Source organism: Peribacillus sp. Bi134, assembly GCF_918698065.1.
GTDB lineage: Bacteria > Bacillota > Bacilli > Bacillales > DSM-1321 > Peribacillus.
Genome location: NZ_CAKKLN010000010.1, coordinates 1 through 192237, shown reverse-complemented (window position 1 = coordinate 192237; position 192237 = coordinate 1). Strand labels below are relative to the sequence as shown.

Annotated in this window: 176 protein-coding genes and 9 pseudogenes; 36 read left to right on the top strand and 149 right to left on the bottom strand. The window is 37.2% G+C overall.

The genetic code is table 11. The features are described from left to right. Both LQ188_RS22750 and LQ188_RS22745 read left to right on the top strand, forming a co-directional pair. Window positions 1–230: hypothetical protein (locus LQ188_RS22750; RefSeq protein WP_230178414.1), on the top strand; the 230-nt coding region annotated here is incomplete at its 5' end. Between the two features lie 379 nt (window positions 231–609). Continuing rightward, the gene (locus LQ188_RS22745) at window positions 610–2427 is read left to right on the top strand and encodes a LamG-like jellyroll fold domain-containing protein (protein ID WP_202190535.1); all 1818 of its coding nucleotides are present in this window, start codon (window positions 610–612) and stop codon (window positions 2425–2427) included. Between the two features lie 113 nt (window positions 2428–2540). On the opposite strand, the gene LQ188_RS22740 is transcribed toward LQ188_RS22745, so the two are convergent. From LQ188_RS22740 to LQ188_RS22715, 6 genes and pseudogenes are all read right to left on the bottom strand, one after another. Next, window positions 2541–3437, bottom strand: coding sequence for a DMT family transporter (locus LQ188_RS22740; RefSeq protein WP_101221607.1), 897 nt, complete (start codon window positions 3435–3437; stop codon window positions 2541–2543). A gap of 602 nt (window positions 3438–4039) precedes the next feature. Continuing rightward, entirely contained in the window at window positions 4040–4864 is an 825-nt protein-coding gene (locus LQ188_RS22735) for an ABC transporter permease (RefSeq protein ID WP_230178412.1), read from the bottom strand. A gap of 20 nt (window positions 4865–4884) precedes the next feature. Next, window positions 4885–5700 carry an ABC transporter ATP-binding protein gene (locus LQ188_RS22730; RefSeq protein WP_063576690.1) on the bottom strand — a complete coding sequence of 272 codons (816 nt, stop codon included), beginning with the start codon at window positions 5698–5700 and terminating at the stop codon, window positions 4885–4887. Window positions 5701–5727: 27 nt separating this feature from the next. Further along, window positions 5728–6783 (bottom strand): ABC transporter substrate-binding protein, encoded by a 1056-nt coding sequence (locus LQ188_RS22725; protein WP_230178411.1) that lies wholly within the window; start codon window positions 6781–6783, stop codon window positions 5728–5730. Between the two features lie 355 nt (window positions 6784–7138). Then, window positions 7139–7831, bottom strand: a complete 693-nt coding sequence (locus LQ188_RS22720; protein ID WP_363320611.1) for a DUF1796 family putative cysteine peptidase — start codon at window positions 7829–7831, stop codon at window positions 7139–7141. 595 nt (window positions 7832–8426) lie between these two features. Further along, window positions 8427–8707: pseudogene (locus LQ188_RS22715) on the bottom strand (VOC family protein); the annotation flags it as partial. A 374-nt stretch (window positions 8708–9081) separates the two neighbouring features. Between LQ188_RS22715 and LQ188_RS22710 the strand changes: the two are divergent. Beyond that, window positions 9082–10299 carry a cytochrome P450 gene (locus tag LQ188_RS22710; RefSeq protein ID WP_230178408.1) on the top strand — a complete coding sequence of 406 codons (1218 nt, stop codon included), beginning with the start codon at window positions 9082–9084 and terminating at the stop codon, window positions 10297–10299. A gap of 961 nt (window positions 10300–11260) precedes the next feature. Here the strand turns inward: LQ188_RS22710 and LQ188_RS22705 are convergent. Both LQ188_RS22705 and LQ188_RS22700 read right to left on the bottom strand, forming a co-directional pair. Next, window positions 11261–12952, bottom strand: coding sequence for a pre-peptidase C-terminal domain-containing protein (locus LQ188_RS22705; protein ID WP_230178406.1), 1692 nt, complete (start codon window positions 12950–12952; stop codon window positions 11261–11263). A 282-nt stretch (window positions 12953–13234) separates the two neighbouring features. Beyond that, window positions 13235–13588, bottom strand: coding sequence for a hypothetical protein (locus LQ188_RS22700; RefSeq protein WP_230178404.1), 354 nt, complete (start codon window positions 13586–13588; stop codon window positions 13235–13237). A 541-nt stretch (window positions 13589–14129) separates the two neighbouring features. On the opposite strand from LQ188_RS22700, the gene LQ188_RS26885 reads away from it, so the two are divergent. Beyond that, the gene (locus LQ188_RS26885; RefSeq protein WP_290370140.1) at window positions 14130–14261 is read left to right on the top strand and encodes a hypothetical protein; all 132 of its coding nucleotides are present in this window, start codon (window positions 14130–14132) and stop codon (window positions 14259–14261) included. A 246-nt stretch (window positions 14262–14507) separates the two neighbouring features. On the opposite strand, the gene LQ188_RS22695 is transcribed toward LQ188_RS26885, so the two are convergent. Together LQ188_RS22695 and LQ188_RS22690 are read right to left on the bottom strand one after the other, a co-directional pair. Next, window positions 14508–15326 (bottom strand): ABC transporter ATP-binding protein, encoded by an 819-nt coding sequence (locus LQ188_RS22695; RefSeq protein WP_230178402.1) that lies wholly within the window; start codon window positions 15324–15326, stop codon window positions 14508–14510. A gap of 476 nt (window positions 15327–15802) precedes the next feature. Further along, on the bottom strand, window positions 15803–17857 hold the full coding sequence (locus tag LQ188_RS22690; protein WP_230178400.1) for a helix-turn-helix domain-containing protein: 2055 nt from the start codon (window positions 17855–17857) through the stop codon (window positions 15803–15805). A gap of 135 nt (window positions 17858–17992) precedes the next feature. Here LQ188_RS22690 and LQ188_RS22685 point away from each other — a divergent pair, with 135 nt between their 5' ends. Together LQ188_RS22685 and LQ188_RS22680 are read left to right on the top strand one after the other, a co-directional pair. Next, entirely contained in the window at window positions 17993–19219 is a 1227-nt protein-coding gene (locus LQ188_RS22685) for an MFS transporter (RefSeq protein ID WP_230178398.1), read from the top strand. Between the two features lie 12 nt (window positions 19220–19231). Then, window positions 19232–20686, top strand: a complete 1455-nt coding sequence (locus LQ188_RS22680; RefSeq protein ID WP_230178396.1) for a M20 family metallopeptidase — start codon at window positions 19232–19234, stop codon at window positions 20684–20686. Window positions 20687–21627: 941 nt separating this feature from the next. On the opposite strand, the gene LQ188_RS22675 is transcribed toward LQ188_RS22680, so the two are convergent. Further along, window positions 21628–21765, bottom strand: a complete 138-nt coding sequence (locus LQ188_RS22675; RefSeq protein WP_230178394.1) for a hypothetical protein — start codon at window positions 21763–21765, stop codon at window positions 21628–21630. A gap of 470 nt (window positions 21766–22235) precedes the next feature. On the opposite strand from LQ188_RS22675, the gene LQ188_RS22670 reads away from it, so the two are divergent. Beyond that, window positions 22236–22421: a hypothetical protein gene (locus tag LQ188_RS22670; RefSeq protein ID WP_230178392.1), complete on the top strand. Its 186-nt coding sequence runs from the start codon at window positions 22236–22238 to the stop codon at window positions 22419–22421. Window positions 22422–22786: 365 nt separating this feature from the next. On the opposite strand, the gene LQ188_RS22665 is transcribed toward LQ188_RS22670, so the two are convergent. From LQ188_RS22665 to LQ188_RS22655, 5 genes are all read right to left on the bottom strand, one after another. Continuing rightward, window positions 22787–23482 (bottom strand): hypothetical protein, encoded by a 696-nt coding sequence (locus tag LQ188_RS22665; RefSeq protein ID WP_230178390.1) that lies wholly within the window; start codon window positions 23480–23482, stop codon window positions 22787–22789. A gap of 379 nt (window positions 23483–23861) precedes the next feature. Then, window positions 23862–24173, bottom strand: a complete 312-nt coding sequence (locus LQ188_RS26765; RefSeq protein WP_290370144.1) for a nuclease domain-containing protein — start codon at window positions 24171–24173, stop codon at window positions 23862–23864. Beyond that, the gene (locus tag LQ188_RS27035; RefSeq protein WP_363320613.1) at window positions 24149–24370 is read right to left on the bottom strand and encodes a nuclease domain-containing protein; all 222 of its coding nucleotides are present in this window, start codon (window positions 24368–24370) and stop codon (window positions 24149–24151) included. The genes LQ188_RS26765 and LQ188_RS27035 overlap by 25 nt, the downstream gene beginning before the upstream one ends. A gap of 314 nt (window positions 24371–24684) precedes the next feature. Next, window positions 24685–24756, bottom strand: coding sequence for a 30S ribosomal protein S9 (gene rpsI, locus LQ188_RS27030; RefSeq protein ID WP_363320612.1), 72 nt, complete (start codon window positions 24754–24756; stop codon window positions 24685–24687). A 498-nt stretch (window positions 24757–25254) separates the two neighbouring features. Next, window positions 25255–26328, bottom strand: a complete 1074-nt coding sequence (locus tag LQ188_RS22655; protein ID WP_230178388.1) for a DUF6236 family protein — start codon at window positions 26326–26328, stop codon at window positions 25255–25257. Between the two features lie 645 nt (window positions 26329–26973). On the opposite strand from LQ188_RS22655, the gene LQ188_RS26880 reads away from it, so the two are divergent. Next, window positions 26974–27192, top strand: a complete 219-nt coding sequence (locus tag LQ188_RS26880) for a hypothetical protein (protein WP_363320610.1) — start codon at window positions 26974–26976, stop codon at window positions 27190–27192. Window positions 27193–27592: 400 nt separating this feature from the next. Here the strand turns inward: LQ188_RS26880 and LQ188_RS22645 are convergent. The 7 genes and pseudogenes from LQ188_RS22645 to LQ188_RS22620 all read right to left on the bottom strand — a co-directional run. Then, a pseudogene (locus LQ188_RS22645) lies at window positions 27593–27730 on the bottom strand (DNA (cytosine-5-)-methyltransferase); the annotation flags it as partial. A 283-nt stretch (window positions 27731–28013) separates the two neighbouring features. Next, the gene (locus tag LQ188_RS26760; RefSeq protein WP_253074063.1) at window positions 28014–28160 is read right to left on the bottom strand and encodes a DNA cytosine methyltransferase; all 147 of its coding nucleotides are present in this window, start codon (window positions 28158–28160) and stop codon (window positions 28014–28016) included. Beyond that, window positions 28127–28447 (bottom strand): DNA cytosine methyltransferase, encoded by a 321-nt coding sequence (locus tag LQ188_RS26755; protein ID WP_253074061.1) that lies wholly within the window; start codon window positions 28445–28447, stop codon window positions 28127–28129. The genes LQ188_RS26760 and LQ188_RS26755 overlap by 34 nt, the downstream gene beginning before the upstream one ends. 7 nt (window positions 28448–28454) lie before the next feature. Continuing rightward, a complete protein-coding gene (locus LQ188_RS22635; protein WP_230178383.1) occupies window positions 28455–29270 on the bottom strand; it encodes a hypothetical protein in 816 nt (271 codons plus the stop codon). A gap of 47 nt (window positions 29271–29317) precedes the next feature. After that, a complete protein-coding gene (locus LQ188_RS22630; protein WP_230178382.1) occupies window positions 29318–29890 on the bottom strand; it encodes an HNH endonuclease signature motif containing protein in 573 nt (190 codons plus the stop codon). Window positions 29891–30037: 147 nt separating this feature from the next. Beyond that, the gene (locus LQ188_RS22625; RefSeq protein ID WP_230178380.1) at window positions 30038–30334 is read right to left on the bottom strand and encodes a restriction endonuclease; all 297 of its coding nucleotides are present in this window, start codon (window positions 30332–30334) and stop codon (window positions 30038–30040) included. Between the two features lie 16 nt (window positions 30335–30350). Next, a pseudogene (locus LQ188_RS22620) lies at window positions 30351–30589 on the bottom strand (nucleotide pyrophosphohydrolase). A 240-nt stretch (window positions 30590–30829) separates the two neighbouring features. Here LQ188_RS22620 and LQ188_RS22615 point away from each other — a divergent pair. Then, window positions 30830–31009, top strand: coding sequence for a hypothetical protein (locus LQ188_RS22615; RefSeq protein ID WP_230178378.1), 180 nt, complete (start codon window positions 30830–30832; stop codon window positions 31007–31009). Window positions 31010–31517: 508 nt separating this feature from the next. Here LQ188_RS22615 and LQ188_RS22610 read toward each other — a convergent pair. From LQ188_RS22610 to LQ188_RS22545, 14 genes are all read right to left on the bottom strand, one after another. Continuing rightward, complete coding sequence (locus LQ188_RS22610; protein WP_230178376.1) at window positions 31518–31838, bottom strand: hypothetical protein; 321 nt, start codon at window positions 31836–31838, stop codon at window positions 31518–31520. A 167-nt stretch (window positions 31839–32005) separates the two neighbouring features. After that, window positions 32006–32164: a hypothetical protein gene (locus tag LQ188_RS22605; RefSeq protein WP_230178374.1), complete on the bottom strand. Its 159-nt coding sequence runs from the start codon at window positions 32162–32164 to the stop codon at window positions 32006–32008. A gap of 1656 nt (window positions 32165–33820) precedes the next feature. Further along, window positions 33821–35080, bottom strand: a complete 1260-nt coding sequence (locus LQ188_RS22600) for a hypothetical protein (RefSeq protein ID WP_230178372.1) — start codon at window positions 35078–35080, stop codon at window positions 33821–33823. A 14-nt stretch (window positions 35081–35094) separates the two neighbouring features. Next, a complete protein-coding gene (locus LQ188_RS22595; RefSeq protein ID WP_230178370.1) occupies window positions 35095–36210 on the bottom strand; it encodes a MoxR family ATPase in 1116 nt (371 codons plus the stop codon). Then, window positions 36210–37001 carry a hypothetical protein gene (locus LQ188_RS22590; RefSeq protein ID WP_230178368.1) on the bottom strand — a complete coding sequence of 264 codons (792 nt, stop codon included), beginning with the start codon at window positions 36999–37001 and terminating at the stop codon, window positions 36210–36212. Before LQ188_RS22590 ends, LQ188_RS22595 begins: the two co-directional genes overlap by 1 nt. Continuing rightward, a complete protein-coding gene (dcm, locus tag LQ188_RS22585; RefSeq protein WP_230178366.1) occupies window positions 36994–38190 on the bottom strand; it encodes a DNA (cytosine-5-)-methyltransferase in 1197 nt (398 codons plus the stop codon). Before dcm ends, LQ188_RS22590 begins: the two co-directional genes overlap by 8 nt. A gap of 14 nt (window positions 38191–38204) precedes the next feature. Beyond that, window positions 38205–39407: a DNA cytosine methyltransferase gene (locus tag LQ188_RS22580; RefSeq protein ID WP_230178364.1), complete on the bottom strand. Its 1203-nt coding sequence runs from the start codon at window positions 39405–39407 to the stop codon at window positions 38205–38207. 167 nt (window positions 39408–39574) lie between these two features. Continuing rightward, entirely contained in the window at window positions 39575–39814 is a 240-nt protein-coding gene (locus LQ188_RS22575; RefSeq protein WP_230178363.1) for a hypothetical protein, read from the bottom strand. A 261-nt stretch (window positions 39815–40075) separates the two neighbouring features. After that, complete coding sequence (locus LQ188_RS22570; protein WP_290370142.1) at window positions 40076–40249, bottom strand: HNH endonuclease; 174 nt, start codon at window positions 40247–40249, stop codon at window positions 40076–40078. A 942-nt stretch (window positions 40250–41191) separates the two neighbouring features. Further along, window positions 41192–41635 carry a hypothetical protein gene (locus LQ188_RS22565; protein WP_230178359.1) on the bottom strand — a complete coding sequence of 148 codons (444 nt, stop codon included), beginning with the start codon at window positions 41633–41635 and terminating at the stop codon, window positions 41192–41194. A 352-nt stretch (window positions 41636–41987) separates the two neighbouring features. After that, entirely contained in the window at window positions 41988–42215 is a 228-nt protein-coding gene (locus tag LQ188_RS22560; RefSeq protein ID WP_230178357.1) for a helix-turn-helix domain-containing protein, read from the bottom strand. 27 nt (window positions 42216–42242) lie between these two features. Continuing rightward, complete coding sequence (locus LQ188_RS22555; protein ID WP_230178356.1) at window positions 42243–42431, bottom strand: hypothetical protein; 189 nt, start codon at window positions 42429–42431, stop codon at window positions 42243–42245. A 646-nt stretch (window positions 42432–43077) separates the two neighbouring features. Continuing rightward, complete coding sequence (locus tag LQ188_RS22550) at window positions 43078–44490, bottom strand: DHA2 family efflux MFS transporter permease subunit (RefSeq protein ID WP_063592934.1); 1413 nt, start codon at window positions 44488–44490, stop codon at window positions 43078–43080. 770 nt (window positions 44491–45260) lie between these two features. Continuing rightward, window positions 45261–46025: a hypothetical protein gene (locus LQ188_RS22545; RefSeq protein WP_063592933.1), complete on the bottom strand. Its 765-nt coding sequence runs from the start codon at window positions 46023–46025 to the stop codon at window positions 45261–45263. A gap of 800 nt (window positions 46026–46825) precedes the next feature. Between LQ188_RS22545 and LQ188_RS22540 the strand changes: the two genes are divergently transcribed. Beyond that, complete coding sequence (locus LQ188_RS22540) at window positions 46826–47503, top strand: helix-turn-helix transcriptional regulator (protein ID WP_230178355.1); 678 nt, start codon at window positions 46826–46828, stop codon at window positions 47501–47503. A gap of 105 nt (window positions 47504–47608) precedes the next feature. On the opposite strand, the gene LQ188_RS22535 is transcribed toward LQ188_RS22540, so the two are convergent. The 6 genes from LQ188_RS22535 to LQ188_RS22510 all read right to left on the bottom strand — a co-directional run bounded on the left by LQ188_RS22535 (window position 47609) and on the right by LQ188_RS22510 (window position 54607). Next, window positions 47609–48493 (bottom strand): DMT family transporter, encoded by an 885-nt coding sequence (locus LQ188_RS22535; RefSeq protein ID WP_230178354.1) that lies wholly within the window; start codon window positions 48491–48493, stop codon window positions 47609–47611. 213 nt (window positions 48494–48706) lie between these two features. Next, window positions 48707–49093, bottom strand: coding sequence for a VOC family protein (locus LQ188_RS22530; RefSeq protein WP_230178353.1), 387 nt, complete (start codon window positions 49091–49093; stop codon window positions 48707–48709). Window positions 49094–49475: 382 nt separating this feature from the next. After that, entirely contained in the window at window positions 49476–50729 is a 1254-nt protein-coding gene (locus tag LQ188_RS22525; RefSeq protein WP_230178352.1) for an MFS transporter, read from the bottom strand. A 174-nt stretch (window positions 50730–50903) separates the two neighbouring features. Further along, on the bottom strand, window positions 50904–52565 hold the full coding sequence (locus LQ188_RS22520) for an amidohydrolase (protein WP_230178351.1): 1662 nt from the start codon (window positions 52563–52565) through the stop codon (window positions 50904–50906). 491 nt (window positions 52566–53056) lie between these two features. Further along, complete coding sequence (locus LQ188_RS22515; protein ID WP_076368734.1) at window positions 53057–53800, bottom strand: glucose 1-dehydrogenase; 744 nt, start codon at window positions 53798–53800, stop codon at window positions 53057–53059. Between the two features lie 54 nt (window positions 53801–53854). Further along, on the bottom strand, window positions 53855–54607 hold the full coding sequence (locus tag LQ188_RS22510) for a glucose 1-dehydrogenase (RefSeq protein WP_230178421.1): 753 nt from the start codon (window positions 54605–54607) through the stop codon (window positions 53855–53857). A 272-nt stretch (window positions 54608–54879) separates the two neighbouring features. On the opposite strand from LQ188_RS22510, the gene LQ188_RS22505 reads away from it, so the two are divergent. Further along, window positions 54880–56019, top strand: a complete 1140-nt coding sequence (locus LQ188_RS22505) for a LuxR C-terminal-related transcriptional regulator (RefSeq protein WP_230178350.1) — start codon at window positions 54880–54882, stop codon at window positions 56017–56019. A gap of 153 nt (window positions 56020–56172) precedes the next feature. Here LQ188_RS22505 and LQ188_RS22500 read toward each other — a convergent pair whose 3' ends face one another. The 6 genes and pseudogenes from LQ188_RS22500 to blaOXA form a co-directional block, all read right to left on the bottom strand. Next, window positions 56173–57312 (bottom strand): Ger(x)C family spore germination protein, encoded by a 1140-nt coding sequence (locus tag LQ188_RS22500; RefSeq protein ID WP_230178349.1) that lies wholly within the window; start codon window positions 57310–57312, stop codon window positions 56173–56175. Beyond that, entirely contained in the window at window positions 57312–58823 is a 1512-nt protein-coding gene (locus LQ188_RS22495; protein ID WP_230178348.1) for a spore germination protein, read from the bottom strand. The genes LQ188_RS22500 and LQ188_RS22495 overlap by 1 nt, the downstream gene beginning before the upstream one ends. Further along, on the bottom strand, window positions 58795–59898 hold the full coding sequence (locus tag LQ188_RS22490; protein WP_230178347.1) for an endospore germination permease: 1104 nt from the start codon (window positions 59896–59898) through the stop codon (window positions 58795–58797). Before LQ188_RS22490 ends, LQ188_RS22495 begins: the two co-directional genes overlap by 29 nt. Window positions 59899–60205: 307 nt before the next feature. Then, entirely contained in the window at window positions 60206–60445 is a 240-nt protein-coding gene (locus tag LQ188_RS22485) for a BCCT family transporter (protein ID WP_290370139.1), read from the bottom strand. 314 nt (window positions 60446–60759) lie between these two features. Continuing rightward, window positions 60760–61509, bottom strand: coding sequence for a TerC family protein (locus LQ188_RS22480; RefSeq protein ID WP_230178346.1), 750 nt, complete (start codon window positions 61507–61509; stop codon window positions 60760–60762). Between the two features lie 248 nt (window positions 61510–61757). Beyond that, a pseudogene (blaOXA, locus tag LQ188_RS22475) lies at window positions 61758–62565 on the bottom strand (class D beta-lactamase). A 233-nt stretch (window positions 62566–62798) separates the two neighbouring features. Between blaOXA and LQ188_RS22470 the strand changes: the two are divergent. Further along, the gene (locus LQ188_RS22470; protein ID WP_034313120.1) at window positions 62799–62978 is read left to right on the top strand and encodes an H-type small acid-soluble spore protein; all 180 of its coding nucleotides are present in this window, start codon (window positions 62799–62801) and stop codon (window positions 62976–62978) included. 47 nt (window positions 62979–63025) lie between these two features. Here the strand turns inward: LQ188_RS22470 and LQ188_RS22465 are convergent, their stop codons facing one another. Then, window positions 63026–63796: a GH25 family lysozyme gene (locus LQ188_RS22465; protein ID WP_230178345.1), complete on the bottom strand. Its 771-nt coding sequence runs from the start codon at window positions 63794–63796 to the stop codon at window positions 63026–63028. Window positions 63797–64210: 414 nt separating this feature from the next. Between LQ188_RS22465 and abc-f the strand changes: the two genes are divergently transcribed. Then, window positions 64211–65851: a ribosomal protection-like ABC-F family protein gene (abc-f, locus tag LQ188_RS22460; protein WP_230178344.1), complete on the top strand. Its 1641-nt coding sequence runs from the start codon at window positions 64211–64213 to the stop codon at window positions 65849–65851. Between the two features lie 268 nt (window positions 65852–66119). Further along, on the top strand, window positions 66120–66941 hold the full coding sequence (locus LQ188_RS22455) for a DUF2935 domain-containing protein (RefSeq protein ID WP_101221560.1): 822 nt from the start codon (window positions 66120–66122) through the stop codon (window positions 66939–66941). A 286-nt stretch (window positions 66942–67227) separates the two neighbouring features. Here LQ188_RS22455 and LQ188_RS22450 read toward each other — a convergent pair whose 3' ends face one another. The 11 genes from LQ188_RS22450 to LQ188_RS22400 form a co-directional block, all read right to left on the bottom strand. Then, window positions 67228–67761 carry an NAD(P)H-dependent oxidoreductase gene (locus tag LQ188_RS22450; protein ID WP_230178342.1) on the bottom strand — a complete coding sequence of 178 codons (534 nt, stop codon included), beginning with the start codon at window positions 67759–67761 and terminating at the stop codon, window positions 67228–67230. 197 nt (window positions 67762–67958) lie between these two features. Next, window positions 67959–69170, bottom strand: a complete 1212-nt coding sequence (locus LQ188_RS22445) for an FAD-dependent oxidoreductase (RefSeq protein WP_230178341.1) — start codon at window positions 69168–69170, stop codon at window positions 67959–67961. Next, window positions 69167–69502: a (2Fe-2S)-binding protein gene (locus LQ188_RS22440; protein ID WP_230178340.1), complete on the bottom strand. Its 336-nt coding sequence runs from the start codon at window positions 69500–69502 to the stop codon at window positions 69167–69169. Before LQ188_RS22440 ends, LQ188_RS22445 begins: the two co-directional genes overlap by 4 nt. Next, complete coding sequence (locus LQ188_RS22435; protein WP_101221556.1) at window positions 69499–69771, bottom strand: (2Fe-2S)-binding protein; 273 nt, start codon at window positions 69769–69771, stop codon at window positions 69499–69501. The genes LQ188_RS22440 and LQ188_RS22435 overlap by 4 nt, the downstream gene beginning before the upstream one ends. A gap of 296 nt (window positions 69772–70067) precedes the next feature. Continuing rightward, window positions 70068–70856, bottom strand: coding sequence for an aspartate/glutamate racemase family protein (locus LQ188_RS22430; RefSeq protein WP_101221555.1), 789 nt, complete (start codon window positions 70854–70856; stop codon window positions 70068–70070). Window positions 70857–70926: 70 nt separating this feature from the next. Further along, window positions 70927–71844: a 4-hydroxy-tetrahydrodipicolinate synthase gene (gene dapA / locus LQ188_RS22425; protein WP_230178335.1), complete on the bottom strand. Its 918-nt coding sequence runs from the start codon at window positions 71842–71844 to the stop codon at window positions 70927–70929. A gap of 45 nt (window positions 71845–71889) precedes the next feature. Further along, the gene (locus tag LQ188_RS22420) at window positions 71890–73077 is read right to left on the bottom strand and encodes an FAD-binding oxidoreductase (protein ID WP_101221553.1); all 1188 of its coding nucleotides are present in this window, start codon (window positions 73075–73077) and stop codon (window positions 71890–71892) included. 44 nt (window positions 73078–73121) lie between these two features. Further along, a complete protein-coding gene (locus LQ188_RS22415) occupies window positions 73122–74642 on the bottom strand; it encodes an aldehyde dehydrogenase family protein (RefSeq protein ID WP_230178420.1) in 1521 nt (506 codons plus the stop codon). 130 nt (window positions 74643–74772) lie between these two features. Beyond that, complete coding sequence (locus LQ188_RS22410) at window positions 74773–76254, bottom strand: alanine/glycine:cation symporter family protein (RefSeq protein WP_230178334.1); 1482 nt, start codon at window positions 76252–76254, stop codon at window positions 74773–74775. Window positions 76255–76573: 319 nt separating this feature from the next. Continuing rightward, a complete protein-coding gene (locus tag LQ188_RS22405) occupies window positions 76574–77914 on the bottom strand; it encodes an aspartate aminotransferase family protein (RefSeq protein ID WP_230178419.1) in 1341 nt (446 codons plus the stop codon). Between the two features lie 46 nt (window positions 77915–77960). Beyond that, window positions 77961–79418, bottom strand: a complete 1458-nt coding sequence (locus tag LQ188_RS22400; protein ID WP_290370138.1) for a CoA-acylating methylmalonate-semialdehyde dehydrogenase — start codon at window positions 79416–79418, stop codon at window positions 77961–77963. A gap of 413 nt (window positions 79419–79831) precedes the next feature. Here LQ188_RS22400 and LQ188_RS22395 point away from each other — a divergent pair. After that, window positions 79832–79978: pseudogene (locus LQ188_RS22395) on the top strand (IS5/IS1182 family transposase); the annotation flags it as partial. 129 nt (window positions 79979–80107) lie between these two features. Here the strand turns inward: LQ188_RS22395 and LQ188_RS22390 are convergent. The 4 genes from LQ188_RS22390 to LQ188_RS22375 form a co-directional block, all read right to left on the bottom strand. Then, window positions 80108–80800: an SDR family oxidoreductase gene (locus LQ188_RS22390; protein WP_230178332.1), complete on the bottom strand. Its 693-nt coding sequence runs from the start codon at window positions 80798–80800 to the stop codon at window positions 80108–80110. Between the two features lie 266 nt (window positions 80801–81066). After that, window positions 81067–81249 carry a YolD-like family protein gene (locus LQ188_RS22385; RefSeq protein WP_230178330.1) on the bottom strand — a complete coding sequence of 61 codons (183 nt, stop codon included), beginning with the start codon at window positions 81247–81249 and terminating at the stop codon, window positions 81067–81069. 234 nt (window positions 81250–81483) lie between these two features. Further along, on the bottom strand, window positions 81484–82965 hold the full coding sequence (locus LQ188_RS22380; protein WP_230178328.1) for an alanine/glycine:cation symporter family protein: 1482 nt from the start codon (window positions 82963–82965) through the stop codon (window positions 81484–81486). Between the two features lie 292 nt (window positions 82966–83257). Continuing rightward, the gene (locus tag LQ188_RS22375) at window positions 83258–84901 is read right to left on the bottom strand and encodes a PucR family transcriptional regulator (RefSeq protein ID WP_230178326.1); all 1644 of its coding nucleotides are present in this window, start codon (window positions 84899–84901) and stop codon (window positions 83258–83260) included. A 547-nt stretch (window positions 84902–85448) separates the two neighbouring features. On the opposite strand from LQ188_RS22375, the gene LQ188_RS22370 reads away from it, so the two are divergent. After that, window positions 85449–86330 (top strand): LysR family transcriptional regulator, encoded by an 882-nt coding sequence (locus LQ188_RS22370; protein ID WP_230178325.1) that lies wholly within the window; start codon window positions 85449–85451, stop codon window positions 86328–86330. Window positions 86331–86649: 319 nt separating this feature from the next. Here LQ188_RS22370 and LQ188_RS22365 read toward each other — a convergent pair whose 3' ends face one another. After that, entirely contained in the window at window positions 86650–86985 is a 336-nt protein-coding gene (locus tag LQ188_RS22365) for a hypothetical protein (protein ID WP_157830945.1), read from the bottom strand. Between the two features lie 345 nt (window positions 86986–87330). Here LQ188_RS22365 and LQ188_RS22360 point away from each other — a divergent pair, with 345 nt between their 5' ends. After that, window positions 87331–87798, top strand: coding sequence for a DUF2306 domain-containing protein (locus tag LQ188_RS22360; protein WP_230178324.1), 468 nt, complete (start codon window positions 87331–87333; stop codon window positions 87796–87798). Between the two features lie 503 nt (window positions 87799–88301). Further along, window positions 88302–88700, top strand: coding sequence for a large conductance mechanosensitive channel protein MscL (gene mscL, locus LQ188_RS22355; protein ID WP_101221543.1), 399 nt, complete (start codon window positions 88302–88304; stop codon window positions 88698–88700). Window positions 88701–89003: 303 nt separating this feature from the next. Here mscL and LQ188_RS22350 read toward each other — a convergent pair whose 3' ends face one another. The 11 genes from LQ188_RS22350 to LQ188_RS22300 form a co-directional block, all read right to left on the bottom strand. After that, on the bottom strand, window positions 89004–89954 hold the full coding sequence (locus LQ188_RS22350) for a sugar phosphate isomerase/epimerase family protein (protein ID WP_230178323.1): 951 nt from the start codon (window positions 89952–89954) through the stop codon (window positions 89004–89006). A gap of 397 nt (window positions 89955–90351) precedes the next feature. Further along, the gene (locus LQ188_RS22345) at window positions 90352–90666 is read right to left on the bottom strand and encodes a multidrug efflux SMR transporter (protein WP_101221541.1); all 315 of its coding nucleotides are present in this window, start codon (window positions 90664–90666) and stop codon (window positions 90352–90354) included. 30 nt (window positions 90667–90696) lie between these two features. Then, a complete protein-coding gene (locus LQ188_RS22340) occupies window positions 90697–91026 on the bottom strand; it encodes a multidrug efflux SMR transporter (RefSeq protein WP_101221540.1) in 330 nt (109 codons plus the stop codon). Window positions 91027–91055: 29 nt separating this feature from the next. Next, window positions 91056–91928 (bottom strand): Cof-type HAD-IIB family hydrolase, encoded by an 873-nt coding sequence (locus LQ188_RS22335; RefSeq protein WP_230178322.1) that lies wholly within the window; start codon window positions 91926–91928, stop codon window positions 91056–91058. A 124-nt stretch (window positions 91929–92052) separates the two neighbouring features. Next, window positions 92053–92835, bottom strand: a complete 783-nt coding sequence (locus LQ188_RS22330) for a DeoR/GlpR family DNA-binding transcription regulator (protein ID WP_230178321.1) — start codon at window positions 92833–92835, stop codon at window positions 92053–92055. A gap of 26 nt (window positions 92836–92861) precedes the next feature. Then, window positions 92862–93875, bottom strand: coding sequence for an ABC transporter ATP-binding protein (locus LQ188_RS22325; RefSeq protein ID WP_101221537.1), 1014 nt, complete (start codon window positions 93873–93875; stop codon window positions 92862–92864). 68 nt (window positions 93876–93943) lie between these two features. Beyond that, complete coding sequence (locus tag LQ188_RS22320; protein WP_034313149.1) at window positions 93944–94747, bottom strand: ABC transporter permease subunit; 804 nt, start codon at window positions 94745–94747, stop codon at window positions 93944–93946. Next, window positions 94744–95598 carry an ABC transporter permease subunit gene (locus LQ188_RS22315; protein ID WP_098936008.1) on the bottom strand — a complete coding sequence of 285 codons (855 nt, stop codon included), beginning with the start codon at window positions 95596–95598 and terminating at the stop codon, window positions 94744–94746. The genes LQ188_RS22320 and LQ188_RS22315 overlap by 4 nt, the downstream gene beginning before the upstream one ends. Window positions 95599–95636: 38 nt before the next feature. Next, window positions 95637–96470 carry an alkaline phosphatase family protein gene (locus LQ188_RS22310; protein ID WP_230178320.1) on the bottom strand — a complete coding sequence of 278 codons (834 nt, stop codon included), beginning with the start codon at window positions 96468–96470 and terminating at the stop codon, window positions 95637–95639. Then, window positions 96460–97572 (bottom strand): extracellular solute-binding protein, encoded by a 1113-nt coding sequence (locus LQ188_RS22305; protein ID WP_230178319.1) that lies wholly within the window; start codon window positions 97570–97572, stop codon window positions 96460–96462. The genes LQ188_RS22310 and LQ188_RS22305 overlap by 11 nt, the downstream gene beginning before the upstream one ends. Before the next feature lie 1011 nt (window positions 97573–98583). Then, complete coding sequence (locus LQ188_RS22300) at window positions 98584–98790, bottom strand: hypothetical protein (RefSeq protein WP_101221533.1); 207 nt, start codon at window positions 98788–98790, stop codon at window positions 98584–98586. Window positions 98791–99098: 308 nt separating this feature from the next. Here LQ188_RS22300 and LQ188_RS22295 point away from each other — a divergent pair, with 308 nt between their 5' ends. Together LQ188_RS22295 and LQ188_RS22290 are read left to right on the top strand one after the other, a co-directional pair. Next, window positions 99099–99599 carry a DinB family protein gene (locus LQ188_RS22295; RefSeq protein WP_101221532.1) on the top strand — a complete coding sequence of 167 codons (501 nt, stop codon included), beginning with the start codon at window positions 99099–99101 and terminating at the stop codon, window positions 99597–99599. A 42-nt stretch (window positions 99600–99641) separates the two neighbouring features. Beyond that, entirely contained in the window at window positions 99642–99812 is a 171-nt protein-coding gene (locus LQ188_RS22290; RefSeq protein ID WP_202190529.1) for a hypothetical protein, read from the top strand. Window positions 99813–99848: 36 nt separating this feature from the next. Here LQ188_RS22290 and LQ188_RS22285 read toward each other — a convergent pair whose 3' ends face one another. From LQ188_RS22285 to LQ188_RS22265, 5 genes are all read right to left on the bottom strand, one after another. Next, window positions 99849–100577 carry a GntR family transcriptional regulator gene (locus LQ188_RS22285; protein ID WP_230178317.1) on the bottom strand — a complete coding sequence of 243 codons (729 nt, stop codon included), beginning with the start codon at window positions 100575–100577 and terminating at the stop codon, window positions 99849–99851. A 67-nt stretch (window positions 100578–100644) separates the two neighbouring features. Beyond that, on the bottom strand, window positions 100645–101427 hold the full coding sequence (frlD, locus tag LQ188_RS22280) for a fructoselysine 6-kinase (protein ID WP_230178315.1): 783 nt from the start codon (window positions 101425–101427) through the stop codon (window positions 100645–100647). 57 nt (window positions 101428–101484) lie between these two features. After that, entirely contained in the window at window positions 101485–102498 is a 1014-nt protein-coding gene (locus tag LQ188_RS22275) for an SIS domain-containing protein (RefSeq protein ID WP_101221529.1), read from the bottom strand. A gap of 134 nt (window positions 102499–102632) precedes the next feature. Next, window positions 102633–103976 (bottom strand): amino acid permease, encoded by a 1344-nt coding sequence (locus tag LQ188_RS22270; protein WP_101221528.1) that lies wholly within the window; start codon window positions 103974–103976, stop codon window positions 102633–102635. Window positions 103977–104000: 24 nt separating this feature from the next. Beyond that, window positions 104001–104819, bottom strand: coding sequence for a TIM barrel protein (locus tag LQ188_RS22265; protein WP_230178313.1), 819 nt, complete (start codon window positions 104817–104819; stop codon window positions 104001–104003). Window positions 104820–105342: 523 nt separating this feature from the next. On the opposite strand from LQ188_RS22265, the gene LQ188_RS22260 reads away from it, so the two are divergent. The 3 genes from LQ188_RS22260 (at window position 105343) to LQ188_RS22250 (ending at window position 108766) form a co-directional block, all read left to right on the top strand. Continuing rightward, window positions 105343–106833, top strand: a complete 1491-nt coding sequence (locus tag LQ188_RS22260) for a DHA2 family efflux MFS transporter permease subunit (RefSeq protein WP_230178311.1) — start codon at window positions 105343–105345, stop codon at window positions 106831–106833. A 318-nt stretch (window positions 106834–107151) separates the two neighbouring features. Beyond that, entirely contained in the window at window positions 107152–107733 is a 582-nt protein-coding gene (locus LQ188_RS22255) for a YitT family protein (protein WP_230178310.1), read from the top strand. A 634-nt stretch (window positions 107734–108367) separates the two neighbouring features. Next, window positions 108368–108766 carry a DoxX family protein gene (locus LQ188_RS22250; protein ID WP_101221524.1) on the top strand — a complete coding sequence of 133 codons (399 nt, stop codon included), beginning with the start codon at window positions 108368–108370 and terminating at the stop codon, window positions 108764–108766. 145 nt (window positions 108767–108911) lie between these two features. Here LQ188_RS22250 and LQ188_RS22245 read toward each other — a convergent pair whose 3' ends face one another. The 10 genes from LQ188_RS22245 to LQ188_RS22200 form a co-directional block, all read right to left on the bottom strand. Next, on the bottom strand, window positions 108912–109547 hold the full coding sequence (locus tag LQ188_RS22245; RefSeq protein WP_230178309.1) for a class D sortase: 636 nt from the start codon (window positions 109545–109547) through the stop codon (window positions 108912–108914). 1 nt (window position 109548) lies between these two features. After that, a complete protein-coding gene (locus LQ188_RS22240) occupies window positions 109549–110958 on the bottom strand; it encodes a processed acidic surface protein (RefSeq protein ID WP_230178308.1) in 1410 nt (469 codons plus the stop codon). A gap of 658 nt (window positions 110959–111616) precedes the next feature. After that, window positions 111617–111922 (bottom strand): YerC/YecD family TrpR-related protein, encoded by a 306-nt coding sequence (locus tag LQ188_RS22235; RefSeq protein ID WP_230178307.1) that lies wholly within the window; start codon window positions 111920–111922, stop codon window positions 111617–111619. Between the two features lie 283 nt (window positions 111923–112205). Then, a complete protein-coding gene (locus LQ188_RS22230) occupies window positions 112206–112742 on the bottom strand; it encodes a gamma carbonic anhydrase family protein (protein ID WP_101221520.1) in 537 nt (178 codons plus the stop codon). Window positions 112743–112961: 219 nt separating this feature from the next. Further along, entirely contained in the window at window positions 112962–114293 is a 1332-nt protein-coding gene (locus LQ188_RS22225; protein WP_101221519.1) for a citrate:proton symporter, read from the bottom strand. Window positions 114294–114499: 206 nt separating this feature from the next. Beyond that, entirely contained in the window at window positions 114500–115663 is a 1164-nt protein-coding gene (locus LQ188_RS22220; RefSeq protein ID WP_101222210.1) for a CoA transferase, read from the bottom strand. Between the two features lie 123 nt (window positions 115664–115786). Further along, the gene (locus LQ188_RS22215) at window positions 115787–116704 is read right to left on the bottom strand and encodes a hydroxymethylglutaryl-CoA lyase (RefSeq protein WP_230178306.1); all 918 of its coding nucleotides are present in this window, start codon (window positions 116702–116704) and stop codon (window positions 115787–115789) included. Then, window positions 116691–117365 (bottom strand): GntR family transcriptional regulator, encoded by a 675-nt coding sequence (locus LQ188_RS22210; protein WP_101221517.1) that lies wholly within the window; start codon window positions 117363–117365, stop codon window positions 116691–116693. Before LQ188_RS22210 ends, LQ188_RS22215 begins: the two co-directional genes overlap by 14 nt. Before the next feature lie 358 nt (window positions 117366–117723). Next, window positions 117724–118365 (bottom strand): hypothetical protein, encoded by a 642-nt coding sequence (locus LQ188_RS22205; RefSeq protein WP_157830943.1) that lies wholly within the window; start codon window positions 118363–118365, stop codon window positions 117724–117726. 176 nt (window positions 118366–118541) lie between these two features. Continuing rightward, window positions 118542–118787, bottom strand: a complete 246-nt coding sequence (locus LQ188_RS22200) for a DUF1450 domain-containing protein (RefSeq protein WP_157830942.1) — start codon at window positions 118785–118787, stop codon at window positions 118542–118544. A 240-nt stretch (window positions 118788–119027) separates the two neighbouring features. On the opposite strand from LQ188_RS22200, the gene hppD reads away from it, so the two are divergent. The 4 genes from hppD to LQ188_RS22180 all read left to right on the top strand — a co-directional run bounded on the left by hppD (window position 119028) and on the right by LQ188_RS22180 (window position 123655). Next, window positions 119028–120149: a 4-hydroxyphenylpyruvate dioxygenase gene (hppD, locus tag LQ188_RS22195; protein WP_230178305.1), complete on the top strand. Its 1122-nt coding sequence runs from the start codon at window positions 119028–119030 to the stop codon at window positions 120147–120149. A gap of 61 nt (window positions 120150–120210) precedes the next feature. Beyond that, window positions 120211–121155 carry a hypothetical protein gene (locus LQ188_RS22190; protein ID WP_230178304.1) on the top strand — a complete coding sequence of 315 codons (945 nt, stop codon included), beginning with the start codon at window positions 120211–120213 and terminating at the stop codon, window positions 121153–121155. Continuing rightward, window positions 121152–122447: a fumarylacetoacetase gene (fahA, locus tag LQ188_RS22185; protein ID WP_230178302.1), complete on the top strand. Its 1296-nt coding sequence runs from the start codon at window positions 121152–121154 to the stop codon at window positions 122445–122447. Before LQ188_RS22190 ends, fahA begins: the two co-directional genes overlap by 4 nt. Before the next feature lie 50 nt (window positions 122448–122497). After that, entirely contained in the window at window positions 122498–123655 is a 1158-nt protein-coding gene (locus LQ188_RS22180) for a homogentisate 1,2-dioxygenase (protein WP_230178300.1), read from the top strand. Window positions 123656–123658: 3 nt separating this feature from the next. Here LQ188_RS22180 and LQ188_RS22175 read toward each other — a convergent pair whose 3' ends face one another. The 11 genes from LQ188_RS22175 to LQ188_RS22125 all read right to left on the bottom strand — a co-directional run bounded on the left by LQ188_RS22175 (window position 123659) and on the right by LQ188_RS22125 (window position 135778). Then, entirely contained in the window at window positions 123659–123964 is a 306-nt protein-coding gene (locus LQ188_RS22175; RefSeq protein ID WP_230178299.1) for a hypothetical protein, read from the bottom strand. Window positions 123965–123973: 9 nt separating this feature from the next. Beyond that, window positions 123974–125455, bottom strand: coding sequence for an aldehyde dehydrogenase family protein (locus LQ188_RS22170; RefSeq protein ID WP_230178298.1), 1482 nt, complete (start codon window positions 125453–125455; stop codon window positions 123974–123976). An 84-nt stretch (window positions 125456–125539) separates the two neighbouring features. Then, the gene (locus tag LQ188_RS22165; RefSeq protein ID WP_230178297.1) at window positions 125540–126919 is read right to left on the bottom strand and encodes an aspartate aminotransferase family protein; all 1380 of its coding nucleotides are present in this window, start codon (window positions 126917–126919) and stop codon (window positions 125540–125542) included. 171 nt (window positions 126920–127090) lie between these two features. Next, window positions 127091–128551, bottom strand: a complete 1461-nt coding sequence (nhaC, locus tag LQ188_RS22160) for a Na+/H+ antiporter NhaC (RefSeq protein ID WP_230178296.1) — start codon at window positions 128549–128551, stop codon at window positions 127091–127093. A gap of 405 nt (window positions 128552–128956) precedes the next feature. After that, window positions 128957–130381 carry an aspartate ammonia-lyase gene (aspA, locus tag LQ188_RS22155; protein ID WP_230178295.1) on the bottom strand — a complete coding sequence of 475 codons (1425 nt, stop codon included), beginning with the start codon at window positions 130379–130381 and terminating at the stop codon, window positions 128957–128959. A 206-nt stretch (window positions 130382–130587) separates the two neighbouring features. Beyond that, on the bottom strand, window positions 130588–131829 hold the full coding sequence (locus LQ188_RS22150; RefSeq protein ID WP_230178294.1) for a M20 family metallo-hydrolase: 1242 nt from the start codon (window positions 131827–131829) through the stop codon (window positions 130588–130590). 36 nt (window positions 131830–131865) lie between these two features. Next, on the bottom strand, window positions 131866–132555 hold the full coding sequence (locus tag LQ188_RS22145; protein ID WP_230178293.1) for a DUF1028 domain-containing protein: 690 nt from the start codon (window positions 132553–132555) through the stop codon (window positions 131866–131868). Window positions 132556–132646: 91 nt separating this feature from the next. Continuing rightward, on the bottom strand, window positions 132647–133078 hold the full coding sequence (locus tag LQ188_RS22140; protein ID WP_230178290.1) for a Rid family hydrolase: 432 nt from the start codon (window positions 133076–133078) through the stop codon (window positions 132647–132649). 27 nt (window positions 133079–133105) lie between these two features. After that, on the bottom strand, window positions 133106–133696 hold the full coding sequence (locus LQ188_RS22135; RefSeq protein ID WP_230178288.1) for an FAD synthetase family protein: 591 nt from the start codon (window positions 133694–133696) through the stop codon (window positions 133106–133108). A 28-nt stretch (window positions 133697–133724) separates the two neighbouring features. Beyond that, complete coding sequence (locus tag LQ188_RS22130) at window positions 133725–135188, bottom strand: 4-hydroxyphenylacetate 3-hydroxylase family protein (protein ID WP_230178286.1); 1464 nt, start codon at window positions 135186–135188, stop codon at window positions 133725–133727. A 77-nt stretch (window positions 135189–135265) separates the two neighbouring features. After that, on the bottom strand, window positions 135266–135778 hold the full coding sequence (locus LQ188_RS22125) for a flavin reductase family protein (RefSeq protein WP_230178284.1): 513 nt from the start codon (window positions 135776–135778) through the stop codon (window positions 135266–135268). A 353-nt stretch (window positions 135779–136131) separates the two neighbouring features. Between LQ188_RS22125 and LQ188_RS22120 the strand changes: the two genes are divergently transcribed. Beyond that, window positions 136132–137451, top strand: a complete 1320-nt coding sequence (locus tag LQ188_RS22120) for a hypothetical protein (RefSeq protein ID WP_230178282.1) — start codon at window positions 136132–136134, stop codon at window positions 137449–137451. Window positions 137452–138038: 587 nt separating this feature from the next. On the opposite strand, the gene LQ188_RS22115 is transcribed toward LQ188_RS22120, so the two are convergent. Both LQ188_RS22115 and LQ188_RS22110 read right to left on the bottom strand, forming a co-directional pair. Continuing rightward, complete coding sequence (locus LQ188_RS22115) at window positions 138039–138752, bottom strand: GNAT family N-acetyltransferase (RefSeq protein WP_230178281.1); 714 nt, start codon at window positions 138750–138752, stop codon at window positions 138039–138041. Between the two features lie 14 nt (window positions 138753–138766). Beyond that, a complete protein-coding gene (locus LQ188_RS22110) occupies window positions 138767–139876 on the bottom strand; it encodes a dipeptide epimerase (RefSeq protein WP_230178279.1) in 1110 nt (369 codons plus the stop codon). A gap of 104 nt (window positions 139877–139980) precedes the next feature. Between LQ188_RS22110 and LQ188_RS22105 the strand changes: the two genes are divergently transcribed. Continuing rightward, the gene (locus LQ188_RS22105) at window positions 139981–141240 is read left to right on the top strand and encodes a transcriptional regulator (RefSeq protein WP_230178278.1); all 1260 of its coding nucleotides are present in this window, start codon (window positions 139981–139983) and stop codon (window positions 141238–141240) included. A gap of 85 nt (window positions 141241–141325) precedes the next feature. Here the strand turns inward: LQ188_RS22105 and nhaC (LQ188_RS22100) are convergent, their stop codons facing one another. The 3 genes from nhaC (LQ188_RS22100) to LQ188_RS22090 form a co-directional block, all read right to left on the bottom strand. Further along, window positions 141326–142747, bottom strand: a complete 1422-nt coding sequence (nhaC, locus tag LQ188_RS22100; protein WP_230178277.1) for a Na+/H+ antiporter NhaC — start codon at window positions 142745–142747, stop codon at window positions 141326–141328. Window positions 142748–142972: 225 nt separating this feature from the next. Further along, a complete protein-coding gene (locus LQ188_RS22095; RefSeq protein WP_230178276.1) occupies window positions 142973–143608 on the bottom strand; it encodes a hypothetical protein in 636 nt (211 codons plus the stop codon). A 544-nt stretch (window positions 143609–144152) separates the two neighbouring features. Continuing rightward, the gene (locus tag LQ188_RS22090; protein WP_230178275.1) at window positions 144153–145217 is read right to left on the bottom strand and encodes a sulfite oxidase; all 1065 of its coding nucleotides are present in this window, start codon (window positions 145215–145217) and stop codon (window positions 144153–144155) included. A 241-nt stretch (window positions 145218–145458) separates the two neighbouring features. Between LQ188_RS22090 and LQ188_RS22085 the strand changes: the two genes are divergently transcribed. Continuing rightward, window positions 145459–146010, top strand: coding sequence for a hypothetical protein (locus LQ188_RS22085; protein WP_230178274.1), 552 nt, complete (start codon window positions 145459–145461; stop codon window positions 146008–146010). Window positions 146011–146117: 107 nt separating this feature from the next. Here the strand turns inward: LQ188_RS22085 and LQ188_RS22080 are convergent, their stop codons facing one another. After that, complete coding sequence (locus tag LQ188_RS22080) at window positions 146118–146342, bottom strand: hypothetical protein (RefSeq protein ID WP_230178273.1); 225 nt, start codon at window positions 146340–146342, stop codon at window positions 146118–146120. Between the two features lie 1103 nt (window positions 146343–147445). Between LQ188_RS22080 and LQ188_RS22075 the strand changes: the two genes are divergently transcribed. Continuing rightward, window positions 147446–147910, top strand: a complete 465-nt coding sequence (locus LQ188_RS22075) for a hypothetical protein (RefSeq protein ID WP_230178272.1) — start codon at window positions 147446–147448, stop codon at window positions 147908–147910. A 529-nt stretch (window positions 147911–148439) separates the two neighbouring features. On the opposite strand, the gene LQ188_RS22070 is transcribed toward LQ188_RS22075, so the two are convergent. The 5 genes from LQ188_RS22070 to LQ188_RS22055 all read right to left on the bottom strand — a co-directional run bounded on the left by LQ188_RS22070 (window position 148440) and on the right by LQ188_RS22055 (window position 153823). Then, window positions 148440–149426: a collagen-like protein gene (locus LQ188_RS22070; protein ID WP_230178271.1), complete on the bottom strand. Its 987-nt coding sequence runs from the start codon at window positions 149424–149426 to the stop codon at window positions 148440–148442. After that, window positions 149423–149551, bottom strand: a complete 129-nt coding sequence (locus LQ188_RS26875) for a hypothetical protein (RefSeq protein WP_290370137.1) — start codon at window positions 149549–149551, stop codon at window positions 149423–149425. Before LQ188_RS26875 ends, LQ188_RS22070 begins: the two co-directional genes overlap by 4 nt. Window positions 149552–150443: 892 nt before the next feature. Then, window positions 150444–150758 carry an MTH1187 family thiamine-binding protein gene (locus LQ188_RS22065; protein ID WP_230178269.1) on the bottom strand — a complete coding sequence of 105 codons (315 nt, stop codon included), beginning with the start codon at window positions 150756–150758 and terminating at the stop codon, window positions 150444–150446. 228 nt (window positions 150759–150986) lie between these two features. Further along, window positions 150987–152156 carry an MFS transporter gene (locus LQ188_RS22060; protein ID WP_230178267.1) on the bottom strand — a complete coding sequence of 390 codons (1170 nt, stop codon included), beginning with the start codon at window positions 152154–152156 and terminating at the stop codon, window positions 150987–150989. 290 nt (window positions 152157–152446) lie between these two features. Next, the gene (locus LQ188_RS22055) at window positions 152447–153823 is read right to left on the bottom strand and encodes a PLP-dependent aminotransferase family protein (protein WP_230178265.1); all 1377 of its coding nucleotides are present in this window, start codon (window positions 153821–153823) and stop codon (window positions 152447–152449) included. Between the two features lie 160 nt (window positions 153824–153983). On the opposite strand from LQ188_RS22055, the gene LQ188_RS22050 reads away from it, so the two are divergent. Beyond that, a complete protein-coding gene (locus LQ188_RS22050) occupies window positions 153984–154886 on the top strand; it encodes a DMT family transporter (RefSeq protein WP_101221502.1) in 903 nt (300 codons plus the stop codon). A gap of 446 nt (window positions 154887–155332) precedes the next feature. Here LQ188_RS22050 and LQ188_RS22045 read toward each other — a convergent pair whose 3' ends face one another. The 8 genes and pseudogenes from LQ188_RS22045 to LQ188_RS22010 form a co-directional block, all read right to left on the bottom strand. Then, complete coding sequence (locus tag LQ188_RS22045; protein WP_230178263.1) at window positions 155333–155515, bottom strand: hypothetical protein; 183 nt, start codon at window positions 155513–155515, stop codon at window positions 155333–155335. 479 nt (window positions 155516–155994) lie between these two features. Continuing rightward, entirely contained in the window at window positions 155995–156621 is a 627-nt protein-coding gene (locus LQ188_RS22040; RefSeq protein WP_230178262.1) for a GyrI-like domain-containing protein, read from the bottom strand. A gap of 292 nt (window positions 156622–156913) precedes the next feature. After that, the gene (locus tag LQ188_RS22035; RefSeq protein WP_101221499.1) at window positions 156914–157297 is read right to left on the bottom strand and encodes a VOC family protein; all 384 of its coding nucleotides are present in this window, start codon (window positions 157295–157297) and stop codon (window positions 156914–156916) included. Between the two features lie 101 nt (window positions 157298–157398). Beyond that, a complete protein-coding gene (locus tag LQ188_RS22030; RefSeq protein ID WP_101221498.1) occupies window positions 157399–157677 on the bottom strand; it encodes a metalloregulator ArsR/SmtB family transcription factor in 279 nt (92 codons plus the stop codon). Between the two features lie 350 nt (window positions 157678–158027). Then, entirely contained in the window at window positions 158028–160643 is a 2616-nt protein-coding gene (gene ppsA, locus LQ188_RS22025) for a phosphoenolpyruvate synthase (protein WP_230178260.1), read from the bottom strand. 469 nt (window positions 160644–161112) lie between these two features. After that, window positions 161113–161677, bottom strand: a pseudogene (locus LQ188_RS22020) (ABC transporter permease); the annotation flags it as partial. 36 nt (window positions 161678–161713) lie between these two features. Beyond that, complete coding sequence (locus tag LQ188_RS22015; protein ID WP_101221496.1) at window positions 161714–161929, bottom strand: hypothetical protein; 216 nt, start codon at window positions 161927–161929, stop codon at window positions 161714–161716. An 89-nt stretch (window positions 161930–162018) separates the two neighbouring features. Beyond that, on the bottom strand, window positions 162019–162213 hold the full coding sequence (locus LQ188_RS22010) for a hypothetical protein (protein ID WP_101221495.1): 195 nt from the start codon (window positions 162211–162213) through the stop codon (window positions 162019–162021). 384 nt (window positions 162214–162597) lie between these two features. Between LQ188_RS22010 and LQ188_RS22005 the strand changes: the two are divergent. Further along, a pseudogene (locus LQ188_RS22005) lies at window positions 162598–162753 on the top strand (transposase); the annotation flags it as partial. On the opposite strand, the gene LQ188_RS22000 reads toward LQ188_RS22005, so the two are convergent. The 14 genes from LQ188_RS22000 to LQ188_RS21930 all read right to left on the bottom strand — a co-directional run bounded on the left by LQ188_RS22000 (window position 162744) and on the right by LQ188_RS21930 (window position 174660). Then, window positions 162744–162884 (bottom strand): hypothetical protein, encoded by a 141-nt coding sequence (locus LQ188_RS22000; protein ID WP_157830939.1) that lies wholly within the window; start codon window positions 162882–162884, stop codon window positions 162744–162746. The pseudogene LQ188_RS22005 and the gene LQ188_RS22000 overlap by 10 nt on opposite strands. Before the next feature lie 306 nt (window positions 162885–163190). After that, the gene (locus LQ188_RS21995; protein ID WP_101221494.1) at window positions 163191–163736 is read right to left on the bottom strand and encodes a GrpB family protein; all 546 of its coding nucleotides are present in this window, start codon (window positions 163734–163736) and stop codon (window positions 163191–163193) included. A 112-nt stretch (window positions 163737–163848) separates the two neighbouring features. Continuing rightward, window positions 163849–163986, bottom strand: coding sequence for a hypothetical protein (locus LQ188_RS21990; protein ID WP_157830938.1), 138 nt, complete (start codon window positions 163984–163986; stop codon window positions 163849–163851). Window positions 163987–164334: 348 nt separating this feature from the next. Next, the gene (locus LQ188_RS21985; RefSeq protein ID WP_061461637.1) at window positions 164335–164805 is read right to left on the bottom strand and encodes a hypothetical protein; all 471 of its coding nucleotides are present in this window, start codon (window positions 164803–164805) and stop codon (window positions 164335–164337) included. A gap of 201 nt (window positions 164806–165006) precedes the next feature. Continuing rightward, window positions 165007–165471, bottom strand: coding sequence for a hypothetical protein (locus LQ188_RS21980; RefSeq protein ID WP_101226122.1), 465 nt, complete (start codon window positions 165469–165471; stop codon window positions 165007–165009). After that, a complete protein-coding gene (locus LQ188_RS21975) occupies window positions 165468–165677 on the bottom strand; it encodes a helix-turn-helix transcriptional regulator (RefSeq protein WP_101226121.1) in 210 nt (69 codons plus the stop codon). Before LQ188_RS21975 ends, LQ188_RS21980 begins: the two co-directional genes overlap by 4 nt. Before the next feature lie 274 nt (window positions 165678–165951). Further along, window positions 165952–166152, bottom strand: a complete 201-nt coding sequence (locus LQ188_RS21970; RefSeq protein WP_230178258.1) for a hypothetical protein — start codon at window positions 166150–166152, stop codon at window positions 165952–165954. A gap of 259 nt (window positions 166153–166411) precedes the next feature. Further along, the gene (locus tag LQ188_RS21965; protein ID WP_230178257.1) at window positions 166412–167572 is read right to left on the bottom strand and encodes a CapA family protein; all 1161 of its coding nucleotides are present in this window, start codon (window positions 167570–167572) and stop codon (window positions 166412–166414) included. A 572-nt stretch (window positions 167573–168144) separates the two neighbouring features. After that, on the bottom strand, window positions 168145–168420 hold the full coding sequence (locus LQ188_RS21960) for a hypothetical protein (protein WP_053345726.1): 276 nt from the start codon (window positions 168418–168420) through the stop codon (window positions 168145–168147). Window positions 168421–169293: 873 nt separating this feature from the next. Then, window positions 169294–171090, bottom strand: a complete 1797-nt coding sequence (locus LQ188_RS21955; RefSeq protein WP_230178255.1) for a M3 family oligoendopeptidase — start codon at window positions 171088–171090, stop codon at window positions 169294–169296. A 188-nt stretch (window positions 171091–171278) separates the two neighbouring features. Continuing rightward, entirely contained in the window at window positions 171279–171983 is a 705-nt protein-coding gene (locus LQ188_RS21950; RefSeq protein ID WP_230178253.1) for a hypothetical protein, read from the bottom strand. A gap of 538 nt (window positions 171984–172521) precedes the next feature. Then, a complete protein-coding gene (locus tag LQ188_RS21945; RefSeq protein WP_230178251.1) occupies window positions 172522–172929 on the bottom strand; it encodes a GNAT family N-acetyltransferase in 408 nt (135 codons plus the stop codon). 1033 nt (window positions 172930–173962) lie between these two features. Then, entirely contained in the window at window positions 173963–174151 is a 189-nt protein-coding gene (locus tag LQ188_RS21935; RefSeq protein ID WP_230178248.1) for a hypothetical protein, read from the bottom strand. Window positions 174152–174303: 152 nt separating this feature from the next. Beyond that, complete coding sequence (locus tag LQ188_RS21930) at window positions 174304–174660, bottom strand: histidine phosphatase family protein (protein WP_230178417.1); 357 nt, start codon at window positions 174658–174660, stop codon at window positions 174304–174306. 56 nt (window positions 174661–174716) lie between these two features. On the opposite strand from LQ188_RS21930, the pseudogene LQ188_RS21925 reads away from it, so the two are divergent. Then, window positions 174717–175851, top strand: a pseudogene (locus LQ188_RS21925) (site-specific integrase). A 116-nt stretch (window positions 175852–175967) separates the two neighbouring features. Here the strand turns inward: LQ188_RS21925 and glnA are convergent. From glnA to hflX, 4 genes are all read right to left on the bottom strand, one after another. Next, entirely contained in the window at window positions 175968–177302 is a 1335-nt protein-coding gene (gene glnA / locus LQ188_RS21920; RefSeq protein ID WP_034313424.1) for a type I glutamate--ammonia ligase, read from the bottom strand. 35 nt (window positions 177303–177337) lie between these two features. Then, the gene (locus tag LQ188_RS21915) at window positions 177338–177742 is read right to left on the bottom strand and encodes a MerR family transcriptional regulator (RefSeq protein WP_101226049.1); all 405 of its coding nucleotides are present in this window, start codon (window positions 177740–177742) and stop codon (window positions 177338–177340) included. Between the two features lie 197 nt (window positions 177743–177939). Beyond that, window positions 177940–179208, bottom strand: coding sequence for a methionine gamma-lyase family protein (locus LQ188_RS21910; RefSeq protein WP_230178247.1), 1269 nt, complete (start codon window positions 179206–179208; stop codon window positions 177940–177942). A gap of 15 nt (window positions 179209–179223) precedes the next feature. Then, the gene (hflX, locus tag LQ188_RS21905) at window positions 179224–180474 is read right to left on the bottom strand and encodes a GTPase HflX (protein ID WP_101226047.1); all 1251 of its coding nucleotides are present in this window, start codon (window positions 180472–180474) and stop codon (window positions 179224–179226) included. A 168-nt stretch (window positions 180475–180642) separates the two neighbouring features. Here hflX and LQ188_RS21900 point away from each other — a divergent pair, with 168 nt between their 5' ends. Continuing rightward, window positions 180643–181251, top strand: a complete 609-nt coding sequence (locus LQ188_RS21900; RefSeq protein ID WP_101226046.1) for a trimeric intracellular cation channel family protein — start codon at window positions 180643–180645, stop codon at window positions 181249–181251. 37 nt (window positions 181252–181288) lie between these two features. Here the strand turns inward: LQ188_RS21900 and spoVK are convergent, their stop codons facing one another. The 9 genes from spoVK to LQ188_RS21855 all read right to left on the bottom strand — a co-directional run bounded on the left by spoVK (window position 181289) and on the right by LQ188_RS21855 (window position 191076). Further along, window positions 181289–182245 carry a stage V sporulation protein K gene (gene spoVK, locus LQ188_RS21895; RefSeq protein ID WP_101226045.1) on the bottom strand — a complete coding sequence of 319 codons (957 nt, stop codon included), beginning with the start codon at window positions 182243–182245 and terminating at the stop codon, window positions 181289–181291. Window positions 182246–182608: 363 nt separating this feature from the next. After that, complete coding sequence (hfq, locus tag LQ188_RS21890; RefSeq protein WP_034313436.1) at window positions 182609–182842, bottom strand: RNA chaperone Hfq; 234 nt, start codon at window positions 182840–182842, stop codon at window positions 182609–182611. 3 nt (window positions 182843–182845) lie between these two features. Further along, complete coding sequence (gene miaA, locus LQ188_RS21885; protein ID WP_290370141.1) at window positions 182846–183832, bottom strand: tRNA (adenosine(37)-N6)-dimethylallyltransferase MiaA; 987 nt, start codon at window positions 183830–183832, stop codon at window positions 182846–182848. Between the two features lie 300 nt (window positions 183833–184132). Beyond that, window positions 184133–185455, bottom strand: coding sequence for an ATP-binding protein (locus LQ188_RS21880; RefSeq protein WP_230178245.1), 1323 nt, complete (start codon window positions 185453–185455; stop codon window positions 184133–184135). A 534-nt stretch (window positions 185456–185989) separates the two neighbouring features. Continuing rightward, window positions 185990–187930 carry an ABC transporter permease gene (locus LQ188_RS21875; RefSeq protein ID WP_230178243.1) on the bottom strand — a complete coding sequence of 647 codons (1941 nt, stop codon included), beginning with the start codon at window positions 187928–187930 and terminating at the stop codon, window positions 185990–185992. Then, a complete protein-coding gene (locus tag LQ188_RS21870; RefSeq protein WP_230178241.1) occupies window positions 187908–188684 on the bottom strand; it encodes an ABC transporter ATP-binding protein in 777 nt (258 codons plus the stop codon). Before LQ188_RS21870 ends, LQ188_RS21875 begins: the two co-directional genes overlap by 23 nt. 98 nt (window positions 188685–188782) lie before the next feature. Continuing rightward, the gene (locus tag LQ188_RS21865) at window positions 188783–189844 is read right to left on the bottom strand and encodes a sensor histidine kinase (protein ID WP_230178239.1); all 1062 of its coding nucleotides are present in this window, start codon (window positions 189842–189844) and stop codon (window positions 188783–188785) included. Then, window positions 189841–190548 carry a response regulator transcription factor gene (locus LQ188_RS21860; RefSeq protein ID WP_230178237.1) on the bottom strand — a complete coding sequence of 236 codons (708 nt, stop codon included), beginning with the start codon at window positions 190546–190548 and terminating at the stop codon, window positions 189841–189843. The genes LQ188_RS21865 and LQ188_RS21860 overlap by 4 nt, the downstream gene beginning before the upstream one ends. A 72-nt stretch (window positions 190549–190620) precedes the next feature. Beyond that, on the bottom strand, window positions 190621–191076 hold the full coding sequence (locus LQ188_RS21855; RefSeq protein ID WP_101226038.1) for an SMI1/KNR4 family protein: 456 nt from the start codon (window positions 191074–191076) through the stop codon (window positions 190621–190623). Between the two features lie 950 nt (window positions 191077–192026). Here LQ188_RS21855 and LQ188_RS21850 point away from each other — a divergent pair. Continuing rightward, window positions 192027–192237: pseudogene (locus tag LQ188_RS21850) on the top strand (DUF1641 domain-containing protein); the annotation flags it as partial.

Genomic DNA, 192237 nt, shown 5'->3' with positions numbered 1-192237 from the left:
GTCATGGTTATGGTCAAGGGGATGGTCACGGTGGCGGTCATGGCGGTGGTCAATGGGACGGACACGGTGGCGGTCATGGCGGCGGTCAATGGGACGGACACGGTGGCGGTCATGGCGGCGGTCAATGGGACGGACACGGTGGCGGTCATTGGGAACACGGACAATGGATTCCACGCTGTAGGAGAGTATGGGTTCCCGGATTTGGTTGGACTTGGATTTGTAGATGGTAAAAAAAAGACAGCTTATGGCTGTCTCTTTTTTTGCTTTTTCTTCGTTTTGTCCATTAACTCCAATTACCAGTAGGCTTGTTTTCCTACTCCCCATCTGATTTTCAAATTCCTTCAAACTACATCTCTTCATATTATTGATTTCTATCGATTGAAAACCTTGATTTAACAAGTTAAACAACCCATTAGGACTTATTACCTAATGGGTTTTGTGGAAATAAGACTTTTTTACTCATCCTTAATAAGTTACAGAGAAGATAAGCAAACTATACCATATTGCAGCTGTACGGAATCTACCTTGGCTTACTAAGCTACAAATTAATCCAGGTAGTAAAAAGGATAAATGTATATCGCTTAATCAAAATGTAACGGGGTGATGTTTATGAGAATGAAAAAAGCATTAATAGGTCTCTCACTCTTATGTATGATTGTTCCTGGTATTGCCAAATCGGCTGATTCCGTTGCTGAAAATAATCGAAGCAATATCGTGGCAAATTGGAAATTCACAAAACAACATGTTAAAAGCGGTTCAATCGATAAAGGTAATTTAATTATAGAAGATACAAGCAAACATGGAAATGATTTAGAGTTAGTGACGATAGGGGATCCTGCCTCGCCTGAATTAAAAGATATGATTCAATGGTCCGAAGAAGATTATCATGATCAAGAAAAAGTGGATAGCTTGGAGTTCGCTAATTACGAAAACGCCCCTTCAGGAAGATATTTTAAAACCAAAAAGGGTTCCCCTATCAATTCGGAGGAATTCGATAAGGGGTTTACCATCGAAGCGGTGTTCAAGTTACCAAGCGATTCCAAGAATGCCATGGGGCTTTTTTCTAGACAAGGACAGGCAGCAGATCTTAATAAAATGGAAGGCGAGAAGAAAATCCTTTCTGCTTTAACTGTGTCCAGTGATCAAAAAATCCATTGGACAAGCCATCCATCTAATTTAAATTATAATGTAAGCAATTGGTCTCGTTCATTAAATGCTGATGAATGGTACCATTTGGCGGTTGTTAATGATGGTGACACGACGACTCTGACTTTGAATGGCGTCAGCGATTACGGAAAATCGGAAAAAGTAATCGGTATTGCAGCAGTTAAAGGGAAAGGCTGGAACATCGGAGCATCTGAGTGGGGAAATAAGTTTAATGCACTATTCAAAGGGAATATCCAGCAAATACGAATTGCCAATAAGGCTTTAACTGAAAAAGAATGGCTTGTACAGGATGCCCGTGACGATGAACCATTCGAAGGATCAAACAAAGCTTTACCCTTTCTAACGAATAAAAAGAATTATAATTTTCTATTTGTCCCGGATACCCAGAAATATTCAAGCCAAAATCCAGAGATTTTCAATAGCCAAATGAACTGGATTTCCAATAACACTAAGAAGAACAATATCATCATGAATACATTTGTTGGGGACATTGTCGATAGTGATTCAGAAAAACAATGGCAGAATTCCCTCGGAGCCATTTCCCATTTGGATAAAAAGGAAATTCCATATTTGATGGCGGCTGGGAATCATGACTATGCGGACGGCGATCCTTTCTTAACGCATTATGGGCCGCAGCGTTTTTTGAATAAAAAATACTATAAGGGGTCGTCTCACTCTGGGTATAGTTCATATGCAATCACTAAGGCAGGAAGTTATGAATATCTAATCTTGATAGTGGATATGAAAAATTTGCATAAGGATCTGGAATGGTCAAAAAAAGTTCTAGACCAGCATAAAGATAAACCGACAATCCTCGTCTCGCATGATATTATATTCCCGAAGATTAAGGATGATAAAACCATTGCCGTCGAATCTTCTAATGGCCGGGTGATTTGGGATGAACTCGTAAAGGACCATAATCAAGTATTCATGACGGTTAATGGACATTATTATGGGATAGCACATCGGGTAAAACAAAACTCAGCAGGAAATGATGTCATTCAAATGCTGGTCAATTACCAAACGAATTATCGAGGGGGTAATGGCTGGCTAAGACTTGTAGAATTTGATGAAAAGAAAAATGTATTGTTATTCCGGACCTATTCGCCATTTGTCGACGAAATGTCAAAAAAAGAAAAATCCTATATCGATTATAAATTTTTAACAGGTGAAAATAATTCATTTAAATTAGATTGGGACTTTAAAAAAAGATTTAATTTCAAGGCGGAAAAATCCAATTCCCCAGGTGTATCTGATTGACCTCATCAACCTGGGTGAATTCCTTTTTTGGGTGCCTTCCCTTTGTGTTTAGTCATACATCCTCCATGATGATTCAAGAATGCTGCGATTATACTAGTCTGTTTAAGGATCTTTCATGCTGCTTTTTTCATCACCGATTTATACTTTCCGAACCCATTAACGACAAGAACCCCAAATATAGCAATAGCGCCGCCAATGACTGAAAGGGTACTAGGGACCTCCTGCAGCCAAACCCAAGCGACAAAAATGGCAATTACAGGCTCAATGTATAACAGACTGGATACGGAACTGGCTTTTCCTAATGATAGTGCAACTGCCCAAGTTACGTAACCGATGGCCGCAGGGAAAACACCAACAAAAACCGCTGATAAATGACCTTCCATCGTTGCATGTTGAATTTCTTGAAATAGCCCAGGAAAAAATATAAAAAAGGGAATTGTACCAATCCATGTGAAATATGCTGTCAATTCAATCGGATTATAACGGCTGAACAGTGGCTTTTGGAAAACAAAAAACACTGCAGAAGCAATAGCCGACATCAGCACTAAAAAGGCTCCTTCAGAAATATTCAGGGAAGGGCCTGCAGTACCTAAAGTTATTAAGGTGATTCCTGTGAACCCTATTCCTAAACCGATCCATCCGAATAGGCCGAGGCGTTCTTTTAAGACGAAAGCAGCAATGATCGCTATGAAGACAGGTGCTGAACCAATCAGCATTCCAGCCGTTCCCGCCGAAACAGTTTGTTCCCCGAATGTCACCCCAATATGGTAAATACTAATTCCAATAAATGCAAGGATCGATATCCTCAACAAATCCGCTTTTTTCGGGAGTCGAAATTTCACCCCAGGCCATAGAGCATAAAGGACAAAAATCCCTGATGCTATAAGATAACGAACAAGTACCAAATGGCCAGCTGAATACCCACCATGCAAGCTTGCACGAATAGCGGCGAATGTAGATCCCCAAATAATAACTGTAATTGATGCCAATATAAATGCCTTAGTGTTCAAAATCTATTCCTCCCATGACCATTCACTATAAACTGAAGGTATCATGGATACGGGAGAACTTCAATAAATTTTCTATCTCACTGTGAAGTGGAACAGTAAAATAACGAATTTAAGTACATTCTGAGTTGTAACCATCGCTGAAGAAATTCTATTCCATTTGGGATTGGATTTGAGAACTTTGTTTAAAGATGGATCAGGTTTAAAAAGCATACTAAACCAAAGGTGCTTCGTATAGGAAGCACCTTTGGTTTAGACTGGAGAGAAACTCGATATTAAGATTGCCTATATTTTTTTGAGTGAGTGTAAAATATGAACGTTAATTTCCACTCCAGGCACTCGCTTTCCGCGGGCGGTCCGGGAGCCTCCTCGGCGCTCTTGCGCCTGTGGGGTCTCCCTTGGACGCGCTTTTCCCGCAGGAGTCTCGTACCTTCCGTTCCAATCAACTTTGTTTATAAATTCAAATGGAAACCCTTTTGTCTACAAACTTGTTTACAATTACCTTTTCCAAATTTAAGCTTACTTGAAATATTGGCTTGAGGCTTTTACACTGTAACCGTTTTGTGCTGTAATACTGAAAAATAACGTTTAAAGTGTAAATTTAATTAACTATTTTCTGGTTTCCAAGAAGAAAAGCGTCTTTCAATAATGCCTAATAATGAAGTAAGAATGATTCCCGTTATCGTAATGACTAACACTCCAACAAACATACGATCTGTTTGTAGATTTTGACCATTGCTTGTCAATTGATATCCGATACCAGCTGTCGAAGCGAATAATTCACCTACAACTACAGCAATTAATCCTTGGCCTATACCTAAGCGAATACCGTTTAAAAGGAATGGTACCGTCGAAGGCAAAGCAATTGTTTTAAAGATCTGAAATTCACTTGCATTAAATGTTCTTGCTGCTTTTATTAAGTTTTGATCTAATGTTAACATAGCTTTTTGTGCGCTCATCACTATTGGAAAGAAGGCCATCAAAAATACTATAACAATTTTTGATGCTGGTCCTATTCCAAATGCAATTATGATCACTGGTAAAAGTGCGACTTTAGGTGTTACATATAATCCTGAAATGAAAGGGTTAACTACTGCATTAAAGTTAGAATTCCAGCCAGATAACACACCAAGTGGTATTCCAATCAGTATTGCTAAAACAAAGCCTGAAACAAATTCGTAACCACTCACTTTCATATTTTCCCAAAAAGATACTTCTTGGACCATTAAAACTGCCGCTTGTGCAATTTCAACTGGTGAGCTAATGAACAATGGATTTATCCATTCGTTTTGAGAGGCAACTTCCCAAAGCAACAGGAATATTAAAACAGATGCAACACTGATAAAAAATGATTTTTTTTCTTTTTTTATTTTCTTCGCCTTTTTTATCTTGTGCTTTGTTTGTGTAAGTTGGATCGTACTCTTCGCCATTTTATTCTCCTTTCACTATATTATTTTTCTTTATTATCGAAGCCTTGTTTTGAAGACTCCTGCTCAATAATGGACCATATATGGTCTACAAACTCTAAAAATTCCGGGCTGCGCTTCACATGAAGATCTCTCGGTCTAGGTATATCAACATCAACAACCTCCACTACACGTCCTGGTCTTGCTCCAAAAACAAAAACTCTATCAGCTAAAAATACTGCTTCATCAATTTGGTGTGTAATAAAAAGACTTGTCTTTTTTGTCTCATCCCATATTCTAAGTAACTCACCTTGCATAAACTCCCTGGTTTGTGCGTCCAATGCCGAAAATGGTTCATCCAGTAATATTAAGGACGGGTTTACCGTTAATGCTCGAGCCAAGTTTACCCTTTGCTGCATCCCCCCTGATAATTCGTGGGGATAATGATTTTCATAACCTTTTAAACCGACCATTTCAATAAATTCCTTCGCCTCTTTCTTTTTCTCTGCCGTTATTTGCTTTAACAGTTCAACTCCATAGAGAACATTTTCCAATACTGTTCTCCAAGGTAACAGACTCGGGTTTTGAAAAACCATTGCCCTGTCCTTACCGGGACCATCAATTTTTTGCTGATCTAATAGAATTTCTCCCTTACTTGGCTTAAGTAATCCAACTACAGTATTTAAAAAAGTGGTTTTTCCACAGCCGCTCGGCCCAACTATACATATAAATTCACCATCTTTGATATTCAAGTTTATATTCTGCAGAGCAATCACTTCTGCACCAGTTTTATTGTTTACGTAAGTAACATCCAAAAAACGAGTAGACAATTTGAAATTTTCCAGTTGTGCATTTTCCATCTTACCTATCATCTCCTTTCTATCTAATTATTTTTTAAATGCTTCTTCTATATAACTATTTGTCCAAATAACATCTTCAGTAGTATCCTGTTTAGTAGAAACGCCTGACAACTTGCCGAATTCAACTAATGGATCCTGGGCATTATCCCAAGCTTCTTGATTCATTTCCCCATAGCCTTTAAAAGTGTTTTTCAATCCGATTAGTGATTCCTCTAGGATATCAACATCAATTCCATCAAAATAAGATACGATTGATTCGGCTGCCTCTCTTGGATTATTACGTGTGAATTCCATACCTTTCCCTATTGCCCGAACTACTTTCAAAGATGTTTCCTGATTTTTTTCTAAATATTCCTTTTTAGCAAAAACAGCTTCCCAGACCATATTCCCATACATTGGCTCTTCACTTGTATTGATTACGATCTCACCAACATCTTTACTTTCCGCCTGTAAACCCATTGGAGGCGATGCTATACCACCATCAACAATCCCCTCCTGCATACCGCCAATCTTCGATCCATCTCCTGCCAATTTGACAGTTTTAAGCGAATCGGGGTCAACACCATGCATTTGCATTAAATAGCGGGTGTATACGTCTCCAGAATCACCGACAAGATTTGTACCAATAGTTGCGCCATTCAATGAAGCCACTCTATCTTCAAATGATGAGTCTTTAGAAACATTCTTTTTCTTTTGATATTGTTTAGAAAGAGTAATTTGATAGGTTAGCGCTGAATTTAAAGATTGAATCGCCATTAATTCTTCACCTTTATCAAGAGGAGTAAACATACTTCGAGGACCCGAGACCGCAAACTGAGCTTCACCTGATAATACAGAAGCAATTACTTGTGCTCCTCCACCACCAGATACAATCTCTGCTTCAATTCCTTCTTTTTCAAAAAAACCTTGCTCGATGGCTACATACAATGGGGCAACTGACAATAACCGTGCAGGTTCCGTAAAAGTAAGCTTTACCGCTTTTCCTCCGGAACTTCCTTCTGTAGTTGTTTCGTCACTTGGACCGCATGCAGAAATTATTAACACCAAACAAATCAGAACGAACGCCAATTTTATCTTAAACATATTACTTACCTCCCTAAATCAAATATTTTTTACACTTAATTCACTATCTAACTATATTCCCCCTCTATTAATGTTTTGTATACAAAACATTATTTCATATACATATCAATTCTAAATCAGCTGTCCCATTTGGGTCAAATGTAATTTTGGAAAATTTAGATAATTCAGTGGATTACTGCACAAAAAAACACTCTTTTAGAATAATGAGTGTCCTTTAACTCTTAAGATACAATTTTCTTCTTCCGTAAAAATAACTCTTTTGTTCCATCCTTCAAATAAAGGAAAAAGACTTATTCTCAATCCATTAATGCTTCACCAAATTTAAACGTTTGCAATAAAAAAAGTGAAATCACTACTAAGAATATGTTTTTGTTAAGGTTAGCCCATTATAAACATAATCCCACATTGAATCATCATTAGGACCATCACTGGGTACTTGCACTGTACAAATGCCTTTGATTCCCCAGTCGATTTCAGTAACACCTTTTACCTCCGCTAGTGGATCAAGGAAGAGGATATTAAATTTCCCCGGTATCATTTCGGACAAGACGGATTGCAATTCAACTGCACCGTGAACCGAAACTGCCCCCCATCTAACAAATAAGACGGATTTGCTATTTGAAATTATTTCAATAAACTTATTTATTCGGTAATTAAGTTTTTCTTTGTAAGCAGGGTAAAGATGAGTCCAATCTTGATTAGGTATTATTGGGAAATCATGGACTGAAATAATATTATAATAGGTATCTTGGATAAAATACGCGTCTTGCTGCTTACCGCCTTCATCAGAAAAAACCGCATCTCCATCATCAAGATAAGAAGCGATGCCATCTACCTGCTTCATATTGTTTAAGTCCATAAATCCGACAAATCTGTTCTTCAATAATCTGCTTACATCCGGGAGTGAGTTAGATACAACCCAATCAAGAGGAAACGAAAACCGCCTCAAATTATGCACCCTTAAATTAAGAGAAGGTCCACACCAACTGCCTAGGCTAATGATTACATCATAAGATCCTTTTATATCTTGTAATTTCAATTCAGTCATCCTCTCTACTAATTTCCCTATTTCATCAAATCGTTTTGGTAGTTAACTAATTTTAATTCCAGTCTTTTTCACTTTGTTCCGGAATTATATAGACAATCCAGCCATAACGAATTTTCAGCTCTTCAGCCATTAGGCGGTTTCTTTATCAGGAAATGTACCTGTTACTAAGCGGAAACGGGCGTTAATTATTTTTTCTTTCAATGCTTGTACCTCCTTTTTTATATCTTATGAAGCTTCCTGGAAATCTGTATAGTACTTAATAGATTACTAACAGCCCTTTTTATGTTTCTGAAAAATAAAAGAAGCCCTACTTGGATAAAGTGGACCGTTGGGATCTTAAAGAAATATCGGGAATGCAAACAATATTAATGGAGAAGACTGCCTAACCTAAATACTGCCCCCTTTCCACCTTTTATCGTAGGGTCAATAACCTTTTTCGTAATAGTGCTGAAATCATGAATCTACCGAATAACACTAGTGTAGCGATATTGCATTTCAACCCGCTTTTCAGCTTTTGAATTCAACCAAGTTTTACCTACCCAAAAAACTTCATGTCTTAAAGTTTCACGCATTTTCCTAGCCAAGCTTGTAATTCCTACTTTTCATATATTTCAAGAGGCAAATCATCCGGATCACAAAAAAAAGTAAACCTTTTTCCTGTTAACTCATCAACACGGATAGGTTCGACTAAAATATTTTCTCTTTCTAACTCTTCAATAGCTTGATTAATATCTTCCACTTCAAAGGCAAGATGCCTAGGCCCTCTTGCTTCAGGATAACTTGGGCGATTGGGGCTATAAGGAAAAGAGACAATTCCAGCTGATATTCCCCTCCGACCATTAGATCCAATTTATAGGACTTCCTTTCTGCCCGATAGTTATGAAATTTCCCTTAACTGTAGCCAGCATCAGTAGATTGAAACACCCTTTTCAGAAACCCACCCATTGCTTCAGGTAAAAACTTCAGCAGCAGACTTAAAATATTAGTGGATAAGGGTGCAGTAAATATAGTTACACTGCTGGCATGACTTGGGGTAGCGGCATGACCTTAAACGAGAAGCTATGAAACTCAAAAGAGTATTTCAATAGGTGGTGAATCAAATTTTCCGAGTTATTACTTTCTTCTCATTGAAAAATATCTCAATTTATGTCAATTGAAACCAAATTTCGAGTTTGTTATCTTAGTTAATGAACCGGTTCATGACTATATTCTGTATGAATATTAGTCACAATAAAAGGAGAGATGAAACCATGACACAAGAACGTAAATCAACAAGCGCAGTGGAGCAGTATGCTAATCTCATCCCCATGAGCGAAATTGCTTCGAACGCAGATCAATTATTTCCTTTTCCAATCTTTAATAGTTTACGACAAAATACTCCTGTAAGGTACGATGAGGCTCGAAGCTGCTGGGATGTGTTTCGATATGAGGACGTACATTATATTCTAAAAAATCCAAAACTGTTTTCATCGGAACGAGGGTCTGGAACTCTTCAAGGAAGCATTTTGACAATGGACCCTCCTAGACACACGAAAATGAGAAACTTAGTGAACAAGGCATTCACTCCTAAAGCAGTGAAGGATTTAAAAAATAAAATCGAAGAGGTGACACATTACCTTCTCGATCAAGTTAATGAGAAGGGGACTATGGATCTCGTTCATAACCTTGCTGGTCCGTTGCCTGTCATAATAATTGCCGAATTATTGGGGGTCCCTGCTAAGGATCGGGATCTTTTTAAAACCTATTCTGATGTTCTCGTGGCAGGCGCCAAAGATAATTCAAATGAAGCCTTCCAAAGAATGGCACAAAAACGTAAGGAAGGAAGTGGGTTTCTTAAAGAATATTTCAAAAAAATAATTTTAGAGAGAAAAGTTAATCCTGAAGAAGATTTAATTTCGCTATTATTAGCAGCAAAAATTGATGGGGAAAAATTAACAGAAGAAGAGGTACTATCTTTCTGTGTTTTATTATTAGTTGCGGGAAATGAAACAACAACTAATTTGATTACAAATGCCGTACGCTATATGACAGAAGATAAAAACATTCAAGAACAAGCTAGGACAAACCTGCCTTTAATACCAAAATTGGTAGAAGAAACACTACGCTTTTATCCTCCAATACAGGCAATTGGCCGTGTTGCAAAGGAACATGTCAAAGTTGGGGGCAAAACAATCCAAAAGGGGGAACAAGTAATTTGCTGGGTCGCTTCGGCAAACCGGGATGAACAAAAGTTTGCAGAACCTAATCGGTTTACGTTAGAAAGGAAATTAAACCCTCATTTGAGTTTCGGGTTTGGTATTCATTTTTGTTTAGGTGCCCCGCTTGCACGTCTAGAAGCAGAAGTAGCTCTCGTGACACTATTAAGTACATTTGCAAAATTGGAAGGTGTAAAAGGGACTGAGCTGGAGGCGATTCCAAGTCCGTTCGTTTTTGGAGTGAAAAGACTTCCTTTAAAATTCACAAGATAATGAGCCTTGCTGCCTAAGAATATATAGATTAAGTAATACAAAAACCTATCAATAACAAAAAATGAAGTTTTTATAACCTAGTGACCTTTTAAAATTGAATATTTGGAAAGCATTTGTTGGAGAAGATGTTAAATCCTATATTTATCCAGTTATTAGAAATCACACTGTACTAGGTTGATAAAACCTTAATATATAATACGGAATTATGACCTAAAAAATACAGAAACAAAAATGGAAATCGAGTTTGTCTACATTTTTTTTGGCTTGTACAAATTTGAACCTTGATTTCCACTTCAGGCACTCGCTTTCCGCGGGCGGTCCGGGAGCCTCCTCGGCGCACTTGCGCCTGTGGGGTCTCCCTTGGACTCGCTATTCCCGCAGGAGTCTCGTACCTTCCGTTCCAATCAACTATGTTTAAAATTTTAGATGGAACTCCTTTTGCCTACAGTCTTTTTTGTTTTAAAATAGAACTATTAAAACTTGAGGTGATGAGGATGCTTTCGAAACATCATTCTATTCAGCGAGCAACTTGAAATGACTACTTTAGATCAACTGGTGCCGGCGAATCATTTGGTTCGTAAAATTGAGGCTTCCGAAAACCAAAAACAATTGATATTGCCAGAGGTATTAAGAGAAACATCAAAGCTAGTTGCGTTTTTTTAGTCATAAGCGTCCCATCTTAGAGTATGTATTTTACAAATAACAGCATTGTTTCTGGAAATAATCCACATTAACGGTCATTCAAAAATCTTACATGTAATAAAATCTCAAAATAAATAACCTATCTATTAAGAGTAATCTTAACTTATGAGACGAAAAAAATGAGATAATCCAAAATTCCAATGCAAATTTTCCATCCTATTTAAGAATGACTAATTCCCTTCTTTATACTAAAAAGACGGCTCTCAATTTGAGTGCCGCCCCCTTTTCTTTAATTAAACTGTCCCAACTCTAATATGCATTATTCTGCTTTGAATGTTTTCTTCACTTTGTCGCTTTCATTCATTCCAGGGCGTGTCACTGTTACATAAACAGAACCTGAGCCCTTACCTAACTGCTTAACCGTAATGGTTGCAGAGGAAGAAGAGGATGTTTTACTAGATAGATACTTCCCGGAGGATGAATAGAGTTTTACAACATCGCTTTTTTTTAATCCCTTGACTATTACTGTATCTGACTTACCCTTATTATTCTTAATCGTAATGTTGGAAGCGCTTGGCTTAGGTGTCTTCGGTTCTGCTTTAAACGATACTTTTACTCTAGAACTCTCAAGCATTCCACTTCGGGTGTTTGACACATAGATAAAACCGGCATTCTTTCCTAATTGTTTGATGCTAAAAGTTGTAGAGGAACCTGAAACTGGTTTAGATGTAGCAAATAGCTTTCCTTTCGAATCGAACAACTTCACTACATCGCCTTTAGTCAAGGCACTTACTTTCACGCTATCCGATTTGCCTACATAATTTGTTATTTGTACCGACTTACTGCTAATAGACGGCGTTTGAACTTTTACAGCCAGTTGGTATTTATAATTAGTAGTGTTTGAATAATAATCACTCACCGATATATAGTACCGCCCTGCAGGAAGGGAATACCTCTTCGATTCTATACCCTTTGCAAACTGGTCATCCTTCGTATTAAAGGACCCCACTTCATCACCGTTTGAATTATAGAGGCTCATATACCAACTAACAGATGGCTTCCTTCCCATCTCTAGTGATACACTTGATGGTTTTGATAGGTAAAACGTAAAATAATCAGTGTCATTGTTATCTTGGAGATTCCCATAATAGTTTTTGCCCAACCCAATACTGTTTGCCTGCTGGGCGTTGTTATTGAATTCTTTTTCATAGGTAGTTGACTTTGCAAACTTCACGGTAAAGGCATAGGGCTGGTAAGTTGAACCCCAATTGTCTTCAATATGGATTAAGTAATCTCCTTTAGGTAGCCCGACCGTCCGTTCCGTCGGTTTTGTGACGTTCGAAGAATCTTCTGTCGTCAACTCACTAAGCACTTCACCCTCTAAATTTAAAATACTCGCATTCCATCCGTTACCAGATTTTTGACTCATATTGAGAGTGACAGCTCCACTTTCAGGAAGGGTGAATCTATAATAATCCTCATCATTATAATTTTGTATCTCACCCACGTAAGGTGTATTTAATTTAATTTTATTTGCTGCACTTGAACTATCGTTGAATTCGTATTCCACATTTGCGTTTTCTGCAAAATTAACAGCAAAATAATAGGTTTCGTTAATAGAATTCCAATCATCCTCAATATGTACGTAATAAGTACCAGCTGGCAATCCTACTTTCCTTGCCGTCACACCCATGGCTTTATTGCTGTCATCTGTTGTTCCACCTGTAAACTCATTTCCATTACCATCTAGGATTTCAAAATCCCATGAATATCCCGAATAGTTATTCATGTTAAAGGTAACTTGACCCGGTTTTGTCAGCGTGAATTTCCAATAATCTTCATAATCTCCATCTCCATTAAGGATTGCATGATTAACAGCATTTACATTAATGGGCTTTGCTGCTTGCAGGGTATCCTGTCCAACGTTTGCTGAAACCTTCAAGGCGCCGCTAACCAAGATGAGACATAGTACCCCCAAAAAAGCACTTGCTGCCATTAAATATTTTTTCATTGTTAAATTCCTCCTATGACATTTTTACTAGAATATTATTCTACCATGTTTCACAAATAATCTTCCCAATTTTTTTATCTTTTGGAATTTTTTTAGCTAGATGTCAGTCGTTCTTAAGCTGTTAATTCCTCAACGTAAATAGCAGTTGAGACAAAAAGAAGAAATTTCACTAATTGATATTCTTATTTGTATATTTGTGATTATAAACAAATAAAAAAAGACCACATATTGTGGTCTCTCTATACCTTATTTAAACAAATGTACCTGTTATTTAAGATGTCACTAAGCTAAATTTTGCTTACGGAATCCATATCTATATAAACCTAGAAAGAAAGGATACATTATGGATAGCGTGAAAGCTGTAACGAAAATAATTCCACCTAATCCAAGTTCCGGATCATTAATTACATCCAACATTATATAGGCAAGCCCCTCAATTACAGTTATTATAAATACGAATTTCCAGAATAACTTTGACAACAACTGCTTCTTATATACATAACCGAATAATCCAATTGTGGAGATAACGCTAATAACCGTATCCGTAATTTCTACCACCGGACCATGAACCGTTTCTACAAACATTGAAGCTATCTCTATAGCTAAAATTAGCCAAAAGTAAATTTTCCAGAGCATTATTTACACTTCCCTACTCATTAAAATGATTCTCTCAATTTTTCCATTTCTAGTATATCAAACCAATCTAGTAAAATGGGCTTATTTTTAAAATAATCCTTTTGAAGCGCATCCAATACAAAATACGCTCATTACTCCTAAAATACCTAGAATTAATTGGGTGTTTATATTTGCAACAAAAAAAGCCCTCTAAAGTGGACCTCGAAAAAACCTACTCTTATGTAAATCTCTCGGAAATTGCTTCATTGAGCAGATCTTGTTGGACGAGCTTTATAAACTTATTTCGCTGTTCTTCAATCACCACGAGCAACTCTTCCCCCGTCTTATATTTGTGGTCTTAACTCATTTTGTATAGAACTAAAGTACCGTTAGTCAAAGGTTTTCTGAAAGGTTTTAACTAACTATTTCAATATCACTCTGATTTCCAACCGAGCCATTAAGGCTCTAGTTAAGAAATACACAAAGGCATTTAAGTCCAATAAATCGATGTCGCCACACAATCTGAGGCATACCTAGGGGTCGAACTTAATGGAGCATCCATTTGCTAATGACTCAACTTGGTCATACTTCAACCACAACCGCTGCGCTATATACAATCCCTGAGCAGGAGAAGTCTAAAAAGGCCGCAAAACAGCTGGGAGAGAGAAGAACCAATTATCGTGAAAAGGATTAAAAAAGGAGAAGATTTTTAGTCTTCGCCTTTTTAGTTTGAGAGCACATAACAATGCCAAGAATAGTACTCCCTTATAAAGACACCTACCATTCTACATATTGGGATAAATTAAGATGTCCTAACGAGTATTATTATGACCTTACTAAATTAAGTTATTTAATTAGGCCCTCCCATGGAAAGTAATCTATATTCATCTTGTAGTTCTACCATTACGACTGTTTTACTTTACACTTCAACATACTTGGTTTATTTTTTCTCAGTAAATAACAGGGATTTAATCCGAATCCAGGGACGCTCATTCTCCCATTCTACTTTAACTGGGACACGAAAGGTCTTTTCCAATAATGATTCGGTTAATACGTCCCTTTTTTCTCCTTTATCCATAACGTTCCCCGAATTGATTAACATAGCATGGGTTATAGATGGTACAATTTCTTCAATATGGTGTGTAACATATAAAATGGTTGGGCCGTTCGGTGCAGCTGTCATTTCTTCAATAGATGTTAACAGCTCTTCTTTAGAGTAAATATCCAGTCCATTGCAAGGCTCATCTAAGATTAATAATTGCGGTGAAGACATGAGGGCCCTTGCAATCATTACTTTTCTTTTTTCACCTTGAGAGAGTGTGTGGATAAATTGGTTAGACAGAAGTTTGATTCTGAATTGGTCAAGTAATGCTTTTGCTTTCTTTACATCATCCTCTGTAATTTCCTCATATAATCCAATTGAAGTAAATTTTCCACTTAAAACTACTTCCAGTGCTGTATCATTTGGGCGCGACTGGTATTCCTGATCTAATGAGGAACTGACCCAGCCGATGGATTTCCGCAGTTCAGGAATATTCGTTTTTCCAAAAAGATTTCCCAAAACAGACACTTCACCACTATTTGGCCATTGATAACCTGTAATCATTTTTAAAAGAGATGTTTTTCCTGATCCATTTAGTCCTAGAAGAGCCCAATGTTCCCCTTTTTGGACCTCCCATGAAACCCCATTCAATAACAGCTTTCCATTTCGTTTCCAAGTAATGTTTTTAAGTGAAATGATGCTTTTCGTTGGACTCACTTTTTCTCCTCCTTAAGTATTAAATCCTTTTACAGACGTTTTTCCCCATGTACAATATTTTTTTAAATGTTTCCATGTTCCGTTGCTACGTTAATAGACGTTAACCAATGTCCCCTAGCAATCTTTTCTCTATTTTTTTAGTTGATTCCCTTCACCCAAGGGGGCAAAATCAGAAGAATAAATCCACTACAAACATCAACGTCATATTAATATTACCTTTTAATTTAGTATCTAAATATCTTAGTTTAAAAGTAGTGATCTAATATTATCCCATCCATAAACACATTCGTTGAGTTTCTTGCCAGAAATGTTAACCTCAATGTTGTCAATTTTTTTACTCCCAAGAACCTCATAAAAAAGACGAGATTCTCTTCCAATATTATCAAATTAACAGGATAAAAAGTTGTGAATTCAGAAAAGGAATATCCCTCTTCTTAGGAGGCGTGATCCGGGTAAACGAGTTATCCAACTTAAGGCTACGAGTCTAGTGAGACGATTGAATTTCTTAAATAACATGCAAGTTGAACTTTTAAAATGTCTTCTGGATTTGAAAAGGAAATTTGAAGCTTTTCTTCGATCCTTTTTAGCCTTTGATATAAAGTATTAACATGGATATGCAAAATTTTGGCTGTTTGTGTAGCTTGACGGTCGTTCTCCATATAGGCAAGCAGGGTTTGTTCTAAATCCAAAGTACCGTCTTTATCAGATTGGAGGGGATTAAAAATTTCATTTACAAAAGAGTTCAAGTCATCAATGGGTTGGTGAATAAAAAGATGATTTATGCCAATATCCTGATAGTTCACGATATTTTTAAGCTGCCTCGAGATCAGAAAAGAAAGGGCTTTATCCGCTTCGGAGTAACTTTTTGCTATATTCTCCATACTTGGATAGCAGGTACCCATCCCTATTTTCAGGGATTCTTCATGCACATTATTCCAGTTGGTATGAATAAGCGCTAGTCTCTTTTTTACATAATCTTGATCTGCAAAGTTATTAAATTGGCATATCAACGTCACTTTATTTCCATAACCAAAAACGAGTGAAACAAATATTCCTAAATGCCTTTTAATTTGGGCAATTAGTTTGTGCATTTGCATATTAACAAAATGGAAATCTGCATGAGGATGTAGATGAATTACGATCGCCATATAATAGGGATGCTGATTAATTCTAAGCTCAATGGCCTTCTTTCGTATCAGATTATATTCTCGGTTCTGAATAAAATCATTGAATAGATCATTTGTTTTTTGATAAAAAGAATCCACTAATGTTTGTTTTCTGATAATCTCTAATGCAATTACTGAGCTTGCCTGTTCAATAATCATTTTGTTTAAAGGAAAAAGGTCATCTTCCTCCATTTCTACGGCCATTATTCCAATTGGAACATCAATAGCAATAATGGGGTGAATATACAATGACTGACTAGTATAAGACTCAGTAAAAAAAGATTGAGTTGGTATTTTTGTATTTATTTTTATCAGCTCTGAAGGAAGCTCCACCTTCCATGGGGTAGGACTTGAATATAATTGATCATCTGTTAAGTCTACTATCATTAATGGATGGTTTATCATCTTTTTTATTTCATTTGCGATTTTTTGTAACCCTTTACTTTGAAGTGACAGTTTTATTAAAGAATTGTGTATGGTATCTCGTTGAATTAAAAGGTCATTTTGCTTTTTTAGATTTTGGTATAGCTTCGAATTTCTTAAAACGATAGAAACCTGATCGGAAAAACTTTCTAACAGTTGTTGATCATCTTTCGTTAAAAGAGGATAAGCACCATTTTGGTAGACGATCAAAACACATAAAGTACTCTCCTCAACCTTTATTGGCACTGAAATAATGGATTGTAAATCATCAAATTGAACAGAGTTATACAAATGAAAAAGATTACCTGGTGAAATATTAGAGGATTCTGATTGAATTCCCTCTATATTTGTAAGAATAAAAGATTTATTATCTTTAAAGGTTTTTCCGATAATTCCCTCCCCAACCCTCATTCTCATTTTTCCAATTTCTTCATTAGGACCGCCTGTCCATGCTTTAGGAAAAAGCACGTCTAAGCTTGGTTCGTATATCCATAAAACTCCCATATTAGCTACAGGTATAACAGATAAGGCATTTTCTAATATTTTTTTTAACAAATCATCTAAATCTTCGTGTACGGATATATCACGGATGCTCTCCATCATTTTGTTCCTAATATATTTTTCTCTATCTAGCATTACTTGCAAGTAATGTAAATCGATTATCGTTTTAAGTTTTTGCTTGCTTTCGATTTTTAATACGGATGATTTGCTGAGCCTGAGGACAATGGTTGTATGATTGACATAATGATAGTAAATATCGGTGTAATTTTCATGGGTGCGAATTTTTTCATTGTAAAATCTTTCTGGTATGGGTGTTTCTTTGTCAAAATGATGAGATAAAACAAGTGAAAAATCTAATCCATTTAGGCTTTGCCACAGCTGAAAATGGGAAAAGCAGCAGTCACCCACTAAAAATTGTTTGATTTTCATCAATGTTTCCACTTTATACAACCTCCATAGGAATATGTAGACCTCCACATAGTTTATGTAATTATTATATAGAGTCAAACATTGTTTGAATAGTTAGAATTTTTTATAATTATACAGAATTCAACTAATTTCGCTAGGAGGAATTATATGGTATCTAAATTGTCGCACTGGAAGTATGTCATTATCATCTTGCTATTTTTAGGATGGTCAATTGGAAACTTTGATCGATTTTTTATGAATTATGCGATTTTAGGTATTTCAGAGGATCTACATTTAAGTGCCTCCCAGACTGGAATTGTTTTAAGCAGCTTTTTTGCGGGTTATGCCTTAATGCAAATTCCCGGTGGGTGGCTCGCAGATCGGTTTGGTTTCCGAAAAATCATTATCATTGCTGTTTTTGCTTGGTCCGTCTTCACGATTTTGTCAGGAATGGCGTGGTCCTTCATGTCCTTAATCCTCATTCGATTTCTTTTTGGACTTGGGGAAGGCAGCTTTTTTCCATCTGCGTCAAAAGGTATTGCGAGTTGGTTTCCACAAAATGAACGTAGCCGTGCCATGTCCTTTATGCTCACTTCTGGGACAATTATGGGAGTAATAACACCAATAATAGGTACCCAGTCCATGCAAAGTATCGGTTGGAGAACAATCTTTTATATTGCGGGTGCCATTGGTATTATATTTGCCTTCCTCTATGTATTTTTTATAAAAGAGCGTAAAGATTCAACTGTAGGAAAAAGTGAAAACCCTTCAAAAAATAAAGCACCCTTAAGAGAAGTCTTAAAAACTCCGATTATCTGGAATTTGTTCATTGCCTATTTTGCCATTTATGCAGTGCAATGGGGATTAATGGCGTGGATGCCAACTTATTTAGTAGCGGAACGCCATCTCGACTTAACATCAGTCGGGTATATTTCAGCTATTCCAGCGTTTGCAGGAATTATTGCAATGATTGTAAGCGGCTATATTTTGGATAAATTACCTGAAGGGAAAGATAAGGTAATTGCAGCTGTATTTGCAGTATTAACGGCGGTTTTTCTATATTTAATGGCATATGCACCAAATATAGCAATGTTTGCTGTCTATCAAAGTGTTGTTACTGTATTCATGTCGTTTAATATTATTCTGATCATCTCAGCTCCATTAAAAATGCTGTCTGAAGAGGTTGTAGGTACTGCAAATGGGTTCATTAATACCGGAGCCCAATTCGCTGGGGTTCTTACTCCGATGTTAATAGGATTTTTAGTCGATGCTTTTGACGGTTCTTATACAGTTGCTTTTATTATGCTGATTATGTTTGCTCTATTGTGTGCGGGATCTTTATTTTTAATTCGCACTAAGAAAGAGGTTCCTTCTTTCAAAAATAATGCAATTTAGGAGATGGAAAAATTGACTACTCTATCAGAAAAAATTACAAATTTAATAGATAATAAACGCACCTTGTTTACACAGCTAAGTGATCAAATATGGGAGTTTGCAGAAACCAGATTTGAGGAATTCCGTTCAGCTGATTTGCTTAGCGAAGCAATGGAAAAGGAAGGGTTTACCGTAAAAAAGGGAATAGCTAGTCTTGAAACAGGTTTTGTTGCCTCATATGGATCTGGTCATCCGGTCATTGCGATACTCGGGGAATATGATGCCTTGGCAGGGCTAAGTCAACAGGCACGCAGCAGTACATTCGAGCCCATTAATAAAAATGGAAATGGCCATGGCTGTGGACATAATTTGCTGGGAGTAGGTTCCTTAGCGGCAGCTATTGCGGTTAAGGATTATTTGATGGAAAATAAGCTTGGTGGAACAGTACAATATTTTGGCTGTCCAGCAGAAGAAAGTGGATACGGGAAAACTTTTATGGCAAGAGACGGTCTTTTTAAAGATGTTGATGCTGCCTTCTCATGGCATCCTTCAACAATGAATGCTGTCATGAACTCCACTGCCAATGCGGTCATCCATGCGCACTTTAAATTTAAAGGGAGAAGTGCCCATGCCGCTGCATCACCACATTTAGGAAGAAGTGCCTTAGATGCAGTCGAACTTATGAATGTTGGAGTCAATTATTTGAGAGAACACATGATTGATGAAGCTCGGATTCATTATGCTGTAACCAATACAGGAGGATTGGCTCCAAACGTTGTTCAGGCTGAGGCGGAAGTGACATACTTAATCCGTGCACCGAAACCAGATCAAGTAAAAGAGCTTTATGACAGAGTAGTTAACTGTTCCCGCGGTGCGGCACTTATGACGCAAACGAAGGTTGATTTCGACATTCAAGGTTCCTGCCATAATTTAATCCCTAATATGACCCTTGAAAAAGTGATGCACCAATATATGCAGGAAATAGGAGCTCCTCATGCTAATGAACAGGATATAGACTATGCAAAAACAATCTATGAATCGTTGACTGACGAGGAGAAGCGTACGGCAGCTTTACAAGTTGGAAAACAAGGAGCCTCTCAATTAGCAGAACGGCCTATTGCCGACTTTATCGTTCCTTTTTCTGAAAAAGAAACATTTATGGGGGGATCTACAGATGTTGCCGATGTTAGCTGGAATGTTCCAACCGCACAATGTGTTACTTCCACCTGGGCGTTTGGAACACCATTTCATACTTGGCAGGCTGTCGCACAAGGTAAAGAAAGCTACGCCCATGATGCCATGTTATTAGCTGGAAAAGCAATGGCATGTACTGCTATTTCGGCTCTTGAAAACCCAGAATTACTTGATAATGCTAAAAAAGAGTTAGCTGAAAGACTCGACGGGGAAACATATACATCCCTAATTCCAAAAGACCTTACCCCTCCGAAAAATAAACAAAAGGGTATCAAACAAAAATTGTTTAATTGATAATTTGATCAATGAAAAATAAAAATATCATTTAGATGCATTACGGGAACCATAAGTAAAGGTGTTGCTTGTAAAAATAAATAAGCCTACTCGAGAGTGATCTCGAATAGGCTTATTCCAAATAATATTAAATGACTATAATAATGCTTTCCCACTATTCCCCCCTTTTAAAATATTAAAACAAGAAGTATAGATAACATTTCTTGTTTTAATCCAACTTACTTAGAATTTAATAATGGGTAACTGTGTAGCCTTTGTTATCTCCACCGTAAAATATTGTGCAATCTGGTTCATTTAATTGTGCACCCGTTTTTAATCGTTCAACAAAATCGGTTTAGCTAATGCCATGCTCCAACAGGATCAACATCTTCTATGTTTGCCTCGAAATCTGTATCAATCTTTTCAAGAGGACGGTCAGAACGATTTACTAGTAAAGCACTTGGTCAAACACCCCAATCCTCTATACTTTGTACTTTATTAAATATAGTCATGGAATGCCTACATGGATAAAGGACCGAGATGTAAAGTTAATAGCTAAAGAATATAATAAAAGGAATGGAAAGAAACTTAAATTTATTTAACCTATTTAAATCTAAAGAATTTTCATAAAAATATGTAGTCTTCACACACATAATTTGAAATTTATCGAATTTGCATAAGATAAATTATAGGAAGTTGTAAATATATAAAATTCATTCTCTCAAAAAGACAAGTAATCTTGTTGTAGTGAGGTGGAATAAAAAATAATTTTACATTTTCTTGAATCAATTTCTTTTATTGTAATGTATAATTGGCGAAACTCCATTTACGGTTTTCCAGGACTCCGTAGACATAAAAAAACTCTAGGTGTATCTTAGAGGTTTTTCTAATTAGTATCTCATTTCCACTAGTATTCTTATATTTTGAGACAAAAAAGAATTTTATACTAATTGATATTCTTCTTAATATACATCTTCTGTTGATGGTGTATCTGCTTTATCTATAGTGATATCTATTGCATCCACTTCTTCTTTAGTCATTGGTTCAGCAGCCTCAGTTTTAGTTTTCACTTTTTCAATCTCTTTGCCATGTTTCTCCACTTCATCTAAGGGACCTTCTCGTCCTTCATAAAAAAAAGCTTGTTCAAATCGACCGAGGTAAGCCGAGAAAATGGTTCCCTATGCATCCAGCTTATGCGAAAACCAACATTCCAGCGAGAGAATTAAAACTTACTCCCTTTGATGTGAAGTATGTGTTGAAATATGAATAATAAAAATTAACCAGTGAGTCTTGCTATCGCATAAACCACCTCAAGATGTAGTGGATGACTGCCTGGCAAAGATACGAACATTTTTGGCATAGTTGGAAGTTTTTAGTTGATTGAAACATACATTCGTTCTAAAATAAATGTATGATGTTCCCCTTCCTCCTTGGATGGGGTGCCGATCTCGGAAAAGATCGGGTTTGTGTTTATGTTTACGTTGGAAAAAGGATCCCTCGCCATGGCATGTGGATCCCTTTTTTGTGCAAGAATCTAAGGTTGTGATTCTTGATGTAAAGGAGAATAAAAATGGATAACGAAAAGTTCGACCCAAAACTAGCAGCAAAAGCAATGAAGGAAGGATTTAAAGAAGGGTTTACAGTAAAAAGAATTACAAGAGGTTTTGTAAAAGGAGCCATAAAAGGATTGGAACCAATTGTCCCAGGAGTAACGGTGGCAACATTAATATTATTAGGCATAGAGGAAGATGAATAAGGTGCTTTTTTGGTTTTAGGATTTTATTATATCGATTTATTGTTTAGATTATGCGGTTTAATATGCGTTAAATTCGATCACGCGGTTTAATAGATAGAACATAACAACAGGGGGAAAATGACGACATGGCATGGGATTTTAACCTTCGATTGATAGCCGCCTTGGAAAACAATTCAAAGGGAAACGAAAGTATTATCACTCTTGAGGAATAAATGGCTCAGTATAGTTAACTGAGCCATTTTAATATCCATTTTTGGTGGGTTGTTGAACTAACACCCGTTAGTTCAACAATCTTTCTGCTTTTTGGAACAGATAAGTATAAACAATACAAAGTACATTACCACCAAGCCAATTTTCTTGAAATTTCATTCAGCGATATGTTTACCAGTAAGTTCAAAGCAAAGATTATCACCGATTTCACAATCACAAAATACCGTTTCGCCGAGATTATTTTCCCCTTCGCCTGTATCCATGCACTTAAAGCAAAAATACTCTGCTGGAAAATAATCCGGTTGTGTCTCGTATAAAATGGATTCAATCGAAACTTCCTTTTTAATCAAAGAATACTTTTTATTGAATAATTTTATCATTTGTTCTTCTGTAAGATTTCTTTTCTCCATTTCATCGAAAATCGCCTGATCATAAAGTGCATAAAATTCGAGCAACGCATGTTGATCATTCACAGCTTTCACAAATTCTTCAGAAATTTTAATGCGATCATCATCATCCCGATTTAGCGGTGGATCAAATTGAAGAATTTTGGCACGTTCCAACATGAGTATATCTAGAGATTTCTCCAAATAGAAAAATTCGATTCGTTCGCATTCCTTTTTAAATGTATCAAAATAATGGTGTGCTGAGGACAAACGACCAAAAAACCCGACCTTATTCCATGTCTTCCCAACATAAATAACTTCGTTACTATCATTATATGCCACATAAACGCCGTGTTTATCTTTTGGGAAATATCTCCTATTCATCCAATCGATGGACGGTCCTATTTCATATTCAATCTGATAAGGTGTACCGTCCAATTCAAATGAAAATTTAGCTTTTTCCATGTTTGACCTTCCTCTTTTAATTTATCTGGTAATAAACGAAAACGTATTTTAACTAAACTGCCTGTTAGTTCAATGAAGTATTCCACACCAAAGGTCGTTAATCCTTCCTGGCCCCCTACCATAGGTATGTATTTAGCAATGCAATTAGCGTTTAAAACTACATCACATTTAAACCTTTGTTAGTAGCGTGTAAAAATGGATTTAATTTCTATGCGATTATTTCCTAAAGAGCAAGAAATCCCTATATATCAACAAAATTCAGAGGGCTAAATAGTATGCTTTTAACCCTCTAAAAGTGTTGCTATTTTATTTTTTCTCCCTGAGTGGATATTGCGCAGTGATTTAACATGTTCCTTAATAATAATCCGGAATTATATCTTCAATTTGTAGAGCCAGTGAATTTTAACTCCAGATAGTCAAGTACCTCTGAAAGAAACCCTGCTGATAAATCATGTAGCCCTATTGCCTCACCAGAATTGCCTGGCCTTACAGCAAATGCCCCTACTGAAGGGAGAACTTCTTCAAACTCTCTCCAAATCCGATTTTGGTTACCCGGGTAAAGAATATAAGCACCTTGAGTTCGTTTAATGGCGTCTTTATATGCATGCATTTTAAGCAAATCTGCCCGTTTATAAACTTCCTGCCTTTGTTTATTACGTTCCTCTTCTAAGTTTTCATCTTCTTCCCAAATATACCCTCAATAGAATCCGCACGGTATTTGGCATCAAAATGAAGATGGACAATAGCCCCACTTTCTTCAGCTTCTCCCACATTCAAATTATTGGACCAAATACTCAAAGTATAATCTGGCCTCATTTGCCTTGTCCAAGATCCCACAAGGTTTCTGTTATTTGTAGCGCTAAATGTCCTATTGTATGTAAATTGAATTTTAAAAGCTACATCGTTTTTCTTTTATGTCCCATTAACAACTAATTGCTTCCCCGATTTTAGTTTTAAATACATACCATTCTCATGCATCTCAATTAGACTATATACAGGTAATTTTTCTAATTTAAATTTGGACGCAATAAGATCGAGAAGATGAAAAAAAAGCCAATATTCATAAAGCAATGGCAAATTCCGCTTTCCTGGTCCGAAAAACTCATCTCTGGCTTCCCATATAAGATTAGCTCCCAAATTAAACTTAAGCCAAGTTCTTAGGACTTCTCTATAACCTGCTTTATTTTGTAATACTGGATTTCCTATTGGCAGGATTTTGAGAACTGATGAGCACGACGTGCACCCTTAAGACCGTATTTTTTACGTTCTTTTATTTATATATTAAATATGAAGAAACTAGAAATAAAATGAATTACTGAAATCCTGATTTATCGGGCTTTTTTTCTTTTTAATGAAAATTATAAAAATATTGTTATATAAGTTATGTGGTCAGAATGTGGACGAAAAATAATCCACTTTTTCAACTAACGCACCTGTTACTTTAAGTAGAGTTCTTCACAATGTCTATATATTTCTTTTAACTTTTTCTTATTGATATCACAATAAGAAATACTCCTACTATCCCTAACAATATAGCTATCGTCATTGGGAATGTTCCCACTTCTCTTAAAGCTTCCCCAAAAAAACTGTACCGAGTGTCCGACCGACCCGTTAGTTCATTAAAAAACACTCATTTTTTTGCTGGTTATTAAGTGATTTATAAAAGTACATTAGCCCTATTGCTGCTGCTGAATGAAATGATTTAATTGTAATCAGTATCAATGAACCATCAAACAATTCCATCAGTCAGTCCCTTGTCACTTTTCTAGGGACTATCCAATGGTATTCCTAAAAACATCTGCGCGTTCGGCTAAATACAGGTACTCCATTGGTGACGATTTTCGAATGAGCGAGTTTTGAACGTATCCTTTCCTTAACTCAACCGCTACAGAAACGCCACCACTTATTAGCGGAAGAGCTGGATGGACAGTAGCGCCTATATGCTCCAACAAATTTACCATAGCTTCTCCGCCGGCTACGAATAAAGCAAATGACTTAAGCGCATTGACGATATAAGAACTATCTAATTTCTGCTTTAAGTCCTCCAGAGCAACGATAATTTCCTTTGTTTTTAGCTCTAATGCGTCCTTTATATTTGTCCTATTTGCTTCCTTTACAATCTCACTTACGTATTGTTCCAACAGAATCTCCAACTTATAAAGTGCATGCTTGTTTACATCGCAAAATTCCAAGATCTTTTCTAATGGCACATCTACATTAGGGACAGCAAGTTTTTCAAAAAACTGCATTCTAATTGCACCAGTCAATTCTACTTCGGATTTACTATGCTTGTTAAGAAGATATTCATGTAGTGCAAGGTGGCTTGTAGCAGCAAAATATGTATTTCCAGTCTTTTCTGATTTTGAATCTGCAAATGCTTCTGCTAACATGCACATGTATTTCAATGCTATCTGTTTTTCCACTAACACTTTTTTGTCTCTATCCACTATCTTTACAAAACGTCTCCTCACCAATTCATCCAAAATGTCTCCGTAAAAGAATTTTGAAAAATGTAGTCTTACAGATTCTCGCTCCTTCAATCTGTTGCCAGCTCTAGCTAACTCTTCATCCTCCTCCCACATTGACTGTTCATACTCTGTAAAGAGTTCTAACGTTTTATGATCTATATTATCAAAGCGCATATCGACACTTTCTATTGAGGCTGGTATATAAATAGAGTTGTCCATTAATGTTATGAAGTCTTTTATTCCGAGTAGCCTTTCTAACTCATCATATGCCATTGTATCGTTTGGCGTAATCGTTGAGAACTTTTGTCCATACAAAATCATTTGGTAGATCCATTGTTTTGGCGGCGCAATGCTTGGATAGTAAATTGGTATCCTCACTCCTATTTCCCCTCCCTTATAAGTGAATATTTAAAACCTTCTGTAAATATACCATATTATTCCTATATATATGTACAAAAAATATAATATCCAATGCCACACACCAGCGATACAATTGATAGTTCTCTCAGATTAGACACTTACAAATATAAGTCAGTAGCCTCATTCTTTCGTGCGTTATTTGGGATTTATAAAAGTTTAATTACACTACACTTAGATTAACTGGACTTCTGGGGTTTATTACTGGATAACTTTGAATTTTTTATACAGGATTAAGTGAAAAGATACTAAAGAACAGAATTATTATTGATTTCAGTCTTTCTCTAGATAATAAATTCATCCTCAAATGAAAAAACTAAACATAAGGCTCCATTACTAGTCCTACACTTAGCCATCTCCTTACCATTCAACTTGTCAACATCTTTTCGGGTTGTATTCCAGATGTTTATGTAGCTGAAGTAAGTAGAAAAAAACTGGAAGAAGTCATAGCTAAATTTGAACTGGCGAAAAAAAATTATCGTTATTACTCCAGGTCAGCTTTTTTACATTTTTCCGTAACTTTCAAATGCTTCCAAAAAAACTAAAAAAAGCGTTCCTTGTAAGGAAGCTTTTTATTTTGGTAAAATAACAGGTAACAGTAACCTTTTGGTCAACTTGCTATTCGGGTCGCTACTCCCGGTCTTCCCTAACCATGCGGGTTGCTCCCTGCGCCACCATGGTTTCAGAAGAAATACAAAAAATTTGTTCGAAAAGCCGGATATCTCAATCAAAAAATACAAAGTTGTTATCTTCATTGACTCATGCTTTGGGCATCAATGCCCTATTCATGGAAATATGCCAAAGACAAATCTAGAATACTGGTAGAAAAAACTTAAACGGAATCAGGATAGAGATAAGGTGGTAGATGACTATTACAGAAAGAATGGGTGGCATTTAAAAAGGGTTTGGGAACACGAAGTTAAAAATGACTTAGATAATGTTATAGAAGATTTAACGAAATTTATAAGACAGGCTCAATAACTAAAATAATTACACTATATAAACACCCATGGAGTCCTCTAACATTGATTTTAGAGGGATGCGCAGGTTAATTTTTGACAATAAAACAGAAAAAGACCCCGAAAGGTCTTAGACTGTTGCTCTTAATAGTTCATTTTCTTCTGCTTCTTCAACATTATAGACAGTATCGAGTGCAGCAATGAAATTCTCTAATACGTCTAATGACTGGAACACTTACAGCATTACCTGCTTGCTTATAAATATGAGAGTTAGCCATACCCTCTGGGATGCGATAATTATCATCAACAGGGAATCCCTGAAAACGAAGAGCCTCTTTAGGAGTTAGTTTTCTAAATCCCCAATCGTCAATAATTAATGGGACATTATGCCCTCCCGTGCCCATGTTCGCTGTCAAAGTAGGACATACATTACTTTAATTTTCTCTTACATATACACGTCTTAACTGATAGACAGTATCTCTTCGTGTCATTGCTTTTTGTAACATTGTAAAGTATTGGCTAGTAGCCGTGTAATATAAAGCAAGATCTTACTTTTCCTGACGTTCTAGGATTTTATATGGTTCTAGTTGGTGGAATCTGCTCAGGAAAGCGGAAATTGTTTAAAACCTCTTCATCCCTGAATCCAACAATGAAAATCCTCTCGCGTTTTTGGGTAATATTTCCATATTATATTGTATTCATTACTTTACTATCTATATGATATCCACTCTCTCTCATCATCTGTTCGATTACTCGGAATGTATTTCCGTTATCGTGGCCTTTTAAGTTTTTAACATTTTCTAAAAAGATTGCTCTTGGCTCTTTAGCACGTATAAAACGAATAACCTCGAAGAATAAAGTCCCACGCGGATCAATAGCCTCTGTATGTCCTCCGCACTCTGGACAAACTGCTCCATTAATATATGCGTCATACTATGTTCGTGTTCGCAATCATGACATTTATACTTCATTCCGTGTTTGTTTCCTGCAACGTAGAAAGCAACACAAGGCCAACTTGCCGTGATAATATCTACATCTGGCATTTCATTTGCATTCACATCACGAACATCTGCCTCGATTAATGTATGATTATTGATAAAAAAGCTTTTATTTAAAAACATTTAATCATTACCCGAGTACACTGAAATTCAAATTAACAATTATTTCATCAAGAGAGTAAGATGTTTTTTGCGTAAATTTTAAAAGGTCATCCCAAAATGGCCAACCACTGTCAAACTTATTTAACTCACTTATAAAACCTTCGTCGTCTTCAAAAGCTTCACTAATAAAACCGTATCGATGCAGAATAATAAGATGGTTTCTATACTCTTCAAAACCCAATCTTGTAATACTTTTAACTTCGTCTAAAGGAGTAACAGTACAAATACGTTTATCAATTGACCTTTCAATCATGATTACAAAAATTTTACGTGTATCTGGAGTAAGTTTTTTCAATTTCTTTACCCATTGGTTCACTTCATCTAAACTTTCTAATAACTCTTCTTCACTACTCCCCCAATCTAGCACTTCATTTATTCTCAAAAGTTTAATAGGTGAATGACTAATTTGAAAAGCAGTTAAGTCTTCAACAGATTGTTCTAGTTTTGAGACAATATCCGCAAATTTATTTTCATGTGCTTGTTTCATTGCTTTTAACCTTTCAACTGGGTATACACCCACATTGTCAGTTACTTTATGGTGTTCGTAACACATCAACATTAGGTTACTGAATTGCCTTCTGTCATCATTTGTCATATCTGAATTGAACCTTTCACCACCAGGCATTGCAGCTTCAATATGGCAAACCTGTCCAATAAAATTACCATCATTATCAATCATTCTTGCAAAACACCCAGGGAAAGCACATTGATTTCCAGACTTTAAAAATAATTCACGTAATGTATTAGGTGTTGGTGTAAGTCTTATTACTTCTTCTTCTGGCATGATTATCTCCTTTAAATAATATAACATTTTTGAAAACCTCGAAAATTTCATTCCTCTATCTTATAAAAAGATAGAACATTTTTTAATTCTTTACTAATCCCCCATTTTTGTAACAGTTTGAACCGTTTCGTGTAAAGAGTTTGGATTAATTCTTTTTTATCATCATTTGTTCCGTGGTGTATTTTCCGATGGCAATTCGGACAAAGACAAACAACGTTACCATCAACATCAATTGAATTTTGAAACTCATTCTGGTACTTCATTGGTATTAAGTGATGGGCTTCCATATATGGTGTATCGGTAGATTTTGATATAAATGTAATATGTCCATTATCAATTTCACATTTAAAATCTGCTTTTTTTAAGACTCTCTTAGCAACAACGGGGTCTCTTTTCCAAACTTTTTGCCCCCTTATTGTTGTTGGTTTCTTTATTGGCTGAAGGTCAGGGGTTACATCTACCTCAATATTACTAAAACCTTTTTCCACAATTGCAGTTTGATAGATATTATCCTCTAGTTCTTCATCTGAAATAACATAATCATTATTTAAATAGTAAATTAAATCATCGATACTTTTAAACCCTTTAAGTTTCCTCTCAAGCTTTTCTTTTTTAACCAAACCAAATCCAAACGGGTTGTTATTTACTCCGTAGTCAAAAAAATGAATTAAACTTCCGTTTATCAATCTTAATCTTGATTAGGTCTTTAATGAAGAATATATATTCCCACGTTTCTCCATCCTTGTTAGTGCCCCAAATTTCTTTTGCTAACAATTGATAGGTTTAGGTGTTTTACAAAGTATTTTAGCGTAATACAGGAACTCACCTCGAGAATAAGCTAATATACTATCTCCTTCATTAAGATTATTCCAGTTACGTAAATTACTAGGGCCAGGTTTTGCACCCCACATACGTACATTTTTGTCTGAAATATTTAGTTTAAGTTTCTCTATTGTTTCCGGCTCTAATAAATTTAATGAATCTTTTATTGGATACGGTTTTAGTATAGTTTTATTAAAATTTTTATAGGCGGTAGGTTCACTTGCAGTAAAAAAATAAAGCATTCATTTTCTCTCCAGACTATAATTCATTGTATTTTTTGTTTGAACCAAACGATTTATTGATTGGATACTTAAGGAGTAAATAAATATATCTGCTAACTCATCTTATATGTTTTCTAATTTATTCTTTATTGCCTCATCGCTGCTATTCCACTGGAAATTCTCTGGTGATTTGCTTGCTTCAAGTGTTAAAGAAATAGCTAGGTCCTTTGGGTTATGAAATTGTTTCCAGTTCCTATCATCCCGAAATTTTATTATTTTTCAATTAAATTATCCATTTTTAACAGTCGTTTGTATATAATTACCAAATTAGATTATACCATAAAAGATTACTTTCCTTAGTCATCATTACATTCCTTCGTATACTACTCATCTAAATAAAACCCACATGGAAGAGAATACTATGAAAAACTAAAAAAACTTTTTAATTGAATATTTTAAATACTCATTGTATATTATAATTAAGAACATACATTCTCATTCAAAGGGGGTTATTTTATGCAGAAGAATCCTGGAAAAGATTATTTGGACAAAATTGCTGCGGAAAACTACTTAAAAGGTTATGCACATGGTTATAAAGAAGGACATGATGAAGGTTATCTAAAAGGCGTTACTCATACTATAGAACAAATAAAAAGAGAAGCACATGAATTGTTTAAAAAAGATGGCAAAAATTAAGGCATGAATTATTTGAAACATCTAAAGTCAAAATATCCGAATATTTAGCTTAAGGACTGACTAAAGTTCAATTTATTCTACCGGACTTTAGGCTTTTTATTTAAGGTTTATAATAAATGTACAAGGTATGGTCTATATTAATAAACTAGGTATACATCTAGTATTATAAATCACTATCCAAATAATCTTTTAATAGCTTCCTCATCCGCTTTGATGGTATATAAAGATTGATTGCATCCCCTTTGCGAATTCGACTTCTCCATATCCCACTGAATCAGTTCAGACAAGGCGTATAAATCCTGATCCGCTGTTACACCACGTGACTTAAAGAATTTGTACTTGTACGGACCATAAAACGATTTATTGTATAGGCTAATGATTCTTTATCTTGATAGGTTGTAGCACGGGCATTATGTGATACAAATCCTAGCCCTTCCCCTTCAATTTTGACCTATCCTCTTTAAAAGAAGTCCACATATTCAAGGCTGCTGGTGTTTTAGCATTATTTCTAAAATACGTATAAAGGTTCATCTTCATTTTCTCCACCAATTAAACCTTTCCTAATCTTTTCATACCAAGAGTAAGATAAGCTATTTTCGTCATCAATATTATTCAGCTTCCCTTCATAAATATTAATTAGTGACTTCATTAACTGTTTATCGTAAGGTGATTTATTAGAGTGATTTACTAAGTAGTAGGTACCACCTTGTTTCTGAACTGCATAATATTCGTAATCCAATTCGTATAAATCATAGTAGTACTTCTGTTCTTGTGATTCAAAAAGATAAGTTAGAACATATACTTCTTTAAAAGCCTGAAATACAGCCACTGGAAAAAGTCCCAAATAAAATTGTATTTTCGAAAAGAATAAGATTTCAGTTTTAGATAAAATCTTTAACTTATCGTATCTTGTATTTTGATAATCGATCGTTCCAATGGACAATACCAGTTCTTTCGTCTAGCAATATCATTTCATTTCGGCTTAGTAGCTGTAAATCATCTTTCTATTGCCTTTACTTCTTCTGTTATATCTTCTGTTCCGTTCACAATTACTTCTTCAATTAACGTTTTACGATACCCTGTTTCTCGTTTTAAGCTATGTATATACTGGTGGGTAACGTTTGGAATATCAGTTTTATTACCTTCCTCTAGCAACTAGCCCCGTTCCTTCAATAATTCGATGCACTTCCAGGTTAAACTGCAGACTATCAACTCCTTTTTATTGTTTTATCTTTATTATGAAACATACGTTTGTTTTTTAGCAAAATAAAAAGGCCAAATTATTATTTCCGTGCCTTGTTCTCTGTAGTATGGTTATTCTGTTAAAGCTGATCTGCATGATGACAGTCAGCCGAAATGAATTAATATCAAACTTTTTATTTCCTTGTTGTCTGAACGTTTTCTCCTTTTTCAATATTACAAATTGACCTTTTTATATAAGACTGGAGATTTCTATAGTAACTTGTAGCCATTAATGGTCTATTTCTTTCTTCTTCATCTACTTTTTCTAAAAAATAATATACTAAATTTAGTTTTTCCGCAGAATCAATAGAAGAATCTTTACCTAATTCCTCAATGTAATCATATGTTTGTCTGGCTGGTTCTTTGTCTGCAAGACCTGCACTAAATCCATTTGTGTAACTGGGAGCAAATGGATATTTTAACTAATTTTTCAAAGTGTTAAAAGCCCTTCTATACTCCTTTTCAACATCAATCAAAATATTGCACCCTTCTCTTCTATACAGTTAGCGTAATAACATTAACTTATAGTACCTGTTTTAGGGCTATAAGGGTCTTTTATCCCTAACCTATCAACTTCACCTCCAAGACATAAAAAAATCTTTCTCACAGTTTTTTCTGGATAAAAACACTTTCTATCATCATATCTAATTATTACTTGCTTGCAATAAAAATTGCATTCAAATCCTGTGATTTGTCATCGTACTTATTTTTACTTAAAGACGTTCTTGAGAGGACTGAAAACGTTGTATTGACGTTTTATTCCAAGTTAGTCATTTGAATGTAGTTTCGAGTCATACTCATATCTGAATGACCTAGTATTCTTTGCAAACTTAAAGGGTCTCCTCCATTTGATATTCTTCAATAGTCCGAGGAGCTAAACCCTCAGATTGTTTGAACCACATGAACCAATCGAACATTTCTGACATAGTGAAAGTCTCGGTAACCAGTTTCTAACTGGACTAATTCTTCCATGTTTTCTTACACCTTTATGCATACAAACAACCTCCAAATATAGTTATTTGAAGGCTCTGAACACACACAGTTACATCTTTTCGGTTTCAAACAGACTCGTTCAAAATGAGCAAAAGACTGTGGAGGTGAGAAATTATGTATTTGATTGAAAAGTCAGTAATGGCGGGGCTGCATGGGAATCGAACCCACCAAACCTGGCACGCAGGGCTCAAGCGGTTTGAAGACTGTGGAGGACACCAGTGGTCAAATCAGCTTCAAATTTTCCAGTAATATCAAGGGGGCTCGGCAGTCTCTTAATAGTTTTTTAGACCGTTTTCTCTCAACCTCTACAGTCTCCATTTTAGAATAAATATTTACTTCCTACAATTTATAATATTATCCAATTTCATTGTTCTTCGCTTAATTTTACGAAGCCAACTTTTCAACTTCGTAATATTCATTAATAGGAAAAATAAAAGAGCCTATATAAGGCTCTTTCATCAATCTTTTGTTCAATATCGATAAATCCACAATATTTATATCCAATAGTACCAAATTTATGGAGATATCCTTATATATCCGAGTTCAAGTTTTGGATCTCATGACTAAATTCATAATTTAAGGCAAGTCATCTATTATATTATCAACAAGTAAATCTAGGGTAACTTCATCATTAAACTGAGTTACATAAATATCATCTTCTATAGCAGCACTACTCAGTCCTGAAGGAATAACCAAAGTAACTCCCGGAGCTTGTTTATTTGTTTTAAACCATTTTTCAAAATCTTTGAGATATCCCATGACTTTATACAAACTTTGTCTAAAGTATTGAGAATTAACATCCGTATATTTTACTTCTACAAAATTAACCCATTTACTTCCATCTTCCCCTTGCCAATATAGCGATATATCCGGAAGCCGTGACTTTAATGGGATACCCAATTGGTCTAAAAGATTCTTATACAATGTTTTATTAATGAATGGAGGTAAATTGTATAGAGAAATTGTAAATACTCCATTAGGTAGCTCCCATGATACTAAATAATTTGCCTCTGCCGAAAAAAGACCAAATTTCCTTTTTACACCATGAAACTTTATACTGAATTTCTTTAAAAGCTTTATTACCACAGCCATTTCCATCAAATCTTCTTCTTTACTTCTTTCAAGTAAAGCCTGGGTAAAGCTCTCTTCTAGTACTTGATAATCCGACTGCAATATAATTACATCGTAAAATAGGTACAACTCATATAGTTTAATATAGAAATCATCACGACTATTGCCAACAATATCAAGAAGCCTTTGGTCTATATTAGAAGGTGAATCTATTTCTTTTATCTGTTTTAATGCCATAGTTTTTTGTATCTCAAAGAGTCCATATTCTATATAATTCTTAAAAAGAATATAATCCCACTCTGACTTGTCTTCCAAATTTTTAATCACTTGAGTATTGATCTGTTTAAACAACTCATTAACTGATTTAAGAAGGTAAACTAATAATCGATTTTGCGGTATATCAAAAGTTTTATTTCTAGTCTTGGTAACATATAATGGGAAATTAGAATTCCCCTGTGACATTCTTAAAGTAATTGTTTTTCCCCAATTAATTGGTCCTTTTATAACCCCTGAGGTAACTTCCTCATTTAAATAGGTAGTCCTCGCTAACCTTTGTCTTATATCTGACAAATTATTAATAAAATTTTTAACCCTTGGATTAATTAAAAATTGGGTTCTAAATAAGTTAGGTATAAGGCTTGGATCAATTTCTGTAAAATCAAATGACCTAGCTACATTTATACCAACAATAATCTTGCTACTTGGATATGTATTAAGTAAAAGAAAATCATTAATTTCTTGTACTAATTCTTCTCTACTTATCATCTTAGACACCATTTTTAATTTGTTTCTTTATCAGGATCGTATGAAGTTTCTTCTTCATGAACTATCTCTATCTCTTTTGAAGCTTCCTCTATTTTGGGAATATCATCTTTTAATGAGTCATTTTCACTTTCCATTTTAGGCAACTTTAGTAGACCAAATTCTAGTCTCTCGTCATTTAAAGGATACATTGGAATAGCGTCATTGATGATATTACCAATTTCCTTCTTGATTGTTCTCGAAAGACCTTCAAACTGTGGAAATAAGAATAACTCAATTGCTTCTCTAAGATGTTCAGCCGTTTGTGCGGCAGGGTCTTGATTTCTGTTAATGATATATTTAGCCATATCTAAGAATACCGAAGGACCAATTTCTCTATGTTTAGATATCTTAAATAATTTAGAAAATCCTGTGTCCAAATTACAGTTTGGAACTAGAGTTGAGATGATATTTTTTAATTCACTTTCCCGAGGGATAGGTATCCTAATAATAGCAAAACGTCTCATAAAAGCATAAGAAATCTCATATAAAGATAATTTATCAAAGTCATTCATTGTGCCAATTAACCTCCATAGCGGGTGCATATAAAAGGTATCCGCTGTAGAGGTTTTTGTGCCTGGTTTGATCTTTAAATTGTCACCTTTTTGTGTTTTAAAAGGTAGGACAACTTCATGCTGGCTAAATACAGAAAAGAATGGTCCTAATGCTTTATCTATGTCTGCACGATTAATTTCATCAATTATTAACCATTCTCGCCGATTAATGGCTCTAGTAATGATTCCTTCACTGAATTCCAAACTGCCTCTTCCATTCACATTGGGCATGTAACCACCAACTGTGTCAAATGTACTCCAATCCGAAGTTGCAGTAGTAAACATTCCTGTTCCTAAAGAAAAAAGCTTAAAGTAAGCAGCTTTACAAATAGCTTGAGCTACCGTTGTCTTTCCTGTCCCAGGTGCCCCAACAAGGATTATATTCTTTCCTGAATTTATTGCTGCACATATTTGTAATAGAATATGTACAGGAATATCAAAAGACAGGTTTTTTTGTATGTCCTTTTCAGTTATCTCCAATTTAGGAGGTGCAATCAACTTAAATAACTTTTTCTTCCCTCCATCGACCGACCAAACCATTAAGAGTAAGCCTCCATCATTTTTTTAAGTTCTAACAGATCAGTCTGACTAAGCACATCACTGCCGAGTAATGTATTTATATTTATACCTGTTGAAATTGAATTTACCTTTTTTAGACGGAGTTTTGTACTTGAAGAGCTGTCGTCATTGTATATAGAAGTCACTTCCCAAACCGAGTTGATTTCGTAGTTATTGTCTTTAGATAAAACTACTACTGTTTGTCCGAGTTCAACTTCCAAGATAGTCTCAACGACCGCAGTATCATCTTGCCCTATAAAGCTATCTACAATGACAAATCCTATTTTATCTTCGGTAGAGGTAGTAGAGTGTTTCCCTTCTATTACCTCATCTATCGTTACGCCTTGTGGTATAAGTTGGACTATTTCCTGTAGTTCTACTTCCTTAATCTCATCGAATCCCTTAAAAAAGTCTGCTTCAGGGGAATCCCCTTGTTTACACAACACCGTTGGGGTGAAATTATGTCCATCAAATTCAACCATTATGGCTGTTTTTAATTCAGGATATTGTTTATCTATGATATTTTTATAAAGTGTATCCTTTGAAACAGAATTATCATAAATAAATACAACATGCTGAACTTTATGTTTGAACTGTTCCACAATCCTATTTGCTATCTGCTTTGATTCTTTTACATGGCACGCTTTACCCGAAGAGCCGAAGTATTGATCAAACCACTCAGTTACTTTTATTCCCTTGCGGCTATTTTGTGGTTGAGCATTAACAACATACTCAAGTGAACTGATAAAGTCATTTAAAATTTCTTCAGGCATTAACTAACCTAACCTCCATCCAATCCTTATGTTTTTGAAGTAATTCTATAAAATTTGGCGGAAAGTTTAGATTTCCTTCCCTTGCACGTTTAATAAAACCGTTTGTAGCTCTAATCGATAAAGGCTTAGGCTCAAACTCCAAAAATTCATCTAAGCCTATTTGAAATCCAGTAAAGGGCTTGTCAGAAACATTTGAAGCATACCTCCCATTTCCCATAGACCAACCTGCATTATGCCAACCTCTATTATTTGCTAATGGAATGTCAGAACTTTCATCATAGTTCCTAGGATTTTTTATCTTATTTCCTAACCACTCAATTACATCTACAGTCACAGCATTTCCAATTAGTTTCCACCTTATAGATTTCCGAACCACCTCCTCAGCTGGGCATGTCCAATCAGGCTCAAAACCTTGCAGACGTTCTGCGTCTCGTATATCCGGTGTCACCGCTCTCCCATCTGGAAATAAAATAGCAGGTGGTGAGGGAATACCGATCGTTGAACCTGCTTTAAGGGGAGGTACTGAGTTACCTGCAAATCCAACAGAATACTTTCCCTCAGTCCAATAAAAGCCAATAGGTATTTCCGGGGCTTGGCTAAAGAGATTATAATTTGAGTATACTTCGGAGTAATCATCACTTAGTAATACATTTCTTGGGTCGTTATTTAACGATGCGACAATATATACCCTTTTTCTCCTTTGAGGTAAGAAAGAAGAGGAGTCAATAACTCTGTAAGCCCAGTTATACCCTAATTCTTCAAGGGAGGTCATAATTGTGTTCATAGCAAAACCAGAATTTAATTTCAACATAAATGGAACGTTTTCAATAATTACCCACTCTGTGGGCCGGCTTCTTAAGATTCTAAAAACTTCGTTAACTAAGCCTGATTGTTCCCCATCAATTCCTTCTTTTAGACCTACTGAACTTAAATTTTGACATGGAAAGCCTGCACTCAAAACATCAATATTCCCAGGTAACCTATCAATATCTCTTACATCTTCAACAATTTCTTTATCGGGAAATCGAACATTTAATACTTGTCTAGCCCCCTCATCTATCTCACACATTAGTGATGTATTAAAGCCTGCTCTTTCAAAGCCAAGTTCAAACCCACCTATTCCTGAAAATAAGCCAGCTACTACTAGCGATTTCTGATCCATGTTGTTTTGGTTGTTATTCTGATTCATAATCTAAAATCTCCTTATTTCTTAAGTAATTCTAATGAAATGATATAGGAAAGTTTCATTGGCACAGCATTTCCTATAATAGTTGCTAACGCCGAGCGAGTTTTAATAGGAGAGAAGTCAAAAAAATCTGGAAAAAATTGAACCCTAGCTGCCTCATGTGCAGTTAGTGTACGCCTATCAGATGGATGGACATATCTGCCCATACACATACTATAAAATCCACTGGTAATAGTTTGAGATGGGTTATCCCAATTCAATCTCCCATATATACTTTTATAGGAATGCTTCTTATCTCTATGGCAGGGAGGGCGTTCTTCGTTGGGTAATTCATATAAATTATTTTCAAATAGATAATCTATTCTTCTACGATTATCTTTAGAAGGTGTAGAAACCTTATCTACAATTGAATTACTCTTTATACCCATTAAGTCTTCAAAAGCCCATTTAATATTTCTCTCATCCAAACTATACCGTTTTTCAATTGATTCTACATTAATATCTAAGGACGCCACTTTTGACGCAATAAGCACAAGTCGTTTTCTACTTTGAGGTACACCAATTTTGGCTAAATTAATTATCCCCATGTTTACATTGTACCCAAGCTGTGATAGATAATCTGCTACAGTTTGTACAACCCTATTTTTATCATGAATTGCCCCAACAACATTCTCAATGATTATGTGAGTAGGGGAAAATAATTCTGCAGCTCTAGCCATATACAAGTAAAGACCGTTTTTGGGATCATTTCTTCTTGTTGAATTGTTTAAGTCAGAATGACCTTGGCAAGGTGGTCCCCCAACCAAAAAATCAACCTTTCCAATTTGATTAATCAATAATTTTTCCCGTTCTGTTACTTTACTACCTAATTCAGAACTCATTAATTCTCCAATATCTGCGTTCACAGCAAAACTCTCTTTAAAGTTATGTTTATAGCACTCATAAGCGTTTTTATCGAAATCAATAGCTAATGGAACTCTAAACCCATATCCTAAAGTTCTACAAGCTTCCTTAATTCCTAATGATAACCCACCACATCCAGAAAATAAGTCTACTACATTAATAACCCTATTACTTCTAGGTAATGGCTCATTTTCCTTCTTTCTAAGAAAATTATAATCATTTCCAGAAACTTCACGCATTTTTAAATCTATTATTTCTTGTTCTGATGTATCTATATTTGTATCTATATTATTAAAAATACTCAGCTGTTCTATCATAATTCGCTCCTAACAAATCAAATCTTCTTCAAAAATATCACCTTATCGGTCTATAAAGTATACTATAAAAAGAAATCCTAATAAACAAATCTGGCTTCCTAATAATAAGTACCAATAATTCCAACAAAAAAGCCCTACTCCTTTTAAGCGGGCTTTTACTCAAGACTTTATTTAATTAAAAGGTTAGTGTGTTCTGCTTTCCATTCTTTTCTTGATCGCTTAACTGCCTCTTCGTCATCATCACTCTCAGCGAACCCCACTATTGCTTCATCTTCATCTTGAATATAATAAGAATAGGCTTCAAAAAGACCACCTTCTTTTCGATAAACATCGCTTCTGAACGTTCCCCCTACTCTATCCCTAGTTTTAACATAGAAGAAATTTTCGGTAATTTTTTGCTTCTCCATTATTTCACTCTCCCTTCTGCCTAAATATAGACTTGCGCTAATTTAAAAGCAAAAGACGAAATGTGAAATTTTAATCGCTCAAGGTGTAGCAAAACTGCAGTTTTTAATGACAAACAGACTAATTTTTGTTAGAATGCTACACCTATAATGAGCGAAAAGTTAAATTGGTAGATTTTTCCTTGTTTGACCCTAAACTAGGGGAAACCCCTACACTATTCCTCATATTCAACTTCTTTATCTTTAAATTCAATATTACTAAAATCACTTCATTTTTATGCTATGAATTAATAATTGTTTTAGTTGGTTAATTGAAAACCACGGTCTTTTACGGTGTAACATACCGTGACAATTAGAACATACAAGGGCTATATCTTCAACTAGTGTAAGTTCAGTTTCGCCCATATCTGAAACAGGTTTCGTATGATGTTCCTCTATGTCCCTCTATATACCCATCCCCTATTTCTCCGTAATGATCTTTTAAATAAAATCCGCATGCCTCACAAAAAACTTGCCATGCTTTTGAAGAAAACGTTCTTTTGCTAGTTTTATTACTTCGGGATTACGCTCTCTAACTAAATGCTGCTTTAAGACCTTCTTTCCTTCGGGAAATTATTTGGAGGTTGAAGGAAACGTTCTCTACAGTCTCGTCTACAGTCCTGCCAGTAGATAGGTGTGAGACTGTTAAAGAATATGTAAAAACCTTGATCAAGTTAAAATTGCTAGAACCCTTGATAGACTTGAAATTTTGGCGGGACTGCGCGGGAATCGAACCCACCAGACCTGACACGCAGGTCTCAAGCAGTTTTGAAGACTGTGGAGGACACCAATTGTCAAATCAGCTTCTTAATTTTTAGTAATATCAAGGGGTCTCGACAGTCTCTTGATAGTGATTTAGGCCATTTCCCCTAAACCTCTACAGTCTCAATGTGGCAATATAAAAACACCTAGAAGAAGGTGCTAAATTTTAGTATGATTTTTCAACGAAAACACCCATTAGTTTAATAGAGGAGTATACTGCTTTTTATGTCACTAATCGACAACAGCTACCCCGACGACTTTATCGAATGCCACCCTTTCAAATTCCCCGGTTTATCTTCCACGCGTAGCTGCTTCGTGAATGGATCGACGAAATGCGCCTTACTCGTTATTACCTGATGCTGAGATTTGCTTTACAGCGGAATTAACTTTTGTTTTATGGATAATGGTTCATTTGTTTTAATATAGAAGCTTTTAGAAACACACCATTTTACGTGATATCCTATCCTATTGTATATCTCGTAAATCTACATCTCGGACTTTGAGTTATTACAAAAAAACTAAGTTCCGATAATATATAGTTATTTGAATGAAGCCAATAACTCCTTTCCTCAATCAAAATCACTTTAGTAGTGATGATAATTTTTGCTCTACCCACTTACTCATACTGATTCCTTCTTCTTCAGCTAACTCTGCCATACTTTCTAATAGATCAATAGGTAATTCCAAACTAGTTTTTCGATAGGAACTTCGAAAAATTAGGTGACCCTCTTCATGGTAGATGTCTCCTTTTATTGAAAATGGCAGGATATCCTCTGCAAAGAAACCCTTTGTAGTTAATGGTCTTTCCCCTGCACGGATGAAGAACAGGATCGTGTGATCCTGTTCCCTCAATCGTATGTTTTCCATTCCCCACGTTTCATATAAATAGTCCAGGAATGGATAAAGGACAACAGCATCCTTCGGAATTTCTAGCTGTACATAGCCATTATACTCCAAAGTGGATTGATGAATGGGATAGACCGGCTTTAACTGATACTCCCTTATCCCTTCTTCAAATGGCAACCATTTTTGAATATTGGCTAAGTAAAAAAACCATTCATGGTCCTTGTTCCGTATAACACGTGCTTCAGGAACCTTGCTTGAATGAAATTTCTGAAATAAGACAATATCGTGACTAGGATAATAATACTCAAATCGTTTTGGGCGTTGAGATTCAGATGGTTTCAGTAATCCGGTGGCTTCCTCATATGCTGTTTCTGATATGACATAAATCGTCCTCTCATCACCATAAGGGACAGCCTTAGCTTTATTGAAACATCTTGGATATACTTATAAACACTTTGTACTGATAACCCCAATTTCTTTGCCACATCATTGGGACTCATACCAGTAGGTAAAGATTGCTTTTCATACACTAATCGATCCTATTCCGCTTTTTCATAACGGGCCTCTTTATGGAATCGATGTGGGTCCAAATTTTAATAATTTTCTTCTGCTTTCCGTAATGGTAGACAGTTGCCTTGGATACTCCTAATAAATCAGCCACTTCTTTTTGTGTATACCATTCCACTTCATCCCCCTCCCATCCTTCTTGATTATCCGTTACTGTTATGGGAACATCCCGTTGGTTCCCATTCGTCAAATAAGACTGCTTCCGCCTGGCCAAATTTTACACGTATTGGAGAAGACGTGGGTGTTCAATCACTTCCAAAATCACGCCTTCTTTTTTTTCAAATTGTTTAAAGAAGTGAAAACTCTCTGGGTCTTCTTCTTCCGTACATGTTTGGAGAACATAAACCGTTTCCCCCATTTCATAAGATGCAGTCTGCGTGACTTTTTCATAGTTTAGTTTATTCATTATTTGTCTATTCACCCTTTATCTTTTATTGCTATATTATTATAATTTTTGAATCTAATTATATACTAATTATGTGTGACCTAAATAAAGATAGGATTTATTTAGGACCTCATACCTTTAGGGATGCTTTTTCCATCATTTCTCACTTAATTGGAGTGGATGTCTATCAGATTATGAAGAGTCTGGGCCATGAGCAGCTTTCCACTTCAGAGATATATTTGGAGAAAGTTTTTGAAAAAGAACGCCATGCGATTCATTTGTGGTTTGGGGAGTATATATAGAAGAATATCTTCATATTCAGAGGGGTTTTTGTGATTTTTGGCGCACTCTTAAAAGATCCAGTTTCTAAAATGGTTTAAAGATTTAAGAAATGAAAAATAGTCCAGATTTAATAAAAGATAATTCCACACCTACATCTAATTCATGTATGTTTACTTTTTTTATAAAGAAAGAAAAAAATAAAAGAGGGAGAACAAATCATCTGGATGACTTGTTCTCCCTCTTTTTTAGAATCCCTTAGGTAGGCAGGACGAAGGAATGATAGGGCCTGGGAGGGAAAGCCACCAGGGGCGGCGTTGGAAAATGTTCATAACAAGTTAAAAAATGGAGTTCTAATATTTAGTTTAAAAAACTCGAATTCAAATATTTAATTCTTCTCCCCGAACTCTTTTCCTGCTGATTTTTTATCCTTTATTTTAAAAGAAATGAGGAAGCTAATTAATGAAAGTACAGCGATAACAATAAATGAGATTTGCGCGCCATACATATCAGGATGTACTATCTCGGGACGCTGCTGAGCATTTTCGGTAGCTGTTGTCATTACAGTAACAAGTATTGCTGTACCTACAGATGCGGCAATCATTTTCATCGTATTATCCATTGCTGCACCATGGGCAATTAACCGTTTAGGCAGCTGGTTTAAGGCGGCAGTTGAAACAGGCATCATAACCATGGCTAATCCGAACATCCGTATACTGTACATTACCATTATAAATGTAAAACTTGTCGAAGGACCAACATCCATAAAAGTAAAGGAGGAAGCGGTTATGAGGAGTAATCCGCCAATAACCAGCCACCTGGCTCCAATCCGGTCAAAAATACGTCCAATGAACGGGGACATTATTCCGGTAATAAGTGCTCCTGGAAGTATGGCTAATCCAGCTTCAAACGCAGTAAATCCTCGCATGTTTTGCATAAATAGCGGGATGAGCGTTTCGGCACCTATCAGACCCATAAAGGTAATGGCACCAATAATAATGGCAAGCGGGAATAATGAATACGTGAACACACGGAACTCCAACATTGGATGCTTCAATCGCAATTGCCTTTTGATAAACCAAACAAGTGAAATTGTTCCAATGCCTAGGGATATAATGGTACTCTCGTCTGTCCATCCATAATTACCAGCAGCTGTAAATCCATACAATAATCCACCGAAACCTACGGAAGATAAAACAATCGAAAGCACATCCACTTTTGGCCGTGTAACTTCTGTTACATTTTTTAGAGCGAAGAACGCAACTATAATATCAATAATAGCAATTGGAAGAATGATAAAGAATAACACCCTCCATGAGTAGGTCTCCGTAACCCAGCCAGATAAAGCCGGACCAATAGCCGGCGCGAAGGAAATGACCAGACCGACCAGTCCCATGGCTGCACCCCGTTTATGAACAGGGAAAATCATTAAGAAGACTGTTTGCATTAACGGGAGCATAATTCCGGCTCCGCTCGACTGAATCATCCGCCCTAGCAGCAGCATTCCAAAATTTGGAGCTAGCCCCGCTACCAATGTACCAATAGCAAAAATCCCCATCGCGGAAAGGAAAAGCTGTCTGGTGGTAAAGCGCTCCAGTAAAAACGCGCTAACAGGGATCATGATCCCATTAACCAGCATAAAAACTGTTGTTAGCCACTGTGCACTATTTGCCGTAACATTCATCTCCTCCATTACAGGAGGAATGGCGGTAATCATTAATGTTTGATTCAAGATCGCAATGAATGTACCCGCAAGCAAAAGAGCAACAATTGTTGTCTGTTTACGATTTGTTGAACTCAATTATGGTCCCCCTTTACGATTTGGAAAAAAACATACTTTTGTAGATTACACGAATCCACATCAGATTTCCAGTAATTTGCTGTTAAAAATAAAAACAATAAAGTCGGCATTAAATAATTACTTTCCCTACAAAAAATAGGGGATCTCCTTTGAAGAACAGGCTGCAAATGATGTCAGTTTTGGCCTATTTAAAGGGTTGCTGTTGAGCCAGACACGTTAGCACCTTCAAAAGTCACTCCCTTTTAAGAGCAGATCAAATAGCGGCAGCAGACATCAAAACAATCTTATCAAGTGATCGACTTTTATTGCATAAAAAGCGCGCTTAACTGGCTATAATCACCATTGCAATTACGTTGCGATATTTGCTTAACGTACATTTCCGCGTTTTGATACCGTAGTCCCTATGATCTAAAAGCGAATGATACTTTTTTAATTTTGTTCAGCAATTTGGCCATTATCTACAGTATGTTTTTCCGCCATATTCATAGTTTTTTATAAATAAAATAGAAGAAAGTCGTCAAATTCAAAGTAGTTTTGCTGTATTATGGACTCTATTGAATGGCGCTCTCTTAAAAGATCCATAAATGGTTTAAAAATTAAAGATATGAAAAATAGTCCAGATTTAAACCTATACTAGTGAATATAATTGAGAAATTACCCCCTTGCAGATACGATAACCCTAGAATTTCCCGTTAATTTAACTCTCCTATTTAATTCGTTTAAGAGCTCAATATTTTCTTTATCCCTCCTGCAAATAAAAAGCACCCAATTTAATGGATGCTTAGATTTCCTTTCTTTCGTAATCTTATTTCAAATTTATCACTGAAAAATTCATTTGCATTAAAAATAGTACTAATGTCTGAAATATCACCTATGTTCACAATTAAGGCTTCATCAACTTCTTGATCTGTGAGAACTATGCGATATTCATATTGATTTTCAAAGTATTTATCTTTCCAAAAATAAATATCAGTCCCTTGATTTTTATAAGAGCTCATCCTAGCTGAGGAATTGATGTTATAATCATCATATTTTACCAACCCCCCTCTGTAAGCATAACCTTTTTCATTGAGTGTTCTAGTAATTCTGTCAATAAATTGCGATGGGGTAACAAAAATTAAGCTATCTCCGAACTCCCTGATCATTTTATCGATTTGTTCATTAGGTAAATCAAATTTGGTATAGTAATATTTTTCATCCTCCTTAACCACTTTTAACATATCGCCGACAATTGCAAACATACAATATAATGGTCTTTTTTTATTTATATTTTTTCTGAAATTCATTTTTTTAGTCCGCCCCGACATTATTAATTCATTGGTATCTTGAGTAAAGAAATTCATTGTTAATTCCGTAAAAACATGAGCTGCTTCAAATTTGTCTCCTACACCTTTTTCACCTGAAGCACTTTCTATATCAATATACTTTTTGAAATTATTCATATATAAATCTCCAGACAAAAAACTTTCCACAAAAGGTGTGAACTTTATAAATCCAAAAACTTGACCTTTAAATCCAACGTCTGATATTTTCATACTCTTCATTCCCTCCTATTTGACTACTAAATTCGACAAAAGGGACTATTAAGGAACGTTTACTGTTAGTGAACATGTAAGAATGTATGCCTAGTTTACAAAGAATATACTTCATTAAAAAACGCTTATCCAAAGGATAGACAGTCTTTCTTCTATACAGTCTTCTTTTTAACCTCTCCTGATTTCATAATCTCTCCCCAATAAAAAAAGCACCCAATTTAACTGATGCCCTCATTTTATCTCGTTCATTTCATCAATAAAATCCTTGTAGAAACGACTCAAAATGTAATGTTCTTGACACCTGGGCTTTACCCTTTCCCATTTCATTCTTATTTCTAGTTAGCCTAAAAACACTTCTCCTGCTTCCAAATTAAAACCACAGTTAACCGTTTAAAAAAGTTATGTTAAAAAACGTTCACTAAAAGCAAAGACCATTAATTTCCTTCGAGTGAGGATTAACTAGCATCTAAATAATTTATAGATGAATTTTATGATTTTGGGCAGTCTTCACATGTTGGTGAAGTTATCCTTGTTTCATATGCATTGCTTTAATGCCACGTTATCATTCAGCATATATGCTCCGAAAAAATACGAAATAAACACTATCCACTTTTATTGTAGGGTCCAATATCCTTTTTCAAATTTAATTAAAGCAGGAATCGTGAATTACCGAATATCATTACGGCAGGGTACTGTATAATAGAAAAATAAGTTTACATGTTTTAAATGCCAATTACATAGCATTCAGCTTATTTAAACTAAAACTTAGCTACATATCGTTAGAAAGGTTGGTAATTATTGTGAGTATAAATCCAAATATGGTGGAGATAGCCTCCCTCCTAGGAGAAACGTCACGTGCAACAATACTTGCAAGTTTACTGGATGGGCGTTTTCATACTGCAGGTGAATTAGCATTGATGGCTGTAATAACACCTCAAACCGCCAGCTTTCACCTTTCTAAATTAGTGGAAGGTAACCTTGTTAAAGTTGAAAAACACGGACGACATCGTTACTATCAGCTAGCAAATGGAGAAATTGCGCACATTTTAGAATCGTTTCTTGCCATTTCCCCACCTCCTCAAGTTCGGTCGTTAAAACAATCAAGCCAAGTTAAAATGCTTCAGGAAGCCAGAACTTGCTATGATCATTTGGCAGGAAAACTAGGAGTCCAATTAACTGAATCGATGTTGAAGGCCGGATATTTGAAAAAAGAAGAGAGAGAGTTTACAGTTACACCCAAAGGAGATCATTTTTTTTCTGAATTCGGCATCGATTTACTTGATTTAAGAAGAAAACGCCGTTCATTTTCCCACTCATGTTTAGACTGGAGTGAACGTCACCATCATCTTGGCGGAGCTTTAGGAAATGGGCTCCTTACACATTTTTTTGATTTAGGCTGGATAGTCCGTGTTCCATCTATTCGCGCAGTAAAAGTAACACCTAAAGGGAAAGAAGGATTTAAGACGTTTTTTGTATAGAGGTATAATTTAATAATCCCTCATGGTGAAAAAGAAAAGGGCTCTTTTCTTTTTCACCATGAGGGATTTTCTGTCTTTAGCAGCTTAGAACAATCAATACGATTACTATAAAGCTCTTTTAATAAATTTATTTTCCTTTTGGAAATTGCTATTTACAAGATAGATGCCAATGATGATAAACAGTCCGCCAATTAAGAGTGAAGTGTATATCTGTTCACCTAATAGTGCCCACCCTGATAAAACACCGAAGAAAGGTGCCAAAAATAAAAAGGCACTTGTTTTTCCTGGATCACTCTTTTGTAAAAGGTAATACCAAACAGCAAATTGAACGATCGATGACATGATACTTAACCATAATAAAATGAACAACGAATTGCCTTTCATTATGAAAAATGGTTTTTCAAGAATAAAGCTGCCTAGTAAAAGCAGTAAACCCCCAAAAAGCATCTGATAGGCAGATAATACCCATGTATCGGAAATCGCTCCCCATTTTTTCGCCAATAAAGTGGAAATGGCCCAGAAAACAGAAGAAAGAATACCGAAAAGAATACCGACCTTAAATTCAAGTTGCGCTCCCATCGTTATAATTACTCCGACTAATCCTAATAAAACACCAATCCATTGATATAGTTTATAGCGTGTTTGTGAAAAGATCGTACCGAAAACAACAACAAGCAACGGGTTCGTGAATGTAAGAATGGAGGATTCACTTGCTGTAATCGTGCGTAAACTCAGGAAAATGCACCCCATTACTCCGGCTGTTTGAAAAGTGCCGATAATGAGCATTTTTATCCAATCCCCTTTAGAGTTTGGATGCGGTCTTTTTAAAAAGATTACGATCATCGCCATTATGAGTCCGGCAAGTGTGAAGCGTAATGCTGCTAATAATAATGGAGATGAATAAGATAGACCAATTTTAACTACTGCAAAAGAAGAACCCATTAAAAATGTCGTTAAAAGTATCAACACTGTAAATTTGTAAACATTCATTTTTTTATCTCCTGACATATTTAAATGACCAATCTACAGATAGTATAGCCGGTGATTATTTCAGCTCTCATCGAAATATGGAATACAAGTGGATCAAACTTAATGGTATCGACATATCATAGGGAATCTTCATAGTTTAATTGATATAAGTAACCTCTTTAAATCATCGTATTCATCTTTTAAATCAACTTAAAAAATAGAGGTAACCTCATCCTACTTTTCATATATTTCTAGAGGCAAATCATCCGGATCACAAAAAAAAGTAAACCATTTTCCTGTTAACTCATCAACACGGATAGGTTCGACTGGAATGTTTTCGTTTTCTAAATCTTCAATCGCTTGATTAATATCTTCCACTTCAAAAGCAAGATGTCTAAGCCCTCTAGCTTCAGGATAACTAGGACGATGGGGGCTATCAGGAAATGAGAATAATTCCAGCTGATATTCCCCTCCGACGATAAGATCCAATTTATACGATTTCCTTTCTGACCGATATGTTTCCTTCTCAATATCACACCCTAAAATATTTACATAGAAGTTCTTTGACTTTTCATAATCGGAACAAATTATTGCTACATGATGTATTTTTTTTACCTTCATTTGAGTCCTCCCTAAGAACATTGATTATTTTTATAAACTAATTTTACCAAAGTTATACATTAATAAAAACTTAGATTTCAGTGCCTCCTTCGGACTCCACTAGTACATCCATTTTCCTTTCACCGGATATAGGTCTTAACACTACTCCAAATAGATTAATTGCAGCACATAGAAAAATTGTATATTTTAATCATGAAAAATACCCTGGCCTTACTGTATGAATATATTGATAATATCGTATGAAAAAAAGCCCTGTTAACTGAATTCAGTAACATCAGGCTTTTCAAGATAGTAGCTGGCAGACTTATTTCACTCTCTATATACCATTTCGAACAAACTTTTTTAAATCCTAACGCCCACTTTTGCCTTCATTTATAGCAATCTATTTTACAGCTGGAATTGTTTGTGGATTTTCTGATATGGAATTTTCCTTACCCGATTTCAAGGTCATAAAAGCGATAAAACAAACGACTCCGAATGAAACCAATAACCAAACAGCTCCATTAAACGATCCATCGAAAGCGTCTATGACAAAACCGATCGTTAAAGGAGCGATAAAGCCAGCCACTTGCATCCCTAAATTGACCACTCCCACTGCAGAACCTCCGATTGCTTCCGGTAAATACTTTAGCGGCAGACTAAAAATGATAGTGGATAAGGCTGCGGAAAATATAGGTATAATGGATTGATAGATGATAACTCCCGTTACCGTTTCTGCATGAAACATGAGATACACGAATAATGCTAGACCTAATCCACTAAAGCCCCCTATCCATTTTTCCCGACCAACTTTCACTTTATCCAGTACATAACCGGCGATAATATAGAAAGCCACAGACGCTATTGCAGGGATCATCTGTAAAAGACCCATGGAGATTAAATTCAGGCCACGTTCCTGCACCAAGTAAGTCGGCATCCATGACATCACTCCCCAGCTGACGAAACCATATGCAAACGAGGCAGCCATCAAACTAAGGACCAAGGGGGTTTTAAACAGCTTAATAAAAGAACCTTTGACAGGAACTTCCGTTAAGGAATCTACTTCTCGCGGGCCCTGACTCCCTACTCTTGGTTTTAATAAGAACAAATATAGCAACCCAATCGTAAACCCGAAAATCCCAATAATGCCAAACATCATCCTCCATCCGATACTAACAAGCAGAGTGGCTGCTAGAATGGGTGAAATGACACCTGCAACAGTGAGTGCGGAAAGAAACAAAGACATTGCCCGGGATCGCTTTTCTTCCGCAATGGACACTGCTATCATTTTGGCCCCAGCAGGAAAGAAACTTCCTTCCCCCAATCCGAACATAAAACGAATGACCAGCAACGAAACAAAAGACCATGCCAATCCTGTCAGACTGGTAAAAATGGTAAAACTAAAGACAGAGACAATCAGAACGATTCTAGCGCCGAAACGATCGGCCATCCAGCCGCCGGGGATCTGCATTATCGCATATCCTAAAAAGAAGACGCTTAATATCAGACCTGTGGAGGATGCGCTCAATTGGAGGTCATCGGATATATGGACAATCCCGTAATTAATGACAAAGCGATCCAGTGCCGAGAACAAATTACCTGCAAAAAGTAATAACAAAATCATTTTTGGATTTTGACCGAATGCTAATTTGTTCACTAGCATAGCCCCCTAGTTTAGCTTTAATTTTCATCGCGATTCTTTAAACTCTAAGGAAACAGGATCATGGAGTATCTAATGTCGAGGATGCGGGTTCAAAGATAATCGGTGCTCTTAAGTCAAACATATAGGATTTCCTTTTTTGATTATACGCAGTAAATTTCCGGTAAGAAATTAAGTAGTCTTTACCTTTTCTTGTCCATATACTGGGTTTCCATCTATGAAGGTGGCCAGAATTGCTATGTCCTTAATTTCTTCTGGATGAACAGCTGTAGGGTCAGTCTCGAGAATGGTAAAGTCTGCTTGTTTTCCAATTTCTATGCTGCCTGATCGTGACTCATCAAAATTTAGTTTTGCGCCAAAAATAGTCATCGACTTTAAAGCTGTTTCTACATCAATGCGCTGTTCTGGGCCTAAAACATGACCTTCTCTCGTTATTCTATTAACTGCAGCCCATACTGAAAATAGGGGTGAGATTGGGGTAATTGGACAATCGGAATGCAGGGTGAACAATAAATTGTGTGCAACAGCTTCAGCTAACGGACTTATACGTCTTCCACGCTCCGGACCCAGGAAAATTTGTTTATGCCTGTCTCCCCAATAATATACATGATTGATGAAGAAGGATCCGGCTATATCAAGTTCCCTCATCTTCATGATGTCCTCGGTGGTCGCAGTTTGGACATGTTCGATTCTATGGCGATGCCCTGTACGAGGGCTATTGGATAAAGCATATTCATATGCCGCTAATATCGAGCCGATCGCACGATCCCCGTTTCCATGCGTTGTGATCCTAAATCCTCGTCTGTGCAGGTCTAAGACTTCTTCATTAAATGCTTCCTGCTGATGAATGAGATCTCCGTATACATCTTGATTTTGATAATATGGAAGACGTAAAGCTCCTGTTAATCCTTGGATGGAGCCGTCCTGAAACATTTTTGCGCTATCTAATTTAACCCGTCCCCCAGACCTTTCCCTGAGTTCCAGGTCCAATTGAGCTGGAGAATAACCCCCGAATGGCTCTCCTTCACGAAGCTGCTGATGCATGATCATCAGTCTCGTTCGCATCGGATTAATTTTTTGTTCAGCCGCTTTAAGATGAACCTCTAAATCTTCCAAATTATTAAATCCAACTGCAGCATCTGTATTCGTGGTAATTCCTTGAGCGACATAATCTTTTGAAGCCTTTCCTATCATGTCAACCTGTTGCCCAATTGTCATTTGCGGTATGTGATTATTTATTGGTGCCATTGCCGCTGGTTCATAAATTACCCCATTAAGTCTTCCGTTCTCATCCCGTCCATAATGTCCGCCCTGGGGATCAGAAACATCATCAGTTAAACCTGCGAATTGCAAGGCAAGCGAATTTACTGCGGATAAGTGCCCTGAAGTGTGTGTGATGACTACAGGGTTATTTGGCGAAACCTTATCTAAATCAATCCGAGTAACATGGCGCTTTTCATACAAAAGCGTATCATCATAGCCATATCCCTTTACCCATTCGCCATCGGGAGTGTCTTTTGCTTTTGCACCAATCACCTCTAAAATATCTTTTATGGATTGATTGGGCGGTGTACCGCAGTTCACCTGTCCCATCGTTAATCCATACATTAAAATATGGTTATGAGTATCGATAAAGCCTGGAATTAGGGTGGATCCCTTTAAATCTACAACATCAGTACTTGCTGTAATCTCCACTGCACTTTTAGGTGGCTCACACTCATCCCAAATCCCGACAATTTTCCCATCTGCTACAGCAATTGACCTAGCCCGGCGATTCCTGTTATCTAGAGTCAGCACATTTGCATTTTTAAATAAAAGATCGATTTTTATCATAAAATAAAGTCCCTCCCTTTTTTTGGTTTTAAATCCACTTCATTTCGTCATAGTACTAACTTGGCAAACTGACAGATAGAAATACTGAATAGATAGGGCAAATACTTACAAGTCAATCAGGAGTAAAATGACACATCCTTTCTAGAATGAAACAATAGATTTACCCCATTTTACTAGTGGTGTTAACATCACGTCGTCCGAACCAGTATAAAAGGCATAGTTACATTAAAACATTTAAATTTATAATTTTCAATATTTTCTAAAAATAACAATAAATATAAGTCGATAGATTATTATGTAACTAAAAGGTAGGGTTTCGGAATGTATCACTATATCTACATTTTAAATCCTTATACATTTATATGTAAAAAAAAGCCCTCCAGTATGATTTGGGTGTATGAACACCACTCATCTTACAGAAGAAGCTCTATTGATTGGCACCTCAAACCTAATTTGACTGATTAAGAGACCGAGCGAATAATCCTTAAAATTTATACTGCGGTATATCCGCCGTCCACAATAAGACTTGTGCCTGTAACAAATGATGCATCGTCACTTGCGAGGAAGAGAACGGCTTTCGCCACTTCTTCCGCCCTGCCTAAACGGCCGATTGGATGTAAATCGATCAAACCTTGTCTTATTTCACCTTGTGCTTCGGCAATAAGTGGTGTATCTATATATCCAGGGCAAACTGCATTGACACGAATGCCATCTTTCGCATAGGTCGAACCTAACGTTTGTGTTAACAGTTTGACCCCGCCTTTCGCAGCAGAATAGGCTGTTACCCCCGGTTTCCCTGCATGGCTATGGATGGAGCCTGTATTGACAATGGCGCCGCCAGTAGATTGTTTTTGCATTTGCTCTATCGCATATTTATCGGATAGGAAGACACCGGATAAATTAATATCAATCGTTTTTTGCCATTGCTCGTAGCTTAACTCATGAATGTTTCCGTCTCTTGCAATTCCTGCGTTTGCGAACATGATATCCAGTTTTCCATATTTATTAACCGTCTCTTCGATCATATTCTTTACGTCATTTTCATTCGTCACGTCAGTTTTAACAAAAAGAGTATCATACCCTTTTCCATTTAACTCTTCTGACACAGCCTGTCCATGATCAGCAAAATCGGCAATGACCACCTTTGCTCCTTCTTCTGCAAATAATTGAGCCGTGCTTGCTCCAATCCCGCTTGCTCCCCCTGTTACGATTGCCACTTTATTTTCTAATCTCATCTCTAAACACTCCTTAGTTTTTAGTTTCTAATATCCGTTAGAAAAGTAGTTTTTTTAGCGTGCAGTCGCTCCGCCATCTATCACAAATTCAGTACCCGTCGTATAGGAAGATTCGTCCGAGGCAATGAAAAGCACTGTATTCGCCACATTTTTGACGCTGCCCAGATGTCCCAACGGGAATTCTTTACCCAATTCATCTTTTATACTGCCAGTTTGTTCAGATGCATAGTCCGCCATCCCGGTATCGATATATCCTGGATGAATCGAGTTTACACGGACCCCTTTGGAAGCATACTCGATGGCAGCATCTTTAGTCATTGTCCGGACCGCTCCCTTGCTTGCACCGTATAAAACATGACCAGGGGCGCCAATCAAGCCTGCAATGGAAGAAGCGTTAATGACTGAACCTTTATTTTGTTTCGCCATCAGTGGCATAATATGTTTCATTCCCAAGAATACGCCGGTCACGTTAATCGACATGAGACGATTCCATTCCTCCAGTTCTTTCTCCGCAACCGGTTTAATGATATAAATACCCGCATTGTTGAACAGAACATCCACCTTATCAAAAGTATTAATCGTTTCCTTTGCAACCCTTTTCCAATCTTCTTCATTGCTGACATCATGACGGATGAATAGCGCCTCTCCGCCAATTGCCTGAATGTCTTTCACAGCTTGGTCACCTGATTCCTGGTTTATATCAGTGATGACGATTTTTGCTCCCTCCCTAGCAAATAACAAAGCTGTTTCTTTCCCTATTCCTGTACCCCCGCCTGTAATGATGGCCACTTTGTTTTCAAGTCTCATCATATTACCCCTTTTCTTATTTACTACGCAACAGATTCCTTGAGCACCAGAGATCTCCATCCATAGAGGTTCTCCCTAGACAAGTAAATAAAGCTAACTTTAACAATTGTCCACCACTTTAAATGGAATGCCGCTAAAAAAAGCTTCATTGTCTGTCTATGCCTTTATTTTACTCCTCGCAATTTGAAATACTATCCTATAATATGCCGTATAATAATAGGGTAAGTATCCCCCTTATATAGGGGTATTTTGTTTAAGGAGAAGAGACTCGTATGACCCAGCCCGCTAATGCTTATGAAGAGATATCGTTTCAGCAATTCATATTATTCATAAAAAGTCATAACAAACAGATTGAAGACAATATCAATATTTATTTGAATCTAGAGCCCCTTATATTAGAAAATGAACGTAAGATGATTCAAACATTACTGGAATCATTTCTACTATTTTTATCCGCTCCAAACATCGAAGACATAAATGAAACATACGATAAGTATTTGGAAACATGGCTTCAATCACAGTTGCCCATTTTAAATGTGAACCATTTCAGCATGTTCCGATTGATCTTTGAAAAGTCCATCGTTACCTTAATGGCCAACCTGAAACATGCCAATACCATTTCCATTCTAATGTTTTTATTATCCATTTTCTCTCACCTCATCCATAGCTATAACAAATGGATGGATGTCGAACCCATGCAACTTTCAAAAACCCACGAAGAAAATGCTGAACTTAAAAGACTGCAACTATTGGATCAATTAGATGAGCTTCTAATTAACTCATCAGGAATTAAGGATTTTGCTCATATCCTAAAAAAATGTGAAGAGTTCTTTCACTATAAAAGATGTGTTTTTTATGCTTATATTCCTTGGTCCAATCAATTTTATGGCACCATTGGATTGGAGCTGCCTAAGGTTCAAAGCATGAGAGGACAACTCAGCTTGAAGCAATCCTTTGTTTTAAATTCAAAAAAGCCTGTATTTTTAAAGAATCCCAATCATTATATTAAAAAGGAACATATAACGTTGTTTAATCTTTCAACTGTCATATTTGTGCCGATTGTTCATGACCAGCAAGTTTTCGGCTGGCTGACCTTTGATCAATTAGGCGAGGAATTCGATTATTCAAAAGATGAACTGACATTACTTGAACAGGTCGGAAAACGGTTAGGCTTATATTTATCAAGAAAGGATGATGAGGTATCCATTTATACCGATCAACAATTGACGGAACGGGAATCCGTGATTTTAAATTTGCTGGCGGAGGGGTATAACAATAAAAAGATGGCCGAATTATTGCAATTAAGCGAGCATACTATAAGGGATTATGTAAGCAGTTTAATGACAAAGTTTAAAGCCAAGAACCGTACACAAGTCGTAGTCTATGGATTTCGATTAGGTCTATTAAAGTAAAATCGAGTTACCTTTAATCGTTATGTAAGTCAAAATAAATCCTTACATAGTTAGTTGTTGTTGAATATATCATTTACATTAGCTGCCATATCATAATCATTGGAATTTGAAGAAAGATTCTGTCATGGCAGCCTGCAATCCACTTTTGAAGGATCAATTCATGTACTCATATTTATAATCGCCTGTATTTTTAATAGCAACTTCCACCTGAATATTACGAATGGATTCTTCATTAAGGCTAAAATCCTCTTTAGAAACTTCTTTCCATTTTTTTATATCCTTTCTGTAGATAACTGCTTCTAAATTATAGATGTCTATATTTTTATCAAATGCGTATTTGTAGGTATCCCTGATTTCTTTCTCTAATGCTCCCTGTATTTTTTCTTTAAGGTGGGTTAATGAAATGTTTTCTTCCATATCCGTTACGACACCTTCTACTTCTATTGAAATATCGAATTCGACTGCATCATTTACATAGATAGGCTTTATATTGAATTTTGGCCTCATTAGAGATATTTGAACATTTTTGTTTTTGTTGATTTTTATTCCAATTGGGGACCTTACCGTTGATTTTGTTAACCATCTCATCCCCCCAAGATGTTTATTTGCTATCTCCCCCTTTAGCTGATTATTTTTAATAAAATAGGACCCTGATAGTTTTACGGTGTTCTGTGCTTTTTCTTTTGCTTTCCATACCTCATTTTTTAATGAAATCTTCGGTAGTTTTATTGTCATCCCTGTTTCATAATTTTGCGTATAAAATCTTTGGATCCTGATGGGTTCGACAAAGGATCTTAATTTATAAATATCCTTCGGATTGAAAATGCTTGTTTGCACTGAAGAGCCGAATAAACTATTGACAAAGAGGATCTTTTCTAATGAATCATCCGTTCCATATAACCAAGTTGTTTCCCTAATTTGCTGAAATCTTAAAATGGGGTCGTTTACGTTGTCCAATCCATGTTTTAGTAAGCTTTCGGAGAAAATGATCAATTTAACATGAGCCCAATAAATATACTGGTTTGACCTTTTATAAATGTCATTCATGGCCTCAATCATTGTTTTCCCGCGTCCCTCGGCGACCCAAACAGGTGTTGGTTTTGGTTCCAAGCCTTCTTGTTTAGCCACACCGGCAAAAGACGTCACCTGCACATAAATGACATACTGCCCATTCTGATAATCTATTCCCATTGCACTTATATATTGAATATCCTGAATATCCTTGGTATCCCAGCAGCCACTTAAAAGAGCAAGGCTCATTACGAATAGTATAAATCTAAGGATCATTTTCATTAGCGATTTCCTTTTGTTCTGTCCTTAGTTTTCAGCATTTCGGCTCGTTTCTTTCTAAAGAGATACGGCTTCACAAAGACACCGCCCCCTAGAAGATCTTTCAAGGATAGTGGTGATATAGGCGCTAAGTAAGGTAAACCATAAATCTGCAGCCTTGATAAATAAAGGACAATAGAGAATACACCGAGAAAGAATCCGAATAATCCTAAAACAGAAGAGAGAAATAATACAAAAAACCTGGCCATGCTTACAATTCCACCTAAAGATTGATTGATTAATGTATAGGTGGCTACCGCAGTGGTACCTGCCACCACCAGCATCGTCGGGGATGTAATCCCTCCTCTAATTGCCGCATCCCCTATAATTAATCCACCCACAACGGCCAGTGATTGACCGATTGCTTTTGGGAGTGTGATCCCTGCCTCTCGAAACAACTCAAATAAACCCAAAATCAAGAAGGCCTCTTGTTGAGGTGATATAGGCAACCCAAATCTAGATACGGTTATCGTCGCCAAAAATGGGAAGGGGAGCTGGTCTAATTGAAATGATATTAGTGCTATATAAAAACCTGGCAGGAATATTGATATCACCAGTCCGAAAATGCGAAAGAAATATTCGAAATTTGTATAGTAAGATGGAGTATGACGATCTTCCGCGGCTTTTAACAATAATGTAATATTGCCTGGTCCAATTAAGGCAGTTGGTGACCCATCCACTAAAATGGCAAAGCGCCCATTATTTAAACTGGCTACAGCATAATCCGGCCTCCCTGTATAATCAAATAACGGGATCAGGTTGAACTTACTGTCTGATAAAAATTCTTCAAGTTCAGTAGTTCCCAACAAGATATCTGTGTTTATTGAGGAGATTTTCCTTTTTACTTTTTCAATGGTTTCTGGATTTACAACATCCTTCACATATAATAAATTGATTTTTGTCTTGCTCCTTTTGCCAATAGTAAATGCTTGATTTTCGAGTGATGCAGTTTTATATCTTTTTCTGATCAACCCTAAATTAACAGAGATATCTTCGATAAATCCATCACGTGGACCTCGGATGGAAATTTCACTACTTGTTTCTTCGGGACTTCGATTCGGGATGCTTGGTAGGGAAAACATAAATAATAATTCCAATTCTTCAAATAGCATCAGGACCATCCCGGAAAATACGTTTTCCTCCACATCTTCTTTTATAGTGGAGGAAGGGAAAACCCTACTGATTTTAAATTCGTCTTGAGGATCCTCTATAACATCTTCTTCCTTCAGTTTAGAATTTATGAATACACTACCTTCAAGCCGTGCTACTGATTCCCACAACTTTTTGACATCGACCAACACCTCTGAATAAATCAAAGTGCAAATAAGGGGCGGATCGGTTTTCCCTTCAGATGTAATGGTATGCTTTTTGAATTTTACATCCGAGCTCATTCCGAATAATTCATTGAAATACTCCGTCTTTAGTTGGATCTCCGAAGAACTCCCCTTATTTGACTTGTTCAATAGAGGCTCCATTCTTTTTCACCCTTTCTTTCAAAAAAATGACCATGTTAATAAAAAAGGTTATAACCAAAATGCTAATCACACTCAATTTAAAATAATATCGTTCCGTAAAATTCCTGTATGCTGGAATGTCGATTGGTATACAAAGCGCAATGATTAAGGAGACTGATATAGCAAGCAATACAATATTTTTTATTTTCTTTGATTTAATTTGAAACAGTTCCCCCATTAGGAATATCGATAACGATACACGGATAAATGCACCTGAAAGCCATTGGTATATTGATAAAAAATCCAGCCGGTTCAAATACTTACCCATGGTTAGTAACCGCCATTGAGCGTATGCAGGATTGCTGATTTTTGCAGCCTGTACCGGACCAAACTCTGTAATGGAGCCTATTATGGGTCCCATACTGATAAACAAAAGAAATAAACCTAAAAAAAGTAAACTCCTGAACTTTATTTCTGTCTTTACAAACTGTTGAATCAAAACGAGAAGAAATATCTCTGTAAAACCTCCTCCTAGTATTACGACCCCGTCCCAAACAGGTGTAATTCCATTTTCAAAAATAGGGAAAAGCAAGGAGTAATCCTTATACTGTATATTTGCCGTCATAATCATAAATCCAAGTGCCACAACAAGGGGTAAAACCAATCCCCCGGCAATGGCTATTGTTTTGATTCCAGCCTCGGCAGCAATAAAACATAGGATGATGAAGGGTATGAATAATATATATTCTGGCGTTTGAATCATATAAGTACTGTTTACCCAGGAAAATGTGCTATATAAAGTGACAAATAAGTTTAATGAAATATATAAGAAAAGAAGGATTTTTATGGTCCAGGCGGCGAGCGGGTGACTGTGAGTATGAAGCCAACCAATGATATGCTGTTGCTTTGTTTTATTTATGATCCAATAAACCATGGGAAGCCATAAAAGAAAAAGCATCCCGGTGACTAAATTACTGATCCATGAATCTCTTCCTGATGCCCCAAGCAGTGAAGGCAAAACGATAACATGGTTCATCAACCCAATAGATAGAATCAGCACCATTGTCGCTTGAAAAGTAGATATACTTTTTATCATGTGACACTTCCCCTCTCTTTTAATATGAGGAGGCATTTTTGTTTTTATTCATACGGTGCATCAATTCTTTAATGGACAGATAGGTATTTGAACGTCCCCTCCTGTCAATAAGCTCCGCTGAATCAACTGCCATTTATCATCGGCTTTGCGATGAGTAATTTTAGAAGCATTTTTTGTTTACAGGTCAGAAAAGTTTTGTACGGTCTCATCGAACGCACTACAGGCACCAGCTGTTTTTAAGCTGGTGCCTGTTGGCGTTTATCCCTTATACTGTATCCTCCGAGTATGAATGATACTTTAAGCGGCTTTATAGGTTTTCATTGATAGTTTTTTCTATACTGCTGCTTTCTGCTTGATCCTCTTTAATCCATTTAATGAGAGATATCGATGCCATCGCCATAATTAAGATGAGTGGAACGGAGGTAATGACTACTACTGATTGAAGAGCATGCAGTCCTTCACCAAACATCATGGAAAACGCTAAAGTTCTATGACCAAAGCCCAAAATATTTTGTGCCATCCAGGCTGGCTCTTGATCTAATGACAACTTTTTTTGATGCTGCGCTTGCTACTGTGAATGACGAAGAGTGTGTAGCTGAAAGAAAAATAAGGGTGATAATGATTATGGCAAACAAGGCAATACTGCAGCCGGGAAGACTCTGGTAAATGGCAGCAATGGCAAAAAAGCACCTCCAATTGTTAGAATGTTGTCTAACAATTGGAGATGCAGTTCAAATTTGAAGTCGGTCTAAAATTCTTATTTGGCAAACATAGCGTTAACAAAAAATAACCCCAAGGAGCTCATTTATTAAAATAAGGGAATTTAATGAACTATTTCAACTCTTTTTGATTCTAATAACATTAGTCATTTTGCTTATCGTTTTTCACTGTTTTTCCAGATAAAAACCATCCGCCTATTGCAATAAGAAGCATGACTGACCAAAAGAATATATTCCAAATCGGTCCTTCAACAAAATCATGAGAAATAATGTGCACGGCTGGATGCGCAAGGGTGTGCATCAATAACTTTACCCCTACCCATCCAACGATCAACATGGCTGCCGTTTCGAGGCTAGGCCGCTCCGTCAGTATCTTAACGAAGTATCCTGCAGCAAACCTTATGACGATTAAACCTGCAATTGCTCCTAATAAAATAACAATGAATTTAGCCCCATCCATACCTCCTATATCACCCATCGGTGTATCTGGCAAGGCAATGACAAGAGCGACTGCAGCTAAAATGGAATCAATAGCAAAAGCAATATCAGCTAATGCAATTTGCGCAACGGTCATACGGTAGCTTTTCCCTTTTTTTTCTTTGTCACCGTGGTCCCTTTTTAGTAAATGCTTTAATGAAATGAAAATCAAATATGCAGCCCCAATTGCTTGAACTTGCCAAACATGGAAAAGGTACGAAATGATGAAGATTGCACCAATCCTAAATATAAAAGCCAAAAGCAACCCAATATTAATCGCTTTTTTTTGCTGTTCTTGTGGTAAATGCTTTGACATGATGGCTAAAACCAATGCATTATCAGCAGATAATAAACCTTCTAAAAAAATTAGAATGATTAATACCCAGCCATATTCCAATAATAACGATAGTTCCATGATACCCCCCTAAAAGCATGTATAAGAATGCGTATATGACTTCAAACCCAACAACACTTTCTCCTCCAATATTGTCCCATCTTATCTACTTCCTTATTCAAACCTTCCGTCCCGTTAGCCCTGTTTGAACGAAGCAACTCACCTATTGATAGTAGCATCCATTAGCTCTATATTATATTCTTTTTTGCTTAGCCAAAGTTCACATTGGCATTTTTATCTTCACACTTCGGCAATCACCAAATCAAAACCTATTCAGCCATTAAATGATATTTCTGTAAAATGTCCCTTGTGATTTCCCTAGCTTCTGCCGATGTACCGGAGATATTCGTTACAAAAACATAGTCACTTCCCTTTGTTTCAAATAAAACCCACATACCAGCCAATGTTTGTCCCCTGCCCTGTTTTTCCGTAAAGTGTATAGCTGTCCCCTTCAGTCTGGATCATCATCCTTTTAACGGTTTTCATGACATCCTTATCAAAAGGAAGATTCTCTCCATATAAATTTGCCATGAAATCCACTTGTTCAATAGGAGAAATTTTGAGTGAGCTGCTTAGCCAAAACTGATCTATCCCTCCACTAATATCTTGGTTGCCATAAGAAATCTTATGAATCCATTCCTCCATTCGACTCTCTCCAATGTCACGGGCCATTGCTTGATAATACCAAACAACGGAGTTCCTTAAACCAGACCCAAGCGTATGATCCTTGTTCCATATCTCAATTTCCCTTTTCACGCCATCCCAATATTTAATGTCATATTCATCCTCGACGGCACCGACCTGCAATCCGATAAGTGCATTGGGCACCTTAAAAGTCGATTGCGGCGCAAATCTTTGTTCGGCCCGTTCATTATTATAGATAAAAGTCTTACCTTTTTTCACTTCACGTAATATAAAAGTACCTTCACGCTCAGCAAAAAATTCATCGACGTCGAGCTTCTTAATATTGAGTTTATCTTTGGCGGCATTGGCTCCACTTGGCTGCTGAACGCATGTAAATATAGCGGAGGCGCCAATAAGTATTAAAAAGGCTGCCAGAAGCCTGCGTTTTTTCAAATTCATCACCTCAAAAAAATATTTACAATCCTATCCATTCTATCAGATAAACTCAATATTTTTAAGATTAAGAATTCTCATTTTTACATGCTTAATTTTAAAAAAAGTCACGGCAGATAAATGGAAAGTTAAACATCATTGCGCTTTTTATGATTTAGTTGCAATATTAATCAAATGAATAAAATTAAGGCTTTTCCCAAATAATAGGTAGACTAATTAAGGGAGGGATTTATATGGATGCTAAACGTGTAAAACAGATTCTTTCTTCTTCATCTGACATTGAGGTGAGATATAATGGCACTTCAGTATGGATTGATAATTTAAATGAAGATGGAAGAACGGCTACAGTACATCTAAGAGGCCCATTAGAGGAAAGATCAGACGTAGCAATTGACGAACTTAAAGAAATATAATATTCATTTAAAAACTGAGCTCCTCTCGTAATGAGAAGAGCCTTTACTTATTTCAACCTTAATTTTTGACCGATATAAATTTTGTCGGGGTCTTTAATTCCGTTAAGACTAACAAGAGATTTTACTGTTGTTTTATATTTTTTTGCAATGAAGCTAAGTGTGTCGCCTTTTGTTACAGTATAAGTTGTGGTTGTCTCAGTTTTCAATGCACGGGAGTTGTGCGTCCTAAAAGTATTTATTGTATTTGTAAAATCCCTATAGGCTATATTCAAATCCACCTTTGTGCTGATCCCACTTACCTTACCTGAATCAGAATGCTGCCATATATCTGTGCTTCGTCCCAACGTGCTGTTGTATCTGGCAATCCACAAAGCGTATTTCGTCAACCTTGATTCATCTAAAGTATTTTCGAGAAAGTATTTACCAGTATACAGCATAGCCGTGTATCCAGCTTCTTCAATAGCCTCCAAAAACGCGATTGCTGCATCTGTCAGCGTTTTTTTCTTTGCCTTTTTTTTATTTTCTTCAAGATCAAGAACAACAGGATAATTTAAAGCAAAAGAGCTGATAGAATCTAAAAAATAAGCAGCCTCAGCCTTTGCTTCTGCAATAGTTGCAAACTTCGCATAGTGATATGCCCCGACTTTCAATCCCGCTGACAATGCTTGTGGTGCATTTTCTTTGAAATAGGATAGCTTGGAATAACTCGTTCCCTCTGTTGCTTTAATGAACACGAACTTCACGCCTGCCTTTGCAACTTCCTCCCAATCAATAGCACCTTGCCAATGTGAAACATCGATTCCCTTTATATATTCCATATTAATGACCTCCTCAAGGAAACAATCCTATGGTGGTAAATATTTATGAGTTTTATAGGAAATATTCAGTCCTACTGCCCACCTTATAATAAAATATTTGATTGAGTTAAAACAAATATAAATGATGTAAAAGTATTATGCTGCTTCCTTTTGGTTTCAAAGATTATTTTATGCTATACTGATTTTATTAATATCAGAAGGGATGATGGGTGGCCGATGATTAACTAATCTTATTTTCAAAATTTGAAATCACATATTTCAAATCATACGAAATAGGATTAGTCTGCCCATTTTCTATAAATTGTAGAGCTATCATGAAAATAGCTCTTATTTGATAATGCACAGGTACGGCTAATCCTTCCATAGAACTGGGAGGATTTTTTTTATTCTCCCTTTAAGGAGAGGGATAATTATATGAAAGAACTATTAAAGTTAACCAATATCAGCTTTGAAGTATTGGACCATAACATTTTTGAAAATGTTAATGCTAGTGTTCAACAAGGGGAAGTCATCGGTATCATTGGCAAAAATGGTGCCGGTAAATCTACGTTGCTGCAATTAATTAACAATGATTTAGAGCCAGCACATGGACAAATCCAATGGCTGCAGCAAGACTTGAAAGTTTTTATGGTTGAACAAGAAGTCGAGTCGCATTCTTCAGAAGATAAAACGCCTACCGAAGTTAAATTACTGGATAAAATGCATGTACCAAGCCATGGCTTCCTACAATTAAGCGGAGGAGAAAAAATCAAGGCCCGGCTAGCAAAAGGGCTTTCTAAAGGTGCAGACCTTTTACTATTAGATGAACCTACGAACCATCTTGATGAGGCTAGTTTAGGATTCCTCAATGAACAAATTAAGAATTATAGAGGTACCATTATTTTTGTTTCGCACGATCGTTATTTTTTGGATGCTGTTGCAACGAAAATTTGGTCGATTGAAGATAAAAAGCTAATTGAGCACAAAGGGAATTATTCTAGTTATATGGAGGTTCGCAAACAGAAAAGACTTACACAACAACGTGAATATGAAAAACAGCAAAAAATGGTTGAACGGATCGAGGGACAAATGAATGAAATCACTTCCTGGTCAAAAAAAGCCCATTCACAATCGACGAAAAAGGAAGGAGTTAAGGAATACTATCGCGTGAAAGCGAAACGAATGGATGCACAGGTAAAATCTAAACAAAAGCGTCTTGAAAAAGAGCTTGAAAAAGTAAAAGCTGAACCTGTTGAATCAGAATATACTGTACGCTTTTCAATTAAAACAAAAAACAAGACGGGAAAACGTTTTTTGGAAGTTAAGAATTTAACTAAGACTTTTAGCGGGCGAACACTGTTTAAAAACGTCAATTTCACGATTCAGCATGGTGAGCAGATTTCCATTATAGGCCCAAACGGCAGCGGAAAGACGACATTATTAAAAATAATTCTTGGACATGAAACTTTTGCGGGCGATGTATGGATTTCACCATCTGCAAAAATAGGCTATTTGACGCAAGAAGTGTTTGATTTACCACTTGAACTTACACCCGCCCAGCTTTTTCATAAAGATACTTTCGAGTCAAGAGGGAACGTTCAAACTTTAATGAAGCATTTAGGCTTCACGGCTTCTCATTGGACAGAACCCATTAAGAATATGAGTATGGGTGAACGCGTGAAATGTAAGTTAATGGAATATATATTGGAAGAAAAAGATGTGCTTATTTTGGATGAGCCGACAAATCATCTGGATTTAGCTTCACGGGAACAACTTGAAGAAACCTTAACACAGTATACTGGAACGCTTATCGTCGTTTCGCATGATAGATATTTTCTCGAAAAAACGACAAGCAGCAAACTTGTCATTTCGAATAATCGCATACAAAAGCAATTGTATGAATCATCATCCTCCAAAAGAGATGATTTGGAAGAACTGCGATTAACACTTGAAACAGAAAGACAGGAAGTTTTGGGAAAGCTTAGCTTTATGACGCCAAATGATAAAGCGTACACGGAATTCGATAAGAAGTTTAATGAGCTTACGAAAAAAATAAATGAACTTGGTGACAATTGACTATCACTGTAACTTAATGTACTGGATGATAACCCTTAGAATGAATTAGTTCTAAGGGTTTTTTAGATATTACCCTGAAGTCCTGCCGAACAAAGTACAGTCTCCAATCGTTCAGGAATTTTTTACACACCTTGAACATCAAGAACCAATTGATTTGAGGTGCTAAAAGGATATCCGTAATGATACAATTTGCAAATTAAGCAGAATACTATTGTCCCCTTGTTAATAAGATTGAATGATGGTTATGTTTTAAGAGGGGGCCTTAGTTATGAGTGAGAACGCACAGGAAGCTATGAGGAATAACTCTGGAATGTTTGTTGAACGCTCCTTAGATGAGATTCGTTTTTGGTCAAGAATAATGAAGGAACACTCGTTATTTCTAAGACTAGGTTTTAGATGTGAAGATACACAGTTAATTGAGGAAGCTAATCAGTTTTATCTTTTATTTGAACGGATAGAACAGCAATCCCATTCATTTACAAATCAAGCTGATCCAGAACAAATCAGAAGATTTAACGCGGAGGTGCAACAAGCTGCCACAGGCATATTTTTGTTTAAAAGGAAGGTATTAGGATTAATACTCACCTGTAAACTGCCTGGTGCAAACAACTTCCCACTTCTAGTCGACCATACAAGCAGAGAAGCTAATTATTTTAGAAAACGATTAATAGAATTAAATGAAGGTAAATTGAAACCACTTGCAGATGCCATCATCAAGGAAAATGTATTCTTTTTAAGAATAATGGCGGATCATGCAAAATTCATTGGACATCTCCTTGATCCATCGGAAAGAAAGCTGGTGGATATGGCGCGAAACTTTAGTAATGATTTTGATCAATTAGTCTTTCAAGCCGTAGACTTAGAGTCCATGAAACCGCAATCTCAAACGGCCCCTCTTCTGGATCAATTTCTAGATCAGAACCGCGTGTCCGTCGTATCACTTCGAGACTTTAAGAAAACCGCCAGGGATTTAATCGAAGAATGCAAAATCAAGAGCATCATTCATCCACTATTGGCTGATCACGTTTTCCGTGAGGCCGAACGTTTCCTTGAAATCATCGATATGTTTGAATCCCATCTTACAGGTTAAAAAATACAATTAATTGAGTATGAAGGATATGGAAAATTACAATTATCGGAAAAAGAAAATAGGCCCCTCTCGATTTAGAGAAGGGCTTTTATATGTAAAAAGTTAAGACAGGGAATTCACCAATGTATCCATTAACCTAAAATGAAGATTCAATATAGATTTATATTTATAGGACAAACTTCTATTATTTTTGTTTTTATATTTTTTTCTTTGTTCTTTCACTAAAAACTTTAAATATACTTTTTTTATTATTTGAGCATGAGACACATAGCAAATATAATATTTCTTAGTGTAAAACATCCTTAGTAAAAATATAATCCATATATGCTTTTGCACTTTCTTCAATCTCTTCGTCATTTGCGGTATATGTTCCATTGAAAATAAATGGCGGTAAAAATTTTGTACCTATTAGATTACTTGTTGCTTGGAAAGGCTTTAACAGTTCACTCATAGAATAATTATTACGCCCACCCGCTTGGTACCTTTCTTTTGCACTTCCAGTCGATACTGCTAAAATGAGCTCTTTATTATGTAATTTATTCCCGTTTGAACCATAAGCCCATCCATGTGTGAGTACCCCATCCTGCCATTTTTTAAGAAGTGGCGGAGAGCTGTACCAATAGAACGGAAACTGCCAAACAATCCGATCATGTTCTTCACATAGCCTTTGCTCTCTTTCAATATCAATTTTTTCATCTGGATATTCCTTATATAGTTCATGAACAGTTACAGCGGGATGCTGCTTCAATTCTCCTAGCCATGTTCTGTTCACAATCGACTCTTCAATATTTGGATGAGCTACAATGACTAAAACCTTCATTTATTAATCCTCCAAGTATAGTTTTTGAAAAACCTTAACCTAACGAAAAACTAATCAGGAATACAATCTTCTGAAAAGTCAACCGACTACGCCCGTATTAGACCTTTTTCTAATACGGGAGGTTGAATTTTTTTTGCATAGCACCAGATATACTTGTATTCAGTAACAACCGACTAACAGTCCCTAATTATCCGCAATCAGACCAAGACTCTTTTCCCACGCTCTTCATAAAATTTATGATGAAGTTCCGTACGTGCTTCTTCAATTCCTGGCTGGAATTGGATTAGCGCTTTGCGTCGTGTTTCAATAACCTCTGCAATTGCTGCTTTAATCTTTGCATCAGCACGTCCCGCTAATGCATTAAGTTCACCTGCAATCGTAAGTCCAGCCACTGTTCCTTGAGCCCTGGCCACCTTAGCGCTTTCAACTCCTGTGATATTGCCGGCTACATATAAACCTTTTAGATTGGTCTGCATAAATTCATTGTGCAACGGAACATGTCCTCCCAGTTCAGGAACATAGCAGAAAGAGCACCCAGCAACAGCCGCAAGTTCGGACAATGGTGTAAGGCCGCCCGCAATACAGACAAAATCAGCAGATACTGTTTTTTCTGTTCCAGGAACAACTTCTCCGTTAACAGAAATTTCCGCAATTCGGACACCCTCGACTTGGTTTTCTCCATATATTTCAAGAGCGCTTTTACGTAGCTGTATAGGAATACCCCACATTTTAAATCCATTTTTCGGGAAAAAACGCGCACCCAGTTTTGGACTTACCAGCTTTCCTCCAAACCGTAATATAGGTGAAGGAGCTAAATGTGATAGCCTTAGAAGCGATTCCATCATTTTTTCTGGCTGAGCAGCATTTCCAGCTAAAATACCCGCATTAGGAAGTAAAATACTTTCAACATGAACTCCACACAATTGCAATTCTCTCGCAATTGCTACAGAGAGTACATTAACACCAATTATAATCCCTTTTTCTCCCGGCTTCACGCGATGCACGTTTCCCATCACCTGAGCGGCTCCGATCGACATTACTCCTGGAAGAGTCCATCCCGGGATAGGAACAGGAGTTTCTGATGCTCCTGTAGCAAGTAAAAGACATTTTGACTCCATTATTTTATCAGTGGTATACACACACCAGCCATTTTCTATTTTTTTTAAATCATACACGGATATTCCGCAAAGGATATCCACGCCCAGTTGAACGGCTTGGTTATAAAGTTTTTTGGCTTCTTCGATACCATTCACCCATTTACCATCAGGCTCTTCATGCAATTGCCCTAATAAACGGCCTCCAGGCTTTAAAAACTCATCCACCACGCATACTTGTAGCCCATGTTCTGCAGCTGCAATAGCTGCGCCTAGTCCAGCGGGTCCTGCGCCTACAATAACTACATCAATCATAATGTACCTCCTTTTAATAAAGAGGCAGGAAGAGCTGTACCTGATTCAATTTGCATCTCGTTTTCCACTGGTGTTAAACAAGCACGAACTGTATTTTTCCCATTCACCCTTACTCGACATTCAAAACAGTGGCCAATATTGCAGTAAATCCCACGTGGCGTCGCTTTGTCTTCATGAAGGCGAAGAGTTCGAATTCCAGATGCGAGCAAGGCAGAGGCAATTGTATCACCAACGCGTACCGTATATTGTTGACCATCAAAGTAAATCTTAATTTCTTCTTGATTGTTAAGATCCCCGAGAACAGGATGATGTTCCACTCTCATAGAATTCATTCTTTTTCTCCTCCTAAAACACCGAATGAAACAGGGCGAACAGGAGGACGGTAGCTAAGTGGCACTTCATTAGAAATAGCTGGTCCCCCCAGCTGATCTACTAATCGATCAATTACGGTGCGGCAAGTGCGCCCTCCACAAGAGCCCATTCCTGCACGTGTTCGCAATTTCACTTCACGTGAAGAACAATGAAACTGTTCAATGGTTTCTTTTATTTCATTCATTGTGATTTCTTCGCATCTGCATACTATTGTATGTTGTTCATTCATTGAACACACCTCCACTACTTTCAAAATAGCCGGTCTATTTTTTTAGGTTTTTTTGAATTGTGTTAGAAACTGCAATTTTTCATATAAGGAATCTAGTAATTCCTTATAAGTCATTTATTTAGAAGAAAAGACATCAACATTCTTCTAGTGTAAAAATAGATGCGCAACCAACTATTTTTACGCAGAAGAGAACGTTAGATGCCTCATACGTACAATATAGAGCAGCACATCAGAAGATATGTTAAAACCTGGATTTTACTATTTACATGCTACGTTTGTTTGCTTGTCCTTATTTTTTAAATAAAACCATTATATGGTTTCTGACTGGTAGCAAAATGAGCCCATTTGATCATCGTAATGAAATCAAATACTGGAAGCTTAACGGCTCTTTGAATATCAGCTGCATATGGCGGTAAATCACTGCATTCAAGCAGAATGGCTCCAATATCCGGGTTTTCATTTACCATCTTAACAGCCGCTTCTACTACTTCTCTTCTTACTTTTTCGTTATCAAAAGATCCTCTGCTTTCAATAATGGCTGAAAATTCCGGCAATCTGCCTAGATCTTTCACTACACAAATGTTAGGATCATCTATTCCACAGCTTTTAAATAAATTTGGCGTAATTCCATGCGCATCCGCTGTCAACATGCCTATTTTTTGACTTGGTTTCAATCCTGTTTTTATCCAAGGTACTTGAACAACACTTGAAAGATAAACTGGGATATCAACAGCTGCTGCTACTTTGTCTTGAAAGTTTCCGAAAAAACCACATGCTGCACATATGGCACGAGCACCTTCTGCTTCAAATTCTTTTGCTGCTTTTACAATGTCGTCCAGCAGTGTGGGATCACCTGCATGGATTCTTTCTTGGTTACAGTCTGGCACTACTTTTAGCCGTACAGGAAAGTCGTAGGTAGAAAGGTTTGCAACATTTCCAGGTAAAACCGGATACCAGCATTCATCTAAATAAAGTATGCCAACTGAATATCCCGCTACATATTGCCCTTTTTTCATGGTGATAATCTGGCTTTCCTTTTCTAAGTAGCCATACTCCCGTTCATTGCCCAATGATTTGGTAGTCAATTACGGCCCCTCCTTATAGTTTCAGAGAAAAAATGTATTCTCTGAAACTCCTAATCTTATTCTATTCACCTTACGCTTCTGTCAGTGATTTAATTTCATATCCTAACTTGACCAGTTCCTCTTTAAGCATTATTTTCATTTCTTCAGTAGGTTGTGTTAAAGGCTTTCTCACATTTCCTCCTTTAATTCCGATCAAGTCCATGCCTGCTTTTACCGGACCTGGATATGGATTGCCTTCCGCCTCCATAAGGCCATAGATACCTGATAATTTACGGTTCAAATCACGTGCAGCATTTATATCGCTCTTCTCAACTACCAGTTCGTATAACTCTACAAGTTCCTTAGGAAGCAAATTGACAAGGATTCCAAAAGCACCCTGTCCTCCAATAGAGAAAGTAGGAAGGATAAAGTGTTCTTCACCGGTGAATACAGTAAAGTTTTCGACATCCTTCGTCAAAGCCACAACTTCACATAAGTGACCAAAATCAGCAGATTCTTTGACACTTACAATGTTTTCTTCCTGGCTCAATTCATAAATCATTTCAGGTGAAATGGTAACACTCGTTGCACCTGGATAATTGTAAATGACGATTCCGACATTTGATTTTGCAGCCACTTCCTTGAAAAATTCACGAATTCCTTCTTCACTTGTTTTATGGTAATAAGGAGGCAAAGCCAATCCCCATGTAGCGCCGTATTCTGCAGCATAATTGGCAAGCTCGATCGTTTCCTTGGCAGTTGAGCATCCAACACCTGCCATCACAGGTACTTTTCCTGCGGCATATTCACAGCCAGCCTTGATTAAGCTTTTACGTTCCTCCAATGACATAACATGGTATTCTCCTGTTGTGCCTCCAACCAGAAGGCCATGGACTCCGCTTTCTACTTGAAAGTCGATTACTTTCTTATAAGACTGGAAATCAATCGTTTCATCCTCATTGAACGGGGTAATTAATGGTACAAAAATTCCTTTTGGTGCAATACTCATAATTTATTCCTCCTGTTTTCTAATATGTAGAACTTACTTTTGTTATTAAACTGCGTTCGCTTTCTTATATCTAGAAAAATTCAGTTTATCAATGTTAAAGTCTGTTTGTTCGCCTGCAATCAACTGCGTTACCATTCTTCCTGTAATGGGAGCCATGCTGATACCGTCTCCTTCATGCCCGCTGGCAATAAAGAAACCTGGTACTTCTTCTACTTCCGATACAATAGGAAGGTGATCCTCAACCCAAGGCCTTACTCCTGCATAAGCTCTTATACAGTTAATTTCCTTTAGTTTCGGCAAAAATCGGATAGCCCTTTCTGCTATTGCGTGCATAACTTCGATTTCGGAACTGATGTTATAACCTTTGAATGCCCTGTGCCCCCCAACCAAGAAGTTATTGGCGTCAGTCGGTTCAATGGTAAAAGCCACATTATGTTTTTCAACTAATTCACTTACGTTTCTTTTAAACTGGATATCTTCGAATTTGGATAACATATATCCGAATTCATGCACTTTCTGGCTGGCTACTTTGAATGGCGTTTTCTCAGAGATCAATACCATTCCTTTTCTTGGCCTGATCGGTATGTGAACACCTACCATTTCTGCTATCTTTGGTGACCATACACCGGCACAGTTCACAATCCTATTTGTTTTAAATGTGCCCCTGTCTGTCACTACACTTTCCACTCGTCCTTTGGCATCCAGTGTAATATCCTGAACAGAATGATAGTCATAAACCTCCAACCCTAGCTTTCTTCCTTCTTCAACAAATGCATAACATAGTTTGTACGGATTCATGGAGGAATCTACTTCTGTCCAAATCCCACCAGCTAAATCATCAGCTAAATATGGTTCAATTTGCTGCAATTCATTTCTATCGACCATGCGCATATCATAACCATCTTTTGCTTGTTGCGAAACATATCCTTTAGCAATTTCGAGCTCTTGATCTGTTTCACAAACATATAAACTTCCTCGTGATGCAAATTCAAAATCTACTGAAAACTCTTTCGCCAATTGTTTGAAAAGCTGGATACTTGCATAACCTATTTCGGTATCAATACCTGGTTTTTTATCACAAATTAGCGCCACTGCGTCACATCTACTGGAAGTACCTGATGCAACACCGCCTTTTTCAATCAATGCAACATCAAGTCCTTTTTTCGCTAAATGATACGCTACGCTAGATCCGATTACTCCTGCTCCAATGACAATGACGTCATAACTTTTCATATATCTGCCTCCTTTCCAAATAGGATCACTCTCCCTACTATTATTTATTTCCCCTCAAAAAAACCTGATGGTTCTACTTTTAGATTTATGTTGATTTGCTTTGTTTCAAGGTATTCTTCAAAACCATATGTGCCCAAGTCTCTTCCGATTCCGCTTTGTTTGTACCCGCCCCAAGGCGCTTCGTTAAAAGTTGGGTGATACGTATTGATCCATGTAATTCCTGCACGTAATTGGCGAATCACCCGCTGTGCTTTGGCACCGTCTTGAGAGAAAACAGCTCCTGCTAAACCAAACGCTGTACCATTTGCTAGTTCAATCGCTTCCTTTTCGGTTTTAAACGTTTGAATGGCTAACACAGGGCCAAAAATCTCTTCCTGAACAATACGCATATCAGGGGTCGTATCTCCAAAGATAGTCGGTTCAACAAAATAACCTTTTCCTAAATCACCTTCGATAATTCGATTGCCCCCACAAAGCAGAGTTGCTCCTTCATTTTTTCCAATTTCAATGTAATTAAGTACGGTGTTCATATGTGCTTCCGATACTAAAGGTCCCATTTCAATACCATCATTCCAACCTGGACCTATTTTAATCATCTTCGCACGTCTAACTAGTTCAGGTACGAATTTTTCATATAGACTCTCTTCTAATAGTAAACGTGATCCTGCCGAACACACCTGGCCTTGATTTGCAAAAATGGCGTATAATGCATAATCAACAGCCGCATCAAAATCTGCATCAGCAAAGACGATATTAGGAGATTTCCCACCTAATTCCAAACTAATCTTTTTCACTGTATCTGCTGCTGATTTCATCAGTTTAATTCCTGTATCAGTACCGCCAGTAAAGGAGATTTTATCTACATTTGGATTAGAAACTAATTCTGCGCCAACTTTTCTTCCAGAACCTAAAACTAAATTAACAATACCAGGAGGAAAGCCCATCTCATCAATAATTTCAAACAAGCGGATGAGGGAAAGTGGTGTTATCTCTGCTGGTTTCACCACTATTGAGCAGCCTGCAGCGATTGCTGCAGCAATTTTTTGGTTTGCCATTACTAATGGATAGTTCCAAGGAACAATTATCCCCACCACGCCGATTGCTTCACGAACAACCATTGCCTGAATGTCATCCGGCACATCATAAGTTTGGCCATGTGGTTTTGTCGCTAATCCCGCATAGTAACGTAATTGGTTTACTGCGTCTTCAACATCGCCCAGTGACTCCCTTAATGTTTTTCCATTATTCAATGTTTCTAAATAAGCAAATTCTTCTTTTCTTTCTTCCAGCTTATTTGAAATTTGTAGAAGAAGTTCTGCACGATCTCGAGCTCTGCTATTCATCCATCCATTTTCATAGAATGCCTTTCGTGCAGACTCAATTGCTTTTTTAGCATCTTCTTCTGTTCCAACAGTAACTGTTCCAATTAACTCTCCATTTGCAGGGTTAACGATTTTACTTGTTTGATTTGATTCACTTAGAACCCATTCACCGTTAATATACATCTTCTGAGTAGTGTTGCTGCTAGTTAAAACGGATTTAATGTCTGCTGTTTCCAAAATCATCAAGATTCACCTCTTCTATGAAATTACATGTTTTATAACTTTTGTATAAGTTAAAGATAAATTAGATTGCCATATTCTTCATTGGACAGTGTGTAAAATATCTTTCTCAAATTCTTGGACGCATCTGGCATTAACTAAGCTTTCTTTGATCAGATCGCCTAACCGGATCCTGAGCTTCTTTATATTTCCCCTCCCAAAATTCGGCACCTTGGATTCCCAGCTTTGTCGGGTTAAAAACGGGGTCTTTCCCTGCTCTTTTCTGCACTTCATAATCTCTTAACACCCGTAATGCAGGCTTGGTCAGAAGAAAAATCGCAACAAGGTTTACCCAGGCCATGGCCCCCATCCCCAAATCACCCATTGCCCACACAACAGCTGCTGTTTTAACACTTCCGTAAAATGAAGTGATCAATAAGACAACTTTTAAGACATGGTTCGGCCAACTAGACTTTGTTTTTTTGCTTTGTGTCAGAAAAGCAAGGTTTGTTTCTGCTTTGTAATAATAAGACAGCAGCGTGGTAAAACAGAAAAAGAATAAAGAGATCGCCAGGAAACCCGCACCAAATTGCGGCAGGACAGAATCAACAGCGAGCTGTGTATACACAGATGGCTCCACGTTTCCAATCTTATTCACAATAGGTGCCGCGCCTTCCGGTTCCACATTGTACATACCTGTGATCAGAATCATGAATGCGGTTGCAGAACAGATAAATAACGTATTAATATAAACAGAGAAGACTTGAACCAGTCCTTGTTTAGCTGGGTGGGATACTTCCGCTGCTCCTGATTCAAACGTTTCACTGCCTATTCCAGCTCCACTCGAATAAACCCCTCTTTGTACGCCCCATGCTATCGCAGAACCCATCAATCCGCCGAAAGTGGAGTTTAAATTAAAAGCACTGGTGAAAATCAGCGATAGCACACTGGGAATGTGGGAAAAGTTCAGACTTAACACGATAATACAAACGAGAATATAGCCAAGCGCCATAAACGGAACCATGATTTCTGCGGTTTTGGCAATCCGCTTTACGCCGCCAAAAATGATAAATCCCAGCAGCACAATGATACTGATGCCAGTTAACATAGGAGGCATTCCAAAAGCGCTGTTCATTGTTAACGCCACTGTATTAGCCTGGACACCCGGCCATAAACAGCTCATCACAATTAAAGTGAGAATGGCCGATAAAATGGCAAGCTTCCTGAGCTTCAGTCCCTTTTCTATGTAATAAGGTGTCCCGCCCCGGTACTGCCCATCGATCTTTCTTTTGTAGATCTGAGTAAGCGTAATCTCGATGAACGAAGTGGCGCTGCCCAAAAAGGCGGTAACCCACATCCAAAAAATCGCTCCTGGCCCTCCTAAGGCAATGGCAGTAGCCACGCCTGCTATATTCCCGGTGCCAACCCGGCTGCCCAATGACATAGCCAGTGCTTGAAAAGACGTAACCCCTGCTTTTGAATCTCCTCCTTCGAAGGACAGCTTAATCATGTCTTTCACAAACCTTAACTGAACAAATCGTGTAAAAATAGAAAAAAGCAGCCCCAGCCCTAAAAATCCATACACAAGCAATGGACTCCACACATATCCATTGAGCCAATTTACTAAATTCTCCACAAACAAGCACCTCTTCACTTATTTTTTTGCTCCATCATCCTCCACATAACCTTTAAAATTAATGAAACATTCATTTAAAAATAAAATATTCACAAAATTTTAACATTAGACACTGTGTCAAGCTTTTTAGTTTATTGGTCTTACACCCACCATTTACATTCTTAATGATCTTACTTTTTATAATAAAATGAGAGAAAAACGAACCGTTCGTATTCTTCAATTGGAATAAACATCTTTAAAGTTATTTTTCGCTTCTTCTTATATAGATAAAACGATGGGACTAGGCCCATCGTTTTATCTGGTATCGACATACTCTTATTTAAAGTTGAAAGATACTTTCTGTTAACGTTTTAACTATAAATGTAAAATCATCTTCCGTAATGCTCAATGGAGGAGAAAGTTGCAAAACATTGTTATACCCTGCAACCGTGTCGCCATTTTTCCCTACTAACAAGCCTTTTTCTTTACAAAGCTGTATCACTTTGTTCATTTTTGCGACTCCAGCCGGCTCTTTTGTTTCCTTATTTTCAACCAGTTCAACCCCTAGTAGAAGACCTTTCCCGCGTACATCACCCACATTCGGATGCTTTTTTAACACTTCCAGCTCCTTTAACAGCCTTTCGCCTAACTCTCTGGAACGTTCAATGAGGTTTTCATTCTCCATGATTTCCAGGTTTTTCAAAGCCAAGGCACAGGCAGCTGGATTTCCTCCAAACGTGTTTACATGGCGAAAGCGGTCATAATCATCTGTGCCTGTATAGGCTTCATAAATCTCTCTTTTTACAGCTGTTGCCGATAAAGGAAGATACGCACTGGTAATTCCTTTTGCCATTGTAATAATATCTGGTTTGACGTCATAGTTCATAAACCCAAATGCTTTCCCTGTCCGTCCAAATCCGCAAATGACTTCATCACAAATAAGCAGCGCACCATGCTTCTCACAGATTTCTTTTACTTTTTTCATGTATCCATCTGGAGGCATTAGTATTCCACCTCCAGTGATGATTGGTTCCATAATCACACCAGCAACTGTTTCGCTTAGCTCCCATGTCATAACACGGTCGATTTCATCAGCACTTGCCAGTGTTTGGGCATCTTCTGGATTGCGATACGTATCAGGCGGTGCAACATGCAAGAAGCCTTGCCCTAATGGCTCATATTTATACTTTCGCTGCGCTTGGCCAGTTGCTGCAAGAGCACCCATTGAATTTCCATGATAAGCGCGATAGCGTGAAATAAACTTATAACGCCCCTGCTCCCCTTTTTGCTGGTGATATTGACGGGCAATTTTAAACGCTGTTTCGTTAGCTTCCGATCCGCTATTGGAAAAGAAAATAACGTAATCATCACCAAGCCATTCATTCAATTTCTCTGCTAATTTAATAGCTGGAACATGACTTTGCGTTAAAGGAAAATAGGGCATTTCCTGAAGTTGTTCAAAAGCCGCTTCGGCAAGTTCTTTCCGGCCGTATCCTACATTTACACACCACAGGCCGGACATACCATCTAAATAACGGTTGCCGTCAATGTCCGTCACCCATGCTCCTTCTGCACTTGTGGCAATTATATTTGCCGGATTAGAAGCCGCTCCCTTCATCGCATGCCAAAGGTACTTTTCATCTGTTTTTTGCAGGTTTTGTGTTTGGTCTGTCACTTGCATCATTATCAGCTCTCCGTTCCATTCTTTTATGATTTTAAATCAGTTTTTAGTAACGGGCAGTAAGCATTTTCTTGCGAGTGTAGAATTCCACTCCGTCTTTTCCATTTGCATGAAGATCGCCGTAGAAGGATTTTTTATAGCCCGAGAACGGGAAGAACGCCATAGGAGCCGGAACCCCAAGATTAACGCCAAGCATGCCTGCATCAATTTCTTCACGGAATTCACGAATGGCTTTTGCACTGTCTGTATATAAACATGCACCATTTGCGAACTCAGACTTGTTTGTCAGTTCAATGGCTTCTTCTAAACTGTCCACTCGGGCAATCGAAAGTACCGGAGCAAAAATTTCGTCCTGCCAGATTTTCATTTTTGTTTGCACATTGTCAAAAATCGTAGGTCCAACAAAGTATCCCTGCTCAATCCCGTCATCGTTTCTTCCATCACGAATTAAGGAAGCACCTTCCGCCTTGCCAATTTCTATGTAACTGAGCGTACGTTCTTTATGGGATTCACGAATGACAGGACCAAGAAACACACCTTCATCCATCCCGTTTCCAATTGTAATTTCATCTGCTGCTTTTTTAAGCCGATCGATTAATTCGTCCGCAACATCTCCAACTGCAACGACTACTGAAGCCGCCATACAACGCTCGCCTGCAGATCCAAAAGCAGCACCGGTAATATTCGTTACAGCGTTGTCCAGATCTGCATCAGGCATGACGATTGAGTGGTTTTTTGCTCCTGCCAGAGCTTGTACACGTTTACCGTTAGCTGCTGCAGTTTTGTATATATACTCAGCTACAGGCTGAGAACCTACAAAAGATACTGCTTTTATATCCTCATTTTCCAAAATGCCATTAACCACCTCATGTGCGCCATGGACAATATTTAATACCCCATCAGGAAGTCCTGCTTCTTTAAATAATTCAGCTAAACGATTAGCCAACAATGGTGTTCTTTCAGATGGCTTCAATACAAAAGTGTTTCCACATGCAATGGCAAGTGGGAACATCCAGCACGGAACCATCATCGGAAAATTAAAAGGTGTGATTCCACCAATAACGCCAATTGGATAGCGATACATGCCTGACTCAACACCAGTAGCAATATCAGGAAGTTGATCTCCCATCATTAAAGTAGGGGCACCTGCGGCAAATTCTACACATTCAATCCCCCGTTGTACTTCTCCGTATGCTTCGGCATAACTTTTTCCGTTTTCCAGGGTAATAATTTTTGCTAAATCCTCCCAATTCTCTACTAATAATTGTTGATAACGGAACAAAATTCGAGCACGTCGAGGCACAGCAACTTTTCTCCATTTTTTAAAAGCTTCCTTAGCAGCCAAAACCGCTTGGTTTAATTCTTCACGAGTAGAAATTGGAATGCGGGCAATGATTTCTCCAGTTGCTGGATTTGGTACTTCCTCAATTTGCTCACTTGCCGATTCCACCCATTGTCCACCAATATAGTTCTTTAACATTTGAACTTCCTTCGTTAATTCCACTATTAAAACCTCCTATTTTATGAAAACTTAGTAATACCTTGAGCTCATTATATTGGTTATATAAATACAGACCATTAGACAAGGTGTAAAATATTCTGTCATTTTTTTCTGCATCATGAATACGAGTAGATGAAATTATTTACATATTGTCATAAAAAAAGAAACCCTTTTAAGGATTTCACAGAGTGTACAAATTTGGACGTTGATTGGAACGTAGGGCGCTCGCTTTCCGCGGGCGGTCCGGGAGCCTCCTCGGCGCACATGCGCCTGTGGGGTCTCCCTTGGACTCGCTATTCCCGCAGGAGTCTCGCACACCCGCTCCAATCAACTATTTTTAAAGTTTAGATAGAACTCCTATTGCCTACAGTCTTTTTTGTTTTAAAATAGATCTATTAAAACTTGAGGTAATGAGGATGCTTTCGAAACATCATTCTATTCAACGAGATCAACTTGAAATGATTATTTTAGATCAACTGGTACCGGCGAACCTTTTGGTTGGTAAAATTGAGGCTTCCATTGTCTTCACTTTCATTTACGACTTGGTGAAAGATATGTATTCAGAGGTGTATTCGTATATAAATTACAGCTATGCAATGCCAGGCCTATCAACCTCTTACCTACAACAAAGATTTTGATAGAGCATCCCTTATCTTGAATATGGTAGAGATTTTATATTAACGCTTTCTTTATTAATATTTATCTTTATTATTTTTAATAATAATTTCTTCAACTGATGCGTATTTTCGCGGTTTGATACTTTCCATAATGACATCTGCAACATCATCCGGTTCCATAAACGTGTCTTCTGAACTAGCTCCCCCCCATAATTCAGTTTTCATATTCCCCATATAAGCTCCAAATACTCTAATCGCAGTATGCTCAAGTTCAATCGCTAAACTTTCAGTAAATCCTCTTGCGCCAAATTTACTTGCACTATAAACCGACTCAATAGCTTTTCCTCGCTTACCAGACAAAGAGACAATGTTGACAATATAGCCTTGATTTCTCTTTTTCATGTCGTTTAATACTTCTTGAGTACAAAAGATGGTTCCTTTTAAGTTAATATCAATCATTTGGTGGATGGATTCTTCACTTAAATTTTCAGTCAAATCAAAGATCCCAACTCCTGCATTGTTAATTAAAAGATCAATTTGTCCAACTTCTTCTTTAATTAATTGCATGACTTTTGCTACATCACTTTTAGATGAAATGTCTACTTCATAAATAGAATGATTATGGCTTAATGTTTCAGCTGTTCGAATAAGTTTTGTTTGAGTTCGTCCAAGCAAACATACATGACAGCCTAGATCAGAATATTTTTTTGCCAATGAAGCACCCAATCCACTTCCAGCCCCTGTAATTACAACAACATGAACATCCATTTGAATTCTTCTCCTTTTCCTAGTAGGAATTGTAATAGCTCTCTTTAAAGGAAGATACTTATTAAAATTCCGTTCATTTACCTCCTTTGTTAGGAACAAAATGAACGGGGGAAAATACCATAATGATTAGATGTGTAGCTAATACTTCTTTTCTAAGAAGAGATAGATTTCTTTTTATCCCGTTCATCCTTTTCAATAGAATCCTAGGATCTTAATTGTCTATATACTATTTTTAAATCCACAAAAAATTGTTAAAAGCATAATAATTAACAAATACTCCTAATACCAGACAAACGAATGGCGTAGACCTGTTGATTTTCATCTTCCAAAGAAACGGTTTGTTCGTACGGATCAAGATTGTAAACACGACCCTTACGTGTATGTAACACACCGTCCTCATAATAGTTAATGGTGATTAAATGACTTTTTATGAATTCTTTTAAAAACATCCACTTATCCCTTTCCGGTTAGTATTCTATTAAATGAAGATACTTCATTTGCTTATAAAGAGAAGTCCTTTTTATCTTTAAACCGTTAAACATAAAACAATCCTCTCCCTAAAAATTTCACTTTTGGAGAGGATTGAAAATAAATACAATAGGTCTTGTCAGTAGAACGCTTAACTTCTAATTACCTGTTAAACCATAATCTCTTCATTAAAAGCTTTTAATGCCGTTCACTTTTCAAATAGATAGGGTTTTCCCTTCTTTTGGTTTATTTCCTTGCGTTTCTTTATACTTTTCTTCCCAAAATTCGGCGTCTTTGATTCCTAACTCTACCGGGTTAAAAACAGGATCTTTTCCTGCTTTTTTCTGCATTTCATAATCTTTTAACACCCGTAAAGCCGGCTTGATTAGAAGAAAGATCGCAACAAGATTTACCCAGGCCATGGCCCCCATCCCTAAATCACCCATTGCCCACACAACAGCTGCTGTTTTCACACTTCCGTAAAATGAAGTGATCAAGAGGACAACTTTTAAGACATGGTTTGGCCAACTAGACTTTATTTTCTGGCTTTGTGCCAGAAAAGCAAGGTTTGTTTCAGCTTTGTAATAATAAGACAGCAGCGTGGTAAAACAGAAGAAGAATAAGGATACTGCTAGGAAACCCGCGCCGAAATGCGGCAACACTGAATCAACAGCGAGCTGAGTATACACAGATGGCTCTGCGCCTCCAACCTTATTCACCATAGGGGCCATCCCTTCCGGTGCCACATTGTACATCCCTGTGATCAGAATCATGAATGCTGTAGCAGAACAGATTAGTAAGGTATCAATGTAAACTGAGAAGGCTTGAACCAAACCTTGTTTTGCTGGATGGGATACTTCCGCTGCACCTGATTCAAACGTTTCACTGCCTAGACCAGCTCCACTCGAATAAACGCCCCTTTGTACACCCCATGCAATTGCAGAACCCATCAATCCGCCAAAAGTGGAATTTAAATTAAAAGCACTGGTGAAAATCAGCGAAATCACACTGGGAATTTGCGAAAAGTTTAAGCTTAAAACGATAATACAAACGATGATATAGCCAATAGCCATAAATGGAACCATGATTTCTGCTGTTTTGGCAATCCGCTTAACACCGCCAAAAATGATAAACCCCAGCAGCACAATAATACCGACCCCAGTTACCATAGGGGGTATTCCAAGAGCACTGTTCATCGTGAGTGCTACGGTATTAGCCTGAATACCTGGCCATAAACAGCTCATCACAATTAACGAGAGAACGGCAGAGAAAATGGCAAACTTCCTGAGCTTCAGTCCCTTTTCAATGTAATATGGTGTTCCGCCCCGATACTGTCCATCAATTTTCCTTTTGTAGATCTGGGTAAGCGTGATTTCGATGAACGAAGTTGCACTGCCCAAGAATGCGGTAACCCACATCCAAAAAACCGCGCCGGGTCCTCCCAAGGCAATGGCGGTAGCCACACCTGCTATATTCCCGGTACCAACCCGGCTGCCCAATGACATCGCAAGTGCTTGAAAAGACGTAACTCCGGCTTTTGAATCTCCACCTTCAAAGGACAGCTTAATCATGTCTTTTATAAACCTTATTTGGACAAAACGAGTGGAGATAGAAAAAAGCAGCCCCAGTCCTAAAAAACCATATACAAGTAATGGACTCCATACATATCCATTCAGCCAATTTACTAAATTATCCATAAACGCACACCCTTTACTTAGATTCTCAATTTACAGATTGGTAAATTGTATATGTTCTGCAATCCTTCTTTTTTAAAAAGATACAAAACTAATCAGTCTTTCTTAGCTGCTATTAGAACTCATTCTTTTAGAGGTATCATTCACTTAGTTGTTTAAAACATCATTTGTATCTAAATGATGAAATAGATCTTAGCGTTTTATATCCTCTTCAGCATTGCTCAAAAGCTAAAGGGTAAAGAGTGCTACCATGCTATAGGTTTTCTTGCTTCCAAATAATACAAAAGACCTTAGTTTAATACAATCGGTTAACCACCCGCGGAAACGTAGTATTTTCATATTCAGACTTAGACTGAGAAGCAGAAATATATTCATAAGAGGAAATGGCAACTTCTATGGCTTGACGTTTATATGGATCCATGAAATCCCTTCCAATTAATTCATATAATTTTTCGAGTCGATGATACAGGGTTTGACGTACAATGTGAAGTTGTTCGGCTGTTTCTTTTTTTGCACCTTTACATTGTAAATATGTTTTTAATGTTTTTAGTAATTCTCCACTATTCTGCTGATCTTGTGATATAACTGGACCTATATAATCTGTGATGAATTCGTTAAGGATTCCTTGATCATGAGCAGCTAATACCATCCGAAAAATATATAAATCTTCATAAAAAATACTGTTTAATTCATTGGGTATTTTTTCTCGAATATTCATAGTCTCTTTTGCTGAAGTATAGCTGTTTCTAACTTCGTTTAGATTAGTAACAAATTTACCGACGCTGAAACTGAAATCTGAAAATTTATATTTTTTAAAAGAGTCAGAATTTTTTAGAACTTCTATTCCTTCTTGTATTCTGCGCTTAAAGTCTTCTTTCTTCCATTTGTTTATAAGGATAAAAATAATTTGATTTTTCCCTATATCTGTCAATAAAAATATACCTTTTTGTTCAAACATTGAACGACAGTAGATTTTTATATAGTTAAATTCTGAACTTACTTTTTCTATGTTAACTGCTTTGCAAAGTAAAACCGTGTAAGTATTGGATTTGAGATTAGGTTCAAGCTCTGAAAGATATTTTTGAATCTGTTCAGCGCTATTTTCCCCTTCAAGCCAACGCCGTACCCATTCCGCTTCTTTAGTTTTTCTCTGTTCTTCAATATACAATTCACGCAAAAGGCTTTGTGCCAATGCTATAGCACTGCGATCTAGGATGAGGGATTCAAATTCTGTTATGGAACCCGATTCCGAAAAAACAAAGAGATCAGCAAAAGTTTGGTTTAAAGCCTGTACAGATTGATGTGCCACACTCATATGTTTTGATATGTTGTTACTTTTAAACAATTGTATTATTTTCTCTTCCTCTGCTCTTTCCTTCTTAGAAATAATTTCAATTTCACCTTGATTGGTAATGTATAAAACTGTTAATTTCAAATGTTCATGTATTAACTGGAGAATTCTTTGTTGTGGGTTTGCCGAAAGAAGAAGCTGGTTTAACCTATTTGAGTAATCTTCTAAATCAGTCAAAATTCTATAATGCTTTTTAATCAAGAGGCTATGTAATTCCTGTGTAATGTCAATAAAGCGAACTTTTTTCTGAAAAACGATTAAGGGAAAGTCATTTGTATTTGCTAGTTGTAAAGCGGCTTCTGGTATCTCGGAGATGTATGTTCCTAACTCAATACAAAGACCAGCTGCGTTAGCATCAATGGATTGTTGAATTAATGAAGTAAAAGTATTTTCACCTCCTTTCCATCCAACCCCTGTAGATAGAATCAATTCATTCCCATTCAAGAGGCTTTCAATTGAATCTACCTCCATTACATGGACCCATCGAACAAGCCGATCAAGTCCTCCTTTGCCAGCCAAAACCTTAGCACTTGCAAAGTGTTTATTTTTTAAAATTTCATTTACAGATAGTTTAACTTCAAAGTTCATTGACAACTTCCCCCTTTAGTTTTAAACAAGCAATAACCATTCTTTTCCCCTCACTGAAGTTGTCTAAAAAACCTTTCAATATTCCTCCCACACTTTGAATAATTAGCATAAAAAGTTGGATGAAACGTAACACAATGTTATCTCTTCTTAACTATAAAAACATTATATTCTGAAAACTAAACTCCCATCAATATTCTTGTCATATTTTCTGACACTTTTTTTTCAAAAATCTAATTGAGCAATCATAGAAGTGACATAAACCCTTATTTATCAATATTTATATATTTTCAAAAAGAGAGCATCCATAATTTAAAAACAAAATATTTATCACTAATGCAGACCTATATTAAAGCGCTTACAATTATCTCGAAATAGTTTTAACGAAATACTTTGCTAACTCTTAATAGTCTTGCATTCTACATTACAGAGTAAAATTTTCATAAAAGTAAAATTTACTTACCTTAAGTATAAGAAATCATTATGAATTAGTAAATTGAATGTTTATAATAGTAAACATGAATTAATTCGATAGATGAGGGAGAATTAAATGACACTTAATCGGTATGAAGCCTTTAATGCTGTTGTGGAATCGGGAAGTCTGACAGGAGCTGCAAAACTTTTAAATTTAACACAATCAAGTATCAGCCATGCAATTTCTAGTTTGGAAAACGAATTAGGTTTTTCTTTACTTACACGAGGGAAAGCGGGGATTTTTTTAACAAGCAATGGTGAACGCATGCTTGAATATATTCGGGATATTCTAATCCTGAACGATAAAATGAAACAAGAAGCTTCAGAAATAAATGGTATAGAAACGGGCGTAGTCAGGATAGGTACCTTTACAAGTGTTGCTGCACAATGGCTGCCTTTTATTATAAAAAAGTTTCAAGATGCCCATCCAGGAATCATCGTAAAGTTATTTGAGGGTGATTACCTTACCATAGAAAATGAGGTTTCAACCGGAGGAATAGATTGTGGATTTCTCACTTCACCAATCACAAAATCGTTGGAATTTCTTCCTTTTAAAAAGGATAAAATGCTTTGTATCCTGTCAGATCAGCATCCTCTTCATACATCAAATACTATTTCTTTTGAACAAATTGAAACTGAGCCTTTGATTATGCCCAAAAAGAGCTGGGGGAATGAGATAGAGCAAATTTTTAAAAAGAATAATATAAAGCCTAACGTACTATTTGAGGTATCGGATGATCAGGCGATTATTGCAATGGTACAAAATAATTTAGGCATTAGTATTAGACCTGAAATGACTTTGTCGGGCATTCCTGCCAATATTGGTATTCTTAATTTAGAAATTGAATCTTTTCGCTTTATAGGCCTTGCTGTAAAACCGAATATGTCACCTGCAACTAAAAAGTTTGTTGATTGTGTCCACTCATGGTTAAGTGACAACAATTTACTGGATTTTTAACATTATAGCGTCTTTTCGCGAATAAAATTAAATGACTCAAAAAGGGGGTTACCTTTTCGAGCCACTTAATTTTATTATAATCTGAGAACGTGCACGGAAATTAAGTCGTACAGAAGAAAATTGGAGCAGCTAAATTTGAACTAGCTTAGAGATTTACGAATTCTACAGACTAGAAGATTAATCTGATAGGGCCGCGATATACTGAGAATATGGAAAAAAACTTACCTCTAAGTTGGCGTTAAAGCTTACCTTAAGTGAAGAAGAAAATATTTCACGAATGACAAAGGAAATTTTTTCAAATTAAAAAATACTATACTTTTCATTTTAGATATGTTTCAAGTTTCTCTTTATCAAAAACAGAAATCCATGGTAAATCCTGATTGACTTCATTAATACCAGGTTGGATAACGCGGCTATTTAAGAGGTCACAAATACAATCATTTATTAATTGGATATCCTGGTCTGATATTTTCCGGTTATATGTAGCGGCTCCTGTTTGTGTGGTCATCCCCCCTATCAAGCCTCTTTGATTTAATGAACTCCTGATCACTTCTCTGATAGCCTCTAGACTAGTCAACGGAAATACATCAAGGTGCTTAACAATCATTCTAAAAATATCCTCTCTAGATAAATCCTGTTCAAAATGTTGTCTCAAATAATCCACCCCCATTTGTCAAAACATTCTCCAAATGAAACGTAAAATCCTCCTTTTCCCCTAAAAAGGACGATACACAATTCCCTTTTGTGTACCGCACTGACCCTTTATTCCAAATATAGAAATTAACACATAAAAACCAGATTCACTGACGATTTTCCGCAACAAATACAGCGCCTGACCGTTTTGCAAAGGATGCTTCATTGTATAGAAACTCATCTGCCATAACTGAATTGATTTTTTCTTTGAAAATTAACATTCATATTTTTGGTAAATATTTGTATTATAATAAAATAAATATATAATCAGTTACATTTTGATAAAGATTATTTAACGAAGGGAAGATTGCTTATCTTTAAGACCATTCTGTTCATTCACATTTGCGCTGGAGCAATATGTCTTATTAGTGGAATAGGTGCTATGTCTTCAAAGAAAAAAAGAGGTATGCATACAATTTGTGGTGAAATTTATCACAGTGCATATGTTGTAGTCTTTGTCACATCGCTGACTATGGCAATATTGAATTGGGAAAGCAGCGCATATTTATTTTTCATTGGAATATTTTCATATTCTTTCGCATTTATAGGCTATGTAGCTGGTAAGAAGAAATGGAAAAACTGGACTGTATCTCATATTAGCGGGATGCTCGGATCCTATATCGCTATTTGTACAGCAATTCTTGTAGTAAATGTATCCAATATAACTATCTTCAATGAATGGAACCCATTAATTTTTTGGTTTCTTCCAAGCATTATAGGTTCCCCTCTGATATTGTTGGTTGGAAAGAAGTATAAAAAATCCAATTCAATCTAAGTTCAGTCCAAATACCTCATATTAACAAAAACCATTTAACAAATCCCAAAACAAAAAACCCCTCTCAATTAAGAGAAGGGCTTTTAACAATGGAGGAGTACCACTTAGGGGGTAGTACAATAATATAATTATCGCCAAACGAATACATTTATATTCACCCCCTTCCTCAAGTTGGTGAAAACGGCCTTACGTGACATTGAAAATGACGCCTTAGTCGTTCCCACTCTGCCCTTCCATTACTTTTTTGCTTTGTTCCATGACCTTTCTTAAATCCTTCTTCAATAAGACGTTTTATTATAGCGGCTCTTTAATGGTTTCGAATGGAAAATAGCGTTTTATCTCCTTTGATCGGAGTGTCGTGATTGGCATTATATTAACGGATTCAATTGATTAAACGGATGGATGGTCCTATCTTTTGAATTATGGATGCCTCTTACACTATTTAATTTTCACCATGTTTCTGATATGCTTTTATCAATTGAAATAAGAAAGGTGTAGTTACAATGTTAAAGGAATTCAGGGAATTTATTACCAAAGGAAACGTTCTCGATCTTGCGATAGCTGTAGTAATGGGTGCTGCTTTTGGAAAGATCGTTTCATCACTAGTAGATAATATTATCACACCGCTAATAGGAATTTTATTAGGTGGGGTCAATTTTTCTTCGTTATCTATCACAGTTGGAAAAGCAGTTGTTCAATACGGTAAATTTGTCCAAGCTGTGATTGATTTCTTGATCATTTCATTTGCGATTTTCATGTTTATGAAGATAGCGAATTCTCTTATTAGAAAAAAACAAGCGAACGAGGAAGAGGTATTGGAAGCGGTACCGGCATCCGAACAATATTTAAAGGAAATCCGTGATCTTTTACAAAAAAATTCACGGCAGGATGAAACATCATAAGTATAATACTGAATCAGTAAAAGTGTAGAAATAGCCAAAAATTCACTAAAGAATTAGATAAAGCCCCTCTCTTAATTGAAAGGGGCTTTTTAATGTCATAATGAACTACGTATCCGTTACAATAACAAGATATGCGACACTTATTAAATAACCGTGTGTCGGAATTCGTAAAGCAAAGTGACAGTAATGTTGGCAATCATAAGAGGCTCTCTATCAACCCAATAGCAAGTATTAGCTGGAACTGCTGTAATAATTTTTATTATATGAACAGAATTATACAACACCCCTGCTTCTACATATTATTTATCGGCAATATTTATCCCGTAAGGCAAGGGTATACTTAACCGATTGCACTGTACCTTTTTCTTGATCTTCAATCATTTGTTCTAAAAGTTCTTTTGGAGGATAATAGTAATCTAATGGTTTAATGACACTTAAATCATATGGAGGTTGTTCGACTTTGAAAGCTCCTTCTCCAACCGCAAACACTCCGCCAGCACCAAGCTCTCTCTTAAAATTGATGGCATATGGAAAACACATTTCAACGTTGATTCTAGTTAGGGTAGATTTCTCAACAAGTATTTTAAAACACTCTTCTGTATCAATATTGCCTGTCCCTACTGGTACTCCACATACCCTATAATCCTCGCCATCATGAATGATAATATGATCTTTAAAATGGGTTGTGAATGCATATGGCGCTAATTTTCTTACAGCTTCAACTGGATCCTCCCATGCCATCATTCCGTTGCCCACATCACAATGAGCGCTAACCCAAGGGTTGTTGACTTCATTTATTATTTGAATAACCTCATCTGTTAACTCTTCCTCATGATTTTCCACAGCTAGTTTTATCCTATATTTCTCTAATAATGGTACAATTTGTTTGATATCTCCTGGTGCTTTTTTCAATCTTTCCGGATCATACTCTCCTAAGCATGTATACGTACGAATCACATCCGCTCCGATTCTATGTGCTGCCTTAATGACTTCTTTTAGATGTTCCGGATCGCTTCCATTTGTGTCTATTTCAGCGAAAAATCCATACTTTTGAATTTCTTTTCTTACTCTCTCTAAATATTCCGGCTCAAATGATTCTAATGTACCCCATCCTGACAACCCTGGCCATGGAACAATATTGATCATGACTCCGTCTAATCCCAATTCAGCTGTTTTTCTGATAAAACCGAAAATATCCATTCGACCCGTAATAAATTGCAAGTGATAGCTTTCTGTTTCTAATCCAATTTTCATTTTTTCCCCACCTTTAATTAAGCATTTAGTTTTTTTTTTGTGAATTTGGTTGATTTTTTTTGTTTACGATTTTAACTAAGCTGCTTATAATAAAACTTTTGACACCGAACGCAATCATTGACAAAAGACAAGTCTTTTGCCTTCTATTCCTGGTGATTGATTCAAAATGCTTCCATATAGAATAAATGCAAACATGGAAGGGGCATATCCAACTAAGCAGTCTGCTATAGAAACTGTTGCACCGCTTACATAACATTTTGGTTAATTTGCTAATCAATTTGAGAATTTATAGAAGAAAACACTTCTTTACCTATGGACCCTAAATAGAATGACTCCCACACCTTACGGGAGTCAACTATTTGTCTAAAAATTAAGGTCGTTTTTTTTAAGTTTAATGTCAAGAAGTGATTTTGATTCCTATAGCCCCTGCAATGATACACATAATGAATAGGTTTAATCTTAAACTTCTAGGTTCATTAAAGAAAATCATTCCTGCTAAAACACTTCCAACAGAGCCGATACTTGTCCATATTGCATAGGCAGTCCCGACTTGAAGAGAAGTTAATGACAAGGATAGAAAATAAAAGCTTAAACTCCCCAAAAAAAGACACGCTACAGAGGGGAGCAATTTTTTAAAGCCGTCTGCACGTTTCAGGCTTATAACACTACCGATTTCGGCAAATCCGGCAATAATAAGAAAAAACCAAGCCATTGAATCATCCCCTATATCAGTTCATTTCCTTTAATGTTTAGGCTCTGCTGGATTGACTTTTATTCCAATCATCCCCAATATCATTAAAGCCATAAAAAATACTTTCAGTGGATTAATGGTCTCACCCAAAAAAAGCATCCCAGTTACTACAGTTCCCACCGTTCCCAATCCAGTGAAAATGGCGTAACCAGTTCCTAAGGGTATTGAATGTAAAGCTTTTGAAAGTAAAAAGAAACTAAAGATTATAATAACTACCGTAACAATACTAGGTATAATTTTGGTGAATCCGTGTGAATATTTAAGACCGATCACCCAGACAATTTCCAAAAGTCCTGCCATTATGATATATATCCATGCCATTTTATCGCTCTCCCCTTTGGCATTGACACTTATTTTTGAACCACGAAGTTCTCCATATATCGATGAATCGCATAAGCTACCCCATTTTCATCATTTTTAAGGGTTGTCGTTGTACAAGCATTTTTTATGACATCTTTTGCATTTCCCATCGCTACGCTGTATCCAACTTTCTGAAACATGGATAAATCATTGTTGCTGTCCCCGATTGCCATAGCCTTATCTAATGAGCCATTCATCAAGAAAGCCAATTTTTCAAGGGCAATTCCTTTTGAAGCTCTTTTACTGGTAATTTCAATGTTATGATCAGCAGATGAAACGACCATCAACTCACCAAAATTTTCGAATTGGTTCCAGGCTTCCTCTAATTTATTTTCATCAAAAGAACATGCTAAAATGTTATAGAATTCTTCCTCCTGTTTTAAGATATCATTATAGTTTTCAACTAAAACATATCCAAACTGGTCAAATTGCCTTTCCGCTATTTCAACTAATTCTTTCATATCTGGATTCAAATCTGCGCTTTTCAAACTTTTAATCTCATTATGGAACTGTTCTCTTCCTTTTTTAAGAGTATAGATGGCTTTATCAGTGAACACTTCGTAATAATAATTCCGTTCATCTAACCATTGGAGAATAGATTCAACACGATCTTTAGTTATCGTAATAGAAGAAATGCACTTTGCGCTTTTTGAATGAATGGTTGCGCCATTTGTCCCGATTACAAATGGGGATATCCCGGCTTTTTCACAAATTGTTTGAACGTCAAAATAAGCCCGTCCTGTTGAAATAACTACTTCAAAGCCTCTATTTTGGGCATATTGAATCGCCTTTATATTTTCTTCACTAATTTCATTCTTGTCGTTTAATAATGTTCCGTCTAAATCTATCGCAATGAAACTCATGCTATATAGCTCCTTTTCTCATTCTATCTATTAAATTTTCTTTCTAGCTTTTTTTCTGCTATCAACAAAAATCTATTCAAAAAGAGAGTACTCCCTCTTCCATCTCGATATATCCTTTTATGGGCTATGCTTGAATCCAATTGACTTCCTCTAATTTAGAATCATTTCTCCATTCCTCTGGAAATGGTTGCTCGCAGACAATCACATCTACTTTTTCTAGAGGACAAACTTTACAAAAGGTGTCGACACCAATTTTAGAGTAATCCGTTAGCAATATGACGTGCTTTGATACCTCGACCATTTTGCGTGAAACTAATGTTTCACGTAAATGATAATTACTAACGCCACTTTGAATGGAAACGCCACCAGCTGAAATGAACGCTTTATCAATATTAAATTGATTTAACATTTGTTCAGTGAGACCCCCGCATATGGATTGATGCTTTGGATCAATTTGTCCTCCAAGTAATAGAATTTGTCCTGTAAATTTATTTTGATTGAGCAATTCAGTCAACACAGACGACACAGGAAGAGAATTGGTTAAAATCGTAATGTCTTTTTTATTTTCAATACACTGGGCAAATTCAAGCATGGTTGTACCTACATCAATGGCAATCACATCTCCATTGGAAATGAGTTCCACCGCTTTTTTCCCAACCTTGATTTTCGCTTCTTGATTCACCGTTGTACGCTGTGTAAATGGAGGCTCCTCAAATTCAAAGACTGTTTTAATCGCTCCACCGTAAACCCTCTTTAACAGTCCTTTTTCCTCTAATATCATCAAATCGCGTCGAATCGTTTCCTCTGAAACATTAAATAGATCTACTAATTCTATAACTTTTACTTTTCCCATTTTGTTAAGTTCTTTTAAAATTTCATTCTTTCTTTCTTCAGGCAAAACAGACATATTTCTCCCCCTAAATCATCAATACTTTATAAAATAATGCATTCTTTCTTCGGTACAAGAATTTGAACGCGTGCTCCTTGCTCAAACATTTCCCCACGGTGGTGAAGATAGTCTACATGAAAAGCGCACTCCTCTGTTTCTACTTCATACCTTAAAACATTACCTGCCATGGAAACATCCTTAATAAATCCTTTAATCCCCCAATTCTCTTGTAAGTCCAAACTGTCCTCACCAACAGAAACTAATTGTAAAACTTCTGGACGAATGGCAACTTCATTCCCTTTTAATTCTTTGGTGCGAACAAGTTTTCGGAAAACTTCCATATTACAGACATTATAATTCCCGATAAATTTTGCAACAAATGTATTGACTGGAGAAGTATAAATTTCTGAAGGAGAACCGGATTGTACAACTTGTCCTTTATTCATGACAAAAATTCGATCAGACATCGTCATTGCCTCTTCCTGATCATGTGTAACAAAAATAGTTGTGATATCTAATTCTTTCTGTATTCTCTTTAATTCTTTTTGCAAACTTTTTCTAATTTTAGCATCTAATGCGCTTAACGGCTCATCCAGAAGCAGTACTTTTGGCTCCATGACAAGCGCGCGGGCAAGAGCAACCCTCTGCTGTTGTCCACCAGATAACTGATGAGGATAAGACTCTTCTTTTCCTATTAAATCAACCATATCAATCATATTTTTCACTTTTGACTTAAGATTTTTCACCTTTTTCATTTTAAGGCCGTAAGCGATATTATCAAAAACATTCATATTCGGGAAAAGCGCATAAGACTGAAACACCATACCGACTTCACGCTGACGCGGTGATAAATCAGTAATATCTTTTCCATCAATTAAGATTCTTCCTACATCAACGTCTTCAAGTCCCGCAATGGAACGTAATAATGTACTTTTTCCACACCCGCTTTGCCCAAGAAGTGTAGCAAATTCACCTTTTTTTAATGTTAAAGAAATATTATTTAAAACTAATTGATTGTCATATCCCTTAGTCACTTGTTCGATGGTTACATAGCTCATTAGTTTTCACCTTCTAAAGTAGTATTTTATGACGGTATTTTTCTAAAAAAAATGAAGGAATTCGCTTCTTATTTTGACCCGACAGGATTTCTTTTGTTTCTAAACGTAAGCTTTAATACAGTCCCAGTTAAAAGTAAAATCATTGAATAATAGGTTATAACAATTGCACTTGTTAAGTGACCACTGCTGTTTAGTTTGTCGGATAGATAAATTTGAAGGGTTTCGAATCGGCCCCCGACAAGCAAATTGGCAAAAGCAAACTCACTAAATAAAAGAGAGACAGATAATAAGGTAGACACTAAAATTCCAGATATAATATTTGGAAACACCACCGTACGAAAGGCTTGGAATTTTGTGGCACCGAGTAATTCAGCTGCATCAACAAGTTGTACAGCATTAAGCGTACGAAGACTGTTACGAATTCCTTGATACATAAATGGTAGAATGGTTATGAAATAAGCACCAATTAAAATCCAAGGTGTTCCGGCAATTTGAATCGGTCCAGCAGAATATAGCTTGATTAATCCAACGGCTCCAACAATCGGAGGAACTCCATAAGGAAGCATGGCTGCGGCTTGGAGCAATCCTTCCCATTTACTGAAATATACCGTGATAATAAAAATTGTCGGAAGCATAATAACAACACTAAGACCTACAGACATGACAATTAAAAACAGTGTTCGTCGGAAAGCATCATAAAACCGTTCATCTTGAAACAATTCAATATACCATTTCAGCGTATAACTCTCAGGTAAAATCGTATGATCCCATTTACCAGCAATCGAGAATAAAAGTGTTCCTACAAGCGGAATTAATAAATATATAACTAGTAATCCAACAAACAATTTATGAAATGTCAATGAAGACTTCATCGTAAATCCCTCCTAACTCTACGCATCATTCGTTCATTGAACCACATCGCCCCTATCATGGTCGTTGCTAGAAGGACTCCCAATGCACTACCTAGCTGCGGCTTTAATGCAACATCACTAGCAACTAGAGAAGCAATTTGCAATGACAATATGTTATAGTTGCTGCCGACCAATGCATAGGCTGTTGCGTAGGCTCCCATCGCATTAGCAAACAAAATACTGAATGTACCTACAATACTAGGTAAAAGAACTGGAACCCCTATCCGAAGCCAAAATGAAAATGTTGACCCTCCTAATAATGAAGATGCTTCTTTCCATTGTTGCCTAATTCCTTGATAAGACGGGTAAATGAGCATAACGGCAAGCGGAATTTGAAAATAAATATAAACAAGAATGAGGCCTGTCCAGGAATATAAATTAAAATCTGCAAACAGGTCCCAACCAATCTTGGCAAATAGCAACGTAAACAACCCATTGTTTCCAAGTAAGATAATATATGAAAATGAAAGGGGAATCCCTTCAAAGTTCGACGTCATATTGGTAACCATCAGTAGTCGGTTTTGTATTTTTTGAGAGAACTTTGTAAACGAATAGGCTGCAATGACTGCTACAATCACAGAAGTTATAGCAGAAAACAAGGAAATGACCAGGCTATTTTTAATGGCTTGTAAGTAAAATTCACTTTTGAATATGGTTAAGTATTGATCAATCGTAACTTGAATTCCATCATCTGCATAAAAACTATTTTTAATCATTGCCACTAATGGTCCTATCTCAAATCCAATCACAAACATAATAAATGGCAGTAAAAGAGCTAATAAGTAAATTTTTTGTTTTTTTATTTTTCGCAAGACTTCTCGCTCCTCTATGTTCTCTAACAATAATGTTTTTACAGGGTGACTTTTCCTTTCAGACCTGGAAATTGATATGAAATCATTTTATCGGACGGCTCAATATTTAATAGTTCACAAACGAGCGGTGCAAAAGCTAATTGCGGAACCACTTCACCATAAATGCCAGGCTCAACTTTTGGACTAATGATTAAGAGCGGTACATCACGTTCACCATCAGTTATGCCGCCATGGTTGCCATATTCACTCATGCCATGATCCGATGTAATTAATATGTGGTAACCTTCTTTGATCCAAATTGGCAATAGTTGTGCCAACAAGCTTCCCATTTTTAGGATTTGCTCACGATATTCTTTTGATTCCGAGCCAAAAATTTCTCCTTTTACATCTACACCGAGCGGATGAATATATAAAAAGTGAGGGTCATACTTTCTACGTAAAGCTTCTGCATCCATTAACACATGGCTATCTGGATAGTCATCGTCCCAATAAAATTTTCCGTATTGAATTGGATTGGATTCATCTTCTTGCTCACGGTCTTCAATAAAATGGAATGGCGCACGATTATAAAGTTCGCTTACCCAGTAATAGGACACTGTTCCGTTTCTTAACCCGTTTTCTTTCGTAAGATGAAAGAGACTTTTCTCAGTAGATAAACGAACGGCTTGATTGGACGTAATCCCATTTATTGAAGCCGGCGTACCTGTTAACAACACTTCATATAATGGACGGGAAAGACTTGGAAGCTCCGACTTAACTTTGTAAAGTGACGCTTGATTCGTTTCGACTAAATGCTGAATAAATCCCAGCGCTTCGCATGCTTTATCGTATCTCATACCATCAACAACGATTGCTATTACTTTATTTGACATGGACTAACACCTCTTCTTGCCAAATCTGAGGTAAATTTTTAGCCGTTTCTTCCCAAGCTTTGTAATCTTCAATTGGTTTTGCATTTTTATACTGTTCTTCTGGAACCATTTTTTCAGCTACTTCTTTCGGAAGTTCTACATCGCGAATTGGACGGGCAAATCCTTTAGCTAAATTAATTTGTCCTTCATCGCTTAAGATATATTCTCTAGTTGCCATTGCCGCATGCGGATGCTTGGCAAATTTGTTAATAATGGTTGCGTAGCCGCTTACGACTGAACCTTCACTTGGAATGATCACTTCAAATTGATCGCGGTTAATTTGGTCAGCGTAACCAAGAGCATTGAAATCCCAAACAAGTGCAACTTCCACTTCCCCTTTTTCGATGTTAGCCGGCTTGGCATCAGTCAAGCTAAGGCGGCCTTGCTTGGCAAGCTTCGCAAAATAGTCAATTCCTGGTTGGAGATTTGTTTCATCACCGCCGTAAGCGATAGCGGCAGCAAGTACGGCCATTTGATTCTGTGTACCACGCTGGACATCTCCAACTGTTACTTTATAATCCCCTTTTAATATGTCATCCCAAGATTTAGGCGGGTTTTCTACTAATTCTTTATTAGTAAAGAATGCAATCGTTCCTTGGTAGCCAACAACCCAATCTCCATTGTCATCTTTTGCCCACTCAGGTACCTCGTCCCAATAGGAAGTTTTATATGGCATCGTTAATTCTTTTTGTTCCGCGATTGGCCCAAAGGAAATCCCTACATCGCCGATATCGGCTGTTGCATTCTCTCCTTCAGATTCCATTTTGGCAATCTCTTCGGCACTGGACAAATCTGTATCATTGTGTTCCAATGAATATTTTTTCATCACTTCATTCCAAGTTTCTCCCCAGTTAGCCCATGAATCAGGCATACCAACACTATTAATAGTCCCCTCTTCTTTTGCCTTTGTTTCAATTTCTTTCAAGGTTAACGAACTTGGATCCTTAACCACTGAAGCAGCCTCCTCATTAGTAGCTCCACAAGCAGCTAATCCCAGTACACTCACCCCTAATATCAAAGCTTGAATAGACTTGTAACAATTCTTCTTGAATGTGCGATTCATAAAAAGTGCCTCCATTTAGTGTGGAATCTTTAATGTTTATTACTGTTTATTACGGTTTAATCATAATCAGAAAACATTAATCCCACATAAACCAAATGTTAAGATTTTGTAAACCTGCTCTTTATTTCTCCAACTCATCAGCTTTTATTTTCATAAGCATTAACAACAGTCCGCAAACAGGACCAAGTAAAGACAAGTCTATAAAAGAGAATGTGAAAAATTTTCATTAAAAACATATCATCCTTTTCCCCTTCTTTTTAGCTCGCCGTTAACAAAACTCCATATTAGCTAAATACCTTTTCATGCAAAAAAACTCTCTTGATACAAGAGAGTTTTACATAGATCTTATTAAACAGATAGAATTATCAATGTTTGTCTATAAATAATAATTGGTATCCCGCTTCCTCCCTAACTCTTCACCTGAGACGACTCTCTGATAAACCTTAATTTTTGAATTTTTTTGCAAAATCTCCATAAGGGTGAAGTAGATTCAACGACTGTTCAAAAAAAATTCAAATGAATAAACGCCAATAAAGAGCTCCAAAATGGAGCGCTTTATTGACGTTTATCTACCAAGCACTTTAATCATTGCGTCCCCCTAGCCACTACCCGAGGAAGGGACTGAAATTCCTATAACATGGAATGTTGTATTCATTACATATTCTATCGTGGTCTATTTCAAAATATTCAAAATCCTTCCAACCATACGTAGAAACCTATTAGAAAGCTTAGATAAATTGGGCTGAAACCACGGAATTTCCAAATTTTAATAGCTTTTTGAAGACAAAGATTTTGCTTGATTAATTATATCCATTCTCTTTATTCCAATCACCATTACAACTGCTGAAGCAAGATCTTAATTTTCCTCTCTCCTTACATTTATTAATATAAGGAGGAGGCTCATTTTAGGTTTTCTTTATTTATTTTCACTTTTAAACTTTATGAATTTCGTTCTATTGAAGGAGAAAATTTTAGATACGTAACATTCGATCAACCTTCAAATGGATGCAATTACATTGATTCATAGTCTTTTATTTCAAATTCATTTAAGGGCCGATTAATCGACTTACTCAATTTTTTAATAAGCTCTTGGTAATCCTTAGTATCATTTGGATCAATACCTTCTCTGACGTTTAGTATCTCGTATCGGTCATACTGTTCTGGAATAAGTTTTCCGTCTACATGGATATAAAGCCTATATTTAATCCTCAGATTCATATTACCATCTCCTTTACTATCAGTTCGATATAGGGAGCTATTTTCCTGCAAGAAAAAATGCCTATATGTGATGCTCCATTAGCTATTCAGTTAATAATCAATGTTCGTAGTTCGTATTATCTCTTATTTTTATACATTTTACATTTATGTTGAGCACATATATCGGGAGAATCTTCAGGAGGAATTGTTATATATATTAGAGAACAACATATTAATGTATATACTGGATTGAATTCACCTGTATACTTTTGTTCTCACTGCATAAATTGTTCAAAACGAAAAAACTAGTGTATATGGAGGTTTTTTAAATGAATCACCCCGAGCAAGAAATGTATAACTATCACGCGTGGGCAAATGGAGTCATCATCGATCGGTTAAATGAACTTCCACAGCACATTTACCATAAGGAAATTCAGACTGGTTTTTCGTCGGTATCAAAAGTGTTGTCTCATATTTATCTCACAGATTTTGCGTGGTTTGACATTATCTCAGGTAAAAGTATGAATGAAGCAATGGCATCTTCTAATCAATTAAAAGAAGCGGTGGAAAAGAAAAGTATTGAGGAAATGAAAAAAATATTTATAGACTTATACGAAAGAAACAAAGTACTTCTGAGTACAGAGGATATGGAAAAGGTAATTGTCGTGGATAACCCCTATGCCGGATTGCTTGAAACTACCATTTCCGAATCGGTATTACACATTGTCACTCACGGATCATATCATCGTGGCAATATAGCTACCATGTTACGGCAAATGGGGCACACTTCCGTTATGCAAGATTTTGGCCTTTATCTTTATGCAAAATAGAACACCAAACTATACCCGATTCCTGATTAAGGAGATTAATAGATGGATGAACTAGTTGGCTCTTGTGTTCGCTGTGCACGTGATGTATATTGTACGGCTGGTTTCCTGAACGGCATACTGTTAGATAACAAGAAAATCTTATGTTTTAATTGTAAGGATATTTTAAATGCGATGACCGCAGAAGAAAGATTGGAGGAGGAAAATCAAAACTAGATATTTAAATAGGTCATGCCAAATTATTGGCATGACCTATTTTGCCCGATGAACGGTAAGATTGACCTTGTTGGTTTCACACATGAAGGTTGAGAGATGCACAGGTTGGTCGTTTGCATCGAAAGCAATCTTCACTATTCTAAATAAATTTGCGCCAATATCGCATTCTAAATATTTAGCATAGATTTTTGTAGCACCAATCACGTCGATAATTTTATCGTTACTGACTATTTCTGTATGGTAATCTTCCAAAAGGATCTTATAAGTTGATTCATCCCTTGCAATCTTCTTTTCTAAATCCGGAAAACGAAGTAACGAATAATGAGCGGTATCGTAGAAAAGCGGCCGCTCATCTACATACATGAGTCGCTCAAGTTCGAGAACGGGGCTTCCTTCTTCAATGAGGAGATGACCTGCAACTTCTTTTGGTGCGGCTATGACCTCACTTCGTAAAATCCGGGAATTCGGTATCTTCCCCAGCTGATGACTAAACTCTGAGAATCCACTTATGGATAACAACTCATTATGAAACTTATTAGATGCAACAAAGGTACCCCTGCGCGGAATACGTGTCAGTGTTCCTTCCTTCACCAATTCCTCTATTGCTTTTCGTATGGTAATGCGGCTAACGTTATAAGTTTCACAAAGCTCTGCTTCGGTTGGGATCTGTTCATCTGGTTTGTATTTACCGTTCTGAATATCATTCTTCAACATTTGCCTTATTTGCATATATAGTGGCTGGGGGGTTGAAGGATTTAAATTCATATTAGATTCATCCTTATCCGTCAAATTTTATTATTTATTACCTATTATACATTATTTACAGTCCCAGTCACCACGCACCGAAATAGCTAATTGTTTTCGCAGCAGACTCTGTGCCCAATTCTAAACAATTGCCGATGGAATGGCCTTTCAATATTCCATAAATAAAACCGGAAATGAAGGAGTCCCCCGCCCCCATCGTATCCACCACATTCGCTTCAACGACACCGCATTGATAAAATTGAATGCCGTCATAGGCAAGTGAACCATTTTCACCTAAAGTGGCGACCGCAATTTTAGGTCCTTGATTTTTTACATCCTTTAAAAATTTGCGGATAAAAGCATCGTCCTTCGTATAAGAGAAAAAAGGATAATCAATAAACTGCGGTAAAGTCTTCACTAAATCGTGATCTAGCTGATCTGAGAAATCAAAAGACGTGAGCATTCCTTTTTCTTTAAAAAAGGAATAGTACTTATCCGCATGTCCCCAAATCCCTGAATGTATAAGCTGATATGTTTGAATGTAATGGAGTTCTTCCGTCGTTAAACAGAAATGTTCCATGACACCTTCGTCGTATTCTCCAAACCTGCGGTCATTTCCTACCATTTCAACAAAAGTAACAGCTGTTTTTCCTTCTTTCCGCGAAAGATGGGAAATATCAACACCTTTTTCCTGAATCGCTTTAACCATCTTTTCACTGTATTGATCGGAGCCCACCCAGCCAATATAAGCAGATTCAGCACCTAACCCTTTTAAATAGACAGCCACATTTAAAGGATTACCGCCAGGATAGACCTCCCCGCTCTTTTGATAAACATCCATACAGTTATCTCCGACTGTAACCGTTCTCATCATTTTCCCCCGCTTTCTTTAAAATTAAGAGCACTACTAAGTAGTGCTCCACATATCTTAATATTCCATTTGGCGATAGTATCTTCTAAGTGTTAATGGATGATTTCTTTCACGCTCAAGGTAAACGCTGATTCGACTTAATACCGACCAGTTAATACTAACAGAAAAGTGCTTTCTGAATTCTTCGCTGATACCGTCCATTTCAAAGCTTTTGGTATCAATAACCGTTAAATTTTTCGAGATATTTTCTACAAATCTCTCTACACGGTCCATCAGCGGTCTAGTTTCATCTTCTCCTTTTAGTAAAATAACACTTGTATCTTCTACAACAAGTTCAAGCGTACCATGGAAAAACTCTGCCGCGTGGATGGATTTCGCCTGGATCCATTGCATCTCCTCTAAAATGCACATGGCATATGAATAAGTGTTTCCCCATAGGTTACCAGAACCGACCATCATGTGGTAATCCGTGTCTTTATGCGCAATGGCAAATTCCTCTGCTTTTTTGTCAAAAGATTTAACGGCATCTAGAATTGCACGCGGAAGTAGAGAAACCTCCTTCGTGAATTGTTCATATTGCGGGAATTCATTGTTGTTATGCATGAAACGGAAGACGACCATGTACAAAAGCATAAAGAAAGTATCAAAAGAGTGCGTTTCAGAACCTGTCGTTATACAGTAATCCGCAATTTGTGTTAACGGAGTATTTGGCTCTGCAACTAAAGCTATTGTAGTAGCGCCTTTTTCTTTACAATATTCAGCCGCTGCAACTGTTTCTTGAGTAGTCCCGGATACAGATGTAAAAATACAGACTGAATCTTTGCTGAAATGCTTATGATTCATCACCATGAACTCAGCAGCAATTTCTGCATGGACATCGATGGTAGAATTTGACTTTAAAATGTATTCATACGGATACATCATGGCTATGGTGCCACCAGCGCCGATCAGAAAAATATTGCTGTAGCCCCTTTTGGTGATTCCATCTACGATTTCTTCGATCTGGCCTCTAAAAGCAAGGCCCTCTTTTTCTACAAGATTTAGAAATAACTCTTCATCAAACTTTAGCATCAACAGCTTCCTCCCATATCCCTATTTATTTGTTATGTCTTGTATTATATCTAAACATAATAATTTGTACAATTGTTTTATTTTAAATTTTAGTGCGTTTGTCAAAAGAAGGTCCAACTTCCCTTAACATTCTGTTAAGCCACGATATCGCTGTCGTTATTTTTCTTGGATCCATATTTCCTTTCCCAATAATAGTAAACCGGCAGACCTGTTGCGATGACGATCAATGCTGCAATCACTCCTTGGATAGGCGCCCAAGTAAAAGTTCCCCAAGCCAGCCATGATGCTCCAAGAATAGCTAACACCGTCGTTAATCTCCACATTGGCATACGATAGATTGGGTTATAATCATCCCTTTTACGACATTTATAAACAGCGGCAAAGTCCATAATGTTAATAACCAATTGAATCAGTGTGAAATAGCCAAGTAACACTGTTAAATTACTGAAGCACACAAGAATACATGCATACGTAACCTGAACGATGATGGAGAAGCTTGGAGTTTCATATTTAGGATGGACCTTCGCAAATCGTTGAAAGAATAGTCCGTCCTTTGCCATTGCATACTCAAGGCGGGGCTGAAACATTATGCAAGAGCTCAACGAACCCAAGATAACAATAATCGCTGTAATGGCCACAAATGATGATGCAATATCCGATAATCCCGGAATATATTTTACAGCTTCTGAAACAGCCGCATTGGAGTTGATTAATTCTTCAAATGGCATCAAGCCGATGACACAAATGGCTAGCAGCGTATATAAAGCCAACACGATGAATACCGAACTAATAAGAGCTCGGGGAAGTATTTTCCCTGGATTTTTGAACTCCCCAGCCATGAAGCAAATCGCAGCCATTCCCGTATATGCCCATGTGGTTGCAGATACACCGCCTATTAAACTTGACTTTTGAGCACCAGGCGCTGGAGTATAAGCAAAGTTTTCAGGGTTCATATACATTATTCCAAGCACAATGACGATCAGGAAAGGAATGATCTTGATAGCCGTGATAATGACCTGGAAAAGACCTCCTTCTTTTACACTTCGATAATGAATCGATGTGATTAGCAGGATGATTGCAATACCCAATAATTTTCCGGCAACTCCCGAGAAAAATGGGAAAAAGGTTGCTAAATAAGAAACAATCGCTAAAGCCATTATCGATATGGATGGAGGATCCAACGCCCAGAAAGTGGCCCATCCATATAAAAATGCCATAGGCCTCCACCCAGCTTTATTTAAATAAACGTAACCGCTTCCATTTTGGGGGTATGCGGTCGATAACTCGGCCAGCACCATTACTTGAGGTATGGCAATCACCCCGCCTATTATCCAGGCTAGAATAGAAATGGAAGGAGTACCCGCAGCCCTTGCAACATCACCAGATGAGACAAAAATACCCGATCCTATAGTAGTTCCAACAGCAATAGCTAGAGCAGACCAAAAACCCAGTTTTCGTGTAAGTGTGCCATTACTCATAAAGAGTTCCTCCAAATTAGATGATTAAATTCCCAATTCCCTTACTTTTTCAATAGATTTCATAATTGCATCGCTTGGATTTTGATAATAATTTGATCCCATAATCTCTAGAGTACAACTTCCTTTGTAACCATGGCTTTTAAGACTCGTTAAATATTCTCTCCAATTTAAAACACCATCATCTAGTGCCAAATGCGTATCTGATTGACCATCTCCATCGATTAGGTGAAAATGGCTTAATTCGGGAAGGAAGGAAAAGTACTCATCAGGTGTTTCACCTGCCAGTTGCATGGAAACTGTATCTATCATTCCTTTTAGCGAAGGAGATTGGATTTCCTCTAACATTTTCTTTAACCCCTTAGAGTCAATTACCAGATTGGATTCATATTTTGTCAATGGCTCTAAAGCAAGAATCAAACCTTCCTTCTCAGCTACTTTGGTTAATTGAAAGATTGAGTCACTTGCATACTTCCATGATTCCTCTTGTGAAACAGAAAAGTCCCCTATTCCAGAAGTGATAAGCATCATGTTTGTGTCTAACTCCAGCGCGGCGTAAAGATTCTCCATAAAATATTCAATGCTTTTTTTTCGCCAATGAGCATCCGAGGATGCAATGTTATAAGGATAAATACATTGTTCTGGAGTATAGCAGATGATTTTCATATTTCTAGATTTAAGTTCCCTTCTCAAACTCCTTATATTTCCTAGTATGTTGCGATAAACATACAAATGCGGCTCCCCACCCCATAATTCAATGCTTTTAATCTCAAGTTTATCCATGCATTCCAAAAAATGATGAAAAGGGAAATGCCTAAAAGTGATATTCATCCCTGCAATATTCAATTCTTTCACCCCCTCAAAATGACTTTTTATTTGTTATGTTTTGTATTATAATTAACCAATACATTGTTTGCAATGATTATTTTGAATATTTAAAAAAATAATCATTTGGAAAATGCGGAAAAGTCGTGATTTTATTGTTCATCACACCTTTTTATAAATTAACTATTTTTTAGTGACTACGAATGATAGAATGTTAAAGTATTTATACCTAGTGCAAAAATTTCTCTGGTACATTGTAAGTATTATGTTGGTGATTATTGTTTGAAATATGATATACCTGTAGAATGGATGTTAGCCTGGGGGATTTCCATGAGAATGTATCCTGAAATATTGTCAAGTTAGTGGTTAATAAAGAATAAACACCTCAAAAAAAGCGTAAATTGAGATGAATCTCCTTAAATAGTGTATTTTATTGGAAAATATAGGTTAGTTTACACTAATACTTCGTGAGACGAATTAGTTTCTTTAAAAATAGCAGACAGTACAATTTGTACTATCCTAGCGGAAAGGACGTGCCATAATAATGAATCACGAAAAAACAGCCATCACTAAAATTCGTACAGGCCCCATGTTTGCGGTGATGCTGGCTGGTGCTCTAGTCGCTTTCTTAAATCAGACCTTAATCAATATCGCATTGCCTCAATTAATGACTCATTTTGACATATCAGCTGCAACAGCTAATTGGCTTACTACAATCTTCTTATTGGTCAATGGGATTGTCATCCCGATTACCGCTTTCTTAATGGAACGATTCAATACAAGACAATTATATCTTGCTTCGATGGGACTCTTTGCATTAGGAACATTTTTATGTGGAATTGCCCCCAGCTTCTCCGTCTTATTGATCGGACGTGTGGTTCAAGCTGCAGGTGCGGGGATTTTGTTCCCGTTGATTACAAATGTAATTTTCACTTTATTTCCACCTAACAGACGCGGTTTTGCAATGGGCATATTTGGTATCGCGATGAATTTTGCCCCAGCTGTAGGACCGACATTATCAGGATGGATTATCCAAAACTATTCATGGCGGGTTCTGTTTTTTATCATTTTCCCATTCGCCCTGCTTGACTTCATCTTTGCCATTTTCATCATTAAAAAAGTAGGGAAAACCAGCCGGCCTAAACTCGATAAACTGGGTGTAATTCTATCCACTATCGGATTCGGCGGAGTTCTATATGGATTTGCTACAGGCGGCACCAAGGGCTGGGGCAGCCCTGAGGTACTGATGATGTTCCTTGTTGGAGGAATCAGTTTAGCTTTATTTGTCTGGAGGCAATTCACTGTATCTCATCCCATTTTGGAGTTTAGAATTTTCCGGTATCGGATGTTCACTTTAACGACAATCATCAACATCATCGCAACTATGGGTATGTTCTCCGGAATGATCATCATGCCAATCTATATGCAGAATATCCGTGGGTTTACTCCGATGGAATCCGGTCTCATGCTATTGCCTGGCGGGATTTTAATGGGGATCATGTCTCCTATCACCGGAAAGCTGTTTGACCGATTTGGTGCAAGATGGCTTGCGGTGAGCGGACTTGCCATCACTATCATTACAACGTACCTTTTAACGCGGCTTGAAACAGATACGTCCTATTCTTATGTGGTATGGGTATATACGATTAGAATGTTCGGAATGTCGATACTGATGATGCCTATCTTCACAGCTGGATTAAATGAATTGGCACTTAGCCTAAACAAATATGGAACAGCAATGGTCAATACATTGAGAATGGTAGCAGGCGCTGTTGGCATGGCATTCTTTGTGTCCATCATGACAAACCAGGGAACGAAACATGTACAGGAAATCTTATCTCAAAGGAATATATCACCAGATAATACATCACAAATGGCGATGGCCATTAAACAAGGCAGCGTAATGGGAGTGGATGATGCATTCATGATCGCAACAGGTTTGACCATAGTTGCATTCATACTTGCCTTTTATATTCGGCAAACATCACCACAAGAAGATACCATTACAAATCGCCTATCAAAAAAAAGCTTTTAATAATCAAGGCTAAATCAACCTATTTTCCAAGGTAAAAAAATTCTTATATTATTAAACTGACTTGCCCCATGAAGACATATAAATGCAAAAAAAAGAGACACTTTTTAAGAGTGTCTCTTTTTTTGCCCAAATTACTTCCTGGCCTCCAGGAGACGGCCTTTATTATGACCCAGTGTAATCCCATGTCTCTTCAGAATATCTTCTGAAGAACAAAGCCAACAATTCACAAATTGCACCGGTACTTTAAATATGCTGAGTATATATTTACATTCCTCTCATATATTTTAAGATAATGATTTGGACAAGGGGAATGTATTAATGAAAAAGTTAGTTACTCTGCTTTTTTCAAGTTTTTGCATTGGAATTGGTATTAACCTGTTTATCGTTCCCATTCATCTAATAAATGGCGGGATATTTGGAATAAGTTTGTTAATCAAATATGTGTGGGGAATCCAGGTTGGACATACCATGATTATGATCAATATTCCCATATACCTTCTATCTCTTCTATACGATAAATCTTATTTCTTTAATGCCATCCTTGGGTTAGCTTTTACATCAACCATTATCGATTGGTTAACACCACTAAACGGTTTGGTTCATCTACCGATCATAACAAGTGCCATTATCGGTGGAATGACGATTGGGATTGGTGTCGGTTTTATGCTGAGACAACATATTAGCCCCGGTGGAGTGGATTTACTAGCACTATTAATCTCTAAAGCTACAGCAACTAATCCTGGAATTATTATTTTTATCATTGATTCTCTCATAGTAATTGCCGGAATTATTATATTGAAAGACTTAAAGTTAATGTATTCCCTCATCACGATTTCCTGTGTCGGGTTATGCGTCATTTTAATCAATTCTTTTAAATCAATAAACTTTTTTATAAGATAAAGCCATACCTGCATGTGTCAAATACAGTGTTGGCAATGTTCACTATACATATCCACCAACACCTCAGGAATAAAAGCAGCAAAGCTAATCATGGAATATTCTAGAAATTTTTTATCGAAATGCAGTGGTTAAAGAAGCCACTGCCTTTTACATTAAAGAAAACTCCAAAATCACCTTCAAGCAGTAGACTTTTGGAATAGAACAATTGGGCAAACGATAATCTTAATTCATGATTTTGTGATCAACTCTTTCTTAAGGATGTAAAGATCAAACGGAGGAAATCCTCTCTAAAATTAAGAAATTTGCTGCACTCCTGCCGTAAAACTGGCTAGCCGAGTACCGTAGACGCTTGCTTTGATGCGGCTTGGCAGACAGTCGCACGTTTACTCGGATTTCGTGCTACACTGGTGATTTCGCGCCGTTTACTTGTGAATTTTGCTGTTTTACTCGTGAGTTTTGCTGTTTTACTCGTGAGTTTTGGCTCTTTACTCGTGATTTCGCGCCGTTTACTCGTGAATTCAGCATATTCACTCTTGATATTACCGTTGATGTTAATAATTTGTTACAGAAAGCATTAATAAAAGGAATGTGGAATATGATTAGAATGTCAATCTAAGGGAGGGAATGAGAATAGATGAAAAAAACAAAAATTATATATTGGATTTTCACAGGGCTTTTAGTGGCACTAATGGTTTTGGGTTCTATCCCGGATATAATGTCTGTTCCCGATGCAGTCGACTTATTTAATCATTTAGGTTATCCTACCTACCTCCTACCCTTTATTGGAATTGCCAAATTATTAGGTGTCGTGGCAATACTTATTCCTGGCTTTCCGAGAATCAAGGAATGGGCTTATGCAGGTTTTGTATTTGATTTGACGGGTGCTATGTATTCAAGCATATCAGTGGGCGATCCTGCCAGTGGATGGCTGCTTTTCATTATCGGATATATTTTGATAGCCGGCTCTTATATTTATCATCATAAAATATTAAAATCCGCTTCAGTGAGTAATAAGGATAACCTAACAATATAAATAAATTAGCAATGAAAAAACATCGATATCGGTGTTTTTTCATTTGGTTATAGTGACTTTCACCTTCGTTTTCTTTTCAAAATAGAAATTAAAAGAGTCCCAATAGGTTTCCTTATTGGGACTCTTGTTTTTAGAAATTAGATGATTAACTTACTGTTTTTGAAGTCAAATAAGCGACAAGTATATAGCGTTCAGGTGCTGACCCGATATAATCAAAGGGGTAACAGGTACTGACGGTTAGCGTTGCCCGTGGCTTTGGTACGATTACGGTTCGATCATCCTCATCCACAATTCGAACTTTTTTGATTTTGTATGTGAACTCTCCTGCCGATGTTGTTACTATCAACAAATCTCCTTCGCCAACTTGCCCGAGTTTACGGAATACCGTATCTCTATGACCGGAAAGAACGGAATTGTCATTTTCACCAGGTAACACACTTCCTGCAAAGTGACCAACGCCTTTTTCCAATTCATCCTCGTTTGTGCCATGGAAAATAGGGAGTTTTGTTTTTAGTTTGGGTATATACAATTCCCCGATTTCTTCACCCGTTTCAGGGCGGACAGGATATAGCTCTTTCTTTGTTGTTTTATTACTTGCTGGTTTATCACTTGGTGTTTTCTGTACTGTTTCATTTACTTGACTACTTGGAGCATGAGTCTTGTAAAGAAAGTAGCCTTTTGCAAACTTATACATATTGGATGTGGAAAACCAAATCCCAAATAAAATGATGGCAATTGTACAAGAAAGCAGCAGCAGCCGCTTTTTCTTTAATTGTTTCATATTAAGCTTTCCTAATTTTTCGATACATCAAGCTTCCGATCAAGACAAGAAATAATCCTAAAAGGGCGCTAGGTAAATAATCGGAAGCGGTATTTGGCAGTTTAGCCCCTTTTACGGTTTGTTGTTCTGAAGTAGTATTGGTACTGATCTTTTGTTTTACTGGTTTAGCAATTGGTGCCTTTTCAATGGTTTTTTGCACCTCTTTTGCAGATTCCTTTATTTGCCCGCCTGCATTGGTAAGAGTATCAGAATCGACCATTTCACCTGTTATTAAAAGATCAGCCAAGAACTTCCCATCAGTATTATATATCATTATTTTCAGGTTAGCACCCTTCAATTCTTCCAATTTCATTAAATCTAAAAGGGATACAGGCGATTCCGAGCCACTTTTCACAAGGGAATAGGAAACATTAAGCTTAAAGATGGAAAGTAACTCTTCATAGATTGAGGCCATTTCAGCTATCTGTTCAGCTGTAAGCTCGGTTGCTACATCAAATTCCTCGAAAGCCATCATGCGGTTGCCCAATTCTTCAAGTTGCTTGACTGTTTCCGGGTTGGAAAGATGGTCTTCCAAAGACATCAAATGGTCTTCAAGCCGCTCTAATTCCTCTTCCGTTAGACCGAGTTCCTGCTCGAAAATAGGAAGAAGGTCTTCGGCAACTTCGCCATCAATCCCGCCACCAGTAAGGTTCCAAACAGTTTCTTCAAGATTATCTATGTATATATAATCGTTAATATTTTCACCATTTTCTTCTAACATTTGAAGCAAGGCTTGTTTATCCAATCCATAATTCTCATTAAAATAGTCTAAGTTGCTTAGATCTGCCTTTATGACGTCACCTAGGAATTCGCTAAGCTCTTCGACAGATTCAAATTCTTCCAGGCTAAAATCATAGAGTTCCAATGACGCTTCGATATCTTCCTTTGTTACTTGGAAGCCTCTTTCCTTGCTAACCTTGGCTAAATAATTGACTAATTCTTTGTCAAAGTTCGGATCGCGTTCAAAATCGCCCTCTTCTGTATAGAAATAAACAGCTTCATCGAGGTCCCAGATAAAGATATAATCGTCTAGTTCTTCACCATTTTCGTGTAATAGATTAATCAGGCTCTCATTGGTTAGATTATAATCATCATAGATGGCATCTAGATTACTTAAATCTGCCTTAATGACTTCGCCCAAGGCTTCTTTAAGATCACCAATAGATTCAAAGTTTTTAATACTTTCGTCGTAAAAAGAAAGAGATGTTTCAATATCATCCTTTGTCACTTGAAAACCCCTGACAAGGCTTACCTCTTTTAAATACTTTGTAAGGTCCTGCTCAAAATTTTTGCTTGGTGCTGCCGATGCTAATTGCGGGAATAAGCTAATTAACAACGTAAATGAAACTAAAATCGTCCACAGTTTTTTCATACTTTTCTCCTATTCATAACATTTCATATGTTTCTAGAAAATTATAAGGTAATAACAATAATTTAACAATGAAGTTATTTTTTCCACTAACGGGAAATTGCTATTTTACTTACTTTGTAAACTAGCTTTTGCAGCATTTATTTCATATAAAGACGTATTTCTTCCTATTAATATATCGATTACAACAACCCCTCCCCTTGTGTCTCCGGATAAAAAATTATAAATATTGTATTCCTACTAAATTTAACTAAAGCGAAAAATTAACAACAAATTGACCTCCGGACTATCCATCTATTCAGCCATCAATTTTGCCAAATCAAGTAAAGTAATCAGTCTAAAAGTATCGGAATTCATATCCTATAAATATGCACTTAGACATAGCGAAAAAAAGAGATAATCCATCTTCATGCTCCCTCTTCTACAACATGATGCAACTCCCCATTTCCTGTAAGTGTATCCTTCTAACTTATAAAAGTTATCTTCGATTACACTTTTTCAAACAAAAAAAGAGACTGTAAATGACAATCTCAAGTGATGTATGTTTAAAAGAAAATGAAAAGCTATTTATTGACGTGTTTCTTCTATATATATTGATATTTTTTACCAAAAATCCAAAGATGAACCTAGACCCAAAAGTCAAACCCATCTGCCGAAACTCTTAAAATTTTTTAGTAGTATCCATGCGATCTAACGACATCTGATACCCACCATTACTCCCATAATTCAAAAGTTTATTAACTCTTGAAATTGTAGCTGAAGCGGCACCGGTTTCTGCCTCGATTCCTTCATATGTAAAGCCATCCCGAAGCATTCTGGCAACTTCTAGTCTTTGGGTAAAAGCTTTTATTTCATTCATTGTGCACAAATCATCAAAAAAAGCCATACACTCTTCTTGTGTCCGTAAAGAAAGGATAGCCTTTAATAATTGTTGTATGTTTTTTTCAGACAATTTACTTTTGTACATAATTGACCTCCAATAAAGTTTTCAAAATAATATTTATCTTCACATTGAGGATGCGCTCCTATTGCCTACCCATGCTAAAACGGGAACCAATTTCAACAGACTGACACTTTAATCACACTCGGAAGGAGGTATGAAATGCAATATATACCTTGCAACTCCCATGCAAATGGCCTTACATAAAAAAAGGTTCTTTTGCTTCTACCGTTTTATTAATAATTTAGCAGACTCGTCCAATCTTGCGGACAGCCTGCCTTCTCACTTTTAACGTACAAGTGCATTCTAATTATTTGAATGCTTTCTCTATTACGCTTATGTTCTCTTTCTTATATAGAGCGCCATTTTTGATATACTGTGATGCTCCCTCTTTTGCCTGTTCTATGTTTTCTGGTGTAAGTTTTCTGATGACCTTAGCGGGAACACCGGCTACTAAAACACCCGGTTCAATTATCTTTCCTTCTGGAACTAGAGCCCCAGCAGCGATTAGAGAGCCTTCTCCGATTACTGCTCCATTTAGAATTGTTGCGCCCATACCAATTAACGCGCCATCTTCTACAGTACAGCCATGTAGAACCACGTTATGTCCGACAGTAACATTTTCACCCACTTTAATTGGAAAACCTGGATCCACGTGAACTATTGCACCGTCTTGAATATTTGATCCTTTTCCTATCGTTATTTTCTCATTATCCCCTCTTAAAACGGCATTGAACCAAACGGACGTATCTTCCTTAAGTTCTATGTTTCCAATTAACTGTGCTCCTGGGGCTATATATGAGCTTGAATGTACATTGGGGAAGTGTCCTTTAAATTTATGAATCATTCTTCATTCCTCCTTTTGCGTTATGTTCATTATTCCATAATAAAACCAGAGGTACCTCTATTCGGAGCCTTTCTTTAACACCATCAATATAGTATAAGAATCTTAAATCTGGACCCTGCATACAACTGCCACGGTTCCTTCCCTTATTATGTCTCCACATTTACAGCTACCTTTGGATTGTCCTCCTTCTCTCCAATGATTTTGTTTAGAATTCATTTTTTAGAAAGAGATCGTCCCTGAAATCACTCCTACGATGATATAAATAAGCAATATCCCTAAAGACCATTTTGCTGCATATTTATGAAGATCACCTAGGCTGATACCCGTTATGTGAATCAATAAATAAACAGATGCTACGAGCGGACCCATGATACCAAAAGGAGTGCCGTACAATGCAGCTGTTCCCATTGATAAAGTATCAATGCCGTAAGTAGAAGCAGTTTCAGCCAGGACTGGCAAAATCCCAAAGTAGAATCCATCAGGACCAATTAAAAAGATGGCAGGTGCACTAACAACCGCTGTTATTAAAGCCAGATATGGACCAAGGTCTGTAGGGATAATTGAAACAATCGAATGTGCCATAGATTCAGAAATTGGAGTACCTTTGAAAATTCCCGAGAAAATCCCAGCAGCAAAAACCATCGCAACCACTGCTATTGCATTAGGTGCATGAGCGGCGACCCGATCTCGTTGATCATTTAAGACTGGATAATTAATGAGTAGTCCTAGTGCTGTACCAATGATAAAGAGTACGGCAGCAGGTAACCATTCAAGTACAATGGCAACCATGATAACTATTGATACAAGGAAATTGATCCAAATTAATTTGGGACGCTTAATGTTTGTGTTTTTTGGTGAGATATTTTCTATTGTAGCGCTTTCAATTGCAGCATCTATTATTCTAGCTTCAGGTATAGAATAAGATTCGGTATTTTCCTTTTTATATCTAGCTCTTTCTTTCAAACCGATAAAATAAGCAACGGTAATAACATATAGCAAACTTACAAGCATTCCAGGCAACATTTGAAGATATAATTCCGTTGGATTAAGGTTTAACACACTCGCTACGCGGCCAGCAGGTCCCCCCCACGGAACAAGTGTTGTGATACCAATTTGCATGATTGTAATGGAGGCCAATATGATAGGACTGATCCCCATTTTTTTATATAGAGGAAGAAAAGCCGTTACAACAATCATCATCGTCGTGGATCCATCACCATCAAATCCTATTATTCCCGCTAACACAGCAGTTCCTACGATAATCTTTAGTGGATCTCCGTTAGCTAACTTTATAATCTTTGAGGTTAATGGATCGAATAACCCTGTATCTACCATGACACCAAAATACAAAATGGCAAATAACAAAAGAATTGCGGTAGGCGCTACATTTTGAATACCTTCCATTATCAATGTCCCTAATTCTGGTCCAAATCCTCCGATTAAACCAAATATGATAGGTACAATCGTTAGGCCAATAAACGGAGATATACGTTTTGACATAATCAAAAATAAGAAGGTACAAATCATAGCAAATCCTAAAATAGATAACATAAACTTAGTTCCTCCCCAAGGTTCGTTATTGGTACCGCTTTCAAATATGCCTGGAAATTTACTGTAACCCTCTCTTTTTTTCTCAGGTCAGAAAAGAAGCATTATAACCCCCTTTTATCTTAAAGATTTTCATTCCCTGTTTACCTGTGTAAGCCGACAGCCAGGCATGACATGTTTTAAGGTTTAGCTAGCAAGAATAAAGTAAACTATTTTTGCTGATTCAATTTTTTTCCCCCAAGGACTTCTTCGTTATGTTGTCCTAGTTCAGGACCAATCCATTCAATGCTGCCTGGAGTTTCAGATAGTTTTGGTACAATTCCTGGAACTAGTACCTGCTCCCCATCCGGCAAAGTGACCGTCTGAAGCATATCACGTGCTTGATAATGTTCATCCCTTACAATATCTTCAATATTATAAATAGGCCCAACCGGCACACCAGCCTCATCTAATATTTTTTGCACTTCTTTTTGTGAGTGTTTCCTAGTCCACTCTTCAATGACTTGATCTAGATATTCTGCATTTTCAGCTCTGCCATTATTGGTTAAATAAGTCGGATTTTCCGCAAATTCTGGCCGTCCTATCGCATGCGCAAATCTTTTGAAAATACTATCGCTATTTGCCGCAATGACGATATATTTACCATCTGCACATATATAGGTATTTGAAGGAGCAATTCCTTCCAAGGTAGCACCTGTTCTTTCTTTTATTATTCCTTTTAAATCGTATTCTGGCAGCACGCCTTCCAGCAAAGAAAATACCGCTTCAGTTAGAGCGACATCCACATATTGTCCTCTTTTTAATGGATCGTTATCTCTCGCTCTTAATGCCATTAACGTACCATTCACTGCATATAAACCTGCTATAGAATCACCAACTGCTAAACCAACTCGAACTGGGGGACGATCAGGAAATCCTGTCAGGTACCGAAGGCCACCCATCGATTCCGCCACGCTGCCAAATCCTACTTTGTTTCGGTAAGGGCCTGTTTGGCCATAACCAGAAATCCTTGTCATAATGATACTTGGATTAATTTTATTAATGTCTTCATAGCCAATTCCCCATTTCTCCAACGTTCCTGGCCGGAAATTTTCAATAATTACATCCGCATCTTTTGCTAACTCCCGAACCATCTCCTGTCCCTCTTCTTCACGAAGGTTAAGAGTTATGGATTTTTTATTTCTTGCATGCACGTACCACCACAGGGACGTTCCGTTATGCATCACTCGCCAATTTCGTAAAGAATCCCCTTTATTGGGATCCTCAACCTTGATCACTTCAGCACCAAATTCACCAAAAATCTTCCCGGCAAACGGAGCTGCTACAAAGTTACCTAATTCTAAAACTTTAATACCCTCTAAAGGTTTTCTCATTGTATTCCCGCCCTTCAATTATTAACATATCCTACCTGTTTCTGAATTACCTTTTTTAATTTTCTGAACATTCCAATAACGTATACAATCAACTGTGTGGTTTTTCCTAATTTTGAATTAACTTTATACTGTTTTTGTTAATCCTTTACTGTCTCCTAACAGTTGGGGAAATTCGGTATCTAATGTCGTTAAATGTTCCAAATCCAAACCTGTTTTGATATTCTGTTTTTCTAAAAATTTTACTACACGACTTGCCTGAATGTTCCCAGGAGATCCAGGAGCATATGGACATCCTCCTAGTCCAGCTTGGGCTACATCAATTAATTGAACACCAGCCTGTATCCCAGCCATAACATTTGCCAATCCGTATCCATAGGTATCATGCAGATGAAGCCCAATAGGAATATCCGGAAACTTCTCTACCAAACGGCTACAGTATTCATATACCTGTCTCGGCGTTGCTTTGCCGATTGTATCACCCAGGCCTAATTCGCAAACCCCATTATTAACGAGGTACTCTGCAATCCTTTCCACCTCTGAGTATGGTACGATCCCGGCAAACGGACAAACAAATGCCGTTGAAATTGCACCAATTGTTTTTCTACTCTCCTTAGTCGTTTCTTCAATTAAATCTTTTATTTCAATTAAAGATTCATTAGAACTCTTATTTAAATTTGCCTGGTTATGCTGTGTGCTCGCAGAGAGGAAAAAAAGCGCATTGTGAATCTTTGAATTTAGGAACCTGTCTAATCCTCTTTTATTTGGGACCAAAGCTTCATATTCTACTCCACGAGCCATTGGCAGATTCTGTCCTAATTCATCCGCATCTTTCATAGCAGGAACCCACTTTGGATGAACAAAGGAAGTGACTTCCAAGCGGTCAAATCCTGCTTCAATTAAATTTTTAATTTTATATATCTTTTGATCGGTTTCGACAAAAACAGGTTCATTTTGCAGGCCATCTCTCAATGTAACATCACGAATTTTAAGTTTTTCTGGAAAAATCATTTTTTTCACTCTCCTTTTATTAATATTCGTCATCCTTAACACCCGAGTACATGGAAACATAAAATTGATAATCACGTTGAATATGTGCCTTCATTAACTCCTCTGCAGCTTTCCCATCCTCATTTTTAATAGCATTCCATATCGCTTTATGTTCATCGGCACCCTCTTCTATTCTCTTTGGGATATTCAATACGGCATTTCGATAAAAAGAAATTAAGGAATTTAACTGATTCATCATTTTCATCAAATAAGGATTACCACTAGCCTCCACAATCAGGTAGTGAAATTGGCTGCTTAGGACCTTTAATTTTTCAAGCTCATTCTTATCAACCATGAGATTCATTTTATCAACTGAATCTGACAATTGTTTACGCTGTTTTTCATTCATACGTGAAGCGGCATAAAAAGCAGCTGTAGGTTCCAGGCTTAACCTGCATTCATAAAGATATTTAAAATCTGAAAAGGTTGCGCGGTATACTCTTACTCCGCCTCTTGGACTGACGGATACTAATCCTTCACTGTTTAACCTGCGGATCGCTTCTCGGATTGGACTTCTACTGACACCTGTTTCCTGAGAAACCTTTCCTTCCACGATTCGTTGTCCAGGTGGTATGTTGCCGCTTACAATTTGTTCATGTAAATATTCATATACTTGATTTTGAAGAGTTTGCGACTGTATTGTTTTTAACTTCATTTTTATCACACCCATAGTCATAATTTTCAGATAATGTATACAAAAAAATATATGTCTACCTCATCATAAATCAATTTGTTGTTTTTGACTATAGTGGATATTTTTTTCTGCAGCTTCATAACTGAAGACTCGATTTTTTTAAGTTGCACCTTCCCTTCACTGTGCAATTAGTGAATTAAAATCATTTAGTCACTAATTTCCACAATTTTTCTAAATGTTATTATAAGTTTCCCACCACTGCAAGCTTATACATTAAAGCATACATTCTGTAAAACGGCTAGCTTTCACCGCGTTAAAGTTAAATAGCTTTCTTTAATCAAAAATAAATGAATCTGCTGTCAGCATTATCACCTTTGTTTTAACTATCAAGATTCATTTGTACAATCTTAATGATTCCATCTTCATCAATGTCTATCTCAAATAAGCCATTTTTGGTTAAGAATATAGAATACGCAGTCTTACTAACCTTTTCATTGTTTATCTGTCGGATGGCAGAAGAAAATTGAATGATAAAATAATTTAGATCTGTTCTGGTGGCATCCACTTCATTTATTAAATAATTCCGAAGATACATCATTTCTGTATTCGGAAATGTTTTATAAAAAAAATCGAGAGGATGGCTTTTTTGAAAAGCATCATCTGATGAGAAGTAAGTGACACGAGGTATACCATCAGCTGTGAACCCCGCCAATAAATAAACAGTTGCATAATCCTGTTCAGGATATAATTTTTGGAACATCTCCAATGAATTTCTAAATAATTTTTGAGATTGTGCCTCGATTTCTTCAATTGAATTTGTTCCAAGAGAAAACATTTTTAGTTCCTCCATGCATATATCGATGATATTTTTAACACCCGCAAATGCAAAAATTACATTTTGATTTAATGCTATTACTTTTTTTTCATCATCACTGAAGTTTTCGGTTCCTCTATAGGTTATTCTTTTATCAGCCATAATAAATACACCATTTTCAAACTTTTTACCAATTAATGCAGTCATAATGAAATTCCCTTCAGAATAAAAATAAGGCCCTACTATCATGCATTTTGGAGTAGGGCTTACTTATATTTTATCATATATAGATTCCTTCTGAAGGTCTCAAGTTTCCGGACAGTAACAACTCTAAATATATAATTCTCGATCAAAACATCTATCAAATATATTTTCTTTCGGTTTTACACGATTTCCCCTAGTTTAATGTTAGCCACATATTGATCTATTTTTTTATAAAGTTCATCCGGATCGTCTGCGACAATGTTTTCACCATTTATAAGTGCGAATGGCTCCATCAAACATTGGCCGCAGTATAACAAGCACCTTTCTTCAATAACCTCCAAATCGGTTCGCTCAATTAATTTTCCCTTCATAGTTTCCAACTCGTCTTCGAAATTACATGGACAGAACTTTACGTTAATTTTCATGGCTAACTCCCCTTCGGTTTTTGTTGCCAACATTTTAATTGGATTAACCAAAAGTTTGCAAGAGTACACTCAAACGCATATTCGCTTTAACGGTTTAAAAGACTTATGCCATAAATACTAAACGCGTTAAAACACATATTTGCGCGATGAATTTTTATAGATTAAGATGTGAAACATTACAGAATCTAAATTTCGAAAATTCTGTTACTTAAAGTTAAAAATGATAAGGGAGAGGTTAAAATGGCTGAAAAAATGGTAGCATCACCTAAAACTAAGAAAGAAGAATTGTTCCCGGTAAAGAGTGTTCATTACGTAGAAATCTATACAGGAAACGCAAAGCAGGCTGCTTATTACTATGCGAAATCTTTCGGTTTCAAACTTGTAGCATATAAAGGATTAGAAACAGGTTCCCGTGACCGTGTATCTTACGTAATGGAACAGGGCGCTATCCGATTGATTTTAACAGGTACCCTATCAGACAATACAGACGTTGCCGAGTTTATAAAACTTCATGGCGAGGGTGTAAAAGATATCGCCCTCCTAGTAAAGGATCTAGAAAAAACATATGCGGGTGCGATCGAACGAGGTGGCATCGCTCTTCGGGAACCATGGGTGGAAGAAGATGAAAACGGCAAGGTAAAAAAAGCGATATTAGGTACATATGGGGATACAATTCATACGCTTGTAGAATCAGTCGATTATAAAGGCGTATTTATGCCAGGGTTTGAAGCTCGCGAGAACACCCTTGAATCTCAACCAACCGGATTAATTGGTGTTGACCACCTCGTTGGTAATGTGGAAGATATGGAAGAATGGACAAACTATTATGAAAGTGCATTCGGTTTTACTGTTCTGAAGCATTTTGATGATGAAGACATTTCGACAGAATACTCTGCTCTAATGTCAAAAGTCATGATGAATGGAACAGGACGCATTAAGTTCCCAATTAATGAGCCTGCGGAAGGAAAGCGAAAGTCTCAAATTCAAGAATACCTAGATTACTATAATGGACCGGGCGTTCAGCATCTAGCCCTTTTGACAAACGATATCATCGGCACGGTGGCTGCCCTCAAAGAAAATGGTGTGGAATTTTTAAACACCCCTGAGACTTATTATAAAGAACTTGCCAATCGTGTAGGAGATATTGATGAAGATGTGAAACGACTTCAAGAACTTAATATTCTGGTCGATCGTGATGATGAAGGATACTTGCTTCAAATCTTTACTAAACCACTTGTTGACCGTCCAACACTGTTTATCGAAATCATACAGCGTAAAGGTGCACTTGGATTCGGCGACGGAAACTTTAAAGCATTGTTTGAATCGATTGAACGCGAACAAGAACTTCGCGGAAATATTTGATTTGGAACGGTCATACCGTTGTCTCTCGCGGTATGGCCTCCTTTAATAGGAGGTGTTGAGGTTGTTGTTAACAAAAGTAAATGTAAAGTGGAGAGAAGAAGCGGTCAGTCATTTTATGACCGAACTCATTGATTATGCAGGTCTATTTCCACCGGCTGCACTTCCGCTTTCAGAAGCTATTTCAAATTTTCATGCATACATCCATGATTCGGACAGCTGGATGCTCGGCCCGTTTGTTATTCCTGCTTCAAGATTGAGTGAACTTAAACCATATAAAGCTCTATTTAATGACAAATATCCACTTCGGTTATCTGTTATTTTTACGAAATTCGAAGAAATCGAAACCGAAATGGAAGCTATTCGTCATTTTTTAGAAACATATAAAACAGCTGGAACCATACAAGCAATAGAATTTCCGCTTCCAACACAGGTTAATTATTCATTCTTGGAGAATCTTGAAAAACAAACTGGGAGTTATCCCATTTATTGCGAAATGAAAGGAACGAATGATCAATTTCTAAACACATTGGATACTATACATTCGATTAACCAAAAATCCCTAAAACGTATAGGTATCAAAATGCGCATGGGTGGAATCACGACTAATTTGTTTCCTACAGTCAATCAAGCAGCATTCGTTATTCACGAATGCCAGAAACGAGAACTGCCACTTAAATTCACAGCTGGTCTGCACCATCCGATACGCCAGTACCGAACGGAAGTTAAAACACGCATGCATGGTTTTGTTAACGTATTTACCGCTTCTATTATGGCATATAGCCGTTCGGTTAATACAGCAACCATTCAAGCCATTTTGCATGATGAAGACCCAACTAATTTTTCATTTACAACAGACTCGCTTTCCTGGCGCGATTTGACAGTCAGTTCGGCCGAAATCATCAAAGCACGGAGTTTCTTTGCAGCTTCCTATGGAAGCTGCAGCTTTAATGAGCCTCGGGAGGAACTAGGGGAGCTTACTATTTTTCATGGGGAGGCAGTAAGATGAAACATTCCTTTATTGAGACAACATCAGAATCACATTTTCCAATTCAAAACTTACCATACGGCATTTTCCAAAAAAACGGGCAAAGCCCCCGTGCCGGTACAGCCATCGGTGATTATGTTCTTGATTTATCTGTAATCGATGAGATTGGCTTGCTAAGTGGGACAGGTGCAGAAGGAAAAAATGTCTTTTCCTCTTCCTCACTTAATCAATTTATGTCACTTGGCCGTCCGGTTTGGACTGCTGTACGTAACAAACTTCAATACCTTTTGGATTCGAAAACGTCTGTACTACGTGATAATGAAGAGCTTCGTTTTAAAGCGTTTCACCCATTGGCAGATATAGAGATGCTTCTTCCTGCAAATATTGGAGACTATACAGATTTTTATGCCTCAAGAGAGCATGCGACCAATGTGGGTACAATTTTCAGAGGGAAAGACAATGCCCTCATGTCAAACTGGACACACTTGCCGATTGGTTACCATGGACGGGCCAGTTCCATCGTTCCAAGTGGTACCCAGGTGCGGCGTCCTTCGGGACAGCGCAAACCAAAGGATGCAGATTATCCAGTATTTGGACCTTCGATACAGCTTGATTTCGAACTAGAGATGGGCTGGTTTATTGGACCCAGCAATACTCTTGGGGAACCAATTCCAGTTAATCAGGCTGAAGATCATGTTTTCGGGCTCGTTCTAGTAAATGACTGGAGTGCACGTGACATACAAGCATGGGAGTACCAGCCTCTTGGTCCATTTCTTTCTAAAAACTTTGCTACATCCATTTCGCCTTGGGTCGTGCCGCTAGAAGCACTGGAACCTTTTCGTACTGCTGGACCGCAACAGGATCCAGAGCCGTTTCCCTACCTGCAGCAAAAAAAAGATGGGGCATTTAATATTAACCTTGAAGTTCATTTGACACCAGAAAATACAGAACAAGCAACTAGGATTACGAATACCAACTTTAGATATATGTATTGGTCAATCGCTCAGCAAGTGGCTCACCACACCATTACAGGCTGTAATATGCGTCCCGGTGACATGCATGGATCTGGAACTATCAGCGGTCCAAGCCGTGAAGAACGAGGCAGCCTCCTTGAACTTTCATGGCGCGGCACAGAACCGCTTCAACTTAAAGGCGGGGGCGAACGAAGCTGGATTGAGGATGGGGACAAGTTGACCATCAGTGGCTGGTGTCAAGGAGATGGGTATCGAATTGGATTTGGTGAAGTAAGCGGTCAAGTTTTGCCAGCCCTTTCGGAGGCAAAGATTTTAGGTACCCATAAAGTGAAGATGTAGCAACTAATCTACTAAATATAAAAGATAGTTACATGGAAGGAGTTTTGGCAATGACACATTATGTTAAAATGGGTCGCATTCCTCATAAACGTCATACTCAGTTTCGTCAGGAGGACGGAAGCCTGTATTATGAACAATTGATGGGTACGAAAGGTTTCTCTAGTATTCAGTCACTCATTTATCATATCAATCAGCCAACACAAGTAAAAAAAGCTCAAAAAATCCGCGATGTCCGTTATGAATATGAAGAAAAAGATGCATTAAAACATCGTCATTTCCGGACATGGAATACGGAAGTTGGCGGCGATTTTCTTGAATCTCGCAAAATTTTCATGGCAAACGATGATGTAGCACTTGGCGTTGCACGCCCTAACCAGCAAATGAATTACTTTTATCGAAACGGTGAAGGTGATGAAATGTTGTTTGTCCATGAAGGAAAAGGCAAAATCGAAAGTATTTTCGGTGAATTAAGCTTTGGGCCAGGTGACTACCTCATCATTCCGATTGGCACAACGTACCGCGTCGTCTTGGAAACAGAAGAAGCTCGCTTTTTCATCCTTGAATCTAATTCATCAATCGTACCGCCAAAGCGCTATCGCAATGAGTTTGGACAACTTCTTGAGCACTCACCTTATTGCGAACGTGATTTCCGGACACCAGAAAAACTGGAGCCTAAAGATGAAAAAGGAGAATATGAAATCAGAGTGCGGGCACAAGGCATGATCACATCCTATACGTATGATTTTCATCCGCTTGATGCGGTTGGATGGGATGGTTATCTCTTCCCTTATGCGTTCAGCATTCATGATTTTGAACCAATAACCGGACGCGTTCATCAGCCACCGCCAGTACATCAGACGTTTGAAGCACATAATTATGTCGTATGTTCATTTGTACCACGTATGTATGACTATCATCCAGAAGCCATCCCTGCTCCATATGTCCACAGCAATGTAGAAAGTGATGAAGTCCTATATTATGTGGATGGTGACTTTATGAGCCGCCGCGGCATTGAAACAGGATCGATTACCCTTCATCCAAGCGGTTTACCACATGGGCCACATCCTGGCAAAATTGAAGCGAGTATCGGTAAAAAAGAAACGCGTGAATTGGCAGTCATGGTCGATACATTCCGACCGCTGTATATCGTAAAAGAAGCACACGCTATAGAAGATGATGCGTATATGAGCAGCTGGCTGCCAAAATAATAGCTAAGGTTTCTTTACCATTTTTGTACCTTTGATAACAAACCATGAACGATCTACTCCCCCTAGGCAGATCAGTTCATCACAATATCCATCATGAAATAAAGCCGGAGCAAGAATCCTAGCTCCGGCGCTTTTGTTGTCATAATAGTTCTTCAGCAAGTCTGCGACTTTTTCCTCTAGTTCTTTATTTTCTAAAAAACCGAAGACTGATATAGATTCCAAAGCATTAAGCCAATCTGTAAACTGCTTTTCTTTTATATCTTTGTTCTTTTCAATAGCGATATTCGGCTTGATACGAGATTTCACCATTTACTATTTTCACTCCAAATTCACCCAAACACTCTTCACCTCGGTATAACTTTCCAAAGCATAGGCACTTAAATCCCTACCAAAACCAGACTGTTTATATCCTCCAAAAGGAGAAGCTGGGTCTATTACATCATAGCAATTAATCCATACATTTCCTGATTTTAATTGATTAGCAACTTTGTGTGCCATTTTCACGTTCTCTGTCCAGATACCTGCACCTAAACCGTATGGAGAGTTATTCGCACGTTCAATTACTTCATTCACAGTATTGTAAGGCATGACAACGACGACTGGTCCGAAGATTTCCTCTTTTGCAATCGTCATATTCTCTTCTACATCAATAAAAATAGTCGGCTCAACAAAGAAACCTTTATCCGATTTTCTCCCGCCTGTCACTGCCTTTGCTCCTTCTTCTTTACCAATGTTAATAAATTCAAAGACGCGGTCTTGTTGTTTTTTAGAAACAAGTGGCCCCATCGTTGTATCTGAATCCAATCCATTTCCAAGCTTAACGTTTTCAGCTAGGGAAACCATACCGGAAACGACTTCATCAAATTGATCCTTATGAACGTATACTCTCGATCCAGCACTGCAAACTTCCCCTTGATTGAACATAATGCCGTTGAACACGCCGGGAATCGCTTTTGAAAGGTCCGCATCCGGGAGTAAGATATTAGGCGACTTTCCTCCAAGCTCCAGCGTCAACCGTTTCATTGAATCTGCAGCGTGTTTCATTATTTGCTTCCCGATAGGCGTCGAGCCTGTAAACGAAACTTTATTTACATCTGGGTGATTCACTATTGCATGACCGGCTTTCGCACCGAATCCAGGAACAATGTTAACAACACCTGCAGGAAAACCTGCCTTTTCAACAAGTTCAGCAAAATAAAGAGCCGATAACGGAGTCTGTTCAGCGGGCTTCAAAACAACCGTACAACCTGCAGCTAAGGCCGGGGCCACTTTCCAAGAAACCATATTAATAGGGTAGTTCCATGGGATAATTTGTCCGACAACTCCGACTGGTTCGTGACGAGTATAGTTTAAGAATGGACCGGAAACAGGAATTGTTTGCCCCATATTCTTTGTCGCCCAACCAGCAAAATACCGGAACGTTTCAATCGTACCTGGTACATCGACGGTCCGTGTTTCATTTATTGGCTTTCCATTGTCCAAAGTATCTAACTGTGCCAGCTCTTCTTGATGTTTTTCAATAAGGTCAGCTAATTTTAAGATGAGCTTTGTTCTTTCAGCGGCACCCATTTTTGACCATGGTCCTTCATCAAATGCTTTCCTTGCTGCCTTAACTGCCAAATCTATATCTTTTTCTTCCGCTTCATAGACTGTTGCCAATATTTCTTCAGTAACTGGATTAATTGTTTCAAATGTTTTTGAAGAACACGATTCCACAAATTTTCCATCGATGTACAACTTTTTCGTATCTTTTAAAAACTCACTCACCTTATTGCTTATTTCAAGTGTTTGGTTCGCCATTCTTGGTTCCTCCAGTCTAAAAATAAACATGCCAGAGACCGAGCCGCTAAGCCTTCAAGCTCTCTAGCATGTTGTATGAATGATTTATTTAATAGTTTTATTAAATTCAGTTACTGCTGTATCGATGATATTGATCATTTCCGAAATTTCTTGTTTATTTATGATAAGCGGCGGAGCAATGGCAACAATATCCTTGCCCTTTTCAAAGTCTGCAGCTCTTAAAATCAATTTGCGTTTGAAGCACTGATCAACGACAAACGAAGCTGGTTTGACTGATTCTGCAAATGGTGCATCTAAATCACGGTCCTGCTGAAGCTCAAATCCGGCAAGCAAGCCGACCGCCCTTGATTTCGTGAAATACCGGTGTTTATCCGTTAAGTAGTCAAACCCTTTCTTCAGCTCCTTCTCCATGTTGTTAACGTTATCAAGAATGTTGTCGCGCTCAAGAATTTCAATCGTTTTCAATCCAACGGCACAAGCTGTTGGATGTCCGCTATAAGTAAAGCCATGACCTAATATTTGATCATATTGAACGATAGTATCTCTGATTTCTTTATTAACCAACACGCCGCCAAGCTGTGCATAACCGCTCGTAATCCCTTTTGCTACACTCATGATATCAGGTACAACGTCCCAGTTATCGACACCGAACATTTTACCGGTACGGCCAAATCCACAAATGACTTCATCAGAAATCATCAGGATATCATTTTCTTCACATAGGGATTTAACTGCTTTTAAATAACCATCAGGTGAAACGTGAACACCTCCTGCACCTTGAATTGGTTCAAGGATAAGGGCAGCGATGGTTTCCGCTCCTTCTTTTTCAATGACATCACGAATGCATCCTTCATAATTCGGATCATTTTTATCGCCAAGCTCACAATTAGTCAAATGTGATTTTGCCATCACCATATCGGCATCCCTTGAACCTGCAAAACTATGGAAAGCATCTATGCCAGTCGCTGTTCCAGCAGAAACCGTTGCACCATGGTAGCTACGGCTTATCGATAAGATTTTTTTCTTAGTTGGACGACCTTTTAAATTCCAATAAAAACGTGCTAGTTTAAAAGCTGTATCGTTTGATTCCGACCCACCGGATGTGAAAAATATGGCACTTAAATCTCCAGGTGCAATGGAAACTACTTTTTCCGCCAGGCGAACAGCTTTTTCATTGGAGTAGCCATAGAATGAAGAGCTGTAAGCAAGAGTGGCCATCTGGTCATATGAAGCCTGCGCAAGTTCCTTGTTTCCATGCCCTAAATTTACATTCCAAAGCATGGAAGCGCCATCAATATATGTATCACCTTTAATGTCCGTTACCCGGATCCCATTCCCTTCGTGAAAAATTATTTTCGGGCCATTTTCAATAAACAATTTAGGTACAGTCGTTGGATGAAGATAATGCTTTTTGTCTGATTCAATTAACTTTTCGATTTTCGACTCGGTTTTAGAAACAACCATGTTCCATACCTCCCAATGTAATAACTATTTAAATTCAAACACTTTCAACTATTAACCTAGTAAAGTTTATATTGAGAATAATTAAGGAATTATTCCTTAAATAAAAATATATAGTATAATTAGATTATTGTCAATAATATGAATAATCAATCTAGTGGTTTTTTTATGTTTTTATTCCATTGGAAAAGAAGATTCGAGATCTTGACCTTTTTTGTCACTCCTTTTTCCAGCTAGTTCTTCAACTTCTAAACGGTTAATTTTTATATTTAAATATCCATAAGCGATAGCGACAAAAGTACTGATATAGCAAAAGAATGCATACGGAGCATATTCAACCGGAGAAACACCCAGAACGGAAAACATAAAAATACCACAAGTGGTCCATGGGATAAGACTTGCTGTCACTGTCCCGCAATCTTCCAATGTACGTCCAAGCAATTTCGGATGAAGCCCCCGTTTTTTATATTCATTCAAATACATGCGTCCAGGGATAATAACGGACATGAATTGGTCACACCCAACGACGTTTGAAGCGATACACGTACCAGCAGTCGCTGTGATCAAGCTGCCTGTCCGTTTTACTTTCCTAAGCAGCGACCCAAGAAGAGTTTCCAATATTTTCGCCTTTTCGAGAATAGCGCCAAATGATAAAGCAATAAGGATTAAAGATACCGTATACATCATATCTTGAATTCCACCTTGGTTTAACAATTCATCCGTAACTTTGTAACCGGTTTCGGCAGAATAACCATTATTCATGATGTTAATCATATTACCTAACGAAGTTTTTTGGACAACTAGGGAACAAGCCCCACCAATAAGGACCCCGACTGTCAACCCAGGAATTGCCGGTATCTTCAAAATGAAAATTAACGCAATAAAAAGTAACGGAATTAATAAAAACGGTGAGATAACAAATTGATCTGAAAGAATTCCTTGAATCTTTTCAGCCTGTGATAAATCTGCACCTTCTCCACGGAATTTGAACCCGAGTAACGTATACAACATTAGCGAAATAATGAGTGTGGGGACAGTAGTGTTCATTAGGTTCCTAATGTGTTCAAAAAGGTCGACACCCACAACCGCCGAGGTGAAATTCGTCACATCCGATAAAGGACTCATCTTATCACCAAAATAAACACCTGAGACGACTGCACCAGCAACCATCGGTAATGGAACACCCAAGCCGTGCCCAATCCCCATTAACGCTACTCCAATCGTACCGGCAGCGAACCAGGCATTTCCAGCAATGCTGACTAGAACTGAAATGATGCAGGCTGTAACAAGAAAATACGTTGGAGATACGACGCCTAATCCATAATAAACCATCGAGGGCACAATTCCAGATGCCATCCAAGCTCCAATGAACGCCCCGATTATCACCAGAATCAATAAGGCTTTGATTGATACACTAATTGTTTTTACTAAGTGTTCTTCAATTGAATTCCAATTATGACCTAGTTTCAAAGCGACGATTACAGCAACGACCGTACTTATTAAAAGGGGTACATGTGGATCAGCACCATAAACACCAATTCCGATTGCCAGGGCACACGCCATAAATACGATTGGTATTAAAGCAAGCCATATAGAAGGGGTTTTTACCACATTCACATTGTTTTCCTGTTTCACTCATTTCACTCCCCGTTTACTTTTTAACTCCAAGTTTCGATTACTATCTAAGAATTTTCTTAAAAGTTGATAGCGCTTACAATCTTAAACGGTTAAAATGAGCGTTTGTCAGTTAAAAATGCCATTAATCAATCCCCCTGACTTTTTTAAAATTTAGCTTCATTTAATTAAAAAAGCTACCATAATAGAATTTAACTCTAATTATTCTCTAAAGCCATACATTTTTATCCGATTATGAAATCTCCAGATTGTTTTTGCAATTCTATGAATTAAGAAGACGAACCTACAAGTATATTCATTTCAAAAGCTACCTTACTATTATCCTGATGCCACTATCTATTTATTTATAGTTTCAGCTGAGAGTTAACAATTGCTCGGTAATAAATCTTGGATGTCAATCCAGATTTACTCTAAATCTAACAGTCCTGCACCAGCAATACCCGGTTCGGTCATTTCGTAAGGGTTTAAAATCAAATCTAGTTCTTCTTCTGTTAGGACATCATATTGCAGGCATAATTCACGAACGGATTTTCCATTTTCGATTGCTTCTTTTGCGATGCGTGCGGCAACCTCATATCCGATATGAGGATTAACTGCGGTAATAATGCCTACGCTTTTTTCTACATATCCTTTTAGGCGATCTTCATTTGCCTCGATACCTGAAAGACAATATCCGGTAAATACACGGAACCCATTATTCATTAAACTGATTGATTGAAGTAAATTAAAAACAAGCACAGGCTCCATTACATTTAATTCAAATTGGCCAGCTTCTGAAGCAAGACAAATGGTATGGTCATTTCCAATGACCTGGAAGGCTATTTGATTGATGAGTTCTGGCATGACTGGATTCACCTTACCCGGCATAATGGATGAACCTGGCTGACGGGTTGGAAGTGAAATCTCAGAAAAGCCTGCACGTGGCCCAGATGCCATCAAACGTAAGTCATTCGCAATTTTTGACATGTTGATCATACATACTTTCAATGCAGCGGATACTTCTGTATAAGCATCTGTATTCTGAGTAGCGTCTACAAGATGCTCTGCATGGACTAATGGAAACCCGCTAATTTCCGTCAGGTACTTTACCACATACTCAATATAAAGCGAATCTGCATTTAAGCCCGTCCCCACTGCCGTTGCTCCTATATTCACTTCATATAAATGAAGACGTGATTTCTTTATACGGTAAATATCCCGCTCCAGTACCCGGCTATAGGCCTCAAACTCTTGTCCAAGGCGAATCGGAACGGCATCTTGAAGGTGTGTACGTCCCATTTTAATGACATGATCAAACTGTTGCGCCTTTTTCTTGAATTCCAGATACATGTACTGCAATGTTTCTAGTAACTTTTCTAATAGACTAAGCGTTGCAATATGAATCGCTGTTGGAAATACATCATTAGTTGATTGCGACATATTCACATGGCTATTGGGACTTAAATGGCTGTAGGATCCCTTTTCATGACCGAGTAATTCAAGTGCACGGTTGGTGATCACTTCATTTACATTCATATTCATGGATGTCCCTGCTCCCCCTTGAATGGGGTCAACGATAAACTGGTCGTTCCATTTACCTTCCATTATTTCATCTGTTACCTGAACGATCACTTTACCAAGACCATCGAATAATCGCTTAGTCTTCATATTGGACATAGCTGCCGCTTTCTTTACCATGGCAAACGCTTTTATTAATTCCTCATGAATGCGATAGCCAGAAATAGGGAAGTTCTGAATTGCACGTATTGTTTGAATCCCGTAATACGCCTGCATCGGCACCTCTCTTTCACCTAGAAAGTCTTTTTCAATACGCCCATTATCCTTAAGCATGCTAATTCCACCTTGTCTCTTATTAAATAATAGAGGTCATAACTCTATCATTTTCCGTAAAGGAACGGAGCAATATTTCTTATAGGGGCCACAATAGCAAGGAGCTTATTTGCTTAAAAATGCAAAGATCCCTCATAAAAATAGTCGGTGCCATCATGTCAAGCTGCTTTACTATATGAAAACTTGAACTAATAAACGGTGGATTTCTACGTCAATTCCCGATCAATGTTCATAATTCCCTGCAGAATTAAGTTTCCGGCTTTTTCAATATCCTTAGGCAGACTGTATTCTTCAGGACAATGACTTTTCCCATCAATGCTTTTCACGAAGACCATAGCTGATTTTGTAATCATTGCCATATGAGCGGCATCATGTATTGCCATACTGGGGACCGTCATAAAAGGCTCTTCCATCTCCTTAGCTGTGCTTTGTAATATTTGAACAATATCCTCATCTAAAACAACTGGTTTTTGATCAAGAAAAATCTGTTGCTGAACGTCCACCTTTCTTTTTCTCACGATTTCTTCCCAAGCACTCTGTATAACGTTAACCTTATGTTGAATCTTCTCTTCTGTTTCTCCTCTGACTTCATAGATAAAATCAATTTGTCCTGGAATAATATTTGCCGCATTCGGAAAGACAGTCAATTTGCCGACCGTTCCAACTACACTGCTGCCACTTCCTTGGCAATGACGTTCCACTTCAAGAATCATTTCAGCTACAGCAGTCAATGCATCCTTTCTATGTTCCATCAATGTCGTACCGGAGTGATTGGACTGCCCGATAACCCTTACTTTACTTCGATAAGTTCCGACAACTCTGTTGATGAAAGCCATAGCTATATTTTCACTTTCCAATCGCTGTCCCTGCTCAATGTGCAGTTCAATAAAAACCTTTTTGTTCTTTCCCATTTCTGTCATCATCGGGAATTTATCAAGGCCTCCCCCGGCTTTAATGAGTTCATCACTAAGACGGGCACCAGTTGAATCAAAGACATCTTGCAGCATTTCGATTTTTAATTTGCCGACGAAAGAACGGCTTCCAAACGTCGATAAGTTAAAATCATTCGATTCTTCAGCCGTAAATGAAACGATTTCCAAGTCATGGTCAAGAATCACGTTATTTTCAATTAGTGTTTTTATAATTTCTTTCGCCATAAGTACACCTAACGGGCCATCATATTTGCCTCCATTCGGAACTGAATCAAGGTGAGAACCAATAACGATACTGCCTTGTTTGTTTCCATTCCCCTTGTGCCTTCCCCAAATATTAGCGGCCCCGTCAATAGTGACCTTTAAATCCATATTCTCTAATTCCTTAATAAACCGTGCTCGCACTTCATGATCAGCTTGTGAAAAACTGGGTCTTGTCACTCCTCCTTGATCATCTTTTCCGTATTCAGCATACTCCTTGATGTCCGACAGTAATCGGTTAATATTGATTTTCATAGCTGCTCACTCCCTCACTTTCTCCTAGCAACTTCTTTATTCGTCACCTTTTACCCCATAGGAAGGTGCGAGTTCCGGCTCAATTGCCCTGGATTTATAATTTTCTGCTTGCGGACTATAAATCTCCCATAGTTTTTTCAAATCATTTAGTGGATCATCGCTATAATCAACACGCAGATCTACATAAGCGAACGGCGTATCCGGATGATAGACCAAAAGTGCAATCGAATGTTCTTGATCAAGCTCCCCTCCCATGTTAAAACCGAGTTCAAGAGCTGAAATTAACCGCTCGGGTAAAGAGAGTTCCTTCTGTTCAAGAAAATGTTGGCCCATCGCTTTTGGGATTTCTGGATTGCTTAATAGGTTACCGATGCTGGCAACATCAGTGGCATAATAGTCCCCGTATACTCCAAGCGCTTTTTCACCTGTAAACACGCCTGATCCCCCGTTAGCATCGACAACAGCCAGCTGTCTAAAATCAGGGAAGTCCGAGGCAGCCACCATTGTCCGAATCGATGCCTCGGCACCGTAACCTGTTTCCAAAGCTGAAAGTCCTATGTCTGCTAGTCTAGGATCTGTGACATTTTGTGTCAGGATGACACCTATATTCGATTTGACCCAGGGACATCTTGCGCCAACAGCGGGGCTGCTGGAAGTGACAATAGCTCCTAAGGCTCCTGTTGAAGAGCAGCGTCCTGCCACAGAAAACGTACTTGTTATGTTCATTTTTATTCCTCCCTTGAAAATAAGGAGCAACCAACATGATTTTTCCAATCGTTGCTGCTCCATACATTTAAATGATATTTATTGAATCCCTTTATTCCTTACCGCTAATTATTGCTTCGACGTCTATTTCCACGAGCATTTCAGGAAGTGCCAGCCCATTGACGACAAGTCCTGTACTAACTGGGTATACGCCTTTAAAATGCTTAGCAATAACAGCGTAGGCTTCTTTTCGAAAAGAACGATCAGTGACATAAGTTGTGAGTTTGCAAACGTCTTCCATTTTCCCCCCTGCTTCTTCAAGCAACTGCTTGATGCAGCGACAAGCATTCTCTGTCTGTTCAGTCACATCATTCTCTCCGTGAAAATTACCTTCCAGATCAAATGCTGTTTGCCCTCTCATAAAAATACGGTTTCCCGCACGAACGACCATAGAAAATTCATTTGCCACGTGATGAGATTTCTCCCCCATATCAGCTGGATAAAATTTATTCGTTTCAAATTTACGATATCTTTTAATTTCCATTTTCGAATTCTCCCTTGCTTATTATTATTAATGAATTTCCAAACTATTTTTTCTGGCATTTTGGTTCTCACACATTGAAATCAAAGTAAAACAATCGATCCCTAGCAGCTTTTTTGCCTGAGGATAGTTTCCTTGTTGCAAAAGCTTGCGAATGCGTGAAGAAGAGATCATTTCACCTCGTTCACATGTCAGGGGCTGTAACACTTCCACTCTAAAATAGCGGCGTAATACTTCGATGGTGCCCTTTCTATTTTTTCCGAATAGGAAGTTAGGGCCTTCCCAGATTTCAATGGGACTTATCTCTTTTAATTCTTCAATGAATACCGAAACTTCCTTTTGAGTAAACGCTTCATCAAATGGACCGACTATAACATGGTCAACTCCTAGCATTTCGAGGCGATGGAGCTTCTCTTCCACTGTCATTAACAGTTGGCAGCCTTTAAAAAAGACTTTTGGAGGAGGATCAAAAGTATATACAACAAAAGGAACTCCAAGCTTCATGGCCCGTTCTTTTGCCTTTAATAGCAATGCTTGATGCCCCATGTGGATGCCGTCAAGTGCACCAATCGACAGAACCGATGCAGAAAGCTGTAAGGTTCCTTGTGTATGTATTTCCAATGAAATCTTCCCCTTTCTATATATAAGATTACTGATTAGTAACAGTAATAGCTGAGTTTAAATCTGCTGCTTTACGAACCATTTCGCGCTGTGCTTTCATATCAAAGCTATTGAAAACTGACATCTGTTGAGCAAATGGAGGACTTTGAGCAAACAATTCAAAGGTAGTTCTATGCCCTGCATAAGAAGAATTCAATAGGTCTCTCGCAAAGTATAGTAATTTCCCTCGTTCTTTTGCGCTCCACTCCCCAACGGAATAGTACTTATCAACATATTCTTGAATCGCTGGATCTGCAAACGTTTCGGAATCTGGTGTAACGGCAAGTTGCCCTCCTACGAGTTCCCTCGTTAAATGTGCCATCGCCGGGAAATTGGATAGTGCAAATACACGGCCAGTGTAAAGAAGAGATTGATTTGGCATCATTAAACCGCCGGGGCTGACTTCCGCATTTGCAACAGCAGCTGTTAAATGAGCATTAATTCCTTCCCGGTAATTAATAAGCTGAGATATTTTTTCCCTTACTGCCTGCAGCTTTGTCAGACCTGTTTGTTCAACGTTCAATAAAGCCGTTCCTAGCAAATAATCTGCTCTGCGCAATACTCTAAGGACGTAGTTAAAGGCAGAATACCGATGCAAAGTGGAACGAATGTACGCAGCAGAGGCTAATGAACGATGGAACAAGACGTTTTCCCATGGAATAAGGACGTTATCGAATATTAGCAATGTATCAATTTCTTCAAATTTTGTGGAGATTGGATAATCTGTATCATTTTTCCCTGTACCGAGGGACGTACGGCAAATGTGCTTTAATCCAGGAGCTCCCATATCAGCGATGAACCCACAAGCAAATGGGGCCATCGTTTCTTCTCCGGCTTCCCAGTTCAAGATGGTCGGTTTAACAAACGCCTGGTGAGCATAGGCGGCAGCCGTTTCAAACTTCGCACCCTTTACGACAATTCCTTTATCGTTTTCTTCAACAACATGAAGTAGGGTTCCGCCATCTTTTCCGCTAAAAAGTTTGCTCCGGTCCCCTTTTGGATCCGTATTAGCGGAAACGTGGAACAAGTCTTCCCTTGCCACGCGATCGATATGATTGGCAATATTTTTCGCGTAAGTAGGGTTAATTTCATTTAATTTATCCTGCGCGTCATATAAGGACCACATTTCACCGATCGTTTCATCACCAACACGGTATACAACTCCGCCAAGATCATCAAGCACAGTTTCCACGTGATTGCGGATTCCTGTCAAATCTTCTTTAGTCTTTGGCGCTTTATACGCTCGTGAAACGACTTCGCCATCTTCCAATCGAGTTGTTAACTTATCCTTATTTTCAGGTTCAAAGGCCATGTCATACATTTTTGCTTTCACATCAACAATCGGTTTAAACGATGGGTGTTCAGCTACATTTGTGACCCTTTCCCCATCGATGAATACTTCCCTGCCGTCATTCAAAGATTCACGATATTGCTTACCAGTCATTAAAGCCATAAAATTTCCTCCTTTTAGATGATTTGTTGATTAATTATTATAATGACTTAGACACACAGCTTGTTTTAACTTCAGTTTTAAGCTTTCTTGAACGAACCAAATTCTCCTTTGAAATACACGAGTGGATCCCCTAAGAGTGCATCGGCTTTTTGAACCTCCGCCAGAAAGACGGAATGAGTACCTCCCGTTACTTCTTCGACCACCCTGCATTCAATATGGGCAAGCGTGTTGTTTAAAACAGGGTTACCCAGTTCGCCATAGGACATTTCCACACCTTTGAACTTCTCAGTGTTTGACCTGGCAAACTGCATCGCAAGCGCGCTCTGGTTTTCAGCAAGAATGTTTACAGTAAATGAACCTGCTTTCGAAATTGCATGACAGGTACCTGTATTTTTATTGGCACATACAAGTAGCATTGGAGGTTCAAGAGACACGGAACTAACTGCGCTGGCAGTAATCCCATAATCTATTTCACTTTCCCTTACGGTAATTATCGATACTCCACTGGTGAAATGACTGATTACATTTCTAAATGATTCAGGACTCACTAATTGTAACGATTGATTATCATCAGAAGAGATATTACTCATATGAAATGCATCCCCCTTTTTTTTATTTAAGGAATTATTCTTAATGTGTTCCTTAAATAAATCATAAAAAAAAACCAGCGGATTGTCAACTGAATTTTCTAACAATTCTTATAGTTTTATTTTTCTTGATCATCCATTAATTAAAGGTAAGGATACTGCTTGCTGCAATAGAGCAACTTATTCAACATATATACTAATGTTTACTATAATTGTTATAATCGATTAAAGAAGATCCAAAAGAAACTGTAAGCATAAAAAAGCAGGAATTATTCGATTAATTAAGTTATTGCCTGAAATAATACATAACGTTTTTGGAAAATTTGCAAGTTATTCTATTAGGTGGTGTTTCAACTATGAAAATAAAAGCCGGAATTGTTGGTCCAAGTGACTATGTACAGATTATATGCGATATTGCAAATGAATACTCAGACAGACTGTACCCGATTCCATTTGGATATCAAAATGCCGAAGAGGCGACAAATATCGTGAAACAAAATCAACAGTTGGTCGACCTTTGGATTTTTGCAGGTCCAGCTCTCTATCCTTTTGTAGAAAAAAGCGGTTCCAAACAACCATTTTTTTATCTTAACTTAGATGGGGCAAGCTTAACAAAAACTTTAGTGGAAGTGGGTTATAAAGATTCTAAAAGCCTCAATCGGATGAGTATTGATTTGCTTAAAGAAAGAGATGTATATGAGACTTATCATGATCTCGGCATTTCATATGAAGATATTCATGTACATGAATATCTTCAAGATACTTCTCTCCAGGATCTTCTTGCATTTCATCAAAAACTATTTAAAGAGGGAAAAGTTGATATTTGCATTACCTGTCTATACTTTGTATACGAACAATTGAAGTTACAAGGGATTCCTGTGTATCGAGTTACCCCTACACGCAGCAACATACGTGAAACGCTAAAAACAGCGATCCAAAAATGGGAAACCCTTCATTTTAAACAATCACAAATTGCTGCTATTTTTATCAAAGTGGAAAACATGGATACAAACATGAATCACCACACCATATCCTACGATTTACATCGATTGAACTTAAAAGTGCAAGATGCTGTATTAAACTTTTCCGAATCTATTTTCGGCACTTTTGTGCCTCTTGGCATTGGAACATTTGTAGTTTTCTCCACGAGAGGTTCCATCAAAGAAACCGGGCAACAAATTGGAGAACTTTTGGAAAAATTAGCTCTAATTTCAGAATTACCATCGAACGTTGGAATCGGCTATGGAGAAACTGCATTGGCTGCAGAGGAAAATGCACGACTTGCTTTGAATCATGCACAAAATTACGATTCTTTTTGTGCATTCCTTGTTGATGATAGAGGGATTATTGAAGGTCCTCTTAAAGAACAAGAAAGCATTTCTTTTGGCTATCGAACGGAGAATAAGGAAATCAGTGAAAAACTTAAACAGTGTGGCGTCACGATTACAACACTTAACAAGATTTTGTCTGTACAAAAAAGAACGGGGAACCACTCTATAACAGCATCAATTCTTGCAGAATGGTTAAAAATGACACCCCGGAACGCACGGCGAATACTTAATGGTTTAGTCGAGCAAGAGATTGCCGAAATAATTGGTGAAGAAGCACCGACAGCTAAAGGGAGACCTAGAAAGATATATCGAGTTAATGGTGAATTGGAGACTAAAATGGAATAGACCGATTAAAAACCCAGGCACTCAATTTCTAGTGTTGAATTCTCATATCTCACCTTTTAAATTAGATTAGATTAGGAGCAGAAATGCTCCTTTTTTTATTCAAATGGTAATCGGAAGTTTTATGTGTTGTATGTTTACAGCTTTTTAAAAAAAATCTTGGATATAAACCCAAACATTAACAAAACGCCATTTAAGGCGTTTCAGACTGTAGACAAACTCAATGAAAATCGAGTTTGTCTACAGTTTTTTAACGGTTTGAACAATTTGAACGTAGCCCCTCCAAGAGTCAGATGGTGTCCTTCACTTCTATGAAATTTCTTTTGGAAGTGAATCCCTTCAGCAACATCTATGGTGCCCTACTGGGTTTGGTATGTAAAAACAACTTAGTTGCAACACTTAATCTAAATTCGATTATCTTTTTAAGTTGATTTTATTATGCATTGTTAATTGGAATTGCATTACTGTCCTTTGTTTAGGATATTTAAAATAAAGTCATGTTCGCAACATTTGTCCAAAACAAGAAAAAGAGCAATGTTGTTTCTTTACAGACGCATAGATAATCGCTAGACCTATTGGCAGTTTTCTTATTAACTCGTATGCTTACTACCATAATAGACTAAATGTTTTCCTTCCTGTTCTTCCATTTTGAATCCACGCCAACCTTTTGCGATAATTCCTTGCTGTGATGCTATATCGTTCATCTCAATGATCTGGATTTCCTGCCAAGGAGATGCATCCACTACAGCCAATTCCTTGACAAATATATAACGCAATTGACCACCATATTTCTCCTTTAATGCTGCAATTTCCATTCCTTGGGCAAATTTATCTTTTAGGCTTGGGATGTTAAAAGGCGCAACTGTACAGCATACATATCGATAAGGCGACTCCTGCTTGTTCAACTCCTTCATGATCAACATTGCAAGTGTCTGTTGCAGTTTGTTTCCCCTGTATGCAGGCAGTACGTTTGAAATTTCCTGATAAATAACTTCCGACAGCTCGTTTTCCATCAATCCGAAATCTCTCCCTAGATGTTCCCCATCAATAGGAGGAGCCAGCAACGCCCGGAATGCAATGAGTTCCTCAGAAACGAATGCTCCAATCATGATCCCATTTCCTTCTAGAATATATTGAAACTCTTCCTTAGTAAGCGGTTGAAGCACACCTTTATCGGTCAAATGGTGAACGACCTGTTCTTGAACTTGCAAAATACCGGTTAAATCCTCCAACACTAATTTTCTGACCTCATAGCGTTTATACTTATTATCCTTTTTGATGGTACCCTCATAAATCAATTCCAAAGTTACTCCCCCTATTATTGGATGACATCATGAAAAACTGTTAAATCAACTAGCGTTTCTTCATTTATCGCTACACCTAAACCTGGTTTTTCGGTCAATCTGATATATGGTACATCATAAGAAAGATCCCCTACATCCCTAGAGAATTTCAATGGACCAGTGAGTTCTACGCTTGTGATCACTTTTTTGGAAAATGCGACATGGAAGCCTGCTGCAGAACCAATAGATGATTCTACCATTGAACCAATCTGACATTCTAACCCAGCAAGCTCTGCTTGGTGGGCTAGCTTTATTGCCGGATATATACCACCGCATTTCATCAGTTTAATATTCACTTTATCGGCTGCTCGTTTCTGGATAATTTCACGCATTTCCCGTGTGCCCTTTAATCCCTCATCAATCATCAGCGGAATCGTAGACTTTGATTTTATTTCAACCATCCCATCGATGTCATCAGCAGCTACCGGTTGTTCAAGCCAATCAAGCTGGCAATCACGCAATTGATCAATCGCCACAAGAGTTACCGCACTATTCCGCCATCCTTGATTAACATCTGCACGTATAGCGATATTATCACCTACAATGGAGCGGACAGCTTGAATGCGTGCCACATCCTCACTGACATTGGTGCCAACCTTCATTTTAAATGACCGATAGCCCTGCTCTACCATAGCTGCCGCTTCTTCCGCCATTTTTTCAGGAGGAGCTATACTTAAGACATGGGTAATGGGGAACTCATCATGATAACGTCCCCCGATTAACTGGTAGACAGGCTGCCCCAGTTTCTTACCCATGATATCAAAGCAAGCAATGTCAATGGCCGCCTTAGCTGTAGGGGCACCATAAATCGCTTTGTCCATCAAGTCATGAAGACTTTCGATATCAAATGGATTCCTGCCCAACAGTATGGGTCCCAACGTATTTTTCAACACCTGGTAGGTCCCTTCCAAGGTTTCACCTGTCACATGCTCGTCTGCCACACCTTCCCCGTACCCCACAAACCCTTCATCCGTCTCCATTTTGACAAGGATCGATGGCATAAATTCGTAGGTATGGTAACTGACCACAAATGGCTCTTTAAGAGGCAGATGGATTGCATAAAGGTGGATTGCTGTAATTTTCATTTTCAAAACTCCCTTTCGATTCACAAGATTGTACGAGTTTGATATAGTTGTCGTTAATAAACCGTTATTTAGAATACATTAGCTCTTTCACTTGGAGGTTAACAATGAATACAAGAATTGCTGTCATTGGTTCCACTGAATTTATCGAAAGAATTGAATCCATCACATCCGAGATTGCCGATATTGATTTCGACGCCTACGTATATCAGAAACCTACAGAGGCAGGTATGCTTGTAAAGACACTCAAGCCGTGTGATGCTGTGTTGTTCTCAGGGGCGTTGCCGTACTACTTTTCAAAAAAATATCATGAGCACCTTCCGATTCCTTCTTTTTATTTAGCACAAGATGAAATGTCGGTCGCTTCTTCCTTACTATCCGTGCTTTATCAAAAAAAAATGTCTCCTCATCGAATTTCCATCGATGTTAGCAACGCCTCGATCGTAACGAACGTATTAACTGACCTTGAAATCGAGATGGAGCCAAGCTATATCATTGATTACCAGGAGATGCTTGATGACTCATTTGATATTTCAATAATCACTTCTTATCATCATAAACTTTGGAAGGATGGTTTAATTGATCTTGCACTAACAAGCATACATTCTGTATTTGATCAACTGCAGCTTATTGGGGTACCTGCCATGCGCATGGTTGATCCCCGAAGCTCCATCTTTAAAGCGCTGCATGATATTAAAGCCTATACCGAACTAATTAAAAGCAGATCTTCACAGATTGCCGTTTGCTATGTCATATCTGAAGATGCGAACGCTCATGAACTGATAGATGGTTTGGCACATGAAATACAAGCCTCCGTCCAGCTGCTGGAAGACTGCCATTTCATCCTGTACAGCACTCGTGGTGATATCGAATCGTTGATAAAGAAAAACGGCATGAATCATATTTTTGCCAAATTCAAGAAGAAGAGTAAGATTGGTTTCGGATATGGTTCAACCATTTTGGATGCAGATCGCCATGCAAAGATTGCCCTCGGTTTTGCTGAAAAACATGGTGAGTACAAATGCGGATACATTCTCACGGAAGACAAGGATTTGCTTGGACCGTTTCCACAGCACACCAAACAGCAACGCTTGAAAAACGATCATCCCGAACTTCTTCAGGTTGCCAAACAGACAAAATTGAGCCCTGCAAACATATCTAAAATCATCCAGTTCAGTCATTCCCGCCAATCCGTCCAATTCACAGCTGCAGAACTAGAGGATTATTTACAGGTGACCCGTCGTACCACAGAAAGAATTATAAAAAAGTTATCCGATCATGGTCATGTTACCATCGTCGGCGAAGAAATGACGTATTCGAAGGGACGCCCTAGAGCTGTTTATCAACTTAATTTGCCAGTATACTAGATTTAAAGTAAAGAAAGGTTCTCTCAAATGGAACCTTTCTTCGCTAGAGTTCTCTTGCTTTATTGCAGGTCATTTGGCAAGTATTTCAAATAGGTAAGGTTGCTTCCTCTTCTTTCTTGATATTCTGAATTTCGGCTTCTGTCAATTTCGTAATGGTAAAGCCAGTCATCGCGTAAATAATAGAAATAACCGGGATGATAAAATTCAGAATTGCATATGGTGCATAATCGAATGCATGCACTCCAAGTGTTGCCAGAATGAATACTCCGCAAGTATTCCAAGGAACAAATACTGAAGTCAGTGTTCCGCCATCCTCAAGCGCACGGGATAGATTTTTCGAGTGAAGTCCTTTATCACGATAAGCTTTTACATACATACGTGAAGGAATAACGATGGAAATATATTGTTCTGAGCATGTTACATTCGTCGCAAAGCATGATAAAACAGTTGACGCAACGACGCTTCTTGATGTTTTTGCAAATTTTAATATTTGCTTTACAATCGCTTGAAGCATGCCTGTGTTTTCAAGGATTCCACCAAATGTCATCGCAACAATCGTCATGGACACGGTGTACATCATTGAATCCAACCCGCCGCCGTTAAACAGCTTGTCGACCATTTTATCGCCCGTATCAATCACGAAGCCGCTTTGCAACGCTGCTATTGCATCAGCCATGCTGCCACCTTGAATGAATATTTGTGATAAAAAGCCGAGCAACACCCCTATAATCAACGCTGGAATGGCTGGAACCTTTTTAGCAACAAGGATAATGACGATTAACGGAATGATCAATAAGAATGGAGAAATGAAAAAGCTATCCTGCAAAACACGCATCGTTTGTTCAATATTCTCAGCGTTCATATCTCCTTTACCAAAATCCTTCCCAAGAATGGCGTATACGACCAAGGCAATGATAAAGCCTGGAATTGTCGTGTAAAGCATATGGCGAATATGCACGAATAAATCTGTTCCTGTCAGTCCGGATGCAAGGTTGGTCGTGTCTGAAAGCGGTGACATTTTGTCACCAAAATATGAGCCTGAAATAATAGCCCCCGCAATCATTGGCGCTGGTATTCCCATACTAAGACCAATCCCCATCCCAGCAACACCGATTGTCCCCATCGTTGACCAAGAACTGCCGATTGCCAATGATACCACTGCACAAATAACGGAGATGCTAACAAGAAAAAATGAAGGAGTGAGGATTTTAAGACCATAATATATCATGGTGGCAACAATTCCTCCGCCCATCCAAGCCCCGATTGTCATCCCTACCAGAATAATGATGACGACTGCTGGCAGAGCGAGACGTATTCCCTTGTACATGGACTCTTCAATTTCATTCCACTTATATCCAGAATACCAAGCAACAATAGCAGCAGCTGATGTTCCAACAATAAGCGGAATATGCGGACCCTGTTCCAGCCAAACCACCGTAATTGCCATCATTACAATCATGACGACGAGCGGTATTATTGCAACTCCGAATGACATTTCTTTTTTCATAAAGCATCCCCTTTGTTATTAATTTTCATGAATCTATTATTTTGATGACTATTTAAAAACAAAAATATATGTCGTTAAATAGTCGTTAATAGAATTATCATAATATTTCTACGAATAACCGTCAATTAATATTTTGAAAGTTAACTCTCCTTAACAAACCATTGGAAATCCCTTACAGTCACTAAAAAAACTACAGTAACAACTGTAGTTCATCAATGAATTAATTCATTTCCATTTATTTTTCATTTTCTGACCTTCCTCAAAAGACAAAGATTTTTTATCTATCATTTTCAATGAATTACTCTTTAAATCCAATTCATATGTATTTAATACCCAAGGTAAATCTTCCAGATTGTAATAACTCATTGTTTCTAACCTATTTTTCTCATTGAACCTTGGTGGTAAAGTATAGGACAAAACACTCTTTACTGATACTATTTTTTCATTATCAACATAATACAGATAGCCTGCCTTTGTGTTACAGTCTAATTGATTTGAAACCACCACGATATCAGGATAAGATTTAGATATTATCGGAAACACGGTTCTTTGGGTTTGGTTATAAGGATAATCCTTTAAAATGATGGATGTCGTTTTTATTTCTTTTTCACCTTGTTTTTGAATTAGAAAACTATAATTACCTATAAATACTTCATCGCCTGTGCTGCAAAGGTAATAGTCTGTTTTAGTTTCTTTAGGAGCAAAAAAATAAACATTATAACTAATCCCTTTAGTATCTTTAACTTTTAACAAAACTCTGCTTTTTTCAGAAAAATTAATTTCTGTTGCATAAGAGTAAGTTTGAAGGTGTAAATAAGTAAAAAGAAATACTGCTATAAAAAATATTCTTGTTAACCTCATCGGGGTCACTCCTATTAAAATTTTCTATGCATTTTAGTCCCAAAGTAATTTCACATTTAAAATCTTTTACTTTACTATTTGGAGACAAGAAAATTCTATACTGCTTTTAGCCTCAGTCCGTTGCACTACTACACTTCTTGAACCTACCCTGCCGTTAGTCAGGAATAATCTCCAAATGGAACCACACCTCTCAACTAACCAGCTAAATAGGCTGTCAATTCCCTTATTCAGTACTTAATTGACCATGCCAAATAACCCTCCAAAACTCTTTTGGAAGGGTGTTTCCCTGTAAAACAAAACCGTTATTTGGCCAAATCCAGGAACGGCTTTTCTCATTATCATTAACGCCTTTTACCACTGAAGGAGTTTCTTGCTACGGAAGCGAGCGACTCTTTGTCCGATGTTCCTAGTAATTTTCAACGATTAACTAAATTGATTTAACCAATTTCAAAGATAATCACAGCTGATTTTTTATAGATTGGATCACTTATATTCTTCTTCAATAATTTTTCTCCCGTTTCTTTCCCTAAATATAAATTGATAGTCATTCTACCTTAACTTTAATTTGATCAATGGCATTATACCCATAACCTTTTTTATTCCAAAAAGGAAAATTCGGTTGAATTTGACCAAATGAATCTGTTGCTCTGGATTTAATCGTATACTCACCTTTTTCAAGTATAGTCCATTCAAATGACCAACTAACCCATCCATAATCAATATTCTGACGACGTAATATATCGGCGTTTCTCCATGTATAGCCACCATCAAGACTAATTTCCATTTTTGTAATTACTCCTTTTCCTGTCCATGCAATTCCTTTTATTAAATGCTTACCAGTATTTATAATTTCCATATCCAGCGGTTTTTGGATAGTCGAATTGATATTTATTGTAGTAACTGGAAATGCGCCTTGATCATTGTCTTTATTTGGATAATACACATAATCAATTGTTTGAAACGGCCCATTGAATGTAGAATCAATAACACTTATCTGCTTTATCCACTTTACGGATGCCATTGCATACCACTGCGGAACTATTAACCTCAATGGATAACCATGTTTAAAAGGAATTGGCTGGTTATTATATTCATATGCAATAATGGTATCTGGATGCAGTGCTTTCTCGATAGGCAAACTCCTGGTATAGGTATAAATCTCATCTAGATCTTTCCTATTTCCATAATCATAACCCTCCACGACAACTTCTTTTGCCCCTTCCCCTATTCCAGATAATTCAAGTAATCTTCGTAATGGTACACCTTTCCACCTACCTTGGCTAATAGCTCCCTTTCCCCATTGTTCTCCAAACATTTTAGGTTCGAAGAGATTACGCTTGTCACCCGAGCATTCAAGGACAACTTCCACCGTTTTGGATGGGTATTGAAGAATGTCTTGCATGGACAGTAGTAAAGGAGCGGATACTAACCCATTTATAGGGAGCCAATAGTTTGAATAGGAAAGAGTCGGATAAGAAAAGTGGTTCCTTCTATAAAATAATTGGTTTTCCATGCTATCATTATTGATGAAATGAATCGGTGTCTCCTGATTTTCCGGCTGCAAACTACGTGTCAATAAATAGGGTTTCACTTTATGTGGATTTGTCATAATTCCCCCCTAATTAAAATGAATCATTATAGATGTATACATTCGGTACAGCCTAATTAGGTTATTGAATTTTAACTTCAAATAAAGAAGAGCTTTATGCCGGCTAAAAATAGCCGCTTCTCGAGAAAGTTATTGAGTATATTTTTTATTTGAAATAATTATAATTGGACTAACTGGCTATTCGGGACAGAACAACAGTGATGAGAGGCTGCCTATCATATTTTAAGAAGGAGTGTTTCTAATGGATAGTACTATACAAACTTCTTTTGAAAATTTACTTTCTCAAGATAAGGACTTACAATACGAAGCCTACAATCATATCCTTGCTTCTACCAAAGAAGAGGTGGACTGGGCTTATGATGTATGGGACCAATTGAAGGAGGATTTGACTCATTCTGATAACCACCGAAGATCAAGGGCGGCACAATTTCTTAGCAGTTTGGCGAAAAGTGATCCTGAGAAAAGAATGTTAAAGGATTTCCCATTGATTTGGGAAGTGACAAAAGATAAAAAATTCGTCACCGCAAGACATAGCCTACAATCTATATGGAAAATAGGTCTAGCTGGCACTGAGCAAAAAGAAATGGTAAAAAGAAGTCTTGTTGATCGGTATTTAAATTGCGTTCATGAAAAAAACTACACGTTAATTCGTTTTGATATTATTCAAGGACTTAGGAACTTGTTTAATGAAATAAAAGATGAAGAAATAAAGCAAATCGCACTGAATTTAGTTGAAAAAGAAGAGGATGCAAAATATCAAAAGAAGTATGCAACTGTATGGAAAAATACGTAGAGAACGCCAACGTTGTGTCATTATAAAAAGGAGAATACATATCAGACGTTTATAATATGTATTCTCTTCTTGTTAACAAAGCTCCATTCCGTGGAATGCATAATCCTTTAGGATATTAATCCAATTGCATTTTTTAGAACTTTCGGAGCCTTTTTAATTCCTTCCGTTCCAACGAAACTGCTCGCGCTCGCTATTAATATGCTTGAAGAAATGAATTTGACCACATAAAAAATTCCTGATCCAATAATTAGATCTAGGATTAAAAACCTTTTAATTGTTGAGCCTTTTATTATATAAAAAACGATTTGGTTGTTTTTCTTCCTAATCAGCATTGTCACACCCTTATCTTTTTATAAAGGGTATGACAAAGAGGGGTTGTCATATTCTTCGGCATCATGTCTTTTCTATTTAATAAAACTGATTTCCGCCAACTGGAACTAAATGTGTTTCAAAAGGTAACATATAGATTCACTTAAATTTTTCCGAAATTATGTTTTTAGCTGAATACATATAAGGAACACTCATACCCTTGTATGATACATTCGAGTCACATTATTTCCCAAAGTAAAGAGCACCCAATGAATGGATGCTCCAAGGAAATCGGTTTAACCCTTAATGGTGTTAGCAATTGTTTCTTGGTTTTACTGCAATCACAACATCATTCTTTATCCTCTTTGCTACTGCATTTCTCTAGTTTAAAACTATATTCCAATTTAAAACAGCATTTTTCTTCTTTAGACTTATTGTCTTTCTTACTATTATTTTTATCTTTATATTATAGAAATTATTAAATTACGCTTGTGCTTGTCCCCAATAATTAAATTACATATTTTATATACAGTGAAAAAGCACCCAGACAATGAGTGCCTTTCGATGATTTATAAAACATACAGAAGGTGTTTAGGCACACACTTATTAAATGCATTTGCCTAATAACATAAAAAACTGCCTACCCATGGATAGACGTTTAAATATAGCCTACGAATTGACATGTTAATTGTCAAAAGATTACTTTGTTTATGCCAACCGCCATTCATCTCCCCCTTTCAGTTGTAATCAACGCTTGAAGAGAAGAGGAAAAGATTTAGTCTTTTTTTTTGTTTAATTTTAACTATCATTGGTTCTATTTATACCGTCTTGTTTGCCCCTTATCATTCGAGGAAAACTAATATTATCGATGTCAGTATTACTGCTATAATCGAGTTTGTCATGAACATTATGTTTATCCTTTATTTTATAAAGATATATATTAAAAAGCACACTTTAGGTGCTTTTTTAATTTTTCCACTTCCCCCTAACTGTTCGATATCACGATTCATCCCTATCAATTAAAAGAGAATCAGAAATGAAAAAATTTTGCCTATTAACAGCTTCTTAGTACTAATCTCTTTTTCTCCTAATAAACTTAATAAAAAAACTATTTAGGAGGGGTAAAATGTTTAATAAATCTACGAATAAAAAACTGAATAGTACTACTCCAATTATTTGTAAAATAAATGACGTCACTTACCAAAAGTACCATCTATATAAGAAATCATATGAGCGGGAAGTATTGGTCATAAAAGATTACGGTAAAGACCGTGGTGTTACCAATAAAAGTATTGCGTTATTCGAAGCAGTTAAAGACCAATTTGACCGTTTTAAAATTGCAAAAATTGTTAAAGAAATTAATAACGAAAATTTTTTAGTCGATAGCGACCTCATCCTTATAGACAAAAAAGGAAATGAGCTACACCTATCTGGTTGTAGTTGCGGGTATGCAGGCACTGGTTCACATGGAACTGTTGAAATTTTGAATAAGGCTGGATTCGAGATAGATAGAAGATTTGTGATTTGCTCAAAAGGATTCACTCTTTTTCATCCAAATGAAGAAAAAGAACTTTATGGCGAACGTTTATAGGTTCCTGTAAATCTAGAATAATTACTGAATCCACTTTTCAAACCATTGTCCTTTATAGAGATAGAATTCTTATCTACCCAACTGTTCATTTTTATCTTTTTTGGAGCTTCATTTGTAATTATCACTACTTATTCTCCCCATGGTTAACTTATATGAGGAATTAATATTTACTCTTTTACTTTTAATGTGTTGATATAGTTCAATTTTTTAGACAATTTCAAATCATATCATATCACTGGATATAGCGCGAGGTAACAATGGGGTATGTAGAGGGGTGAAACATTTTCCCCTCTTTTTTCAGTTCTGTCACTAAATATTTCCCATATTCTTACTGAATCACATCAATTATATATATGAACTGACTACTTGTTATTATTTTAATTAGGCTAGTTAACTGTTTTTATTTAATAAGGGCCGTTACCAGCCCTATTAATAAATGTTAGTTATTTAGATTTGCTCAGAATGCAACTGACTATTTCTAAATTTCAATGGCTTCCAAGATTATTTGTGGTTTCTGGCGTCTATCCAACTAATCTAATTTTTTAATGACAATAGAAGCATTTACACTTGCTTGTGTTCCGCCAATGGGAGTTGTAAGCCCCACCGCAGCGGCTGAAGAATGATTTCGAAGAGTAAGAACGCCTCCTGCTCCTATCGTAAATATTGCTTGACCTTCGTTTTGCTGCGTCCCTGCACCAGACCCATATATGGTTCCAGGAACCAAAGTTCCATTTAAAAATAGTGCAAATTGATTTGGTTCTGTACCCGATACGGAGAAAGTGACTTCGTAAATGCCAGCAGTGGTAATCAGTATTGAAGGTGATCCTGGAGCATGAGTAATTCCTGGTGTAGTTATCCCATTTGTATCGAATGTAACATCTGCCTCAATTGCAACAGTTTGAGCAAGTAAATTGTAAATATACGCAAATTCCGCTAACCCAGCACCGGTTGCTCCGGTTGGTCCCGCCGGTCCGACTGCTCCCGCTGCTCCGGTTGGCCCCGCTGGTCCGACTGCTCCCGCTGCTCCCGTTGGCCCCGCTGGTCCGACTGCTCCCGCTGCTCCCGTTGGTCCCGCTGGTCCGACTGCTCCCGTTGGTCCCGCTGGTCCCGCTGGTCCGACTGCTCCCGCTGCTCCCGCTGCTCCCGTTGGTCCCGCTGGTCCGACTGCTCCCGCCGCTCCCGTTGCTCCGGTTGCTCCCGCCGGTCCTGGGATTCCCGCTGCTCCTGGGATTCCCGTTGCTCCGGTTGCTCCTCTTTGTCCTATCGGTCCCCTTAGTCCTATCGGTCCCCTTAGTCCTGCCGGTCCCCTTGGTCCTACCGGTCCCTGTTTTCCTTTTGATCCTTTTGGTCCTCTAGGTCCCTTGGGCCCCTGAGGTCCACGGGGTCCTTCTTTATGCCCACACTTACAATGTTCCTTTTCACAACGACAACAAATTTTTTTATTCTTGTCGTTACAGGAAGATTCATGATTTTTTTCGCATTTACAATCTCTCTTTCCACATCGTAGGCAACTCACTTTATTCTTGTCACCACAGGAAGATTCATGACTTTTTTCGCATTTACAATGTATCTTTTCACAACTTTTGCACCGTCTTTTAATTCTGATAACTTTTTTTTGCTTCCTGAGATTTCCTTCTTCATTTTTTCCCTCCACACAAACCATGCCTCCTTTCTTTTTAACATGTATATTGCCCTGGAGTGTAGAGCGGAACGGCTACATGGTAAAATCAAAAGGAGAAAATTGGGGTGTATTTCTAATTCATTATTATCAAAAAAACCCCCAAGAAATTTAAATTAATAAATAAGCAGTTAGACTTAAAACTTCATCGTTAGTTCATAATAAAATCACATTATTCATCAAATCCTAAATAAAAAAAGAGGCTTTCCCCTCATCGATTGCATCAAAGATCTTCACTATCCCCTTAAATATAATATCGACCTCACTGGCTTATACACCACAACAGTTGGTTATTTAGGATTGTAAGGCAATAAATTAGGGATTTACGGTAATTCTTTTGCCTTCGTAATACCTTTTACTACAGCGGCTTTGTAGTCGCTACCCCAGTCTTCTTTAAGGCACCGCTCCTTTTGTTACTAATGGAAATGTTTACTTTGAAGGGGAATTTTATCTTAAAAAGATCGAGATAAAATAAAAATCCTACGTAACTTTATGTTAGAGGACTAATGAGGAGCGTTAAAATCAATGTGTGGTTTGCAGAAATAATATACCAATGTTACCACTTCTACACGTCAATATCTATTCGTGTAATAGGTATAAGAAAAAAGAAAAGTCCATGCGCTCTAGAATTTGCCGCATGGACTGTTTGCTTCTATAGTTGCTTACTACAAAATAACGAGAAAGTTTCCACATATATACGGGAACAATACAAAATCCCTAGAAGTTTGTTGCTATCGGAGATCTTCCCCCATCGCACCACTAGGCTATCAAGTCCAACGGCTCGAATTCCATGTCTCTTAATAATTCTAACATTTAACATATTTAACCTCAAAACCCCATTACTTACAAAACCTGTTATTCCTCAAGCATGCCCTTAATTCGCTTTACTTTGTCTTCCATCCTGCGTTCTTTATCACGACGGTCATCGATTCGGATATTCGTACAGACTCTAGCAAGACCTTTTTCAAAAGGTACTTCGTGCATCGCTTGGATCACTTCAAATAATTTAGGCAGATCGCCTTCAATGATTGTATTCATGGGTGTCAGTTGAAAACGGATTTCTCCCTTCTCTTCATATTGCTTTAATACTCTTTGAATATCTGCCACATAGCTGCTAACACTTGGAGTTTGTGTACCGACAGGAATAACCGTTACATCAACAATCGCCATTTTTATTCACCAATCCTTTTTATGTATTAATCAAGAAGCTTACTAACATCCATCCTAGTATAGACGGGTGTTTTTTACTATTATAACTCAAACTTAGAACCTGGGAAATTTGATATGAGCTTTGGAGCGTGAGATTCGTAAATCAAAGCACTTCTACTGGCAAGAAAATTACTGTAGAATCAGCCAAATAAACAAGTCCACCTCTATTAAAATAGAGGTGGACTTGTTTTAGATCGATTTCTTATGCCTTATCTTTTCATTTATATAATCCTTATAGACTAAAACAGCAACAACAATAAAACTTAGACTAACAAACCTGAAGATCATCTCTAAACTGATCCATTTAGCTATAATACCTAATACAAATGCGCTAACTCCAACACCAACGTCAAAACTGGAAAAAAAGGTTGCGTTGGCTGCTCCTCTTTTTTCTTCACTTACCTTTTGAACAGTCCATGTTTGTAAACATGGCATAACAGTTCCATAACCTGCCCCAAATAAAATCGCCGCAATGATAAGTTGAGAATCATTTGTCGTATACGATAGGATAACAAGTGAAAAAAATCCTAACACAGCTGACATAATGATAATAGACCAAGGTCCTTTTTTGTCATACCATTTTCCGGTAAACGGACGTAGTAAAGTTGAGACAGTTGCATTGATAAGGAAGAATAGAAAAATATGATCCACTTCCCTTTGTTCACCAAAAAGAACCAAAAATGTAATAATAGCCCCAAAACCAAGTGTTGTAATAACTGTAAGTAATGCTGGGAACCAAACGTCTTTTTCAAAAATCATATTCAAAAAACGAAATGGCTTCTTCTCACGCTTTACAATAGTAGGTGAATATACAAATTGAAGCGCAATTACTGCCAATAAGCTCAGTATTACTGATGACCATATCAAAATATTGAAGGAAAAAGAGTCATAGATTAGGATACCTATACTTGGTGCAACGATAGCCCCGACTGTCGTGGATATAGAAAAATACCCTATTCCTTCTCCTAAGCGTGTCTTAGGAATCAAATCCACTACTATTGTACTATTAGCTGTAGTTGATACCCCCCACGCTGCACCATGGAAAAGTCGTAACAATAGAATAAGCCATATAATATTAAGAAACGGATAGAGTATCGTAATGATCATTAAAGCTGCACTTGCACAAATGGCTAGACTTTTCCTCTGGTTATCAATTAAATAGTAACCTACAAAAGGCCTGATGAAAACAGCACCTATCGTAAATAATGATATTACTAGACCAACCTGAATGGAAGATGCATCCATGCTTAACAAATAGGCGGGCAAAATAGGAAGCAACATTTCAAACCCAATAAAAACTAAAAAGTTGCTTATAAATAAAAAAAGAAATGATTTATTAAAGATTCTTTGATTTTTCATATAATTATTCCTCGCTTCTAAATTATTTTTCTAAGTTAGAAGCGTTTGGAACACCGAAACGTTTTTCAATTGTCTAAGGTTTTTAGTCAATTGACTCACCCTCTCTAAACCCTTTAAAAAATTCATCAAACAATCATATCAGAACCTACCCTTATAAACAAGCTCTTATTTTACAGCTTTATATTAAGGAACTAAGAGAGGGACAAGTAAAAACATTTAAGGAAATTTACATTATTTTAAATAACTATTGTGGTTATATATAGGTTGTGACGGGAAAAACCCGACACTTTCTAAATGAGTAAAAAGTTATTTGGAGTAATATGTTTTTTTCTACTATCAATTAAAGCAATACAGTGAGCCAATCGTTCTACCCCTAGTTTAATTTGATTCTCGTTCACTTGAGAGATGCATAATCGAACGAGATTTTCCTTTTTATATTCTGCTAAAAACATTCTGGAGGCATCATCAACATATATATGCTGCTCGTTTAGCATATGAACCACCTGTTTTGCTTTCACATTCTCGGGCAAACTGATGGAAAGATAGAATCCGGAATTCGGTTTAGAAAAAGATGTATTAGCCGGCAGCAATAATTCACATGCTTCTTGAAGGATTTGCATTTTAGTACGGTATACCTCTTTTACTTTTTTGAGATGACTATAAAACATACCGCTTTTCAAATAGATTTCTAGCGCACCTTGAGAAAGTGCTGAACTATTAAAATCAGAACTGAATTTATATCGCAAAAAATTGTTAATCATTAATGCAGGAAGAACGACAGTACCAATCCTTAATCCTGGGAGAAAGATTTTCGATAGGCTTTTAATATAGATCACTCTCCCAGAAGGATCAAAAGAAAATAAAGGATCAGATTTTGGGTTTGGATCAAGGTCTCCTAAAATATCATCCTCCACTATATATACATCGTATTTTTCAGCTAACTCAACGATTTTTTTCTTTTCGCTATTCGTATAACTATGTCCAAGTGGATTGTGAAATCTCGGGATAATATAAAAAAATTTTATATCATTATTTCGAAAAATGTATTCCAATCGATCAAGATCAATCCCTTCCATTGATAATTCAATACCAAAAGTAGTAGCTTGATGCAGATTGATCGACTCAATGAATCCGAAATAAGTCGGCTGTTCAATTAGAATATTGTTTTTTCCATTCGGGAATGGCATAGAAACTAATAAATTAAGGGCTTGCTGCGAGCCAGAAACAACCACTAATCTCTCCGGTTGAGTGAACACCTGTAAGTTTTGCAAATATTTCACCAACTGTACTCGCAGTGAGTAAAGCCCTTGTTGATCAGAGTATGTAAAAAGCTCTTCTTTATAATGGTCGATTGCTTGATTCATACAATGTTGAAATTCCACATAAGGCATAACATTTTTATCTGGACCGGCAGACAAAAAATCAATCACCTCATTTTCTACCGTCTCTTTTTGATATTCATTCACAACATAGTAGCCGCTTTTAGGAACAGAATAAATTAAATGCTCTTTTTCAAGTTCTACGTATGCTTTAATGACCGTATTTTTGCTACATGAAAAATACTCAGATAACTGACGAATCGAAGGAAGCTTACTGCCTGCAATTAGCGAACCATCTTCAAGGCGAAGCTTAATGTCTTCCATTATCTTTATATATTTTGAGTTCATATATTGATCCCCCTTCATCTGTACCAGGACAGATAGGTAAAAAAATGGTTTATTTTTATTGAGCATACTCATAGTATGTTAATTATATCAAAACTGTTTTTAAGTTAAATAAAAAATGGTACAGATGTGGTACAAAGTATAAAGATTGGGGTTGGAACAGATGCGGGGAGAAAAAAGAGAAAAATTCGGATTATTTTTGGGATTAGTGGGGGTCATTTGTTTTAGTTTAACGCTCCCTTCTACAAGTATTGCAGTAGAATATTTTGGGACTACGATCGTTGGTTTAGGAAGAACGGTTGTTGCCGCTATTTTAGTAGCCGTGGTACTAATTGTTCGAAAAGAAAAGCTACCATCTCTTCGCCAATTCAAACGTCTACTTATAGTTGCTTTTGGTGCAGTTTTAGGATTTCCTCTCCTCACTTCTTGGGCAATGGAAACCTTGCCTGTTTCTCATGGAGCTGTGGAATTAGCTCTGTTGCCGTTAGCAACAGCCGGATTTGCTATATTTAGGGCAGGTGAAAACCCATCTCTCAAATTCTGGATTTCAAGTATAATCAGCTCTTTAGCGGTAGTTATGTATGCACTTCATCTTGGATTCGGCCAATTGCAATTTGCCGATTTAGCTTTACTGGCAGCAGTGATCATACTTGGACTTAGTTACGCAGAAGGGGGGGAATTAGCGAAAGAAATAGGCAGCTGGCAAGTGATTGCTTGGGCAATTATGATCGGTGCTCCATTTTTCGTTATTCCAGTTGGGCTAAACCTCACGAATGAAATGCTTCATGCCCCTTTACAAGCTTGGATCAGTTTCATTTATCTCGCAGTCGTTAGTCAATTTCTAGCATATGTTGCTTGGTATAGTGGAATGGCTATGGGCGGGATAGCAAGAGTTAGCCAGATTCAATACTTACAACCATTTTTGATGATTCTATTTGCAACAGTATTTCTAAATGAATCCATCACAATTTTCACTCTTATAATAGCAGTGATTGTTGTCTTTTCTGTTATATTAGGCAAAAATGCTCCTGTATCAAAAAACAGAGCTGTATCGGGGAAAACCTAACTGCATGTTTAATTGTGATTTCTGTATAATCAAATAAAAAATGTATATTCCTGCACAATTTAACAGTAAAGACTCAACACTTGCCTTTGACATTATGAGGAAACATAACATTGCGAACCTTTTTTCTTAAACATAATGGATGGCTTACAGGACTCATTTAGCGTAAATATTAAACAAAAACATTTGAAGCGAAAGCAAAGATAAGTCAAAATCATCCATTACTAAGACAAAAGTTAATTGTTTAGCAACTGGAAAAAATCCCAAACACTAATGAGCAACAGATTTCATTATTAAAGAAATCAAACCTAAAAAAACAAAGTGAATGCTACTGCCCTAACGGGAGTGTTGATCAAAAAAGGATTAACACTCTTTTCCTTCATTAAGTGGTGTGTTGAAATTCTATAATTTTTTTAAGCTAATGCAACCTATAGTTTAAGTATTTGCTATCATAAACGTTTGTTATTGGCTTGAACCCAATCCACAAAGGCTTCAATGCCATTCACGACTGCTTCGGTCCGTATGGAGTGATACAAATCAAAATTGTGCCCAGCACCAGGAAGTTCGACATAAACAACCGGATTGGATGAGGAACCACGCCGATGCTCCGTGAAGCGTCGGGAATTTTCCACGGACACTAACCTGTCCTGGTCACCATTCGCCACGAAAAATGGAGGTGCTTCTTTTACCTTTTGCCACTTTATGAAATTTCACTTTTTACTATATGTAAGATCACTATTATAGTTCTTCAGTTTCACCTTTACATGCTTTTTCTAATAGTTGTTCGTGAGCAAGTGTGAATCCTTCTTCCACAAAATTGCCCCGGATAGCTGCATAATAAAAAGGCTGCCTTTAAGGCAGCTCCCGATCTTCAGCTATTCCCCGTTTCCAATTGGGTCACCCCGGATTTGTGGTGTCCCATGAGTACAATTTATTTCTTATTATTTTACAACTAAAATCAATATGCGTGATCTATTGGAAAATACTATTATCTGGATTTCGCTTTTTAACGATGGTCATAGGCAAATCCGCAGGAGTCACACACACCTGTTCCAATCAACTTTTTTAACTTTTGATAGAACCCTTTTGTCTACAAACTAAAGAGTTTATCCTAGTCTATTGGCTTAACCTTATATCTCAAAACAGTTTTTAATTTTGCAGGTTCGACTTTTCTAAAATCTGAAAGATATATTTCTCTGTGTTGTAATGAAGTTCTTTCAAGATTATTATTTTTTATGAATTCATTCATTAATTTAAAACTTTGAGGTTCATCATCATATGGACCTACATGAAGCATTTGGACAGATAATCCATCATGAAATGTACCGAACTTTACATCATTTAGAAATGGATGTGGTTTCTTTTTTCCTACATGTTCAAATGCTCTCTCCACCACTTCTTTTGTTACAAAATCTGGTTGTCTAATCATGATCGTATATAATAATTCATCTTTATTTAAAGAATCTTTTTTTCTTCCCTCTTCTGTTAAATCCCATATTCCTTCCAATGGATATACGGTATATTCATAATATCCATCTGGAGTGTATCCCTGCTTCGGCATCATTCTGACCGCATAAGCCAATGAATAAAGAACACCTATCCTTTCAGCGAATTCGTGCTCATTTGGATTTCCTTTTCCCTTTATCGAAAAGAATTTCTGTTCAGGAATTGTTACAAGTTCAGATTTTTGTTTTGGGATATATAAATTCTTCTCTTGTTTTCTCCATTCGTACTTCATAAGTTTTTGTTCCCCTTCTCTATAACTTTTCAGTATGTTTGATTACTGCTTCAACGTCCTTTTAATTAAACCTTCATCAACAATTCCTTCAAGCCCTTATTGTTTCACTAAATCAAAATAAGCTGGACTATTCCCGTACATCTTTTGTGTTACCTTTTGACCAATATGATAGATAGAAAGGGTGGTACATATTTGTACCACCCTTCTACTTCTCGTTCCACAATCGTACCTTTAATTTTATACAAGAAAAGCTTTACTCTCATATAACAATTACTTCTATTTCGTCATGAAATTACTGCTGCATTATTTGAATGAGGTTGCCGCATGTATCGTCGAAGACAGCTATTGTGACTTCGCCCATTTTTGTCGGCTCCATAGTAAACTTCACACCGTTTTCCAATAATCGTTCGTACTCTTTACGAATATCTGAAACGCCAAACATTGTTGCTGGGATTCCTTCGGAAAATATCTTATTTTGATACTCCTTTGCGGCAGGATGCTCATTCGGTTCAAGTAAAAGCTCGGTACCGTCATGATCATCGGGAGAAACAAGCGTAATCCACCTGAATTTCCCCATGGGAACGTCATGCTTTTTTTCAAATCCCAGCTTTTTTGAATAAAATTCCAGTGCCTTGTCTTGGTCTTGTACGAATATACTGGTAACAATGATTTTCATAATGTTTTGCCTCCTTAGATATTTGCAACGTATGGTGATCTGCTACAATCTGGCTGCAAGCAAAACAACCCATATTCGTCAGAAGTCCTGTTCCGAAAAGATTACTCTATCCATCCTTTCAACAAGTTCTTAAGTGGTTCGTTGTTGAACATAAGTACACGATATTTTCCCTTTCGTTTAGATTTTACGAGCCCTGCATCTTCCAAAGCAGAAAGATGTTTAGCTATCGCCTGTCTCGAAATGGAAAGGTCATGCTTCATAATGAGACGTACCGTAAGTTCATACAACGTCAACTCATTGCGTTCGGATAGTTCGTCTAATATAAGTCGACGAGTCGAATCGCCTAGTGCTTTGAATATAGCGTCTTTGTCCCAATTCATATATCGATTATAAGCAACTCTACGGTTGCTTGTCAATCATAGGCAACTGTATAGTTGCATGATAAAGGAACCGTATCATGCAATCTTATCAAGTTAAAGTGACATAATTGTAGTTTGAATCATTATAGAAATTCAAACTGTTTTTCAACAAAAAAGTAACACACTAGCATCTCATATGAAGTGTTACTCCATTGTAGTGTTTAAAATCGATTACAATCATTTAACATAGAAAAAAATCCCTGATCAAAAAGCAGGGATTTTTGGCATTTTAATGGCCTTAGAGAACACAAAAATGATTATTCGATAATAATTTCAATATAAAAACCTTTATACTGTAAGGTATTCAGCAATTACAATATTTCGATATACCCCTCTGTCCCATGCACTCGAATTCGTTGCCCATCTTTTATCAGTTCAGTCGCATGTTCCACCCCAACAACTGCTGGTAAGCCATATTCACGTGCGATAACTGCTCCATGGGTCATCAGTCCACCAACTTCGGTGACTAAGCCTTTTATGGAAACAAACAATGGTGTCCAGCTAGGGTCAGTAAAGGAAGTGACTAATATATCTCCATCCTCTAGATTAGCTTCTTCCATGTTTAAGATGACACGTGCTCTTCCCTCAATAACACCGGAAGAAACAGGCAGACCTACAATAGCTTCGGCTGGGAGATTTTCTCGTTTGTACTCACCTACAATGATTTCACCATCAGATGTGATTACACGTGGGGGAGTTAGTTTTTCATAAAATTTGTACTCGTCTTTTCGTTTGCTGATGATCTGGTAATCCAGTTTGTTTGTGCGTACTACTTCGCCAAGTTCTTCAAAAGTGAGATAGTATATATCTTCTTTTTCATGAATGACGCCTATTTGTACGAGTTGGTCGGCTTCTTTCAGTAAAGCCTGCTTATAAACGAAATAGCGACTAACCATGCCGTATTTGGGATATTCACGATAACCTATGAAATTCCGGATTAGGTCGATCATTCGTTTTGTTTCCTTGGCTTTTTGATCACCATCCGGTAATTGCTTCAATCGATCTAATAACTCTTGTTCTTTTTTCAAAGCTGCCTGTCGCCCTTGCTCAAATTTCCGTTTACTAGCATTAGGCTCAAAGTTTTTAATGTTACCCAGAATCAACGGGACAAGTGTAATTGGTTTTTCACTCCAACGAGTTCTAGTAATATCGATTTCCCCGGCACCTCGCATGCCGTATTTGCCGAGATAATCATAGATAGCTTCTTGCGTTTTTTGTCCACCTTCGAACTTAACCAGTTCACCCAAAAAGTTATCATCTTTTACATATTGTAAATAATTAATGACTTCCGGATAAGGACGAATCACATCTGCGACCTCCAGTAGCGCCAGACCCATTTCCGAGGTAATATTGTTTGGTACAGATTGAGAAAGCGTATCTGCTGCGTTTTTTTCTCCTAACCACTCATTCATATTTTCATTGATCCATGATGAAGCATCCATAGCAGCCATAAACACAGCTGAACTTTGTGGGTCAAATAAAATCTTCTTTAATATCTGGATATCTTCCAGAATAAAATCAAATAAATCCGACCCCGATTTCGTTTGGATGTTTTGTTTTAACTCTTCTATCGATGTTTGACTGTTCTTAATCAAATCAGAAACGATTGTCGGGTCGTTTTCGATTTGTGCCCTAGAATTCGCAGACGACACACTTTTATTGCTTTTACCGGAACTCTGTTCTTGCTTATCATTTGGTAAAGATTTTATGAAATCTCCTCGCTCTATTATGGTAATGAGTGCGTCTTTCATGAGCGGATCATGTTGTCCCATTGCATCTAATAACATTTTTCTGCTGTCAAGTGAAGCCAGCATATGTGTGACATCAACAAACAGCCTTCCGCCTGCTTTACGCATAGGTGCAGGAGTCGTTAACAGGAAAAAAGACAATCCCAATGGTTTCATGGGGTCGGTCATCATTTGTTGATGACCGACAGATACATAAACATGATTTACTTGATCATTCACTTCAGGGATCGGGTATAAAGTAGTGATTGGCCGACTCTGGACTATATAAAATGTATCATCAACCAAACACCATTCGATATCTTGTGGGCGACCAAAATAAGCTTCGATCTGTCTTCCGATGCGTGCCAGTTGTAAAATCTGTTGATCAGTAAGTGTTTGTGTCTTTTGCTGATCCGGATCGACCTGTTGTTTCACTGTTCCGCCTTCTTTTCGTCCATAGATAGCCAATTTCTTGGTTGCTATCATCTTATCGACGATTTCCTCTTCCTGTACTTTATAACAATCGGCAGAAACCAAGCCAGAAACCAGTGCTTCTCCAAGTCCAAAACTGGCATCGATTGATAGCAGCTTTCGGTTAGAAGTAATCGGATCAGCTGTAAATAAAATCCCTGAAGCCTGTGGGAAAACCATCCTTTGGACAATAACGGATAAATAAACTTGACTGTGGTCAAATCCATTTTGCATACGGTAGATTACCGCGCGATCCGTAAATAGGGAAGCCCAACATTTCCTGATATGCTGCAAGATGGCATCGACGCCGATAATATTTAAATAAGTGTCATGTTGACCAGCAAAAGAGGCATGTGGTAAATCTTCCGCAGTCGCACTAGAACGGACTGCATATGCATGTTCATCACCAAACTGGGAGAGAAAGTGAGTAACTGCTTTCACAACATCGGAAGGAATTTCTACATCCTTAATGATTTGTCGAATCTTCCTGCTGATTTCACCAATTTGTTCACGATCTTCTACTTTTAGAATTGTCAGTCGATCCAACAAAGCTTGGTACGTTTCGTTTTGTTCGATGGCTTTTTGATATCCCACGGTTGTAACACAAAATCCTTCTGGTACTTGTATTCCTTCAATTTTTGATAATTCCCCTAAATTTAATCCTTTTCCGCCAACGAGCAATAGCTGTGTTTTTTCCATCTCCTGAAAACCGAGAACCAATGAACCCATTCTATATCCCTCCCACAAATCTCAATAAAGGTCTATTGTATTTTAGCAGTAGCAATTAAGAATAAATAGTCTATATTTACCATTTCTTATATGCTATAATTAAATTAGGAAGAGTAAGAGTTCAACTATCATACAGTAACCAAATGCCCCGGTTTATCCCCTTGAAAGCAGTTCATATACCTCGAATGATTTACATTTCCTTAAAAAATACCAGAATCAAAATAAATTTGCCCTGGCAGAACTGTATCATCATGATTTAATTTAGTACTTTAAAAGAAATGACGGTAATTTCATACCATAATCATCATTATTTAATGTCTATTCTCGGATACTAAAACGCTTTGTTATTCCGAAAATTTCAATGCATTGTATACGTCATGCCCATGCAATTCTTTTTTATGTTTAGGAACCGATTTTTTTTAATCTCTGTAGCTGACCTCTGCTAATTTTATCTTTTCCCTCACATTCATCATACCCGCTTTTTATACACCCTTATTGCAAAAGGTATAAGCCACTATCAGAATCCCAATGCCCCACCCAAGAGCAATCCATATATCATTACCCACTGGCTGACTTGACAACAACGCACGAATGGATTCCACTATCGAGGTTACCGGTTGATTTTCGGCAAAGGCGCGAACTACCGACGGCATCGACTCGGTTGGTACAAACGCTGAGCTGATAAACGGCAGGAAGATTAACGAATAGGAAAGGGCGCTTGCACCGTCCACTGATTTTGCGGACAGTCCGGCAGTCGCCGCGATCCAAAGTCAGGGCCAGCGTAAACAGCGCAAGAATACCGGATACGGCGAGCCATGACAGCACCCCCGTCGATAATCGAAAGTCCATATTGGAGCAACGAGAATGATTACGACAACGGAAAAGGCATTGGATACCAGCGAGGTTAGCACATGCCCCCACAGCACGGTGGAACGCGAAATCGGCATGGAGTGAAACCTCCCGAATATGCTCCTTTGAGTATCTAAAAATAGGCGGTAAGCCGTATGAGAGATACCACTCGCAATCGGCAGGATAAAAAAAGCACCCAAATTAATGGATGCCCTCTGCTTTTATTCACTACTCTTGACGTCTTTTATTAAATCATCTTTAAATGACTTTGCATCTCTTTCAAACACTTTTTCAAAACTTTTTTCATACTCTTCGTAGGTTATCTGACCTTTTTCAATCAGTAATTCTACTATAGCTTTAACCCTTACTCTATTCGACACTAATTCGTTCGTCATATTGGACAATAAAATACCGATTTTCTCATAATCATCATTCATTTTTTGTCATCCCCTTCGTTTAACCAATACGACAAAAATGAGACGTTTTCCTGCAAATAATAAGCACCTTAATGTATAAGTGCTCTATTTTAATTAAATTCATAGCGATCATCATATGTTCTTTCTAATTTGCTCAAAACGCAGTATTCCTTTTTTAATGTTTGCAACTGATTCTCCAACTCTGAATTTATGCCGTTTCCCATTTTCTCTATAATTTCTTTTTGTGCTTTTTTATTGTCAAACAACTTTTTTAGCACTTTCGCATGTTCATCAAATATATCCACCTTTTCTCCCCCTTAATTTTTATACTATTTATATTCAATTAAAAGGCAAGGATTCCTAATTGTTTATTCGCTCTAAACTAGGCACATGATATTACAATCACTTTATATGTTGTAGATCATGTATTTCTGTATGCCTAGTTTACAAGGAAGATAAAAAACGCCTACCCGATGGATAGACGGTTATGATATATATTCAACAAAAGAGGGAATACGTAGCTTAACCGTACTATAATGAATAGTGGATACTATGTTCAAAATGACATAGACTATCCACTATTTTTTTACATACTATAATTGCTTTCCATTCTATTTATTCCTAGTATTAAATGTTTAATATATAAGAGATACATGAGTAAGGGATTATGTTTATGAGGAGGCGAAAGAATGAAAGTTCAAGAAGTTCTATTAGAGAATGGCATCAAAAGATATATGCTTGTAGACCATTATGGGGTTCCTGTTCTTTCTGTATTAAAGTACATAAAATATTTAGATACAACAGGAAAAAGCAATAATACACAAAAAACCTACTGTTACTCATTAATATCTTTGTGTTGTTCTGGAATAATAGACATCCCCTCATAGGTATCATCAGTTGCTTTTTGATATGCAAACCAACCTAAAAAAATTAAAAACACAAGGCTTCCAATTAATAGAAAATTCTTTTTGTTCATTTTATCCCCCTTAATAAGTACACCAAATTATTTCTTTAAGTACGATTGTTAGATTTTTATATATTTTTATATTCTATGTGATAGTGTAGCTTTGAAACAAAGTTTGATCAAAAATTAATACAAAAAAACCTTAATAAATGAATAAATAGATAGGGCATGTTTTGAAAAAAGATTAATCAAAACATGCCCTTTTATATTTAATAATTATTCTTTTATAAAAAGGATTGATTATATTTGTGTTCCTTAATCAACTAACGCACCCGTTAGTTTAAGTATATTTCTTCACAAGTTTATATTAGTTCGCAACTAAGATTTAAGAACATAATTGATAAATTCTGTTTTTGCTTTAGTGTACGCTTCACGATCATTGCTATATTTTTTTGCTAAAGTTCTTTTAAGAATAGCGTATTCATCAATAAACTGCTGATTAGTCCGTAATAAATCACGAAAAAGTAGCTGATTATCCCACCGTTCTTCTCCCTCAAGTAAAATATGTAAATGTACTACTCGTTTGTTGTTAATTACTTTTACAAAAAATCTTTGCCAAAGTCGATTGTCTATGTTAGGTGGTACATAATTCCAGTCGTGATTAGCTAACAACGAAGATATTTCTTTTATTTTTTGAAATGAATCAATTTTAGCAATTAAATCAATGATTGGTTTAGCTGGTAAATTAGGAATAGATGTACTTCCATAATGTTGAATTTCCGTTATGCCGAAAGTTGAAAGAAGATTAAGAAGAAGTGCTTTTTCCTGATTACCTTTTTCTACCCACTTGGGATTTGGTTCGACAATGTCTATTGTCTCATTAGCCCAAACGGGCCATGTGCTTTCATCATGAATATCTTTCATTTTACTCTCCCTCAAGATTTTAATTTTTTCAGTTACAGAAAAATCTTTGTACCTGCATTCTTTTACAAACCTGCCTCGATAAAAGAAAAAGGCCTAGCAGGAAAGAAAAGAATTAGCCATTTCCTGATAACATAACTAAGTCATACAAGTAATTAACAACTTTACCCATTCTCCAAGCTATTATTGCTGAACTAATTGCAATTACAGCTAAACTCACAACTTTTATTAACTCTAATTTGCCTTTATCCACCTATATCTCTCCTCAACCTGTACTATTTATGAGTATATATTCTTCAACGATAATAAATAATCCTTGTGCAACTAACCTGCCCCGTTAGTTCCATAAAGAAAAAGCTGCCTTAAAGACAGCTCCGATCTTCAGCTAACGCACCCGTTAGTTTAAGTAGGTTTCTTCACAAACTTTTTAGTATTTCAGTTAATACAGGAATGCTGCCCCGTTTCAAGATAAGAAAAGGCTATGTTAAAGTTCTTGGTTGATTTTGATTAATCATAATCGTTTATGGTATCAAACACCGCATTCTAAGGTGAAAAACTAAAGCATTATCCCCTTTTGTTCAAAAAGAAGGGATTTTTACTATCACTGAATTAAGATATTCCCTACATATTGGGCAGTACCTCTTGAACTTGTGAATACAACTTCTAAAACATCCCCCCCTTTGTTATTGGGGATTTGAAATTCCCTATTTTCATGCAATTCGAGTTCAATTCGTTGTTCATCTTTCAGTAGGGCAACTGTTATTTTTGGGTCTGTCCAAATATCTCCACCATTTCTTACGTTCTCTTGAAAATCTAAGGAAACTTTTTCGTTAGCAGTAACCTTCATTTTTTCTTGTGATAATCCGAATTCTTGAATATCATCTATTTTTTGATCTACATCTCCACTTGATGAACTCCAACTGACATTTCCTTCTGCTAATTGCACAGATGTAGCAAGGTCTTCTGAATATAAATGAGCAGTTGGAACACCAACATCATAATCTTCTCCTATACATCCTGTTAATATAAAAATTAAAAACATTCCTATAAATAATCTAAAAAAGCCTTTCATTTCATACCCCCTATTTTTCACCCTTTCTAATTTCAATCCAATTATACATCAATAATCCATATTATCCCATTTTCGCTGTTTGTCATTTTTTTACTTAATCAACTAAACTGCCCCGATAGTTCCATAAGAAAAAGCTGCCTTAAAGACAGCTCCGTTCTTCAGCTAAAGCACCCGTTACTTTTAATAAGGGTAAAAGTATTACTAATAATTTTTCTTCCATGAAATAAGATAAGTAACAACTTGTGTTAACGGCAATAACAAAAATATAACAATAGGATAGTATGGATATGTTTCAGAGATAAACGGATAAAAAAGCAGTAAACTTGTTATTATCGGAAATGCATGTATCATGCTAATATATGATGCTCTACAAGCTTGACTAGTAATTTGCTTTTCTCGTTCATCACTTTCCTTAAACTCATCAGGTAGTAGCAATGCTTTTGCCCAATATTTCTTTTTCTTCTTACTTTTAGTAATAAATGATACTATTACTCCTAAACAAACAAAAGCTAATATTGGGGTTAAATTTAATTCAAACATAGTAGTTTGTTTAGAATCCTTAAAAAATTCCGAGATATCAATTGATGCATAATAAAATGCTATCATCCCCCATCCAAACAATATCAACAAAATAACGGAAATAAACACATTACGAAAAACGCTCATTTTTCATCCTCCTCTAAAAAGAAAATCTCTTCAATTGGCAAAGTAAATGTATGTGCAATATTCATAGCTAGTAAAAGTGAGGGTATATAGCTTCCCTTTTCTAAAGACACAATCGTTTGTCTTGTGACATTTACAGACTCTGCAAGAACACCTTGTGTCATATTATACTTAGCCCTTAATTCCTTTACTCGGTTCCTTAACACCATAAAATACCACCTTTTATAGTATATGCTACTTATATTGTATAGTTGACTTTACATTTTGTAAAGTTTGTTTTACATTACAAGCAAAAAAATATTGATTACTTTTTCCGTTTAAAAACTTAATCAATAATAAAGATATTCCAATTCCCGTTCTTATATAATTATAATTCTTCACTTTTCTTCTTGCAGTAACCTGCCCCGTTAGTGCCATAAGAAAAGGCTGCCTCAGCAACCTTCCTTATTGAAGTAAAGCACCCGTTAGTTGAGGATGCTAAACTCAATAATTTTCTTTTTTCCAACGTTTATATTCTACAAACTCTAAAAAACCATAAGCCGTTATCATTGATAAAATGGGGACAACATAATACTTCGGAGGTCCAAATATAAAGGTAACAACAATGAAACCTGCAATAAAAAGTGCAGTATTTAAAATATATGTTTTCTTTCGATATTTTAAATAAAGTTTTACCTTATCCATTACTTTTCCTTTCACGCCAAACATATTCACTAATATTTTTTGTTATCTTTCTTGAACTATTCTGTCCCGTTAGTTCCGTAAGAAAAAGGTTGCCGCAGCAACCTATTATGTTCGTCTGTTGGTTCAAGCCGTTTAACTGGAACATGGTGAATAGTATTTACCAATTAGGAGGAATATGCAGTCCACCGGCTACATAGCCAGTGGCTATTTCATTATGTAAAAAAATTAGTTTTTTCCAATGCCAAAGACTGTACCTTCATTAAAAATCAAATGACAGTTCAGGCATGAATTGATTCATATGTTTTTGGATTTCGTTATATTTGTCAGACTGATCACTCAAGGCTTTCATTGGAATGATCTCATATGGCCGGTTGACCCAGGTTGGCAGGAATTTGGGATTTTGAAGTTCGATTTTCACATCATCCCCGGTTTGGATTTTCCTTACGCCAATTTGCATAATACCGCCGATGTCTTTGTAGTCTCCCTGTTGGCCGGAGAGGAAATTCCCAAGCGAATAAGCAACAAATGCCCGTTCGCCGTTTGGTTTTGTAAGCCATGAAACAGGCTGCAAAACGTGTGGGTGGTGGCCAATAATAATATCAGCACCTGCATTAGCTGTCGTTTGAGCAAGCAGCTTTTGTTCATCATTAGGCAACCGTTCATACTCTTTGCCGAAATGCAGACTGACCACAACGACATCTGAAACTTTCTCTGCTTCTTTAACTTCCGTCTGGATTCTCGTGGAATCAATTAAATTCACAAGATGCGGCTTCCCCGCAGGAACAGGAATCCCGTTCGTTCCATACGTATAGCTGAGAAACGAAAAGGTAATATCGTTTCTTTTTAATATCCGAATGATCTTCTGGTCTTCAGACGATTGATAAGCTCCTGTATAAGGCATCCCAATACTGTTCCAGTGGTTAAGCGCATTCAAAATGGCCTTTTCTCCTCGGTCAAGTGTATGGTTATTGGCGATTGTCACGAGATCAACCCCGTTTGCCTTTAGAGCATCTCCCACCTCTACTGGTGAATTAAAAGAAGGATATGAGGAAAGCCCTATTTCTTTCCCGCCAATCATCGTTTCCTGATTAACCACCGTAATATCCGTTTTTCCCAGATAGGGCTTCACAAATCGGAACATCGGATTAAAGTCATACGAGCCGTTTGACTTGCGGGCGGGTATATACACCCTATCGTGAATTAAAATATCTCCCACAGCGCCTATGGTTGCTGAAGTTACTTTTTGTTTCGGAACAGGTGTATGAGCTTGAGATGAAGCGTTGTCGGGTTTAAGTTTCTTTTTATTTTCTGCCTTTGTTTCCGAGACTTTTGGTTCCTCTTGAAATTGACCTTTTACAAATGGTGCAAGAATCCATAACAAACACATAAATGTAGCTAGAAACACTAGTATTCTTTTCATGGCAAATGCTACCTCCTACTATTATAGTAGGGTGTTTTTAGGAAATAACAACAAAAATATCTATTTGATATTTAAAATGAACACATCATTCGTTTGAAACAGAGTACGAAATAAAAAAAGTTAGACATATCATGTGTTGCTATATCAGATGTGCTTGCTATCTCAGATATGCCTCCTGTATCTGAAAGCACATGTCGAACAGCTTTTCAAGAAATCGAAATACCTTGTAAGTTTTGAGTACACTCATAGTAGACTATTAAAAAGTGTTACTTTTGGAGATAATTTGCACTTTTTTGAGTGCTATTTTGCATGTAAAAGAATCAACTGTAGGGATTGGGATTGATCAATAGGTCCTCCTGAACCCCCATATTAGCGTAAATAAAAAGAATCCATTTTGAAAAAGATGATCAAAATGGATTCTTTTCTAGTGATTTAGTATACAGTTTTTATAATATAGTATGATTATTTTTAGTGATCCTTATAGAACTAACGCACCCGTTAGTCTAAGTAGATTTCTTCACAAACTTTTTAGTATTTCAGTTAATACAGGACAGGAATGCTGCCCCGTTAGTTTACCCATTTATGAATTTCCCTAATGAATAAACCAATAAAATTAATAATTGATAAAGAGTAAAGGGGATTAGTGTAAGGAATGGGATGTACTTCATCTTATGTTGTTCTTTCCTTATCACAGCGATAATCGTACATATAATAGAAACACCATACAGGCTCAAACTACTAATTAGTAATATATCACTAAACTTAATTATTTCAATTGCAGCAAATAAAAGTAATGGAGCCATAACTCCAACTATGGCTGACGTAAAACTAAACATATTTTTCTTCATTTCAATTTCCATCCTCAATTCATTTGATAATGGTGGTGGCAGCCACACATCTTGAACTATAGCACAAGTTAGCTTAATAAAATTTTCTCTGTTAATCACTCTTTTTTTCAATAATAGATTTATTTAATCCTACTTGTCTTATTCAACTAACCTGCCCCGTTAGTTCCATAAGAAAAAGCTGCCTTAAAGACAGCTCCGATCTTAAGCTAGTCAAACAAGTACAATAAATGTTAGAGACTAATAAAACCACTCCATACGAGAGAATAAACTATAAGTGTGAATGAAATTGTTACCCAAAAAGTATGGATTGCAGTATCCTCTTTATCTCGTTTAATTTTCTTTGCTAATCCTACACTTGCCACAATAAATACTATACATAATATAGGTGTTAAATATATTGCTATGAATAACATTAAAAGTTCCACAATATCCTCCATTTTCATATCTACATTATCTAATTTACATAAGCCCCTACTTCAATAGGATTTCTCATTTAGGCTTTTATTTTTAATCACAACTAACCTGCCCGATAGTTCCATAAAACAAAGATATGCCAAAGCAACTCCCTTATTGCACCTGTTAGGTTAAGGACTACGCTTTTTTATTTTTAATCTCTTCCAACAGAGAAATAATCCTATCATTCTGTTTAATTATTGTTTGATTTTGATTTCTCATTTTTGTGAAGTCAAATAAAAATATTAATAAGATTGCTATTATAAGGAAAGCCATAATTCACCTCTAACCTTTACTTTTCTCTAAATTATACCAGTTCTTATGCAACTAACCTGCCCGATAGTGCCATAAGAAAAAGCTGCCTTAAAGACAGCTCTGATCCAAGGTTGCTGAGGCAACCTTATTTATTTACCCATTAACTTAAGAAGATGTTAAGGTAATAAATTCTTCGGCATCTTTAACGCATAATTCAATTCCTTTTTCCCAAAAGGCTTCTGATGTAATATCTTCCCCTAAATGCTTCATTACTAAATCTTCTGTTGACATACTTCCTGAATCACGAAGCAAGTCTAAATAATCTTTTTCAAATTCTTTTCCTTTTTCCTTTGCCTTTGCATAAATACTTAAAGAAAATAAGTACCCGAATGTATATGGGAAGTTGTAAAATGGAGATTTGGTCATATAATAATGTGATGTCCAAACCCACGAATGGATAGAAGCATTATCAAGAGAACCTTCATACCCTTCATCTATTGCTTCTTGCATTAGTTCATTTAAACGTGATGTTGAAACAATACCCTCTTTACGTTCCTCGTAAAATTTCTTTTCAAACAAGAACCTAGAATGTATATTCATGAAATTCATCACACTACGTTTTAATTTTTCATCAAGTAAAAACAATTTTTCTTTAGTGGATTCAGCTTTTTCCATTGCAGCATCTAAGATGATCATTTCGAAAAATGTTGACGCAGTTTCTGCAATACTCAATGGATATTGTTTATTCAATCCATTAACCGGTTTCATCGCATGGTTATGAAATGCATGACCTAATTCATGTGCTAAAGTTAAAACATTGGTAATTGTACCACCATATGTCATAAAAACTCTTGATTCTCCTGAAAGTGGGAACCCCGCACAAAACGCAACAGTCGATTTATTTGGACGATCTTCAGCCTCTATCCAACCTTTATCAAATGCCTGCCGAGAAAAACTTTCTAATTCCGTTCCAAATTGACTAAAATGCTCCAAAATAAATTCCACAGCATCTTCATATTTTATCTTTTGATTACCTTTTGTAACAGGAGCCCAAAAGTTATACGAATGCATTTTTTCATCGCCATTCATTTTTGCTTTTTGATTTAGGTAATTTGTAAAAGGTTTTTTGTATTTACTTATGGCTGTCCACATTGCATTTAGTGTTTCCTCTTTGATGCGATTTTCAATCAAAGGAAATTTTAGTATATTTTCTAATCCTCGTTTTTTGTACACTTGTAATCGGAAACCTGCGATATGATTCAGTATTTTGGCAAATAGTTCTTCTTGCTCGTTCCATTTATCTTCCAAAGCCCTATGAGACTCTTTGCGAACCTCTTCATCAGGGTGTGAACGTAAATTTATCGCTTGACCAACAGATAATTCATTTTTTTCTCCGTCGATTTGAACATTAACTCTAATACTACTAACAAGTGAATTATAAAACTGCCCCCAAGCATGATAACCATCTACCATCAGATCTGAAACTAAACTTTCTTCTTCATCTGAAAGATGCATCTCAGCCTTTTTACGCCATTCATTAAGTATGAACTTATAGTTATTTAAATCCTCAGTATCTAGTATCCCTTCCCACAAACGTTGATTTGTGTTTACAAGTACTTTTTGTACTTTTTTAAAAGCAGACTCAAAACGAGCATTTATAGAAGATGTTTTTCCTCTTAGTGTTGTAGCATTTTGATCCTTTGGGTTTTGTGCAAGAAGACAGGTTATAAAAGAATTGGCTTGTGATAGGTTCATTCGAATGTCTATTATGAATTCAACAATTTCTACAACTTTTAATGATTCATTTAATTCTTTTGGAGTATGAAAAAACTTCAATTTTTCTTCAAATTTAGAAACTTTGATTTCCAAGTGTTTTAAATGTTCACGAAATTGAGATGATTGATTTCCATCCTGAAACACTTCATCCAAGCTCCATACTTGCAGATACTTTCTTTCCTTCACTTGTTTCCCCCCTAAAAATTTAAAGACTATAACCCTTTACCGAACGTATATTCTCATCATATCATAATCTGTAATATTATGGGTGTTAATGAACCAACCTGCCCCGATAGTTGCATAAGAAAAAGCTGCCTTAAAGACAGCTCTGATCTTAAGCTAACGCACCTGTTAGTGGAATAAGAAAAATAAGTTTAATGCCAATAAATGTTGTCGTTATTTTTGCAAACAAGATAAATTCCTTTTTTATCCTTTTCCGACAAAGAAATGGCCAACTGTTTTATTTTTAAATAATCCGTTTTATCAACTAAACTTAAATCTGGGGAGTTTCGATAACCACGTTGACCAAGATATTCCGATGTGGTAATGATTGTATAATGGTCTCCTTCGGCTTGTTCTGGGATTTCCTCAAAGCTTTTTATAATCTGTCCATTCTTAATGAATACCATTTTCTCATACAAAGATATAGCTTTATAGCCCATTGGAATTTTCCTATGTACCTCTTTATCCCTAACAAGTTCAGAGTCCGTAAGATATTGTGAATATGAATAAGAGAAGCCATTTGCACTAATAAAATATTTATCATTACATTCAATGTTTAATGGATTATTACCGTTTTCCTTAGGATAATCATAAACAACTGCTGGTAAAGTGTCGCTATAAATAACTTTTGGAGCTCCTACCCATTCACCGACATTCTCATAAACTATAGATGAAAGTTTTTTTATTTGATCTAAAGTCATAGAATTTTCCTTTCTTATTAATGAAATGGACAATTCATTAATCCAATGATTTATACTGGTTAAGATTTTATTATATGCTTCTTTACAATCATATCCTTTTTCTCTATATTCATAATATTTATCCTTTAAATTGGCTTTTACAATATCTAAATCCATATATTTTTCCTCCCAATAGCATAAAAGGGTTGCCGCCGTAACCACTTCTTCAACTCTTGCACCCTTTACTTTAAGTACAATTCTTCACAAACAACCGGGTTTTTCTTTGTTTTAAGGTCCAAATAACAATCGCGGAAGCATAGTCCATAAGGAGAACAACAACAATAAGATGGTTAGTCCTGCCCAGTAAAAGGAGCTGACACCCTTTCTTTCCATAATATATGAAACTACAAATAAACCTATCATAATAACAGGGAATAAAGGATCTCCCCCATTCGCGATATGATAAACCTGTACTCCAATGATTATAAGTCCTGCTAAGATATTAAGGATATGTGATTTTTTCAAAATCCTCACCCTTTCTAATTTCAATCAAATTATACATTAATACTCCATATTACCCCATCTTCACTGTTTATCATTTTTTTATTCTTCTTCAACTAAATGCACCGATAGTTAATAGTTCCATAAGAAAAAGGCTGCCGCAGCAACCTCCCTTAATGAAGTAAAGCACCCTTTAATTAGACAACAATTAAACTTATCGATTTATATTCTTTGTCATACCAATGGTAAACTTCTCAAATCCAAAAGTTTCATAATATGATTCCAAACTTTCTACACACATAAGTTGAGGAATTACTCGATTTTGCTCACAATGTTCAATTATTCGTTTCAACATTTCTTTGCCGACTCCTTTGGACTGGTAGCTCGGTAGTACACACACTCCACATACCACTCCAGTAATCACACCATCTGAAATAACACGTCCCATACCCACTAACTGTTGTTCATCAAAAGCATAAATTGCATACCAACTTTGAGTGCACATTTGTTTCAAATCATTAACTGTTAATTTAAGTGAATTCCATCCTAAAGATTCATATAAGGTTAGTAATTGCTTGAAATTTTCAGGGGGTTCTATTGTATAATGTATAGGTTTTTCCATATGAGCACCTCCCTGGATTTTTGTATCTTTACAGCTTATTCTCAACACATAATTTGTATGATTTTCACATATTTTCTTCCGCAAACCTGCCCCTTTAGCTCCATAAGAAAAAGAACTGCTAAGACAACTCTCTAATGGAAGTAAAGCACCCGTTAGCCATCCATGAAGCGTAAAAATCAGCGCTTCACCACAGAGAATGAAAATGGTCCAGAACGGTCAATACTGATTCTACGGCTGGGAGAGGAAGGTCGATGAACTATGGTGCGTTAGAGCCCATCCGTTAGTCTGACTCCAACGACCAAGGTGCACCACTGACTGTCGCTCCCTTACGGGAAGCACACATGGTAGATTAATCCTATTCTGTTTTTTGCACCAGCCTCCAATTATATTGAGAACCGTAGAAAGGATGTTTTCAATGGAAGTAGTCATTGAAAGAGCGTGTGGTATGGATGTTCATAAGGACAATATTACTGCATGTATTATGACACCAGAAGGAAAGGAGATTCAAACGTTTTCAATGAAACCTTTTTAGGGAAAATCTAGTATATAGATTAGGGAAATGTTTTTTGAATAGGAGGATCAGGTAATGAACTAATAGTTTGATTCTAAAGGTCTTATTAAACTAAACTGCCCCTTTAGTGCCATAAGAAAAGAGCTACCTTAAAGACAGCTCTGAACTTCAGCTAACGCACCCGTTAGTTCATTAAGAATATCCTAAATAAATCCGTATAGACCCAAAACAACACACATTAATCCTCCGAAAATAAATAAAGCTTTAAGAAACCAATAATTAAATGTTAAAGGTAAGGGCGTTATATATTTGATGTGTTCAAAAAATTTTCTATTATCAAACCGATAACGAGTCATATAAATCAAACCAGTCCAGGTTGCGATAATACCAAATATAGTTACAAATATAGACCCAAAAAAGTCTTTGTCCACTCTATTAATCCCACCTAAATTAATTAATTTCCTCTCTTTTAAACCATTCCAAAATGAAGAATCACCTGTTAGATTAATAAGTTACAACAAATTACTGTATAAATACCATAAGAGCCACAACTAAAAATGGAGAAAAAACAAGTAAAAATACTATTACTCCTGTCTTCCAAATATTTTTTATTTGAAGTAATTCCTTCTTAGCCTTTTCCTTATTTTTAAGCGACCATATAATAATTCCGACCCAATAAATTGCTGAAAATATATAGCTTGAAGTATCCATAAAATCACCTCTTATAAAAAATTCCGTAAACACTGTTTAACAATCATTCTTTCACAAATCTGCCCCAATAGTTGCTAAGAAAAAGCTGCCTTAAGACAGCTCTGATCTTCAGCTAAAACGCACCCGTTATTTCTATAAAATATTGTATTTAATTAGATTTTTACTACTTTATCTTCATCCCATATACGTTCCAAGATCACTTCATTATTAATACAGTTTATTTGAAAAACGTCAGGATTACTAAGGTTTTTCCAACACTCGAAATCAAAGTCACAATTATAATTCTTTAAAAGTAAGGATATTATATTTCCATGACTGACGATTACTGTGTTTTCAGTCCCACTTTTGAAGACTTCTTCTACAACATTTACGATTCGATTCATTGCTTCTTGACTTGACTCTCCTCCTTCAAATTTTAATTCCATATCATTAAATGTTGCTTTTAGTTTTTCATACCAATCAGGTAAGTCCGTTGTGCTTAGTGTCCGTTCTGAGAGGCGTTCATCAATCTCTATTTTAATATTTGTTTTCTCACTTAATGGTATTTATATTGGAGGAGAGAATTATGGCCAGTTTCAGAAAACGTGGAGATAACTGGGAATATCGAATAAAATACAAAGACCCCTTCACTCAATCCAAAAAGGAGAAAATGAAGGGTGGATTTAAAACCAAGAAAGAAGCCGAAGCCCAATTGGCTGCAAGAGAAATGGAGATACATTTAGATGAAGGGCTAGAACAGAAACCTATCCTACCAAAAACCTTTCTAAACGGCTTCATGAATATAAGAAAGGGTCAGTTCGTAAAAACACCTTTGAACTTCATGAGTTAAATATCCGTAACCATATCCTTCCGCATTTTAAGAATATATTATTAAGCGATATTAAGCCTGTTATGTATCAAAAGTTTCTAAATAACATACATGTAGCGGGTTATAGTCGTAGAACGGTAGAGATTATTCACAGTACGATGTCAAACGCTATGAGTAAAGCCGTTACAATAGGAAAAATACAGAAAACCCTTGTATAGGAGTGACTATCAAAGGGAAACCAAAAGAAAAAGGAATTAAATATTTGGAAAGCCATCAGATCCCCCTCTTCCTACTTACCGCACATCAATATGGCTACAATCATTGGATATTTTTCCGTCTACTTATCGAAACAGGAATGCGAAAAGGCGAAGCTGCTGCATTGCAATGGACCGATATTGATTTTAAAGAACAGACCATTTCTATTACAAAAACTCTAGATTTTACAGCTAAATACAAACAAGAACTGTTCGGTGATCCAAAAACATTTAACTCCAAGCGGGTTATTTCCATTAGCCAGACACTCACTCAAGTACTTCAACATCACCTACGGCATCAAAACCATCATAAACTAGCCTTGAATGATTTATATCACCATGATCTAAATCTAGTTCTTTGCAGGGATGATGGCAGCTTCATGCCAAATTCTACCTTATTTAACGCATTCAGTCGTATCTTAAAAAGGGCTGAGTTGCCTTCTCTTCCCATCCATTCCCTCCGTCATACACATGCAGTGCTCCAGCTAGAAGCTGGAGCAGATATGAAATATGTTCAGAAAAGATTAGGTCATGGCAGCGTTGCGATAACTTCTGATGTATACGCACATATAAGCAAAAAACTCGAAAAGAAAAACTTAGACAAGTTTGAGGAATACACCAAGGGACTAATCGATTAAATTTTTTTGCTGAATTTGGTGGGCAAATGGTGGGCAAATATCCACATTTAAATAACTTAGATTTGCCCACCAAATAAAAAAAACCCTGACACCAAAGGTGTCAGGGGTTTGAGATATTAATACATTGACATATATTGTTCGCGTTCCCATGGGTGAACTTGTGTTCTAAACATATCCCACTCGATTTCTTTTGCTTCGACGAAGTGTTCAAGTAAATGTTCACCTAATGCTTCTTTGATGACTTCATCAGATTTTAATGTTTCCAATGCAGCATATAAAGTAGCTGGTAGATCAACGATACCTACTTCTTCACGTTCTTCTTTATTCATAACATAGATGTTGCGGTCAACTGGAGCTGGTGGAGTCAAGTCGTTCTTGATACCGTCAAGACCAGCTTTTAGTAGAACTGCAAGTGCCAAATATGGGTTTGCTGCTGGATCGACACTACGTACCTCTACGCGAGTACTCACTCCGCGTGATGCTGGGATACGGATTAATGGGCTACGGTTTTTAGCGGACCATGCAACATAACAAGGAGCTTCGTAACCAGGAACTAGACGTTTGTATGAGTTAACAGTTGGGTTTGTTACCGCAGTGAAGCTTGGAGCATGCTTAATGATACCTGCGATAAATTGCTCAGCTGTTTTGCTTAATTCCAATTTACCTTCTTTATCATAAAATGCGTTTTCGTTGCCTTTGAATAAAGAAACGTTACAGTGCATACCAGATCCGTTAACACCGAACAATGGTTTTGGCATGAATGTCGCGTGTAAACCATGTTTGCGGGCAATCGTCTTAACAACCAATTTAAATGTTTGGATGTTATCACAAGCTGAGATTGCATCTGCATATTTAAAGTCAATTTCATGTTGTCCTGGAGCTACTTCATGGTGGGATGCTTCGATTTCAAATCCCATTTCTTCAAGCTCAAGAACGATATCACGACGGCAGTTTTCTCCTAGGTCAGTAGGTGCAAGGTCAAAGTATCCGCCTTTATCGTTCAATTCCAGCGTCGGCTCGCCTGCTGCATCCAGTTTGAATAGGAAGAATTCAGGTTCAGGTCCAAGATTGAAATCTGTGAAGCCCATTTCTCTTGCTTCTGCAAGAACACGTTTTAGGTTAGCACGTGGATCTCCATCAAAAGGTGTTCCATCCGTATTGTAAATATCACAGATCAAACGTGCCACTTTACCTTTTTCGGAAGTCCAAGGGAAGATAACCCATGTGTTTAAATCAGGATATAGGTACATATCAGACTCTTCGATACGAACGAAGCCTTCAATGGAAGATCCGTCAAACATCATTTTATTATCAAGTGCTTTTTCTAATTGACTGACTGGGATTTCAACGTTTTTAATTGTCCCTAAAATGTCAGTAAACTGTAAACGGATGTACTTAACATTTTCTTCTTTCGCTAAACGAGTGATGTCTTCACGTGTGAACTTTGCCAATTTCTATTCCCCCTAATAATTCATAAATCATATTTTTATTGGAAAAAACGGGACATATCCCCTTGTCTAAGAGATGTTCGATGCTTGCTTCCTTGTAAAAGCTCGGAACGCAGAAGCTTGCGAAGCTCCTCGTCACTAAGGTCATGCCTTATTTTTTCCGCTTGTTCTAATTCTTGAGTTTTAGGTAAATTCTGTTCCTTTACAGTGAAAATCTTTTTAATGCCGGCCAGATTGACTCCTTGTTCGATTAAATCTTTAATCTCAAGCAGCCGATCTATATCATTTAATGAAAAAACCCGACGATTTCCATCTGTTCTCATAGGAGTAATAAGTTGATGCTCTTCGTAATACCGAATTTGGCGTGCAGACAACTCAGTTAACTGCATGACGATTCCGATGGAAAAAAGAGGCATCGAACGCCGAATGTTGTTGCCGCTCATTCTTAGCATCCTCCTTTTGTTTATCTTAAAGTAATCTTATATCATGTTATTAAACTTGTCAATATGATGTTACATTTTATAACGTGAATTTTTTCAGAAAAATTAAATGATTTGTTACTACACAAATATTTTGACTATTGTTTTTACTGGAATCCAATTGTATCTGGATTCCCATTACATACTTAATTTAAATTCATTTACAATTGAATCAGTTTTTTGTCCATTAGCGCATTCACAGCAGTCAATACAGCTATTTTAACATGGGCGTATGTCAATCCGCCTTGAACGTAGGCAACATATGGAGCCCTTGTCGGACCATCTGCCGTCAGTTCAATGCTGGCCCCCTGTATAAAGGTGCCTGCAGCCATGATTACATCGTCCTCATATCCCGGCATATAGGCAGGATATGGTGTCACATGTGAATTGATTGGTGATGCATATTGGATGGCCTGACAGAAGGCAACCATCTTATCCCGGTCATCGAATTGGACGGATTGAATCAAGTCAGTTCGCTTCGCATCCCATTTTGGGGATGTATTCATACCGAGCTTTTCTAAAAAGGCAGCTGTGAACATGGCTCCCTTAACAGCTTGTCCCACGACATGCGGTGCAAGGAAGAATCCTTGGTACATTTCCTGCAGACTATAAAGCGACGCACCTGCTTCAGCCCCTATTCCAGGTGATGTTAACCGATAAGAGCAAACTTCAACCAGGTCCTTTTTACCAACAATGTATCCACCGGTTTTCACTATCCCGCCGCCAGGATTTTTAATGAGTGAACCAGCCATTAAATCCGCTCCGACATGACATGGTTCTTGTGTCTCAACAAACTCTCCATAACAATTATCCACGAACACGACGATTTCCGGGTTAATGTCTTTGATAAAGGAAATCATTTCCTTTATTTCATCGATCGTAAAGGACGGACGTGTAGCATACCCTTTTGACCGTTGTATACCGACCATCTTCGTGTTTGGTTGAATGGCTTGTTTGACGGCTTCAAAATCAACGGTTCCAGTTTCCGCTAACGGAACGGCTTTATAGCTTATCTGAAAATCACGTAAAGATCCGATACCCGTTCCCCGGATACCAACGATTTCTTCCAAAGTATCATATGGCTTTCCAGTTATGTATAACAATTCATCTCCTGGGCGCAATATGCCGAAAAGAGCGGTGGAGATGGCGTGTGTGCCTGATATAATTTGGGGGCGCACCAATCCAGCTTCCGCACCAAAAACATCTGCATATATCAATTCGAGCGTATCGCGGCCCATATCATCGTATCCATACCCTGTAGTCGGGATGAAATGGGAATCACTCACTTTATGTGCTTGATAACTTTGTAATACACGAAATTGATTTTCTTCAATTCGTTCGTCCACTTGCTTATGTAATGGAGAAATCATTGCTTCCACTTCCTGGGCAATGTTTTTCAACACTTCTCCATTTGTTAACTGCTGATACATCAAAATTCCCCTTTATTATGAATATTTCTCCAGCTGCCCGGTTATTGGATGATCAGCTAGACAAAAACCTTTGCATTCATATCTTTCCGATTCTTCATTAAAGGAGAGAGTGCGCAATATGGTTTCATTTTTCAGCTGTGATAATAGTTTACCCTCACTCGATGGCAGGAAAACATGATACGGGATCATTTCTTCAATCACGTACTTTTCAATTTCTTCCATGATTTCATTCAAATCCGATTGTTCATAGGCACTGATCATTAATGAAGCACGACTGGCTGATCTGACAAAATCAGCGTGAACCTTATCTTTCTTATTATACAACGTTAGCTGTGGAATGGAAGGGACATCTAAGTCATTTAGCAAATCCTGCACCGTTTTCTGATGATTAAAGTAATCTGTACTTGACGAATCCACCACATGGAGCAATAGATCCGCTTCTTTCACTTCTTCCAGGGTCGAGCGGAATGCTGCTATTAAAGACGTCGGCAAATCTTGAATGAAGCCAACCGTATCCGTCAGCAGCACGGTAAATCCGCTAGGAAGTATCGCCTTTCGTGTCATGGGATCAAGTGTAGCGAATAACTGGTTCTCTTCGTAAGAATCCGCCTCCGTCAAACGGTTGAACAGTGTTGATTTACCTGCATTCGTGTATCCCACAAGGGCTATTTGAAAGGTCTTATTACGCTTCCTTCTGTCACGATAGCGTTCGCGATGCTTCACTATGCCACTTAATTGTTGCTTGATTTCATCTATTTTCCCACGAATGTGGCGGCGGTCGCTTTCCAGCTTCGTTTCACCTGGTCCCCTGGTGCCGATTCCGCCGCCCAGCCTGGACATTGCCGTCCCCTGTCCGACCAAACGCGGCAATAAATATTGGAGCTGAGCAAGTTCGACCTGCAGCTTCCCTTCCCTGGATCTCGCCCGCTGAGCGAATATATCCAATATTAGCTGTGTCCGGTCAATGATCCTTGCCTCCAATTGCTTCGAAAGGTTCCGAATCTGGCTCGGGGAAAGTTCATCATTAAAGATAAATAAATCCGGCTCAAGCTCCTCTTCCAGATTCCGAAGTTCCTCCACTTTTCCTTTTCCTATATATGTAGCCGGATCGACGCTTTCCCTTTTCTGGGTGATGGTCATTAATACCTCACCATTCGCCGTCTTCGCCAATGAAGCCAGTTCATCAAGTGAATATTCAAAACGTTCAATAGTCTCAGTTGTTTGACATCCAACCAAAACGGCCGTTTCTTTTATTGCTTCTTCCAAATCACATGCACCACCTTCGGGTAGATTTCAGTTAATCATAACAAAAAAATTGAATATATAAAAATTTCCTGAAAACGTAGCTTTTAGCCGTTTTAAAAATTCCGATAACATGCTAAAATCAAATTTGGCTTTACCATCAAAATCAAAAAGACATAGAGGGACATTCATATGACATGGGAAGTATTAAGTTTCATAGGTACGATTGCATTCGCTATTAGCGGGACCATCATCGCCATGGAAGAAGAGTATGATATTTTAGGAGTTTATATTTTAGGAATAATAACCGCCTTTGGCGGAGGGGCAATCCGCAATCTGCTGATCGGTGTCCCCGTTTCAGCATTATGGGATCAAAGTTTCTATTTTGTCATCGCTTTAGTATCCATCACCATCGTTTTCGTTTTTCCTACAAACCTTTCAAAGCACTGGGATAGATGGGGAAACTTCAGTGATGCCATTGGCCTTTCAGCCTTTGCAATCCAAGGGGCGATGTATGCCGTGGAACTTAATCATCCAATAAGCGCCGTCATTGTATCAGCTGCATTAACCGGATGCGGCGGCGGGATACTCCGTGACGTACTGGCCGGAAGAAAGCCATTGGTCTTCAGAAAAGAAATCTACGCAGTATGGGCCATCATTGCAGGCTTGGCTTTAGGCAGTGGTGTATTATCCCAGTCATGGCAGCTTTATTCGCTCTTTGCCGTCATCACGATATTGCGAGTCCTTTCTTACACCAACAATTGGCATCTTCCTAATAAAAAATGGGTGCCTAAAACATAAATTTGAAAAGCCCGCCATCTTGGTGGGCTTTTCCATGTCATTCTTTTTCATCATCCTCGAAAACCAAATCTTGGCTGGTTAGCGTCAGTAAATCGGATTTTTCAAATGTATCCTCCAATAAAAGCCGCATTGCCTGGGCCCTAATTGACTTTTCAAGTACATTGCGGATATAACGTCCGTTAGAAAATGAAATAGGTCCCCGAAATGAACGCAATATGATTAAATGTTCTTTTAATTTCCTTTCCGCATCCCGATTCATTAGATATTCTTTTTCCTGAAGCATCCGATCGGCTATTTCCATTAATTGTTCAATTGTATAATCAGGAAAATCAATAACAAGCGGGAATCTGGAATGAAGTCCGGGGTTAAGACTGAGGAAATAATCCATTTCCCTCGAATATCCAGCAAGGATCAAAATGAATTCGTGCTGCCGATCCTCCATATGCTTGACAAGGGTATCTATGGCTTCTTTGCCAAAATCCTTTTCGCCGCCTCTCCCCAAGGAATAGGCTTCATCAATAAATAAGATTCCGCCAATGGCCTTTTTAATTAAATCCCTTGTTTTTTGGGCAGTATGACCAATGTATTCCCCGACCAAATCTGCCCTCTCCGCTTCAATTAAATGCCCTTTCGATAGTACATTCATTTTTTGAAACAACTTACCGATTAAACGTGCAACTGTCGTTTTCCCAGTTCCAGGATTTCCTTTAAACATCATATGCAGTGCTTGCCTGCCAGTCTTCAGCCCTTTTGCCTCACGTTGTTTATTGATGTAAATCCAGGCATATATCTCTTTTATCATCTTTTTCATTTCTTCCATCCCGACCAGCGATTTCAGCTCATCTTCAATCTCTTTCAATGCCACATGCTGTTGGGGGATCTCCTGCACCAAAATTTCTTTTATCGGCAGTTCCTTTTGTAGCGCTTTTCTGTTTTCCGCATTAAACACAATATTGATTTGCCCGTTATTTTTCATACGGATCGGTTGTTCCAATGCATTCACCTCTCCATCTTGGACCCTTACTCTAATTCCACAAATTTTCATTCGATTTATGATGGTTACAACTAACCCATCGGAAAATTCGATTTTTTAAGCCGTATTCCCTTCCTGAAAAGCGACTTATTTTGACAGAATTCTTTCCTTTGAGGATATGTTACGACAATCTCCATTCCCATCCACCAATTTATATGGGGGAATGTCATTTCCTGCGGTTTCCCGGAAAATAATCCGTCCCTTAATATATATTCAAAACAGGTACGTAAAATTATCGATTCTTTGAAAAAGAACAGCGAATTGCATGCAAAAAAAAAACAGGTCGCTATAAGCTAAACCTGTTTTTTACATACATATATATGATTATTCCTTCACTTCGTAATCAATCTGAACATTACGTTGTGGAGCAAATGTAGAAATCGCATGTTTATAAACTAATTGCTGTTTGCCCTCGGACTCAAATAAAACGGTAAAATTATCGAACCCTTTCACTTGTCCTCTAATCTGGAACCCGTTTAATAAAAATACCGTCACATACGTACCATCTTTCCGTAATTGATTAAGAAACTGATCTTGAATATTTACTGATTGTTTCATGAACTAGTCCTCCTCTTTTCTCTCTAAATTTATGTATTCGCCTTCACTGAAAAGCTTTCCTGCTATAAATCCAGATATTTCATGTATTTTTTTTGGAAAACCCTCGAGATCGGTCATATCAAACCAATTTACATCCATTTTATTCCGAAACCAGGTCAATTGCCTTTTTGCATAACGACGGGAGTTTTGCTTCAATGTCTCAACCGCTTCATCCAATGAAGCCATTCCATCAAAATAATCATAGATTTCTTTATAGCCTATAGCCTGGATCGATTGACAATCCCTCAAACCTTTTTCATGAAATGACTCAACTTCTTGAATCAGCCCTTCTTCCACCATGACATCAACACGTTGATCGATGCGTTGATATAACTTTTCACGTTCCATTGTCAAACCAATGATGCACGTATCATATTTCAATTCTGTAGGCTGTTCATTCAGCTGTTCACTCATCGTTTTACCGGTACAATGAAAAATCTCAAGTGCCCTGATCACCCTTCTTACATTATTAGGATGAATCCGATTCGCGCTTTCCGGGTCAACGCTGCGTAATTGTTCAAAAACGGGATCAATTCCTGACTCCCTTACCTGTTTTTCGAGTCCCTCCCTATAAACAGGGTCGGATGGCGCCTCCGAAAATTGATAATCATAAATGACCGATTGTATGTATAATCCTGTTCCACCGACGATAATGGGGAGTTTACCTCTGCTTTGGATATCCTCAATACAAGCATTAGCTCGCTCTTGGAACTCTGCCGCACTAAATGGTTCATCCGGGTCTTTAATATCAAGTAAATAATGAGGAATTCCTTCTGTTTCTTCCCTCTTGATTTTTGCAGTCCCAATATCCATCCCTTTATAAACCTGCATGGAGTCTCCGCTAATAATTTCACCATTAAATAACTTTGCCATCTCAATGCTCATCTTTGTCTTCCCAACAGCAGTCGGTCCAATGATCACGAGAAGTTTTCCTTTTTGTTGTTTCACAATCTCACTGCCTTAATTGATTTTTTCCCTATCTTATCATAATCTCGAAGAAAGCAGCTAAACATCTACCCATTATGTCCAATTCAGGTACTTTTATTCAACTTTTCATCTTTATAACTCTTAGATAGTCAGAGTGTAAAATACCGAAAATGCATTTGAAGCGAATAGCTCCTTTTGCGGCACTTGGGGAAAATGAATCCCCTTCTCCTGATAGCAAGGGATTCTAATTCCGATAATAGAATCATAAAAAAGGCATGATTCCTTCTGTATTTGAGGAATCATGCCTTTTTATCAATTTTAAATTTAGCCCAATTTTCCATTTACGGGTATGATCATCGTAACGGCCGTTTCTTTTTCCGAAGATTGTACATGAATCTCTCCATCATATCTGTTCACTAAGTCTTTAACGATGAATAATCCTTGTCCGCGAACTTTGCCCTTTTGTGCCTTTTTGGTTGAAAATCCGCTGGCGAATATTTTCTCCAAATCTAATTCCGAAATCATTGGTCCGGAGTTCGTTACCATAAACGTATACTTTTCATCATCAGCTTTGCATGCAATATTCATTCGGCGTTCTTGCTCTGGCAATTCAATTGTTGCCTCAATGGCATTGTCGATGACATTTGATAATAATTTTATCAAATCGGTTGTTTTGACCCGATTGAAGGATTCGGGTGAAACATCGATTTCAATATCGATGTTATAATTCTGGGCCGAGAGCCTTTTCGTCTCTAACAAGACAGATAAGCCCGGATGACTCACATCCAATTTCATCGATTCAATCGAATGCACTTCTTTTGAAAGACCTGTTAAGTATTCGAGTGCTTTTGCGTTTTCCTCTAATTTAAGCAGTCCATGTATCACCTGTATATGATTGGAAAAATCATGCCTTAATGAGCGGACTGAAGCAATGAGCGATTGAAATTCCGATTGATACGTATCTTCCGTATCCCCCACTTCACGTGTCAGTTCCTTTTGATACCATTTTTGAATGACAAAAAAGGTAACCAGCAGCATGATAACAAATCCACCATTATAAACAAGAATGGCAATGCTGCTTTTCAATACCTTGCCGTTAATGGCATTAATATCTTCTGCGCTCACATCAATGCCCAAAAAACCAATAATGTCTCCATCTTGATTTTTCATTGGCACTCCCACAGTCAAATACTCACCATATTCCGGATCTTCTAGAATCCCGGTAATGAAGCTTTTGCCTTCATACCCCTGTTTGACCTGCTCCGGCGGAACAGTACATGCACCACCGATAGGAAAATCCCCTTTATGATCTTTAGAAAATCCAGTAATCATAGCCTTAGAGACTTCCGGATTATCAATCATGATCGTATAAACATATAATGCTCCTATTTTTTCACGTGCATCCTCTAAGTAAGCTTTTATATCCACGTAATCCCGGTTCTTTACTTGGTTATTGAGAAATCGCTGATAGGCCTCTATATCCATCGAGTCGGCAATAGATCTAGCAGCTACCAAGTTTTGATTAGCAACGGATTTTTGCACAGAATTTTTAATGCTTAAATATGTTGAAAACATATTTAGAAGAATGAAAACAATCAATAAAAGAATGGTCAAATAAAGAAGTGCCCTTAACTTTTTATTTTTCATAGGATTAAACTTACCTCATCTCTAGCAGCTAAAAGTTAACGAACCTATTCTGAGTTTACTATATAAAGGGACAAAGAAATAGAGAAAAATCTAATAATCTCTATAATTCCAGGCATATAATACTATAATAAATCAAGTAATTAACATATTATCCACTAACTTTCGATCATATAACTTTTTCATATTTTATCTGTACTGAACCAATTAATAATTTTTTCTAATAAATCATTTAATTTCCAAAAATTAATTATATTAATATAATTTTTTGTAAGGAAAAGGGGGGGATTGATGATGTTTGGTTTGGCACTTTCTCTTTCAAATAAATAATTTTACCCTTTATATGAAAATATTACAAGAATCTAAAGGCTAAATGTGTAAAATTACACCATAATTCACACTTTTTACATTAATTATTCGAGGCAATAGTTTAATCACTCCCCTTTCAATAGTACATAATAACTAATTTATCATTAAGGAAAACAAAAATGGAATCAGAGCCTGATCCCTCTGATTCCATTTACATTTGATAGCTTTTTATTTAATCGAATTGATGACTGCCCGCTCATACATCTTTTTGGTTACTTGATAATAGAGCAGTTGAAAAAGAAAATACGTTGCAATGACCATGGCCGAATAGACAAACAAATTGGATCCCAATAAATTGCTTAATGCCACGTAAGCGACTATGGCATGAAGCATTCCTATCAGAAAAGGAGCGAAAAATAGAATGCGTATTTCCGCACTTAAAATTTGCCGTATTTCTTTTTTTGTCAGGCCCAACCGATGAAGGGCGTGAATTTGGATTTTTTTATCTTCTAAATTCGTAAAAACACGCAGATACATCATGCTTCCTTGGACGATAAAGAATAATAAACTGACAAACAAGCCGATAAAAAGTATCAAAATGCTTCCCTGTTTCATTTCTTGATAAATCGGAGCTCTTGTTTGCAATTGATTATGGTCAGGATTATTAGACATTTTTTCGATTTTAGCAGCTGTTTCCATTGATTCTTCCCAGTCTTTAACTTCATACCCTCGTACTCTTACCTTATCTTTTAAAGGCACATCAGCAGTGATTTCATGATACAGCTGATCATCGACCACCATCAGGGTCGTTGCTGATTTTATTGGAGCGACTATCGATTGATTGCGCTGACCAATCATTGTTACCTGTATGGTTTGTTTACCATATTGAAGCTCCTTTTGTTCACCCTTTTGAACAAATTGATAGTCGAGTCCTCCATAAGGAAAAATGTATAACGCTTCTTTTCCAGATAGCTTTGCTGGATCAATTTTTCGCAATGCAGCCGCATTGTTATAATCACTTTCCGAGATTAATAATGACCAATTTTCATTGGATTCTCCCGTTCTCATATGGGGTAACATGTGGGAAATGGGCACACCTGTCATATTAACTTCGTAAAGGATCTTGAATCCATCTTCCTTTAATGTTTTCTCCACTGCGGATGGTTCAATAACGGAATAAATGGAAGCGTCATTTTCAACCCAGCCAATTGATTGCGGAATGTTATCGATCCCTTGCTTTTTTAAATCTGCACTGAACATGAAAAGTGTTCCTGCAGCTGTCAAAATCACAGCTGTAATGATCGAGGTCAAAAAGAATAACCTGGAATAATCCTTAATATTAAATATCAGGTTTGTTTGCGTAATTAAATTCGTTCCACCATATAAGCTTTTCTTCTTCCGATAAAGCCTGCTGCATAGAGCGACAATGCTTTGGCTGAATAAAAAATAGGTGCCGATCAGTACGAAGAATAAAATGGGCAACACTCGAATATAAGAATTGTTCAACGACATCGTGGCTGCCAAGTAATAAGAAATGCTTAAGCAAACGGCTGATATTGCAATTAACCACTTTGAAACGAGGGGCGCCTTTTTTGGTTTTTGTTTATCTTTTAATAAATCGACTACCTCCGCATTTCCAATCTGGAATAATGAAAGAAGCGATAATAGCTGAAATAGCAAGATGAAACCGACAATCGTATAAACAAAGGCCTCAGGGACAAAGACAAAGGATATTGGTTGCTCTACAGCCAATAACCAAGAAACTGCCATTAAAAATAACTTTGAGAACAAAAACCCCACCCCCACTCCTATAAGGATAGATATGAGGGAAACCATCGTTTGCTCGAGGTAAATCAGTTTTCTTAATTGGGATTTGGACATTCCAAGCAGTGTCAGCAGCCCAAACTCTTTTTTTCGCGGCTGTATAAATGCGGCATTCGAATAAGCGATAAAGAAAACTGAAAATATGATGATCACTATCTCAGCTGCAATGAGTCCTTTACTAATTAACTGGCCCCCAGGGATATTCGCATGGACCACATCTGGATGAAAGATAAATGATGCGTAAATAAAAAAGATTGAGACCGAAAGGACAATACTGAAAAAATAAGCTAGATAACGTTGTGCATTTCCTTGGATATTTCTCTTAGCGAGAAGTCGGATGTTCATGATAGACTCCTCCCAAAACGCTTAACGTATCTAAAATCCTTTGATGGAAGCTCTGTCTTTCCCCTCCGCTGTGAACCTCCGAAAAGAACCTACCATCCTTTATGAATAGAATCCGGTCACAGAAGCTGGCGGCGGTCGGGTCATGAGTGACCATGAGGATGGTTGCCCCCTTTTTCTCCTGAAGAGTAGTGAGGGTATCCATTACCTGCTTGGCAGATTTGGAATCCAAATTACCAGTAGGTTCATCCGCTAAAATAATGGAAGGCTCATGAATCATCGCTCTTGCACAAGCCGTTCGTTGCTGCTGACCTCCGGAAATTTCAAAAGTCCGCTTTTCTAAAATTCCTTCAATACCAAGAAGGTTCGCCAACTGATTTACCCTATTTTCCATTTCCTGCAGTTTATAATGATCTAACGCTAAAGGAAGGAGGATATTTTCACGAACGGTAAGTGTATCAAGAAGGTTGAAGTCCTGAAAAACAAATCCAATTTCCCTCCTGCGAAATAATGCAAGGTCCTGATTTTTTAATTCATTAGGATTTTGATCATTTAGAATGACTTTACCTGTTGTGGGCTTATCAATCGTGGCCATTAAGTTAAGCAAAGTGGTTTTCCCGCTGCCTGATGGACCCATCACGCCGACAAATTCCCCTTTCTGTACATTCATGGTGAAATTATGTAGTGCTTTATGAAATAAATTCCCCTGCTTTTGAAAATAAGTTTTGGATAATTGTTCCGCTTTTAAAATTGACATCCGAAAATACCTCCCTTTCTTACCGTAAGTATAATGAATAAAGAGGGAGGCTCCCATCGAAGTTTATTACATATTCGTTTAACACCCTTACAATTCTGTCACCTTTCATGTAAGGTATTTGTCTTAAAGAAAAATTCCACTGTAGTCCCTTCGGATACAGTCGATTGAACCGTAACGCCATGCCCAAGTCTGTTAACGATTTGCTTCACTAGATATAGTCCCATTCCAGTTGACTCTTGTTGGACTCGCCCGTTCTCTCCAGTAAAAAATGGATCAAACACTCTCTTTACATCATGCGGGACAATTCCAATTCCCTGATCTGTTATCCTTAGGAATATCTCCGACTCTTTTTCAACAATGTTGAACGTTATGCTGTCATGCTTTTCCTGCCTTGAATACTTCAGCGCATTAAAGACCACCTGACTAATGGCGAAGTGGAGCCACTTACGATCCGAATGCACATATACATTCTTAAGCTCCGTTTCAAGCCTGGGATAAATGAACCGTTTGATGAACTGTTTCTTTTCCTCGTTAATCACTTGCTTGACTAAATTAATTAAGTCAACCCGCTCCGATTTTACATCCTCCGAAAAACGCTGAAGCCTTGCTCCATGCAATATAATTTCCAGCCCTCTGCGAAATCGATCATTTTCTTCTTCTATCTCTTTTAGATAAGCCTTCATCGGCTCATCCGAAAATGTCCTGTTGCCTTCTTGAACCAGTAAGGAAATGACTGAAACAGGAGTCTTCATTTGATGAACCCATTGATGAATCAACAGTTCATATTGCTCCTTCTGTTTGATTTGTTCTTGTAATTGTCCAATTGTTACCTGGTTCATTTGTTGAAAAAGATCCATCCACAACTTTTGTTCATTTGACAGGGGGTCCCTAAAGGCTTCGACATACTCAAATGATAAGCTCGGTTCTTGCTTCATCCTTGTTAATTGACTAAGAAAACGGTAATGCCTTATATATTCGCCCGCTAAAAATAAAAGCAGCATAAACAACGCCAGAATAATTAAATAGATGATATTTGAAACCGATATGTGATTCCCCGCTTCCAGAACGGCAAGTGCATAAGCAATAATAAGCAGGCTTACCAATAGAACGGTATAAAATATAAAATAAAGACGGTCTTTGAAAAAGGATTTTAGCTTCACTTTTCTTCACCTTGCATTACTTTTAGCCGATATCCTTTTCCCCTGCTGGTTGTTATGGCATGCTTGACGCCGATATCCTCAAGTTTTTTCCTAACCCTTGTAACATTGACGGTCAATGTATTGTCATCAACAAATGAATCATCATTCCATAATGCTTCAAGCAAATCTTCACGCGAGACAATGGTGTCATACTGTCGTAGTAAACAACTCAATAATTTCAACTCATTTTGGGTTAACGTTACCTGATTGTCTTGGTATTCGATCATCGCTTTTTCCGTATAAAGCGATAATCCATCTATTTCCTTTATTTGTTGGTGTAATGAAGATATTTCCGCATATTCACCGTAAACCCTACGTAGGACACTCTTTATTTTCGCCAGTACCACTTCCAAATGAAACGGTTTCGTTAAATAATCATCTCCCCCATATTCAATGGCCATGACTTGGTTCATTTCATCTGTCCTTGCAGAGATGAAAATGATGGGAATCTTTGAAACCGTCCTTATTAGCCGGCACCAATGGAAACCATCATAATAGGGCAGATTAATATCCAATAAAACTAAATCCGGCTTTATCTCTTGGAACTCCGCAAAGACTTGGTCCAGTTGCTTCACTTCAAAAACCTCATACCCATACCTTTTTAAGTAATTGACCAAGATACCAGCTATTTTGGAATCGTCTTCAACCAATAATATTTTATACATCTTTTTCTCCTCATTAACATGACAATAAAAAACCTTGAATGGTATGAGCCAATCAAGGGGATTACAATAAAATTAGATTTCTTCCGGGATTTTCAATCCCTCAATGAAGGATTTAAAACTCGATGCAACTTTATAAATATTTTCATCCTGGCTTGATGGATCCGAATACCAACCCTGATCCCAGAAGTAAACTCCCTTTTCCTCTTCGTTATTTATCAGCAAGATTTTACCTGCACATGTATCATTACCTATTATAATGCAATTCTTATGTAAGTCATCTCTGTTTTCTTCATGCCATTTTTGTAAATTCAGTTCTTTATCTTGAAGTTCTAATCCATAAAGTACATTTAAGCAAACGAGTGTGTCTAATCCATCTACATAAAACTTACAGTTTTGGACCGCTGTTGTTCCGCCATTATGCTTAAGGAGAAATTGTTGATAATCTGCAGGGATTTCAAAACCCACAAATTCCTGAAAATTATTCACTGCTTCTTGTGTTGCTTTGCCATATCCGGTAATATTAACCATTGTATCGACTCCATTTCATTTAATTGATAATTTTATTCTATAAGGCTATTTCACTTGCTAATCGCTGCTTATAAAATGGCCAGCTCCTACACTCCATTTATGGAGATCCTTTAAAAATAGATTATTCATTTTTATTAGAAAATAATACTTTTTTTAAATATATTAACATAATTTTACTATTCTTTTCAGTATTTTCTGATATTTTTTTTGACAATTTCGTTTCTTTTCATAAAAAGTTAGCTTATTTATGTCGAAAAATCGATAAATCGTATAATTCGTAGATAAATCAGGAGTTTTCGATGATATATCTCCATTTCCGAAGATATATTCTCGATATCGCAGATAAAAATATTATTCTATAAAAAAGGCGCCCACTTCCTCTTCAAGGTTGGCGCCTTTTACAACTCAGATAATTTTATAGTCATCATAAGTAATTAATAACCTGCTCATAGAAACTGTCTCAGCACGTAGCTTATTCTTATCACGACAATAAGCAATGATGGAACTATTGGGAATTTTAGCTGTACAATTCCATTTACTATATTTTTCATTGTACCTAGAGGATATTTCAATATTCTCACCACGGATCTTTAACATCCTGCGTTCTACCAAAGGCATCATCTCCAATTCCGATAATATTATTTACCCAAAATCAGATAAAATATTCTTGGGTCTCATTCAAGCATGGCATATTCAAAAATTATAGACATTATAGTGTTCTATATTATAGGAAATGAGAAAAAAGGTATTATCATCAGAATAATCTTAATATTTTCTCGGAATATTAAGATAAATCTTCAAACCCACCTAATAACTCTTAATTATAACTATTAAAATTATATTCGTATCACAAAAGAAATATTTGAAATTAAGAGATTAGAGTCGTATGATTAGTAGTATCGGCGGAAAACACATAAATCAAAATAAATAAGTTTAAAGGGGAATTAGATATGGTAGATGTAGTCACAAAACCTGAACATGAAACACTTAATATTTCTGCAAACCAAGAACAATTGGATATCCTAGATCAGCTTTTAAAGCCTGAGGTTCAGGAATCATTGAACACTTTAGTTGAGCAGTTACCAAAACTGACTGAGTTAGTGAATATTTTAACAAAGTCTTATGATTTCGCTCAATCGGTTGCGACTGATGATGTCTTGA

Bases quoted from the DNA above. Each gene is read 5' to 3' on its own strand.
- LQ188_RS22745 (WP_202190535.1), top strand. From the start codon at position 610: ATGAGAATGAAAAAAGCATTAATAGGTCTCTCACTCTTATGTATGATT.
- LQ188_RS22735 (WP_230178412.1), bottom strand. From the start codon at position 4,864: ATGGCGAAGAGTACGATCCAACTTACACAAACAAAGCACAAGATAAAA.
- LQ188_RS22730 (WP_063576690.1), bottom strand. From the start codon at position 5,700: ATGGAAAATGCACAACTGGAAAATTTCAAATTGTCTACTCGTTTTTTG.
- LQ188_RS22725 (WP_230178411.1), bottom strand. From the start codon at position 6,783: ATGTTTAAGATAAAATTGGCGTTCGTTCTGATTTGTTTGGTGTTAATA.
- LQ188_RS22720 (WP_363320611.1), bottom strand. From the start codon at position 7,831: ATGACTGAATTGAAATTACAAGATATAAAAGGATCTTATGATGTAATC.
- LQ188_RS22710 (WP_230178408.1), top strand. From the start codon at position 9,082: ATGACACAAGAACGTAAATCAACAAGCGCAGTGGAGCAGTATGCTAAT.
- LQ188_RS22705 (WP_230178406.1), bottom strand. From the start codon at position 12,952: ATGAAAAAATATTTAATGGCAGCAAGTGCTTTTTTGGGGGTACTATGT.
- LQ188_RS22700 (WP_230178404.1), bottom strand. From the start codon at position 13,588: ATGCTCTGGAAAATTTACTTTTGGCTAATTTTAGCTATAGAGATAGCT.
- LQ188_RS22685 (WP_230178398.1), top strand. From the start codon at position 17,993: ATGGTATCTAAATTGTCGCACTGGAAGTATGTCATTATCATCTTGCTA.
- LQ188_RS22670 (WP_230178392.1), top strand. From the start codon at position 22,236: ATGGATAACGAAAAGTTCGACCCAAAACTAGCAGCAAAAGCAATGAAG.
- LQ188_RS22665 (WP_230178390.1), bottom strand. From the start codon at position 23,482: ATGGAAAAAGCTAAATTTTCATTTGAATTGGACGGTACACCTTATCAG.
- LQ188_RS26755 (WP_253074061.1), bottom strand. From the start codon at position 28,447: ATGTTTTTAAATAAAAGCTTTTTTATCAATAATCATACATTAATCGAG.
- LQ188_RS22635 (WP_230178383.1), bottom strand. From the start codon at position 29,270: ATGCCAGAAGAAGAAGTAATAAGACTTACACCAACACCTAATACATTA.
- LQ188_RS22625 (WP_230178380.1), bottom strand. From the start codon at position 30,334: ATGCTTTATTTTTTTACTGCAAGTGAACCTACCGCCTATAAAAATTTT.
- LQ188_RS22615 (WP_230178378.1), top strand. From the start codon at position 30,830: ATGCAGAAGAATCCTGGAAAAGATTATTTGGACAAAATTGCTGCGGAA.
- LQ188_RS22600 (WP_230178372.1), bottom strand. From the start codon at position 35,080: ATGATAAGTAGAGAAGAATTAGTACAAGAAATTAATGATTTTCTTTTA.
- LQ188_RS22595 (WP_230178370.1), bottom strand. From the start codon at position 36,210: ATGGTTTGGTCGGTCGATGGAGGGAAGAAAAAGTTATTTAAGTTGATT.
- LQ188_RS22590 (WP_230178368.1), bottom strand. From the start codon at position 37,001: ATGCCTGAAGAAATTTTAAATGACTTTATCAGTTCACTTGAGTATGTT.
- dcm (WP_230178366.1), bottom strand. From the start codon at position 38,190: ATGAATCAGAATAACAACCAAAACAACATGGATCAGAAATCGCTAGTA.
- LQ188_RS22580 (WP_230178364.1), bottom strand. From the start codon at position 39,407: ATGATAGAACAGCTGAGTATTTTTAATAATATAGATACAAATATAGAT.
- LQ188_RS22575 (WP_230178363.1), bottom strand. From the start codon at position 39,814: ATGGAGAAGCAAAAAATTACCGAAAATTTCTTCTATGTTAAAACTAGG.
- LQ188_RS22555 (WP_230178356.1), bottom strand. From the start codon at position 42,431: ATGAATAAACTAAACTATGAAAAAGTCACGCAGACTGCATCTTATGAA.
- LQ188_RS22545 (WP_063592933.1), bottom strand. From the start codon at position 46,025: ATGAAAATATCAGACGTTGGATTTAAAGGTCAAGTTTTTGGATTTATA.
- LQ188_RS22535 (WP_230178354.1), bottom strand. From the start codon at position 48,493: ATGAATGTTTACAAATTTACAGTGTTGATACTTTTAACGACATTTTTA.
- LQ188_RS22530 (WP_230178353.1), bottom strand. From the start codon at position 49,093: ATGAAGGTAAAAAAAATACATCATGTAGCAATAATTTGTTCCGATTAT.
- LQ188_RS22520 (WP_230178351.1), bottom strand. From the start codon at position 52,565: ATGATAAAAATCGATCTTTTATTTAAAAATGCAAATGTGCTGACTCTA.
- LQ188_RS22515 (WP_076368734.1), bottom strand. From the start codon at position 53,800: ATGAGATTAGAAAATAAAGTGGCAATCGTAACAGGGGGAGCAAGCGGG.
- LQ188_RS22510 (WP_230178421.1), bottom strand. From the start codon at position 54,607: ATGAGACTTGAAAACAAAGTGGCCATCATTACAGGCGGGGGTACAGGA.
- LQ188_RS22505 (WP_230178350.1), top strand. From the start codon at position 54,880: ATGACCCAGCCCGCTAATGCTTATGAAGAGATATCGTTTCAGCAATTC.
- LQ188_RS22500 (WP_230178349.1), bottom strand. From the start codon at position 57,312: ATGAAAATGATCCTTAGATTTATACTATTCGTAATGAGCCTTGCTCTT.
- LQ188_RS22495 (WP_230178348.1), bottom strand. From the start codon at position 58,823: ATGGAGCCTCTATTGAACAAGTCAAATAAGGGGAGTTCTTCGGAGATC.
- LQ188_RS22490 (WP_230178347.1), bottom strand. From the start codon at position 59,898: ATGATAAAAAGTATATCTACTTTTCAAGCGACAATGGTGCTGATTCTA.
- LQ188_RS22480 (WP_230178346.1), bottom strand. From the start codon at position 61,509: ATGGAACTATCGTTATTATTGGAATATGGCTGGGTATTAATCATTCTA.
- LQ188_RS22470 (WP_034313120.1), top strand. From the start codon at position 62,799: ATGGATGCTAAACGTGTAAAACAGATTCTTTCTTCTTCATCTGACATT.
- LQ188_RS22465 (WP_230178345.1), bottom strand. From the start codon at position 63,796: ATGGAATATATAAAGGGAATCGATGTTTCACATTGGCAAGGTGCTATT.
- abc-f (WP_230178344.1), top strand. From the start codon at position 64,211: ATGAAAGAACTATTAAAGTTAACCAATATCAGCTTTGAAGTATTGGAC.
- LQ188_RS22455 (WP_101221560.1), top strand. From the start codon at position 66,120: ATGAGTGAGAACGCACAGGAAGCTATGAGGAATAACTCTGGAATGTTT.
- LQ188_RS22450 (WP_230178342.1), bottom strand. From the start codon at position 67,761: ATGAAGGTTTTAGTCATTGTAGCTCATCCAAATATTGAAGAGTCGATT.
- LQ188_RS22445 (WP_230178341.1), bottom strand. From the start codon at position 69,170: ATGATTGATGTAGTTATTGTAGGCGCAGGACCCGCTGGACTAGGCGCA.
- LQ188_RS22440 (WP_230178340.1), bottom strand. From the start codon at position 69,502: ATGAATTCTATGAGAGTGGAACATCATCCTGTTCTCGGGGATCTTAAC.
- LQ188_RS22435 (WP_101221556.1), bottom strand. From the start codon at position 69,771: ATGAATGAACAACATACAATAGTATGCAGATGCGAAGAAATCACAATG.
- dapA (WP_230178335.1), bottom strand. From the start codon at position 71,844: ATGAGTATTGCACCAAAAGGAATTTTTGTACCATTAATTACCCCGTTC.
- LQ188_RS22420 (WP_101221553.1), bottom strand. From the start codon at position 73,077: ATGAAAAGTTATGACGTCATTGTCATTGGAGCAGGAGTAATCGGATCT.
- LQ188_RS22415 (WP_230178420.1), bottom strand. From the start codon at position 74,642: ATGATTTTGGAAACAGCAGACATTAAATCCGTTTTAACTAGCAGCAAC.
- LQ188_RS22405 (WP_230178419.1), bottom strand. From the start codon at position 77,914: ATGCAAGTGACAGACCAAACACAAAACCTGCAAAAAACAGATGAAAAG.
- LQ188_RS22390 (WP_230178332.1), bottom strand. From the start codon at position 80,800: ATGGATGTTCATGTTGTTGTAATTACAGGGGCTGGAAGTGGATTGGGT.
- LQ188_RS22385 (WP_230178330.1), bottom strand. From the start codon at position 81,249: ATGTTTTTAAAAGAATTCATAAAAAGTCATTTAATCACCATTAACTAT.
- LQ188_RS22380 (WP_230178328.1), bottom strand. From the start codon at position 82,965: ATGGATAATTTAGTAAATTGGCTGAATGGATATGTATGGAGTCCATTA.
- LQ188_RS22375 (WP_230178326.1), bottom strand. From the start codon at position 84,901: ATGAACTTTGAAGTTAAACTATCTGTAAATGAAATTTTAAAAAATAAA.
- LQ188_RS22370 (WP_230178325.1), top strand. From the start codon at position 85,449: ATGACACTTAATCGGTATGAAGCCTTTAATGCTGTTGTGGAATCGGGA.
- mscL (WP_101221543.1), top strand. From the start codon at position 88,302: ATGTTAAAGGAATTCAGGGAATTTATTACCAAAGGAAACGTTCTCGAT.
- LQ188_RS22350 (WP_230178323.1), bottom strand. From the start codon at position 89,954: ATGAAAATTGGATTAGAAACAGAAAGCTATCACTTGCAATTTATTACG.
- LQ188_RS22345 (WP_101221541.1), bottom strand. From the start codon at position 90,666: ATGGCTTGGTTTTTTCTTATTATTGCCGGATTTGCCGAAATCGGTAGT.
- LQ188_RS22340 (WP_101221540.1), bottom strand. From the start codon at position 91,026: ATGGCATGGATATATATCATAATGGCAGGACTTTTGGAAATTGTCTGG.
- LQ188_RS22335 (WP_230178322.1), bottom strand. From the start codon at position 91,928: ATGAGTTTCATTGCGATAGATTTAGACGGAACATTATTAAACGACAAG.
- LQ188_RS22330 (WP_230178321.1), bottom strand. From the start codon at position 92,835: ATGTCTGTTTTGCCTGAAGAAAGAAAGAATGAAATTTTAAAAGAACTT.
- LQ188_RS22325 (WP_101221537.1), bottom strand. From the start codon at position 93,875: ATGAGCTATGTAACCATCGAACAAGTGACTAAGGGATATGACAATCAA.
- LQ188_RS22320 (WP_034313149.1), bottom strand. From the start codon at position 94,747: ATGAAGTCTTCATTGACATTTCATAAATTGTTTGTTGGATTACTAGTT.
- LQ188_RS22310 (WP_230178320.1), bottom strand. From the start codon at position 96,470: ATGTCAAATAAAGTAATAGCAATCGTTGTTGATGGTATGAGATACGAT.
- LQ188_RS22305 (WP_230178319.1), bottom strand. From the start codon at position 97,572: ATGAATCGCACATTCAAGAAGAATTGTTACAAGTCTATTCAAGCTTTG.
- LQ188_RS22300 (WP_101221533.1), bottom strand. From the start codon at position 98,790: ATGAATCTGAGGATTAAATATAGGCTTTATATCCATGTAGACGGAAAA.
- LQ188_RS22295 (WP_101221532.1), top strand. From the start codon at position 99,099: ATGAATCACCCCGAGCAAGAAATGTATAACTATCACGCGTGGGCAAAT.
- LQ188_RS22290 (WP_202190529.1), top strand. From the start codon at position 99,642: ATGGATGAACTAGTTGGCTCTTGTGTTCGCTGTGCACGTGATGTATAT.
- LQ188_RS22285 (WP_230178317.1), bottom strand. From the start codon at position 100,577: ATGAATTTAAATCCTTCAACCCCCCAGCCACTATATATGCAAATAAGG.
- frlD (WP_230178315.1), bottom strand. From the start codon at position 101,427: ATGAGAACGGTTACAGTCGGAGATAACTGTATGGATGTTTATCAAAAG.
- LQ188_RS22275 (WP_101221529.1), bottom strand. From the start codon at position 102,498: ATGCTAAAGTTTGATGAAGAGTTATTTCTAAATCTTGTAGAAAAAGAG.
- LQ188_RS22270 (WP_101221528.1), bottom strand. From the start codon at position 103,976: ATGAGTAATGGCACACTTACACGAAAACTGGGTTTTTGGTCTGCTCTA.
- LQ188_RS22260 (WP_230178311.1), top strand. From the start codon at position 105,343: ATGAATCACGAAAAAACAGCCATCACTAAAATTCGTACAGGCCCCATG.
- LQ188_RS22255 (WP_230178310.1), top strand. From the start codon at position 107,152: ATGAAAAAGTTAGTTACTCTGCTTTTTTCAAGTTTTTGCATTGGAATT.
- LQ188_RS22250 (WP_101221524.1), top strand. From the start codon at position 108,368: ATGAAAAAAACAAAAATTATATATTGGATTTTCACAGGGCTTTTAGTG.
- LQ188_RS22245 (WP_230178309.1), bottom strand. From the start codon at position 109,547: ATGAAACAATTAAAGAAAAAGCGGCTGCTGCTGCTTTCTTGTACAATT.
- LQ188_RS22240 (WP_230178308.1), bottom strand. From the start codon at position 110,958: ATGAAAAAACTGTGGACGATTTTAGTTTCATTTACGTTGTTAATTAGC.
- LQ188_RS22235 (WP_230178307.1), bottom strand. From the start codon at position 111,922: ATGTACAAAAGTAAATTGTCTGAAAAAAACATACAACAATTATTAAAG.
- LQ188_RS22230 (WP_101221520.1), bottom strand. From the start codon at position 112,742: ATGATTCATAAATTTAAAGGACACTTCCCCAATGTACATTCAAGCTCA.
- LQ188_RS22225 (WP_101221519.1), bottom strand. From the start codon at position 114,293: ATGTTATCTATTTTAGGATTTGCTATGATTTGTACCTTCTTATTTTTG.
- LQ188_RS22220 (WP_101222210.1), bottom strand. From the start codon at position 115,663: ATGAGAAAACCTTTAGAGGGTATTAAAGTTTTAGAATTAGGTAACTTT.
- LQ188_RS22215 (WP_230178306.1), bottom strand. From the start codon at position 116,704: ATGACGAATATTAATAAAAGGAGAGTGAAAAAAATGATTTTTCCAGAA.
- LQ188_RS22210 (WP_101221517.1), bottom strand. From the start codon at position 117,365: ATGAAGTTAAAAACAATACAGTCGCAAACTCTTCAAAATCAAGTATAT.
- LQ188_RS22205 (WP_157830943.1), bottom strand. From the start codon at position 118,365: ATGACTGCATTAATTGGTAAAAAGTTTGAAAATGGTGTATTTATTATG.
- LQ188_RS22200 (WP_157830942.1), bottom strand. From the start codon at position 118,787: ATGAAAATTAACGTAAAGTTCTGTCCATGTAATTTCGAAGACGAGTTG.
- hppD (WP_230178305.1), top strand. From the start codon at position 119,028: ATGGCTGAAAAAATGGTAGCATCACCTAAAACTAAGAAAGAAGAATTG.
- fahA (WP_230178302.1), top strand. From the start codon at position 121,152: ATGAAACATTCCTTTATTGAGACAACATCAGAATCACATTTTCCAATT.
- LQ188_RS22180 (WP_230178300.1), top strand. From the start codon at position 122,498: ATGACACATTATGTTAAAATGGGTCGCATTCCTCATAAACGTCATACT.
- LQ188_RS22175 (WP_230178299.1), bottom strand. From the start codon at position 123,964: ATGGTGAAATCTCGTATCAAGCCGAATATCGCTATTGAAAAGAACAAA.
- LQ188_RS22170 (WP_230178298.1), bottom strand. From the start codon at position 125,455: ATGGCGAACCAAACACTTGAAATAAGCAATAAGGTGAGTGAGTTTTTA.
- LQ188_RS22165 (WP_230178297.1), bottom strand. From the start codon at position 126,919: ATGGTTGTTTCTAAAACCGAGTCGAAAATCGAAAAGTTAATTGAATCA.
- aspA (WP_230178295.1), bottom strand. From the start codon at position 130,381: ATGCTTAAGGATAATGGGCGTATTGAAAAAGACTTTCTAGGTGAAAGA.
- LQ188_RS22150 (WP_230178294.1), bottom strand. From the start codon at position 131,829: ATGAAAATCAATATTAACCGATTACTGTCGGACATCAAGGAGTATGCT.
- LQ188_RS22145 (WP_230178293.1), bottom strand. From the start codon at position 132,555: ATGAACATAACAAGTACGTTTTCTGTGGCAGGACGCTGCTCTTCAACA.
- LQ188_RS22140 (WP_230178290.1), bottom strand. From the start codon at position 133,078: ATGGAAATTAAAAGATATCGTAAATTTGAAACGAATAAATTTTATCCA.
- LQ188_RS22130 (WP_230178286.1), bottom strand. From the start codon at position 135,188: ATGGCTTTAATGACTGGTAAGCAATATCGTGAATCTTTGAATGACGGC.
- LQ188_RS22125 (WP_230178284.1), bottom strand. From the start codon at position 135,778: ATGAGTAATATCTCTTCTGATGATAATCAATCGTTACAATTAGTGAGT.
- LQ188_RS22120 (WP_230178282.1), top strand. From the start codon at position 136,132: ATGAAAATAAAAGCCGGAATTGTTGGTCCAAGTGACTATGTACAGATT.
- LQ188_RS22110 (WP_230178279.1), bottom strand. From the start codon at position 139,876: ATGAAAATTACAGCAATCCACCTTTATGCAATCCATCTGCCTCTTAAA.
- LQ188_RS22105 (WP_230178278.1), top strand. From the start codon at position 139,981: ATGAATACAAGAATTGCTGTCATTGGTTCCACTGAATTTATCGAAAGA.
- nhaC (WP_230178277.1), bottom strand. From the start codon at position 142,747: ATGAAAAAAGAAATGTCATTCGGAGTTGCAATAATACCGCTCGTCGTC.
- LQ188_RS22095 (WP_230178276.1), bottom strand. From the start codon at position 143,608: ATGAGGTTAACAAGAATATTTTTTATAGCAGTATTTCTTTTTACTTAT.
- LQ188_RS22090 (WP_230178275.1), bottom strand. From the start codon at position 145,217: ATGACAAATCCACATAAAGTGAAACCCTATTTATTGACACGTAGTTTG.
- LQ188_RS22085 (WP_230178274.1), top strand. From the start codon at position 145,459: ATGGATAGTACTATACAAACTTCTTTTGAAAATTTACTTTCTCAAGAT.
- LQ188_RS22080 (WP_230178273.1), bottom strand. From the start codon at position 146,342: ATGCTGATTAGGAAGAAAAACAACCAAATCGTTTTTTATATAATAAAA.
- LQ188_RS22075 (WP_230178272.1), top strand. From the start codon at position 147,446: ATGTTTAATAAATCTACGAATAAAAAACTGAATAGTACTACTCCAATT.
- LQ188_RS26875 (WP_290370137.1), bottom strand. From the start codon at position 149,551: ATGAAGAAGGAAATCTCAGGAAGCAAAAAAAAGTTATCAGAATTAAAA.
- LQ188_RS22065 (WP_230178269.1), bottom strand. From the start codon at position 150,758: ATGGCGATTGTTGATGTAACGGTTATTCCTGTCGGTACACAAACTCCA.
- LQ188_RS22060 (WP_230178267.1), bottom strand. From the start codon at position 152,156: ATGAAAAATCAAAGAATCTTTAATAAATCATTTCTTTTTTTATTTATA.
- LQ188_RS22055 (WP_230178265.1), bottom strand. From the start codon at position 153,823: ATGAACTCAAAATATATAAAGATAATGGAAGACATTAAGCTTCGCCTT.
- LQ188_RS22050 (WP_101221502.1), top strand. From the start codon at position 153,984: ATGCGGGGAGAAAAAAGAGAAAAATTCGGATTATTTTTGGGATTAGTG.
- LQ188_RS22040 (WP_230178262.1), bottom strand. From the start codon at position 156,621: ATGAAGTACGAATGGAGAAAACAAGAGAAGAATTTATATATCCCAAAA.
- LQ188_RS22035 (WP_101221499.1), bottom strand. From the start codon at position 157,297: ATGAAAATCATTGTTACCAGTATATTCGTACAAGACCAAGACAAGGCA.
- LQ188_RS22030 (WP_101221498.1), bottom strand. From the start codon at position 157,677: ATGAATTGGGACAAAGACGCTATATTCAAAGCACTAGGCGATTCGACT.
- ppsA (WP_230178260.1), bottom strand. From the start codon at position 160,643: ATGGGTTCATTGGTTCTCGGTTTTCAGGAGATGGAAAAAACACAGCTA.
- LQ188_RS22015 (WP_101221496.1), bottom strand. From the start codon at position 161,929: ATGAATGATGATTATGAGAAAATCGGTATTTTATTGTCCAATATGACG.
- LQ188_RS22000 (WP_157830939.1), bottom strand. From the start codon at position 162,884: ATGAACAAAAAGAATTTTCTATTAATTGGAAGCCTTGTGTTTTTAATT.
- LQ188_RS21995 (WP_101221494.1), bottom strand. From the start codon at position 163,736: ATGAAAGATATTCATGATGAAAGCACATGGCCCGTTTGGGCTAATGAG.
- LQ188_RS21985 (WP_061461637.1), bottom strand. From the start codon at position 164,805: ATGAAAGGCTTTTTTAGATTATTTATAGGAATGTTTTTAATTTTTATA.
- LQ188_RS21980 (WP_101226122.1), bottom strand. From the start codon at position 165,471: ATGAGCGTTTTTCGTAATGTGTTTATTTCCGTTATTTTGTTGATATTG.
- LQ188_RS21975 (WP_101226121.1), bottom strand. From the start codon at position 165,677: ATGGTGTTAAGGAACCGAGTAAAGGAATTAAGGGCTAAGTATAATATG.
- LQ188_RS21970 (WP_230178258.1), bottom strand. From the start codon at position 166,152: ATGGATAAGGTAAAACTTTATTTAAAATATCGAAAGAAAACATATATT.
- LQ188_RS21965 (WP_230178257.1), bottom strand. From the start codon at position 167,572: ATGAAAAGAATACTAGTGTTTCTAGCTACATTTATGTGTTTGTTATGG.
- LQ188_RS21960 (WP_053345726.1), bottom strand. From the start codon at position 168,420: ATGAAGAAAAATATGTTTAGTTTTACGTCAGCCATAGTTGGAGTTATG.
- LQ188_RS21950 (WP_230178253.1), bottom strand. From the start codon at position 171,983: ATGGATTTAGATATTGTAAAAGCCAATTTAAAGGATAAATATTATGAA.
- LQ188_RS21945 (WP_230178251.1), bottom strand. From the start codon at position 172,929: ATGGAAAAACCTATACATTATACAATAGAACCCCCTGAAAATTTCAAG.
- LQ188_RS21935 (WP_230178248.1), bottom strand. From the start codon at position 174,151: ATGGATACTTCAAGCTATATATTTTCAGCAATTTATTGGGTCGGAATT.
- LQ188_RS21915 (WP_101226049.1), bottom strand. From the start codon at position 177,742: ATGAGCGGCAACAACATTCGGCGTTCGATGCCTCTTTTTTCCATCGGA.
- LQ188_RS21910 (WP_230178247.1), bottom strand. From the start codon at position 179,208: ATGTATCAGCAGTTAACAAATGGAGAAGTGTTGAAAAACATTGCCCAG.
- LQ188_RS21900 (WP_101226046.1), top strand. From the start codon at position 180,643: ATGACATGGGAAGTATTAAGTTTCATAGGTACGATTGCATTCGCTATT.
- hfq (WP_034313436.1), bottom strand. From the start codon at position 182,842: ATGAAACAATCAGTAAATATTCAAGATCAGTTTCTTAATCAATTACGG.
- LQ188_RS21880 (WP_230178245.1), bottom strand. From the start codon at position 185,455: ATGAAAAATAAAAAGTTAAGGGCACTTCTTTATTTGACCATTCTTTTA.
- LQ188_RS21875 (WP_230178243.1), bottom strand. From the start codon at position 187,930: ATGAACATCCGACTTCTCGCTAAGAGAAATATCCAAGGAAATGCACAA.
- LQ188_RS21870 (WP_230178241.1), bottom strand. From the start codon at position 188,684: ATGTCAATTTTAAAAGCGGAACAATTATCCAAAACTTATTTTCAAAAG.
- LQ188_RS21860 (WP_230178237.1), bottom strand. From the start codon at position 190,548: ATGTATAAAATATTATTGGTTGAAGACGATTCCAAAATAGCTGGTATC.
- LQ188_RS21855 (WP_101226038.1), bottom strand. From the start codon at position 191,076: ATGGTTAATATTACCGGATATGGCAAAGCAACACAAGAAGCAGTGAAT.